Raw genomic sequence first — 201,981 nt, forward strand, 5'->3', positions numbered from 1 at the left:
GTCTACAAGAACTACGATCCGCGCGCCAAGATCATGCAGAAGACGACGCATGAGGTCCTGGCCGAGCTCGGCGTCAAGGACGATCCGCTGCTCGACGTCGCCATGGAGCTCGAGCGCATCGCCCTGCACGACGAGTACTTCGTCGAGAAGAAGCTCTATCCGAACATCGACTTCTATTCGGGCATTACCCTCAAGGCGATGGGCTTCCCGACGTCGATGTTCACCGTGCTGTTCGCGCTCGCGCGCACCGTCGGCTGGATCGCGCAGTGGAAGGAGATGATCGAGGATCCGTCCCAGCGCATCGGCCGCCCGCGTCAGCTCTACACCGGCTCGCCGAAGCGCGATTACACGCCGATCGGCCGTCGCTGAACAGCGCTGCGTTGAAACAAACAAGGCCGCGACGGAACCCCGTCGCGGCCTTTATTGTTTCCAGTGATTGATGCATCAAACGCAGATGACCATTGCGCCAAGCGCGCTACAGTCGCCGCCCCGCAAGAAAGGTTCATCGCTCATGTCGAATGCAGAAGGCCTCAGCCGCCGCGGCTTCCTCGCCGGTGCCACTGCCCTGCCCTTCGCCGGCGTCGCCGGTTCAGCCTACGCCCAGGCGCAATTCCCGACGCGGCCGATCTCGCTGATCGTGCCCTTCGCTGCCGGCGGCTCGACCGACATCGTCGCGCGCCTCGTCGGCCAGAAGATGGGCGAACTGCTCGGCCAGTCGCTGGTGATCGACAACCGCGCCGGCGCCGGCGGCAATATCGGCTCGACCGCGGTCGCCCGTGCCACGCCTGATGGCTACACCCTGCTGCTGGGCACGATCTCGACCCATGCATTGAACCCGGCGATCCTGAAGACCGTCACTTTCGACGCGATCAAGGATTTCACCCCGATCTCGCTGCTCGCGGTGGTGCCGAACGTCATGGTCGTGCATCCGAGCTTCCCGGCCAAGACCGTGCCGGAGGTGCTGAAGCTGCTGAAGGACAATCCGGGCAAGTACTCCTACGCCTCCTCGGGCGTCGGCACGCCGCTGCACCTCTCCGGCGAGCTGTTCAAGTCGCTCGGCGGCGTCAGCATGAACCATGTGCCCTATCGTGGTGCGGGCCCGGCGCTCAACGACGTCGTCTCCGGCGCCGTACCGATCATGTTCGACAACCTGCCCTCCTCGGCCCAGTTCATCCGCAGCGGCCAGTTGCGCGCCATCGGCGTCACCACCAAGGAGCGCGTCTCCTCCTTCCCGGACCTGCCGACCATCGCCGAAGGCGGGCTCGCCGGCTACGAGACCTATACCTGGAACGCGCTGTTCGGGCCGGCCAACATGCCGCGCCCGGTGGTCGACAAGATCAACGCCGCCGCCAACGACTCGCTCAAGGATGCCAATGTGAAGCAGCGCCTCGAGGACGTCAGCGCGGTGATCGTCGGTTCGACGCCGGAGGCGCTCGGCGAACACGTCAAGGCCGAGCTGGCGAAATGGGCCCCGATCGCCAAGGCGTCGGGCGCCGTCGTCGAGTAAGAGGCCGCTGGAGTCGGATCCGACTCCAACTATGAGATAGACCTGCCTGTCGGCTCCCGAAGGAGAGCGAGCGCCGCATCGACGGCGTTCGCCGCCGGGCTCGGTCCTGCACTGCGCATGCTCTGCTCGACGCTCGCGAACCCGTCGAGCTGGCGCTGGCGGGCCGGGCCATCGGCGATCGCGGCGAGAAGCGCCCCGGCCAGGGCCTGCGGCGAGGCCTCGTCCTGGATGAATTCCGGTACCACGCTCTCGCCGATGATCAGATTCGGCAGGATCACGCTCGGCAGCTTGATCAGGCGCCGCGCCAGCGCGGCCTCCCAGGCCGCGCCACGATAGGCCGCGACGGTCGGCACCTGCGCCAATGCCAGTTCAAGCGTCACGGTGCCCGAGGCGGCCAGGGCAGCTCTCGCCTCGCGAAAGGCCGCGAGCTTGGCCGTCTCGCCCGTCACGATCTCCGGCTTGCCCCGCCAATCGGCGGTGAGCTGAGTGATCGCTTCGACCAGACGCGGTACGGCGGGCAGCACGAAGCGAGCCCGCGGCAACTGCTTGGCGACCAAAGCAACCGCTTCGCCGAAGGGCGGCAGCAGATGCCGGATCTCGGAACGCCGGCTGCCTGGCAGGACCAGGATGGTCGGAGCGTCCGTCTCGGAGCGGCGCGCGGCCTCGTCCGGTCCCGGGCGATATTCTTGCAGCCGCTCGATCAGCGGATGGCCGACATAGACGGTTTCCGGCCCACCAAGCCGCTCGAGCGCTGCCGGCTCGAACGGCAAGAGCGCCAGGATGCGGTCGACATGCGGCTTCATCCGCCTGGCCCGGCCCTGCCGCCAGGCCCAGACGCTCGGGCAGACCCAGTGCGCGATCGGTACGGCCGGGGCGAGCCGCCTCACCTTCCTCGCGACACGCAGGCTGAAATCGGGCGCATCGATGGTGAGCAGGAGATCGGGCTTGAAGGCGGCTGCGGCGCGCGCCGCGTCCGCCATCCGGCGCAACAGCAGCGGCAGGCGTGCCACCACCGGGCCGAAACCCATCACGGCGATGTCTTCCTGCGGAAAGGCGCTGTGAAGCCCCTCCGCGATCAGGGCCTCGCCGCCGATACCCGACAATTCGAGCGGCCGATCGCCCAGAACGTCGCGCAGCCGCGCCACGAAGCGTGCCCCGAGCGCATCGCCGGAGGCTTCGCCGGCGACGATGAACAGCCTGAACGGCCGGGTCACGCCACGCCCTCGATGAACAGGCCCGAGGCATCAGCCAGCGTCGCCAGCCGCTCGCGATCGCCGATCAGCACGCTGCCGGCCTTGACCGCTATGCCGGCTAGGCCGGCTGCGGCGACACGCGCCACGGTTTCCGGGCCGATCGCCGGCATGTCGACCCTGAGGTCCTGCCCGAGCTTGGGCGCCTTGACCAGCACGCCGTCGCCCTTGCCGGGCTTGAGGCGCCCCGCCTGGACGAGGCCGGCGACGCGCTCGATCATCGCGTCGGTGCCTTCGGCCGCCTCGACCGCGACGACGCGATGGTCGGCGACGATCGCTGCCTGCCCGATATCGAAGGGCGAGAGCGTCGCGAGCAGGTTGAAGCCGGTCGCGATCGCCTCGCGCGCGACGGCGGATGGCTTGTGACGCCCGAGCGCTCCGACCGGCGCAACGAGATCGGGCGCGAGCTCGGCCGGCCCGACGACGCGCAGCCCCTGCCCCTCGAAGAAGGAGACGACGCCGCGCAGCAAATGGTCGTCGCCGCCCTGGAAGGCACGGGCGAAATGCGGCAGGTATTTCAGCGTCGACAATTCCGGCGCCAGCGAGCCGAAGCTCGGCCGTGGCAGGGCGCCGACCATGACGATCTCGTCGATCTCGCGACGCTTGATCTCGTCGAGGAAGCGCCCCAGCTGGCCAAGCCGGTATTCCCTGGCGTCGTAGGCGGCATAGTCGGCCGGATCGCCCGCGCCGGTGAGCACGGCGACATAGACGCTGGCGCCCTGCGCCGCGGCTGCGCCCGCGACCCGCACCGGATAGTCGCCGCGGCCGGCCAGGACGGCGATACGCCGCCCCTGCGGCCGTCCTGCCGCGTCGGCCGCCTTTGTGCTCACCGCTCGGGCGCGTTCACGTCGCGCGGTACCGAAATTCCCCGATCGCCGCCAGCGCGGATGAAGTCGAGGATCTCGTGGATCAGCGGATGCTCGGCAAACTCGGTGGCGACGTCTTCGACCCGCTCCGAGAGCGTGCCTTCGTCGGCGAAGAGCAGGCGATACGCCCGGCGAAGCTCATGGATCTGCTCGCGCGAGAACCCGCGCCGCCTGAGGCCGACAAGATTGAGCCCGGCGAGATGGGCCGGATTGTCGCGCACCATCCCGAACGGGATGACGTCGAGCAGGACACCCGAGCCGCCGCCGATGAAGGCGTGATCGCCGATCCGAACGAACTGCTGCAGCCCGGTGCCACCGCTGACGATGACGAAATCGCCGACCGTGACGTGCCCGGCGCACATGACGTTGTTCGAGAAGATGACGTTGTTGCCGATGACGCTGTCATGGCCGACATGCGAGTTGGCCAGGAACAGGCCGCGATCGCCGATGACGGTCTTCATGCCGCCGCCCTCGGTACCGGGATTCATCGTGACGCCTTCGCGGATCACGCAATCGGCTCCGATCGCCAGGGTCGACGGCTCGCCCTTGTACTTCAGATCCTGGGGCGGGTGGCCGATCGAGGCGAAGGGATAGATCTTGGTGCGCGGCCCGATCGTCGTACGCCCGGCCACGACGACATGGCTGATCAGCTCGACGCCGTCACCGAGGGCGACATCGGGACCGACCGTGCAGAACGGGCCAATCTTGACGCCCGCTCCGAGCTTGGCGGACGGGTCGACGATCGCCATCGGATGGATCGAGGTGCTCATGGCGGAATCCTGCGGCTGGTCGGAAGCGGGAGCGTGCATCGCGGTCCTTCGGCTCACACGACCATGGCCGACAGCTCGGCCTCCGCGACAAGCACGCCGTCGACCTTGGCCTCGCCGCGGTAGAACCAGATATTGCGCTTATGCGCCAGCTTGGTCAGGTGGAAGCGCAGCGTGTCGCCGGGAACGACCGGCTTGCGGAACTTCGCCTTGTCGATGGTGGTGAACAGCACGGTCGTGACCGCAAGATCGTCGCTGCCGCGCGCGCTGACGACGAGCACGCCCGCCGTCTGCGCCATCGCCTCGATCATCAGCACGCCGGGGAAGACCGGGCGGCCGGGGAAATGCCCGGTGAACTGGGGCTCGTTGAAGGTGACGTTCTTGATGCCGACGCCGGATGCGTCCCCGTCGATCTCGACGACCTTGTCAACCAGCAGGAACGGATAGCGATGCGGGATGCAGGCCATGATCTTCTGGATATCGGCCACGCCGAGCGCTTTGGTCGCATCCGTCATCGTGTCGTTTCTCCTCGAACGCCCTGCGCCCCGCGCTGAAAGCACGTCACCTGTCATACAAAGCTGCTTTTGCCGGAAGTCGGCGCGAGATCAAGCGTTTTCGCCGCCGCTCGGCCCTTTGCCACGCTTGGCCACGAGTTGCTTGAGCAAGGCAGCCTCGCGCGCCCAGCCCAGAGCCGGCTGCGCCGGATAGCCGCCATAGCGCGCCCCGCGCGGAACATCGCCGGCGACGCCGCTTTGGGCCGCGATCTGCGCGCCCATGCCGACGGTCAGATGGCCCGCCAGTCCGACCTGCCCGCCAAGCACGGCGAAATCCTCGAGCGTGCTGGACCCGGCCATGCCGACCTGGGCGCAGATCACGCAGTGGCGGCCGACCACGCAGTTGTGCCCGATCTGCACGAGGTTATCGATCTTGGTGCCCTCGCCGATCACCGTGTCCCGGCTGGCGCCGCGATCGATCGTCGTATTGGCGCCGATCTCGACATCATCCTGAATAATGACGCGGCCGACCTGCGGCACCTTCATATGCCCTTTCGGGCTCATGGCGAAGCCAAAGCCGTCCTGGCCGATCCGTGCGCCCGGATGGATGATGACACGGTTGCCGATCAAGGCCGCCTGCAGCGCCACGCCGGCACCGACCGAGCATTGCCGCCCGATCCGGACCTGCGGGCCGATGACGGCGCCCGGGCCGATCACCGTGCCGGCGCCGATCTCCGCGCCCGGGCCGATCACCGCGCCGGGATCGACCGAGACATCGGCTTCGAGCCGTGCCGTCGCGTGCACGAAGGCGCCAGGAGCGACACCGGCCGAGCCGAACATCGAGCCCGGCCGCAGCGCCTGCGGGTGGAAGGTCGACAGCAGCTTGGCGAAGACATGGTAGGGCGTCGGCGTAACCAGCGCGACGGTGCCGGCCGGCACCCGATCGGCGAAGCGCTGGGAGACGAAGCAGAGTCCGGCCGCCGTCCCGGTCAGCGCCGCGACATATTTCGGGTTGTCCATATAGGCGGCATCGCTGCCACCCGCCGTTTCGAGTGGCGCAATGCCCTCGATCCGGCGCTCGGGATCGACGCCTTCGGGCAAGGCGACACCCGACAAGGAAGCGACCTCGCTGAAGGACAGCGAGGTCGCGATCGGAAAGAAATTGGGATCTGCCATAAGTTGGTCCGTTGTGGGGCGCGGGAGCGCCCCACCGGTCAGAAGCGGGCGCCGCCCGAGAAGCGGAAAGCCTGGACCCGGTCGCCGCCGAACTTGCCGGTGATGGTCTGGCCGTTCGGGAGGACTGCCGTACCGATCTGGCCGTCATCCTTCGACAACGCATAAGCGTAGTCGAAACGGATCGGACCGAGCGGCGACTGCCAGAGCAAGCTGACGCCGACCGACGAGCGGATGACGTTCTTGTCACGCACGCAGGCCACGTTGCTCTGATAGCCGGACTGGATCGAAACGTTGAACTGCCGCGCCTCCGAGCCGGCCGGGCAGGCACCGAAGTTGGGGTTCGTCACCGACTTCGAGCCACCGTCATAGTTGAACAGCGTACCGGCATCGGCGAAGACCGCACCCTTCAGGCCAAGGTCACGCGGCAGGCCGAAGATCGGGAACTGCACTTCGAGCGAGCCGCCGAAATAGGTGGTGCCGCCGAGCGCGTTGCCGGTCGGGTCGTTGAGCGTGTCGCGCGGGCCGATGCCGGACGGCGCAAAGCCGCGCACCAGCGTCGGTCCGAGGAAGTAGTGGTCGATCATGCGCAGATCGCCACTGGTCGCCTGCACGTGACCACCCTGGACACGAACGATACCGACGAAGTCCTCGAGGAACTCCTTGTAGTAACGCGCATCCGCGCTGACGCGCAGGAACTTCGAATCGCCGCCGACGCCCGCGAACTCCGGCTTGATCTCGGCGACGAAGCCGTTGCGCGGGTTCTGGTAGTTGTCGAGCGAGTTGTAGTTGAAGTTCAGGCCGACCAGCGAGGTCAGCGTCGTGCCCTGGGCCTCCTTGACCGCGACGGTCGCTTCGCCGTTCGTCAAGCAGTTGAAGGTGTTCGACGCAGCCGACGAAGAACCGTACCCGGGGGTGATTCCGTCGAGCGGAAGCGAGCAGTCGTTATACGGCTTCGAGGTCGTATTCGGGATCTTGATCTCGGTCGTGTAGATCGAATAGCGCGGCGTGATCGAGAACTCTTCCGTGATCGGGAAGGAGAAGCGGACCTGGCCGCCGGTCACCCGGCTCTCGAAATAGCCGATATTGGTGTTGTCGTTGAACTTCGAGAAGAGGTCGAAGCCCGCCGCAATCCGATGGCCGAGGAAATACGGCTCGGTGAAGGAGAAGTCGACACCCTGGGTACGCTGGCCCATGGTGCCGGCGATACGAACGAACTGGCCGCGGCCGAGGAAGTTCGACTCCGAGAGCGAGACTTCGCCGATAATGCCGTCCGAGGTCGAGTAACCGCCCGCGATCGAGAACGAGCCGGTCGCCTTGTCCTCGACGTCGATATTGACGATGACGCGGTCAGGCGCGCTGCCTGGCTCGTTGGTGATGCGGACCTTGTTGAAGAAGCCGAGATTGTTCAGGCGACGCTCGGCGCGATCGACGAAGACCTTGTTGTAGGCATCGCCTTCACCGAGATCGAGCTCGCGGCGAACGACATAGTCGCGGGTCCGGGTATTGCCGCGCACGTTGATGCGCTCGACATAAACCCGCGGGCCTTCCTCGACGACATAGGTGATGCCGATCTGCTGACCGGCCGCGTCACGCTCGCCGCGCGGGCGGACCTGCGCAAAGGCATAACCGCGCTTCGCCACCTCGGTGGTCAAGGTGACCAGCGAACGCTCGACGGCCTCGGCATTGTAGGTGTCGCCGGCAGAGGTGTTGACCAGCGATTCCAGCACCGCCGGATCGACGTCGCGCAGACGGGAATCGACCGCGACATTGCCGATCTTGTATTGCGGACCTTCATCGATGGCGACATCGACGACCCAACCGCCAGCCGCATCGTCGAAGCGCGCATCGCTCGAAACGATGCGGAAGTCGGCATAGCCGTTCTTCAGGTAATAGCGACGAATCAACTCGAGATCGGAATTGATCCGGTCTGGATCATAGACGTCGGAGGTCTTGATCCAGCTCAGGAAGTTCGACTCGGTCGAGGTCATCAAGCCACGCAGGCGCGACGACGAGTAGACGCCATTGCCGCTGAAATTGATCGACTTGATGCCGGTCTTGCCGCTTTCGGAGATGGTGAAGACCACGTCCGAACGGCCGTTCGGCAGCGGCTGGATGCGACCGCTGATCGTGGCGAGGCCATAGCCGGCGCGGCGATAGACATCCTTGAGGCGCTCGACGTCCGCATCGATGAGCTGCTGGCTCAACGGACCACGCGCCTTGGACTGGACCTGGCCGAGCAACACCTCACCCTTCAGGCGACGATTGCCCTCGAAGGCGACGCGATTGATCGTGTCGTTCTCCTGGACGGAGACGACGGTCTGCGCCCCGCGGCGGCTGACCTGAACATTGGAGAACAGGCCCGTCGCCATGAGACTCTGGCGAATCTCCTGCGGGTTGCCCGATCCCTGACCTGTCGCATAGGAGCGGATCGTCTCCGCATCGACACGACGGTTGCCTTGGACAATCACGGACTGCGCGAACACTACGCCGCCACTGACGGCCACCATGACGGCCGCAAGTCCGACTGATCGAGAGAGCCGCATGCGCAAGGACCGGCTCTGAAGCGTCGACGTCATCGGGTCGCCTATTCCATTCTTTGGGTCACCCCCCCGCGAACGGGGAGCCCCGCTACAGGCGAGGCTCGGTGACATTGAAGACCAAACGCTTCTACAAAGTTTCCCGCGGGGTGCAAACCGCCATTGTCGTTAACAAAAGATTTTTGCGAGGGTCGTTGCTGGTAGGTCACGCGCACCAGCCGAAAAACCGGCGCGACCCACGAAAACAGGCCATAAAAAGCCACAATCCGTCACTGCTGGCGGCCCTGGCCGTGAATGATGTCAGCCCCGCGCAAGCTGGCTTGCACGAGACTGACACGGGTTCAGAGCAATGAGCGGACGTGGACGAGGTCGTTCCAGGTCACGAACAGCATCAGCATCAGCACAAGCCCGAGCCCGACCCGGAATCCGAGCTCCTGCGCGCGCTCGCTCAGGGGTTTTCCCCGTAGCGCCTCGATCGCATAGAACAGCAGGTGCCCGCCATCGAGCATCGGCACCGGGAACAGGTTCATCAGCCCGATCGAGACCGACAGCAGCGCCGCCAGATTGATCAGCGCCAGGAGCCCGCCGCTGGAGGCCACTATGCCCGAGACCTGGGCGATGCGGATCGGCCCCGACAATTGGTCGGTCGATTCCTTACCTTTGATCAGCTTGGCGATGTAGTCATAGGTCCGCTCGACCACGAACCAGGTCTCGCTCATGCCGAGCAGCACGGATTGGCCGAGGCTGAAATGCTGCGTCGTCCAGTCCTCGGGCTTTGCCGAGGCCTGGACCCCGATGATCCCGAGCCGCTGCTTGCCCAGCGGCGAGGAGGTCTCGACCAGATCGGGCGTCACCGAGAGGACGACCGGGGCGCCGCCCCGCTCGACCGTCACCGGAAAGGTTTCGCCGGGGCGAATCGAGATCGCCCGCTGCAGGTCGGCGAAGCTCTTCACCTCGCGGCCATCGACCAGCTGGATCAGATCACCCGACTGAAGGCCGGCGCGCGCCGCGGCTCCGCCCACGGTGACCGCATCGACGCGCGGCGCCAGCACCGGCTTGCCTAGGAAATAGGCCGTACCGCCGAAGATCAGGATGGCGAGCAGGAAATTGGCGATCGGCCCGGCGGCGACGATCGCCGCACGTTCCGCGATCGACTGCGCCGGGAAGGAGCGTTCGTGCTCCTCGCGGCTCATGGTGGCGAGCGAATCCGACGTGGTCGAGCTTGTGGCGTCGGCGTCGCCGGAGAACTTGACGTAGCCGCCGAGCGGAATCAGCGCGAAGCGCCAGCGTGTGCCGTGCCGGTCGTTGAAGCCGAACAGCTCGCGCCCGAACCCAATCGAGAAGGTCTTCACATCGACGCCGCACCAGCGCCCGACCAGGAAATGGCCGAGCTCGTGCACGAACACGACGAGGGTGAGGACGAACAGGAACGGCAGCAGATAGCCCAGCAGAAAGCTCGCCGCGTGCCAGACCGATCCGACGATATCCATAAAACTCTCCCGGCTTCAGTCACTAAGTGACAGTGAAGCGGCCCCCGGACAAGAGCGTGCGGGTCCGGTTTCTCGCATCTTGGTCAACGACCAGCGCCTCCCTGACGTCGGAAGGTGGCGTCGGCAAGGCAGCTGCCAATTGCTCGCAGACAGCCTCGACCAAGGCGGGAATCGCCGGAAAAGCGATACGCCGATCGAGGAAGGCCTCGACGGCGATCTCGTTGGCGGCGTTCAGCACGGCCGGCATGGCGCCCCCTTCCGCAAGGGCCGCGATGGCGAGGCGCAATGCCGGGAAGCGGTCGAGATCGGGGCGCTCGAAAGCGAGCGGGCCGGCCGCGACCAGGTCGAGGAAACGGCTTTGCGGTGCATCGAGCCTGCCGTCGACGCCGAGGCAATGAGCGGCCGCGACGCGCATGTCAGGCACGGCCATGCCGGCGCTGACCGAGCCATCGCGGAAGGTGACGAGTCCATGCACGATCTGCTGCGGATGGACCAGCACGTCGAGCTGGTCGGCGCCCAGTCCGAACAGGAAGGAGGCCTCGATCAGCTCCAGCCCCTTGTTCATCATGCTGGCCGAATCGATCGTGATCTTGGCGCCCATCGCATAGTTCGGATGGGCGAGCGCCTGTTCCGGCGTGGCGGCCGCGATCCTGTCGGCCGGCCAGGTCCGGAACGGCCCGCCCGAGGCGGTCAGCGTCATCGTGCGGACCGCGGAGATCGGCTCGGCCCCCAGCACCTGGAACAGGGCATTGTGCTCGGAATCGAGCGGCAGCATGCGGGCACCGACGGCGCTTGCCCGCGCCATCACCGCTGCGCCGGCGCAGACCAGGCTCTCCTTGTTGGCGAGAGCGACGACCCGGCCCGGCGTCAGCGCCGCAAAGGTCGCCTCCAGCCCGGCCGCCCCCGAGACGGCGCTGACCACGATGTCGCTATCGAGCGAAACCGCCTCGAGCACCGCCGCCCGCCCGGCACCATGGCGGATGCCGCTGCCGGCCAGCGCCGCGGCGAGCTCTGCGCCCTGCCCTTCGTCCGCGATCGCAGCGAAGCTTGCGCCGGTCTCGCGGGCAATCCGCGCCAGCCCCACGGCATCCCTGCCGGCAACCAGCGCGGCAACCCGGAGCCGCTCGGGATTCTCGGCGATGACGGCGCGCGTCGAGCGGCCGATGGAGCCGGTGGCCCCCAATATGGTGACTGTGCGAGGCATCTGGTGCTCAGTGTCCCAACCGCGCCAGATAAAGCAGCAGGCCGGCGAACACCAGCACGGCCCAGTAGCCGTCCAGCCGGTCGAGGAAGCCGCCATGGCCGGGAATGAGATGGCTCGAATCCTTGGTGCCGAAGCGCCGCTTGATCGATGATTCGAACAGGTCGCCGGCCTGGCTCGCGACGGAGGCGGCGAGCGAGACGGCGAGCACCGGCCAGAGGCCCGATGGCAGCCCCGGGAAGAACCAGGCCCAGACCGCCGTAGCGCACAGGGTTCCCGCCAGGGCGCCGCCGAGCGCGCCCGACCAGGTCTTCTTCGGGCTGACGCGCGGCAGCAGCTTCGGCCCGCCCAGGGCGCGGCCGGTGAAATAGGCGGCGATGTCGGTGAGCCAGACCACTGCGAAGGTCCAGATGATCAGGGCGAGCCCGAGCTCGGGCGCCTCGCGCAGCGCCGGCGTCACCAGCGCGAAGCAGAGCGCATAGGCAACGCCGCAGGCTTCGAGCAGGCGCTGATTGCCGGTCTGTGTCGTCGCGATCGCAGCGACCAATCCCGCCAGGGCCGACACGCCCGCGAGCGCTGCGCCGCTCAGCGGCAGGAAGCTCAGCGCGAGCCCGGCCAGCCCAACGCCGATGCCAACCGCGACCGCGTTCCTGCGGCTGACCATGGCAAGCCATTCATAGGCGACGACGCCTGCGACGGCGGTCCAGATCAGGCGGAAAGGCCAGCCACCGAACACGGTGACGCCAAGGATCACCACGGCGAGTACCAGCGCTGAGATGACCCGCAGGCGAAGTTCGGATGCGCCCGCGCCGGCGCCGGCCACATTCACGCGACGCCCACCTTCTTGGCTTCGGCCGGCTGACCGATGCCGCCATAGCGGCGCTCACGGCTATGGAACTCGGCGAGGGCATCCTCGAGCGCCTTGCGGTCGAAGTCCGGCCAGAGCACCGGCGTGAAGATGAACTCGGCATAGGCCGCCTGCCAGAGCAGGAAATTCGAGATGCGGGTCTCGCCCGAGGTCCGGATCACCAAATCCGGATCCGGCAGCGCACCGGTGTCGAAATGCGACGACAGCACCGTCTCGTCGATCGCTTCGGGCGCGAGCCGGCCGGCCGCCGCCTCCTGCGCCAGGCGCCGCGCCACGCGTGTGATCTCGTCACGCGAGCCGTAGTTGAAGGCGACGACCAAAGTGAGACCGGTATTGCCCGCCGTCATCGTCTCGGCCCGCTCCACGAGCGCGCGCAGGTCGGGCGGGAGATTCTCGCGGTTGCCGATGATCCGCACGCACACGCCGGCCTGCTTCAGCTCGGCGAGGTCGTTCTCGACGAAGCGGCGCAGCAGCCCCATCAGGAAGGAGACCTCGGTGATCGGCCGGCGCCAGTTCTCGGTCGAGAACGAATAGAGCGTCAGGACCCGGATGCCGAGATCGGCGGCATTGCGCACCGTGCGCCGCAGCGCCTCGAGCCCGCGCCGATGCCCTTCCTGCCGCGGCAGGCCACGCATCTGCGCCCAGCGGCCATTGCCGTCCATGATGATGGCGACATGGGCGGGAACTGCCGGGCGCGAGCCGTCTGACATCAAATGCCTCTTCCGGGCCAAACGTTCATGCGTCGATGATACAGGACGGTATCGGGTCGCGCACTTTAGACGTGCAGGATTTCCTTTTCCTTGGCGGCGAGCGCCTGGTCGATATCGCCGATATGCTTGTCGGTCGCCTTCTGGACCAGATCCGTCTGCTTGCTGACGTCGTCCTTGGGCATATGCCCGTCCTTCTCCAGCTTCTTGATCAGGTCCATGCCGTCGCGGCGCACATGCCGGACGGCGATCTTCGCCTCCTCGGCATATTTATGCGCGACCTTGACCATTTCCTTGCGGCGCTGCTCGTTGAGCTCGGGAATGCGGATGCGCAGCACCTGGCCCTCGGTCTGGGGGTTGAGGCCGAGATCGGATTCGCGGATCGCCTTCTCCACCGCCTGGACCATGCTGCGGTCCCAGACCTGGACCGAGAGCAGGCGCGGCTCGGGCACGCTGACGGTGGCGAGCTGGCTCAGCGGCGTGCGCGCGCCATAGGCCTCGACCGTGATCGGATCGAGCACATTGGCCGAGGCGCGGCCGGTGCGCAGCGAAGCCAGGTCGCTCTTGAACTTCTGCACGCCGCCGTCCATGCGGCGATTGATGTCGGCGAGATCGAAAGTGGTCTGGGCCATCGTCTTCAAAACCTTGTCGAAACCCGGCAAATGTAACGCCGGAAATGCGCGCGACCATGGCGAGCAGCCGCCGCAGGGTCAAGGATTTATGCGTCAACAGCATTTTCCGCGACTGGTCCGCAAGGGAAATCCAACAAGCTCCTGCCTGCAGCTTCAAAGTCGTCATTCCGGCTGGAGCGAAGCGGAACGCCGGAATCCCTCGTAAGCCTTTATGCTCTACGATGGATTCCGGAGCTGCGCGGCTTCGCCGCTTGTCCGGAATGACGCAACTGAGCCGGCGGCGACCTCGATCGAGAGCCGATCGACACCATCTTGGACTGAGGTCCCCCGTCTCAAGGAGCAAGCTGATGCCCCGGCTGAACCGCATCGTCGAAACCGCGCTCTATGTCGACGATCTCGACCGCGCCGCCGCGTTCTATGAGGGGACGCTCGGGCTCTCTTCCATGCTCAGGACCAGGACGCTGTTCGCCTATGACATCGGCGGCCAGAACGTCCTGTTGCTGTTCCTGCGCGGCGCCTCGGTCGAGACGCAAATGTCGGAGCGCGGCAGCATCCCGCCGCATGACGGCCATGGCCCGCTGCACATCTGCTTTGCCGTCGACGCCACCGAACTCGCCGCATGGGAGACCCAGCTCGAGCAGCACGGTGTCGAGATCGAAGGCCGCATGCGTTGGAATCGCGGCGGCGAGAGCATCTACTTCCGCGATCCCGACGGCCATCTGCTCGAGATCATGACGCCCGGCAACTGGCCGAATTATTGATCCGTCAGGGTGTGACGTAGGTCGCCCTGCCCTCGCCGCGCAGCACGGCCGCGAGCATGCCGGGCGCCGCGATCGAGAAGACGACGATGGTGAGCGCCGCGTCGCGCGCGAGCGCAAAGGCAGCAGTGTCCATTACCTTGAGGTCGCGCTTGATCGCGTCCTCATGGGTCAGCGTATCGTAGCGGGTCGCGCTCGGATCCTTCTTCGGATCGGCCGAATAGACGCCGTCGACCTGCGTCGCCTTCAGGAGATGGCTGCAATCGAGCTCGGCCGCGCGCAAGGCCGCACCTGTATCGGTGGTGAAATAGGGATTGCCGGTACCACCGCCGAGGATGACGACCTTGCCGTTGGTGAGATGATCGAGTGCCCGCTTGCGGGCATAGCTCTCGCAGAGCGAGGGCATCGGCACCGCCGACATGGCGCGCGCCGGGGCGCCGGCGCTCTCGATCGCATGCTCCAGCGCGAGCGCATTCATCACCGTGCCCAGCATGCCGATCGAGTCGGCGCTGGTGCGGTCGAGCCCCTTGGTGAGGCCCTGAACGCCGCGGAAGAAGTTGCCACCGCCGACGACGATGCCGACCTCGACACCCTCGCGCGAGGCATGGGCGATATCGGCGGCGAGCGCAGTGAGCGTAGCGCCGTCGAGGCCGTTTCCTTGAGGTCCGGCAAGGGCTTCGCCGGAGAGCTTCACGAGAACGCGTTTAGGTCTCATCGGGGCTCTCCACTGCTTGCCACATCGTCCAGCCAGCCGAATCGGCGGGCCGACCTTCTCTACTTACAAAAAAGGCCGCGCGAGGCGCGGCCTTTCTGTGTCCTATCAACGGGCTTGTCAGCCCGTGGTGCCGCCGGCCGCCGCGACCTCGGCAGCGAAGTCGGTCTCTTCCTTCTCGATGCCCTCGCCGAGCGCGAAACGGGCAAAACCGGTGAGCTTGAGCGGGCCACCGACCTTGCCTTCGGCCTCCTTCAGCACCTGGCCGACCGACTTGGAGCCGTCATGGATATAGGCCTGCTCGAGCAGGCAGTATTCCTTGGCATAGCTCTTCAGGCCGCTCTCGACGATCTTGGCGAGCACATGCTCCGGCTTGCCGGCGTTCTTCTCGGCCAGGATCGCCTTCTCGCGCTCCAGCACCGCCGGATCGACCGAAGCGAGGTCGAGCGCGATCGGGTTGGTCGCGGCGATGTGCATGGCGATCTGCCGGCCCATCGCGGCGAGCTCGTCACCCTTGCCGCTGGTCTCCAGGCCGACGATGACGCCGATCTTGCCAAGGCCGTCGGCGACTGCGCCATGGACATAGGAGCCGATCACGCCGGCCGAAACCGAGACCTGCGCGACACGGCGCAGCGTCATGTTCTCGCCGATCGTGGCGATGGCGTTGGCGATCGCGTCCGCGACGGTGCCGCCGCCCGGATAATGATGGGCGGCCAGCGCCTCGACGTCGCCGCCGCGTTCGAGCGCGACATCGGCGACGGTGCGGGCCAGCGCCTGGAATTCGAGGTTGCGGGCGACGAAGTCGGTCTCGGAGTTGACCTCGACCACGACACCGCTATGGCCGCGCACGGCGACGGCGACGAGGCCCTCGGCGGCAACGCGGCCGGCCTTCTTGGCGGCCTTGGACAGGCCCTTGGCGCGCAGCCAGTCGATGGCGGCTTCCATGTTGCCGTCGGTGGCCGAGAGCGCGGTCTTGCAGTCCATCATGCCCGCGCCGGTCTTGTCGCGGAGTTCCTTCACCATGCCGGCGGTGATCGCAGCCATTTGCGTCGTCCTTGCTGTCTTGCGGCCTTCACCCGATGGCGCGCCGCATCGTCGAAAAAGCGAAGCCTCGATCGGCAAACGCCGACGCTCCGTTTCCGGCGTCGGCGCTGCTTGAGCTTCAATCAGGTCTCGAAGTGCGACGCGCCGATGACGCGCCGCGGTCTCGAACAATCAGGCGTCGGCGAGATCGCGCGCCTGGGCGACCCAGCCCTGGCTCTCGATGCGGCCGGCGAGCTTGAGGTCGTGATCGACCTTGGTGACATCCGCCGGGCTCATGGCAGCGAGCTGCCAGAAGTGGAAGATGCCGCCGTCATTGAGCTTCTGCACGATCTCCGGGCCCATGCCCGAGAGCTTCATGAAGTCGTCCGGCGCGCCGCGCGGCCCGGTCAGCAGCTCGAACGCCTGAGCCTGGCCTTCGGCGGCCAGCGGCTCGTCGATCGCCGGCTCGACGATCGGGGCCTCGGCGGCGCCCAGGTCGATGCCATGGTCGCCCGAAGCGCGCGAGATGCCGTCGATGGCCGAGCGGGCAACGAGGTCGCAATAGAGCTGGATGGCGCGGCCGGCGTCGTCATTGGCCGGGACCGGGAAGGTGATGCCGTCCGGATCGCTGTTCGAATCGATGATGGCGGCGACCGGGATGCCGAGGCGCTGAGCCTCCTTGATCGCCAGCTGCTCCTTGTTGGTGTCGATCACGAAGATCATGTCGGGCGTGCCGCCCATGTCCTTGATGCCGCCGAGCGCCTTCTCGAGCTTGTCGCGCTCGCGGGCCAGCATCAGGCGCTCCTTCTTGGTCAGGCCGGTGCCGCCGCCGGAGAGCAGCTCGTCGACCTTGCGCAGGCGCTGGATCGAGGCCGAGATGGTCTTCCAGTTGGTCAGCATGCCGCCGAGCCAGCGGGAGTTGACATAGTACTGGGCCGAGCGCTTGGCGGCATCGGCGATCGCGTCCTGCGCCTGGCGCTTGGTGCCGACGAAGAGGACGCGGCCGCCGCGGGCGACGGTGTCGCTGACCGCCTGCAGGGCGCGCGAGAGCATCGGCACCGACTGCGACAGGTCGAGGATGTGGATGTTGTTGCGGGTCCCGTAGATGAACGGCGACATCTTCGGGTTCCAGCGGTGAGCCTGGTGGCCGAAGTGGGCGCCGGCCTCGAGCAGCTGACGCATGGAGAAATCTGGCAGAGCCATGGTATTCTTGTCCTTCCGGTTGAGCCTCTGGGGAGCGAATGAGCCGGCCATGAACTGGCCAGTCACCGGAACGCCTCGGTGTCGAGGTGATGCTTCCCATGTGGAATGAGGCGCGCCATACACGCGATGGCGCGCAATTGCAAGGCTTGCAGCCGGCTCGTCAGAACGAACCGACCTCATAAGCGACATCATACGCTCCCGGCACGGCGCGTTCCAGCAAGGGGCGCACGCGCGCCAGATGGCTGGTGAAGCGCTCGTCGCGGGCAAAGCGCAGCGCCGCTTCCTCGGATTCGAACATCGTCACCAGGATGACGTCGCGATTCTCGCGCGAGCGGAACAGCCGCCCGCCGATCAAACCCTCGACCTTGCCGCGGACGGCACGGTGCTGGGCGAGCTGCAACTCCATGAACTCGGCAAAGCACTCCGGCTTCGGGGTTATGACGCTGATGTTGACGACCGGCTGATCGGGCATGCCCGGCTCCTTCGATGCAGATGCAGATGCAGGAGCCGGATCTATGCGACCTCGAGTGCGGTTGAGGTCAAGCGGCGCCCTGCCAGGCTTTGGCAGGAGCGGCCTCGATGGCGCTTACTTCGGCAGCGAGGAGGCGGCCAGTTTCACCGCGTCACCGAGCTGCTTGCAGAAGGCTGCCGCCGTGCTGCCCTGAGCCTTGGAGACCGCCTCGATATCCTGGGTCACACCCATCATCGAGAGCGTGCCCTTCTTGCCGAGCGCCTCGGCGGCATCGCCAGCGCTCTTGTCGGCTGGCAGCGGGATCAAGGCCAGGACCTTGGTCTGGATCTCGACGACATCGGCGCCGACATGACCCTTCTCGGCACAGTAACTGATGACGCCGAGCTGGTTGCGGCCCGCCTGATAGGCAGCGGCGAGCTGGTCAGCCGGATTCTGGGCGAAAGCCTGACCGCCGGACAGAGCCGCCAACGCGGCGATAGCACTGAAACGCTTGAAGGAAAGCAGCATGATAATCTCTCTCAAGTTGAACGCATCCGCAGATGCATGCCCCGCTCCCCCAGCGCCCGCATAGCCTTCCAGCCGGATGCGACAAGGATACGGCAGAAAGACTCGGGCGCGACGAAAGCCAACCGCCCTTGCGAAGGTCTGATACCGTTTCGCCGAAAGCGCCACCCACCCGCCCGCCGCTGCGATCGGGGAACACACGCTAGCGCGGCCTGGTTTATCGAGATCGAAGGGGCGTTGCGGCCCGACATCGAGCAGGCGCCGCCGCATCGAACGGATGCTCGGCACCTCGTTGGCAAAACGTTCACGCCAAGCTGCTAGCAGATGCCCGGAAGTCGACCTGGATGGCGTGGCGCGGTGCTCGATCTGAGGACAATTTATCTAGCGGGCGCCCTCACCTGCGTGATTCTCGGCTTCGTACAGCTTGCTGCCTACGCAACTGGCCGCTTCGAGCGCTGGCCGCTCTGGTGGGGGCTCAGCAACATCCTGGTCGGACTCGGACTGATCGGCGTCGGGCTACGCGATATCATTCCGGACATCGTCTCGATCCCGCTTGCCAACACCGTCAGCTGGATCGGCTACCTGCTCATCCTGTTCGGGGTGAGGAGCTTCGCCGGACGCCCTGCCCGGCCGCTGCTTTACCTGGCGGCGATCGCCGCTGCCGCTATCCCGCTGTTCCTGTGGAATGAGCCCGAAGGCTTCGCCAAGCGCGTTGTCCTCGTCGCCGTCCTAGTCATGGCTTGCGACCTGCTGCTGGTCCGGGAAGGCCTGCTCCTGTGGCGGCGCGAGCGGCTGGCCTCCGGCGCAATCCTGGCAGCCTTGTTCGCTCCGACCGTGGTCCTGTTCGCCATCCGCGGCTATCTGGCCGCCACCGGGCAGCTCGGAACCGAGATGTTCCCGACCGACAACACCAGCCAATGGCTGACGGCCACCGGCACTGCCTTCCTGCTCCTGCGCGGCAGCGCGCTCCTGCTGCTCGCCGCCGAACGCAGCCGCAACAGGCTGGTCACGATCGCCCAGCACGACCCGCTCACCGGCGCGCTGAACCGCAGTGGCCTGGAACGCGCCATGATCCAGATCGCGGAAGATGCGGGCAAGCGTCCGGGCCGGCTGACCCTGCTGCTGATCGATATCGACCACTTCAAGAGCCTGAACGACACGCATGGCCATGCCGCCGGCGACCGCATCCTGCAGCTCTTCGCCGAGGCGGCCCGAAGCGAGCTGCGCGCCAGCGACGTCCTGGCGCGCCATGGCGGCGACGAGTTCGTCGCCCTCCTCCCGCATATGCCGACCAAGGACGCGGTACGCGTCGCCAACCGGATCCGGAGCGCGTTCGGGCGGGCCCTCGCCGACTGGGACGGTGTCGCCACCCAGCCGACGCTCAGTATCGGCGTCGCCGAAGGCGACGCGGCGAGCGACGAACTGGAAGCATTGCTGGAGCAGGCGGACGAGGCGCTCTATCGCTCCAAGCGCCTCGGCCGCGACCGGGTCCAGGTGCAGATGCGCGCTCTGGCGCGGTAAGCCTCTACCCCCCGAAGGGATGGAAAACGCGCAGCCGGTGACCATCCGGATCGGCCGCGACGAAGGTGCGGCCGAAATCGAGATCTGTCGGTGCCTGCAGGATCACAAGACCGCGCCTCTGCCAGTCGGCATGGGTTGCATCGACTGCTTCGCCACTGCGGACCACCATGGCGATCTCGCCGCCGCCTCCGGCCGCCTGCGCACCCGGCTCGACGGTATGGCGCGACCACAGGCCGAGCCTCGCCCCTGACGGCAGCGCGAACATGGCGAAGGTCGGCGAAGCCTCAAGCGCCTCCGAGCCGATCAGCTCGGCATAGAAGCGGGCGCTGGCCGCAGGGCTATCGACATAGAGGATGATGAAATTGGCATCGAGCATCGGGGTCATCTCCGGTTTGGGGATGCGCGCATGATCGTTGCAGATGCTGCCAATTTCCGGCAGTGTATCTCAAGTCGGAGACGGAATTCCCTCACGCTCGCGCCATTGCTTGAGGAGCGCCTGGCGGCGACGCGGATAGCGGATGTCGACCAGTTCGGCCTGCGCGATGCGGTCGGCGCGGAAATGCCGGAAGTCGTTGCGCAATTCGCACCAGGCGACGACGACGCGGACATGGTCGAAGAAGCCGAGCGCGAACGGCCAGATCAGGCGCTGCGACGCCGCCGCCTTGCCGTCCTGATAGCTCAGCGCCAGCTTGCGTTCCGAGCGGATCGCCTTGCGGACCAAGCCAAGATCGACGCCGGACGTGGCAGCGATCCTGGTGCCGGGACCGACGAGCAGCGCCGAGGCGTCGGCCTTGTCGCGCAGATCGGCCGGCAGCACCGCGACGATCTTGGCCATGGCGTTGCGCGCCGCCCCGGCGAGCCTGTCATCGGCCCGGCCAGCGACCCAGCGCGAGCCGAGCACCAACGCCTCGATCTCGTCCTCGTCGAACATCAGGGGCGGCAGCATGAAGCCGGGCTTCAGCACATAGCCGAGCCCGGGTTCGCCCTCGATCGGCGCGCCCTGCCCCTGCAAGGTCGCGATGTCGCGATAGAGCGTGCGGATGCTGACACCGGTCTCCTCGGCCAATTTCCGGCCGCTGACCGGCCGGCGATGCCGGCGCAGCACCTGGACGAGGTCGAGCAGGCGCTCCGAGCGCGACATCGCTCAGCCGGCGAAATCGGCGAGCCGCGCCCGCCTGACCCCGAGCGCCGTCATCTCGGCCCAGGCGCGATCGAGCGAGCCGTCGAGATCGATAGCGCGGCAGGCTTCTTCGATGACGATGGCCTCGAAGCCTTGCCGGACTGCGTCCTGCGCCGTCCAGTTGACGCAGAAATCGGTGGCGAGGCCGACCACCATGACACGAGCGACGCCGCGCTCCTTGAGATAACCGCCGAGGCCCGTCGGCGTGGTGCGGTCGGCCTCGACGAATCCGGAATAGCTGTCGACCTCGCGGCGACAGCCCTTGCGGATCACCGCCTGAGCCATGGTGAGGTCGAGGCCGGGATGGAAGGCCGCGCCCGCGCTGCCCTGCACGCAATGATCCGGCCAGAGCACCTGCGTGCCATAGGGCATGGCAACCGTCTCGAAGGGCTGGTGGCCGGGATGGCTCGATGCAAACGAGGAATGCCCAGCCGGATGCCAGTCCTGCGTCAGCACGACCGTAGCGAAGCGCTTGCCGAACTCGTTGACGAGCGGGACGATCTCGTCGCCGCCAGCGACCGCCAGGCTGCCGCCAGGACAGAAATCGTTCTGGACGTCGACGACGATCAGCGCGGTCCTGGCATCGATCACGGACTTGCCCTCACACTGACGCTGCTGCGGTACGCGTCATCCGGGTGATGCCCTTGCGTGCGGCAAACATGCGGCCATAGACGTCGCCGGCGAGATCCGGGCGGTAGCAGCGCTGTTCGAGCAGCGGATCCCAGATGTGCTCGACCGTGTCGATCAGCTCGAAATCCGCTTTAAGGCGCGCCTCCAATTGCACGCGGTTCTTGCGATTCTGGTATTCGAGCAGCACCAGCGAAGTCTTCGACAGATCGAGATGATCGAGCACGTCGCCCTCACCGCCCTCGATGTCGATCTTGACGATATCGGCCGAGGGCAAGCTCGCCGGGTCGACCACCGCGACCTCGTAGCGCTCGACCATCGCCCCGGCGACGAAGGTGTCGCCGGCATAGGAGGCGAGGCCCGACTCACCGTCGCCGGCGAAGCGGCTCAGGAAGGTCGCCGTCTTCTGGCCACCGGGGAACAGCGCGGCATTGACCGTGACGATGTCGCGGCGCCGGTCGGTGTTGCGCCTCAGGAGCTCGTAGGTGCCGGGATGCGGCTCATAGGAGGTCACAGTGCTGCCCGGCCAGCGCGCGCTGGCCCAGAGCGCGAAGGAGCCGACATTGGCGCCGATGTCGAGGATGTCGAGGCCGACACCGTCGAAGCCGCATTCGTATTCGCCTTCGAGCACGTCCTTGATCGCCCAATGCATCGCATCGGGCACGGCGAGGCTCATCGGAATGCGCGCGACGTATTGCTTCATTCTCACCCCCAGGCATCACCAGCCATCTCCGCAGCCGGCTTCGGTGCATCTGACGCCGCGGCCCCCTGCGGTGCAAGCTCGGGGAATTCTGTCCCCCTCAACCCTCATCCTGAGGAGCCGCGAAGCGGCGTCTCGAAGGATGGGGCAGAGAAGAGGGGCGAGGCCGGTCAGCGCAGCTCGACCTCCATGACCCCGGGCGCGGTGCGCAACGCGTTGGCCAGTTGCTGGCTCACCGGATAACGCCCGGGCAGTTCGATCTCGACCAGCTGAGCGCCGTCGTCGAGGAGCATCATCAGCGAAATCTTGCCGTCAGCACGCACGCCGTCGCGCGGCTTCACCCGCTCGGCGATCGAGTTGAGCGCCTTGTCGTCACGCAGATGGATCAAGAGGTCCTGCTTCTGCCGGCCGGCGAGATCGTCGAGCCGCTCGACATCCTCGATGCGCGGACGAACCTCCTCGCCGTCAAGCACGGCCGAAAGCCTGACCACTAGCGCCGCGCCCGGCTCAAGCAGGTCGCGATAACGCTGCAGCCCTTCCGAGAACAGGATCGCCTCGAACTGCCCGGTCGGATCGGAGAGCTGGACGATGCCCATCTTGTTGCCGGACTTGGTCCGCCGCTCCGACCTGTCAATGACAGAGGCGGCGACCTTGGCAATCGACGTGCCCTTCGACCTGACCGCACGGGCGAAGTCGGCATAGCTTTGAACCTTCAACCGCTTCAGCACATGCTCGTAATCGTCGAGCGGATGGCCTGACAGGAAGAAGCCGACCGCCTCATGTTCGCGCTGCAGCCGTTCGGCCGGGGCCCATGGCTCGAAAGGCGGGATGCGGAAGGCTTCCGCCACCCCGCCGCCGCCGAACAGTTCGGACTGGCCGCCTTCGGCCGCCTCGCGGGTGCGGTTCGAGAGCGCCAGCATGCCGTCCACCGCCACCATCGCCTTGGCCCGCTCGGGCTCGATCTCGTCGAGCGTGCCGGCCGAGATCAGCGCCTCGATCGTGCGCCGGTTCACCAGGCGCGTATCGATCCTGCGGGCGAAATCGGCGAGGTCGCGGAACGGACCTTCCTTGGCGCGCGCCGCAACGATCGATTCGACCGCGGCACGGCCGACGCCCTTGATCGCACCGAGCGCATAGCGGATCGCGCCGTCGGCGACGTCGAAGTCAACGCCGGAACGGTTGATCGAGGGGCGCTCGACCTTGATGCCGAGACGTTCGGCGTCGCGACGGAATTCCGAGAGCTTGTCGGTGTTGCCGATGTCGAGCGTCATCGACGCAGCCAGGAATTCTACCGGAAAGTTCGCCTTCAGATAGGCGGTCTGGAAGGCGACGACGGCATAGGCCGCCGCATGGCTTTTGTTGAAGCCGTAGTCGGCGAACTTCGCCAGCAGGTCGAAGATCTCTGAGGCCAGGTCCTTCTTCAGGCCGGCGTCGATCGCGCCCTTCACGAAACGGTCGCGCTGGGCGTCCATCTCGGCCTTGATCTTCTTGCCCATGGCGCGGCGCAGAAGGTCGGCTTCGCCGAGCGAATAGCCCGAGAGCGCCTGCGCCACCTGCATCACCTGTTCCTGGTAGACGATGATGCCATGCGTCTCGGACAGGAACGGCTCCATGCCGGGATGGAGATAGGTCGGCTCCTCCAGCCCGAGCTTGCGGCGGCAATAGGTCGGGATGTTGTCCATCGGGCCGGGGCGGTAGAGCGCCACCAGTGCGATCAGGTCCTCGATCCGGTCGGCCTTCATCTCGACCAGCGCCTTGCGCATGCCGACCGATTCCACCTGGAACACGCCGACCGTCTCGCCGCGCGCCAGCATCTCGTAGGTCTTGGGGTCGTCGAAGGGCAATTGCGCCAGATCGACCGCGATGCCGCGCTGGGCGATCAGCTGCACCGCGATGGTCAGCGTCGTCAGCGTCTTCAGGCCGAGGAAGTCGAACTTCACCAGCCCGGCCTGCTCGACCCATTTCATGTTGAACTGGGTGACGCGCATGCCGGTGCGCGGGTCGACCGAGAGTGCGACGAGCTGCTCCAGCGGCCGGTCGCCGATGACGACGCCGGCGGCGTGGGTCGAGGCGTGGCGGTGCAGGCCTTCGAGCTTCTGGGCGATTTCGAGCAGGCGCCCGACGACAGGCTCCTCGGCCGCGGCCTCCTGCAGCTTGGGCTCGCCGGCGATCGCTTCCGGCAGCGTGATCGGCTTGGCCGGGTTCTGCGGCACCAGCTTGGTCAACTTGTCGACCTGGCCGTAGGGCATCTCCAGCACGCGGCCGACGTCGCGCAGCACGCCGCGCGCCTGCAAGGTACCGAAGGTGATGATCTGGGCGACGCGCTCCTCGCCATAGCGGTGCTTGACGTACTCGATCACCTCTTCACGCCGGTACTGGCAGAAGTCGATGTCGAAGTCCGGCATCGAGACGCGATCCGGATTGAGGAAGCGCTCGAACAGCAGGCCGAAGCGCAGCGGATCGACGTCAGTGATCGTCAGCGCATAGGCGACGAGCGAGCCTGCGCCCGAGCCGCGACCCGGACCGACCGGGATGTCGTGATCCTTGGCCCATTTGATGAAGTCGGCAACGATGAGAAAGTAGCCCGGGAATTTCATCCGGGTGATGATCGAGAGCTCGAAGGCGAGCCGTTTGCCGTAGTCCTCGACGGTGAAGCCTGCGGCCGGTCCATGCTTGGCCAGCCGTGCCTCGAGCCCCGCCTTCGCCTGGCTCTCCAGCTCGTCGGCTTCGTCGCGCCCCTCCTCGCCGAAGCGCGGCAGGATCGGCTTGCGCGTGCCGACGCGCCAGGCGCAGCGCCGGGCGATCTCGACGGTCGAGGCCAGCGCCTCCGGCAAATCGGCGAAGCGCCGCTTCATCTCGTCACGGCTGGCGAAGAAGTGCGCCGGCGACACACGCCGGCGCTCACCATCGGAGAGCAGCCGGCCCGCCGCCACCGCGAGCAGCGCGTCATGCGCCTCGAAATCGGCCGGCTTGCCGAAGAAGGGCTCATTGGTCGCGACGATCGGCAGGTCGTTGTCATAGGCGAGCCGGAGCAAACCGGCCTCAACCGCCGACCCGTCCTCGCGCTCATGGCGCTGGATCTCGACATAGAGCCGGTCGCCGAAGATCGCCATGAGGCGCCGCAGCCGTGCTTGCGCTTGCGCTTGCGCCGGCTGGCCGGCACGCAAGGCGAGATCAAGCGGACCGCCGGCGCCGCCGGTCAGAGCGATGACGTCACTGTGGTAGGCGGAAAGATGGTCGATGCTCGCGACCGGGCTGCCGCCGGCAGCGGCGAGGCAGGCTTCCGTCACCAGCTTCATCAGGTTGCCGTAGCCAGATTCGCTGGTCGCGAGCAGGACGACATGCGGCGTCACGCTCTGCACCGGCTTGCGCCCGCCGGCGTCCTCGTCGGCGAAATCGACCGAGAGCTGCACGCCTGCGATCGGCTGGATGCCGGAGCTCGCCAGCTTCTCCGAGAATTCGAGCGCGCCGAACAAGTTGTTGGTATCGGTCAGCGCCATGGCGGGCTGGCCGTCGCCGGCAGCGAGCTTGGCAAGCGCGCCGACCTGGATCGCGCCTTCGAGCAGCGAATAGCTCGAATGGACATGGAGGTGGACGAAGCCGACCTCGCCCTGAACCTGTGTATCGTCTTTGCGGTCGGTCATCGCGCCCTCCGGCGCGCCACCCGCTCAGCCGATGGGCCGAGTGAGAGGAACTGCGCCGATTCTTGATCCCAAGAGCATGCTCAGAACCGGTTATTGCGCGCCACCCCTCCGCGGTCGAGCCGATCCGTTTGCGAGACTGTGGACACGTCCGCACATGGCATTCGGTTCGGCCTCCGGGGGCCGCTCAGACATGCGGTCCCGAGGCGAGCGCAGCCCAGACCCAGATCATTCCGACGAAGAGAGCGAGCGCCAGGAACTCCACGGCTCCAGCCATCAGCTTGCGGGCAATCACCATGTCCGATCTCCTGTGTTCTCTATATGTTCAATTTAATTCCCTCTTTGTTCGCGTCAATATCGCAAGGTCAGGGCGGATCGGAAGACGCAGGGCGCGGTTAACGCGGATTTACCGACGCTGCAGAAGCGTTAACGGGAGCACCGCCAGCGCCGCGGAATCGGATACGGTCGCGATATGTCTCGTTTTCCCGATCAGGCGCATTCCAAACGGCGCGACGAAGCAATCGGCCTGCTGCTCATGGCGACGGCAATGCTGATCATCCCGAGCTCCGACGCCATCGCCAAATATCTCAGCGGCACCCACTCCCCGGCCTTTCTCAGCTGGGTGCGCTATGTCGCGGCGCTCGGCTTCATCCTGCCGGTTGCCTTGCTCCAGCGCGGGCGCACGACAGAGCCGGCGCCCGCTCCTTCATCACACGGCCGATACTGGCTCGCCCAGATCGCGCGCACCGCCTTCCTGGTCGCGGCGATGACGCTCTATTTCGTGGCGATCGCGCGCATTCCGCTGGCCGATGCGCTGGGCGCCTATTTCATCGCCCCGATCGTGGCGACCTTGCTCGCCGCGATCGCGCTGCGCGAGCGGCTCGATCGCCGGAAGCTGTCGGCGGTGGTGCTGGGCTTCGTCGGCGCCATCCTCGTCGTGCGCCCGGGAGCCGAGACCAGCACGGACACGCTGATCGCGCTCGCTTCCGGCGCCTGCATGGCCTGCTATCTCGTGCTGACACGGGCGACGGCGCAGGGCAGATCGCCGGTTTCAACGCTGACGACCCAGCTCGTGCTCGGCATCCTGATGCTGATGCCTTTCGCGGTGCTGCAATGGACCATGCCGACGCGCGAGGGCCTGCTGCTCATTCTGCTGATGGGCCTCGTCTCGACGCTCAGCAATCTGATGACGATCAGCGCCTTCCGCCTGGCGCCCGTCGCGACGCTCTCGCCCCTGGTCTATCTCGAGCTGATCGGCGCCACGGCCCTCGGCTTTACCCTGTTCGGCGACCTGCCCTCGCCGATGACCTGGGCCGGGATCGCAGTGATCGTCGCAGCCGGGCTGATCGTCGCGACGGCGCCGTCGGCCGCACGGCGAACTCCGTCCTGACCCGCAGCGCCGTCAGTTCACCAGCGCATTCAACGCCGCGACGACGGCCCGCGGCTCGATCTCGCGCGGCATCTCGTCGAAGGCGACGCGATAATAGTCGAGCATGCTGAGCTGCTCGAAATTGTTCCAGGTGTCCTCGTCATTCATCGCCTGGCCGCGCTCCTCGAGATTGAGGATCATGCCGTAGTCGTCGGGGCCGGTGCCGTAGGTCAGCGGCGGCGGCAGCGACTCGGTACGCAACTCGTTCTCGGCGGCAGCGATCGCCGCGAGCGCGCCCGGCACCCAGGCGCGATGATAGGCGTTGGAGACATCGCGCTCAGGCTCGCCCGTGCCGGTCAGTACGGCGCGGCAGGCGGAGGCGAAGGCCTCGACCATGCCGTTGCGCTCGGCCAGCCGGTCGGCCGCGTTGTAGTTGGCGTGGATCGGATCGACATAGGCGAACTCGTTCTGCAGCAGCCGTGCCGGCTCGCCCTGCAGGAAGAGCCAGGGATAGGTGTTGTCGATCAGGATCTGCCCCGGCAGCAGATGCGCCGCCTGGTTCTCGCCGGACGCGCTGAAGAACTGCTGCTCGGCGCCCTTGCAGGTCACGTTCGGATTGGCCGTCAGCGGCAATCCCGGCCGATCCGGCATCCGGATCGCCGCCATGTAGACGAGCACCTTGGCGACGCGGGTGTTGCGCGAGCGCCCGTGCCAGAGTGCCTTCTCGGTGTCGGACGAGAAGCGCTGGACCCGCAGCAGGCGGAAACGCTCCTCGGCTGCCACGGCGCGGTCGGGTGAACGGCGACGCCCCATCTCAGCCGCCGATCAGCACGGTCGGCTCGCCCATGGCGATCTTGTTCGGCGGGCCGACCGCTTCGATGATCGTGTCGCCCATGCGGCAAAGCGGCAAGCCGTTCACCAGTACAGTCTGCGAGCCGTCGATCACCACGCCCGGCCCGTGCGGCGGGATCGGCAGCGGCGTCGCGCAGGTATGGATGTCGGCCCCACCGGCAGCGCCGGAGATCATCGAGCCCATGCTGGTTGCGGCTGTCGCCTTCGCAGTCTCCTCGGCCACCTTCGCCGCCGGCGCACCGGGTGTGCCTGCGGCGGCCAGCGTCGCCGCTTCGGCCACCTGGATCGCCGCATCGGACGTGGCCTTTGCCGACTGGATCGCCGCCGCGGCGCCGGCCGGCACGCCGCGCCAGGCGGGCTTGCTGCCGATGATCACGTTGAGGCTTCCGGGACCGATGCTCAGCATGCCGGGCAGCGGGTGGATGACGGGGTCGAGGACGCGGGCTGCAGGGCGGCCGGCTCCGCCTCCCCCACCTCCTCCGCCGCCGCCTCCACCTCCGCCCGGCGCGGATGCGGAGGGTGGCGCCGGCGGCGTGAAGACTTTTGCGCGCGCCTCGGCCGAGGGCCAGAGCGTGCTGAGGGCCACGTTCGGATTGGGCGGCAGCGACGCGATCTGGATCCCGTTGATCGTCGAACCGGGCAACTTGCCGGCCGCACAGGCAGCCTGAAGCGCCGGGAGCTCGACCGCCCAGAACACCTTCTGGACAGGCCGACCCAGCAGCAGGACAACGTGCCCGGACGCGCCTTCGGCGAATTCGCGCGAAGCTTCACCCCAGAACGAACTCTGCAGCGCCGCCGCATCGCTCTCGACACCGAACATGGCCGCGTTGCCGATGATCGCCGCCGCCTTGTCCGGATGCCCGTCCGGCAGACGACCACCCTGCATCAGATTCTCGACCGCGCGCTTCGGATTGGGCTCGGTGATTCCAGCAGCGCGCGCGACCGCCAGCAGGAAATCGCCATCCGACAGGAAGGTGGCGCGCTCGGTATCGTCGATCAGCGCGTAGCCTGTGCCAGCCTGGCAGGCCCGCTTCGCCGCATCCGAGACGGCGGAATAGAGAATGACATCGGGGCCTGCAGGCGCGGCCGAGACCTGACGCGCCAAGGCGCGCAGCTCGTCCAGGGTCGCTCCCGGCTTGATCTGCGCAATCGCATCCGCGGGGCTGAGCTTGGCCATGTCAGAAGATCTCGACCATCGGATCCTCGGCGACGAAATCGACGCCGCTGATCCTCTCTCCGAACAGCGGCAGCGGATGGAGCATGGCGTAGATGCGCAAGCGTTCCTGGATCCGCGCAAGCATGGTCGGGGTGAAATTCACCGGTGGCAATGGCGATCCGCCGAGCTTGGCGCCGATATGCGAAGCGACGATGCGGTTGTCGTTCGGAGCCGGCCTGCTCGTCGAGAACCGCCAGCCGAAATGGAAGGCCGGAAGCCCCGGCGCATGAACCCGCAGGGCATGCGGGCCGCCCGGATAGAGCATCCGGTTGAGATCGACGATCTGCCAGCCATCCTCGTCGATCGGGAACCGACCGCTACGATCGTAGTCTGGCGCCTGGTTCTGGTTCATCCTGCTGCCCCAATAGGCGACGGCCGGTCGGCTGCGCCTCACGCTACATCCATCTGCGCGCACTTGCGATCATTTCGCAGCGCCCCGGCGAAATGCGCCCTGAATCCGGCAATGGTCGAGGCATCGATGACATTGCAATGGTGACGCTCGGGAACGAGCCGTATAGTGTCCTGGATAGGCCTTGAGATAGCGAGAACTGGATGTCGTGGTATAGTAAGGTCGTCTGGTCCGAAGGCTTGTTCCTGCGGCCGCATCATCTGCAGCAGAACGATCGCTATCTCGAGAATCTGCTGGAGAATCGCGTCCGGCACGTCACGCCTTATCCGTGGGGGTTCTCGGTGCTCGAGATCGACCGCGACCTGGCGCAGCAGAGCCGCATCGGCCTCCGGCGCGCCGTCGGCGTGATGCCGGACGGCACGCCCTTCGCCATGCCGGACAACTCGCCTTTGCCGCCTGCCATCGAGGTGCCGGAGAACGCCGCCGGCCAGATCGCCTGGCTGTCTCTGCCGCTCGCCGCCTCCAACACCCGCGAGGTCGAGGACAGCCTCAACGGCTCGGCCAGCCGCTTCTACCCGGCGACCGAGATGCTGATCGATTCGACCGCCTCGCTGCGCGTCGACGAGGAGATCGACATCGCCCATCCGCGCTTCGGCCTGGAGCTGCGCAAGACCGGCAAGCCCGGCTATGTCGGCCTGGCGCTCGGACGCGTCCTCGAAGTGCGCGACCGCGCCATCCTGTTCGACGAGAAATTCGCCCCGCCGGTGCTGTTGTGCTCGGCCCATCCGGTGGTCGACGGCTGGATGGACCGCGTCATCGGCTGGATTGACAACAAGCTGGAAGAGCTCGCCCGCTACGCCGCCGACCCGACCGCCGGCGGCGGCCTGCAAAGCGCCGACTATTTCATCCTGCAATTACTCAACCGGCACATCCCGGTGCTGAAGCACATGCGCGGCTCGCGCTTCGTCCACCCCGAGCGCCTGTTCATCACGCTGCTCGCCATCGCCGGAGAGCTCGCTACCTTCACCACCGCCGAGCGCCGCGCCCGCGAGTATCCGGCCTATGACCATGACGACCTGGAGGGTTGCTTCACTCCGGTGGTGCGCGACATCCAGGACTTCCTCTCGGCCCAGCTCGGCCGCCGCGCAATCCGCCTGGAAATCGTCGAGCGGGCGCAGAACGCCTTCATGTCGACGATCCGCGACCGCGCGCTGATGCGCAATGCGACGCTGATCCTGGAAGTGGCCGCACGCCGGCCCCTCACCGAGATCCAGTCGCAGTTCCCGCATCTGTTCAAGATCGGCCCCAACACCAAGATGAACGAGATCGTCCACGCCCATCTGCCGGGCATCAATCTCGTCCACCTGCCGACACCGCCGCCCCAGATCCGCGCACTGACCGACCACGTCTATTTCTATCTCGACCGCACCTCGCCGCTCTGGCCGGAGTTCAGCACGGCGAGTTCGATCGGCATGCATTTCTCCGGTGACTGGCCCGATCTCGAAATGGAGCTCTGGGCCGTGCTCGAGGGTAGGCGATGAGCAACGACGGCTCCGATCCGTTCGGCCGTTCGGACCGGACCTTCATCCGGCCGAACCCGGCCGGTCGGCGCGTGCCGCCGCCCTCGCGCCCGGCGGAAGCAACCCCGGGCTACCCACCGCAAGGGCAGCCTTATCCGCCCCAGGGGCAGCCCTACCCGCCCCCGAACGCACCCTATTCACCTCCGCCCGCCGGCTATCCGCCGCAGCCCTCGCCCTATGCGCCCTCCGGCGCACCGCAATATCCGCAATCGGCACCTTCGCCGGGCGTGCCGGGCGGCGAGGAGTGGATGTCGCAGCCGCAGCCGCGACCAAGCGCGCCGCCGCCTCCGCCGCAGGGCTATGTGCCGCAGGCCCTGCCCAAGCGCGAGCAGATGCTCACGCCGAACACCAATCCGCTGCTGAAGGCCGCCGGCCCGCTCCTGCTCCTGCTCGGGCGCCTGCGCGCCAACCTTTCCAGGGCGCCGGCGACGCAGATGATCGGTCAGGTCGGCGAGACGATCGAGGCCTTCGACCATGAGGTCCGGGCGGCCGGCTTCACCGCCGAGCAGACGCGAACCGCCAAATACATCATCTGCGCCTTCGCCGACGACATCGTCCAGAACATCCCGGGCGAGGACCGCCATGTCTGGACGCAGTACAGCATGCTCTCGCGCTTCTTCGGCGAGCGCATCGGCGGCGTGCGCTTCTTCGAGGAGCTCGAGCGCGCCAGGAAGGACCCATCGGTCAACTACGACCTGCTCGAACTGATGCATGTCTGCCTGGCGCTCGGCTTCGAGGGCGTGCACCGCACCTCGGCCGGCGGCGCCGCCAACCTGCAGATGATCCAGCGCAACCTGTTCGAGACGCTGCGGCGGGTGAAGCAGCCCGATCCGGAATTGTCGCCACGCTGGCAGGGCCAGGCCCTGACCGCTCGGCTCGCCGGTTTCAAGATCCCGGTCTGGTCGGTCGCAGCCGTCGCAGCTGTCGCCGTGCTCGGCCTCTATTTCATCTTCCGCGCCTTGCTCGGCGGCAATGCCGAGGCTTCGGCCAGCGCACTGCTCACCGTGCATCCCAAGGGCGACATCGAGATCCTCCGCAGGGTCGCCGCCCGGCCGCCACCGCCGCTGCCGCAACCGCCGCCGGCGCAGCAGCCCAAGGTCTGCGCGACCGTGCAGCCGCCGATCACCTGCCAGGTGACGCCGAACCTGATCATCGTGCGCCTGATGGGCATCACTTTGTTCGACCCAGGCCAGGCCGTGGTGCGCGACGAGTTCCGCCCGCTGATCGAGCGCATCTCGGCAGTGCTCAACGAGGAAGGCGGTTTGATCAAGGTCGTCGGCCATTCGGATTCCGATCCGATCCGGTCCGCACGCTTCCCCAACAACCTCGAATTGTCGAAGGCGCGCGCCGTCGCGGTCGGCAGCCTCCTGAAGAGCAAGTTGAAGCAGCCGGACCGCATCAGCACCGACGGCAAGGGGGCCGACGTGCCGATCGACACCAACGCGACCGCGGCCGGCAAGGCGAAGAACCGACGCGTCGAGATCCTGATCCAGCGCAACGGCTAGGACCAGGTGACGATGCAGGAGACGGATAGACGATGAATCTCGCGACGTGGCTCAGGATCGCAGCCATCTTCGTCGGCGCGCTGGCGCTGACGCTGCTGATCTGGTTCGGCGGCCCCTTCGTCGCCTTCGGCGAGGTGCGCCCGTTCGAGTCGTTCTGGGTCAGGCTGCCGATTGCTCTGGTCCTGATGCTCGGCGCGCTCGGCTGGATCACCTGGATCGTGATCAAGCGCCGCCGGGCCGTCGCCGCGCTCTCCGAGGCGATGGCGAAGGAGGAGGCCCAGACCGGTGACGGCGCGGCGCTCTCTGCTGCCATGCGCGATGCGCTGGCGACGCTCCGGCGCACCCGCGGCAAGGATGGCGGCGACTATCTCTACGACCTGCCCTGGTACGTCATCATCGGCCCGCCGGGCGCCGGCAAGACCACCGCGTTGGTCAATTCCGGGCTGAAATTCCCGCTCGCCCGCGGCGGCCAGACGCCGGCGGCCGTGGCCGGCACCGGTGGCACCCGCTATTGCGACTGGTGGTTCGCCGAGGACGCGGTGCTGATCGACACCGCCGGGCGCTACACCACGCAGGACACCGATACGCGGGCCGAGCGCACGAGCTGGCTCGCCTTCCTCGACCTGCTCAAGACCAACCGCCCGCGCCAGCCGATCAACGGCGTCATCGTCGCGATCAGCGTCGAGGACCTCCTGACCTCCTCGCAGGAGGAGATCGTCGCCCATGGCGATGCGATCCGCGCCCGCCTGCTCGAGCTCAACGAGCGGCTCAAGGTCGATTTCCCGGTCTATGCGGTCTTCACCAAGGCCGATCTGATCGCCGGCTTCAACGAGTTCTTCGCCGCGCTATCCGAACCGCAGCGGCGCATGGTCTGGGGCCATACCTTCCAGACCGTCGACAAGACCCGCAATATGATCGGCGACGTGCCGCCCGAGTTCGACGCGCTGATCGAACGCCTGAACGAGCGCCTCTCCGACCGTCTGCAGGACGAGCACAACCCGACTTCGCGCGCCAAGCTCTTCGGCCTGCCGAGCCAGATGGCGACGCTGAAGCCTCTCATCATCGACTTCCTCGGCCGCGTCTTCGAGCCGACGCGCTACCAGTCGAGCGCCACCTTGCGCGGCTTCTATTTCACCTCCGGCACCCAGGAAGGCACGCCGATCGACCAGCTGATCGGCGCGCTCTCGCGCAATTTCGGCAGCGACCATGCCGATTCCGGCTCCTATTCCGGCCGTGGCAAGAGCTTCTTCCTGACCGACCTGATCCAGAAGGTGATCATCGGCGAATCCGGGTGGGTCTCGACCGATTTGCGCGCCGCGCGCCGTTCCACCCTGCTGCGCATCGCCGGCTTCAGCGCGATCGCGCTGGTCTCGCTGGCGCTCGGCGGCATGTGGTGGACGAGCTATGCCCGCAACAGCGACCTGATCAACCAGACCAATTACGGCCTCGCCGATTATCGCTCCAGTGCCGCCCCGGTGCTGCAGGAGACAACCCTCTCCGACCGCAATTTCAGCCGCATCCTGCCGTTGCTGCACAAGCTGCGCCACATGCCGGCCGGCTATGCCGACAAGGACGAGCCGACGCCGGTCGCCGCCACCTTCGGCCTGAGCCAGCGCGAGCGCCTGCAATCGGCTGCGCAGGAGAGCTACCATCAGGCGCTGGAGCGGCTGCTGCGCTCGCGCATCATCTTCCGGCTCGAGGAGCAGCTCGAGGCCAACGTCAACAATCCCGGCTTCATCTACGAGGCGCTCAAGGTCTACCTGATGGTCGGCGGCCGTGCGCCGCTCGACCGCGACCTCGTCCTCGCCTGGATGCGGCAGGACTGGGCCGAGAACCTCTTCCCCGGCGCTGCCAATGCCAAGGGCCGCGAGGCGCTGGAAGAGCATCTCGTCGCCCTGCTCGACCTCGACGACGGCGGCGAGCCGGTGGTCAAGCTCAACCAGCCGCTGATCGAGAGCAGCCAGCGCACCTTGCGCCGGCTCAGCATCGCCGAGCGTGCCTATGAACTCCTGCGCACGCAGGGGCGCAACGCTGCTCGCGACTGGGTCGCGGCGATCCGTGGCGGCTCGGATGCGCGCCTGGTCTTCGAGGGCGTTGCCGGCGAGGACCTCGACTCGATCCGGGTGCCGTATTTCTACACCTATGACGGCTTCCAGGGCGCCTTCGTCGACCGTCTCGGCGATATCGGCGAGCGCATCGAGAAGGAACGCTGGGTGCTCGGCGACAATGCCGACCAGGCCGCGATCACCTCGCAATATGCCAGCCTGTTCCAGGACCTGCTCAAGCTGTATTCGCGCGACTTCACCGCCTCCTGGCAGAAGGCGCTGCGTCGCCTGAAGCTGCGGCCGCTCAATGCCGACAAGCCGAAATACATCGCGCTCTCGGCCATCTCCGCGCCGACCTCGCCGTTCAAGCAGTTGCTCGAATCGATCCGCGACGAGACGCAGTTGACGAAAGAGCGAGCGGCGAAGCGGGCCTCGGCTCAGCAAGCCGCCGAGAAGATGGCAGGGCAAGTCGCCGACAAGGCCGCCAAGACGCTTGAAGAGCGCGCCAATTATTCGCTCAGCCGCCTCGGCACCAGCCTGCCGCTCAGCGCCCCCGGCGTCGATCGCGTCATTGCCGGCGGTGGTGGCGGCGAGGCGCTCGGCGCCAATATCGAGGCGCAGTTCAAGGCCTTCCACGTTCTGGTCGAGGGCGATGGCGGCAAGCGGCCGGTCGACCAGGCGCTGCAGATCTTCGCCGAGATCAACCAGAACCTCGCAATGGCCGCGACCACGCCGGCACAGGCTGCCGCCGCCAATGCGGCGCTGGTGCCGCTGATCGCCTCGCTGCGCGGCAACTCCTCGCGCTATCCCGCGCCGTTCGACGCGATGATCGTCGCCGCAGTGAACGATTTCGAGGGCGACGCCACCGGCGCGACCGTCTCGCTGCTGCGCCAGGCGCTGGCCAGCGAGGTCACCGGCCGGTGTTCCAGCCTGCTGGCCAATCGCTATCCCTTCGCCAAGGGCAGCACCAGCGAGATCGGCCTTGCCGACTTCGCCCAGCTCTTCGCGCCGGGCACCGGTGCGATGGACAAGTTCATGAAGGAGCGGCTCGACCCCTATATCGACAAGTCCGGCCAGAACTGGAGCTGGCGCCAGGACAGCCGCGTCGCCCGCGCCCTCTCGCCGACGACCTTGCGCGAGTTCCAGCGCGCCAACGACATCCGCGAGGCCTTCTTCCCGACCGGCGGTAACCTGCCGAACTTCCAGATGGTGGTGGTGCCGACCACCCTCTCCTCCGACGCCTCAGGCGCCAAGCTCGAGATCAACGGCTTCACTGTCGCGAGCCAGCAGGGCGTCAACACGCCGACGCCGGTGATGTGGCCGGGCGGCGGCCTCGCCAAGACCTCGATCACGCTGACGATCGGCGGCGGCGCGGCCAACAACAACGCCGGCGGCATCTTCGGCGGCGGCTTCTTCTCCAACAGCCCGACGCCGGCGGCGCCGACCGAGGCGAAGATGTTCGACCGCACCGGCGTCTGGTCGTTCTTCCGCCTGCTCGATGCCGGCTCGGTGCTGCGCCAGGGCGACAATGTCGTCTTCACGCTCGCGGCCGGCGGCCGTCAGATCGGCTACCAGTTCGGCGTCGGCTCGCTGAAGAACCCGCTGGTGCTGCCGGCGCTGCGCGAAATCCGTTGTCCGGCGGGGATTTGAGATGGCGTGCGGGTTGTTCGGGAAGCTTCCGGGCAAGCGGGATTTCATCGCGCTGAACGCGCCGACGGCCTTCCTCTCGGCCTATGAGCGCTGGCTCCAGGGCGGGCTCACCGCCAGCCGGGTCGAGCTCGGCGGCAGCTGGCAGGATGCCTTCCTCAACGCGCCGATCTGGCGCTTCTGGTTCGGCAGCGCCTTCTGCGGCACCACGGTCGCCGGCGCCTTCATGCCGTCGGTCGACGGCATCGGCCGCTATTTCCCGCTGACGGTCTTCGCCCTCGCCGGCCCCGGCGCCGCGATCCCGCCGCCCGAGCTCGACCCGCAGGATGCCTGGTTCGCCCAGGCCGAGGATTTCCTGCTGCGCGCCCTCGAGCCAGAGGCGAGTTACGAGGCCGTCGCGCATGCGCTGGGCGGGCTCGCTTTGCCCAATGACGATCTCAAGGCGGCCCCGCCCGCCGACATGGTGCGCCTGTCCGACGGAACCATCGTCAGCGCGCTCGATTCCGCGACCTTCCCGTCCAGGCTCTCGGCGCTGCGCGTCGAGGACCACACCCGTGCCTATGCCCATGCCAGCTATCTCTGGACCATCGGCGGCGACGACTTCGAGCCGCTCGCTCTGGTCGGACATGGCCTGCCCAGCCCCTATCTCTTCACCGGTCTCCTGACCGGCCGCTTCGACGCTTTCCTCGGCGCAGGATCGACGGCATGAACGAGCACCGCACCGGCTCCAGTTTCGAGACGGGCGCGGTCAGTCACGCCGGGCGCGTGCGCAGCCACAACGAGGACAACCTGGTCGTCCGGCCAGAACACGGGCTCTGGGCCGTAGCCGACGGCATGGGTGGCCATCAGAACGGCGCCATGGCGAGTGCGACCGTGGCGGCCAGCCTGTCGGCCATCGACGCCGCCGGCTCGGCTGCCGAGCTGCTCAATAGGCTCGAACGCGGCGTGGTCGAGGCCAATGCGGAACTGCGCCGCAAGATCCGCGAGCATGACGGCGCCACAATGGGCGCGACGCTTGCCGTGCTGCTCGCCCATGATCGTCATTTCGCCTGCGTCTGGTGTGGCGACAGCCGGGTCTATCTCGTCCGCAGCGGGCAGATCACCCAGGTCACCCGCGACCATACCGAAGCCCAGGACATGATCGAGCGCGGATTGCTCACCATCGAGGAGGCGCGGACCTGGCCGCGGCGCCATGTCATCACCCGCGCCATCGGCGTGCATGACCGGCCCGAACTCGATATCGACCATGGCGAGCTCGAGGGCGGAGACATCTTCGTGCTCTGCTCGGACGGGCTCACCGACCATGTCCGCGACGAGGAGATCCTGCGTGCAACTGTGGCGGCTGGCGCCCAGGCCGCCTGCGATGCCCTGCTCGCGCTGACGCTGGAGCGCGGCGCCACCGACAATGTCACCGTGATCGTGGTGCGCTATCATCACGACGGCGGAACCGAGAAGACGCGCTGGGTGCCGAACATGCGCCAGCGCAGGAGCGATGCGCCATGAGCGATTCCGACCGCACCGTCTTTCTGCCGCGCACGGGCCTGGCGCCCGGCGTGCGGCTGAACGGCATCTACGAGATCGAGCGCCTGATCGCCACCGGCGGCATGGGCGAAGTCTATCAGGGCCGCGCCATCCAGACCGGCGACGCCGTGGCGATCAAGATCGTGCGCTCCGACATGGCGCAGGACGCCAATGTCCTCGCCCTGTTCCGCAACGAGGCTTCGGCGCTGCACAACCTCTACAACGAGGCGATCGTCCGCTACTACGTCTTCACCGTCGATCCGGCGACGCAGGCGACCTATCTCGCCATGGAGTTCGTCGACGGCCAGTCGCTCTCCGACCGCTTGAAGCAGGGCCCGCTCCCCTTCGAGGAGGTCGACCTGCTGCGCCGGCGCATCGCGTCCGGCCTGCAGGCCGCCCACATGCTGGGGATCACCCATCGCGACGTCTCGCCGGACAATATCATCCTGCCCGGCGGCCAGGTCACGCGCGCCAAGATCATCGATTTCGGCATCGCCAAGTCGAAGCTGGCAGAGAAAACCGTGATCGGCTCCGGCTTCGCCGGCAAATACAACTACGTCTCGCCCGAGCAGCTCGGCCTCTACGGCGCCGAGGTCACCGGCAAGTCGGACGTCTACAGCCTCGGCCTGGTGCTGGCCGAAGCGCTCGGCGGCCGCCCGCTCGACATGGGCGGCACGCAGATGCAGATCCTGGAGAAGCGCCGCCGCGTTCCCGATCTCACGACGATCGACAAGCGCATTCGCCCGCTGCTGGCGCGCATGCTCGCGCCCGATCCGAAGGACCGCCCGGCCGACATGGCCGAGGTCGCCTCCTGGCAGGCGAAAGGCGGTGCAAGCGCCGCTGGAGGCGGTGGACGCGCCTTCCCCTGGCCGCTGGTCGCCGGGGTCGCCGCGCTGGCGCTGCTTGCCGGGGGCGGGTTCTTCGCCTGGAAGATGCTGGGCGGCAGCACTCCGGTCCAGCAGGCGCTGAACAGCCCGCCGCCAGCCTTGAGCGATGATCGCCCGCCGGGCTCACCGAGCGCAGGATCGAACAGTCCGGTGCCTGAGCTCACGCCCGCAACCCCACCGCCTGCAACTCCGCTCCCCTCGCCGCAGCCGGCCAGCCAGAGCGAGCCGCCCACCCTGCAATCGCCGGCACCTTCCGTTCCCGCTGCGCCGCCGCAACCGGCTCCGTCTTCGCAATCCCCTGCCCCCCCGACACCGGAACTGAACCCGGTCCCGACACCTCCACCGACCACGCCTGCCGCGACGACCGGCCCGAAATCGACGCCGGTCGTTCCGCCGCCTGCTTCATCGGCACCGGAGCCCGAGCCACGCACCTCTGCCGAACGGACGGCGCGCTATGTCGTGGACTACGACGGCGGCGCCTGCTTCTTCCTCTGGCCGACGACGATCGCCGACAAGCGCACCACGGTCGAAGGCTTCGGCAGCACGGCCGAGCCCTTCGTCAGCTTCGACGCCGCCTTCAAGAAGGCGCAGGGCTACGAGGCGCAGATCAGCCTGCGCACCGTCACCACGGCGCAATGCCCGATGGTGGATTTCCTGCGTCAGCTCGGCCGGGGCATCGACCGCAGCCCGGTCATGCAGATCGGCGCCTTCACCATGAAGAGCGGCGACACACTCTCCGGCTCGGTCGAAAGCGACCCTGGCAAGAACCTCGACATCCTGCTGATCGGTGATGACGGGCTGGTCTACAACCTCGCCAACTACACCCGCCGCGAAGGCGGCAAGGCGAGCTTCAACCTGAAGCTGGAATCGACGGCGGCCTCGGGAGCCCCGGTCCGGCCGCAGACCGTGCTCGCATTGGTGAGCCAGGCGCCGCTGCCAGCGCTGTCGGGCCCGAACCCGGCCCCGGCCGGCGACATCTTCCCCGGCCTGCATCAGGACATCGCCCGCGCCGGCGGCAAGGTCGGCGTCGGCATCAAGTATTTCCGGATCGAGTGATTGCCGGAGGCGTCATTCTCGGGCGAAGCGAAACGCAGACCCGGGCATGACACGAGCCATCAATCTTCGCGGTAGAGCTCGCCCCATTCGTCCTGCCAGAGCCCTTGCGTATCCTCGACGACGATCGGCGCCTTGATCTCGTTGGCCAGGCGCACCGCCGAGCGGAAGCCCTCGACCGGCTCGAGCTCGTCGCTGACGAAATCGTTGACCAGATGCCCAGCCGCCAGCTCCGCCGGGCAGGCGATGCGAGTGAAAGTCTTGCCGTCGCGCTGGCCGAGGCTCAGCGTGATGGCGTCGGGTTGCGGCTCATCGACCTGCTCGAACCGGTTCTTCGCCATCGTCGTCTCCTCGCCTCTAGGATGGGTCGATCATGGGCCATCGCCGCTATCGCGGCAAATTCGCTGCCCGCGATCGCTTTGGCCGGGCCTGGCCGGTATTCGCCTTCCGCATCTACTTCTTCTGCGGCTGCCGCGCCGGGGCGGTGGCAGGCCCGCCGCGCACCACCTTGTAGCGGTCGAGCCTGACCTTGATCATCTCGTCGAACTTCTTGTGCACCTCCGAGACCGAGAGCGTCTTGGTCTCGCCGCCGGACTGGGCATAGAAGATCGGCCGGTTGGCCTCGGCTGGCTTCGGCAGCAGCGCCGCGGCGCTGGCGCCGGGCGACTCCTCCATCGTCTCGATGAAAGTCTGCGCCGCATCTGGCCCGAGGAAATGGATCAGATAGATCTCGCCGCCGGTGAGATGGCGCCCCATCGCCTTCTCCAGCCGGAGCGTGTCGCGCTTCAGCATCTCTCCCGCCAGCAGCGCCGAGAGATAAGGTTCGCGCCGAAGGTCGAGGATGCGCTGGCGCTCATTGGCGTCGGCAATGACGAACTGCCGGCCATTGCGGGTGATCAGTGCCGCTTCCGCGACCATGCCGTGCTTGCGGCCGAACTCGAAGATCACGCCGAACCAGGTCTGCTCGATGAACTGGTAGAGCCCGGTCGCCGAGGAGGTCTTCGCCTTCACCTCCGTCGCGAACGAGGATTCCTTGTCGGCGACCGCCATCAGCAGGGTCGGGTCGGCGCCGACGACGCGCCCTGCCCTGACGATCATCTCGACCAGATGCCGGCGGATCTTGATCGGCCCGAAGGTCAGGACCTCGTTGGGGTCGCCGGTATAGTTGACCGGCGCCTGCGGCAGCTGGCTGCGCGGCGCCGCGGCCGGGGCGCCCGGCTTGCCCGGCAGGGTCGGCGGCACCAGGATGATGTTCGAGGGCGGCATCATCGGGATCGGCATCGCCGCCTGGTTCGGCATCTCCGCCGCGACCTGCTCCTTGATCGCCGCTAGCGAGGGATCGGCGTTCAGCGCGAACTGCGTCGCCTGCCTGGCCGCCTCGAGATCGCCCTCGACCGAGGACAGGATCAGCGACGGCCGGGTCGGCGCCTTCAGCGCTGGCGCCTCGACGCTCTCGATCGGCTCGAAGCCGCCGGTCACTTCGGTGGAGCCAGGCTTCAGCATCGCGACAGCGACGCCGCCAGCGATCGCCAGCACGAGCGCACCGCCCCCGACCAGGGAGACGAGCCGTAGCCGCGAGCTGCCATCGGCAACCGCGAATGGCACGCCGGCGGCGACATTGGTGGCGCTGGCGCCGCCGGCCACCGCCTTTTGCGCCAGCACCAGCCAGTCCGGCGGCTTGCCGTCCTTGCTGGCGGCCTCCCGCAAGTCGGCGATCATCCGGCGCGCCTGCTGGGCCGGGACGTCCGCATCGCGCTCCAGCGTCGTGGCCGCGCTACGCGCGCCCTGCTCGGTCAACGCCTTGAGCGCGAAGAACCACAACTGCAGCGAGATGCGCCGGCTCTCCAGCGGCGTGCCCTGGCAGGGCGAGACCAGGAAATTGCAATGCGGGCAGGCATAGGCGCGCAACTTCACCCGCGGCGCGAAGGCCGAGGTCTTGCCGCAGGCCGAGCAGGCCAGCGTCGTGCCGCCCCGCTGCGCCCGCATGATGGTTTCGAGGCAGGCATCCTCCTGGAATGCCGCCTGAAACTGCTTGAAGCGCTGCCCCATCCTTCACTACCGCTGCTGCCGCGCCTCGCCATACGCAGCCGGCGTGGCCTCGGCAAGCCTCGACATCTCAGCCTGCCAGCAGAGCCAGCCGCGCGACATCCTTCAAATGCATGTCGACCTCCGCCGCCGTCGCCTGCTTCGGCAGGGCCGGACCGCCTCGGCCCGACGCATGCGCTTCGCTCAGGAAGGCGTTGAGCTCGTCGAGCAGCATCGCCTGCGTGCGCGTCCCGTCGAGCAGGCTGACGAATTTGCGCACCACCACGCCGTCGAGCGCAACGGCCCGATGGCGCAGATCGGTGACTTCGTGGCTGGCCAGCGCCTGGCGCCGGGCCAGGCGGCTGGCGACCGGCCGCTCGCTGATCCGCGTCGCCAGCCGATGCGGCTCCAGGCCGACCTCGATCAGGCCGGCCCGGTAGATCGCGGTCAGCGCCTCGTTCAGGCGCTCGATCTCGCGTTCGCGATCGGAACCGCCCCCGGCCTCCTGCAACGCCAGGGCGACCAGCTCGTCATAGCGGATATTGCCCGGCCAGGTCCGGCCGAGTGCCCGCAAGGCCGCCTTGGCCGCCGGCAGGTCGACGGCAAGACGGATGCCATCGGCGAACAGGAAGCTCACAGCCCCCGGCCGCTTTTCATCCACCTTGTCCACTTCCTCCTGGACATTGGCGGCGAGATGATAGGGCGCGAAGCTGAAGCCGGCGAGGCCGCGATGCAGCGCGACATCGGCACGGCAGAGCAGGGTCTGGCGGAAGCAGCGGCCGATCAGCAGGTCGAGGGCCTGCTCCTGCCGCAGCGGCTCGGAGATCGGGATCGCGTTCAGCACCTGCTGGGCCGGCCCGCGCGCTCCGCCGAAATTGTTCGGGAAGGAGGTTTCGGCCAGGAATTGCAGCCCGTGGGGCTCTGCCGCCGCAAGGACTTCGTGCAGGGCGAAGGCGCGCGCGCCGGGGTTGAGATCGTCATGGTAGAGGACATTGTCCGGGATATCCTCGATCTGCTTGGCCCGCTCGCGCAGCGCCGCGCCATGGAAGGTCTCGGCATCGGTCGCCTCGGCGAAGCGCTTGATCGCCGCCCGCGCCACCCTGACCTTCTCGACGGGATCGTCGATCTCGCGCGTCTCGAACAGCATGACGTCGCGGGCGATGTCGCGCAGCCGGCAGCCCGGCAGGGCATTGTAGCTGACATAGGCGATGCCCTGCGGCGCCAGCAGCTCGCCGAAGAGCGCCATGATCCGCTCGCGCACCGGCTGCGGCACCCAGGAATAGACGCCGTGGACGAGGATGTAGTCGAACTGGCCGAGCTCCGTCGTCACGGCCATGATGTCGCGCTGCTCGAAGCTGACATTGCTCAGCCCCAGCTCCGCGGCCTCCGCCGTTGCGCGCGCGATCGCCCGGCCGCTCAGATCGATGCCAACGAGCTTGGCGCCGGGGCATTGCAGCGCCATCGGGATCAGATTGCCGCCGCTGCCGCAGCCGAGCTCCAGCACCCGCATCGTCGCGGTCGGCGCCGGGTTCATGCCATGGATATGCGCGATCGTCGCCAGATGCGCCGGGTGCGTCTGCGAGAAGGCGTGCCCGGGATAGGCGACCGCGTCATAAGGGTTCGTCGCCAAGTCTTTCATGGCCATGTCGTTCATCGAGAAATTCCGTCTATCCCGTTCGTATCGTTATGGATTTTTCGGCGCGATCAGCAGCCGATCACCTTGAACTCGACGCGGCGGTCAAGCGCGTCGCTGGCATCGTCCTTGCCAGTGCCGACCAGATTCTCGTTGAAGCCACGCCCGCTCGCGATCATGCGGCCACGGCTGTCGGGCGCTCCGGCCTGGAGCAGGTCCATCACATATTGCGCCCGCAGCACCGAGAGCCGCTCGTTGACCTGCGGCAGGCCGGTGCGCGAGGTGTGGCCGACGATCTCGATGCAAGCGCCCTTCTGCTGGGCGCGGGTCGCGATCTGGCTCAGCCACATCGGATAGGGCTCGGTGATCTGGGGATTGGCGATGAACTGCGTCGAGCCGGGCTGGAACAGCAGCTTGACCATCAGCTGGTTGCCGGAAAGGCCGCTGTCGACGAGATCGCCGAAGGCTTCGACTGCATCGTCCTTGCGCCCGAGCTTGCTGCTGGAGAGATAGGCGCCGATGCGGACGCGGTGCTGGTCGCCGCCCGGCAATGTCCGCGCCGTCCGGTAGAAGGCAAGCGCCTCGCGATAATGCCGCGCCTCGTATTCGAGGATGCCGTCATTGATCAGCGCCGCGACGTTGAGGCGCTCGGCATAGAGCGGATCGATCGCATCGCCGAGCTTCGTGCCCTGGCAGGTCTTGATATAGGCCTCGGTCGCCGGATCCTTCGACCACATCGGCGAGTCCCGGTAATAGGTCGTCGGCGTGACGTCGACGCCTTCCGGCTTGGCCCGGGCGACGCCCTTCGACACCACCCGCTTCGATTTCATGTCCAGCAGCGTCAGGCAGATCCGGTAGGCATCGCGTGCGCCCTTCGCATCCCCTGCATTGTTCACAGCGGTGAAGGTCCCGACCAGCACCGCCGGATTGCGCGCCAGTGCCTCGGCCGAGAACGGCTGCACCTGGAAGCGTGGATAGGATTTGCCGACCAGCTCGATCAGGCTCTGCTGCATCGAGCGTGTCGAGGTCGATTGTGCACCGGAGATGCCGTCGATCAGCGGGTCGATCACCAGCGGAATGCGCTCTCCCTGGACCTGCGCCTTGGAGAACAGGTCGTTGGCGGCCCGCTCCAGCGCCTGCGGAAACGGGATCGGTGTCGGAGCCGCCGCCGGGGCCGGGCTCGGAGCCGGCTGGGCTTGAGCCAGCGCTGCCGCCGGCGAAGCCAGCAGCCCCAGCAAGACCATGCAGGCGAGCGGAGAACGACGCATCGAAGCCCCCAATTGCATCCTGTCCGAGGCGATGTCTGGCCTTCGCCGGCTGCGAAGACCGCTTCGCAACCTTGTCAGCGGCAGTTCTTCGGGACGCTGCCGCCATCGCCGAGCTGGGCCCGCATCAGGGCGTCGGTGCAGTCGACCGTGCCGCCACCGCCCGGCCGGCGCTTGGTATTGCGCGGCTCAGGAGCAGCCTCGACGCCGCCGGTCAGGATGCCGGTCGACTTGCGGTCGAGCACGACGCGCGGCTGCTTGACCTCGCGCGGCTCCTGCCGCTGCGGGCGCGTGCCGGGAACCGCCGGCAGCAGCGGCTTCTGCGGAGCCGGCAATTCGGTCACGCCACCGGAATTCATCCGCGTCGCCACCGCCTTCTCGCGCTCCTCGCGCTCCTGCGACAGCTTGGCCTTCTCCGCTTCGAGCGCGGCGAGCTCCTGCTCCTTCTTAGCCAGTTCCTTGGCAAGACGGTCGCGCTCATTCGCATCGGCCTGCTTCGCCGGCGTCACCTCGCCCGGCTTCGGCACAGCGCGCTCGGTGTCGGCGGTCTTGCCGGCATCGCGACCGGCAAGGTCCGTCGCCGCCTTGGAACGGTCCTTCTCGGCCTGCTGGACACGGTCGAGCAGCGCCTTCTCCTTCGCGGCGAATTCCTGCTCGAGCTTCTCGCGCTCTCCCGTCGCAAGGCCACGGCGCTCGATCAGGTCGAGCCGGGTCTTGGCATCGACGGCGAAGAAGCTGGTCGGGAAGCGCTGGATGAAGGCCTTGATCTCGGCAACGTTGTCGCTGCTGCGCAGGCGCTTCCAGATGTCGGCGTCGGTCTCCTCGCGATTGAGGTAGAAATCGCCGAGCAGGGAAAGCGAGAGTTCCGGCGTCTGCTTGCCACCGGTGGAATCGTAGACCGCCTTCTGGACGCGGCGGAACATGGTCGCGATCTCGAGGCCGGGCTGCTGGATCTCCTGCACCAGCGCCGCCGTGAACGGGCTGTTGCGGCCGGCGCCGTCGGCAGCGACATCGTTGGCCTGCGTCGCATAGGCGGTCACCATGCCTTGCGCCTTCACGATCGGCGCGAGGCCGGAGCCGACCGACATGCTGCGCGTCGTCGACTTCTTCGACAATTGGGCGAGGAAGGGATTGTTGCGGCAGGCGTCGAGCACCATGATCTTGACGCCCTTGGCAAAGCCCAGTGCCGTCGTGACCTCGCTGAGCTTGACCGTCTCGTACTGAACCGAGACCTCGTCATCGATCTTGGCCTCGACCGGGACCAGGAAGTTCTCGCCGTTGAACTGGAAGCCGTGGCCGGCATAGTAGAACATCACCGCGTCGGCATCCTGCGCGAGGCGCGCGAAGCGTGACACGGCGGCATCCATGCCACGCTTGTCGAGATCGATGCCATCGACCACCTCGAAGCCGACCTTGCGCAGCGCGTCGGCCGTGTCGCGCGCATCGTTCGGCGTATTGGGCAAAGCGGGCGCGTTCTTGTAGGCAGAGTTGCCGATCACCAAAGCGACGCGGCGCTCCTGCGTCTGCGCCAGCGCCGGCATTGCGACGAGCTGGGCAAGAAGAGCGATCAGTGCACAAAATCTGACGGCTACGATCATGGCACCATTCCCTGCGTCACCCTAAAGAAAGTGACCCTGAAAATCCAGACTTATCCGCCTGTCGTGACAGGCGGTTTGCTTGCTCCCGACCCGGCCCGCTGCTAACTTTACGGCCGTTACGCGCCGCGAGGAAGAGCGCCGATGCGGGGGCTTCGACTTAAGCTCATTGTCGGGGTTACGGCTGTTTTCGCCGCCTCCATCTCCATGGGCTTCGCACAGGAGCGCGTCCGGGCGCGCAGCCCCGCCCCCGCAGGCGCGAAGCTCTCCTTCATCGATCTGCAGAACAATGCCCGCATTCCCGGCAAGGCGACGATCCGCTTCGCCATCTCAGGCATGGAGATCGCGCCGGCCGGCACGGCACGCCGCAACACCGGCCATCACCATCTGCTGATCGATACCGAGCTGCCGCCGCTCGGACAGCCGATCCCGAGCGATTTCAACCACCTGCATTTCGGCGGCGGCCAGAGCGAGGCCGAAATCCTGCTTTCGCCCGGCCGCCATACGCTCCAGCTCCTCTTCGCCGACCACGACCATGTTCCGCACGACCCACCGGTGATCTCGGAGAAGATCACCGTCGAGGTCATGGCCGCGCCGGAGGAGAAACCGCGAACGGCCGCGGCGCCCAATGCCAAGGTCTTCTTCCTCGGCCTGCAGGACGGCGCCGTGATCCCGCCGCGCTCGCTCGTCCGTTTCGGCCAGGAGAACATCGCGATCGTCCCTGCCGGCACCAGGCAGGACAACGCCGGCCATCACCATCTCCTGATCGATACCGACTTGCCGCCGCTCGATCGCGAGATCCCCAGCGATTTCAATCATCTGCATTTCGGCCGCGGCCAGACGGAAGCCGAGCTCACCTTGCCGCCCGGCGAGCACACGCTCCAGCTCCTCTTCGCCGACCATGAGCATGTCCCGCACGATCCGCCGGTGATGTCGCAGAAGATCCGGGTGCGGGTGCAGCAGGCGTCGGTTACGGCCCCGGCCACCGCTGCACCTCCGCCTGCCCGCTCAGCCTCAGGCCGGACGCCGGCGCCCAACGACGCCGCGGTCTATTTCATCTATCCGCGCGACGGCACGCGCATCTTCGCGACCTCGACCATCCGCTTCGGCCTGCGCAATATGGGCGTCGCCCCGGCCGGCATCGCCAGGCCCAACACCGGCCACCACCACCTGCTGATCGACGTGCCGACGCCGCCGCTCGACGCCGCCATCCCGGCCGATCTCAACCACATCCATCTCGGCAACGGCCAGACCGAGCGCAAGATCACGCTGCCACCGGGCGAGCATACGCTGCAACTCATCCTCGGCGACGACCAGCACGTCCCGCACGATCCGCCGATCATGTCCGAGCGCATCACCGTCTATATCGGCGCTCCCGCCAAGCGGAGGGCACGCCGATGACTGCCCTGACCAAGCGACTGGCCATGGTCAGGCCAGGCCTCGCACTGCTCGCCGCGCTTCTTCTCGCTCCTTCGCTGCTCAGCGCCCAGACCGCGAGTCCGCGCCAGCCGGCTCCGCGCAACGCCATGGTCTATTTCCATTACCCGCTCGACGGCCTGCGCGTGCCCGAGCGCTTCACCGTGCGGATCGGGCTGAAGGAGATGGGCGTCGCCCCTGCCGGCATCGACAGGCCCGGCACTGGCCATCACCACCTGCTGATCGATACCGATCCCGGCCCACCTGACCAGCCGATCCCGTCCGACTACAACAATATCCATCTCGGCAACGGGCAGACCGAAGTGGTGGTCACGCTGCCCAAGGGGACGCATACGCTGCAATTGCTGCTCGGCGATCACACGCACACGCCGCATCGGCCGCCGGTTATGTCTCAGAAGATCACAGTCTACGTCAGATGAGGGATCAAGCGGCGCGGCCGCACCGCCAAGCGAAAGGCCGCAGCGAAGGATGAACGCCATGTCATGGTATCGTTGCCTCGCCGCCGCCGTGCTGGCCCTGCTCGCACCGTTTGCTCCGGCCCTCGCCCAGGGCGGCGACGGCCAGCCGCCGCGCATCGCCCTGGTCGTCGGCAATGCCGCCTATCGCGCGGCGCCCTTGGCCAACGCCGCCGTCGACGCCCGCGCCGTCGCCGATGTGCTGCGCCAGGGCGAGTTCGACCTCGTCAGCATCGAGAACGCCGACCGGCCCGCACTGGACAACGCGATCGCGACCTTCCGCGGCAAGCTCGCGCGCGGCGCCCAGATCGTCGTCTTCTACTCCGGGCACGCCGTGCAGTCGCGCGGCCGCAACTTCCTCGTCCCGGTCGACGCCGCGCCGCGCGGCCCGGCCGAGGTCGCACGCGACACCATCGACCTCGACCAGTTGCTCGATGCGCTGATCGTCAGCCGGCCGGCAAGTGCTGTGGTCGTGCTCGACGCGGCGCGCGACAATCCCTGGCAGGCCGGGCTCGGCGGCGGCAAGGGGCTCGCCCCCATCGAGCGGATCGAGACGGTCGCGATCATGGCGCCGGCGGCGCCGGGAAGGACCGTGGCCGAGACGCAAGGCCGCACCGATCCCGCGATCGACGAATGGCTGAAGGCGATCCGCACGCCAGGGCTCGACATGACGACGGCCCTGACCCGCACGCGCGACGCCGTCAGCCGCGCGACACGGCGCTCGCAGCAGCTCTGGCTGTCCTCGATGCCCCCGGCCGGCCTCATCGTCACGCCGATCGGCCGGCCGGTCGCCACCGCCCTCAACACCACCCGCGCCATCACCACCGCGCCACCGCCTCCCGGCCCGCAATCCGACCAGCTCGGCCCCTACGAGCTCTCCTTCTGGGAGACCATCAAGGACAGCCGGAATCCGGACGAATACCGCGCCTATCTCGACGCCTATCCGAACGGCCGCTTCGCCGGGCTCGCCCGCACCCGCGAGCAGTCGCTCAGGGCCCAGCGGACGGCAGCGACGCAGCCACCCGCGCCATCCTCTGCCCCGGCCCCCGCAAGCGCCACGCAAGCCCGGACCATGCGCGATTGCGATGACTGCCCTGAACTCTCCCTGATCCCGGCCGGCAGCTTCGAGATGGGCTCGAACGAGATGTTCGAGTTCGAGAAGCCGGTGCACGCCGTCACCATCGCTCGCCCGTTCTATCTCGGCACCGACGAGGTCACCTTCGCGCAATGGGATGCCTGCGTCGCCGAGGGCGGCTGCAGCCATCGTCCGAGCGACCGTAATCTCGGCCGCGGCAAGCGCCCGGTCACCGACATTCACTGGAACGACGCCAACGCCTATCTCGTCTGGCTGTCCTACAAGACCGGGCGCAAATACCGGCTGCCGACCGAGGCGGAATGGGAATACGCCGCCCGGGCCGGCACGACGACCAGCTATCCCTGGGGCAGTTCGGCCGACAAGGAGATGGCCAACTGCCTCGGCTGCAACGCGCAGCCGCGCCGGCAGGCGAGCGAGGTCGGCCAGTTCCCGCCGAACCGCTTCGGCCTGCGCGACATGGCCGGGAACGCCGCCGAATGGGTCGCCGACTGCTGGAGCGAGAATTATCGCGCTGTGCCCCGCGACGGCAGCGCCTACGCGCCTGCCGGCTGCCGCGAACGCGTGCTCCGCGGCGGCTCCTTCAACAACGACCCGCGCTATCTGCGCTCAGCGGCTCGCTTCAAATACGAGAGCGATGTGCGCTTCTATACCAACGGTTTCCGCGTCCTCCGTGAACCCTGACCCGGCGCGGCGCAGCGGATCGAGCGCTGAGCCGGTGGCAATTTGCTCACAGAGTCGAAACGAAGGCCGCCAGGCGGCAATTTGTTGTTCTCATAATAACCGCATCGCCGCTAATCTCTGCCTTGCTAAGGGTAAGCGTAAGAGACGAATCAGCAGCGGCTGAGCTCCGGGCCAGGCCGCCGAGGAGGCGCCATGCGGACTGGCCTGCGGCTATCCATCTGCGTCCTGTTGGCGCTCGTCGCCATCGCAAGCGCCCTCGCTCTCGCAATATCGCCTGCCATGGCCCAGCAAAGGCGCTTCGCCTTCGTCATGGGCAATGGCGCCTACCAGAACATCGCCAAGCTGCCAAACGCCCTGAATGACGCCAACGCGACGCGCGCCATGCTGCAGGAGGCCGGCTTCGACGTCACCGCCGCGACCGACCTCTCGCTCGCTGGCCTGCGCAGCGCGCTCGACGTCTTCGTCGAGAAGGTGAAGCAGGGCGGCGCAGGCGCGACCGCCCTCGTCTACTATGCCGGCCACGCCGTGCAGCTCGACGGCGCCAACTACATCCTGCCGACGGATGTCCGCGTGGAAACCTCCGCGAACATCCCGAACCAGTCGCTCTCGCTCACCGAGATCCTGCGCAAGCTCGACGCTGCCGGCGCCAGGTCGAAGATCGCGATCCTCGACGCCTGCCGCAACAACCCCTTCGCCGCGCGCGAATTGTCGCGCGGGCTGGCGCTCCAGATGGTCGACGGCGCCAACGAGGGCATTCGCAGCGAAGCCGGCCTCGCTCGCGTCGATTCCAGCAGCGGCACCTTTGTCGCCTTCGCGACCTCGCCTGGCTCGACGGCGGCCGACGGCACCGGCGCCAACAGCCCGTTCACCACCGCCTTCCTGCGCGAGGCGCGCGAGCCGGGGCTGCCGATCGAGCAGGTCTTCCGCCGCATCCGCCTGGCCGTCTACGACGCCACCAGCGGCATCCAGATCCCCTGGGACACCTCTTCGCTGATCACCGATGTCAGCTTCTTCCAGCGCGCGGCCGGCTCCGCCCCGGCACAGCCGGCAGGCGCTCCCGTAGCCGCCGGCGCCGTCCCGCTCGCGGCTCGCCCGACCGCAGCGACGCTGCGCGCCATGGCGCCCGCGGACGCCTATCGCACCGCCATCGCCTGGGACCGCCGCGACATCTATCGGAGCGCCCTTGCCATCAACCCGGACGACCAGAGTGCGCTGAGGCTGCATCGCATCCTGGCGCAACGGATCGAGGAGACGGCCTGGGCCGAGACAGTGCTCGCCGGCGATGCCGAATCCTTCAAACTCTTCGCCCGCCTCTATCCGGGCTCGCAGCATGAGAACGAGGCGCTGCGCCTGGCCGCGAGCGCGCCGAGCCGCAACCGCGTCCAGGTCGCGCAGACCTGCCCGGTCTGCCCGGCTCTCCAGCCGCAGCCGCGCGTCCGCCGCGCCGACTACACGCCGCGCTCGCCTTCGCCCAACCGGCCGGGCGCGCCACGACAGCCACGCCCCGTCCAGTCGGCACCGGCCGTTTATGCGCCGCCCCTTCCCGTCATCCTGCCGACCCAGCCGCGCTGGACCGGCTTCTATGTCGGCGGTTCGCTCGGCGGCGGACAGCAAAGCGGGCGCACGACGGTCAACGGACCCTATGGCACCCCGTCGGTGACGCCGACGACCACGACAACCAACACGACGAACACGACCACGACCACGACGACATCAACGACGACGTCGACGACTGTCGATCTGGGTTCCACCACGACCACGACGACAACCACGACAACAACCGCCACCACGGCCAACGCGACCGACACCACGGCCACCACGGTGGCCGGGACGCCGACGCTCGCGCCCTGGGCGATCAACCCCTCGGCAGTCCCCCGCAGCCTGACACCAGATGGCGCCGGCGCGGTCGGCGGCGCTCAGTTCGGCTTCAACTACCAGATGGGCATGGTCGTGATCGGCGCCGAAGCCGACCTCTCGGCCACGAACCTCGGCGGCAGCAAGAGCACGTCCGTCAATCCCGGCACGCAGTTCACCACCCGCTCCAGCAACGAGCTCTCGATGTTGGGCACGGTGCGGGTGCGCGCCGGCGTCGTGCTCGGGGACTTCCTGATCTACGGCACCGGCGGCTACGCCTACGGCCTCGTCGACCAGAAGGGCTCGATCACGCCCGACAACCTGCAGACCACCTCGGCGGCCAGCGGCTCGCGCTCCGGCATCCTCAGCGGCTGGGCGCTCGGCGGCGGCGTCGAATATGCGATGGCGCCCGGCATGACGGTCCGGCTCGACTACACCCACTACGAACTCGGCCAGAAGCGGATGATGCTGCGCGACTTCACCGGGCTGGCGCCCAATCAGTACGCGACGATGCGGACCCGCACCGCCGGCGATATCGTCAGGGCCGGCTTCAATTTCGGCTTCTGACCGACAGCGCTCATGAAAAAGGCCGCTGCTGGGCAGCGGCCTTCATTCGGTCTCGGGGGCTTGTCCGGCCCGGCTCACCACATGTCGAGCGCGACACGGGCCTCGTCAGACATGCGCGACTGATCCCAGGGCGGATCGAAGGTCATGTTGACCGTCACGCCCGAGACGCCGGGCACGGCACCGACCGCGTTCTCGACCCAGCCCGGCATCTCGCCGGCGACCGGGCAGCCCGGCGCGGTCAGCGTCATGTCGATCGCCACCTGCCGGTCATCGGAGATGTCGACGCGGTAGATGAGGCCGAGCTCGTAGATGTCGGACGGAATCTCCGGATCGTAGACGGTCTTCAGCGCCGCGATGATATCGTCGGTCAGCCGGTCGATCTCCTCCGGCGGCAGGCCGGAACTCGCGCCCATGGTCGGTGCGTTCGGCTTGATGTCTTCGGCAACGGTCTCGGTCATCGCAAATCGTCCGTTCGGCGTAAGGGGGAGCGTCAGGAGAACAGCTCTTCCGCCTTGCGCAGGGCTTCCACCAATATATCGACTTCCTCAAGCGTATTGTAGAGGCCGAAGGACGCACGGCAGGTCGAGGTCACGCCATAGCGGGCGAGCAGCGGCATGGCGCAATGCGTGCCCGCCCTGACCGCGACGCCGGCCCGGTCGATCACCGTCGCCACGTCATGGGCATGCGCGCCGGCAAGCTCGAAGGCGATGATCGCGCCCTTCTCCTTCGCCTTGCCGAAGATGCGGATCGAGTTCATCTGCCCGAGCCGCTCCATCGCATAGGCGTTGAGCCTGGCTTCGTGCGCGGCGATGTTCTCGCGGCCCAGCGCCATCATGTAATCGAGCGCGGCGCCGAGGCCCACCGCCTCGACGATCGCCGGCGTGCCGGCCTCGAAGCGGTGCGGCGGGTCGTTATAGGTGATCGCATCCTCGCTGACGGTCGCGATCATCTCGCCACCGCCTTCATAGGGCGGCAGCTTCTCCAACCATTCGCGCTTGCCCCAGAGGATGCCGGAGCCGGTCGGCCCATAGGTCTTGTGGCCGGTGAAGGCATAGAAATCGCAGCCTAGCGCCTGCACGTCGACCGGCAGGTGCACCGCCCCCTGCGAGCCGTCGACGACCAGCGGGATGCGATAGGCCTGGCAGATCTTCGCAACCTCGGCGATCGGGACGATGGTGCCGATCGCGTTCGACATATGCGTCAGCGCCACCACCTTGGTGCGCGGCGTGATCAGCTTCTCGAATTCCTCGATGAGGAAATTGCCATCCTCGTCGACGGGGGCCCATTTGATCACGGCGCCGTGGCGTTCGCGCCAGTAGTGCCAGGGCACGATGTTGGAATGGTGCTCCAGGAGCGAGAGGATGATCTCGTCGCCTTCCTGGATCTTGAGGTACTGCCCGAGCGAGGAGGCGACGGTGTTGAGCGCCCCGGTCGAGGAGCGGGTGAACAGCACCTCCTCGATATGCGCGGCGTTGAGGAAGAGCCGGGCGCTCTCGCGCGCCGCCTCATAGGCCTCGGTCGAAGCGTTGGCGAGGTAGTGCAGGCCGCGATGGACGTTGGCGTAGTCTTCGCGCATCAGCCGCGTCATCGCCTCGATCACCGCCTCGGGCTTCTGAGCCGAGGCGGCGTTGTCGAGATAGACCAGCGGCTTGCCGTAAACCTGGCGCGAGAGGATCGCGAAGTCCTTGCGGATCGTCTCGACGTCGTATGGCTTCGCGATCGCGTTCATCTCAGGCCTTTCCGGCGGGCTCGGTGGGCCGATCGGCAACGAGGATGCCGGCATGCCCCCAATCCTCGCGCTCGATCTCCTGGATCACGATATGGGTGGCCTGCGGGTTCTTGCCGAGCACGCGGACCAGCGTCTGCGTGAATTCCTTGACGATCTCGGCCTTCTGCGCGCGGGTCGCGCCCTTGGTGATCTGCAGGTTGACGTAAGGCATCAGGCGGCTCCGGGCTTGGGTGCACCTTCGCGCTGGCCGAGCCAGCAATCGATCTCGCGGCCGACGATCTCGCGCACGCCCTCGTCGCCGACCATGTCGGAGACCTCGCCGACGAAGGCGGCGAGCACCAGCGCCTCGGCCTGCGGCCGCGGCAGGCCGCGCGCCATCAGGTAGAAGAGCTGCTCGCCGTCGATCTGCGCCACGGTCGCGCCATGGCCGCAGACCACGTCGTCGGCGAAGATCTCGAGCTCCGGCTTGTTGAACATGGTCGCGCCGTCGTTCAGCAGCAGCGCATGGCTCTTCATGCTGCCATCGACCTTCTGCGAATGCTGACGGACGATGACCTTGCCCTGGAAGACGCCGGTGCCTTCGCCCTCCGCGATGGTCTTGAACAGCTCGCGGCTCTCGCCATGGGCCGCCGCATGGTCCATCACCAGCGTGACATCGGAATGCTCCTGCTTGCGCAAGAGGTTGATGCCGCGCAGGCCCGCGCGGCTGTGCTCGCCGCCATAGCGCAGGAAACTCTGCTGGCGCAGCACGCCACAGTTCACGGCGACCGCGACGGAATCGAAGGCGGCATGGCCGCCGAGCTCGACCAGCAGCGACTGCACCTGAACGGTCTCGGCGCGCTGGCGCGAGACCATGCGCACATGCTCGACCTCGGCACCCTCGCCGATGACGAAGGAGGTGGCATGGTTGATCTGCACCGGCGCTGCGCCGACGCTCTCCTGCAGCTCGACCACGGTGACCTTGGCGCCGGCACCGATCCTGACCAGCGAGCGCGAGACGATCGAGGCTTCGCTCGCACCGGTACCGAGCGCCAGCAGGACGATCGGCTGGTCGAGCTCGGTGCCATCAGCGACCTCGATCACCACGCCGTCCTGGGCGAAGGCGGCGTTGAGCATCAGCGCGCCGTCGTCGCGGGCAACCTCCGGCACAGCGAAGGCCGCGGCGATCTCGTCCGGGCTCTCGGTCAGCGCCTCGGCCAGGCTGCGCGCCGTGATGCCGGCGGGCAGGCCCTGCAGATCGGAATCGGCAGCGCTGAACACGCCGTCGATGGTGACGAAGCGCCGGCCGGCGATGGTCTGCAGCGCCAGCCGGTCGGCGATCGCCTGCGGCCGCGCCGGACGGCGGACCAGCGGCTTTGCCTCGCGCCAGAGCGCGCGCAGATCGGTATAGCGCCAGGATTCGAGCCGGCGATGCGGCAGGCCCTTGGCCTCGAAGCCGGCGAAGGCATCCTCACGGACCTTGCGCATCGCGCCGGCGCCAGGCAATTCAGCCTTGATATTGGCAAACTGCTCGACGAGCTGCTGCTCGGCCGCGGTCTTGAGCGGGGTGATGATCGCCATCACGCAGCCTCGCCATAGGAGGCATAGCCGCTCTTCTCGAGCTCGAGCGCCAGCTCCTTGCCGCCGGTCCTGACGATCCTGCCCTTCGACATCACATGCACGGTGTCAGGCACGATATGGTCGAGCAGGCGCTGATAATGGGTGATGACCAGGAAGCCGCGGTTCTGGGCGCGCAGCGCGTTGACGCCGTCGGCGACGATGCGCAGGGCGTCGATGTCGAGGCCGGAATCGGTCTCGTCGAGGATGCACATCGACGGCGACAGCAGCGCCATCTGCAGGATCTCCATGCGCTTCTTCTCGCCACCGGAGAAGCCGACATTGAGGGGCCGGCGCAGCATCTCGCGGTCGATGCCGAGCTTGTCGGCGGCGCCGTTGACCTGCTTGATGAAGTCCGGGGTCAGCAATTCGGCCTCGCCGCGCGCCTTGCGCTGCGCATTCATCGCCGCCTTGAGGAAGGTCATGGTGGCGACGCCGGGGATCTCCAGCGGGTACTGGAAGGCGAGGAAGATGCCGGCGGCAGCGCGGGCATCGGCCTCCATCTCCAGCAGGTTCTCGCCATTGAGCAGGATCTCGCCGTCGAGGACCTCGTAGTCCTCCTTGCCGGCGATGACATAGGACAGCGTCGACTTGCCGGAGCCGTTCGGCCCCATGATCGCAGCGACTTCGCCGGCGTTCACGGTGAGATTGAGACCGTTGAGGATCTGCTTGTCCTCGTCGGCGATCTTGACGACCAGATTGCGAATTTCGAGCATCGTTCAGTTCCGATTTCCTGCCGCGTGAGGCTCAGCCCGTGCCGACCGTCCACGACATGTGAATTGCAAAGAAAAGGCGTTCTGGCCGGGACGAGCCCGACCATGACGGGCTCAGCCGACCGAGCCTTCCAGCGAAATGGTGATCAGCTTCTGCGCTTCGACGGCGAACTCCATCGGGAGCTGCTGCAGCACCTCCTTGACGAAGCCGTTGACGATCAGCGCCACCGCCTCCTCCTCGGAGAGGCCGCGCTGCTGGCAGTAGAACATCTGGTCCTCGCCGATCTTCGACGTGGTCGCCTCATGCTCGAAGATCGCGGTGGAGGTCTTGGCCTCGATATAGGGGATGGTGTGGGCGCCGCACTGGTCGCCGATCAGCAGCGAGTCGCAATTGGTGAAGTTGCGCGCGCCGGTCGCCTTGCGGTGAGCCGAGACCATGCCGCGATAGGTCGAGTCGGATTTGCCGGCCGCGATGCCCTTGGCGATGATCTTCGAGGTCGTGTTCTTGCCGAGATGCAGCATCTTGGTGCCGCTATCGACCTGCTGGGCGCCGTTCGAAACCGCGATCGAGTAGAACTCGCCGCGCGAGCCGTCGCCGCGCAGGATACAGGACGGGTACTTCCAGGTGATCGCCGAGCCGGTCTCGACCTGCGTCCACGAGATCTTCGAGTTCTTGCCGCGGCAATCACCGCGCTTGGTCACGAAGTTGTAGATGCCGCCCTTGCCCTCGGCGTCGCCGGGGAACCAGTTCTGAACGGTCGAGTACTTGATCTCGGCATCGTCGAGCGCGATCAGCTCGACCACCGCCGCATGCAGCTGGTTCTCGTCGCGCTTGGGCGCCGTGCAGCCTTCGAGATAGCTCACATAGGAGCCCTCGTCGGCGATGATCAGCGTGCGCTCGAACTGGCCGGTGTTCTGCTCGTTGATGCGGAAATAGGTCGACAGCTCCATCGGGCAGCGCACGCCCTTGGGGATGTAGACGAAGGAGCCGTCGGTGAAGACCGCGCTGTTCAGCGTGGCGAAGTAGTTGTCGGTCACCGGCACGACGGTGGCGAGGTACTTCTTCACCAGCTCGGGATGCTCGCGGATCGCCTCCGAGATCGAGCAGAAGATCACGCCGGCCTTGGCGAGCTCATCCTTGAAGGTGGTGACGACCGAGACCGAGTCGAACACGGCATCGACCGCGACCCGGTTCTCAGGCGCGACGCCGGCCAGGATCTCCTGCTCGCGCAGCGGGATACCGAGCTTCTTGTAGGTCTCCAGGATCGCCGGATCGACCTCGTCGAGCGACTTCGGGTCGGCGCCCTTCTTCGGCGCGGCGTAGTAGTAGATGTCCTGGTAGTTGATCGGCGGATAGTTGACACGTGACCAGGTCGGCTCGGTCATGGTCTTCCAGCGCCGGAAGGCGTCGAGCCGCCATTCCAGCATCCATTCCGGCTCGTTCTTGCGGGCCGAGATGTAGCGGACCGTGTCCTCGGTCAGGCCCTTGGCCGGCTTGTCGACCTCGAGCTCCGTGACGAAGCCGTATTTGTACTCGGTCACGTCGATCGACTTGACCTGATCAATGGTCTCCTGGACCGCTGCCATGTCTACTCTCCAGTCGCGGGTTCAAGGGCCCGCCGGTTCAGTCTTGGTTTTGCGCAAGGCCTCAGGCGGCTGCCTGAACCTTCCGGTTGGGGTTTGCGGCCAGGGCTTTCGCATAGGCCGCGATAAACTGGTCGATGTCCGCCTCGCAGGTGGTCCATCCGAGCGAGGCGCGCAAGGCCCCTTCGCTCATGACAGGGTCGACACCCATGGCTGTCAGCACATGCGAGCGCCTGACCTTGCCGGAGGAACAGGCCGAGCCCGAGGACAGGGCCACCCCGGCAAGATCGAGCATGATCAGCGCCGTCTCGGCCTTGATGCCGGGCGTGGCGAAGGCGGAGGTGCTGGGCAGGCGCAGCGCCCTGGCGCCGAAGATCGCCGTATCAGGCGCCAGCGCCATCAGCCGGGCTTCCAGCTGGTCGCGCAGCGCAGCCAAACGGGCCGCCTCGGTCGCGAGCGCCTTGCCCGCTTCCTGCGCCGCCACGCCGAAGCCGACGATGCCCGGCAGGTTCTCGGTGCCGGCGCGCCAGCCGCGCTCCTGGCCACCGCCGCGCAGGGGCTTGTCGATGAGCTCCAGAGCGCCGGTACGGAACACGATCGCGCCGATACCCTTCGGCCCGCCGATCTTGTGGGCGGACAATGTCAGAGCATCGACGCCCAAGGCGTTGATATCGATCGCGATCTTGCCGGCGGCCTGGACGGCGTCGGAATGCACCAGCGCGCCATAGCGCTTGGCGACGGCGACGATCTCGGCGACCGGCTGCAGTACGCCCGTCTCGTTATTGGCGAGATGGACCGAGACCAGAGCGCGCTCACCTGGCTTCTCCGCTGCGAACCGCGACAGCCGCTCATCGAGCCAGCCGAGATCGATCAGCCCGTCGGCATCGACCGGGATCGCCTCGGCTTGCCCGTCGGGGAAACGATGGCCGTCGCGCACGCAAGGATGCTCGCTGGCGCTGTAGAGCAGCAGCGTCACCGGCGCCCGCACGCAATCGCGCGCGCCGCTGCAATCGCTGAGGCCGGGCGACAGGATCGTCGCATTGGCCTCGGTGCCACCGCTGGTGAAGACGACATTGCTTGCCCTAGCGCCACAGAGCGCCGCGACCTGCTCGCGGGCCTGCTCGATTGCACCGCGGGCCGCCCGACCCTCGCTATGGACGGAAGACGGGTTGCCCGGCATCTGCAAGGCCCGCAGCATCGCCTCCGCCACCGCCGGGCGAACCGGCGTCGTGGCGTTATGGTCGAGATAGCTGCGGGTCGTCGCGAACACCTGCGCTTATGCTCCGCTTTGGAGGGCTTGCCCGAAGACGCGGCACGAAATGCTTGAAATCGCACCCCTGCGCCGTGCTATAGCCGCCCGTCCGAGCCGTGCTGGCCGGAACTGCAAGCGGCCCTCGCCTGCATGTTCCAGTTTTGTTCACGGCCGTTAGAACCATTCTAAGCGCTTGATGTAGGGCGCGAGCGGCGGGGCCGTCAAGGGTGGAACGGGTACGCGGCGGTCGCATGACCGCTTTCGGGCCCGCTTCACCGGCGGTTTCGCCCAGCAAGAGGCGGGATCAGAATGCCTGAGGTGATTTTCAACGGACCGGCCGGCCGGATCGAGGGCCGCTACCAGCCCGCCAAGAAGCGCGGCGCGCCGCTGGCGATCATCCTGCACCCGCACCCGCAATTCGGCGGGACGATGAACAACCAGATCGTCTACAACCTGTTCTACACCTATGTGAACCGCGGCTTCTCGGCCCTGCGCTTCAATTTCCGCGGCGTCGGCCGCAGCCAGGGCCAGTTCGACCATGGCGCCGGCGAGCTTTCGGATGCCGCCGCCGCGCTCGACTGGATGCAGGCGTTGAACCCCGAAGCGAAGAGCTGCTGGATCTCCGGCGTCTCCTTCGGCGCCTGGATCGGCATGCAGCTTCTGATGCGCCGCCCGGAGATCGAGGGCTTCCTCTCGATCGCGGCGATGGCCAACCGCTACGATTTCTCCTTCCTCGCCCCCTGCCCGTCCTCCGGCCTGTTCGTGCATGGCTCGGAGGATCGCGTCGCCCCGGTCAAGGAGGTCATGGCGGTGATCGAGAAGGTGAAGACCCAGAAGGGCATCCAGATCGAGCACGCCGTGGTCGAGGGCGCCAACCACTTCTTCGACGGCCGGGTCGACCAGCTGATGGAGCAGGTCGGCGTCTATCTCGACCGCAAGGTCGGGCCCGAGATCATCAAGAGCGAGCAGGAAAAGGCCTAAAGCGCCCCTTCGCTACGGTCGCATTGACGGCGCTCTCCCCGGAGAGCGCCGTACGCCAGAACCGAGAACCGTCATGACCGCCTTCAAGTCCGATTTCCTGCGCGTGCTCGACGAGCGCGGCCTGATCCACCAGATCTCCAATCCGGAGGAGCTGGACAAGCTCTGCCGGCAGGGGCCGCAGACGGCCTATGTCGGCTATGACGCGACCGCGACCAGCCTGCATATCGGCAACCTGATCTCGGTCACCATGCTCTACTGGTTCCAGGAGACCGGGCATCGGCCGATCACGCTGATGGGCGGCGGCACCTCGATGGTCGGCGACCCCTCCTTCCGCGACGACCAGCGCAAGCTCCTCTCGATCGAGGAGATCAACGCCAATATCGAGAGCATCAAGAAGGTCTATTCGCGCATCCTGCGCTATGGCGACGGCCCGACCGATGCGCTGATGGTGAACAACGCCGACTGGCTGCTCAAGCTCAACTATGTCGAGTTCCTGCGCGATGTCGGCCGGCACTTCTCGGTCAACCGCATGCTCTCCTTCGACTCGGTGAAGCTGCGGCTGGATCGCGAGCAGTCGCTCTCCTTCCTCGAATTCAACTACATGATCATGCAGGGCTACGACTTCGTCGAGCTCAGCCGCCGCTATGATTGCCGCCTGCAGATGGGCGGCTCCGACCAGTGGGGCAACATCATCAACGGCGTCGACCTCTCGCACCGCATGGAGGGCAAGCAGCTCTTCGCGCTGACGACACCGCTGCTGACGACCTCGTCGGGCGCCAAGATGGGCAAGACCGCCAGCGGCGCCGTCTGGCTCAATGGCGACCTCTTCAGCCCCTATGAGTTCTGGCAGTATTTCCGCAACACCGAGGACGCCGATGTCGGCCGCTTCCTCAAGGTGTTCACTCGCTTGTCTCTGGCAGAGATCGCGAAGCTCGCCGCGCTCGGCGGCTCGGAGATCAACGAGGCCAAGAAGGTGCTGGCAACCGAGGCCACCGCGCTGCTGCACGGCCGCGAAGCCGCGGAAGCCGCCGCAGAGACCGCCCGCAAGACCTTCGAGGAAGGCGGAGCCGCCCAGGACCTGCCGAGCATCGAAGTGCCTGCGGCCGAGCTGAAGGCTGGCCTCGGCGTTCTCAGCGCCTTCGTCAGCGCCGGCCTCGTGCCCTCGACCGGCGAGGCCCGCCGCCAGATCAAGGCCGGCGGCCTGCGCGTCAACGATGCACAGGTCTCCGACGAGCGCGCGACGCTGTCGCCGGCCGACCTCGTCGACGGCGCGGTCAAGCTCTCCTTCGGCAAGAAGAAGCACATCCTGCTGCGGCCGGTGTGACAGTCGCTACGGCCTCCCGGCGGAGCGCTTGCCGCCGGGCATTCAGCTGAAGTGATAGCGGTTGAAGCGGTCGAGCTGGCTGAAGTAGACGAACTGAAGCTCGCAGCTTCGGTCCATGACGCTGAAGATTCCGCTGGCGTCATGCCCCGTCAGCACGACCCAGTGATTCATCGTGCCCTCATTGCTGACATGGGCAACGACGCCTAGGCCCGATTTCAGCCAGCGCGAGATCTCAGCGAAGCTCGTCGCGCTGCCCTTGTACTGGCTGTAGAGCCAGACGCGCTTGCCGAAGCCACCGGTCAGGTAGCCGAAATCGAGATCGGAGCGCCCCTTGCTGCGGTTGGCATAGCCTTGCGAGCCATATGACATCCACGCTTCCAGCGTCGCCGGCGTGACGATCGCCGGGTCGAGCGCGTAGCTGGGATTCTTGCTCGCCAGCACCGATTTCACCGTGGCGAGATGCGGCTCCTGGAACCGGATGTTCCTGGCGGCGATCATCGTCGCACAGGCCGTCAGGGCGCAGCCCTTGGCCCAGATGATGTCCTTGCTGTCGTTGAGCGCCTGCTCCTTCCAGCGCTTGTCGCCCTGCGAATATTGGGCGCTCGGAGGCACCTGGAAGCGAACGGTGACGTTCGCCGTCTCGGGATAGGCCGTGCCCTTCTCCGGCTCGACGATCCGGCCGGCCCGGACATTCAGCATCCTGAGCGTCCGGGGCCGCTCGATTCCGGGACTGACGATTCCGTCGCCCCCACCCAGGCGCCAATAGCGCTGGAACGTCAGGATCGCAGCTTTGAAATTCGTCCTGTCCGCATCGGGCGCGCCGCCGGCCCAGTCGTCGATTTCGCGCAGCAAGGTGATGATCTTGGCGACGTCGTCGTCCTTGTTGGGGGATGCCCCGGCTCCAACGGCGAACCGGATGGTGAGCGGCGGTCCAGGCACAGGCAACCTCGCTCGTTCCGAGTTGAACCGCCTGACTCTAGTCGAGCATTCCCTTAGGTCAATATGACTTGAATCTTCCGCCAGTGGCGCGCTCAGCGCTCCGCCGTGCCGGGCGCCGGCACATTGGCACCGGGCCGCCCCTGCCCCATTGGCCCACCACCAAGCGGGTCGACGAAGCGGCGCAGGATGCCGGGCGCGATCGCCGAGAGCGGGTTCACTGTCATGGTCGGCTGGCTGGCAGAGCCCGAGACGCGGAAGTTCACCGCGAACAGCCCCCCATATTGCCCGCCGCCGAGGATCATGCCGACCACCGGCACCTGGGCAAAAGCGTTGTTGAAGGCATAGCCCGGCACGAAGGTGCCACCGATGTCGACGCGATCGCGGCCATAGTCGACATTGCCCTGGATGGTGAAGCCGACCTGCTGGCCCCAGAGCACCGCGTCGTTGATGTCGATCCGGCTGGCGCTGCGCACGAACTCGGCGCGCAATTTGGTAAAGGCGACATCGCTCGCATCGATGCGCGGGGCAGGCGCGCCGGTGCTGTCGAGCGCGCCCGGCGCCTGGGAGCCCGGCGGGCCGACGACGCGGCGCAGGGCCGGCTCGTCCCGCACCGTAAAACCGCGCAGGAGAAGCTCGCCCGGCTGGCGCCCCTCGCCAGCCCCGATCTGCAGCACCAGATCGCCGCCATAGGCGCGGCGATAGAGGTCGAGGAAGCGCAAGGTGGCGCCGCCGTTCTCCGACTGCACCACGATCGACCCGGCGCCCTCGCCTTGCTTGGCCTGCTTGATCGAGAGGTCCGCCTTGCCGATCCGCCCCTGATAGGTGATCGCGCGGAGGTTTCCGCCGCGACGCGACAGCTTGAGCTGCGAGTTGCCGAGCGCCTCGTTGTTGAAGCCGGTCAGGATCGGCACATCGAGATCGAGATCGAAATCCGGCCCCGACGCGGCGTTCTGGCTGCCGCGAGCGCCGCTCCTGGCCGGCGCCGCCGGGGCATCGAACAGGTCGCGGATGAACGGCCGCGCATCGAGCACCGCCCCGCGCACCGAAACCTTGGTCACGCTGCCATCTCGGCCGATCTCGACCTTGGTCAGGTTGTCGCCCGGCGACAGGCGCAATTGCGAGAAGCTGGCGCTCTCGAACGCGTTCTGCTTGGTCAGCGAGATGCGGCCCTTGGCCAGCAGTGGCGCGCTCTCGATCGTCAGATCCTCCAGATCCGGACCGTCGTCGTCGACGACATAGGTGAAGACTGCCTTGCCGGCCCGGCCGGCAGGCTTGCCGACGCCGGGCACGCCCGTGTCGATCGTCGCCTTGGTCAGGTCGACCTCGACGCGCGGCGGCGCCTCCGGGGTCTTGCCGAGCGGTTTCACGACCTTGACCTGCATCGACCCGCTGATGCCGGTCTCAGGGCCGAGACCACGCCGCTTCAGCGCAGCATTGTCGAGATTGAGCGAGACGGTCGCCTCGCCCTGCCCCTTCGCATTCTGCCTGAGCTCGATCGGCGCCTTGTCACCGCCGACCCTGCCTTCACCCTTGATCGAAAGCTGGCCGCGATCATAGGTCAGCGCCAGATTGGCGCCTTCCAGCTTCTCGCCACCGAGCAGATTGTCGGAGGCGATGTTCGAGAGCATGCCGGTGCTGCGGATCAGGACGTCATTGAACGTCAGATCGTTGACCAGCGGCAATGAGAGCTGGTTGGTCAGATCGATCGCGCCGCGCAGCGTCCCGGGCTCGATCTTGAGCGGCGAGAATTCGCGCAGGGACGGGAAATTGAGGAGCGCGACCAGCGCGTCGGCCGAGCCCGTCGATTTGAAGCCGATCCGCGCCTGCGGCCGGCTCGCCCAGGTGTCGGACATCGCGAAAGTGCCATCGCCGAGCTGGAGCTTGCGGCCTTCGCCGACCTCGGCGATGGCTTGGGAGACCGTGAGATCGACGGTACGGCCTGTCGTCGAGCCGACGACGCGCGCATCAGTGAGGAGCGGCAGGCCGGGGTTGGGCAGGAAGCTGACCTGCGACGCCTTCAAGCGTACGGCGACGGCATCGTCGTCCATGCCCTTGCCATCGAACAGGCGCGCATTCGCCTCTGGGGACATCGTCACCCTGACGTCGATCTCCTCGACGCGTCCGCTTTTTACCATCTCGACCAGGGCCGCATGCAGATCGGGGGAGGTCACCGCCGGCCAGACTGCGAGCGCCGCCCGCATGTCGGTGTCGACCGCCCTGATCTGGAACTGATGCGAATTCTTGTCGTCGCGCCGGCGCGCCATGCCGGAGCCTTCGGCGTTGATTAGCGGCCCCTTGAACGAGAGCTGGCTCATCCGCACCTCGCCCGCCCCGGAGTCGACCTCGAGCTGCGTGCGCAAGCTCGAAAGGACAACCGCCGCATCCTTGCCGATACCGGCCACCTGCCCCGCGCCGTCGAGCGCCAGCCGCCAGATGCCCCCCTCGTTGCGCGCCTCTCCGCTTCCGGCGAGCCTGGTCTCGCCGGCCTGGAGCTGGGCGGTCGTGACCTTGACCGTCTTGAGACCGTCATCGCTGGTGAAGTCGAGCTTGGCGCCCTGGACCTCTATCGGGTCGAGCCCGGCATTGTGCAGTTTGACCGTCCCCGGTGCGACGGAAAGCCCCGCGGCGATCCTGCGTTCGCCGCCGCCGGTCTGGGTCAGCGAGATCTTGCCGCTGAGCGCCAGGCCGTCGAGCGCAACCATGGTGTTGCCGAAGGCCAATGCCACCGCCTCGGCCGGTTCGAAGCGCTGGATGTCGATCGTAGCGCTGCGCGTGCCGTCCGGCGCGCTCGCCAGATCGATCGCCAGCTCCTTCCAGCGCGGCCCGATGCGCCCTTTCATCGACAGCCGCGCCTGCCCGCCGCCGAAGCGCTCCAGCCTGATGTCGACATCCTCCAGGCCGGAGCGCTGCCGCCCGGCCGGGTCGATCAGCGTCACCCGCGCCCCGCCGATGCCGGCGGCTTCGAGCGAGCCGAGCAGGCCGTCATTCGAAACCAGCGCGCCGATCGCGTTCATCGCCCCGGCAAAGGCGTCCCAGTCGACCGGATCGCCCGCCACCGGCGTTTTCGGAGCCTGTTCCGGCTGGACATCCTGCTCCAGCAGCAGCGAGCCGTCCTGCCTGACGCCGAGCCGGATGTTGACGCCGCGCAAGTCGAGCGAGACCAGGCGGATGTCGCCGCGCAGCAGCGCCATCGGATCATAACCCAACACCGCCTCCGGCGCCCGGAACGAAGCCCCGCCGGCATGCTTGAACGAGACTTCGCGGACGCGCAGGCGCGAGCGGCCATCGACGCGGTCGAGCTGGGCATGCTCGGCCGTGACCTTCCAGCTCGGCCCGAGCCGTTCCTCGATGGCGGTGGAGATGCGGCCCTCAAGCCCAGAGAGCGGAATGAAGCCGCTGACCAGCAAGGCGGCCGCGGCGAAACCCAGCATGACGACGGCGACGCAGACCGTGAGCGCGATGGTGACGATGCCGCGCCAGGCGCGCTTGGCAACGGCGACCACCTCCTGGCACTCCGTCTCTGAAGCCGTGCCGGCTGCGGGAGCCGCGGCGATCTTGCTGGTCTCGGTCAAACGGAATCGCTTCTTGTCTTGCTGCTCGAATCATGCGGATCGATGCGGTGGCTCCGGCAGCTAGGTTGCCGCAGCATCCGCATGATGCGCCTGATCCGGGGAGCGGTACAGCAGCGGCAAGCTAGCTGATTCGCTCCCGGTCGGTTCTGGTCTGTGGTCGGAGCCGGCTTATTGCCCGCGGCTTGCCCGGCCCTTGCATGTGATCGCGACCAAAGGAAGGCGAAGATGGCATTGAACGAAGGCGTACCGGCCCCCGACTTCACCTTGCCGACAGATGGCGGCGGCTCGCTCACGCTCTCGGGCCTGCGCGGCAGCAAGGTCGTGCTCTATGCCTATCCGCAGGATGACACGACGAGCTGCACCAACGAGGCGCTCTCCTTCGATGCCTTGCGCGACGACTTTGCCGCGGCGGGCACGACCGTCATCGGCATCTCGCCGGATTCGGTGAAGCGCCATGACAAGTTCAAGCAGAAATACAGCCTGCAGCTGACGCTGGTCTCGGACGAGGAGCGCAAGGCGATCGAGGCTTACGGCCTGTGGGTCGAGAAGCAGATGTATGGTCGCCACTATATGGGCGTGGAACGCAGCACCTTCCTGATCGACGAGACCGGCAAGATCGTCCGCGTCTGGGCCAAGGTCCGGGTCAAGGGCCATGCCGAAGCCGTGCTCGCGGCCGCCCGCGAGATCTGAGGCCAGAGCTCGGATATCCGCAAAACCCGCTGCGATTTGCGATTGATTAACCCTAACGAGGTCTAATCATCCTATCGCAGCGTCACTTCCGGTTTTGCGTATGACCTCCTTGGATTCCCGTGCTCAGGCCGCCGGCCACGAGCTTGCCGTGACTGGCATTCTTGCCCGCCGCAGCTTCACTGTCCGCCGCTCGACCGCGTTGCTCGGTCTCAGCCTTCTGGCGCTGACCACGGCCTGGAGCGGCGCGACGAGTTGGTACATCCTGCGCAAGGACGATCTCGCCGCGCGGTTGATCAGCCGCGAGACCTCCCGCCAATACGCCTATGAGGATCGGATCGCCGCCCTGCGCGCCGATGTCGACCGGCTCGCCAGCCGCGCCTTGCTCGACCAGGACGGCGTCGAGGCTCGCGTCGGCGAGATCGCCACGCGCCAGGCCGAGCTCGAATCGCGGCAATCGCTGGTCAGCGCGGTCGCCGAAAGCCTGCAATCGGCCGGGATCGGCGTGTCGCAGGCCGCCAAGAACCCGCTGCGCCAGCGCATGATCAAGCCCGAGGAACCGGTCCGCGCCTCCGGCGTCACCAGCTTCGCGCCCTTTGCCTCGGGCAAGCCGACCCCGGCGCCGGAAACCCTGCCGCTGCGCGGCGCCGACGACCGCCCGGCGCCCTGGCAGTCGGGCGAGGCCGAGGAGCCGGTCGCACCGGCCAAGCGCGTCGCCGAGGCCCTGACCCAGCTCGACCAGTCGATCGAGCGCAGCTCGGCCACGCAACTCGCGGCCCTGCGCGAGCTCGACAGGAATCTCGGCGATACCCAGAAGACGTTGCGCACCGCCCTTGCCGAAACCCGCCTCGACACCGACAAGCTCGCCGTCGCCGCCCAGGTTCCGAAGGGCGTCGGCGGCCCTCTGGTCCCGGTCAATCTCGACCCCTCGGCCGGGCCGTTCGAGGCGACCCTGAGTTCGCTGCAGCCGCGTATCGCGACCGTTTTTCGCCTGCGCGGACTCGTCGACCAGTTGCCGCTGCGCCGGCCGCTCGCGGGAGAACTCGAGCTGAGCTCCAATTATGGCTATCGCGCCGATCCCTTCACGCGCGGCGCGGCCCTGCACACCGGCATGGACCTGCGTGCCGAGCACGGCTCGCCGGTGCGCGCGACCGGCCCGGGCAAGGTCGTGACGGCCGAGTATTCCGGCGGCTACGGCAATATGGTCGAGATCGAGCATGCCAGCGGCATCACCACCCGCTATGCCCACATGTCGGCGATCCTGGTCAGCGAAGGTCAGGTGGTCACGGCCGGCACGCTGGTCGGCCGCGTTGGCTCCACCGGCCGCTCAACCGGCCCTCATCTGCACTACGAGACCCGTATCGACGGCGAGCCTGCCGATCCGAACCGTTTCCTGCGTGCCGGCGACAAGCTGGCGGGGCAGCTCTGACGGCGTACCAAGAACGCGCGTGCTCCTCACAACCGACTGCAGCTTTCAGCTGCAGTCGGTTGTTTTGATTCAAGGAGTCAGCCGGAACAGGCCCACCCTCAATCGATGTCCTCGACGTCCACGCTCGTGCCGTAGACGCGCTGGGCCAGCGACGCTTCCATGAACTGGTCGAGATCGCCGTCGAGCACGTCGGACGGGGCCGTCGAGGCGACGCCCGTGCGCAGGTCCTTCACCAACTGATAAGGCTGCAGCACGTAGGAGCGGATCTGGTGGCCCCAGCCGATATCGGTCTTCGAGGCCTGCTCGGCGTTGGCCTTGTCCTCGCGTTTCTTCAGCTCGACCTCGTAGAGGCGGGCGCGCAGCATGTCCCAGGCCTTGGCCCGGTTCTTGTGCTGCGAGCGCTCCTGCTGGCAGGTCACCGCGATCCCGGTCGGGATATGGGTGATGCGCACCGCCGAATCGGTGGTGTTGATGTGCTGACCGCCCGCTCCCTGCGCCCGGTAGGTGTCGATCCGGCAGTCGGATTCGTTGACCTCGATGACGATCCGGTCGTCGACGACCGGATAGACCCAGACCGACGCAAACGAAGTCTGCCGGCGGGCATTGGAGTCGAAGGGTGAGATCCGCACCAGCCGGTGCACGCCGGATTCGGTCTTCAGCCAGCCATAGGCGTTGTGGCCCTTGAACTGCAGCGTCGCCGACTTGATGCCGGCCTGGTCGCCGTCCTGATAGTCCAGCGTCTCGACCTTGAACTTTCGCCGCTCGCCCCAGCGCCGATACATGCGCAGCAGCATCTCGGCCCAGTCCTGGCTCTCCGTGCCGCCGGCGCCGGGATGGATCTCGACATAGGTGTCGAGCATGTCGGCTTCGCCTGAGAGCAGCGACTCGACCTGCAGTCGGCCGGCCTCGACCTCGACCGCCTTGATCGCGGCCTCGCCCTCGGCGACGGTCGCCTCGTCCTCTTCCATCTCGCCGAGCTCGATCAGCGTGAGCGCGTCCTCGACGTCACGTTCGAGCTTGGTGATCCCCTCGATCTGGGTCTCGAGCGTGGTGCGCTCGCGCATCAATTTCTGCGCGGTCTCGGCATCGTTCCAGAATTCAGGACCTTCGGAGAGCGCGTTCAGCTCCGCCAGGCGTCGTTGTGCGACATCCCAGTCAAAGATGCCTCCTCAGCAGTCCGATCGACTGCTTGGCGTTATCGAGTTGCGTCTGGATTTCTGGGCGCATGGTGCGGGCGAGGCTTTCCTGATGGGTTTCGGTCGGGCGTGCCGAACGGAGTTGTTCAGATAGGGGCGAAAGGACCGGGTGTAAACGGCGGCCGTAGCCTTACCCGAAGTCGCAATCAAAGTGCTCTGGCCATCTCGGCGAGCTTGGCGACGGTATTCATGTTGCGCGCCGTGCCGGCCTCACCTGCCGGTATACGCAGGCGCGAGTGAGCCATTCCATCACCGTAAAAGACATAAATCTCGCGCTGCCCCAATTGCATCAACTCGTCCTGCACGCCGCGCGCGTCGGTCAATGCGTCGGCATCAAGCGGGCCATCGACGAACAGCGCGACCGTCCGATTGCCTGGCTTGTCCGAAAACGGATTGCGAGCCAGCACGCCGGCGATCTCATCCGCCGACCGGATCAGCACGCCCACGGGCTTTCCGGCATAGGCCCGCAGCCTGGCCTCGAGCTTCGCCTTGATCTCCGCTTCGTCCGCGTCACTGGAAAACACGACGTTGCCGCTGGCGATATAGGTCCGGACCTTGTGCAGGCCCGCGTCCTTGCACATCGCCGTCAGCTCGTTCATCGGGAGCTTCCCGGTGCCCCCGACATTCACCGCGCGCAGCAGCGCCACATACGCTTTCATTGTTCACAGCCCACAGACGAGAACAGGTTCCGGCTGTAGCCGAAACCTGTCCGAAAAACCGAAGCCCAGGCGCGGGAAACGCCTTTGGCGCTCGCGCTCTGTACCGGCAGAAGCGATCTCTAGTAGAGACCGCCGGTGCCGGAGCCGACCGAGCGACCGCCGGCCGGCGCGACGCTCATCGCCCCGCCAGTGCCGTCGGAAGCACCAATCACCGAATAGCTGTCCGGCGGCGCCGTGCCCGGCTTGAACGCTTCGAGAATGCCGCCTTCGCCACCGGCGCGCATGCCGGTGCGCGGATCGACGCGGATCAGCTTGATGCCGGGCGGCACGCGGAACGGCGTCGCCGGCTTGTCCTTCAGCGCGGCGGCCATGAAGTCGCGGAAGATCGGCGCGGCGTACTGGCCGGCGGTCGCCGAATTGCCAAGCGACTTCGGCTTGTCGAAGCCCATGTAGACGCCAACGGCAAGGTCCGGGGAGAAGCCGACGAACCAGACGTCCTTGGCGTCGTTGGTCGTGCCGGTCTTGCCGGCGAGCGGCTTGCCGACCGACTTGACCACCGTCGCGGTGCCGGCATTGACGACGCCTTCGAGCATCGAGACCATCTGGTAGGCGGTCAGCGGATCGAGCACCTGCTCGCGATTGTCGATCAGGCGCGGCTCACGCTGGTTGCTCCACTTCTCGGCCTCGCAGCCTTCGCAGGTGCGCTGGTCGTGCTTGAAGATCGTCGCGCCCCAGCGGTCCTGGATGCGGTCGATCAGCGTCGGCCGGATGCGCTTGCCGCCATTGGCGAGCATCGAATAGGCCGCGGTCATCCGCATGACCGTCGTCTCGCCAGCGCCGAGCGACATAGAGAGCACCGGCAGCATGTCGTCATAGATGCCGAAGCGGCGGGCATATTCCGCGATCAGCGGCATGCCGACATCCTTGGCGAGGCGCACCGTCATCAGGTTCTTCGAGAACTGGATGCCGTAGCGCAGCGTGCGCGGGCCAGTGAACTTGCCGTCGTAGTTGCTCGGCGTCCACATGCCGAGACCACCGCCCTGATCGACCTCGATCGGCGCGTCGAGCACGATGCTGGACGGGGTGTAGCCGTTGTCGAGCGCGGTCGCGTAGACGAAGGGCTTGAAGGACGAGCCCGGCTGGCGCAGCGCCTGCGTCGCCCGGTTGAATTCCGACTGGTCATGCGAGAAGCCGCCGACCATGGCGAGCACGCGGCCCGAGAACGGGTCCATCACGGTGATCGCGCCGTTGACCTCGGGCATCTGGCGCAGGCGCACCTGGCCCGGCTTGCCGTCGATCGGCTCGACATAGACCACGTCGCCGGCCGAGACCGCCTGCGAGACGCGGGTACGCCGGGTCCAGCGGATGCCGTCCGGCCCGAGCGTCACCGTCTCGCGCTCCGGACGGAGCTGGCCGGAGGCTTCGCGGATCGGCTGCAGGCCGAGGCGAGCGCTGTCGCCGCTGGCGTCGAGCACGACGGCCAGGCGCCAGGGCTTGACGTCGCCGAGCACCGGAAGCTCGGCGATGGCCAGGCCCCATTCGCGGCTCGCCGCATCGATCTTCTGGATCGCGCCGCGCCAGCCGCGCGCCTCGTCGAAGCGCACGAGGCCGTCGACCAGCGCCTTGCGCGCCATCAGCTGCATCTTGGGATCGACCGTGGCACGCACCGAGAGGCCACCTTCGAGCAGCTTCTTCTCGCCATAGCGGTCCTGCAGCTCGCGCCGGATCTCCTCGGCGAAATAGCCGGCGGCGATCTGGTTCGGCGAGACCGTGCGCGGATTGACGCCGAGCGGCTGCTTCTTGGCAGCATCGGCATCGGGGCGTTTGAGGAAGCCGTTCTCGGCCATGCGGTCGAGCACGTAATTGCGGCGCTCGATGGCACGTTCACGGTTGCGGAACGGGTGCAGGTCGGTCGGCGCCTTCGGCAGAGCGGCGAGATAGGCCGCCTCCTGCGCGTTGAGCTCATGCACCGACTTGCCGAAATAGTTCAGCGCTGCCGCAGCGACGCCATAGCTGCCCTGCCCCGGCGCCGGCGCGCCGAGATAGATCTCGTTGAGGTAGAGCTCGAGGATCTTGTCCTTCGAATAGGTCGACTCGATTCGCAGCGCGATCAGCGCCTCGCGAATCTTGCGCTCGAGGCTCTGCTCGGAGCCGACAAGGAAGTTCTTCGCTACCTGCTGGGTGATGGTCGAGGCACCCTGCGGCCGGCGGCCGGAACCGCGATTGCGGAAGTTCGAGATCGCGGCGCGGGCCAGGCCTTCGGGATCGACGCCGAAATGCTTGTAGAAATTCTTGTCTTCGGCCGAGAGGAAGGCGTCGATGATCAGCTTCGGCACCGCCTGGATCGGCAGATAGAGCCGGCGTTCACGCGCGAATTCGGCGATCAGGCTTCCGTCGCCGGCATGGACGCGGCTCATCACCGGCGGCTCGTAATTCCGCAGCTGCGCCGAATCGGGCAGGTCCTTGGAGTAGTGCCAGATCACGCCGGCCGCGCCCGCGACGCCGATCACGAACAGGATCGTACCGACGGCGAACGCCCATCCGAAAAGGCGCAATATGAACCGCATCGAGAATTTTGACCTTGGCTAGCGGCAGTATCGGCGCCCTCCCCCTTTGGCGTCACGACCTGCACGGCTGATCTTCAACTCAATTCTATATCACGGCAGAAATGGCGGAACCGTGGCTTTGCGACCACAAATCGCCATCTTCGACCGTTCGGCCATCAAGGCCTGCTTTGCGCGGCCTTGCCCGGCACCTGCAGGCGCTCGAAATACTGGTCGACCGCCTGCTGAACGGCGGCGGAAGCCTGCGTGCGCCAACCCTCGGAATTCAAGAGCTCGGCATCCTTCGGGCTCGACATGTAGCCGAGCTCGATCAGCACCGACGGCACGTCAGGCGCGGTCAATACGCGAAAACCCGCCGAACGCAACGGCACCTTGTGCATCTTTACCGAACCGCCGAGCCTTTCGACCAGGTTTCGCGCGAAGATCGTCGAGAAGCTGCGGGTCTCGCGCTTGGCGAGATCCATCAGGATGCCGGCGACATCATGCACGTCCTCGCTCGAATCGAGGCCTGCGACGGCATCGGCCTGGTTTTCCTTGGCCGCCAGCCGCGCCGCCTCCGCATCGCTCGCACGCTCCGAGCCGGTGTAGACGGTGGCACCGCGCACGTCCTGGGCCTGCGCCAGCGAATCGGCGTGGATCGAGATGAAGAGACTGGCCTCGACGCCGCGTGCGATGCGGACACGGTCGTTCAGCGAGATGAAGGTGTCGTCCGAGCGGGTCATGATCACCCGGTAGCGCCCCTGCGCTTCGAGCTGTTCCTTCAGCTTCAGCCCGAAGGCGAGGACCACCGCCTTTTCGGCGATCGCCGCGACCTGGGTGCCAGGATCGATACCGCCATGGCCGGGGTCGATCACCACGATCCGGCGCGAATCGCCCTCGGCCTTGCGCTCGACGGGGATGCTCGGCAGCAGTGTCTTCGCCGTCGCCTCGCGGGCGAGCGCGACAAACTCCTCGCGGCTCGTCCGCTTCAGCTCGACGACCAGCTCGCCGAAGCCGCCGCGCACCGGCTTGACCGATACGCTTGCCACCGTAGCCGGCTGGGCGAGATCGAGGATGATGCGGGATCGGTCGGCCATGAACAGGCCGTAGCGGAAGCCGGAGACGAAGCCCGCGGACTTGCGCCCCTGCTTCGGGTCCACCTGGAAGTTGATCGAGGGCAACTCGACGATGACGCGATCGGGCCCTGCCATGACCGTGGCGCTCGCGTTCACCGGCCGGGACAGCGCCATGGTCAGCCGGACGATCTCGCCCTGGACCTCGAGCCGGGCATCGGTGCCGACCGGGAGATCGCTGGCGGGACGCGCCGGCGAATTCGCAGCTGCGAGCGAGAGCGAAGACAGGAGCAACGCCGCGCATGCGAATAGCCGCAAGGCCGGCATGGCGATGCGGTGCGGGATGCCCTTTGTGGAGAGGCGAAGCCGGTGAAGCAGGAGGAAGCTCCTCGATTCGCTGGTTCGACGCTTAACAGGACTTAACCATAGCGTCGCCAATCATTGACAACCCGTTACCATGACCGGCAGGCAGCGGAAACCGCGCCTGCCCGATCACCCACCGTTAACGCGCTTGCAAAAATGCATCGCCTGTCTGTAATGGAGACGGTTGCATCGCGAAGGCTACCGCAGCGCGCAAACCGGGTCCCTGGCCCGCTGACGTCCTGCGAACTGGCCGAACGACCGGATCATCCCGATCCGTGCCGGCGCGAAGGCAGCCAGCAACGGAATCGTCCGCGGACGGGCTTGCGCCAGGCAGCAATCGGCGCCGGTCTTCTTGTACGCGAGCGTGTCAACGCGGTGCGCCCCGTTCGAGGCGCGCTGCAGGTCAAAGGTAAGATGTCGGAGCAAACGACGCCGTTCTCCTTTTCGGTGTTTCGTCGAAACCTCTCAGGTGGCGACGGGCTGTCCGCCCGCTCTGCCGCTCGCTCCCGTCGTCCGCCCCAGACCGAACTTTTCTCCCTGCAACAGGCCGGCTTCAGCCGGCACATGCGCGGCGCCCCTGCCCGCGGCCGCGGACTTGCGTCCGCAGCCCGGCGGATTGCCAAGGCCGTCGCGCCAATGGAATTGTCCCATGGCCAACAAGATGCTCATCGACGCCACCCACCCGGAAGAGACCCGGGTCGTGGTGTCCCGCGGCTCGCGTATCGAAGAGTTTGATTTCGAATCAGCCAGCCGCAAGCCGCTCCGCGGCAATATCTATCTGGCGAAGGTGACGCGGGTGGAGCCTTCGCTCCAGGCCGCGTTCGTCGAATATGGCGGCAACCGCCACGGCTTCCTCGCCTTCTCCGAAATCCACCCCGACTACTACCAGATCCCGGTCGCCGACCGGCAGGCCCTGCTTGCCGAGGAAGCGCGCGCCGAGCGCGAGGAAGAACGCGACGAGGAGAAGCGCGAACGCCGCGGCCGCCGCGGCCGCCGCGATCGTGACAACCGGCCCAAGCGCGCCGCCGAGAGCGGCGAGACCGTCAGCGCCGAGGTCGAGGCCTCCGGCGAGCGCGTCGAGACCGACGGCAAGGAAGCCGCGATGGTCAACGAGGGCGGCCCCGCCTTCGGCGAGTTCTTCGCGCCCGAGATCGCCGAATCCGCCACCGAGGACGCGGCCCCGAACGCCGCCCCGCTGACCTTCGAGACCACCGAGGCGCCTGCTTCCGAGGATGGTGCCGAGGCCCCTGAGGAGGCCCGCCGCCCCGCGCAGGACGACGAGACCGGCGACGACGCCGAGGAGAACGGCGGCGACGAGGCCCAGGAGGAGCCCGAGCAGCTCGGCGGCGGCGATGCCCTCGACGACATGCCCGAGCGGCCGCGCAACATCCGCCGCCAGTACAAGATCCAGGAGGTGATCAAGCGCCGCCAGATCATCCTGGTCCAGGTCGTCAAGGAAGAGCGCGGCAACAAGGGCGCGGCGCTGACCACCTATCTCTCGCTCGCCGGCCGCTATTCGGTGCTGATGCCGAACACCGGCAAGGGCGGCGGCATCTCGCGCAAGATCACCAATGCCGAGGACCGCAAGCGCCTCAAGGAGATCGCCCAGGAGCTCGAGGTGCCGGAGGGGATGGGCATCATCCTGCGCACCGCCGGCGCCTCCCGCACCAAGCCGGAGATCAGGCGCGACTACGAGTATCTGATGCGGATGTGGGAAAGCGTGCGCGAGCTGACGCTCGGCTCGGTCGCCCCGGCGCTGGTCTATGAGGAGGGCAACCTCGTCAAGCGCTCGATCCGCGACCTCTACAACAAGGACATCGACGAGGTTCACGTCGCCGGCGAGAGCGCCTATCGCGAGGCGAAGGACTTCATGCGCATGCTCATGCCGAGCCATGCCAAGAGCGTGAAGCCCTATCGCGAGCAGACCCCGCTCTTCGCCGCCTTCGGCGTCGAGAGCCAGCTCGACGCGATGTTCTCGAACACGGTGACACTGAAGTCCGGCGGCTACATCGTCATCAACCAGACCGAGGCGCTGGTCGCGATCGACATCAACTCCGGGCGCTCGACCCGCGAGCACAACATCGAGGACACCGCCCTCAAGACCAATCTCGAAGCGGCCGAGGAAATCTCGCGCCAGCTGCGCCTGCGCGACCTTGCCGGCCTCATCGTGATCGATTTCATCGACATGGAGGAGAACCGCAACAACCGCGCGGTCGAGAAGAAGCTGAAGGAATGCCTGAAGAACGACCGGGCCCGCATCCAGGTCGGCCGCATCTCGGCCTTCGGCCTGCTGGAGATGTCGCGCCAGCGCATCCGCACCGGCGTGCTCGAGAGTTCCTCGGTGCCGTGCCCGCACTGCGCCGGCGCCGGCCTCGTCCGTTCGACCCCGTCGATCGCGCTGCAGATCCTGCGCGCCCTCGAAGAGGCGTTGATCAAGAGCGCCTCGCATAATCTCGAGGTCCGCACCCGGCCGGAGGTCGCGCTCTACGTGCTCAACCAGAAGCGCGCCCATCTGCGCGACCTGGAGGAGCGCTTCAACATCACGATCACCGTGTCGGCTGATGCCGCCCTGCTCGGCACCCGCTATTTCGAGGTCGAGCGCGGCGAGTTCGTCGGCAACGAGAACCGCGTCGTGCCGGTCTCCAGCATGCGCGCCGAGGCGATCATCGACGAGCCCGAGGACGAGGACATCGTCGAAGTCGAGATTGAGGCCGAGGTCGAAGGCGAAAGCGAAGCCGGGAGCGAGACGGCTCGGCATGGCTCTGCTGATGGCGAAGGTGAAGGCGAAAGCCAGGACGGCCGCGACAATCGCCGCCGCCGCCGCCGCCGTCGCCGCCGGCGTGGTGGCGAACGTGACGGCCAGCCGCATGTCGAAGGTGCTGCCGACGAGGCCGGCGACCATGACGAGGGTGAGGACGGCGACGACGCGACCGTCGGCAAGTCCGATGATGCGGCACCGGTTGCAGCTGCTGCTCCCGTCGAGGAGTCGGCCGCGCCCGTGAGCGAGGCTCCTGCCGCCGAAGCGGAAGCTGAGACCAAGCCGAAGCGCGCTCGCCGCAGCCGCAGCAAGAAGGCGGAGACGGAAGCAGCGACAGAAACGGCCAAGGCTGCCGATGTTGCGGATGTCGCGACCGAAGTCGTCGCCGAGCCGGCGGAAAAGCCCAAGCGCAGCCGCTCGCGCAAGAAGGTCGTGCCGATCACCGAGGACGGCGTCGCCGCCGCCCCGGCAGAAGCCGCGCCTGCTCCCGAGCCGGCGGCGCCCGAAGCCGTTGCCGCTCCGGCCCCCGAACCGGTCGTTGAAGAGGCGCCTGCTCCACGGGTCGTCGAAGAGCCGGTCGCAGTCGTGCTGACGCCGCCGGATCCGGATCGGCCGAAGCGCGGCGGCTGGTGGAACAAGCTGGCCGGACGCAAGTGAGATCAGGGCCGTCGCGAGAGATCGCGGCGGCCTTTTTTCTTGGATGGAGAGGATATGCGGCCACCGCGAAGCCCCGAACGAGTCGTGATCGCGGCCCTCGCCTGCACCGGCTTGATCGGCTTGGCCGTCCTCGCCCAGCAGATGATCGGCTGGCTCGGTGTCGGTCTCCTCGGCCTGTTCACCCTCTTCGTCGCGGTGCGCTACGAACTCGAGGGCAATCTGCCGGTCGGCCCGCAGATGACGCCAGACCTCTATGCCAGCCAGTTCGGCAAGCACGGCCGCGAGCATGACGCCGAGCGTGCCGATCGGCGCCATGAGTGGAAGGGTCAGCTCTCGGCCGCCCGCCTCGCCGCCGGCATGGGCGCCCTTCTGGCGCTGATCGGCTTCGGCTTCTTCCTCATTCTGGAATTCGGGCAGTAACCAGCGCGCCAGCGCTCTATCGCAGCGAGTCCGCCCCGCAGCGATGCCAGCTCATCTGCGCGCCGATCTGCCCGCGGCGCCCGTAGCAATAGCCGGCCTGCTGCAATCCGGCGACGACACGATCCCGTTCAGCGCAGGCCTTTTGCGTGCGCGGGTCGTCTCCAGACCCGCCACGGCAGGCGCTGTTGAGCGCGCGATAGCTGGTGATCAGCTCATCCGCTGACTGCGCTTGCGCCATTGCGGCGCCTGCGATCATGCCAGCCGCGAGGGCGAGCGCCGCATATCCCGATCGCACGACGCTGCCCCTGCTCCGCCTCACTCCGCCGCCGGCACGAGCGGCGTCGGCGGCGGCACGGCCGCGATCGCCGCGGCTCCACTCTTGCCGCTCCCTTCCTTCACGGTGACCGCGTTGGAAGCGAACGGCACCTCGGCCTCGATCAGCCCACGATAGACCCGCTTCAGCGCCTCGCGCTGCAGCATCGAGGCCTGGTTCGGCTTGGCGGTGAACTTCAGCCTGATGACGATGGCCGCGTCGGTGATGTCGGCGACGCCCTGCATCTTGAGCTGAGCGATGAAATGCGGCCCGTATTCGGGATCCTCCAACAGCGCGAGGCCGATCTTCTTGATCGTCTTGCGCGCCTTCTCGATGTCGGCGGAGTGGTCGAGCCGGACATTGAACTTGATCGTCGCCCAGTCGCGGCTGGCATTAGTCAGCGACTGCACCTGGCCGAACGGCACGGTGTGGACCTGGCCGCTCTGGTGGCGCAATTGCATCGAGCGCAGCGAAATCTTCTCGACCGTACCCTTGAGCCGGCCGGTGTCGACATATTCGCCGACGCGGAAGGCGTCTTCGAGCATGAAGAAGAAGCCGGAGACGATATCGCGCACCAGCGCCTGCGAGCCGAAGGAAACGGCGAGGCCGAGGATGCTGAAGGCCGCCAGTAGCGGGCCGATGTCAACGCCGAGGCGCGACAGCAGGACGAGCCCGGTGAGGCCAAACACGGCGGTGAGCACCACGCCGCGCAGAATCGGCATCACGGTCGCCAGCCGTGACGGCACATGGTCGTGCGGAACCGCATCCTCGTCAGCCGGACCAGCTGTGGCCGGGTGCGGCGCATAGGCGTCGAAGAAACTGCGCAGGAAAACGATCGCGACCCACCCCGCAAAGGCGAGCACGGCGACGCCGCCCGCTTGGCGCATCAGCACAGCGAACTGATCGGAGCTGACACCAAAGAGGAATCCGGCCCAGAGCCGCGCCAACAGATAGAAGCCGCCGGCCCAGATCGCGCCGCCGGCAGCAGCGCGCAGCGCATGTCCGACCGCGAGCGAAAGCGGCGCAACCTCGCCCATCGCCGCCGCATGCGCCTGGCGACAGGCCATCAGGCTAGTGATTCCGACCGCGAGGATCGGCGCCAGCACGATGATGAACTGCGTCAGCGCGGCGGCTTCTGCCCAGCGCCCGCCGCCTTCCATCATCATCGCCGCATTGCCGACCATCCAGATCAAGACCGCAAGCACGGCATAAAGCCAGCCGGCGGTGTGAGCGATCACGCGCCGAAGCGGTCCTGGCTCATGTGCGGAATGGAGAATGAGCGCGGCAAGATCGTGCCGCGCATCGATGAACCACCACGTTTTGAACAGAGTCGAGGCGATTCCGACCAGCGCGAACATTCCGGTGACCGGCCCTGGCCCGGTGGCATGCTGGGCCGAAACGGTCACTGTCAGCAGGATCGGCATGACGATGCCGTAGATGGCCAGGAACGTGAAGGCCCGCTCGGCCCGCGGCAGCGGCATGATCCGGCGCTCCGGCGCGCCGGGGGCGAGCAGGAAGCGTCCGAGGATCAGGTGGCCCGCGCCGATCGCGATGCCGTTGGCGATGGTGCGCAGGGTCGAATGCGCAAGGTCCGGCTGCGGGAGCCAGACTATGCGGACCGCATGCAGCACGCCGAGGCAGATCCCGAGCGTTACCAGGTCCTGCAACAGCCCCCAGGACGAGGCGATCAGCCGCGGCGAGAACTCTGGCCCCTCGGGCTGCAGCCGACGCGCGAACCAGGGCGCCGTCACGCGGCGGTACAGCCCGGCCAGGACGAGCGCTAGTGCCAGGCCCGCGATGAGCCGCCAGCTTGCGGACACGCCGCTGGCACCATTGCGGTTCTGCGCCCAGGCTTGGCTCCAGGCGTCAGGGAGCTGGCTCAGGCGCGGCACAGCGCCGAGCCCCATCGACGCCCCGTCGACGAAATGATCCCAGAACACCTCGACCGGCGTCTCGTCCTCGGCCTGGGGCTGGGCCTTGCCGGAAGGCGTGGCGGCACCGGTAGAAGCCGGCGCCGTTGCTGCTGACGGCGCGGCGGCGGATTTAGGCTCATCCTTGCCGGCGATCCTGATCTCGACCTGGCGCCCGCCGGCCGACAAGGCATCGACGAGCTTGCGCACCGTCTCGGGCGTCTCGTCGCCGCGCAGGGTCAGGACCGGCGACGGCTCGGCCTTGGCGTGTTGCGCCACGGCCGGCCCTGCGGCAAGGCTGGCCAGCAGCAACGCCGCCGAGCACAACGTCATGGCTTTCAGCCGATTCCGCATTGCGACCATGTCCAGTCCCCGAGCCGGATCAGATTGAGTCTACCACTTCGCCTTGGCAAGCGCTGGAGCCGGATCCGGTCAGGTTGGATCAACCTGATCGGAACGGGCTCTGGGCTCAGCGCGCCTTCAGCCAGCGTCCCAGGCGCGCCACCGCCTCCTCGCATTCGGCGAGCGAGCCGGCGAAGGAGAGCCGGACGGTCCGCGCGCCTCGGCCCTCGTCGAAATCGAGTCCCGGCGTGATCGCGACGCCCGCATTCTCGAGAGCATCCCGGCAGAAGCTCATGGAATCGTTCGAATATCGGCCGATGTCGAGATAGATGTAGAAGGCGCCGTCGACCGGCAGGAAATCGCCCAGCCCGATCTCCGGCAAGGCCTTGAGCAGATAGGCCCGGTTTTCCGCATAGCCGGCCTTGATCGCCTCGCATTCCTCGCTCGCGTCGAAGGCCGCCTCGCCCGCGACCTGGCTCAGCATCGGCACCGAGATCGAGAAATTCTGCTGCAGCCGCTCGATCACCCGGACCAGCCGCTCCGGCACCACCAGCCAGCCGACGCGCCAGCCGGTCATGCAATAGTACTTCGAGAAGGAGTTGACGATGATCGTATCGGGGTCGGCGGCGAGCGCCGTCGTCGCCGGCTGCTCATAGGTCAGGCCGTGATAGATCTCGTCGGAGATGTACCAGAGGCCGAGCCGCCGGCACTCGGCCGCCACCGCAGCGATCGCCTCGGGCGCCATCACCACCCCGGTCGGATTGGCCGGGCTCATCGTCAGCACGCCCGCGAGCGGCTTTTCGGCATGCGCCTTGGCGATCAGCTCCGGCGTCAGCGCATAGCGCGTCTCCGGGCCGACCGGGATCGCGACCGGCTCGAGCCCGAGCGCGATCAGGATGTTGCGGTAGGCCGGATAGCCCGGAGCGGTGATCGCGATGCGCGCGCCGGGCTCGAAGCAGGCGAGGAAAGAGAGGATGAAGCCGCCGGAGGAGCCGGTCGTCACGACGACGCGTTCGGCCGGCACCTCGACGCCGTAGGTATCGCGGTAATGCCGCGCGATCCGGGCGCGGAGCGAGCCGATGCCGAGCGCCTGGGTGTAGCCGATCCGGCCATCCTCCAGCGCTCGCGCCGTGGCGGCCCGGATGCTGGCTGGCGTAGCCGCCGAAGGCTGGCCGACCTCCATGTGCACGACCGAGCCACCACGCCGCTCAATCGCCTCGGCAGCGTTCATCACATCCATGACGATGAAGGGCGAGACGCCCTGTGCCCTGGCTGCAGGCTTCGGCGCTGGCGGCAGGCCGGTAGCGGCGATGGTCATGGCGTCCTCGATAGAAGTCACGTTGCCCGAGCCATGCCCTGTGGGCGCGCCGACCGCAAGCGGCTCAAATGTCGAGCGCGGCCTGCCGGAAAGGCAGGGCTCGTGCGCTCTCGCCGGAGCGCAACTCGCTATGGCGCACGATCGCGGCGCTCATGCTGACCCGGTAGCGTTCGCTCAATGCCGTTGCATCGAGCCTCCGCACGGCCGGTGTGTCCGGAATCAGGAAGGCGGCCGCATAGCGCCGCGCCTGGTATTCCATAGAGCGCAGCTTCGCCGAACCCCGCTCGGCCCGGCCACCGGCTGGCCCCCGGTTCAGATTGCCCTCATGCCCGAGCAGCGCGTGGCCGACCTCGTGCGCCACGGTCATGAGCGCCCTGCCCTCGCCGCGTTCGGCCGCCCGGAACACGCTCTCCGGGATCAGCAGACGCTTACCCAACGAATCCCATTGCGCCTCGGCTTCTCCGAGCGCGCCGTCCGGCACGCGCTTGTCCGAGAATTCCGGATAATGCGCCTTGAGCCTGCCCAGCAGCACCACGACCTCGACGGCCTCGTCGTCACGGAAGCCGAGCCCGCGCCGATGCGCCAAAGCGCGCGCGTCGATCTGCGCATCGGTGAGGAAGGCATGGCGCATCGGCAGGCCTCCTGAGCCCGCCGATCATAGCCCTCCCGCCATGCCGCCTCAATGAAGGGCGCGCATCCGGTACTCAGCTCGCCAGAATCGCCTCGACGATCTCCTGGACATTCAGCGCCTCCTCCAGCGTTGCCAGCTGATGCGCCTCTCCGCGCGCCAGCTTCGCTACGCCTTCGAGCTGCCGCTTCAGTGCGACCGGCCGCGCCTCAAGCTGCGTCAGGGCGCCCGGCGCCCGCTGCCAGGAGCCGTCCGACTGGCGTTGCTCGGCCAGCGACCAGTCGCAGAGCCGGATCGCCCCGCTTTCGCCTTCGAGCATCCAGATGTTGTGATCGTCTTTCGGGGTCGTGCCGACGCTGCCGATGAGCGTTACCGGAATGTCGCCCGCCATCAACCGTGCCTCGATCCGACGCTCCGACTTGCCCGCCTCCGGGAAGGATACGCTCGCCTGCAGGTCATGCAGCCGCCCACCGAGCCGGCGGCTCAGGAACAGGAAATGCGAGACCACTTCGCGGGTGAAGCCGCCCTGCTCGCGCCGGTCGAGCCAGCCCGCGGCATCGGCCTGCCAGGAGCGCGGCCAGGTGGCGAAGGCGACCTCGATCGCGATCCGCCGGTTGCCGCCGATGCTCTCGGCCCAGTCCTGCAATTGCGCGACCGCCGGCGAGGAGGCGAAAGGAAAGTTGACCGCGCCGCGCCCGCCAGCCTCGGCGACGAAGGCACGGGAATCGGCGACGTCGATCGCAAGCGGCTTCTCGCAGAAGACGGTTCTGCCGGCCGCGAGCGCCGCGCGGGCATGGCCGAGATGGGAAGCCGGCGGCGAGGCGATGTAGACGCAGTCGCTCGCCGCGATCACGGCGGCCGCATCGGGCTGCTGTGCGACCTGCGGCAGCTCGCCTGCGATCCGCGCCATCGCCTCGCTGGACGGGTCCCAGATCCCGGCGGCGCGCACCAGCTCGGGGGATTGCGCCAGGATGGCGCGCAGCATGCGCTCGCCCATGATGCCGGCGCCGATCAGGCCGATTGAAACAGGTGCGGACATGGGATTCTCTCGTGGCAGCAGGAAGAACGCCGCATAGCAGCCAGCCGGTGTCCGCGGCTACCCCGCCAGGCGCTCGCCACCCTCGCCCAGCTCGACCCGGTTCCGGCCAGAGGCCTTGCCGGCATAGAGCGCCGCATCGGCGCGCTGGTAGAGGTCGACCGCCGTCTCCTGCCCGTCGAAGCCGACCGCCCCCATACTGACCGTGATGTATTGCGCCGTCGGCGACGCTGCGTGCTCGATCCGGAGCTCGGCGATCGCCTGCGCGACCCGTTCCAGCCGCTCCCGCGCCTTCTGCGGCGTGGTGTCATAGAGCAGTAGGCCGAACTCCTCGCCACCGAGCCGCCCGACCATGTCCATCGGCGGGCGCAGCCGGCTGTCGATGGCGCGGGCCACCGAGGCGAGCGCGATGTCGCCGGCCTGATGGCCATAGCGGTCGTTGTAGCGCTTGAAATGATCGATATCGAGCACCGCGAAAGCGACGGGAGCGCGCTCGCGCCGCGCCTGCAGCAGCGCCATCGCAACATGCTCCTCGAAGCCGCGCCGATTGGCGACGCCGGTCAGCGCGTCCGACATCGCCCGGCTATGCAGCATGCGACGCAGGAGGAACTGGTCGCGCTCGGCCCTCTCGCGCAGCCAGGCACCGACGGCGCTGACGAAAACGGCGAAGAACAGCAGGATCGAGAGCCGGCCATGCTCGGCCAGTTGCCCCGGCTCGAGCATCAGCAGGCCAAGCCCGGTGGTGAACACCGCGATCAGCAGGGCGATGCCCAGGCTCTGCAGGAAGGTCAGCCCAACCGGCAGGAACACGGCCGCGATGATCACGAGCTGGGCGATATCCGCCTGCGGCAGCCCCCGCAGCTTGTACATGTTGGCGATGAAGGCGCAGGTCACGCCGATCAGCGCCAGCGCCAGCATGGTGAGGTGATGATAGGCATGGGCCTGGCGGTTGCGGCGCACGATCCAGACCAGGCGCAGGATCACGGCGAGCGTCCCCAACCTCAGCGCGATCGCGAACTCGACGAAGATGTCGCGGCTGTCGACCGCGACGAGGTTGTCGAGGCGCGTCAGGTCGAGCCCGATGAAGGTCAGCCAGATGCCGAGCGCAGTGATCAGGCAGACCAGGGTGCTGCGGCGCTGGTCGGCACGCATATGCTGCCGGTACTCGCGCTCCAGCACCGGCTCGAAGCCGAGACCGTCGAAGCGACGCACCACCGTCCCGCTGCTCGGCGGTTCGGCCGCCGGCTCAGCATGCCTGGAGATCGGATCGTGGCGTGGGGCGTGCACGCGCAGGACAATGCCCGCGACTAGCTAACGCCGCTTTGACGGCGGGGCCTGGGCACACAGCTTTCGCCCGACAGGGTTTCACCCGCCTTGCCGCGATCGCCTGCATTCGAACGATTTCGGCACCGCTTGACCCTCCACCAGATGGAGACGCTACGACGATCCCATGAACGCGAACGACCAACGCTACACCATCGGCGAGCTCGCCCGCCTCTGCGGCGCGCCCGTCCGGCGCATCCGCTTCTATTCCGACAAGGGGCTGCTACCGCCAGCGACCCGCACGATGGCGAACTACCGCGTTTATTCGGACGCCGATGCAGCTCGGCTCGACCTGATCCAGGCGCTGCGCGCCATGGGCATGAGCCTCGCCGCGATCCAGGGCATCCTCATCCGCAAGGGTTCGCTCGCCGAGCTCCTGCAATTGCGCCTCTCGACGCTCGAGGCCGAGATCGCCGGCAAGCGCCTGATCGCCGCGACCCTGCGCGCCGCCCTGCGCCACCCCGAACCGACCGCGGACGACATCAGGAGACTATGGACCATGACCAGCCTGTCCAATGCCGACATGCGCAGCCTGACCGAACGCTTCTATGACGAAGTGACCGGCGACAGGATGAACCCGGAATGGCGGCAGAAGGCGATTGCAGCCGGCGCCCCCGAATTGCCCGACGATCCGACGCCGGAGCAGATCGACGCCTTCGCCGAGCTCAGGGCGATGCTGAGCGGCGAGGCGGCCATAGCTCAGGCCAAGGCCGATGCCGAGCTGATGTGGACACCGGATTTCGACCCGGCTGCCTATCACGCTGCCGCCGAGCGTATCTTTGCCGACGTCCGTGAGGCGATGGTCAAAGGCGACGCTCCGGACTCGGATACGGGTCGCGCCATCGCCAGCGCTTGGCTGGACGCCTCGGCCAAGGCGATGAAACGCGAGCCGGACCAAGCCTTCCGCGCCTGGCATCTCGACCAGTATCGCCGGCATCATGAACGCTCGCTGCGCTACCAGCAGCTGCTCGCGACGTTACGTGACGAGGCAGCACCCGGCCGCGAATGGTGGTGGATCAATGAAGCGATGACGGCGCTGGTCGTCTAACGAAGGTTAGACGAAGCCGATCCAGCGCCCGGCGACCAGGATGCAGAGCCAGAGCGAGGCGGAGAACGCGGCGAGCAAGCGAACCCGCAGGCCGATCTCGCCGCCGGCCAGCGCCGGCTTCAGATTGAGATGCTGGAGCACGATATTGCCCAGCGCCAAGGCGAGTAGGCCAAGTTTGGTCAGGAAGGCGGGGTTGCCGAGATATTCGCCCGGCTTCACCGTGAACAGCCAGAACCCGGTCGCGAGCGCCAGAGCTAACCCGCATGCGGCCGTCCGGATCAGCATTGGGCCGATCAGCGGCAGCGCCGAGGCGCGCAATACGCCCGCCAGCCGCAGATCGAGCGGCAGGATCGCGCCGAGCAGGAGGCCGATGCCGAGGATATGCGCGGCGTTGACGAACAGATAGGCGGTGCCGGAGCGCTGCAGCAGCACCGCTCCCGGCCAGCCGGCGAGCCAGTCGATCAGCGCCGCCACGAGCGCTCAGTTGGTTTTGATCCGCTCCGGATACATGTCGTAGTTCCTGCCGCCGATGGTGATGCGCACCGCCTTCATCTGCTTCTTGCTGACATCCTGATGGCGGTTGCCGAGCACAGTGATGGCATCGCCCACCTTCGCAGTGTCGCCGGTGAAATTGGCCCGTGCGGTCTGGCTGGGATTGCCGAGATCGATCTGCCAGACCACGCCGTCGGCAGCCGCGACCTGCAGCGTCGGATGCGGCGGCGCCATCGAGATCGAGCGGATCGTGCCCTTGAGCTCGCTCTGCTCGTCGACCGCCCAGCCCCAGCCATGATGCGCCAGGGCCGGCAGAGCGAGGACGGAAACGGCCGCGCCGCAGAGCAGGGCCCGCCGGCCGATCGCGGAACTGGTCATCGTCGAACCCTCCTGGTTGCTCGAAGGAGCGGAGGCTAACCCGGCATCTACGCCCTGTCGCCGCCGGGGCGGATCAAACCTGCGTCATCCGCGGCGCGCCACGCAGGTCCAGTTTGCGCTATGACTGCCGCGCGAATCCAATCCGGAAGGACGCTCGGACCGTGGACATCTTCGACAGGTTGAAGGCCGCCGCGGCGGCGGACTGGGCCTCTTATGTCGAGCACGACTTCGTCCGGCAGATGGGCGACGGCTCGCTGCCGCAGGCCGCCTTCCGGACCTATCTTGTCCAGGACTATCTCTTCCTGATCCAGTTCGCCCGCGCCTATGCGCTCGCGGCCTACAAGAGCCGCAACCTCGCCGATATGCGCGCCGCCAAGGCGGGCCTGTCGGCGATCCTCGACCTCGAAATGGACCTGCATGTCCGGCTCTGCGGCCGCTGGGGCCTCTCGCCCGAGCAGCTCGAAGCCACGCGCGAGCATCAGGCGACGGTCGCCTACACCCGCTTCGTGCTCGATTGCGGCGTCTCCGGCGACCTGCTCGACCTGCATGTCGCGCTCAGCCCCTGCATCGTCGGCTATGCCGAGATCGGCGCACGCCTCGCCAAGACAATCGGCCCTGCGCTCGACAGCCATCCCTATCGCGACTGGATCGGCGAATATGCGGGCGAAGCCTATCAGCAGGTCGCCAGCGACGCCCGCCGCCATCTCGACGCCCTCGCCGCTCGCGCCATGACGGAAGCGCGTTTTGGCGAGCTCGCCGCCTTGTTCGGCCAGGCCTCGAAGCTGGAGGCCGATTTCTGGCAGATGGGCCTCGACGCGCCGCGAGCCTGACCCGTCACACCAGCCCCAGCACGAGGCCGACCAGCTCCGACTGGCTCGACGTCAACGTCTTGGCGAAGACGTTGTGCAGATGCGTCTGCGCCGTCGAATAGCCGATGCCGACAGCTCGCGCCGCCGCCTGCAATCCCTTGCCGTCCAGCACGGCGGCGAGCAACCGGGTCTCCGCCGGCGTCAATTGGTAGACCCTGGCGGCGCGTTCGGCTGCCTGTGGCCTGTCGGCAGGAGCCGGCACGCGGATGATCACCATGCAGCGCAGGGTCTCGGCGAGCGGCAGCCCCTCGCCGCTTCCCGGGCGAAGCGGCACGATGGTCGCGCAGAGCGGCCGCTCCTCGCCCCGCGCGATGCCGACATCGATGATCGGCGCGAGCGTCCCCTTCGCCAGCGCGAGCTGAACCGCCTCCTGCAATGTCGGCCGTCCGGTATCGCGCCGCGCCGCCAGGCCATGCAGCGTCAGGCACAGCACGCCCTCGGCGAAGAGTTGCTCGGCCGGGGCGCTGGCATAGGCGATCTTGCCGGCCTCGTTGAACAGGATGACTGCGGCCCCGAGCCGGTCCGCCAGCACCGACAGGAGCGCATCACGATGATCGAAGAAGCCGAGTTGCGCGGTGGTCCGGAGCGCGCGCATCAGATGCGGTGCAAGGCGCTCCAGCAGGGTGCGTCCCGCATCCGGGACATCGCCATGCCCGTCGGGCCGCACCAGCGTCAGCGGCGTGTAGGCAGCCGCGCCGCGCTGTAGCACCAGCGTCACCGGGGCCCCCAGGCCCTGCGGCCGGGCCCAGCCATCATAGAACTCGCTCTTCCTGAAATCCTCGGGCGCGATCACCTCGCTATTGCTGACGACGAAGCCCGGCCGCATCCGCTCGGCGATGCCGAAAAGCGGGTTCATCGGCAGGTAGTGGTCGAAGGTCTTCTCGACATGGTCGGGATCGAAGCCGAAATAGGCGAGCGGCCGGCCGCTGCGATCGACGAAATTCTCGACCGTCAGCCCGCCGGCGACGCAGCCGGTCGCGGCGGCGAGGCGCCGCAGCAATGTGCCCCAGGCTGCGCTGTCGAGCGCTGCTTCGCAGGTCAACTCCAGCAGCTCGGCGAAACCGGCATCGGAGACTTTCAATCGCCCCTGATCTCCAATCCCCCGGGCCCAAGGCTATAAATCTCGGGAAACCCTTGCAAGTCTCGTGCGAATTGACGGCGCAGCGAGGCTCTTCGTCCACCGACGTGGCGACCCGCTGCACCGATAGGCAGCCGAACTGCCGAGCCAAGACTATCTGCAAGATCGCGGACTACAGATGCCGACCCGCTCGGCTCATCGCCTCATCGATCTCCGCCGACGTGATCCTGCCGATCTCGGCGATGAAGACGATCCTGGTGCCCTGCCCCAGCTCGTCCCGATCGACAGGCGCCAGCGTCGCTCTGCCGCCCGCGAGCTGGAAGAGATAGCGGCAATCGGGCTTCTCGATCGTCGCCAGAAATCCCTTCGCGCGCACGAGCCGTGACGCAAGCCGGCCGACGACCTGCTGGAAACCTGCAAGCGAGATCGGCTCGCTGGACATCCAGTTGAAGCTCTCGAAGCGATCGACGCTTGGCCTCTTCGGACGCGTCGTCCGCTCGCGGGGCGTTCCGACTTCGGGAAAGACGAGATCGAGCGGGATATCGCCGCCGGGCGCCTCGACGAGAGCGGCCCGGCGGTTGATCTGCGACAGGGACCGGCAGCGCTTGTCGAGAGACGGCCTGTCGATGAGGTCCCCCTTGCTGACGGCGAGCAGGTCGGCCGTCCGCAGCTGACTCAGGAACAGCGGGTCGCCGAGACTCGCCTCCGGCGCCGCCGCATCGACGACGCAGAGCACCGTCTCCAAGGGCGCCTCGTGCCAGATCACCGGGTCCATCAGGTTGCGGATGATGTCGTTCGGGTCGGCGACGCCGCTGGTCTCGATCACGATGGCTTCGGGGCGCGGGGTTCGCCGCAGCAGATTGGAAAGCGTCCGCAGCAGATCGCCTTCCAGCGAGCAGCAGATGCAGCCATTGGCGAGGCTGACGACGCCGTCCTCCGCGCCAGCGATGAGCTCCGCATCGATGTTGATCGCGCCGAAATCATTGATGACGGCGGCGATGCGCCGCCCGTCGGCCTGTTGCAGGATGCGGTTGACCAGCGTCGTCTTGCCGGCTCCGAGAAAGCCCGTCACCAGCAGGATCGGAACCGGCATGGTCTTCAGGCCACCGCACTGAGCGGACGGCGCACCGGCTGGCCCGGCCGGGCCGCGACATCCATGATCCCATCGGCGATCACCGGCGCCCCGCTGACGACGAGGTGCCGAACACCTTCGGCCGGCCGGTTCATCGCCGAGAACTCCGCCCGGTCCGTGAGCTGATCCAGATCGAACACCACGACATCAGCGTCGGCTCCGGCCTTCAGCCGGCCCTTGTCATGCATGGCGGGCGTGCTCGCGGCCAGGATCTCGGCAGGGATCAAGGTGCACTTCGCGATGCCCTCCTGCAGGCTGACCGCCTGCCGCTCGCGCACCCAGTGGCGCAGGAAGCGCGTGAAGGTGCCGGACGAGCGCGGATGCGAGGTCGCCTCGTCGGGCAGCGGCCAGGCGTCGCCGGTATAGGTCGATCCATCCGGCATCGACCAGGGCATGGCGTCCGAGGCGATCGCGCCGCCGGGGTACAGCACCGAGAGGTCGAGCATGTCGCGATGACGGGCATTGTTCTCGGTGTCGAGCACATGCCAGAGGACGAGCTGCGACGGGTCTTCCGATTGCGCGGAAAGCAGGTCCTCGCGGTCCTGGATCCGGCGCCCGCTGGTGACGAGCTGGATCTGCTCGTAGCGCGTGTCGTTGCGGCGCTCGAATTCCGGGTCGCTGAAGAAGGCGGCGGCGATCACCGTCGAGCCGGTACCATAGGGATAGGCCTCGACCGTGATCGGCAGGCCCTGCTCCTGCGCTTTCTTGATCAGTCGCGCGCAGCGCACGACATCGGTCTTGCTGGAGCTGTTGAAGTGGCAGATGTGCATATGCGCGCCGGTCGCGCCGGCATAGCCGATCAGGCGGATATAGGCCTCCGCCGCGCTCTTCGGATCGGTGTTCGCCATATAGGCGATATGGGTGAAGGTCGGCACGCCGCGCTCGGCGGCGAGCTGGCACAGCGCCGTCAGCTCCTGCACGCCGGCACCCGGAGCATAGGCGTTGAGGATGCCGATGCCGATGCCGCCTTCGTCGAGCCCGGCCGCGATGCGCTCGAGGATGTTCTGCTGCTCGGAGGGCGAGGAGATATTGTCCATCCAGCGCGGATCGCGCATGGCGCGTCCAAACGCTTCCAGCGACGATTCCTCGTTGATCCCGATCATCGCGCCGATCCGGGCGAAGGCCCAGTTCGTGGCGGCGCCATAGTTCAGGATGCGGCCCTGCTCCGCCTGCCGGCGATACCAGGAGGCGACCGGCAGCACGCCGGCCTCGAGGTCCAGTGTCGTCGTGACGCCGTCAAAGGCCTGCATGCGGTCGGCCGGGATCGACTGGCCATGGGCATGGAGATCGATGAAGCCGGGCGCCACGACCAGCCCCCGCGCATCGATCACGCGCTCGGCGCTGCCAAGGCCGGAGCCGATCGCGACGATCTTTCCGTCGACGACAGCGACATCGGCGATGCCGTCATGGCCGCTTTCCGGATCGACGACGCGGCCACCCGAAATCAACAGTCCGCTCATATGCCCTTGCCCCTCATGCCTCGGTTGGCCCGCGACCGTTGACCGCGAAGCAACCAATGTTGGCCGATCGGGAATTGCCGAGACAAGCGCGTTGCCGGTGAACCGCTTCGGCGGATGACGCATGCCGGGTCGGCGCCGGCAACATTCGCAAATCTCTCCCGGCAAGTGTCTCGCGTGACAGTATGTTCTGAATGTGCATAACTCATGCGCATGAACCGTGCCGCCAAGAGACCGATCAATCTCTCCCTCGACGCCGATCTGATCGAGGCCGCGCGCGCTCACGGCCTCAACCTCTCGGCCATCACCGAGGACGCTTTGCGGAAGCGGATCGCGGAAGAAGATGCTCGGCGCTGGCTCGCGGAGAATAGCGAGGCGATCACTGCCCAGAATGCCTGGACGGCCGAGCGTGGTCTGTTCTCGGACGAATTCCGCGGCTGGTGAGCGCGTGGCGCAATACGATGTCTACGAGCACCCTGGCGAGCGCCTGCGAGCCGAATATCCGTTTGTCATCGACCTTCAAGCCGATCTGCTCTCTTCGCTCGACACCCGCGTGATCGCGCCGCTGCGCCGAGCCGAATTGCTACCGGCGATCAGGCGCCTGAACCCCGGTTTCACGATCAACGGCGCGAAGGTCGTTCTGGTGCCGACCGAGATCGTCGCGATCCGTCGCAGCCTACTGGGGCCGCCGGTCGCATCACTGGCGAAGGAGCATTTCGCCATCACGGCGGCGCTCGATCTGATGCTGACAGGCATCTAACCAGACAGATCAAGAAAACGGCCGGAGCGAGCTCCGGCCGTTATTTCATCTAGCGACTGGGCTTAAGTCTCACGAACACCCGGTCGTCGACCCACAGGTGTTGCACTTCAAACAAGTGCCGTTCCGCACGAGCGTGAAATTCCCGCACTCGCCGCAGCTGTCGCCGACATAGCCCTTCATGATCGCCTCGGCCCGGCGCTCGGAGGCGGTCGGCTGGGCGGCCGGCGCGGCGAAGCCGAGCTTGCTCATCTCCTCCTCGCCATAAGCCTCCGGCTCCTCCTTCAGCGCGGTCGCGCCGGCGGTGGCGAGGCCAGTGACGTTGCTCGCCGAGCGAGCGACCGCGTCGTTGGCCGCCGCTCCGCCCTGGATGGCGAGCAGGTTGATCGGCTTGCCGCGGCGGAAGCCCGAGGAGGCCAGCGGGGTCGAGGTGATCGGCCCGGCCGCATCCGGCGCCCGGCCCTGCTCGACGCCGCCGCCCATCACGTCATGGCCGATCTCGGAGGGATCGACATGGGCGAGGTCGTGCCGGCCGAGATAGGAGATCGCCAGCTCGCGGAAGACGTAGTCGAGGATCGAGGTCGCGTTCTTGATCGACTGGTTGCCCTGCACGAAGCCCGAGGGCTCGAAGCGGGTGAAGGTGAAGGCCTCGACATACTCCTCCAGCGGCACGCCGTATTGCAGGCCGAGCGAGACCGCGATGGCGAAGTTGTTCATCATCGCCCGGAAGGCCGCGCCCTCCTTGTGCATGTCGATGAAGATCTCGCCGAGGCGCCCGTCGGCATACTCGCCGGTGTGGACATAGACCTTGTGGCCGCCGACCACCGCCTTCTGGATATAGCCGGTGCGCCGCGCCGGCATCTTCTCACGCTCGCGGACGCGTTCGACACGTTCCACCACGCGCTCGACGATCTTCTCGGCGATCTGGGTGGCGCGCGCCGCCAGCGGCTGCTGGTAGAGCGCCTCGGTCGCGTCGTCAGCGTCGTCGTCCTCATCGGCGATCAGGGCCGAGTTCAGCGGCTGCGACAGCTTCGAGCCGTCGCGGTAGAGGGCGTTCGCCTTCAGCGCCAGCTTCCAGGAGAGCAGGTAAGCACTCTTGCAATCCTCGACGGTGGCGTCGTTCGGCATGTTGATGGTCTTGGAGATCGCGCCCGAGATGAAGGGCTGCGCCGCCGCCATCATGCGGATATGGCTCTCGACCGAGAGATAGCGCTTGCCGATGCGCCCGCAGGGATTGGCGCAGTCGAAGACGTTGTAGTGCTCCTTCTTCAGGTGCGGCGCGCCTTCCAGCGTCATCGCCCCGCAGACATGGACATTGGCGGCCTCGATCTCGGCCTTGCTGAAGCCGAGGAAGGGCAGCAGCTCGAACGACATGTCGTTCAGCTTCTCCGCCGGCACCTTCAGCGTACCGGTGAGGAAGTCCTCGCCCAGCGTCCACTTGTTGAAGACGAACTTGATATCGAAGGCGCTCTTCAGCCCCTTCTCGACCGCCTCGATCTTCTCGTCGCTGAAGCCCTTGGCCCGCAGCGAGCCGGGGTTGATTCCGGGCGCCTGCTTCATCGAGCCGTGGCCGACGGCATAGGCCTCGATCTCGGCGATATCCGCCTCACGGTAGCCGAGCGCGCGCAGCGCATCCGGAACCGCGCCGTTGATGATCTTGAAGTAGCCGCCGCCGGCGAGCTTCTTGAACTTCACCAGCGCGAAGTCGGGCTCGATGCCGGTGGTGTCGCAATCCATGACCAGGCCGATCGTGCCGGTCGGCGCGATCACCGTCGACTGGGCGTTGCGGTAGCCGTGCTTCTCGCCGAGCGCCAGCGCCTCGTCCCAGCTCGCCTTGGCCCGCTCCGACACCGTCGCCGAGGAGCCGCCGAGGCGCTCCAGCGTCGCATGGTCGAGCGGCACCGGCGTGACCTGCAGGCCCTCATAGCCGCTGGCCTGGCCATGCGCCGCAACGCGGTGGTTGCGAATGACGCGCAGCATGTGCGGCGCGTTCTTCTTGTAGCCCGGGAACGGGCCGAGCTCGCCCGCCATCTCGGCGGAGGTCGCATAGGCGACGCCGGTCATGATCGCGGTCAGGCCGCCGGCGAGCGCCCTGCCCTCATCCGAGTCGTAGCCGAGACCCATGGTCATCAGGAGGCCGCCGATATTGGCGTAGCCGAGGCCGAGCGTGCGGTACTCATAGGAGAGCTCGGCGATCTCGCGGCTCGGGAACTGCGCCATCGCGACGGAGATCTCGAGCACGATGGTCCAGAGGCGGCAGAGATGCTCGTAGCCGGCGACGTCGAAGGCCTTGGTCTGGCGATCATAGAACTGCAGCAGGTTGGCCGAAGCCAGATTGCAGGCGGTGTCGTCGAGGAACATGTACTCCGAGCACGGATTCGAGGCGCGGATGCGTCCCGAGGCCGGGCTGGTGTGCCAGTCGTTCATCGTGGTGTTGAAGTGCAGGCCGGGATCGGCCGAGGCCCAGGCGGCGTAGCCGATCTTCTCCCAGAGGTCGCGCGCCTTCAGGGTCTTGGTGACCTTGCCGGTGGTGCGGCCGATCAGGTTCCAGTCGCCATCGGTCTCGACAGCGCGCAGGAAGTCGTCGGTCAGCGAGACCGAGTTGTTCGAGTTCTGGCCGGAGACAGTGAGATAGGCTTCCGAATCCCAGTCGGTGTCGTAGGTGTCGAACTGGATCTCGGTGTAGCCCTGCCTGGCGAACTGGATGACGCGCTTGATGTAGTTGTCAGGCACCATCGCCTTGCGGGCGAGCTTGATCTCGCGCTTCAGCGCCGGGTTCTTCTCGGGATCGAAGCAGGCATCGTCGGCGGCCTCGCAATTGACGCAGGCCTTCATCACCGCCTTCATCGCCTTCTGGACGATCTTGGAGCCGGCGACCAAAGCCGCGACCTTCTGCTCCTCCTTCACCTTCCAGTCGATATAGGTCTCGATATCGGGGTGATCGACGTCGACCACGACCATCTTGGCGGCGCGGCGGGTGGTGCCGCCCGACTTGATCGCGCCGGCTGCGCGGTCACCGATCTTGAGGAAGGACATCAGGCCGGAGGAGCGGCCGCCGCCGGCGAGCTTCTCGCCCTCGCCGCGCAGCATCGAGAAGTTCGAGCCGGTGCCGGAGCCATATTTGAACAGGCGCGCCTCACGGACCCAGAGGTCCATGATGCCGCCCTCGTTGACGAGGTCGTCCTGCACGCCCTGGATGAAGCAGGCATGCGGCTGCGGATGCTCATAGCTCGACTTCGACTTGACCAGCTTGCCGGTCTTGAAGTCGACGTAGAAGTGGCCCTGGCTCGGCCCGTCGATGCCATAGGCCCAGTGCAGGCCGGTGTTGAACCATTGCGGCGAGTTCGGCGCGACCATCTGCGAGGCCAGCATGAAGCGCAGCTCGTCATGGAAGGCGTGGGCGTCCTCTTCCGAAGAGAAATAGCCGCCCTTCCAGCCCCAATAGGTCCAGCAGCCCGCGAGCCGGTCGAAGACCTGCTTGGACGAGATCTCGGAGCCGAAGCGCTCGGCCTCAGGCAGCTTCGCCAGCGCGGCTTCATCCGGAACCGAACGCCAGAGGAAGGACGGGACGTCGTTCTCCTCGACTCGTCTCAGGACGGCCGGCACGCCGGCCTTGCGGAAGTACTTCTGCGCGAGCACGTCGCTCGCCACCTGCGACCAGGCCTCGGGCACCTCGATGCCCTCGAGCCGGAAGACGATCGAACCATCGGGATTGCGGATCTCGCTCACCGCGGAGCGGAACGGGATCGCAGAATAGGGCGACTGGCCGGCGGTGGTATGGCGGCGCTCGATGCGCATAAGCTTCGTCCCCAATGCTTGCCGCGGACGCATCATGGCGCCCCGCGCGGCCGGTTGCTCACCGGCTCCTGATGTCAGACCAACTCGGTTTGATGCCCCTGGATCCCGCGACGGTGTGCCCCGTCATCGGTTTCCTGATGCGGCCAGCCGGAGCACGCACGTCGCCGTTCGCCGTCGCCATCTCTGGCGCGCCGCGGTGATCGCCTTGACCCGTCTGGGAACTCGTTTCGCGGGTCGAAAAAGGCGTCTCCGCCAGCCGTCACGCGACCGTCAAAATTTAGTCCCGATTGGGTCGCGCCGTCAAGGATTAGTGCGGGTCGATAGGTGTGGATACGACATCTTGTAGGAAGATGTGGATCGTGGGGATAAGTTTCAAGGCACCGGCTAAGCCCAAGGAATCACATGCGGAATCGCGGCGCCGTTGCCATCGTGCAACGATCCTTGCCGGTGCGAAATCCCTAAAATCCGCCGGACCATGGTTAATGAAGCATCAACCGGACCCAGCGAACCCTACCAGCGGAAGCGCTCCCTGCAGCGACAGCCACAAGTGCTTGAATCCGCGGGATGCTTGGCCGGCTGGTGCAACTTGAGCGTCGATCACGGCCCTTCCGAATCATGACCGAATCGTGGCGGCGATCGCGGCGACGCTGCTGACGCGATCGGTCGGGCTCCTCGCCTAGCTGCAAACCAGCTGGAGAGCCGCCATGACCGACACCGTCTTCGAACTGCGCCGCTACACCCTGAAGCCCGGCGCGCGCGAGACCCTGATCGAGGTCTTCGATACTCACCTCGTCGAGACCCAGGAAGCCGCCGGGATGAGCGTGCTCTGCCAGTTCCGCGACCCCGCCGCGCCCGACCAGTTCGTCTGGTTTCGCGGCTTTCCCGATCAGGCGGCGCGGACCCAGGCCCTCCCCGCCTTCTATGACGGGCCGGTCTGGGCGCAGCACGGTCCGGCCGCGAACGAGACCATGCTGGAATGGCACGATGTCCTGATGCTGAAGCCGGCAGCGCCAGGGTCGGGCTTCAATACCAGCGGGCGCGAACGGCTGCCGCCAGGCACAGGCGATCTCGAGGATGGCCATCCTTATCTCGCGGCCGTTCATCATCTCGAGCCGGGCACCACCGACGATGCGGCCGCATTTGTCGCGAACGCGATCGCGGATGCGGTATGCGCCGCAGGTAGTGAGGTCCTCGCCAGCCTGATCAGCGACCGTAGCGAGAACGGGTTCGCGCGCCTGCCCGTGCGCGAGGGCGAATGCGTTGTGGTCACGCTGATCAGGCCTGCGATCCCGCAGGCGATACCGGCTCTCGAAGCGGCTCTGCGCGAGATGGCGCCCGGGACCGGCCGCGTGCCCGACATCGCTCGCCTCATTCCGACCGCGCGCTCGCTGCTGCGCTAGAACTTTGGCCTCGCGCCGCAGAGAAGCCGGGATTGCCCGGCCTGATGCACCTGCAAGCCGGAGGCCTGACCGATGAATCGCCTGCTCGCCATCATCGCGCTCTGCCTCTACGTGCTGCCTGCGCGGGCTGAGCCCGGCCGGCACTGGCAGACTGTCGATCCCGCCTCGGTCGGCTGGACCGCGACCGCACTGCAGCCGCTCCGTGACTATGCGGAGCTGCGCAAGCCGACCGCCCTGATGCTGGTACAGAACGGCGCTATCCTCGCCTCCTTCGGCGATCCCAGCCGCAAGGTCGGCGTCGCCTCGGTCCGCAAGAGCCTGCTCAGCGCGCTCTACGGCATCGCCGTCGCCGACGGGCGCCTCAAGCTCGACACCACGCTCGCCGAGCTCGGCATCGACGAGAAGCCGCCCGGGCTGAACGCACAAGAGAAGAGCGCGACGATCCGTGACCTGCTGACGGCACGCTCCGGCATCTATCTGCCGGCCGCGCACGAGACGCCCGACATCAAGGAGAAGCGTCCGGCCCGCGGCAGCCATCCGCCGGGCACGTTCTGGTTCTACAACAACTGGGATTTCAACACTCTGAGCACGATCTATCGCCAGCGCACCGGCGAGGACGTCTTCGAGAGCTTCGCCCGCCGCATCGCTGCGCCGATCGGCATGGAGGATTTCTCCGCCAGGGATGGGCGCTATGCGCTCTCGCCGGTCTCGATCCATCCGGCCTATCCGTTCAGGCTGAGTGCACGCGACCTCGCCCGGTTCGGCGTGCTCTTCGCCAATGGCGGCAGCTGGGACGGCCGGCAGCTCGTACCGGCCGACTGGGTCGGCGAATCGACCGCTCGCCATTCCGCGAGCGACCGGCCGGGCCGCGGCTATGGCTATATGTGGTGGACTCTGCCGGAGGACGGCTTCGGCAAGGGGGCGGCGCTCGGCTCCGGCTATGACGGACAGCAGGTCGCCGTCATTCCGGGCAAGCACCTCGTCCTGGTCCAGACCGCGGAATCCGGGAGCAATGGGAAAGGCCAGCGCACCCGCGATTTCATCGCGATGCTGCGCAGGATCGTGGCCTCGGCGCCATGACGGCGCATGCCCGCAGCGCCCGGCCGCACTGGACATCGCGCCCCTGCATCTTCATAAGTCGCGCGACGGCCCAAGGCCTGCGCGGACGCGAAGCGATGACCAAGACCCTGCTCCAGCTCTTCACCTGGTGGAACGGCCAGACCATCGGCACCCGCTTCCACACCTGGCGCTTCGGCGAGAAGGTCGGCGAGGACGAGTTCGGCAACGTCTATTACCGCACCAAGGGCGGCGCGAAGGACAAGGCGCTCGGCATCCAGCGCCGGTGGGTGGTCTATAACGGCCCCATCGAGGCTTCGATGATCCCGCCCGGCTGGAACGGCTGGCTGCATCACACCGTCGACGTCGCTCCCTCCGAGGAGAAGTACACACCGCGCGAGTGGCAGAAGCCGCACCAGCCGAACCATACCGGCACGGCCCTGGCCTATCGCCCGCCGGGCTCGACGCTGGGCGAGAACAAGACTCCCGCCGCCACCGGCGACTACCAGGCCTGGACCCCGGGCCGCTGAGCGACCCGCACCCGTTCCGACGGGTGCGCTTCACCTCTCCCGAGTCAGCTGCAAGTCCGGCGGTGATCCGTGCGGACTGTGGAGGCATGTCGTGAGTCCCCCGACTTCCTTCGCCGCCACCTCTCGCGCCATCCCACGCAGTGTCTGGCTGCTCGGCCTGGTCAGCATGCTGATGGATATCTCCTCCGAGATGGTCCAGACGCTGCTGCCGCTCTATCTCGTGACCGGGCTCGGCGCCTCCGCCATCACAGTTGGCCTGATCGAGGGTTTCGCGGTCGCGATTGCCATGACCGTCCGGCTCTTCGCCGGCGTGCTCTCCGACTGGACCGGACAGCGCAAGCCGCTGATCCTTCTCGGCTACGGGCTCGCGGCCCTGTCGCGGCCGATCGTGCCGCTGGCCGATACCGTCGGCTGGATCGCCGGCGCCCGCTTCCTCGACCGGGTCGGCAAGGGCATCCGCAGCGCGCCGCGCGACGCACTGATCGCCGACGTCACCCCGCCTGAGCTACGCGGCGCCAGCTTCGGCCTGCGCAAATCGCTCGACACGGTCGGCGGCTTCGTCGGCCCGCTGGTCGCGATCGGCCTGATGCTGCTGAGCGGCGACAATTTCACCACCGTGTTCTGGATCGCGGCGGTGCCCGCCCTGCTCGCCGTCGTGGTGATCGTCGTCGGCATCGCGGAACCTGCGACCTCAACCCCGGGAAAGCGCGGCGAGCGCCCGCGCCTCGTGGCGCTTGCCCAGCTCGGCCCCGCCGTCTGGGCAGTGATCGGCCTCTGCGCGCTCCTGACCTTCGCCCGCTTCAGCGAGGCCTTCCTGCTGCTGAAGGCGCAGCAGTCCGGCTTCGCGCTCGCATGGGTGCCATTGATCATGGTGCTGATGCATCTGGTCTACGGGTTGACCGCCTATCCGGTCGGCATCCTCTCCGATCGCGTCGGGCGTCATGGCATGCTGGGGCTAAGCCTCGCCTTCCTGATCGCTGCCGATATCGTGCTCGCCTTCGCGCAGACGCCGGCATCGCTGGTCGCGGGCATCGTGCTCTGGGGTCTGCATATGGGTTTTTCGCAAGGCATCCTCGCGACACTGATCGCCGACCGGGCTCCGGCAGCGGCGCGCGGCACCGCCTTCGGCGCCCTCAACCTGGCGACGGGCGTCGCCGTCCTCGCCGGCAACCTCGTCGCCGGCGTGCTCTGGGAAAGCTACGGCGCCGCCGCGACCTTCCTGAACGGCGCGGCCTTCGCCGCGCTCGCCTTGTTCGGTTTCATGCTGATCGGCCGCCTTACTCGGCGTGCAAGCGCGCCATGAACGCGCCGATATGCCCGGCGATCTCATCTGCATGCGTCTCCAGCGCGAAATGGCCGGCATCGAACAGGTGCACCTCGGCGCCCGGCACCTGCTGCTTCAGATAGTCGACCCCCTTGAGCGTGAAGAACGGATCGTTCTTACCCCAGACGATCAGCATCGGCGGCTGGCGCTCAGTGAGGTAGCGCTGCCAGGCCGGATAGGCCGCGAAATTGCTCTGATAGTCGTGCAGCAACCTTAGCTGGATTTCGCGATTGCCCGGCCGGTCCAGGCCGGCCTGGTCCATCGTCCAGGCATCGGGCGAGAGCCGCTCGGCCCGCGTGGCGCCATGGACGTACTGGAAGCGCGTCGTCTCCGGCTTCAACAGATCGGCGAAGGGCTTCTCGGTTTCGGCGTTGCGCTCCCGCCAGAACGGCGCCATCGGCGCAGTGATCTCGGGACTCCAGCCCTCGGCGTTAGCGACAGCGTTCTGCACGATCAGGCCACGCACGCGCTCCGGCCGGCGCAGTGCCAGGCGGAACCCGACCGGGCCACCATAGTCCTGCAGATAGAGGACGTAGCTCGTCAGCCCGAGCCGGTCGACCAGCGCTTCCACCACATCGGCGAGGCGATCGAAACGATAGTCGAACTCGGCCGGCAACGGCGCCCCGCTATGTCCGAAGCCAGGATAGTCCGGTGCGATCACCCGGTACTGCCCCGCCAGGCGCGGGATCAGGTCGCGAAACATATGCGAGGAGGACGGGAAGCCGTGCAGTAGCAGGAGCGCCGGAGCGTCCTGCGGCCCGGCCTCGCGATAGAAGATCTCGGTGCCGGCTATCGTTGTGGTGCGGAAATGGGTCGGAACGGGCTCGGTAGCATCGACGGACGTCATGGCGAGAATTCCTGTGGCAAGGGCAATGGCGGCAAGGCCGCCAAGGGAGCGGGAACGGAAGCCGGTCATCGCGAGTTCTTGTAACCCCTGTTTATATAATTCAACGGTGTCACTTGATTTGAAACCTGTCAATCGATAAATCAGAGGTTACAAATCGACATGTCCCTCCGAGGTCCGAAATGGCGCCCGCGACAGAGGCTTCCAGCGAATTCCGCGACGGCTTTCCCTTCGTCGGCGGCGCGATCTGGCTGGATCTGCTCAACACCACGCCAGCTGGCGAAACCGGCCCCCAGGAGCTGATCGACGGTCCCGAGCGGGCATTGGCCTGGCTGAAAGCAGCCGGGCTCGGCGAGGAAACCGGAGATGCAAACGAGGCGATGGGCGATCTGCGCGCCCTGCGCGCGGAACTGCGGCCGGTCTTCGAGGGCCTCGCAGCAGGTCAGCCGCTGCCCGATACGGTCCTGGCATCCGTCAACCGCCGGCTGGCCGGTCTCAGCGGTCACCATGTCCTGAAGCGTGGGGAAGATGGACTAACGCTTGGACTCGCGTTCGATCCTGCCCGGCCTGCCGCGCTGATCGCGCTCGATCTCGCGCGTTTCGTCTGCGAAGCCGAGCCGGATCGGCTGAAGCGCTGCGCTGCCGATGATTGCACGCTCGTCTTCTACGATCGCGGCCGCAACAACACCCGGCGCTGGTGCACGATGAGCCTCTGTGGCAACCGCGACAAGGTCGCCCGCTTCCGCGCCAGGCGCACGGCGCGTTGAGGCCGGCTCCGATCGGATTGAATCAACCTGATCGGACCCCACTCTTGCTTCCATTTTGAAGACCGGCGCAGCCGGAAAGGCCGCGCCGCCTTGCCTCAACCTGCCCCACGGACGAAATCGACGAGCAGCTTCACGTTGAGCGCCGCGATCACCACTGCGATCAGATAGGCGAAGGCGATGAGCCAGCGCGGCGCGACGAGTTCACCCATCTTGGTCTTGTCGGCGGTGAACATCACCAGCGGGAAGACGGCGAAGGAAAGCTGCAACGAGAGCACGACCTGGGTCAGGATCAGGAGGCGCGCCGTGCCGGAATCGCCGTACCAGATCGTCACCGCCGCCGCCGGTATGATGGCGATGCCGCGGGTGATCAGCCGGCGCAGCCAGGGCGCCAGCCTGATCTTGAGGAAACCCTCCATCACGATCTGGCCGGCGAGCGTCGCCGTCACCGTCGAGTTGATACCGCAGCAGAGCAGCGCGATGCCAAACAGGGTCGGAGCGATCGCCACGCCCAGCAGCGGCCCGAGCAGCTTGTGCGCGTCGCCGAGCTCGGCGACCTCGGTCTGTCCGGTCTTGTAGAAGGTCGCCGCGGCCAGGATCAGGATCGAGGCGTTGATCAGCAGCGCGAACATCAGCGCGACCGTCGAATCGATCGTCGCGAATTTCAGTGCCTGGCGCTTCTCCGGCAGGGTTTCGCCATAGGCGCGCGTCTGCACGATGCCCGAGTGCAGGTAAAGGTTATGCGGCATCACCGTCGCGCCGAGGATGCCGAGCGCCAGATAGAGCATCTCCGGATTGGTGACGATCTCGGTGGTCGGCGCAAAGCCGCGGATCACCTGCCCCCAGTTCGGATCGGCGAGCGCGATCTGGATGGCGAAGCAGACCGCGATCACCCCGAGCAGCGTGATGATCAGCGCTTCGACCCAGCGGAAGCCGAGCCGCTGCAGATAGAGGATCAGGAAGACGTCGAGCGCCGTGATGATGACGCCGAGCTCGAGCGGGATGCCGAAGATCAGATTGAGGCCGATCGCGGTGCCGATCACCTCGGCGATGTCGGTCGCGATGATCGCCGTCTCGGCAAGGAACCAGAGCACATAGGCGACGGGCTTGGGGAAGGCGTCGCGGCAGGCCTGGGCGAGATCGCGCCCCGAGGCGATGGCGAGCCGTGCGCAGAGCGATTGCAGCACGATCGCCATGATGTTGGAGACCAGCGCGACGACGAGCAGCGTGTAGCCGAACTTGGAGCCGCCGGCGATCGAGGTCGCCCAGTTGCCGGGATCCATATAGCCGACGGCGACGAGATAGCCCGGCCCGGCGAAGGCAGCGGCACGGCGCCAGCCGGGCCCCGAGCTGCGCACCGCGATCGAGCGATGGACATCGGCCAGCGAGGCTTCGCCCCGCTCGCTGCGCCAACCCGCAGGCGCCTTCTCGACCCGAGCGTCCATGCATTATCCCAATTCTGCTCTTGCAATGCATTCGCAGGATAACGAATTGCAAACGGTTCGCAAGAGCGAAACCTGTGCGCGACATGCGTCTCGATGACGGCTCTGCCCAGGCAAACGCATGGCCGACACCGGGGCCTCGTCGCAGCTTTCGGTGCGAGCCCAGGCATTCACCGGCCCCTCGCCCTTTTTCCGCTGCGATTGCCGTGCTACTGCGCCCCATCGCGGCTCGGGCCCGCTTGAAGAGAATCGCATACCGGCATGCCTTCGCTCCGCAGGATCCTCGCCCTCGCCGCCGTCTCCGGCGCAGCGCTCGCACTGGCCGTCCCCGCCAAGGCCGACCGCATTCGCAATCCGACCGCGGTCTTCGCCGGGCTCGACAAGATCACCGGCCGGATCATCTCCTTCGAGGTGGCGATCGACGAGACCGTGCAGTTCGGCGCGCTGCAGATCACGCCGCGCATCTGCTGGACCCGCCCACCGACCGAGGCGCCGCAGACGACCTCCTTCACCGAGGTCGACGAAGTCACCTTCAACAACGAGTACCGGCGCATCTTCACCGGCTGGATGTATGCATCCAGCCCGGGCCTGCATGGCGTCGAGCACGCGATCTACGATGTCTGGCTGACCGACTGCAAAGGCGGCACCGAGCTGGTGGTCGATCCGAAGGAGCCGGAGACCGCGCCCCCGCCGCTCACGCCCGAGCAGCGTCGCCCGGCTCGTCCGGCGCAACAGACACCGCCGCAGAACCAGCGCATCGATGTCGCCCCGCCGCAGGGCGTGCCGGTGCAGCCCCGCCAGACGCCATCGCAACGCTTCTTCCCGACCAACCCGGTCCAGGGCCGTGACCCGGCCGGCAACAACTGACGATGGCGCGGGTCACCGGCATTGGTGGCCTGTTCTTCCGCGGCAGCGACCCGCAGGCCCTGGCAGCCTGGTACGAGCGCCATCTCGGCATCGCCGATATGAACAAGGCGGTCTGGAGTCAGGAAGCCGGGCCGACCATCTTCGGCTCCTTCGCTGCGACGACGGACTATTTCGGCCGGCAGAACCAGCAGTGGATGGTCAATTTCCGCGTCGACGATCTCGATGCGATGATGGCCTCGCTCCGCACCGCCGGCATCGCGGTCGAGACCCGGCCGGAATGGGATTAGGAAGTCGGCCGCTTCTGCCGCATCCACGATCCCGAGGGCAATCCGATCGAGCTCTGGGAGCCCTCGCCGCTGGGAAGCGGCGGATCGGCGACCTGATCGGCGCTCAGCCGGACAGTTCGGCGAGCGCCTCGCCCCCCGTGACCCTCTGCCCGGCGGGCCAGGCCCACCAGTCGCCATCAGCCGCGACCGCCGCATCGAGCAGTTCGCGATAGGCCTCGCGCGGGACCTCGCGCGTGCCGAACTGGGAAAGATGCGCGGTCTGGAACTGGGTGTCGAGCAAGCGGTAGCCGCCGCGCCGGAGCCGGGCGACCAGATGCGCCAGCGCCACCTTCGAAGCATCGGTCTCGCGGTGGAACATGCTCTCGCCGAAAAAGGCCCCGCCCAGCGACAGGCCATAGAGCCCGCCGACCAGCCTGTCCTCGCGCCAGCATTCGACGGTGTGGACATAGCCGAGATGGAAGAGCTCGCCATAGAGCGCCCGGATGCGGCCATTGATCCAGGTCTCGGCCCGGTCCGGCCGGCTCTCGGCGCAGGCTGCGATCACGCGGGCGAAGTCGTGGTCGATCCGAATCTCGAAGCGGTCGGAGCGAACGGTACGCGCCAGCCGGCCCGGCAGATGGAAGGCGTCGAGCGGGATGATGCCGCGGATGTCCGGCTCGACCCAGAACAGGCCGGGATCATCGGCGCTCTCCGCCATCGGGAAGACGCCGGCCGCATAGGCACGCAGCAGGATCTCCGGCGTGATCGCCGGCGCGCGCGCAGGTGTGGAACGGGCCTTCATGCAGCGATGGGAGCGCGGGTCGGCGGTTGAGTCAAACGTTAGCCGTCATTCTCGGGCGAAGCCCTTGGGTCCGGCCTTTGGCCGGCCCAAGGATAAACTCCGCGCAGACCCGAGAATCTCGGGACGAGAAGGCGCTGCTTGTAGCCTCATCTGGCAAGAGATGCTCGGGTCAGGCCCGAGCATGACGGTGTGCGCCAGGCTCACGCCTCGCCCGGCTGATCCATGCCGCCATTGGCCAGGAACTTCTCCAGCCAGTGGATGTTGTAGTCGCCGTTCAGCATGTCCTGGTTGCGCACCAGCGTGCGGAACAGCGGCAGCGTGGTGTCGACGCCGTCGACGACGAACTCGTCGAGCGAGCGGCGCAGGCGCATCAGGCATTCCGCCCGGTTGCGGCCGTGCACGATCAGCTTACCGACCAGCGAGTCGTAGTGCGGCGGGATGACATAGCCCTGATAGGCCGCCGAATCGACACGCACGCCGAGCCCACCCGGCGTGTGGAACGAGGCGATCTTGCCGGGCGAAGGCCGGAAGGTCGCGGGATGCTCGGCATTGACGCGGCATTCGATGGCATGGCCCTCGATGACGACGTCCTTCTGGCTGATCGAGAGCGGCGCCCCGGCGGCGATCCGGATCTGCTCGTTGACCAGGTCGATCCCGGTGATCATCTCGGTGACCGGATGCTCGACCTGGATGCGGGTGTTCATCTCGATGAAGTAGAACTCGCCGTCCTCGTAGAGGAACTCGATCGTGCCGGCGCCGAGATAGCCCATATCGGCCATCGCCTTGGCGCAGATCGCGCCGATCCGGTCACGCTCGCCGGCGTTGAGCGCAGGCGACGGCCCCTCCTCCCAGACCTTCTGGTGGCGACGCTGCAGCGAGCAGTCGCGCTCGCCGAGATGGATCGCCCGGCCCTTGCCGTCGCCGAGCACCTGGATCTCGATATGACGCGGCTTCTCGAGGTATTTCTCGATGTAGACGGCATCGTCGCCGAAATTGGCCTTGGCTTCGCTGCGGGCCGTGGCGAGCATGACGGACACCTCGTCCTCGCTGCGGACGACCTTCATGCCCTTGCCGCCGCCGCCGGACGCCGCCTTGATGATGACGGGCAGGCCGATCTCGCGAATGATGCGCAGCGCCTCCTCGTCATCGGCGACGCCGCCTTCCGAACCCGGCACGCACGGGATGCCGAGGCGCTTGGCGGTACGCTTGGCCTCGATCTTGTCGCCCATGCTGCGGATATGCTCGGCCTTGGGGCCGATGAAGGCGATGTTGTGCCGCTCCAGGATCTCGGCGAAGCGGGCGTTCTCGGAGAGGAAGCCGTAACCGGGATGGACCGCATCCGCCCCGGTGATCTCGCAGGCCGCGATCAGAGCGGGAATGTTGAGATAGCTCTCGCGCGCCGGCGGCGGACCGATGCAGACGCTCTCATCGGCGAGGCGCACATGCATGGCGTTGGCGTCGGCCGTCGAATGCACCGCGACCGTCGCGATGCCGAGTTCCTTGGCGGCTCGCAGCACCCGCAGCGCGATCTCGCCGCGATTGGCGATCAGGATCTTGTCGAACATCTTCAGCCCGCTCCCGTCCGGCGCCGGCCTCACTCGATCACCAGCAGGGGCTCGCCGTATTCGACCGGCTGGCCGTCCTCGACCAGGATCGCGACGACCTTGCCGGCGCGCGGGGCGACGATATCGTTGAAGGTCTTCATGGCTTCGACGAGCAGCACGCGCTCACCAGCCTTCACCTCCTGGCCGACCTCGATGAACGGCTTGGCCTCCGGCGAGGGCCGGCGATAGGCGGTGCCGACCATCGGCGAGTTGACCGTGCCCGGGTGGGCCGCAGCGGCCTTGGCGTCGGTCGGAGCTGCAACGGCAACTGCGGCGGCAGCCGGCGCAGCAGCGAAGGCCGGCGCAGCCGCGACCGGAGCCATCACGGTCGCGGTGATGGTGCGGGCGACGCGGATGCGCAGGTCGCCCTTCTGCACCTCGATTTCGGTCAGATCGGTCTCGTTGATCAGTTGCGCCATTTCGCGCACGAGTTCGGGATCGATGGGGCTCTTGGTCGCCATGGCGGATTTCACCGTCTTCGTGAGCTCGATGGGCGGGACGGCAGGTCCCGAAGAGGATGCGCATATGCGAATGAATGGCACCGGATCAAGCCGGCAGCCTCGCGATGTCGCGCGTCTTTACCCGGATTGGCGGGTCAGGAAAAGGGCGAAGGCGCCCTGTGGGCGCCTTGCCTATGCAAATCGCGGCTATTCCACAGGAACAGCGCAGAAAATCCTGCTCAGGCGGCCTCAGCCGCTGCAGGTCGCCTTGCCGCATTTGCGGACGGCCTCGATCTTCTGCTTCAGCGCCGCCTGGCCGACCGCGCCGAACACCACCTCGTCGCCGACGATGAAGGCCGGCGTGCCGGTAAGGCCGAGCCGGTCGCCGAGCGCGACCGTCTGCTCGATCACGGCGCGCGTCGCCGGAGCGTCGATCTCCTTCTTGACGCGCTCGATGTCGGCCCCGGCCTCCTTGGCGATCTCCATCGCCTTGGCGCCGTTGACCCGGCCCTTGGTCGCCATCAGTTTGAGATGGAAGTCCCAGTACTTCTGGCCCTGGAGCTGGTTCTTCACGGCGATGGCGACACGGCTGGCCTCGACCGAGTCAGGGCCAAGGATCGGGAAGTCCTTGATCACGACCTTGAGCTTGGGGTCATCCTTGGCGAGGGCGCGGACATCCTCCATCGCCCTTTTGCAGAAGCCGCAATTGTAATCCATGAACTCGACCAGGGTGACGTCGCCCTGCGGGTTGCCGGCGATCACCGAGGTCGCGGGGTCGGTCAGGCTGGCCTTCTCGGCCGAGAGCGCATTGCGCTGCGCCTCGACCTGCGCAACCTGGTTGCGCTTCTCGAGCTCGACCAGCGCCTCCTGGATCAGCTCCGGATTCTTCAGCAGCGTCTCCTTGATCAACTCGACCACGGCGCTGCGTTGCTCCGCCGAGAGCGACTGGGCCTGAGCCGGCGCGACGGCAACGCCAAGCGCACAAGCGGCGATGCCGGCGAGCGCCAGACGGCGCAGCGAAGAGAAGATCATGACGACGGTCCTTTCCAGGGCGCGATTCGCGCGCACTATCATTGTTTGTCGGGAGGAACATACCCGATGATGGCACTTGCGCGCAGTGCCGCAGGCGATCCCTGCGGCAATTTGGCAAACGCCCGGCTCGTCTCGGTGTGAGAGGCAAAAAGGTTGCAAATCCGGCAATTCTTGTCCTCTGCAGGCGAGGTTGCGTCAATTCACAGCTTTGCCAGCGGAGCGGCCGCACTCTCCTGCAACAAGATCGTGATCCCGCCATGGCAGCGAGCGAAAAGACTTGTCGCGTCCGCAAAGGGCGACAACATAGCGTTCGCACCGCAAGAGGTCGTCATGTCGAAGCTGCTCCTTCCCGTTCTCGCTCTCGGCATCGCCCTGCCGTTCTTCGCCACCGCGACCCCCGCGGCCGCCCAGAGCTGCGAGGACCTCTGGTACCAGCGCAACGAGATCTACAAGGCGCAGGGCTACTGCTTCCGCACCCAGCGCGGCATCAGCGCCTTCGGCAATGCCGGCTGCCAGTACGACAATGTCGAGGACGTGCCGCTCTCGCCCACTCAGCGCCGCATCATCGCCGACATCCAGCGCGCCGAGCGGACGCACGCCTGTCCGCGTTGAACCTCATCCATTGTCCACGCCGTCATTCCGGCCACAGCGAAGCGCCGGAGTGACGACGAATTTTCGAGGTTCTGCAGGCCTTTAGCCCGCCGCCTGGAAGCGCATCTCGCCCTCGTTCAGGAAGCAGCTCTTGCTGAACAGCGAGAGATCAAGCGGGTTCGGCAGGCGGATATCGCTCAGGTCCGGGCAGGGCTTCAGCGCGGGATCGTAAGAGCGGTCGATCTGCGAGATGAAGGCCAGGATCACGCCCCTCGCCTGCGCGAAGGCCTTGAGCGCCTGGATCTGGACCATCAGCTCGGGATTGCCGCGCTTCTGGTCGAGCACTTGCAGGTAATCGACGATCGCCAGCGTGCCGCGCGGCGCCTCCGCCAGCGACCGCATGATGTGGTCAGCGCTGATCGCGGCCGAATCGTCGAAGGAGAACAGCCCCTCGAATTGGGCGGGATCGACGCCGAGCGCCCGGAAGCGCCCGAGCACATCCCTGGCCGTATATTCCAGGGTGAAGAAGATCGCGCGGCGGCCGGCCTTCATCGCCTCGACCGCGAGCTGGAGGCTGAGCAGCGTCTTGCCATGTCCCGGCCTCGCGCCGATCAATAGCAGATCGCCCGGCTCCAGGTGGGCCAGCAGCCCTTCGGCGGATTGGATTTCGGCCGATTTGGCGGCGAGCAGGCTCCACCTGCCGAAGCCTTCGCCGATGGCGACGCGGTCGAGCGCGAGATGGAGCGGGATATCGTCCTTGCGCGCCAGCTCCTTGGCCTTGCGCTTCAGGCGATAAACGGGTGCGGAAAGCTTCATCGATGGACCTCCTGATGCGAGCCTCGTCCGCAACCCCTCCTTATGCGCAGCGCTCGAACAGTCGGTTCGATGATGGAGATACCCTGCACGGCAACGTGCTTCCCTGATGGAGGGTGGAGGCGCGGGCAGCGCCTGGAATCAGAGCATAGCCGATCCCGTTCGGGCCGTCGCCTGGCGCCTGCTCCAATCGAAGCCGCGCAGATGCTCGACGAGCGCGCGCAGCTTCGGCGCCATGGCACGGCGACTGGGATAATAGAGATAGAAGCCTGCGAAATACGGGCTGTACTCCTCCAGCAGCGGCACCAACTCGCCACGCGCGATCGCCGGCCGAAAGCTCTCCTCCATGCCGAAGGTGATGCCGGCGCCGGCAACCGCGAGCTTGATCATCAGCGCCATGTCGCTGGTCGTGATCTCCGGCGCGACGGCGACGCTGAACTCCTTGCCGTCCTCGGCGAACTCCCAGCGATAAGGCGGCAGCCTTGGCCCCGGCCGCCAGCCGATGCAGCGATGCGCCGCCAGCTCGCGTGGATGCGAGGGCACGCCGAAGCGCTCGCGATAACTGGGCGAGCAGACGGCGAGCTGGCGCTCCTCGCCACCGATCGAGACGGCGATCATGTCCTGCTCGATCACCTCGCCGAGCCTGACGCCGGCATCGTATCCGGCCGCGACGATGTCGAACTCCTCGTCGGTCACGGTGATGTCGAGCTCGACCTCGGGGTTGGCCGCGATGAAGCTCGCCAGGAACGTGCCCGACAGGAAGCGCTCGGCGATCGACGACACTGCAAGACGCAGGCGCCCGCGCGGCCCGGCGCGCAGGTCACGCGTCGCCTCGACGGCGGCGCGGACCTCGAACAACGCAGGCGAAAGATCGGCGAGAAGACGCTCACCTGCTTCGGTCAGGCTGACGCTACGCGTCGTCCGCTGCACCAGCGCGATCCCGAGCCGCTCTTCCAGCTTGCGGATCGTCTGGCTGACCGCCGAGCGCGTCACGCCGACACGGTCAGCCGCGCCGCGAAAGCTCTTCTCCTCTGCGACAAGCGCGAACACGGCGAGTGCGTTGAGGTCCATCTCCATTGGTTAGAAAAACTCTCCAGACTGGAAAGGAATGCGCGACTTATCGCGACAATGACCTGCTCCTAGCTTTCGGGCAACCGCAACATCGCGGTTCACGAAACAACCAGACGGAGCAGATATGGCTATCGACAAGGTCGTTCTCATCACCGGCGCCTCCAGTGGCATCGGCGCCGGCATCGCCCGCGAGCTTTCGGCCGCCGGAGCGAAGCTGATGCTCGGCGCAAGGCGCACGGAGCGCCTCGACACCCTCGCCGAAGAGCTCAATGCGCACGGCGGCGAAGTGCGCACCCGCCGACTCGACGTCACCGACCGCGCCGATGTCGCCGCCTTCGCCCAGGCGGCGCACGAGGCCTTCGGTCGCGTCGACGTCATCGTCAACAATGCCGGCGTGATGCCGCTCTCGCTGATGGCCTCGCTCAAGGTCGACGAGTGGGACCGGATGATCGACGTCAACATCAAGGGCGTGCTCTACGGCATCGCCGCGGTGCTGCCGCAGATGCTGGCGCGCGGCTCCGGTCAGATCGTCAACATCGCCTCGATCGGCGCCCTCGCGGTTTCGCCGACGGCGGCCGTCTACTGCGCGACGAAATACGCGGTGCGGGCCATCTCCGACGGTCTGCGCCAGGAACATTCCGACCTGCGCGTCACCTGCATCCATCCTGGCGTCGTCGAGAGCGAGCTCGCCGGCACGATCACCGACCCGGCCGCAGCGGAACTGATGCGCGGCTACCGCGCCATCGCGCTCCAGCCCGATGCCATCGGCCGTGCCGTGCGCTTCGCGATCGAGCAGCCGGACGATGTCGACGTCAACGAGATCGTCGTCCGCCCCACCGCCACCCGTTGAGGAGGACGCGATGATCCAATCCATCTCATCCCCGTTGCGAACCGCCGCGGCAGCCTTCGCCATCGCGGCGATGCCCGTACCCGCCAACGCCGAGTCGAGCGACGAACGGCGCAAGCGCGGCGAGGCTGTCGTCGGCAGTCTGAACAAGGGCGAGCCGCAGCAGGCGCTGGAACGCATGCGGCAGGAGTTTCCATTCCTCGCCGAGGCGACCGAGGCCTATGCGCTCGGCGATGTCTGGTCGCGGACCGGCCTTGACAGCCGCACGCGCCAGCTCGCAGCGGTCGCAGCCTTCGCCGCGACCGGTCAGACCGCCTTCATGAAGGTCCATGCCGGCTACGCCGTCAACATCGGCGTGCCCGAGGCAGAGCTGAAGGAGATCGTCTACCTGATCACCGTGCCGGCCGGGATCTCGCGGGCGATCGCAGCGTCACAGGCACTGTCGGAGCTCTTCGCCGAACGCCGCAAACAGTGAAAGGCATGATCATGAACAGCTTGCTCGTGAACGCCTCGCTGCTGCTGGCCGCCGGCATCGGTCTTGCCACCACCATCCAGAATGGACCTGAAGGATCCACCCGCATGATGACCACCCAGGCAGCCGCCACCGAGACCCCACAGAGCCATCCCTATGTCGGCATGTGGGTCACCGCCGACAATCATGTCCGCCACGAGCTGCTGCCGAATGGCCGCTATGACGAGGCACGCGGCAATCGCGAGAGCGCCTATCGCGGCCGCTACAAGGTCACCGGCAGCTATATCGAATACTGGGACGACACCGGCTTCACCGCCGACGGCACCTTCGTCGACGCGGACACGCTACATCATGGCGGCATGGTCCTGCGGCGGCGCTGACCAGAGGCCTGCCCCGCGCCACGCAAAGCTGTGGAATGCAGGCCAGGCCTTGCCTTGACTGCCGGCGGGCGTGCTAGAAGCGCCGCCTTGCGTTTTCCGCCACGGCAAGGAGCGGCCTGGATTCCCGGCATGAAGACTGGCATCGACATGGGGTCGACGCGCGGCGGCGAGCCCGCTGAGCTCGACCTCGCCGAACTGCTGGCGACGCGTCTGCTGGTCCAGGGCAATTCCGGCTCGGGCAAGTCGCATCTGCTGCGTCGGCTGCTCGAACAGAGTGCGCCGCTGGTGCAGCAGGCTATTGTCGATCCCGAGGGCGACTTCGTCTCGCTGGCCGACCAGTTCGGCCATGTCGTGGTCGACGGGACAGCGAGCCCCGTCGAACTGCAGAAGATCGCACTGCGCGTGCGCCAGCACCGCGTCTCGGTGGTGCTCAACCTCGAGGAGCTCGACGCCGACGAGCAGCTGCGCGCCACCGCCGCCTTCCTCGGCGGGCTCTTCGATATCGACCGCGCCCATTGGTATCCGATGCTGGTCGTGGTCGACGAAGCCCAGCTCTTCGCGCCGGTGATGGCGGGCGAGGCCTCCGACGAGGCGCGCCGCCTCTCGCTGGGCGCGATGACCAATCTGATGTGCCGGGGTCGCAAGCGCGGTCTTGCCGGCGTGATCGCGACGCAGCGCCTCGCCAAGCTCGCCAAGAACGTTGCGGCCGAGGCCTCCAACTTCCTGATGGGCCGCACCTTCCTCGACATCGACATGCAGCGCGCCGCCGATTTGCTCGGCATGGACCGGCGCCAAGCCGAGATGTTTCGCGATCTCGAACGCGGCCAGTTCGTCGCGCTTGGGCCGGCCCTCTCGAAGAAGCCGCTGCCAGTCCGGATCGGACCGGTCGCCTCGGTCGATCGCGGCGGCGCGCCCGGCCTGATGCCACTGCCCGAGCAGGCCCCCGAGGATGCCAGCAAGCTGATCTTCACCGCAGGCGACGACGAGGCGGCACCGGCCCCCTGGCCGAAGCAGCCGCGCCCGCGGCCGGCGGTGGCGCCCGAGATCATCCGCCGCATCGAAACGCACCAGCCGGTGCCGCCGCCCGAGCCCGAGATCGAGATGGATCCCGCCGAGCGCGCCGCGGCGCTGGTCGAGATCCTCAATGAACTGCTTGACGATCCCGAGGCGCGCGACCGGCCGGTCGCCGTGCTCTACCAGGATTTCACCGTGCGCTGCCGCATGCGCCGCGTCAGCGGCCCGGAGACCACCCTGGACGCCTTCCGCAAGCGCCTCGCCGTCGCCCGCGCCGGAGCGAGCGAGGAGGTCCTGTCCTCCGATGCCTGGGAGAAGGCGCTGACGGCCGCTGAGACCCTGCCCGAGGATCTGCACGGGCTCTTCCTGTTCATCGCCCGCAGTGCGATCGAAGGCGCGCCCTGCCCCTCCGACGCCGAGCTGGCCGAAGCCTATGGCAGCCATTCGCCGAGCCGGGCGCGCCGCCTGATCGGTTATATCGAGGAGCGCGGCCTCCTCGTCTGCCATGTCGATTTTCGCGGCCAGCGCACACTGGCCCTGCCCGCGCTCGGCGTCGAGACCGCGCCCGGTCTCGCCTCGCCATTGATCAAGGGCCTGCCGCCGAGGCGGGCACGAGGCTAGATGTGATCCGCGCCGTCCTCGTCGATGTCGACGGCGTGCTGGTCACCGGGCGGCCTAAGGATGGGCTGCACTGGAGCCATGATCTCGAGCGCGATCTCGGCATCGCGCCCGAGCTGCTTCAGCGGCAGTTCTTTACCCAGCACTGGACCGACGTCGTCACAGGCCGCGCCGGACTGTGTGAAACGCTTGCGCCGGTCCTGGCCGAGATCGCTCCTTCGGTGAGTAGCGAGGCTCTGCTGGAGTACTGGTTCGCGCGCGACGCACGGCTGGAGGAGGCCGTGCTGCAGGACATCGCGACGCTGCGTCGCAACGGCCTGACCGTCGCCCTGGCGAGCAATCAGGAGCATCTGCGCGCACGCTATCTTTCGGAACGGCTAAGCCTCGCAGGCCATGTCGACCGCTTCTACTATTCGGCAGCGATCGGCGCCCGAAAGCCCGATTCCGCCTTCTATCGTCACATCGAGCGGGATTTGGGTGCGCCATCCGGGGCGCTCCTGCTGATCGACGATACCATCGAGAATGTCAGCGCCGCCCGGCAAGCCGGTTGGCGGGCCGTCCATTGGACGACCCCTCGGCGCCTCGTCGACATCGTTGCCGAGACTGGCGAATGATCCTCAATGCCCCTTGCCGGGCGCCAGCGTCATCCGGTCGACCCAGGCGATGCCCAGCGCCGAGAAGATGAAGATGGTGTGGATCAGCGTCTGCAGCAGCACGCCCGTGGTCGTGTAGTTCGTCGCCGTCGGCCCGCCGATATTGCCGGCCTCGATGAAGGTCCGCAGCAGATGGATCGAGGAGATGCCGATGATCGCCATGGCGAGCTTGATCTTGAGGATCGAGGCGTTGACGTGGCTGAGCCATTCCGGCTGGTCGGGGTGGTTGTGCAGCCGAAGGCGCGAAACAAAGGTCTCGTAGCCGCCGACGATCACCATGATCAGCAGGTTGGAGATCATCACCACGTCGATCAGCCCCAGCACGACCAGCATGATCTGCTGCTCGCTGAAGTCGAAGGCGTGGTTGACCAGGTGCCAGAGCTCCTTGAGGAACAGGAAGACGTAGACGCACTGCGCCACGATCAGCCCGAGATAGAGCGGCACCTGCAGCCAACGCGAGGCGAAGATCACCATCGGCAATGGCTTGAGCGGCCCGTTGGCGGGAAGGTCGGCGGGTTCGGCGGAGTGTGACATGGGTCTCCCGGATCGATGATGCAGTGCAGAATGGTCCGCCAGATGGGGCCTGTTACCGGCGCACGCAAGCCGAAAAATGCAGAAAGATGCCGGAAGTCGTTGAAATTTCGCCGCGTTTTGCGTTTACTTCCGCAGCTATGGTGACTTTGCTCGGGCAGCCGATGAGTTCGCCCGAAGAATCCTCCCGGCCGGGAGGGACAAGGAGTTCGAGATGATCAGGACGACGATGATCGCCGCCGCCCTCGCTGGTGGCTTTGCTCTGGCCACGCCGGCTGCCGCCGCCCCGCTCGCGCCGGCCCAGGCGAGCGTTGCGACCGCCGGTTCGACCAATCTCGTCGAGCAGGTGCAGTACCGCCGCTATTACGGCCCGCGCTATGGCTATTACGGCCGCGGCTATCGCTATAACCGCGGCGCGGCCGTCGGAGCCGGCATTGCCGCGGGCGCGCTTGGCGCTCTTGCCGCCGGCGCCCTGCTCGCCCCCGGCCCGGTCTATGCCGAGCCGGTGCCGCCGCCCTCGCGCGTCTACGTCGAGCCGGACGCGGACGCGATCGCCTATTGCTCGCGCCGCTTCCGCAGCTACGACCCGCAGACCGGCACCTATATCGCCTCCGGCGGCGTGGTTCGCGCCTGCCCGTAAGGCGCAGCACGATACACTGAGAGATCAGAACCTCCCGGCCCTGGCCGGGAGGTTTTTTATGATTGCTGCTGACTTGCATTGACGGCCCGGCCGGCTCTTAGTCTGCGCTCGTCTGAATCGGAGCCGGCCCGTGCGCATCGCCACCTGGAACGTCAATTCGATCCGCCAGCGGCTGACCCATGTGCTCGCCTTCCTGAAGGAAGCCGAGCCCGACGCGCTCTGCCTGCAGGAGCTGAAATGCGTCGACGCCGACTTCCCGCGCGCCGAGATCGAGGAAGCCGGCTGGCAGGTCGCGATCCATGGCCAGAAGGGCTTCAACGGCGTCGCCATCATTTCGCGTAGCGCGCTCGAGGATGTCCGCCGCGGCCTGCCCGGCGACGATGGCGACGAGCAGGCGCGCTATCTCGAAGGCGTGCTGCCGCATGGTGACGGCGTTGTGCGGCTCGCCTCGATCTACCTGCCCAACGGCAATCCGCCGAACACCGAGAAATACCCCTACAAGCTCGCCTGGATGGAGCGGCTCGCGGTCCATGCCAAGGGCCTGCTGGCGCATGAGGAGCCGCTGGTGCTGGCCGGCGACTACAATGTCATCCCCGAGCCGCGCGACGCTCGCGATCCCGCCGCCTGGACCGGCGACGCGCTCTTCCTGCCGCCGACCCGCACCGCTTTCCGCAAGCTGCAGAGCCTCGGCTTCACCGAGGCGCTGCGCGCCACTACCGACGCGCCCGGCCTCTACACCTTCTGGGATTATCAGGCCGGCGCCTGGCAACGGAACAATGGCATCCGTATCGATCACCTCCTGCTCTCGCCGCAGGCGGCCGACAGGCTCGGCGCGGTCTCGATCGCCAAGCATGTCCGCGGCTGGGACAAGGCCTCGGACCATGTCCCGGTGCTGATCGAGCTGAACTGAGCGTGCTGAAGGTCATCGCCCAGGACTTCATCAAGCCTGAAGCCATCGAGCTGGTGACACCGCTCTATCGCGAACTGGTCGAGAAAACGCGGGCTGAGCCGCTCTGCCTGTCCTATGATCTCTTCATCGACCAGAAGGATCCCGGCCATTTCGTCTTTGTCGAGCAATGGCCCGATCGTGCGGCGCTGGATGCGCATTGCCGGAGCGAGCACTTCACTCGGCTGGTGCCGCAGATCAACCGGCATCAGCGGCAGGATTGCATCGTCACGCTGATGGACGCCTTCGAGGGATAACAGCTCTCCCGCTATTGAGGCGAGCCGCGCCTGACGCCATCCTTGATGAACACTCGGAACGGCGTCGTGCCATTGGCGCTTCCGTCCGCCGAGCGCCATTTCCCGTTCGCGCAGAGCACTCCACCTTGGGTCTCTGCCGCCTCGAACTCGATCAGGTTGTGATAGGTCGCGCCACCAGGCTCGACTGCCCGGAACTTCGTCGTGCACTTGCCGCCGGAGACGACGGGATCGTAGTCGTGGATCATGATTCCGCCGCCGCCCGTGCTCGGGAACGGGTTCGTCAGCAACGGCCAGTCTTCGAAACGCTCCTGCGCACCGGCATCATGAATGGCGAGCGCCGCGCAGACGGCGATGAGGCTGAACAATGCGGCGTCGCGCATGGCGAAAACTCCGAGATTCGATACCTCGGTTACGTCGCCCAGCAAGGGCTGGATGCAGAGATGGTCAGCGCCGCTCGGCGCGGATGTGCTGGCGCTCGACCAGTGCCAGCGCGGCCGTCCGGTCACCCGCGCTCGCATTGGCGAAAGCGGCGTCGTAGCGCTCGACGATCCAGCCCTCACGAGCAGTGTCGGCGCCCTCGCGGGCCAGTGCCAGCCACATCAGGCCCATGATCGGGTGACGTGGCACCCCGTCGCCGCCGCGCAGCAGCATGTCCCCGAAGACGGCACGCGCCGGGGCATGGCCCTTCTCGGCCGCGAGCTTCATCCAGCGCGCCGCCTGGCGCGGATCACGCGCTACACCGGTGCCGTTGAGATAGAGCCGGGCGAGATTGTACTGGCCGTCCGGGTCGCCGAAATAGGAGGCGGCGTAGTGGAACATGTCGAAGGCGCGATCGGGGTTGGGCTTCACATAGCTGCCCTTGATCCCGTCGAGGAAATAGCCGCCGAGCGCGACGAAGGCAGCCGCGACGATGCGCCCGTCCGAGGTGCCCGGCATCTCGTCCGCATTCTCGTCCGCGATCTTCGAGAAATACTCGAAGGCCTTGAGATCATTGGTCGGAACGCCGTCACCGCTGGCATAGACCCGACCGAGCTTGAACTGCGCGGCGAGATGACCCTGAGCCGCTGCGTATTCGAGCGCCTTGACCGCCCCGGCCTGGTCGCCGGCGGTCGAATCGCGCATCCAGGCCTTCAGCGCGTCGCGGGCGCTGCTGAACGGGGCGATCGGCAAGGCGGTGTGGGCAGCTGGCCCGCTCGGGGCAGGCGCGATCGCGCCACGGCCGGGAGCGAGCGGCGCGGGCGCGACGCGGTTGTCCATCTCCGGCTCCGGCAGCGCGGCGCCTGGAATCGGGAGCGGCGGCAGCGGCACGCGCTCCACGGGCGCATTCTGCGCCCAGGCTGCCTGCTGGCAGCCCAGAGCAAGCAATGCTCCGGCAATGATGGCCTCAGATATCCGCATAGCACTGTGTCTCGGCTGCGCCTCCCGGATGGGTGACGGCGCCGCCCTTGGCGGATCCGACCGTCTGCGCGTATTTCCAAAGCGCGCCCGACCTGTAGTCCGTCTGGCGCGGCGTCCAAGCCTTACGACGCTCTTCAAGTTCGGCATCAGAAAGGCGGACTGCGAGCTTTCCTGTGATGGCGTCGAGCTCGATGATGTCACCGTCGCGGATCAGGCCGATCGGCCCGCCGACGGCGGCCTCGGGGCCGACATGGCCGACGCAGAAACCACGGGTCGCACCCGAGAAGCGGCCGTCGGTGATCAGCGCGACCTTGTCGCCCATGCCCTGGCCGTAAAGCGCAGCGGTGGTCGCCAGCATCTCGCGCATGCCCGGGCCGCCCTTGGGCCCCTCATAACGGATCACGAGCACGTCACCGATCTTATAGTCGCGGTTAGTGACGGCCTTGAAGGCGTCTTCCTCGCAGTCGAAGCAGCGCGCCGGGCCGGCGAAGACTAGGCTCTCGGCCGGCATGCCGGCGATCTTCACGATCGCGCCCTCCGGCGCGAGATTGCCCTCGAGACCGACGACGCCGCCGGTCTGCGTGATCGGCTTGTTGGCGGGATGGACGACGTCCTGCTTGTCGTTCCACTTCACCGAGGCGAGGTTCTCGGCGATGGTGCGGCCGGTCACGGTCATGCAGTCGCCGTGCAGATAGCCATTGTCGAGCAGCGTCTTCATCAGCAGCGGGATGCCGCCGACTTCGAACATGTCCTTGGCGACGTATTTGCCGCCCGGCTTAAGGTCGGCGACGTAGGGCGTCTTCTTGAAGATCTCGGCGACGGCGAACAGGTCGAAGTCGATCCCGCATTCATGCGCGATCGCCGGCAGGTGCAGCGCCGCATTGGTCGAGCCGCCCGAGGCTGCGACGACCATCGCCGCATTCTCCAGCGCCTTGCGGGTGACGATGTCGCGCGGGCGGATGTTCCGGGCGATCAGGTCCATCACCATCTCGCCGGCGGTGTAGCAGAAGGTGTCGCGGACATCGTAGGGCGCCGGCGCGCCGCAGCTATAGGGCAGCGCCAGGCCGATCGCCTCGGCGACGGTCGCCATGGTGTTGGCGGTGAACTGGGCGCCGCACGAGCCGGAGGACGGACAGGCGACCTCCTCGAGCTCCTTCAGGTCCTCGTCCGACATCGCGCCGACAGAATGCTTGCCGACCGCCTCGAACACGTCCTGGATGGTGACCGGCTGGCCCTTGAAATTGCCGGGCAGGATCGAGCCGCCATAGATGAAGATCGAGGGCACGTTGAGGCGCACCATCGCCATCATCATGCCGGGCAGCGACTTGTCGCAGCCGGCGAGGCCGACCAGCGCGTCATAGCAATGGCCGCGCATGGTGAGCTCGACGGAGTCGGCGATGACCTCGCGCGAAGCCAGCGACGACTTCATGCCCTGGTGGCCCATGGCGATGCCATCGGTCACGGTGATCGTGCAGAACTCGCGCGGCGTGCCGTTCGCCGAGGCGACGCCCTTCTTCACGGCCTGGGCCTGGCGCATCAGGGCGATGTTGCAGGGAGCAGCCTCGTTCCAGCAGGAGGCGACGCCGACGAAGGGCTGCGCGATCTGCTTCGCGGTCATGCCCATCGCGTAATAATAGGAGCGATGCGGAGCACGGGCCGGCCCGACACTGACGTGCCGGCTGGGCAGCTTCGACTTATCGAATACGCGCGCGTCCATTCAAACTCTGTCCCGCCACCCCACCTGGCGGGCGCCAGATGTGCCACGCCGCCGCCCGTTGGTGCAATCATCCGCCCCCGAGCGGGCCGCGAAGCATTTTTCTGCTCCGCATCCTGCCTGAAGGGGCTTAATTCTTCCGTATCTCAGATAGTTACTGAAGTTTGCAGCTGGGGCCGCTTTGTGGCGGCTTCGCGGCAATCGTGGCAAGCCGCCGCCGTGACGCTGCAATAGCTGCCGATGTTGCGGAAAAGTCACGACATTGAGGCTCGCGACAGCATCGGTTGCCACTCCACCTGCAATCCCGGCGTGTACCCGGACACCGCCAGTTGCTCACGATCCCGACATCGAGCCGGATGTCGAATGGACGAACTGAAACAATCCCGGCGAGTCACGCACCTGCTCCAGCCATCATGGCGAGCGGCAAGGCCTCGCGACCAAGCCGTTGAAGTCTTACGACTTTTGAATCATCCAATGATCTGGGGGTGAATCTCAGCGGTGACATCAAGGCTCATAGATTAGAATTCATCTAATAAGAATCTAGTTTAGAACTCATATAACACATTGAAACAAAAGGGATATTACCCTTGACCGCCCTGATTTGGCGCACTACCGCTCCCTCCCAATGGCCGATTTTCATAGTCCCGCCCGAAGGAGCGAAACATGACCATCAAGACCGTGCTTGGCGCGACAGCCCTGGCGTCCTGCCTGCTGGCGGCCCCGGCCCTCGCGCAGAGCGTCAACCTCTACACGACGCGCGAGCCGGCCCTGCTCAATCCGGTCATCGAGGCCTTCACCAAGGACACCGGCATCAAGGTCAACGCGGTCTTCCTCAAGGACGGCCTGCAGCAGCGCATCCAGGCCGAGGGCGCCAACAGCCCGGCCGACGTGATGCTCGTCGTCGATGTCGGCGAGATCCAGGCGGCCGCCGATGCGGGTATCACCCAGCCGGTGCAGTCGGCACTGGTCGACAAGACCGTTCCCGCGGCTCTGCGCGGCGCCGGCAACAACTGGGTCACGCTGACCCAGCGCGCCCGCATCGTCGTCGTCTCGAAGGACCGGGTGAAGCAGGACGCGATCACCTATGACGAACTCGCCGACCCGAAATGGAAGGGCAAGTTCTGCATTCGCGCCGGCCAGCATCCCTACAACAACGCCTTCTTTGCCGCCTATCTCGCCCGCAACGGCGCAGAGAAGACCGAAGCCTTCCTGAAGGCGGTCAAGGCCAACACCGCCCGCAAGCCCGGCGGCGGCGACCGCGACGTCGCTCGCGACATTCTTTCGGGCCAGTGCGACATCGCCATCATCAACACCTACTATATCGGCCTGATGAGCAAGGCGACGAACGAGCAGAAGGGCTGGTACGAGGCGATCAAGCCGCTGAAGACCACCTTTGCCGGCGGCGGCACCCATGTGAACGTCTCGGCTGCGGCGATCGCCAAGAACGCCCCGAACAAGGAGAACGCCGTCAAGCTGGTCGAATACATGCTCGGCGAGAAGGCGCAGCACCTCTACGCCGACGGCAATTTCGAGTATCCGGTCAATGCCGACGTCAAGGAAGCCGCCGCGGTCAAGCTGCTTGGCGCGCTGACGCCCGACACGACCCCGCTTGGTGACGTCGCCAAGAACCGCAAGGCCGCGTCCGAGCTCGTCGATAAGGTCGGCTTCGACAATTGAGCCTGAACGCATCCGCGACATCTGCAGAACGGCCGCCTGCGACCAGCTGGCGGCCGTCGACGCGTCTTCTATACGTCGCGGTGGCCGCGGCGGCCCTCGTCGCGCTCCCGGTGCTGGCTCTCATCTTCACCGCTTTGTCGCGCGAGGCGCTGACGGTCTGGCCGCATTTGGCCGCCAACGTCCTGCCCGTTGCGCTCTGGAACACCGCGCTCCTGCTTGCCGGCGTGGCCCTGTTCTGCGGAGCGGTCGGCACCGGCGCCGCCTGGCTGGTGACGCAGTATGAGTTTCCCGGCCGCCGCAGCCTGGAATGGCTGCTGGTGCTGCCGCTGGCGCTGCCGACCTACATCACGGCTTACGTCTACGTCGAAATCCTCGGCTTCCAGGGGCCGTTCCAGACCGCTCTCCGCGCGCTGACCGGCTGGCGCTCGTTGCGCGACTACTGGTTTCCCGATCCGCGCAACCTGCCGGGCGCGATCCTGATCCTCGGGCTCGTGCTCTATCCTTATGTCTATCTCAGCGTGCGCGCGCTCTTCTCGATGCAGAGCGCCGCGCTGATCGAATCCGCCCGCACGCTCGGCACCAGGCGCTGGCCGCTGTTCTGGCGCATCGGCCTGCCGATGGCCCGCCCCGCCCTCGCCGCCGGCCTGACTCTCGCTTTGCTCGAGACGCTGAACGACATCGGCGCCAGCGAATATCTCGGCGTCCGCTCGCTGACGATCTCGGTCTACACCACCTGGATCAACCGCGGCTCGCTGGCCGGCGCCACCCAGATCGCCTGCGTCATGCTGCTCGTCGTGGTCGGTCTGATAGCCGTCGAGGCGCATACGCGCGGGGCCCGGCGCTTCGCACTGCCCGTGAAGCGGCCGCGGCCGGTTGGCCGCATCCGGCTCTCGGGTTCGCGTGCCTGGGTCGCGACGTTCGCCTGCTTCCTGCCGGCACTGTTCGGGGCGGTGCTGCCGCTTTACTATCTGCTCGGCGAGTTGTGGCGCCGCGACCTTGTCGCTCAGGCTGACCCAGCGCTCTGGCGAGCGCTCGCCAATACCGTCGCGATCTCGGCGCTCGCTGCGGTGCTGGTCGTCGCGATCGGCCTTTGCATCGCAGCTGCGCTGCGGCTCGGGCGTGAGCGCGCCTTGCCGCTGCTCGCCCGCATCGCCTCGCTCGGCTACGTCCTGCCCGGCACGGTGCTGGCGCTCGGACTGCTGGTGCCGCTCGCCGCCTTCGACAATCTCGTCGCCGACGCCAGCCGCGCCCTCTTCGGCGCCAGCCCTGGCCTGCTGCTGCTCGGCTCCGGCACCGCCCTGATCATCGCTTATCTGGTGCGCTTCCTGACCATCGCCGTAAACGGTGCCGAGAGCGGCTATGCCCGCATCTCGCCGCGCATCGACGACGCCGCGCGCTCGCTTGGCGCCGACAGGCGCGAATTGCTGCGCCGGCTGCATTGGCCGCTGATGCGCCCTGCCATCGCCGCTGCCGCCCTGCTCGTCTTCGTCGACTGCATGAAGGAGTTGCCGGCGACGCTGCTGCTGCGCCCGCTCAACTTCGACACCCTCGCCACGGTGGTCTACGGCCACGCCGCCCGCGGCGTCTTCGAGGATGGCGCGCTGGCGGCACTGCTGATCGTGGCGATCGGCATCTATCCGGCGCTGAGACTCGCCCGCGCCGGCGAGCAACAGCCGGATTCACGCGAAAATTGAAATGTTTCCCCGGCTTTCCGGCCTCCGGGCGGGCGGTGAACTCGACATTCCCGGGCCGGAGGAATAAACCCTTGCCGCGCGACGATACGCAGGCCGCCCGGTCGAATCGCTCGCGTTATCGGATTGCCTGACGACGGGGCCCCGCCGTCACGCAGATGAAGGCCATACACCAGGCCATGTCACGACGCGCACTCCTGATCGGCCTCGCCGCCGCTGCTGCGCTGCTGCTCACGCTCGGGCTGCGGCCGTGGAGCCTTGCCCTGTCGCAGGTCGAGCGCTCCGTCGTCGCCGGCATCGAGGCCCGTACCGGCCTCAAGGTGACGGGCATGCGCCGCGCCGAGATCGCGATCCTGCCGCTGCCCAGGATCAGCCTATCCGATGTGACCTTCGCCGATCCACAGGGCGTGCTCGCCGGCAAGGCGGCGCGCCTGCGCGCCCGCACCCGCCTGCTCCCGCTACTCGCAGGCCAGCTCGACTTCGACCGCATCGACCTGGTCGCCCCGGAGATCGACGTCGCATCCGACGAATCCGGCGGCGGCTATACCGGCTGGCTCGATCGTGTCCTCGGCTATCTTACGCGGCTCGATGGCCAGACTAGGCTCGTCCTGACTTCCGGTAGCGTGATGATGCGCGCCGACCGCACGGTCCTGACGACGCTGCGCGACGTCAACCTGGTGATCGAGGAACGGACGGCGCAGGCGCCGGTCGCACTCGCCGGCTCCTTCACCTGGCGCGGCGAGGCCACCAAGGTCGACATCCTCTGGCCGGTAGCCGGCGAGCGGGCGCGCACCGCCTTTTCGCTCGGCTCGCGCCTGCTGAATCTGCGTCTCAACGGCACGCGCTCGGTCGCTCAGAACACGACCAGCGGTCAGATCGAGTTCAACACGAAATCGCTCTCCGACGCCCTGGCCTGGATCGGCCCGCGTCCACGCATCGCGTCCCTCGCCCGGCAGGTCGAGCTGACTGCGCAGGCTCAGATCAACCAGAGGAGCGTCGCGCTCGACTCCGTCGTCGCGATGGTCGACGGCGACCAGCTCGAGGGCGCCCTCAAGCTCGACGGCGCCATGCCGAACTGGGCGCTCTCCGGTACGCTTGCCGGCGCCGAATTCGACCTCGGGCGCCTGCTGCGCCAGGCCGAACCGCCGGCACCGACCGCCAGCGGCGACAATGCGGGCACGCCGCTCGAGTTCGACGGCTGGACCACCAATGATATCGACCTGCGCCTTTCGCTCGACTCCGCCCGGATCGGAACGGTGCGTTTCGGCGACCTCGCAGCCCAGCTCCTGATCCGCAAGGGCCGCTTCGAGGCATCCCTGCTGCGCGCTTCGGCTTATGGTGGCTCGGCCCGTGCCCGCATCCTCGCCACCCCCGTCGCCGCAGGCGCGGACGTCAAGCTGCAGCTCGGCCTCGAGAAGGTGAACCTCGCACTGGTCGCCGACGACCTGCCGACACTCGCCCGCCTCAGCGGCACCGCGACCGGTCAGCTCGCCTTCGATGGCATCGGCAACAGCCTGGAACAGGTTGTGAGTTCTCTCACCGGCCGCGCCGGCCTGACGATCCGGCAAGGCGAGTTCCGCGGCATCGCCTTCCCCGATCTACTGCGCAAGGCGGAGAAGCCACCGACCTCCGCGCGCGACTGGCGCCAGGGCAAGAGCGCCTTCGAGACCCTGCAGCTCTCCGCGCTCGCCAACCTCGGCGTGCTTTACGTCACCGACACGCAGATCACAGGCTCAGGCTATAACGTCGTCCTCAACGGCACCGCCGATCTCACCCGGCGCTGGCTCGACCTCAACGGCGCGCTGAGCTCGACGACGACCTCGGCGCGCGTGCCCTTCGAATTGCGCGGCCCCTTCTTCGGCGCCGCCTTCACGCCAGAGATCGACGCGGCCCTGCGGCCGATCGGCCCGGCAATCCCACTGCTGCGCTGACGCGCCCGCCTCGCTGAACAGAAGAACTGATCCAGACCAGCGCTGCTGCCGGCTAAAGAAAGATTATCCGCGCCGCGAGCCAAAAAAGTCCCGGGTGAGCACAGCTCGATCCGGGACTTTTCAATTTCAGCAGAAGGGCGACGCCGTAGCAGAGTGGAGGCTCACGCCTCCCCGGCCGGCTCCTCGCCCGCGCCATTCTCAGCCTCGCCGGCCTCGCCCTCTTCCTCGGCCTCCTCGCCGATGCGCTCGACCGAGACGACCTTCTCGCCGTCGCCGGTGTTGAACACGGTGACGCCCTGCGTCGAGCGCCCGGCGATGCGGATGCGGTTGTTCGGGCCGGCATCGACCGGCACACGGATCACCTGCCCGCCATCGGTGACGAGCATGATCTGCTCCTTCTCCTCGGCCGGGAAGGAGGCGACGAGCTTGCCGTTGCGGTCGTTGACGACCATGGCGACGATGCCCTTGCCGCCGCGCCCGGTCACCCGGTACTCGAAGGACGACGAACGCTTGCCGTAGCCGTTCTCCGATACGGTCAGGATGAACTGCTCGGCAGCGCCCATCTCGGCGTATTTCTCCTGGCCGAGCTCGATGTCGCTCCCGGCCTCCTCGGCATCACCGACCGTCGCCGGTTCGGCCGCCTCGTCGCCTTCCCCGGTCAGCGCCCTGCGGGCGGCGGCGGCGCGCTTGAGATAGGCGGCGCGCTCGTCCGGCGTCGCGTCGAGATGGTGCAGGATCGCGAGCGAGATCACCTCGTCGCCATCGGCGAGGTTGATGCCGCGCACGCCGGTCGAGTCGCGGCCCTTGAAGACGCGCACCTCCGGCACGGCGAAGCGGATGCACTGGCCGCCGGCGGTGGTCAGCAGCACGTCGTCATGCTCGGAGCAGATCTGCACGTCGACGATGGAATCGCCCTCGTCGAGCTTCATCGCGATCTTGCCGTTGCGATTGACCTGGACGAAGTCGGAGAGCTTGTTGCGCCGAACATTGCCGCTCTTGGTGGCGAACATCACGTCGAGCCGGCCCCAGCTCTCCTCGTCCTCCGGCAGCGGCATCACGGTGGTGATGCGCTCGTCCTTGTCCAGCGGCAGCATGTTGTTGAGGAACTTGCCGCGGGCATTGGGCGCCGAGAGCGGCAACCGCCAGACCTTCTCCTTGTAGGCCTGGCCCAGCGAGGAGAAGAAGATGATCGGCGTATGCGTGTCGGCCACGAAGAGGCGGGTGACGAAATCCTCGTCGCGGGTCGCCATGCCCGAGCGACCCTTGCCGCCGCGCTTCTGCGACCGATAGGTCGAGAGCGGCACGCGCTTGATGTAGCCAGCATGGGAGACCGTAACGACCATGTCCTCCCGGGCGATCAGGTCCTCGTCGTCGAGATCCGAGCCCCAATCGTGGATCTCGGTGCGGCGCGGCGTCGCGAAGGCGGTCTTCACCTCCAGGAGCTCGGCCTTGATGATCTCCTGGATGCGGGCGCGCGAGCGCAAGATATCGAGATAGTCAGCAATCTCCTTGGCGAGCTTCTCCAGCTCGTCGCCGATCTCGTCGCGGCCGAGAGCGGTCAGGCGGGCAAGGCGCAGCTCGAGGATCGCCTTGGCCTGCGCATCCGAGAGGCGGTAGGTGCCGTCGGCGTTCATCGGATGGCGCGGATCGTCGACCAGCGCGATCAGCGGCGCGATGTCGTCGGCTGGCCAGTCGCGCGCCATCAGCGCCTCATGCGCGGCCGATGGTGTCGGCGCCGTGCGGATCAGCCGGATGACCTCGTCGATATTGGCGACGGCGGTGGCGAGGCCGCACAGCACATGGGCGCGCTCGCGCGCCTTGTTGAGCAGATAGCGCGTGCGCCGCGAGACGACTTCCTCGCGGAACTCGACGAAGGCGGAGATGAAGTCCTTGAGGTTCAAGATCTCCGGCCGCCCGCCGGTCAGCGCCACCATGTTGGCACCGAACGAGGTCTGCAGCGGCGTGAAGCGGTAGAGCTGGTTCAGCACCACGTCAGCGACGGCGTCGCGCTTGATCTCGATGACGACGCGGACGCCCTCGCGATTCGATTCGTCGCGCAGGTCCGAGATACCCTCGATCCGCTTCTCGCGGACGAGATCGGCGATCTTCTCGACCATGGTCGCCTTGTTCACCTGATAGGGAACCTCGGTGACGATGATCGCCTCGCGCTCCTTGCGCAGCTCCTCGATATGCGTCTTGGCGCGCATCACGATCGAGCCACGGCCGGTGTGATAGGCCGAATGGATGCCGCTGCGGCCCATGATCTGGGCGCCGGTCGGGAAGTCCGGGCCGGGCACGACCGCGATCAGGTCGTCGATCGAGAGCTCCGGATCGTCGATCAGCGCGATGCAGGCGTCGATGACCTCGCCGAGATTGTGCGGCGGGATATTGGTCGCCATGCCGACGGCGATGCCGCCGGCGCCGTTGACCAGCAGGTTCGGATAGCGCGCCGGCAGGACCGTCGGCTCGTGCTCCTTGCCGTCATAGTTCGGCTGGAAGTTGACGGTGTCGAGGTCGAGATCCTCGAGCAGCGGCATCGCCGCCTTGTCGAGACGCGCCTCGGTATAGCGATCGGCCGCCGGGCTGTCGCCGTCCATCGAGCCGAAATTGCCCTGGCCGTCGATCAGGGGCAGGCGCAGCGAGAAGTCCTGCGCCATGCGCACCAGCGCGTCATAGACCGCGAGATTGCCGTGCGGATGGTACTTACCCATCGTGTCGCCGACGATGCGGGCACATTTCGTATAGGGCCGGTCGGGCAGGTTCTTGTTCTCGTGCATCGAGAACAGGATGCGCCGGTGCACGGGCTTCAGACCGTCGCGGACGTCCGGGAGAGCGCGGCTCACGATCACGCTCATCGCGTAATCGAGATAGCTCTTCTTCATCTCGTCGGTAATCGCGATCGGCTTGATGTCGCCGCCGAACTGCGGGCCGTCGTCGCGCTTGTCGTCGTTGTCTTCGCTCAAGGGAAAAAGTCCCGATTCCGCTGATTTTTCAGGCTTCTGGCTATCCGATTCCGGCGCGGGAAGCCAGCAAAAGCGCGGCTTCTCCAATGAAAATAAAAGCCAATCAAATCAATACTCTACGAACCGATCCGGAATCACCCGGGCAACGCTGCCGCAATCTCGCCGCGATCGCTGCCGGTATCGGGGGTCAATCGCCTTCGCGCGCCGGGGCGAAGCGCCTCAGCGCCGTCGCGATCTCTGCTTCGGAGGCGTCGAGATCGCCGACTTCGAGGCGAAAACGCGTGCTGCCGGTGAGGGCTCCGGTCCAGTTCGCCGGATGGGTCCGGACGGGCCCGAAGCGCTCGGGGCTTACGACATCGAGCTCGAGCACGGTCGGCTCATGGCGCGTCGAGATGATCTCGTAGCCGCGGATCGCCGACCAGGGCACCTTGCTGGCGAAAAGGCTGGGAGCGCAAAGCGCCTCGCTGTCGAGCACCAATTGCGGCGAGCGGTCGGATTTCGCCTTCCTGTACTGGTCGGACACCAGCCAGATCACCAGAATGGCGACGAAGGCCAGCCCGATCTGATCGAAGCCATTCTGCGGGACATCTCCACGGAGATAGAAGATGGCCGCGACCATGACGATGCCGCCCACCAGCCACAGCAGCTGATCCTGCGCCTTGCGCGGACTCAGGCGATAGGTCACGGCATTGGGCGGATCCTGCGCCATCGCGCCTCCGAAGGCTTGCGCCGTCGCCGAGTTTGATGCCTCTGTGACGCACTGGCAATGCACTGGCGAGCGAACGCAGGGGTCCTCACATGACACTGGATTTCCTGACGTCCACCCTCGTCACGCTGCTGGTGACACTCGATCCGCCGGGTCTGGCGCCGATCTTCCTGTCGCTGACGCGCGGCATGTCGGCGAGCGAACGGCGGCAGGTCGCGGTCCGCGCCTGCATCATCGCCTTCTGCATCATGGCCTTCTTCGGCCTCGCCGGCGACGTCGTGCTGAAGGCGCTCGGCGTCTCGCTGCCCGCCTTCCGTATCGCTGGCGGCTTCCTGCTGTTCTGGATCTCGTTCGAGATGGTGTTCGAGCGCCGCAACGACCGCAAGCAGGCGACGGCCGACACCGCCATCACCAAGGATCATATCCGCAACGTCGCCGCCTTTCCGCTGGCAATCCCGCTGATGGCCGGCCCCGGCGCCCTGACCGCGGTGATGCTGCTCGCCGGCCGCGCCAATGGCGATATCCTGATGCTGTCCTCGCTCGCCGTGATCTGCGGGCTGGTGATCCTCTCCTGCCTCGTCGTCTTCCTGATGGCGGTGCCGATCGCGCGCCTGCTCGGGGTCACCGGCAATGTCGTGCTGACCCGACTTCTCGGCGTCATCCTCGCCGCGCTGGCAGTGCAGTTCGTGATCGACGGTGTGCGGGCCGTGATCCGGAGCGGCTGAGCCGCCCCGGATCGAATGCAAGGCTAGGCTGCTCGCGCAAGTCGCCAGCGGGCCAGATCGACCAACAGGAAGGCCGCGAGGCTGATGCCGACCAGCGGCAGCGCCCAGCCTATCCCCGCAGCAACGACAGCCACCACCGCCCTGCCCGCCCAGCCAAGCCGCAGCCAGGACTGGACAACCGTACGAGGCAGCGATCCCGGCGCCGGCCGCTGCCGCCACCAGATCCGGTAGCCGAGCAGCGTCGTCACGATCAGCGCGAGGCCGAGCCCGGCCATCACGAGCTGGTTCGGCCAGCCGAACAGAATGCCCATATGGGCGTCGATGCCCCAGCGGATCAGTTTGGCGATCAGCGGAAAGGTCTCGAAGTCGGCCCGGCTGACGACGGAGAGGTCACGAGGATCGAGCGCGACCGTGTCGACCTGCGTCGGCCAGCTCCGGTCGTACTCCCGGACCAGCCAGGCCTGCCCCTCAGCCCGAGGCGGGCGCATCTCGACATGCGGAGAATCGATTCCAGCAGCCTTGGCGGCGGAAAGAACCCCATCGAGCTGCTGGACGCTGCCGGGAGCCGCGGTCCCCACGGCCGGGCCATGATCGCCATGATGGGCGTGCTCGTCGGCTGCGGGCGCAACGCCGAGCTTCAGCGAAACCGACGGCGTCACCCAGCCGAGATTGGCCCGCAACGCATCGATCCGGTCGCCGGCATGGTTCGACCAGGTCAGGCCGGTGATCGACAGGAAGACGAGGCCTAGCGAAAGCGTCAGTCCGATCAACCCATGCCAGCGCCGGTCGCGCAGTGCCGGGTTGGCGCGCGCCCGTTCGCCAGCTCGCGGATGGCGCCGCCAGAACCACATGAGGACACCGCCCAGAACCACCGCCCAGAGCCAGGACGCCGCCAGCTCGCTGTAATTGCGGCCGAACTCGCCCAGCAGCAAGTTGCGGTGGAGATAATCGAGCTGCGTCCGGAACGGCAGGATGCCGCTGGTACCGTAGACGATGAGGTCGCCCTTGATCGCCAGCGAGACCGGATCGACGAAGATCGCCCGGCTTTCGGAGTCACCGAGCCCAGCTTGAGCGAACATCACGCGCGTGGTCTGGCCTGCGGCTGGCGCAGGGCGGATGGCGAAGAAGCGCGGCCCCTCGCCGATATGTTTTCGCGCAGCCTCGGTCTGGGCGGCGAGCGAGGCAGGCTCGCCTGCCGTCGTTGCCGTCAGTTGCTCGCGATAGATCAGGTTCTCGATCTGCGGCGTCAGCACATAGAGCGTGCCGGTCAGCGCCGCGACCAGGATGAACGGGCCGACGAACAGCCCGGCATAGAAATGCAGCCTTGCGATGAAGGCCTTGAATTCGGACGATAGGGCAAGGGCGCGGCCGGCATCGGCGCGCGTGCGGATATCCGCGTGAGCGGTCATTGGTGGCTTCCCCGAGATGGACCTGCCGACATGCTGCTGGCGCGCGGGCTCAGCGGAGCATTCGGTCATTGCGACAGGAAGCGGCCTCAAGGCCGCTTTGGCGTCAGGCCCGGACGGGAGGTCCTCTCGGGCGAGCGGCGAGCCGTTCCCGCCCCGGCAGCGGCCGTCCCGTCAGATCGTCGAAGCGGACGATTGTGGCGCGCGGCTCGGCGCTTTCCGGCAGCGAAGGCCGGTCTGGCGGCGCATAGGCTGCTCCGATCCAGGCGCAGCCCAACAGGCAGCAGGCCGGAAGATGCGGGGCGGGTTCCTCGCCCGGCAGCGGGGCGCTCTGTGATCCCGGCGCGCACAGCGTCAGATGGGCAGCACGGTCGAGCAGCGCTGGCGCAAGGCTTTGTCCGGAGACAACCGCGCCGAACAGCCCCTGCAGCACGAGCACATAGGCCGCGATGATCGCGACCCATGGCCTGGCCCGGCTGCCTCTGGCTGCGATCAAGTCTGAAATCCCGTTGAGCACGCTCTCCGGCAACAGCTACCATTTTCGCGCCGGGGGAACATGCTCAACTTGCTGGTCTTTCGTGAACGATCTTCCCTGCGACAAGCCCCGGAGAGCGAAATGCCTCTCGGCGCAGCCGACGGCAGCTCTACGCCTTCACGTAGACCCACGCTTCCTTGCCGGAGGCGAGCTTGACGCTGATACGCTTGTAGTCGGCGACCTCGTAACGGTCGGCGGCTGCAAGTTCCTCGGCGGAGATGGCAAAGACCATGCCGGTCACGCTGTCGGCCGGATCCTCGCTCGGCGCGACCACCGGATGGAAGCGCTTGCCGCTGGTACGGATCACCTCGGGATCGGTGATCTCGAGCATGGTCTGCGAAAAGCCCGGCATGGCGTCGTCATGGCCGTCGAGCAGGCGGCCGAACGAGGACAGCTGGACGTTCTCCTGCTGCAGCGTGCCGTAGGAGAACAGAAGGATGCTGCGCTCGTCGGCCATGCTCGCGATCTCCGCCTTACGCGGCTACAGCGCCGCCAGCAGCTTTTCGCGCGCCGCGCGCGAGCCGGCAAGGCGCTGCCTTGCCGCAGCCAGGATGGCGGCGGGCGCCTCCTGCGGCGTCCCGGCCCGGAACGGCGGCTGCGGCGCATATTCGAGCGAGAGCTGGATCGTCTGCGCCTCCTCCTCGCCGAGCAGCTCGGCAATCACGGAGAGCCCGAAATCGATGCCGGAGGTGACGCCGCCGGCGGTGATCAGGTTGCCGTCGCGCACCACGCGCCCCTCCGTGGGGATCGCGCCGAAGCGCGCCAGCAGGTCGTGCGCGTTCCAGTGGCTGGTGGCGCGCTTGCCCTTCAACAAACCGGCCATGCCGAGCACCAGCGATCCCGTACAGACCGAGGTGAGATAGCGCACCTGCCCCGCTCGCTCGCGCAGGAAAGCGAGGACGGTCTCGTCATGCAGCAGCGGATTGACCCCGCTGCCGCCCGGCACGCAGAGCACGTCGAGCGGCGGGCAGTCCGCGAAGGTCGTGGTCGGCGTCAACATCAGCCCGGTCGCGGCCTTGAGCGGCGCCGTGTCCTTCCAGATCAGATGCACCTGCGCGCCCCGCGCCGAAGCGAAGACCTCATAGGGGCCGGTCAGATCGAGCTGCTGGACCTGTGGGAAGACGAGGATGCCGAAGCTGAGGGACATGGGCGAGGCTCCTGATTGACGGGACGAGCCTAGCGCGCAAAGCTCTGGCCGAACTGCCAAGCATCCCTCGCTTCAGGCCAAAACATGCGCCGCATCGAGATCCTCACGTTCCCCGGCGGGCAATTGCTCGACGTCGCCGGGCCCTTGCAGGTCTTTGCCACCGCGAACGACCTCGCCCACCTCGCCGGCCGGCCCCTGCCCTACGAGACCGCCGTCGTCGCGGCCGAAAACCGCGTCGTCACCAGCGCAAGGCTAGAACTCGGCACAGCCACGCTGCCCGAACCCGGCACGCCGCTGCACACGCTGGTCGTCGCCGGCGGATACGGCGTCAATGCCGCCTGCCGCGATGCCGCACTGGTCGACTGGGTCCGGCAGCGTGCCGACGCCGCGCAGCGCATCGGCTCGGTCTGCAGCGGCGCCTTCCTGCTGGCGTCGGCGGGGCTGCTCGACGGCAAGCGCGCCGTGACGCATTGGGGCCGCTGCGCTGAATTCCGGGCGATGTTCCCGGCTGTGCGGCTCGAGCCCGATCCGATCTATGTCCGCGACGGCAAGATCTGGACTTCGGCCGGCGTCACCGCCGGGATCGACCTCGCGCTCGCTCTGGTCGAGGCCGATCTCGGCCGCGAGCCTGCGCTCGCCATCGCCCGCCAGCTCGTCGTCTTCCTGAAGCGCCCCGGCGGCCAGGCGCAGTTCAGCGCCGCGCTGACCTTGCAGGAGAAGGACGAGCGCTTCGACCGCCTGCATGGCTGGATCGTCGAGAACCTGCGCGGCGACCTCTCGCTGGAGCGGCTGGCCGGAGAGGCGAAGATGAGCCTGCGCAGCTTCGCCCGGCATTATCGCCAGGCGACCGGCCGCACGCCGGCCCGCGCCGTCGAGGAGATCAGGATCGAGACGGCGCGCCGCCTGCTCGAACAGGGTCTCTCCGTTGCCCAGGCCGGCCGCCGCTGCGGCTTCGGCTCCGAGGAGACTTTGCGGCGTGCTTTCCTGCGCCGGCTCGGCGCGAGCCCGCAGGCCTATCGCGAGCGCTTTGCCGGATAGGCCTGGATTTGCGTTATGATCGGCATAGATGGCCCCGAGACTGCGCTGGAATTCGGATGCTGAGCATTGCCGAAGCAGAGGAACTGGTCGCGCAGCATCTCGGCGATGCGCCGCGCGCCAATCATTCGCGCGTCGTCGCCCATGTCATGCGCAAGCTCGCCGAGGCGCTGTCGGAGCCGGTTGAGCTCTGGGAGGTGGTCGGCCTCTGCCATGATCTCGATTTCTTCGCGATTCAGGGCGACTGGAGCCGGCACGGTCCGATGGCGGTGGAATGGCTCGGCGACCGCATCCCGCTCGAAGCGCAGCAGGCGATCGCCGCCCATGACCATCGCACCGGCATCGTCGCGGATTCGCGGCTCGCCGACTCGCTCAAGGCGGCCGACGCCATCACCGTCATCGACGAGAAGCTGGGACGCCCCGCGCTCCGGGCCATCGATACCGCGAGCCCCTATGCAGAACTGCGAACCAAGCTCGGCCGGCGTTCCTATCTCGCCGACATGGCAGAGCACTACGCACAGAAGCATGAGCTTCCATTCGAGCGCCTCGTCGAAACCATCGTCGAGGCGCCGACACAGCCTCTGCCGGCCTAAGCGCCTCTACAGCACCAGTTCCATCAGCCTTTCGCCATTGGCACGGGTCTCGCCCGTGTCTCGGAAGCCCTGCGCCAGATAGAAGCCGTGCGGCCCGCGATCACCCGGCAGATAGCTTAGCCGCGCGAACCTGTATCCTTGCGCCTGGAGGCTCTCCAGCCAGAGCGCGATCGCCTCGCGCCCATAGCCTTTGCCCTGGTGGCGCCCATCGACCATGAAACGCCAGAGGAAACAGCTCGCGCTGTCATCCCAAGGCCGCCACATGATGAAGCCGACCGGCTCCTCGTCGGCATAGATGGCGCGAAACGCCGCCGCCGGATTGAAATGGGCCTGCGCGATCGACACCGCATTGGGTGCGACGAAGCCGCTTTGCGCCTCATACGGCTCCAGATCGCAGATGGTCCGCACGGTCTCGGCCGTGATGTCCCGCAGCGTGACGATAGGACCAGTCAAAGCCTCACCTCTCCAGGAAGGCCTTCACCGTCGCTTCGGCCTGCTTCATCGAGATCACCCCGTCGAGATGGCCGCGCGTGCCCTGGATAGTGACGTGGCTGACATCGCGCCCGGCCTTCTTCGCCTCGGCGACGGTGCGCTGGATCATCTCGTCGGGGAAGACGAGATCCTTGGGCTGGCTGACGATCAGCAGCGGCGCCTTGATCCTGCTCATCGCATCGGCGAGCGACTTGCCGCCGGCGGCATAGAGCTGGTTGGCCTTGACCAGATAGAGGAAATGATTGGCGTCAGAGACCTTGGCGCGCGCCTCGCCGGCATTGTCCAGAATGCTCTGGACCTGGAACTTGTTGCCGAGCGCCTTGGCGGGGTCCTCGCCCTCCTTGGCCGGGCGGCGGCCGAAGGTGCCGTTGGTCCAGTCGCCATGATTGGCCTGCAGCGTCACCACCGTCAGCGCCTTGGCGAGGCCGGCATTGGGCGGCGTCTTGCCGTAATAGTCGCCCTTGTTCCAGTTCGGGTCGACCAGGATCGGCGCCGCCCAGACATCGAGCCAGGCGATCAGCTGGGCGTCGGCCTCGGCCGCGCCAATCACCGCCATCGCCTTGCCGACCATCTCGGGATAGCTCGCCGCCCATTCGTAAGTCTGCAGCGCCCCCATCGACGGGCCGGCGACCATGACGAGCTTCTTGATGCCAAGACTCTCGACCAGAGCCTTCTGGACATTGACGAAATCGCCGATGGTCACGACCGGGAAATCGAGCGCGTAGGGCTTGTTGGTGTCCGGATCGATCGAGGCCGGGCCGGTGGTCGTGGTCTTCGGGTCGCCGGTGTTGAGGTTCACCAGCGTGTCGGAGGACAGGACGAAATACTTGTTGGTGTCGATCGCCTTGCCGGGACCGATGATCGCGTCCCAATAGCCGGGAGCGGCATCGGCGGCGGCATATTTCCCGGCGGCGTGCGAATTGGCCGAGAAGAAATGGCAGATCAGGATCGCGTTGGATTTGTCGGCGTTGAGCGTGCCGTAGCTTTCCCAGCCGACCTTGACGTTCTTCAGCGTCCGCCCGCCTTGCGTGGTGTAGCTCGGCAGCTCGAAGACCTTCTTCTCGACCAGAAGCTCCTGCGCGTCAGCCATTCCCGTCACCATCATGCCTGCAACAGCGAGCGCACCCGCGATCCAGCCCTTCATGCCGCACTCCTCCGCTCCAGCCGGGTTCTCGGCCTTGAGGAGGATCAGAGCGGATTTGCCCGGCTAACGGAAGGGGGTTGCACTCCGTCATGCTCGCCCTCGTGGCGAGCATCCACGCCTTGAACACTGCCCTCGACGGATGAAGACGTAGATGGTCGGGACAAGCCCGACCATGACGAAGGGGGTCACAGCGCCTCGAGCAGCCCCTTGATCAGCGCCCGGCGCGGCGCGATCGAGGAGATCAGCGCGTATTCCTGCAAGGTGTGGGCGCCATCGCCGTCGATGCCGAGCCCGTCCAGCGTCGGGATGCCGAGCGCCGCAGTGAAATTGCCGTCGGAGCCGCCGCCGGTCATCGGGCAATCCTGCAGGTCGAAGCCGACCTTGGCCGCAACCGCCCGCGCCTGTTCGTAGAGCGCCGCGACCTCCGCCGACTTCTCATAGGGCGGCCGGTTCATGCCGCCTGTGATCGAGAGCTTCACATCCGGGTCATGCGCCTTCAGGTCGAGGATGCGCTCTTCCATGACTTTGCCGTCGGCCACGGTGGTGACACGGCAATCGACACTGAACCAGGCATGCTGCGGGATGACGTTCGCAGCGGTGCCGCCGCCGACCAGCGCGACCGTCGTGGTGATGCCGCGCGCATAGTCGGTCATGCCCTCGATCGCGAGGATCTGGTGGGCCGCCTCGCGGATGGCGTTGCGGCCATCAGCATGGCGCGAGCCGGAATGCGCCGGCCGCCCTTCCAGCTTGACCTCGAAGCGGCCGACGCCCTTGCGCGCCGTGACGATCTTGCCGCCCTCGCGCGCCGGCTCGGTCACCAGCACCGCCATCGCCTCGCGGCCGACCGCCTCGATCAGGTCGCGCGAGGTCGGCGAACCGATCTCCTCGTCCGGGGTGAACAGGAAGACCAACGGCCGCTGCACAGTGCCGGACCTGGCCGCGTCCTTGAAGGCCTGCAGGGCCAGCCAGGCGCCGCCCTTCATGTCGTAGACGCCAGGGCCGTAGAGCCGGTCGCTCTCGACCCGGACAGGCAGGTCCTGGGCGCTGGTGCCGACTGGGTGTACCGTGTCGAGATGCGACATCAGCGCCACGGCCTTCTCGCCGTTCCGGACGCCGGCCCGCAGGATCAGGTTGTCGCCGAGGCCATTGCGGCCGGGGATGCGCTCGACGGCGATCGGCAGGCCTTCGACCTCCCTGGCGACGAGGTCCATCATGCCGTTGACGCCGGGCACGTGATGGGTGGGGCTCTCCAGCGCAACCCAGACGGAGAGCGCGGGAACGGCGGGATCGTGAATGGTCATGATGGGGAGATTTTTCGCAGGAAAGCGTGGCGATAACAGGACATTGGCCAATTCACCGGCTTTGTCCATGTCGAAACGCGCCTAGCTGCCCTGCGGACCCGGCGCTTCGAAAATTTTTCGATGCGGTGTCGGCAAGGCCGATCCTCGTCCGTCCTCGAAGCACAACCGCCGAGGACCAGACGATGCGCCCGCCCGCCACCCCAGTCACAGCCATACTGCCGGCCCTGCCCCGGCTGGGCGGCCTCGTGGCGGCGCTCACCGGCTTCGCCCTCGTCCTTGTGCTCGCGCTCCTTGCCGACCACGCCTTGCGCGCGATCGGCCTGCCGCCGCCAGCGGCCCAGCCCATGCCGGAACTCGGCCGCCAGGCGCTGGCCGCCTGGCTGCGGACGGGCTGCCTGCTGCTCGGCGGCCTGCTCGCGAGAGTTGCGCTGGCTAGACGCGCTTGACGTTCCAGAAGGTCGGGAAGCTCGGCAGCACACCCTCCAGCTTGCGGCTGAATGCCGTCGGCTGGAAATACTGGCCGAGCGGTGCATAGGGCACGTCCTCGAAGGCCTGCTTCTGCAGCTCGGCCGCGATCTTCTGCTTGGCCGGCAGGTCGGCGGCCTCCATCCAGGCCTCGCGCAGCGCTTCGATTTTCGGCGCCGTCGGCCAGCCCGGCCAGGCCGCCATGCCATTGCCGCGCAGCGAGATGTGGCCGACCGGATCGAGGATGTCGATGCCATTCCAGCCGGTGAAGAAGCAGTTCCAGCCACCATTGCCGGGCGGCTCCTTGTTGGCCCGGCGCGTCACCACGGCGCCCCAGTCCATCACCTGGTAGTCGACATTCATGCCGATGCGCTTCAGCATCTCGGCGCCGACCTCGCATTCGGCCTTGAGGTTGGCGAGATCGGTGACGCCGAGCAGCACCACCTTCTCGCCCTTGTAGCCGGCCGCCGCCAGCGCCTGCTTGGCCTTGGCGATGTCGCGCGGCCCGTTCAGCACCTCCATCCCGGCATCGTTCGCCATCGGCGTGCCCGGCGGGAACAGCCCGACGCCGGTGCGCCATAGCTCCTTGTCGGGGCCGCCGACCGCCTCCATGAACTCGGCCTGGTCGATCGCCATCAGTACGGCGCGACGGATCGCCGGATTATCGAAGGGCGGATGCAGATGGTTCATCCGCATGATCGCGATCGAGCCGGTCGTCTCCTTGATCGCGACCTCGAGCTTCGGGTCCTTCGCCAGCAGCGGCAGGATGTCCGGCAGGGGCTGCTCGACCCAATCGATCTCGCCGCTCTGCAACGCAGCCGCGGCGGTCGCAGGGTCCGGCAGGGTGTGCCATTCGATCCGCTCGACATGGACGATCTTCGGCCCAGCGGTGCGGCCCGGCTTGCCGTCGCCGCGCGGCACGTAACCGGCGAATTTCTCATAGACTGATCGATTACCGGGCTGGCGCTCGCTTGCGACGAAGCGGAACGGCCCGCTGCCGATCACCTCCGTGACCTGCGTCGTCGCCTCGGTCTTCGCTAGCCGCTCCGGCATGATCACCGGCACCGCAGCCGTCATCTTGGCGAGCGCATCCGGCAAGAGCGGAAACGCCTTCTTCAGCCGGAAGCGCAAGGTCTTGTCGTCGACCGCCGCGAGTTCGTCGGTCTGCCCCATCAGCGTCTGACCGAAGGCATCGCGCTTGGCCCAGCGGTTCAGGCTGGCGACGCAATCCTTCGCCAGCACCGGCGTACCGTCATGGAATTTGAGGCCGTCACGCAGCTTGATCGTCCAGCTCTTGCCGTCGGCCTCGGCGAGCGCGCCCTCGGCCATTTGCGGCTGCGCCTTGTAGCTCTCATCCTGCCCGAACAACGTGTCATAGGCGAGGAAGGCGTGGTTGCGGGTGACGGTCGCCGTCGTCCAGATCGGATCGACCACGGCGAGATCGCCCTGCGGCACGAATTTGATGACATTCTTGTCGGCCCCGCGGCCGATATTGGGTTTGCTGACCGCTAAGGCGGCAGCCGTGCCTGCGATGAAAGCGCGACGTGTCGGCATTTCAGGCTCCCTGGAGCCCGTTCCGATCAGCTTGCACCGCAAGCCGATCGGCAAACGGTCTCCAAACTCAAAGGAAGAGACGGATTCACCGATCAGGTTGGAACAACCTGATCGGATCCGGCTCTGCAGCAGGGCGTCGATCCTGGATGGTGAAGCCCTGGCGATACGGCGGCCGTCAGGCAACCAGCATGCCAGCGGCTGGTCAAGCCGGCTGCCTTGCTGCCCGGATCGTTCAGGCCGCGTCGCGCAGGTCGCCGAGGTCGAGCTCGATCAGGAAGTTCGGATCGGCTTCGACCAGCAATGCCAGGGCCGCATCATCGGCGAGCGAATCCGCCAGCGCCCGTGCCTCGTCGCGGGCCGCTTCCGCATCGAGCCGGCGCAGCAGGGCCATCAGCGCATTGGCCCCTGGCCCTTCCAGGCCCTCGCAGGCGATCAGCACCTCCGCCAGAAGGTCACGGTCGATACCGCCCCTGCAGTGCAAACCAGGGCCCGCTTGCTTCAGCGCCTCCACGGCGGCGGCGAAGGCCGGTAGCAGGCCTTCCGGCATCGCCGCCTTGCGATAGAGCGCCTTGAGGCCAGCGCCGCGCTTGTCCCACAGCAATGCCCGCACGCGTTTCAGCGGCAAGTCGGACAGCGCCGCGAAGGCGGCCTCGGCCAGCGCCGGCTCGCCGCTGAGCAGCGAGCGCAGGATCACGCCGGGTGTCAGGCGGCCATTCTCGCGCAGGCAGTCGACGATCGCCGGGGCATCGCTTTCCTCGCCACCGGCGGCGAGCGCGACCGCAACCCGCTCGGTCGATTCGCGGGCGAGCCGGGCGCTGCGCTCTTCGGTCAGCCAGCCGCAGCCGGAGACGAAGGCGGCGAGCGCATCGGAAACCTTGGCGGCGATCGCCTGGCGCAAGCCGGGCGGCAGGTCGTCGCGCGCCAGCATGGCTTCGCGCACCGCGCCGGCTTCGCCCTCGCGCTCGAAAATGCGCTCCAGCGAGAAATCGGGAATCTCGGCGGTCGGATTGGCGAGCAGCACGACCAGCGCCTCCTCGCAGCCGATCTCGGCCAAAGCAGCGCAGACGCCGGGCGAGAGCCAGGGCCGCTGCGCGATCGCACGCTGGGCGAGGCCGTCGCCGATCGCGGCGGCATCGACCAGATCGGCCTCGGTCAGCACCGGCGACTGCGCCAGCAGCATGGCTGCGATATCGCTCTGCTCGCCGATCAGGCCGAGCACCAGATTGCGCGGCGCCTGCGGCGCGGCAGCGAGTTCCTCGGCCAACGCACGGCGAACCAATGGCGAGGGGTCGTCGACCAGCGCGATCAGCGCCGTCTCGGCCTCGCGCCTGTCCTCGGGCGACATCGCCGAGCGCAGATAGGCGCCAGCCAACGCGGCGGCGCCTTTCGCGCGCGCCTCGGCCGGTGCTGTGCGGGCCCAGAGCAGGAAGCGACGTACGATCATCCGCGCCTCCCATGGCTCATGAACTGGCTGAGATCGAGCGGTCCGCGCCGCTGGCGCCGGGTGGCAACCGTCTCGCTGGACGCCGTCTGCGTATCCGCGGCGGCGAGGTCGCGCGGCCGCGACGGTGGCAGCGGTGCATTGACGGCGGTTGTGGCCATGGTCGCCGAGTTGCTCGCGCTTTCGGTCTTGGCGGTCTTGCCGGCGGATGAAGCCTCGCCTTCGCTCGCCGTGGCGCCCACACGCGGAAAATAGCGGGTCGCGGGATCGTCGTCGGTCGTGCGCGACGCGCCACCACTGCGCGGCGTGGTCCAGAGATTGGCAACGGCCTTCGAGACCGGCGTGCGCGGCCCTTCGGTCGAGAACAGGCCGATCAGCCCTTTCGCCCGCCCCGGCGCCAGCGCGGCAGCGATCGGCGCGACCGGCGGGTCGGACGCGTAAGCGGTAGCAGTCGTAGCAGTACCCGTAGGCCTGGCCTGCGCCAGCATGGCGCCGGTCGTCGCCGCGACCTGGGTGTTGGCGTGGCTGGCGGCGAGCAATCCGTAGACCTCCTGGGCGCTGCGAGCCCGGCCGGCCTTGTCGTAGAAGATCGAGCGGTTCGCCGCGGCCGCCTCCGGAAAATCGCGAGCGGCGGCGCGAGTCGGATCGCTCCCGGCGGTGCGGATCAGGTCGGTGGCGCCGCGCGCACCCAGCACATGCGCCATGTAGAGCTCGCCGGCCTGCGGCTGGCGCCCGAGCGCCTGACCGAGCTGCTCGGCATTCTTCTGCGTCAGCGCACCCGCCATTACGGTCGCGACTTGCGGATCGGTCCGCAACTGCAGGATCTTCTCGCGCAGCGCCGGGTCCGACACGGTCAAACGGCCGCTGCTGTCCTCGCTGATCGCGCCGGCATAATTCGCCATGCCCTGCTTCGGCCCTTCCTGGCGCATCATCGACAGCCAGGTCTGCTCGATGAACTGGAACAGGCCGGTCGCGCTCGAGGTGCGCGCCTTCGCATCCGGCTCCAGCGAGGATTCGCGTTGCGCGGTCTTCAGGAGATAGTCGAAGCCGACACCGGTCTTGTCCGCGCCCTGCTTGATCGCACTGACGACAGGATTCGCGGGCGTTGTCTCACGGGTGCTCGGCGTGCTGAAAAGGAACATTGGGTCACTCGGGCCGCTGCCGTTCCAAGCGGACCGGCGCACCCGCAGAGACTGGACCGATTATGGTAAGCGAACCGTTAAAACGGCCGTTTGCCGGACCCGGCCCCGAACGGAAAAATGCCACAGGAGCAAGACGATGGCGGAAGCGGCGCGGCATAAGCGGGGTGGGCTCTACTTCGAGGATTTCGAGATCGGCGCCTCGATTGAGCATCGGCTGACCCGCACGGTCACGCAGATGGACAACATGCTGTTCTCCAATATGACGCTGAATCCGCAGCCCTTGCACATCGACGCGCATTTCTGCGCGACCGAGACCGAATGGGGCAGGCCGCTGATGAACTCGCTGTTCACGCTCGGGCTGATGATCGGCATCTCCGTCAACGACACCACGGTCGGCACCACCATCGGCAATCTCGGCATGACCGACGTCACCTTCCCCGCCCCGCTGTTCGAGGGCGACACGGTGAACTGCGTCACCGAGATCGTCGCCAAGCGCGAATCGAAGTCGCGGCCGGACGCCGGCATCGTCGACTTCCACCACCGTGCCTACAAGCAGGACGGCACGCTGGTGGCGCAGTGCCGGCGCCAGGCCTTCATGAAGAAGCGCCCGGTTGGAGGACAGGCCTGATGCGCTCGCTTCTCTTCGTCCCCGGCGACAACCCGAAGAAGCTGCAGAAGGGCCTGGAGAGCGGCGCCGATGCGCTGATCCTCGATCTAGAGGATTCCGTCGCGCTCGATTCCAAGCCTGCAGCGCGCGAGCTCGCCCGCGACTTCCTCAAGGAGGCGAACGCCCGGGCCAAGCGCCCGCGCCTGATCGTGCGCGTCAACGCGCTGACGACCGGCATGACCGAGGCCGATCTCGACGTGATCATGCAGGGCAGCCCCGACGCGATCATGTTGCCCAAATCCGAGGGCGGCCCCGACCTCAGCCATCTCGCCGCCCATATCGCGGTGCGCGAAGCCGAATACGACCTGCCCGACGGCGCCACCAAGATCATCGCCATCGCCACCGAGACCGGCAAGGGCATCTTCGGCCTCGGCAGCTATGCCGGCGCCAGCCACCGGCTCTCCGGCCTGACCTGGGGCGCCGAGGATCTCTCGGCCGATCTCGGCGCCGAGACCAACCGGCTTGAGAACGGCAGCTATGCCGACCCCTACCGGATCGCGCGCTCGCTCCTGCTCTTTGCGGCTTCGGCGGCGCAGGTCGATGCGATCGACACCGTCTTCACCGCCTTCCGCGACGAGGTGGCCCTGCGCGCCGAATGCGTCGCCGCCCGCCGCGATGGCTTCACCGGCAAGATGGCGATCCACCCGGCGCAGGTTCCCGTCATCAACGAGGTCTTCTCGCCCTCGCCCGAATCGCTGGCCCGGGCCGAGGCGATCATCAAGCTCTTCGACGAGAACCCCGGCCTCGGCGTCGTCGGGCTCGACGGCGAGATGCTCGACCGGCCGCATCTGATGCGCGCCCGCCGGTTGAAGGCGCGCGCGCAGAAGCTGGGCTGACCACGGCCTCAGGCATCGGACTCGGCGCAGGCGATCGCTGCGCCGGTCTGCGCCGGGCGCCTGATGCCACCGAAGATCAGGACGCTGATCGCGGCCAGGACACCGGCGCCGATGCCGCCATAAAGCATCACCCAGCCGAAGCCCTGCACCAGCGCCGCATGCACTCCGGTACCCGAGGGGTCGTGCAGCGCCAGGACCGGATAGGCATCCCGCAGCGAGCCGAGATTGCCGGCGGCGATCGACGAGGCCAGCGCCTGCAGTTGCGAGCGATCGAACGCGGTCGCAACGGCATCCGGCAGCGAGCGCCTGATCCCCTCGACCAGGATCAGCCCCATCACCGCGATGTTGATCGCGAGCGCGATCAGCCGGGCGCTGATGTCGATACCGGACGCCATGCCCGAGCGGTCGCTCGGAACCGAGCCGGTGGTCGTATTGGTCACGGCCGGATTGGTGAGGCCGAGACCGATTCCGGCAAGCAGAGCTCCGGGCAGCAGCGACACCCAGCTCGCCTCGGCAAGGCCCCTGCCGAACCACATCGCGATGAAACCGGCGCCTATCGTGAGCATCCCGAGCGGAATGACGACCTGCGGGCCATGGCGCCGCAGCAGATGGTCGGACACGGGCGGCATCAGCATGAAGGGCACGGTGTAGGCCAGCAGCAGGAGCCCGGCGGCCTCGCTCCCGAGGCCGAGCCCGCTCTGGAAATAGATCGGCAGATAGATGATGAACGGCCAGTAGCTGAAATTCATGCCGATGCAGCCGATGATCGCGCCGCTGAAGCGGCGGATCCGGAACACCGAGAAGTCGAACATCGGCTGCGCCGCGCGCCGCTCCACCACCAGGAAGGCGAGGAAGCTGGCAAGAGCCAGGCCGGCGAGGCCGAGCGCCGTAGCTGTACCCAGTTCGGCGCCCTGCGTGATGACATAGGAGAAGCCGAAGACCGCCAGGGTCAGTGTGACGATGCCGGCGACATCGAGCGTCTTGGCCTGCGGATCGCGCGATTCGCGGATGCCGATCGCAGCGGGTGCCAGTGCCAGGACGGTCAGCGGAACATGGATCAGGAAGACCCACTGCCAGCCGGCCAGGCTCGCGATCACGCCGCCGATCACCGGGCCGAAGCCGAGTCCGACGCCGGTGACGACACCCCAGATGGTGAAGGCCCTGCCTCGCTCGCGCCCGTCCGGAAACTGGTGCGAGATAATGGCGACGGCGCAGGTGAGCATGGCGCCGCCGGCCATGCCCTGCAGGAACCGGCCGGCGATCAGGATCGCGGCGCTAGGCGCCAGTCCGCAGATCAGCGACGTCACGCCGAAGGCTGCGGTCGTGGCGATGAAGAGACGCTTGCGGCCATAGCGGTCGGCGAGCGTGCCCGTCGCCATCAGCACCGCCGTGCAGGCGATCGTGTAGGCATTCATGATCCATTGCAGCGCCTTGAAATCGGCGGGCAGCACCGCTTCCAGCGTCGGCAGGATGACCGGCACGCTGGAGATCTCGAGGCCGAACATCAGGGTCGCCAGGCAGGCGCCGGCCAGGGCTAAGGCATTTCGCGTGGAAGGAGAGATCGCCATGACGAGCACCTTTCGGGACCGATCCGCATCGCTCGGGATCGAGGAAGGCACTCGTCTAGGGGCAGCCTTTGCATGATAGAAATGATTTAATTTCGCAGATTTCAGTAGGCATGATAATAAATCTTCATCATGGATTTTGCTCCCGAACTGTTGCGTGCGCTCGTCGCCGTCGCCGAGGCCGGCGGGTTCACCCGTGCGGCGGAACGCCTGCACCTGACGCAATCGGCAGTCAGCCACCAGATCCGCCGGCTCGAGGACCAGGTCGGCACGCCACTCTTCATCCGGACCACCCGCAAGCTGGCGCTGACCGAGGATGGCGAAGAGTTCCTGCGCCATGCGAGGCAGATCCTGCAGGCTCATGCAGCGCTGAGCCGGCGCTTCCAGGTTTCCGCCCTCGCAGGCTCCGTCCGATTCGGCGTGCCGGAGAACTTCCTGGGCGATGAGCTGCCGCATTTGCTGAGCCGCTTCGCCCGCAACTACTCGGCTGTACGCCTGGAAGCCTCCGTGAGCGTCTGCCAGGATTTCAGCGCCAGGATCGAGAGCGGCGAACTCGACCTCGCCGTGGCGATGCGCCGGGCCGGCGAACCCGGCGGGACCGTGCTGCGGCGGTCGCCATATGTCTGGGCCGCGGCCGAGGGTTTCGCGATCCCGCCGGGCTCATCGCTGCCGCTGGCCCTGTCGAACCCGCCCTGCCTGTGCCGTACGGTCGCCATCGAAGCCCTGACTGGCTCCGGCGTCGAATGGCACATCGGCTTCACCTCAGCCAATCTGCACGGGCTGCGGGCGGCGATGCTGGCAGGACTCGGCGCCTCCATCATCGCCCATGACGAGATCGAACCGGGGATGAAGGTTCTCCCGCCGAGTTATGGCCTGCCGCCGCTGCCTGATCTCGAATTCGCGCTGATCTGGTCCGCCGGTGGCAAGACACCCTGCGCCCTCGAGCTCGGCCGGTTGATCGCCGATGCCGCGCGACGTCTCGGTGGCCCCGTGCTGCATCGGCCCAGGGCGCTCGCTGACACGCCAGCTTAACCGAAGGCGCCAACCGATTCGACTGATTCGGGTTTTCCGGATTCCTGCTGCCAATGCCGTCCTGTTTCAGGAACAGCTCGTCTTCACCTGATCTGCCGGCACTGATGCCGCGCCGCGCTCGCCAGGCACTCCTGCGCCTTCTTCGCGGCGTCGAGCTCGCGCAGCAGCCAGAACCCTGCCCCGATCATCAACAGTACCGCAATGATCGCGAGCAGGTTCACGGTCATGCGCCATTGCTCGTCCGGCTCCTGGTCCTGGGGCCGGACCATGGCGCTCAGCCTCCGGCCGGCCGGACGATCGAGAACAACTCGCTGACCTCGGCGTAGTCGTTGTAGCCGCAGCGTGCGATCGGGTTGGCCTTGGCCGTGTCGAAGCGGCCGTCATGGACGAAGGCCTCGCCGATATAGGTCGCGACGACCTGGCCGAGCACCATCCAGCGCGGCACATCGTTGCCGTCGATATCCTTGAGCTGCTGGATCGAGAGCAGCTTGCATTCGAGCGCGGCGGGGCTCGCCGCCACCCGCGGCGGCTTGACGATCCGCGACGGCGCCATCTCCAGCCCGGCATGGGCGTATTCGCTCTCCCCGCGCGGCAGGGGCGCCGAAGTCAGGTTCATCTGCTGGTCGAGCGCCTTGCTCACCAGGCTGCAGGTGAACTCGCCGGTCTCCTCGATGAAGGCGACCGCATCCTTCTTGTTCTCCGAGGAGAACATCACGATGTTCGGCCGCGACGAGATCGCGTTGAAGAAGCTGTAAGGCGAGAGATTGACCTCGCCCTTGGCATTCACCGCGCTGATCCAGCCGATCGGCCGCGGCGTCACGATCGCCTTGAACGGGTCGTGCCGGAAGTCGAGATCGCGCCCCTCATCGGTGTAGTACATCGCGCTCACGCCTCGAACCGGCTGACGATGGCGGCAAGGTCCGGCCGCTCGCGATCGGCCGGGCGGCCATCGGCCTTGCCGAGATGGACGAAGCCGGCGATGCGCTCGTCCGGCTCGAGCCCGAAGGCGTCGAGAACCTTGCGGTCGAAGGCGAACCAGTTGGTCAGCCAGGAGCCGTTGAAGCCGAGCGCCTCGGCGGCGATCAGCATGTTCATGCAGACCGCGCCGGCCGAGAGCTCCTGCTCCCATTCCGGAATCTTCTCGTGCTTGCGGGCGCGCGAGACCACGGCGATCACCACGGGAGCGTGCAGCAGGCGCTTGCGCTCGAACGCGACCTTGTCCTCGTCAGCCTGCGGATTGCGCTCCTTGAAGACATCCGCGACGATTCCCGCCGCCTTCTCCTTGGCGAGTCCGGAGAAGACGATGAAGCGCCAGGGCGCGAGCTTGCCATGGTCAGGCACACGAGCCGCGAGGGTCAGGATCTCGCGCAGCTGCGCGTCGTCCGGCCCCGGAGCAGTGAGAAATTGCGGTGGCACCGAGCGACGGAGCTTGAGCAGGGAGAGCGTGTCGGTCATGAACGATCCGGAAGATGGCGCGGCTGCAGCGGATGATGTCCCCAGTTAAGGTTTCGCCATGAAGAGGACAAGCGAACCTGCTCCTTCCCTGGTGCAAGGACGATGACGGCACAGCGCATGTTTCAACGCGACGAGTTCCAGACGGTGGCAGCGCTTTCCGCGAAAGCGGCACGTGCGGCGATGGCTGCGCTGATCACATCCGCGCTCGCCTCTTCTTCCGCTCTCGCCCAGACGCCGGGGGCAACGCCCTCGGCCACGACGCCCGGCTCGCCACCACCGGATATTGCTCCCGCCGTCCGCCCCGGCCAGGCGATGCTCAGCCTCAGCGCCCAGTTCTCCGGCAACCGCAAGCCGGTCCGCTCCGGGCTTGTCTGGCGCGTGCTGAGCGAATCCGCAGACGGCTCGCCGCCCAAGATCATCGCCCGCTCGAACAACGCCGAGCCCAGCTTCCCGCTCGATCCGGGCGTCTATCTGCTTCACGCCGCCTATGGTTTTGCGAGCGCGACCAAGCGCGTCACGCTCGGCGCCCAGGGCCTGACCGATCGGCTCAGCATCAGCGCTGGCGGGCTCTCGCTCGCCGGCTCGATCGGCGAGACGCCGATCGCGCCCAACCTGCTGAACTTCTCGGTGTTCGTGCCGCTGCAGGGCAATTCGGAAGGCCGCCTGGTGGCGTCGAACGTCAAGTCAGGCGAGCTGATCCGCCTGCCCGAGGGCACCTATCACATCGTCTCGACCTACGGCGATTCGAACGCGATCCAGCGTTCCGACGTCCGGGTCGAGTCCGGTCAGGTCACGCAGGCGACGCTGCATCACCGCGCCGCGCAGGTCACCTTGAAGCTGGTCGCCGGCCCCGGCGGCGAGGCCTTCGCCGGCACGGCCTTCAGCGTACTCACACCGGGCGGCGACGTCATCCGCGAGGCGATCGGCGCCTTCCCGCAGGTGATCCTGGCCGAGGGCGACTATGTCCTGATCGCCCGGCAGGAGGGCCAGGTCTTCTCGCGCGACTTCAAGGTCGAGGCCGGCCGCGATCGCGACATCGAGGTGATCGCGCGCTGAAGGCCCTCAATTCGTCGGCTTGCCCGGCTCGCGGCCTTCGCCGAGCTCGGCGACGATACCGTCGGCAAGGCGGATGGCGAGGCAGCGATAGCCGGCCTCGACCACCTGGAGCCCGTCCATGCCGACGATCTCCTCCTCGCTGAACTGCTTCGAGCCCGACCAGTTCTTCATCATCGCGTAGCGCGGGAAGACCGGCACGCCGTTCTCGCTCGCCGTCTTCGCCAGCACGGCCCGGTAGTCGTCATATTTCGGATAGCGGCCCTCGCGCGGCAGCCAGGGCATATCCATCAGCACGAGATCGATCCCGGCTTCCTGCAGCTTGTGGGCTCCCTTGCGCAGGATCTTGGCGAGCTTCTCCTCGCCAATGTCGCGGATGGCGTCATTCACCGCCGTCTGCCAGATCACCAAAGACGGCTTCTCCGGGATGACCTCGGCCTCGAGCCGCAGATACATCTCGTAGGCGGACTGGCCGCCGACCCCGAGATTGAGCACCTTGACCTCGCGCCCGGGCAGGCGCCGGCGCAATTCGGCTTCGAGCACGGCGGGATAGCTGCGGTCGGCGTCGCTGGCTCCGGTCCCGGCCGTGGTCGAGGAGCCGAGCGCGACGATGGTGAGCCGGTTGGTCTCGGCCAGATTGCGCTTGGAGATCGCCAGCGTCGGCTTGAACGGGTGCTGGGCCGCCCCGGCCCGGCAGCGCCCGTCCACCATGTGAGCAAGCGGCTTGGGCCCGGCAATGGCCGGCAGAGCCGACGCCAGGAGCAGAAGAAGGGCGCTCAGGCCGTAGCGGCCTGCTCGCGCGGGGCGCTGGCGGCGCGTGCCGTGAGCGTCTTGTACCACGAGAGAAAGGTTCCTAGCCCGAGCAGGATGGTAATCCCGCCCGATGTCACGAGCAACTGGACCCAAAGGGTGAAGGAGCTCTCCGCAAGGATGATCTGCCCGGCGATCGCCAGCACGATCCCGGCGCAGAAGACTTCGAGCGAATGCCGCCCGAGCGCAGCCAGCCGCCGGCCAGCCAGTCCCGTCAGGATACCGGCATCAGGGCGCACGAAGCGCAGCACCAGCCAGGCCAGCGCCGCCAGATGCGCGACACGCGGCCAGGCGAGATTGGTCTTGTCGATGCCGATCTGCAGGCTGTCGATCCAGTCGTTCAGCAACGCGATGCCGAACGGATTGCCCGAGGACAGCTTCACAGCCGCCGCGAACAAGACAACCAACACCGCCGCGGCGTCGAGCAGGCGCAGCTTCGGCACACCGGCCCCGACGAGGCCGAGCCGGCCGATGACGACGCCGAACGTGAACAGCATCTGCCAGGCGAAGGGATTGAAGAACCAGCCGCCCTCGCCCGGATGGTTCGGCAGGTTGAGGCCCGCATGGGTGGCGCCCTGCCAGATCGCGACGGAGACCGCGAGCGCCGCCAGCGGGCTGGTCCGGGCGGTGACGTAGATCAGCGGGAACGCCGCCAGCAGCACGATATAGAGCGGCAGGATGTCGAGATAATAGGGCTGGTAGACCAGCCCGAGCGCGTTGACGATCGCTGCCGGCGTGTCGCTGAAGAAGGGCTGGATGTTGATCGCCTCGACATAGAGCGCGTTCTGGGTGCGTACCACCGCCGTCGCGACGATGCCGCAGACCAGCACGAACAGCGCCAGATGTGCGATGTAGAGTGTCCAGATCCGCGCCCCGACCTTGAGCGAGCCGACGAGCAGTCCGCGCTGGTCGATCACCCGGCCATAGGCGAAGGCAGCCGAGACGCCGGCGAGCAGCACGAAGATGTCGGCGGCGTCGGAGAAGCCGTAATTATGCGGCATCGCGGCCGAGACGACGTTGCCCGGCATGTGATTGACGAAGATGATCAGCAGGATCAGGCCGCGGATCACGTCGATGCGCAGGTCGCGGCCGGGCGAGGCCGCATCGCGCGGGCCTTTTCCGAACAGCATCAGGCGCCAGAATCCGCTCACGTCACCACCGCATCCACCTGCACGGCCTGTGAGGCGGCCGCGCATTCGTTCATCTGCCGTTCATCTTAACATTGTGTTGCGAGCAAGGCTCCGCACGACATGATCACAAGACTGTGCTCGAGCGTTGGTGGGGTTCCTCGCCCGTCATTCCGGACAAGCGCCGAAGGCGCGCAGCTCCGGAATCCATCGTAAAGCGCTGAACTCTACGATGGATTCCGGCGCTCGGCTTCGCTACGGCCGGAATGATGAGGATTTGTTGAAACGGTTCAATCCAGGTGGATCGTATCGTAGAGGTCTCGCCAAGTTGGGTTCGACGCCTCGATCAAGGCGATCTTTCGCTCGCGTGACCACTTCTTCATGCGCTTTTCCTGCGCAATCGCCTCGTCAGCGCGATCGAACTGCTCCGCATAGACAAGGTGGTTGACCCCGTACTTTCGTGCGAATTCTGAGCCTCTACCCTCGCGGTGTTCCGCAACACGGCGCGCCAGGCTGTTGGTCACGCCGACATAGAGTGTCCCGTTCCAGCCACTGGCCATGATGTAAACCCACATCAAGCCCCTCCACCGTCATTCCGGACAAGCTGCGGAGCAACGCAGCTCCGGAAACCATGCTAGGGCACTGGATCCCTACGATGGATTCCGGCGCTTCGCTTCGCTACGGCCGGAATGACGATGAAAATCTACATAGGCAGAGCCAGGAGCAGTTCACTCGTCCTCAGCCGCCTTCGCCGCATCGCGCTTCTTCTCGACACGGCGCACCGAGAACACCGAAAGCTCGTAGAGCAGCAGCATCGGGACCGCGAGCATCAGCTGCGAGATCACGTCGGGCGGGGTCAGCACGGCCGCGATCACGAAGACGAAGACGATGGCGTAGCGGCGCTTGTCCTTCAGGAACTGCGCATCGATGATGCCCGCCTGGCCGAGCAGGGTCAGGATCACCGGCAGCTGGAAGGAGATGCCGAAGGCGAAGATCAGCGTCATGATCAGCGACAGATACTCGCTGACCTTGGGCAGCAGAGCGATGCCGGCCTGCCCCTCGCTCGCCGCCTGCTGCATGCCGATCGAGAACTTCATCAGAACCGGCATGGCGAAGAAGAACACCAGCGCAGCGCCGAGCACGAAGAAGATCGGCGTCGCCGCCAGATAGGGCGCGAAGGCCTGACGCTCGTTCTTGTAGAGGCCGGGCGCGACGAACTTGTAGATCTGTGTCGCGATCACCGGGAAGGCGAAGAAGCCGGCGCCGAAGGCTGCGACCTTGATGTGGGTGAAGAGCAGTTCGAGCGGGCCGGTATAGATCAGCTGCGCATTGGCGCTCGAACCCGCCGCCCAGACATAGGGCAGCACGAGCGTGTTGTAGATCTGCGTCGAGAAGGCGAAGCAGATGAAGAACATGATCAGGAAGGCGACCAGCGACTTGATCAGCCGCGAACGCAGTTCGATCAGATGGTCGATCAGTGGCGCACGCGAGGCCTCGATCTCGTCCTCACCGTCGCGTTTCGTCTCGGTATTGGTCTCGACGACGCTCATGCCGTCTCTCCGCCCTCGGCCTCGGCGGCCTTGGCCTTGCGCTTGCGGGCGGGCTTGGCCGGCGGCTCTTCAGCCACGACCTCGGCCGGCACGGCCGGCTCTTCGGTCGCGACCGTCTTGCGGCGGCGCTTCGGCTTTTCTTCCGGCGCGGGCTCGGCGACGGGAGCCGGCTCGATGCTGACAGGCGCCGGCAGTTCCGGCGCTGGCAGCGCGGCGAGGGTCGCCTCTGCCTCCTGCATCGCCTTGTCCTCGGTCGGCTTCGAGGCGTCAGCGGCGCCGAAATCCTTCATCGGCTCGATCGGATCGAAATTGGTCGAAGCCTGGATCGAGTTGCCGATGTCGTCGACCTGCTTCTTCAGGTCGTGAAGCTCGGCGTCGCGCATCGCGTCGTTGAACTGGCCCTGGAATTCGGCGGCCATGCGCCGGATCTTGCCGATCGCCTGCCCAGCCGTGCGCAGCGCGCCGGGCAGTTCCTTGGGGCCGATCACGACGAGCGCGACGCCCCCGATCAGCAGCATTTCGCTCCAGGCGATGTCGAACATCGACGGCCGGTCCTCTGGAAATCTTGTAGGGCGCCGGAAAGGCGCCGGAATCGAAACCGAACAGGAAACACCTGATCGGCAGGTCCGCTCCTACGAGATCAGGCCTTGGTCTCGGCCTTGGCCGGCTGCGGGCTCGCGGTCTGGGCCGCCTGGTCGATCACCTTGGGATCGGCCGACGGCTGCGCGGCTGGCGGCGGGGTATCATCCTCGGCCATGCCCTTCTTGAACGACTTGATGCCCTTGGCGACATCGCCCATCAGTTCGGACACCTTGCCGCGGCCGAACAGCAGCATGACGATGACGCCGACGACGATCCAGTGCCAGATGCTGACGCCACCCATGGCGGTACTCCTCCGAATTTGAACGCGCGGCCCGACTTGTCCCGACGGGCCAGATGCTTGTGCCGGAAACTAGGTGTCCCCTACAGGGAACACAAGGACTTCGTCCATCGCAATGTCGATGCCGACATCCTCGCCCTCGGCGACCGAACCGCGCAGCGGCAGCCGGGCCACCAGGGGCTTGTCGAGGCCATCGACCGCCAGCTCGACATGGTCGACCTCGCCGAGGAAGCGCCGCGTCACGACCCGCACTGGCAGGCAGAACCCCTTCGGCACCAGCCGGATCGCTTGCGGCCGTACACCGACGACCGCCTGTACCCCATCCGCGAGACCTGGCGCCGGAAACCGCCCGAGCGGGGTATCGACGGCACCATCCCGCGCAACGGCCTCGACTTCGGTAAGATCGCAGAAAAATCGGGCGGCAAAGAGGCTGGCAGGCCTGCGATAGAGCTCTTCGGCGGTGCCGCTCTGGACGATTCGTCCCTGCTGCATCAACACGATCCGGTCGGCGACGCGCATGGCATCCTCGGGATCGTGGGTGACGATGATCGAGGTCGCGCCGATCTCCTGCAGCAGCGCCATCGTCTCGTCGCGCACCACGTCGCGCAGGCGCCGGTCGAGATTGGAGAAAGGCTCGTCCATCAGCAGAACACCCGGACGCGGCGCCACGGCGCGCGCCAGCGCCACGCGCTGCTGCTCGCCGCCCGACAGCATATGCGGATAGGCTTCGGCGAGGTCGGCAAGGCCGACGCGGGCGATGGCGCGCAGGGCCGTGGCGTCGGCCTCGGCATTGCCGTAGCCGCGCAGGCCAAAGCGGACATTCTCGCGCACGCTGAGATGCGGAAAGAGCGCATAATCCTGGAAGACGAGGCCGACCCCCCTCGCCTCCGGCTCGATGAAATCAGCCGGCGACGAGACGTCGCGCCCTTCGAGCAGGACGCGGCCTGCGCTCGGCCGCTCGACGCCGGCGGCGAGCCGCAGCAGCGTCGTCTTGCCGCAGCCGGAATGGCCGAGCAGTGCGACGATTTCGCCGGGCGCGACGTTGAGCGAGACTTGGTCGAGCGCCGTCACCGCGCCGAATCGCTGGGTGACGCCGTCGAAGCCGAGCGCCATCGGGATGGCGGCGCCGGCGGTGCCACGCCGTCCCCACCCCAGCCAGCGCATCTTGCTTTCGGTCCGAGCCAAGTCGTTCTCCTGCCGGCCCGTCGGGCGCGATCGCCTGCGCTGTGCTAGCTGGCGTCGCCGTCGTCAAGCGGCGTGAACAGGTCGCCGAGCGGATCCTCGTCGTCGCGCAAGGACGGATCGTCGTCGGGAATCGGTACGGTGAGATCCTTGGCGAGGCGCCCCTCGATGAAGCCCGCGCCCTTCAACTCCTCCAGCCCCGGCAGATCGTCGATGCGGTCGAGCCCGAAATGGTCGAGAAAGGCCGGCGTCGTGCCGAAGGTGACCGGCCGCCCCGGCGAGCGCCGCCGGCCGCGCAGGCGCACCCAGCCGGCTTCAAGCAGGATGTCGAGCGTGCCCTTGGCGGTGGCGACGCCGCGGATCTCCTCGATCTCGGCCCGCGTCACCGGCTGATGGTAGGCGATGATGGCGAGCGTCTCCAGCGCGGCGCGGGAGAGCTTGCGCGGCGCCTCGGCCTCGGGCGCGAGCAGATAGGCAAGATCGGGCGCGGTGCGAAAGGCATAGCCGCCGGCGACGCGATGCAGCGTCACCCCGCGCAGGGCGTAGGTCTGCTGCAACTCGGCGATCACCCGCTCGATCGGCACATTGGCCGGCACCGATTTCGCGAGATCCTCGGCCGAGAGCGGCTGAACCGAGGCGAACAGCAAGGCCTCGACGATGCGACAGGCGCGCGCCAGCGCCTCGTCGGCATCCCAGTCCTCCTCGTCCTCGCGTTCGGCTTCAGCCACGGCCATCAGCGCCTCACAGGCCCAGCGTCGGCGGCCGCGCCGAGCGGCGGCGGACATAGAGCGGCGAGAAAGCACCCTCCTGGCGCAGGTCGAGCAGGCCCTCGCGCACCATCTCAAGCATGGCCGAGAGCGAGGAGGCCCGCACCGTTGCCGTCATCGTCTCGGTCGGCAGCCGATGGCTGCGCATGTAGCGGGTGAGATAGCCGTCGATCGCGGTCCATTCACCGGCCTCGCCGACCAGCCGCGCCAGCGCCTCGCGCGCCTCGACCAGCGACAGCACCTGGCGATGGCCGACGCTCATCGGCTGGCGGATGCGCTTCTGGCGCTGCTGCGCATAGGCCGCCAGCAGGTCGTAGAGCTCGGCCTCCCAGACAGGCCGGCCGGACGAGGCGATCACCTCGGGCGCGCCGCGGGCGAAGACGTCGCGGCCCAGCCGCTCGCGGGTGGCGAGCCGCTGCGCCGCCGCGCGGATCGTCTCAAGCCGCTTCAGGCGCAGCGCCAACGCGGTGGCAAGGTCGGCGGCGCTCGGCTCCTCGCCCTTGGGCGGCTCCGGCAGCAGCATGCGGGATTTCAGATAGGCGAGCCACGCCGCCATCACCAGATAATCGGCGGCAAGTTCGAGCCGCAGCGCCCGCGCCGACTCGATGAAGGAGAGATACTGCTCGGCCAGCGCCAGGATCGAAATGCGGGAAAGATCGACCTTCTGGCGGCGGGCAAGATCGAGCAGCAGGTCGAGCGGCCCCTCATAGCCGTCGACGTCGATCACGAACGAGGGTTCGCCGGACGCGCGTTCCGGCGTGCCGTCCTCCTGGAATGGCAGTTCAGCGGCCATCGATGGCCCGTTCCCCATGACCTGGCCCGCCCGATCGGCAGAGCCACAACCCCGGGGAGAGAATCAGCCTAACCGCCGCTCAAAGCAAGGGCGCTGGCAAGCTGGGCGCGGGTGCTATCCACATCGAGCGGCTCGGGCTCGTGGCGAATGCGCGCCAGCGCCATCGCGGCGCGGCGAGCGCGATGACCGCTCATCTCCGGCACGGCGCCGGCGACCGCGACCATCTCCTGCATGATGCCATGGCAATGCAGCACCACGTCGACGCCAGCCCGGATCGCGGCCTTGGCCTTCTCCTCGAACGAACCGGAGAGCGCCTTCATCGAGATGTCGTCGGTCATGATCAAACCGTCATAGCCGAGCTCGCCGCGCATGATCTCTCTGATGATCTTGCGCGAGACCGTCGCCGGCCGGCGCTTGTCGAGCGCGGTGAAGACGACATGCGCCGTCATCGCCAGCGGCATGTCGGCGAGATGCCGGAACGGCCGGAAATCATGGGCGCGCAACTCGTCGAGGCTGGCTTCGACCACCGGCAGGTCGTGATGGCTGTCGGCCTTGGCCCTGCCATGGCCCGGCATGTGCTTGACCACCGGCAGCACGCCGCCGGCCATGAGCCCCTCGGCCGCCGCACGCCCGAGCGTCGCCACCAGGGCGGGATCGCGGGCATAGGCGCGGTTGCCGATCACGTCATGGCTGCCGGCGACGGGAACATCGAGCACCGGCAAGCAGTCGACATCGATGCCGACGCTTTTGAGGTCATGCGCCATCAACCGCGCCGAGAGCCGGACGATCTCGCGCTGCTGCACGGGATCGTTGATGGCGAGGAAGGCCAGCGCCGGCGGATAGGGCGGCCAGTGCGGCGGCCCCATGCGCTGCACCCGCCCACCCTCCTGGTCGATCAGGATCGGCGCCTGCCAGCCGACGCAATCGCGCATCTGCGCCGTCAGCGCAGCCACTTGCGCCGGATCCTGCGTATTCCGCTTGAACAGGATGAAGCCCCAGGGCCGGGCATCGCGGAAGAAGGCCCGCTCGTCGGGGGTGAGGCTCGTGCCGAGGCAGCCGGCGATGAAGGCGCGCGAGGTCATGGCGCCGTTATCGCCGATTCGGGGGCGGGCCGCATTGCGTCATTCTCGGGCGGAGCGCAGCGCAGACCCGAGAATCTCATGACGAGAAGGCGCCAACTGACGCCTCCTCCGGCCTGAGATGCTCGGGTCAAGCCCGAGCATGACGGCACCTAGCGCAGTGACTGCGACGCCTGTGCGTTGAAGGCGTCGAACGGCAGTTCGGCGACGCGGAACCAGAGCTGCTCCTTCTTCCAGTACGGCAGGAAGGAATCCCACATCGTCTTGAAGTTCGGGTTCTTCGCCGCCTGGTCGGCGTAGAGCGCGAAAGCCTCCTTGAAGGCAGCCTGCATCACGTCCTGCGGGAATGCGCGCAGTTCAGCGCCGGCGGCGATCAGGCGCAGCAGCGCGTCCGGGTTGCCATGGTCGTATTTCGCCACGCACAGCGCATTCGCCTCGGCGCAGGCTGCCTCGACCACGGCGCGGTAATGCGCCGGCAGCCCGGCCCACTTCTCGCTGTTGGCAATGAAGCTGACATTGGCGCAGCCTTCCCAGAAGCCGGGATAGTAGTAGTACTTCGCCACCTTCACGAAGCCGAGCTTCTCGTCGTCATAAGGGCCTGAGAACTCGGCCGCATCGATGGTGCCGCGCTCCAGCGCCGGATAGATGTCGCCGCCGCCCAGCGTCTGCGGGACGACGCCGAGCTTGGCCATGATCTGGCCGCCCAGGCCGGCGATGCGGAACTTCAGCCCCTGCAGATCCGCCGCGCTCTTGATCTCCTTGCGGAACCAGCCACCCATCTGGGCGCCGGTATTGCCCGAGGGAATCGTGTGCACGCCGAACTTCTTCATCAGGTCGCGGCAGAGTTCGAGCCCGCCACCCTGGTAGAGCCAGGCGTTCTGCTGGCGGGTGTTGAGGCCGAAGGGCAAAGAGGTCTCGAAGGCGAAGGCGGTGTCCTTGCCGATATAGAAGCTCGCCAGCGTGTGGCTGCACTCGACCGTGCCGTTCTGGACGGCATCGAGCGCCTGCAGCGCCGGCACGATCTCGCCGGCGGCGAAGGTCTGGATCTGGAAGTTGCCGTCGGTCGCCTCGGCGACGCGCTTGGCGACATGGGTCGAGATGCCGAACAGCGTGTCCAGGCTCTTGGGGTAGCTCGAGGTCAGGCGCCAGCTGATCTTCGGATTGGTCTGCGCGATCGCCGGCGCTGCGATGGTCGCGGCGGCGGCCCCGGCGGCGGTCGTCTTGATCAGCTTGCGGCGGTCCATGGTGTTTCCTCTCACTTGCAGGCCTTCCGCATTGTCAGACCGGATTGGGCCGCGGATTCAGGGCGAAGCTAGAGCACGCGCTAACCGTGCTCCAGCCACGGCGCCGCAACGCGTGCATGTCCGGATCGCGGGAGCAATCCGGGATTCCCGCACAGCGGCATGGGGATGTGGTTCAGCGGCCTGCGCTGCGAGCGAGGAGACCGGCCCCTAACATGGCCAGCCGGCAGACCGTGCGCGTGCCGAGGCCGTCGATATCTGTCTCCGGCACGAATTCGACGATGTTGAAGCCGATGATCGGCGCCCGCTCCACCACGCCGTTCAGCAGCGTGACGGCATCGCCGAAGGTGAGCCCGCCGGGCGTGCGGCCGAGCACCCCGGGCACGACGGCGGGATCGAAACCGTCGACATCGAAGCAGACCACCACCGGCCGGCCAGGCGGGACGGCCTCGATCGCCGGCGCCATCCCTTTCGCCCGCAGGATGCTCATATCGATCAATTGCGCGCCGGCAGCCTTGGCCTCCGTCACATCCGAGGGCCGTGCACTGCCGGTGCCGCGGGCGCCGACCTGCACGATCGTCTTGACGCCGTCGAGCTCCGAAGCCCGCCGCATCGTGCTCGACAGGCCGAAGCGCTCGCCCTCGATCTCCTCACGCCAGTCGATATGGGCATCGACCTGCAGGATCGTGATCTCGCCGCGGGCTGCGAAGGCACCCAGCGCCGGGATCTGGACGCTGTCGTCGCCACCGAGCAAGAGCGGCGCGGCGCCGCGCGCCAGCAACGTCCGATAAGCATCTGCGATTCGCGCACGATTGCCGGGCAGATCAGCGGGATCGAAGGCGAGATCGCCGCAATCGACCAGCCGCCCTCCGGCAGGCAGCAGCGGCCCACCGAGATCGAAATCGTAATGCGTGAGCTTGGCGACCTGGGCCGCACTGGCGCGGCGAATGGCGGCCGGCGCCGATTCGCTATGAGCACGGCCGGATAGATAGGGTGTGGCGGCCGGAATCCCGATGACCGCGACGGCGGCATGCGGCACGGCCTCAGGCGCCGAACTCTCGCCATCGAGGAAACGCGGGTCGGCGGCGCGGCCGGGAATTGAATCGGGAGACATCTTCAAAGCCTGCGTCGCTGGAGATCGCAACCAGCCTGCCCCGCCCGCGAAGCCCCACGCAAGCAAAAGCCGGCCGCGACGGTCGCGGCCGGCCCTGGTTCTATCGGCGGCGGACCCCTCGGCTCCGCCCGCGCCCGCTCAGTTCTTGGCGATGAAGCACTGCCCGCCGGCGGCCTGCAGCGCCGAGCACATCGAGCTCGCATCCTCGCGGGAATACGGGCCGACGCGCAGGCGGTAGACCGTCTTGCCACCGGCAAGCTCGGTCTTGCGCACGATCGGGCTCTGGCCGGAGAGCTGATCGGAATATTTGCGCTGCAACGCCGCGAAGGTGGCGCGCGCCTCGGCTTCGCTGCCCGGTGCGCCGAGCTGAACGACGAAGCCGCCTGCCGGATCGGCGCGCGGCGCGGTCGCCGCCGGCTCAGCCTGCTGCGGTGCGAGCGCGGCGGTACGGGTGCCGGCCGAGGGGGTCTGAGCGGCCGGCGGCGTCGCCGGAGCGGCGGCGCGCTCCTGCGTCTTCGGCGCCGCGGCGGGCGTCGCGCCCGGCTGCTGCGGACGCGGGGCCGGCTGGGCGGTCTGGGCCGGGGTCGCCGAGGCCGGGCGGTTCGACGGAGCCGAGCCGGTGACGATGCCCTGCCCCGGTGCAGTCGACGCAGCGGCATTGGCCGGCGCCGGCGTGCCATCGGGACGGATCGCCACGGTGCGGACCTTGCGCGGCTCGCCGAGCCCCGGCACGGCCGGGATCGGCACCAGGCCGGGCTCGGTCGGCGCCAGGCCGGCCGAGGCGGTGTCAGTCGGCGTGATCGCGCCGTTGGAGGCCTGCGTCGGGCGCGGCGCCATCGCGCGTGCCGCCTGCTGCACGTCGACCGGCTGCTCCTCGCGGCTGACCACCTTGGTCTTATCGGCGCTGGCGTCGCCGCTGCGCTCGTAAATCTGCTTGTTCTGGTTCGGGATCTCGGCGCCGCCCGGATTGACGGGGGCGACCTTGGACGGGCCGGTATCGGCCGCGATCACCGGCGGCTGGCCGTTGACGCCGGCCGGTTTGCCATTGCGGAAGACCATGGCGGCACCGACGCCGCCGACCGCGACGATGACCAGCGCCGCCGCCGTCAGCATGCCCTTGCGCGACCGCGAGCGCCGGAAGTCACGATGCTCGTCCTCGGCATCCTGATGCTGCGCGTCATAGTCCGGCGCGGCCTGATGATAGTCGGGAGCGGGCTGGGGAGCATAAGCCTGCGCCTGCACATGGCTGTGCCCGGCAGCCTCGTCGAGGTCGCGCGGCTGCTCGGGAACATAGGCGTGCGGGCCGTCCTGCTGCATTGCATAGGGCTGTGCACGCACCGGAAGCGGCTCCGGATCGTCATAATCATGCGCCGGCGCCGCGGGCGCCTGCACAACCGGCTGCGGCGTGGTCCGCACCGGCTCGGTCCGGCGCAGCAGCGCTTCGAACTCGTCGAGCGCACCGCGCACATCGGCCGGCGGCGGGGCGGACTGCACCGGCGGCGCAGTGACCAGCGTCGGCTGGAAGCTCGGCTCGGTCCGGTGGCCGGACCAGGAAGCGGGCTGCGGTGCAGGCGGAGCCACGGGACGCGCCTGTTCGGCGGGGCGACCGGCGAAGAGCTCCTTCAGCGGATCGTCCTGACCGACGAGGCGGGTCAGCTCCATCAGCGGATCGGAGGCCGCACCCGGCTTCTGCGGCTGGGCCGCTCCACGCAGCTGACGCTCCAGATCGTCGAGATCGAGGGCGAAACGGTTTCTAGCTGGCTCGCTCATGACATGATCCATTCCAGCGCATGCCGCCATCCATCAAAGGACGCCGCCACAGCGCGGTCAATCTGACGAAAGCTCTAGCCGACCCGCCTTGCGGCATGCCGGCCAACGCCGCCTTCGTATCGGACCCGGTGGGCGCTGGCCGGATCGTCCTGATCCGCAAAGCACCCGATGCGCCGGGATGGATCCCGTCAGCGCATCTCCTCCGGCGCCGTCACCCCAACGACCGCCAGCCCGGAAGCAAGGACGCTGCGTACCGCATGCACGAACGCCAATCTTGCCGAGGTCGATTTTCGATCAGTTTGATTAACGAACCGTAATTGCGGCGAGTCTTTGCCCTTGTTCCACAGCGAGTGGAAGGCGCTGGCCAGATCGTGCACGAAGAAGGCGACACGATGGGGCTCATGTGACGAAGCCGCGGCGTCGATCATCCTCGGATAGGCGGCAATCATCTTGACGATGCCGATCTCCGACTCATCGGTCAGCAGGCTGAGGTCAGCCTGCGCCAGCGCCTGCGGCGACAGGTCGAGATCCGGGAAGGCCTCGGCGGCCTGGCGGAAGATCGAAGCGCAGCGCGCATGGGCATACTGAACGTAGAAGACCGGGTTGTCCTTCGACTGCTCGACCACCTTGGCGAGGTCGAAGTCCAGCGTCGCATCGTTCTTGCGGAAGATCATCATGAAGCGCACCGCGTCGCGGCCGACCTCGTCGATGACCTCGCGCAGCGTGACGAAATCGCCGGAGCGCTTCGACATCCGGACCTGCTCGCCATTGCGCAGCAGGCGAACCAGCTGGCAGAGCTTGACGTCGAGCGCGCCCTCGCCGTTCGTCACCGCCTTCACCGCGGCCTGCATGCGCTTGACGTAGCCGCCATGGTCGGCGCCCCAGACGTCGATCATCTCGGCAAAGCCGCGGGTGAACTTCGAGCGATGATAAGCGATGTCGTTGGCGAAATAGGTGTAGCTGCCATCCGACTTCAGCAACGGCCGGTCGACGTCGTCGCCGAACTTGGTGGCGCGGAACAGCGTCTGCTCGCGATCCTCCCAATCCTCATCCTTCTGGCCCTTGGGCGGCGGCAGCCGGCCCTCATAGACCAGGTCGCGGGCGCGCAGGTCCTCGATCGTCTGGTGCACGGCGTTGGAATTGCCGTCCCGGCCCTGCAGCGAGCGCTCGGAGAAGAAGAGATCATGGACGACGCCGAGCGCGGCGAGATCGTCGCGGATCATCGCCATCATCCCGTCGATCGCCGCCTGGCGCACCAGCGGCAGCCAGTCCCACTCGGACTTGTCGCGCAGCGCCGGGCCGTATTGCTCGGCGAGTGTCTGCCCGACCGAGACCAGATAGTCGCCGGGATAAAGCCCTTCCGGGATCGCGCCGATATCCTCGCCCAGCGCCTCGCGATAGCGCAGGAAGGCGGAACGGGCGAGCACGTCGACCTGCGCACCGGCATCGTTGATGTAGTATTCGCGGGTGACGTCGTGCCCGGCGAAAGCGAGAAGGCTCGCCAGCGCATCGCCGAACACCGCGCCGCGGCCATGGCCGACATGCATCGGCCCGGTCGGATTGGCCGAGACGTATTCGACATTGATCCTGGGCTCGCCCTTGGCCGCGCCGCGGCCATGCTCGGTTCCGGCCAGCACCGCCGACTTCAGAACCTCAGTGAAAACAGCAGGTTGCAGCGTCAGGTTGATAAATCCGGGCCCGGCGATATCGGCCTTCGCGACATCGCCATCCTTGGCGAGTTCGGCGACGATCAGCTCGGCCACCGCGCGTGGCGCCATGCCGGCTTCCTTAGCCAGCACCATGGCGGCGTTGATCGCGAGATCGCCATGCGCCGGATCCTTTGTCGGCTCGACCACGACGCGCGCCAGCGACAGCCCTGCCGGAAGGCGGCCGGCTTCGGCCAGCCCGGTGAGGACGGTGGCGAGGCGTGCGGAGAAAGTCTCGAAAATGTTCATGGCGACCAGAGATTCAGAAGGAAGCGCCCGGCCCTATCGCAGCGAGGGAGTGGCGTCAAACAAGCGCCGGTGCTCGCCCAGCGCATAGGAATCGGTCATCCCCGCGATATAGTCGGAAACCCGGCGTGCCAACCGCGCCTCGTCGAGCTCGTCGCACCCGGCCGCCCATTCCGCCGGCATGGCCTGCGGCTGCGCCTGGAAACGCACGAACAGGTCGCGGACGATGTCGGCCGCCTCCTTGCGGATCACGCCGATGCGCGGATGCCGGTACATGTTGGGGTAGAGGAAGCCCTTGATCGCCTTGTCGGCCGCAACCAGCGCCGGCGAGAAGGCGACGACCGGCGCGCCGGCCTGCCTGATCGCGTCGGCATCGCCCGGGGCCAGCGCCGCAATCCGTGCCTCGGATTCGACGATCACATCCTCGACGAAGCGGGTGATCACCCGGCGGACCATTTCGTTGATCGCGCGCGGGCGCTCCAGCCCGGGATGCAGGGCGTCGATCTCGTCGAGAAGCCCGGCGAGGAAGGGCACGGCGCGCAATTCGGAGAGATCGAACAGCCCGGCCCGCAGGCCATCGTCGATGTCATGGGCGTTGTAGGCGATGTCGTCGGCGAGTGCGGCGACCTGTGCCTCGGCCGAGGCGTGGCTACCCAGCCAGAGATCCTGCTTCTCCTGGTATTCGAGGATCGCGACCGGGATTCCGGTCTTGGCATAGCGCTCGGTCGGCCTGCCGTCGGCATCGAGCAGCGGGCCGTTGTGCTTGACCAGACCCTCCAGCGTCTCCCAGGTCAGGTTGAGCCCGTCGAATCCGGCATAGCGCCGCTCCAGCCGGGTGACGATCCGCAGCGTCTGGGCATTGTGGTCGAAGCCGCCGAAGCCGGCCATGCATTCGTCGAGCGCGTCCTCGCCGGTATGGCCAAACGGCGTGTGGCCAAGATCATGCGCCAGCGCCAGCGCCTCGGCCAGGTCCTCGTCGAGTCCGAGCGCACGGGCCAGAGCGCGGGCGATCTGCGCCACTTCGATCGTATGGGTCAGGCGGGTGCGGAAATGGTCGCCCTCATGCGAGACGAAGACCTGGGTCTTGTGCTTCAGCCGTCGGAAGGCGGTAGAGTGGATGATGCGGTCACGATCACGCTGGAACGGGTTGCGGGTCGCCGAGCCCGGCTCCTCGACCAGCCGGCCGCGGCTCGTCGCAGTCCGGCAGGCGTAAGGAGCGCGCCAGCGATCGCCGGGCTCGCGGCCCGTGGCAGAGGTGGTATCGTGTGTGTGCGGCATGGCTGCCCCATTCGGAGGCGCGGCTTGAAGGCCCGCCCTGCGGCCATTACCTTTGCAGACGAAGCAGGAGCAAGGATGTTCTGCACATGACCATGGCGATCGAGGCCAATCCGCACACGGTCTCGCTGACCGACAAGGCCGCGAGCCGTATCCTCGCGGTGATGGCGAACGAGGCTCCCGGCGCGATGCTGCGTGTCAGCGTCGCCGGTGGCGGCTGCTCGGGATTTCAGTACGTCTTCGACATCGACCGGCAAAAAGCGCCGGACGATATCGTGATCGAGCGCGACGGCGCGACCGTGTTGATCGACGAGACCTCGCTCGAATTGCTCGACGGCTCGACGATCGATTTCGTCGACGATCTCGTCGGCCAGTCGTTCAGGATCACCAATCCGAACGCGACCAGCTCCTGCGGCTGCGGCACGTCCTTCGCGCTCTGAGCCTCAGCCGGGCAGCACCACGGCCCGGAATGCCCGCAGCAGGTCGGCATCGAGCTTGGCGCCCATGCCGACCAGGATCGCATAGGCTTCTTCGGGCTCCATTGGCGCCTTATAGGAGCGCCGCTCGATCAGGGCGGCATAGATGTCGCAAATCGTGATCATCCGGACGACGTCGGAAATCTCCTCGGCTTTCAGCCCCTGCGGATAGCCCGTACCGTCGAGATATTCGTGGTGACTGCGCGTCGCCTCTACCACTTCGCGGGCGAAGGCGCCCTGCCGCAACAGCATCTCGTAGCCGATCTGTGGATGCTCGCGGATGATCGCCAGCTCCTCCGCCGTCAGCTTGTCGCGCTTGTGCAGGATCGACAGGGGCACGCGCGCCTTGCCGATATCGTGCAGAACGGCGGCGCTGGTCACCAGCTGGCGCGCCTCCTTCGGAAAGTCGAGGGCCCGCACGAAAGCCGCGGCAAGCCCTGCCACCAGCAGGCAATGCTGATAGGTGGCGTCGTCATGATTCCAGACCATGTCGAGCCAGGCGCCGAGATCGCGATCGTCCGCGGCGCGGTTGATCGCCTCGACGCTGCCTTCGATCGCCGCCACCGGCAGGGCCCGGCCATCGGTAGCCGCCGAGAGCATGTCGGCGAGCGCGGCAGACGCAGCGATGAAATGCTGCTGTATCGGTGTTTGACCGGCCGGATTCAGGATGCGGCCGATCTCGTCGAGCAAAGCCTTGGCCGGCAGGCCTGCCGGCAGGATCGTGCTGGCGCCGATCGCATTGGCCTGGATCGTCAGGCGCGGCGACTGATCGCGCAGCAGGCAGAGATAGGGCGTTCCCTTGTGCCTTCGCTCCGCCAGCCTGTCACGAACGGCCTCGACCGAAGCACGGTTCGACAGATCAACATCGCTGACGAGCAAGCGCTTCGGCGCCGCCCCGCTCTTGGTCGGTCGTTTCACGTCGACGACGTCGCAAGGCCCCCAAAGCGACAGCAGCCGCTCGAGCTTCTCGCTCTGCTCCGGGCGGTCGGTGATCAGCAGCACGGCAATAGGCATGTCCCCATAACGAAGACACCCTAGCCGCAGGTTCCTTGAGTTCCGGTGAAGCCGATTCGCTCAAATTCGCCGTTTTGATTCAGAAACAGCCGGAATCACGAACTCCGGGCCTGCCGGCGCATCGCGCTCGCCTCGGCGTATTGCAGCAGCCGGTCGAGGTCCTCGCGCGCGATGTCGAAGGATTCGCCCATTTGCGCCAGCGCCTCGTCGATATCGGGCGCACTGAACATCGCCGGCGCCGCAGCCTGCGATGCGACAACCCCAGCCACCTGCGGCCGATGCGGATAACTGCGCCAGGTCAGGCCATGGAAGGCGACGCCGAGTGCGACCAGGGACAGCGAACACAGGCCGATCGGCACGAAGGGGAACAGCAGCCCCCATTTCATCACGGCGGGGCCACCAAGCACGGCCGTCAGCGCGACCGCCCCGCCCGGCGGGTGCAGAGAGCGCGTCAGCGACATGATCGCAATGGCCAGGGCGACCGCGAGCGCTGCCGCGATGGTCAGGTCCGGCACGGCCCAGCCGACCGCGAGGCCGACCAGCGCCGAGATCACATTGCCGCCGACGACCGGCCAGGGCTGCGCCAGCGGGCTCGCCGGCACGACGAAGACCAGCACGGCCGAAGCGCCGATCGGCGCCACCACCAGCGGCGAGTTGGTCGGGAAGACATATCCAGCTGCCGCCGTGAGCGCGATCGCGGCGAAGACACCGGCACAGGCGACGGCGCGCTCGGCCAGCGTGGCGCCGGCGAGGATCGGATGGAACAGCTTCACGGCAGGCTCTCCGAAGCTCGTCCCGCCAGCCATCGGCCAAGCGAAGCGTGCTCCAAAATCAATCACGATCTGCCTCTATCATGCGCATTACGCACAATTCAACGGCAAAATAACATATTCACAACGAAAAATGTGAATTGCCTAAGTCGATCTCCGCAGCCCCTGCAACACAACAAAAAAGGCGCCCGGAGGCGCCTTTTCGGAGAGAGTTTTTCTCAGTGCGAACTGGGCGGCCCGCCCTGCTCGAACCGGATCTCGGCCGCCATCAGCCCCTTCGGTCCAGGCCCATAGCGCACCAGCACGGTCTGCCCCGGAATCAGCTCGACGATGCCGTAGCGGCGCAGCGTCTCCATATGGACGAAGATGTCAGGTGCGCCCTCGCCGGCCGAGACGAAGCCGAAGCCGCGCAGGCGGTTGAACCACTTCACCACCATGCGCTCCAGCCCGCTCGTCGGCGTTACCGTCGCGTTGGTGCGCGGCATCGGCATCTCGGCCGGATGGCGCGCCGCGGAGGTGTCGATCGAGAGCACCCGCGTGGCCTGGCGACCACGCGCCTTGGCAACCGCCTCGAGCACGATGCGCGCGCCCTCGGCGATGGCATGGAAGCCGTCGCGCTTCAGGGTGGTGACATGGACCAGGACATCGCTGCCGCCATCCTGTGGCACCACGAAGCCATAGCCTTTGCTCACATCGAACCATTTGACGTAGCCGGTGATCTCGACCACCTGCCCGTCGATCGTCTCAGGCCCGTCCAGACGCACGATCCGGTTGAGCGATTGTAGCGGGCCGACCGGTGGCCTGCCTCCGTCGCCGTATTGGTCGGACATGTCCCGCTCATCTCCGCCGCGAAACGTGATTCGTGACGTGACGATAGCACCCCGACGAAGCCGGGAAACAGCCGCTTCCCGCTCATCCACATCATCAGCATGCGCAAAGCGCGTGTAAGGCCGCCGAAAGCGGCGCCTTGTCGCTTCCGCGCATCAGGTCGATGATCGGCCCGAGAGCCGGAGAACCGTCATGCGCATCGCCAGTATCGAGCCCTTCATCCTCCACATTCCGGTCACCGGAGGCTCGATCGCCGACTCGACCCACCGGATCAGCCATTGGGGCGTGGTCGGCACGAAGATCGTCAGCGAGGACGGGCTCACCGGCTACGGCTTCACCGGCACCCATGCCGATCTCGCCTCCGACCGGCTGATCACGTCGTGCATCCGCGACTGCTACGCGCCGCTGTTGGTGGGCGAGGATGCCTCCGAGCATTCCCGGCTCTGGCTGAAGCTCGCCCGCCACCCGGCCCTGCAATGGGTCGGCCGCGCCGGCATCACCCAGCTGGCGCTGGCCGCCGTCGACGTCGCGCTCTGGGACCTCAAGGCGAAGAAGGCCGGCCTGCCGCTCTGGCATCTGCTCGGCGGCGCCAGCAAGGCGAAGCTCGAAGCCTACAATACCGATATCGGCTGGCTCTCGATCCCCAAGGACGAGCTCGTCGAGGGCGCGCGCATGGCGGTCGAGCGCGACGGCTTCCATCGCATCAAGATCAAGGTCGGCCATGCCGATCCGATGACCGATATCGGGCGGCTGGAGGCGGTCCGCCGCGCCGTCGGCGACCATGTCACCATCGCGGTCGACGGCAACGGCAAATGGGACCTGCCGACCTGCAAGCGCTTCTGCGCCCGTGCCGAGGCGCTCGACCTGTTCTGGTTCGAGGAGCCGCTCTGGTACGACGATATCGGCTCGCATGCCGCGCTCGCCCGCTCGACCTCGATCCCGGTGGCGCTCGGCGAGCAGCTCTATACGGTCGATGCCTTCCGCGCCTTCGTCCAGGCCGGCGCGATCCACTATGTCCAGCCCGACGTCACCCGCCTTGGCGGCATCACCGAATACATCCAGGTGGCCGAGCTGGCGCTGGCCCATCGCCTGCCCGTCGCGCCCCATGCCGGCGAGATGAGCCAGGTCCATGTCCATCTCGCCTACTGGCATCCGGCGACGCCGGTGCTCGAATACATCCCCTGGATCAAGGACGCCTTCGCCGAGCCGGCTACCGTCACCGATGGCTGCTTCCTGCGCCCGCAACAGCCCGGCGCCGGCACGACGCCGACCAGGGAGGCCTTCCAACGCTTCGCCAAGCCGCTGGCCTGAAGGACCCCGCCATGCTCGACGTCACCACGCTCGCCCTGTTCACCGCCGCCTGCGCCGTGCTGACCGCGACGCCGGGGCCAGACATGCTGCTGATCGCCTCGCGCAGCATGAGCCAGGGCCGCGTCGCCGGCTTCATGACCTATGCCGGCATCGCCACCGGCAGCTATCTCCAGGCGCTCGCCGCCGCCTACGGCCTGTCGCAGCTATTCCTGCTCGTACCGGCAGCCTATGACGCTCTGCGCTGGGCCGGCGCTGGCTATCTCGCCTGGCTCGCCTGGAAGACCCTGCGCTCTCCCGCGACGCTCTTCGCGCCGACGGCCGATGCGGCGCGGTTCCCGCTGCGCCAGATCTTCCTGCAGGGACTGCTGACCAATCTGCTCAATCCGAAGATGGCGCTGTTCATGCTGGCGCTGCTGCCGCAGTTCCTGAAGCCCGAGGCTGGCTCGCTGCTGCTTCAGGTCGTGGTGCTGGCCTCGATCCTCAATGTCATGGGGCTGATCGCCAACGGCATCGTCATCCTGACGGCGAGCCGCCTCGGCCGCGCCATCGCCAGCCGCCCGCATCTGGCCCTCTGGCCACAGCGCATCCTCGGCGTCGTCTTCGGCGGGCTGGCTGTGCGACTCGCCCTCGCCTCGCGCGACTGATCAATTCGCCAACCGCGCCAATGCCGGGCCGATCTCGCTGCGCACGACGAGATCGGCGATCGCATCGAGATCGGTCGGCTCGCGGTTGAGGATGACGAGCTTGGCGCCATTGCGCTTGGCGATCACCGGAAAGGTCGCGGCCGGAAAGACGACGAGCGAGGAGCCGGCGACCAGGTAGAGATCGGCCGACATGGTCAGCTCATGCGCCCGCAGCATCGGCTGCTGCGGCATCTGCTGGCCGAAGGAGATCGTCGCCGTTTTCACCACGCCAGCGCACATCATGCAGGAAGCCGGCTCGCCGCTGACCTCGAACTGCGCCCGGATCGCCGCCAGCTCGTGCCGCCAGCCGCAAGTCAGGCAGGTGGCGTAGGTGCCATTGCCATGGAGCTCGATCACCATGTCCTCGGCGATGCCCGAGGCCTGGTGCAGGCCGTCGATGTTCTGGGTGATCACGCCGGGCGAGCGCCCTTCCGCCACCAAAGTCGCCAGCGCCCGGTGGCCGCGATTGGGCCGTGCATCGCGATAATGGTCGTCCATCGCGAACTTGCGCCGCCAGGCCTCGACCCGCGCCTCGCGGCTGGCGAGGAAGACATCGAACGGGATCGGCTTGTTGCTCATCCAGGGCGAGCCGGGCGTGCGGAAATCCGGCACGCCCGATTCGGTCGAGATCCCGGCCCCGGTGAACGGCACGATCACCCGGGCGCGGTCGAGCATGGCGTGCAATTCCTCGATCGCGTCCTGGGTCTCGTCGTCCATCCGGTCAGCCTCGCCTTGTTCCGGTTCAAATATGGGGCGTACCGGCGCCGCGCTCCAGCCCTGCCGGCGAGGCCGTTGACGCGGCAACGAACGCACCGCAAAGCTCAGCCATGACTGCGCCCTCTTCCGCCCCGCTCAATCCCGATCTCATCGACACCGCGACCCCGCCGATCCCCGAAGCCAAGGCCTGGGCCCGCGGCTATGCCGGCGGCGCCGGCCCGTTGATCGACCTGTCGCAGGCGGTACCGGGCTCGCCGCCACCGGCTGCCCTGCTGGAACGCCTCGCCGAGGCAGCCGCTGCGCCCGAAAGCACGCGCTACGGGCCGATCACCGGCGACGACATCCTGCGCGAGGCCTACTCTGCCGAGAGCAGTACCTTCTATGGCGGCACGATCCGGCCGCAGGAGATCGCCATCACCGCCGGCTGCAACCAGGCCTATGTCACCGTGATGATGGCGCTGGCGCGGGCTGGCGACAATGTGCTGCTGCCGACGCCCTGGTACTTCAACCACGAGATGACGCTGAACATGCTCGGCGTCGAGCCGCGTCCGCTGCCTTGCGACCCGCAGCGCGGTTTCGTGCCGGATGCCGAAGCCGCCGAGGCGCTGATCGATGCGCACACCCGCGCCATCGTGCTGGTGACGCCGAACAACCCGACCGGCGCGGTCTATCCGCCCGCGACCATCGCCGCCTTCGCCGAACTCTGCCGCAAGCGCAAGATCTGGCTGGTGCTCGACGAGACCTATCGCGACTTCCTGCCCGAAGGGCTGGACCGCCCGCATGAGCTCTTCGCCACAAGCGATTGGCAGGATTCGCTGATCGGCCTCTACAGCTTCTCCAAGGCCTATGCCGTGCCTGGCTGGCGCCTCGGCGCGATCACCGCTGGCGAGGCGGCGCTCGCGCAGATCGGCAAGGTGCTCGACTGCGTCCAGATCAGCCCGGTCCGCGCCGGCCAGAGTGCCGTCGCCTGGGGCATCGACGGCATCCGCGCCTGGCGCGAGGGCAACCGCGCAGAGATGAACTCCCGCGCCGCGCTCTTCCGCCAGGCGATCGCGCCGCTCAACGGCTGGAACGTCCTCGCCGCCGGCGCCTACTTCGCTTATGTCGCCCACCCCTTCGAGGGCGTGCCGGCGGCGGAGGTCGTCCGCCGGCTGGTGCAGGAGCGCGGCGTGCTGGCCCTGCCCGGCCCCTATTTCGGCCCCGGCCAAGAGCAGCATTTGCGCATCGCCATCGCCAATGTCGCGGCCGAGCGCATCACGGCGCTCAGCGAGCGGCTGAAGGGTTTTGCTCTGACATGATCGAGAGGCGCGATATGGCGAAACCTTGTTTCACCGCGGCCTTCCGGACCGTGGTGCTCGCGAGCACCCTCGCCGCGATGCCAGCGCTAACTCGCGCCGAGGAGCCCAAGCAGGAGGAATCCTATTCGGCCGCGTACAAGACCTGCATGGACAAGTCCGGTGGCGTGACGGCGGACATGCTGGACTGCGGGAACGCCGAATATGCCAAGCTCGACGCCGCCCTGAACGCCGCCTATCGGGAAGCGTCCAAGGAACTCTCACCGGAGCAGCGCAACCTCCTGCGCGACACTCAGCGCAGCTGGCTCGCCTATCGCGATTCGAGCTGCTCTTTCATGAGCCGGCTCGGCGATCGTGGCACCATGGCCTCGCTCACCGACCAGAGCTGCCTGATGAGCGTCACCGCAGAACGCACGCGCTGGCTGAAGAGCCTGATGCCGCTCTGACCGGCTCAGGCGGGCCGGCGCGTTACCCCTTCGCCGCCGGACATTTGCTCTCGCTCAGCGGCCAGACCGTCTCCTCCGGCGCGATCTTGCGCACGATCTCGAAATAGTCCCACGGCCCCTTCGAATCCGCCGGCTTCTTGACGCGGGCGAGATACATCTCGCGCAGCACCCTGCCATCGGCCCGAATCTTCGCATCCTTGGTGAAGGCGTCGTTGATCGGCATCGCGCGCATCGCGGCCGCGACCTTGTCGGGATCGTCGGTGCCGGCCTCTTTGATCGCCTTGAGATAGTGCAGCACCGAGCCATAGACGCCGGCATGCAGCATGGACGGCATCATCCCGGCCTTCTCCAGGAACTGCTTCGACCAGGCACGCGAGGGCTCGTCGAGATCCCAATAGGAGGCGGTGGTGAGATAGGTGCCCTGCGTCGCCTTGAGGCCGAGGCTGTGCACGTCCTGCAGGAAGAAGATCAGCGCCGCGAGATTCTGGCCCTGCTCCGCCAGCCCGAATTCGCCGGCCTGCTTGATCGCATTGACGGTGTCGTTGCCGGCATTGGCGATGCCGATCACCTTGGCGCCGGACGACTGCGCCCGCAGCAGGAAGGAGGAGAAGTCGGCATTGTTCAGGGGATGGCGCACCGCGCCGACGACCTTGCCGCCATTGGCCTCGACCACATCGGTTGCGTCCTTCTGGAGCTGGTGGCCGAAGGCATAGTCGGAGGCCAGCATGAACCAGGAGGTGCCGCCGGCCTTGACCACGGCCGAGGCGGTGCCGCGGGCGACGCCATAGGTGTCGTAGGTCCAGTGGAAGCCATAGGGCGAGCACTGCTCGTTGGTCAGCGCCGTGGTGCCGGCGCCGGAATACATCACGATCCGCTTCTTCTCGCGGGCGAGCGACTGCAGCGCCAGTGCCACGGCCGAGTTCGGCACGTCGACGACAGCGTCGACCTTGTCGATGTCGAACCATTGCCGGGCAATCGAGGTGCCGAGATCGGCCTTGTGCTGATGGTCGGCCGCGACGATCTGGATCGGCTTGCCGAGCACGGTCGCTCCGAACTCCTTCACCGCCAGCTCGGCCGCGATCACCGAGCCCTTGCCGCCGATATCGGCGGTGACACCGGCCATATCGGTGAGCACGCCGATCTTGACGACATCGTCGCTGACCTGGGCCAGCGCCGGCAGGCTGGCGAGCGCCATCAGGGCGCCGCCTGCAAGAAGCGATCGCATCACTATCCTCCCGAGCTATCGTCCGGCAGTACCGCCGGTTCGAGCTTCAAAGACCCTTTGCCTCCAGCCAGGCGACGATCAGGGCCGCGATCTCGTCGCTGTTGTCCTCGCACATCGGCATATGGCCGTTGCCGGCGATGCCGCGCTCCGGCAGGAAGGTGAACTCGGCGCCAAGAAAACGCGCCGTCGCCTCGTCGACCGCGCGCGGATGGCGCGGATCGCTGTCGCCGGTGACGATCAGGATCGGCAGCCTGGAAAGGTTCGCCGGGTCGGCGATGCGCAGCCCCTTGCCGCCGATGTTGAAGCGCTCGTTCATCAGGCGCGCGCTCTCGGGCACGATCGAGCGGCGATAGGCCTCGAAGGCCTCTTTCGGAAAGCGCTCGGAATTGGCCCAGTAGGCCCGCATGAACTCCGGCGGAATGAAGAGCGGCTTGTCTTCCTCGACCCGCACCGGGCAGCCGAGGCTCTCATCGTCCTTGAGCTTGGCCACCGCTTCGGCATCGTCGGGCAGCGCCGGCAGGAGATTGGCCGGCCCGCCCGGCGCGATGCCGATGATGGCGGCGACAGCCTTTGGGCTCCGCTCGGCGATCCACCAGGCCATCGGCCCGCTGGCTGAGTGCACCAGCAGCACCGCCGGGCCGATCTCTTCCAGCAGACGCTGCAGGCTGGTCGCGATCTCGACGCTCGACAGGGTGGCAAAGTCCGGCCGCATCGGCGAGCGGCCATGGCCCGGCCAGTCCGGCACGAAGACCGCGCGGCCGGAAGCGGCGAAGGCGGGCGCCCAGCCGGGCCGGCCATCGGGCGTCGTCAGATAGCAGGCGCCGGTATGGCCGCCGCCATGGACAAGCACGATCGGCAGGCACCCGGCCGCGGTCGTCCCGAGCCGGTCGACATAGATCTGATGAGCGTCCGTGCCCGAATAGAAGCATTGCCGCTCCGGCACGCACGAAATCACCTGCCGCCTTGTGGCACCGGCCTGATCCATCGCCTCCTCCCGGCACGGCAAAACCGTGTCATTCCTTGGCGAGGATGCTAGGACCAGCTCATGGCGCGCGCAACAAAAAAGTCTAATGTGAGACTAATTCCGCAAGGCGAGAGCGGCGAGCTCGACGCCGGGCAGCGGCGCGCCATCCTCGACGGCACCGCGATCCCGACGGCCTACAAGATCGGCTACATCCTGAACTTCTATCGCGAGCCGTCCTTTCGGGCGATCGAGATGGAGTTCGGGCTGACCCGGCCGGAGATCGTGATCCTGATCTTCCTGACCGTGCGCGACGGCGCCAGCGCCAGCGAGTTCTGCGAGTTCTCCGGCCATCTCAAGGCGAGCGTAAGCCGCGCCGTGATCCTGCTCGAGAAGAAGAAGCTGATCCGGCGCGAGCCCGACAAGGCCGACAGCCGCCGCCAGCTCCTCTTCCTGACGGCGGACGGCCGCGCCCTTTACGAGCGCTATATCCCGGCCCTCAAGGCCAGGGAGGCAGCAATGCTCGATTGCCTCTCCGGCGATGAGCGAGACCAGCTCGGGCGGCTGCTCGACAAGCTCGCCGCCCATGTCCCGCTATGGGGTTTTGCCTCCGAGCTCTGAGGCTCGGAGAGTTCAGCGCAGCAGAGCTGCGTAGCGCTCGCGATAGGCATAGACCAGCAGCGCGCCCGTCACGATCAGGATGATCGCGACCGGAATGCCGGCCGGGTTGATGGCGAAGTGGAACAGCACGATCACCGCCATCACCGGTGCGATCAGCGCGAGCCCGAAGGCCGGCACGACGTTGAACAGCAGGCTCAGGCCGCCGGCAAGGTTCACCGCCTTGAGGAAGGGCCAGAAGAAGCCGGAGTTCTGCAGGGCCGTCTCGAAGACGAGTCCGCGTTCGGAAGTCGGCGGGTGGATCAGGTGAGTGCCGGTGGCGAGCCACCAGAAGCCGTCGATCGCGCTGACGATGAAGAGCAGGCCGAGGGCGATACGGGGCAAGGTGACCATCAGAAAGTTGCGCATAGTCCGTTTTCTTATCCGTTGAAGCACCGGACGAAAGCCGGCGCGGCTGCATTGCGACCGCCTGAGCGGGTTTTGCCCCTCGCGCGCTTGTGACATGCATGCCGCCGCGAAGAATGCTCTGCACGGCCGCAGCGGCAATGCGCCGCGATGGAACGCGTGACGATGACGATTGCCTTGACGAGAAGGGCCCTGTTGCGGCTCGCCGGCACTACCTCGCTCGCCATGGCGGCCGCAGCAGCGGCGCAGGCGGAGGGACCGGGGCCAGCCAGCCCTGGCTCGGGACCTAGCTTTGCCGGCAGCACGCCGATCCGCTGCGGCGCCATCGGCCTGCGGGTGCGCGATCTCGCCAGGATGAGCCGCTATTACCAGTCGGTGCTCGGCCTCGGCGTCATCTCGGCCAGCGCCGATGGAGTCATTCTCGGCGTCGGCAATCTGCCGCTGGTCTGGATGGAGCCGCGGCCGCAGGCTGCTTTCGAGCCACGCAATACCGCCGGCCTGTTCCACACCGCCTTCCTGATGCCGTCCCGGCACGATCTCGCCCGCTGGCTCGTCCATGTCGCGCGCAACCAGACGCCGCTCACCGGCTTCGCCGACCACAGCGTCAGCGAAGCCGTCTACCTCGACGATCCCGAGGGCAACGGCATCGAGGTCTATGCCGACCGCGATCCGCGGCTCTGGCGCTGGGAGGGCGAGCGCGTCGTCATGGGTACGCACCGGCTCGACGTCGACGGGATACTGAGCCTGACCGACACCAGCCGCAGCGACTATCGCGAGGCTCCGGCCGGGTTGCGCATCGGCCACATGCATCTGCGGGTCGGCGACATCGCACAGTCGGAAATCTTTTACCGCGACGCGATCGGCCTCGACTCCACGTCGCGCCGCGACACGGCGAGCTTCCTCTCATCCGGCCGCTATCATCACCATGTCGCGCTCAATACCTGGAACAGCGCCGGCGCCGGGCAGCGCGACCGCGCCCAGACCGGCCTCGACTGGTTCTCGCTGGAGGTCGCCGATCCCGCCCTGCTGGCGACGCAGCGCGAGCGGATGGCGAAAGCCGGCTACGCGCCGACGACGGTCGCACGTGGTTTCGAAAGCACCGACCCGTGGGGAACGCGGCTCAGGCTGGTGGGAGTGGCCTGAACCGTCATGCTCGCCCTTGTGGCGAGCATCCACGTCTTGAACTCAGGTCTTGACCAACGAAGACGTGGATGGTCGGGACAAGCCCGACCATGACGACAGAGGGCTCAGTCGCCGCCGAGGCCCGCCTCACATCGTCGCGCCAATCTGCCAGGGCACGAACTCGGCGTCGCCATAGCCCATTTCCTCGGACTTCGACTTCTCGCCCGAGGCGATCTTCAGCAGGTAGTCGAAGATCTCCTTGCCCTTCTCCTCCAGCGTCACGCCATCGAGGACATCGCCGCAATTGAGGTCCATGTCGTCGGTCTGCTTCAGATACATCGGCGTGTTGGTGGCGAGCTTGACCGAGGGCGTCGGCTTGCAGCCATAGGCCGAGCCGCGGCCGGTGGTGAAGGCGAGGATGTTGGCGCCGCCGGCGACCTGCCCTGTCGCGGAGACCGGGTCGTAGCCGGGCGTGTCCATGTAGACGAAACCCTTGCTCCGCACCGGCTCGGCATAGTGGTAGACCGCGGCCAGCGTCTTGGTACCGCCCTTGGCGGCGGCGCCGAGCGACTTCTCCAGGATGGTGGTCAGCCCACCGGCCTTGTTGCCGGGCGACGGGTTGTTGTTCATGTCCATGCGGGCGCGGGCGGTGTAATCCTCCCACCACTTGATGATGCCGACGAGCTTCTCGCCGACTTCGCGGGTGGCGGCGCGGCGGGTCAGCAGGTGCTCGGCACCGTAGATCTCCGGCGTCTCGGAAAGGATCGCGGTGCCGCCATGCTCGACCAGGAGGTCGACCGCCTTGCCGAGCGCCGGGTTGGCGGTGATGCCGGAATAGCCGTCCGAGCCGCCGCATTGCAGAGCGAGCATCAGTTCGGAGGCCGGCACGGTCTCGCGCTTCGCCTGGTTGGCGATCGGCAGCATCGTCTTCAGCGCCTCGATCCCGGCTGCGACGGCCTTCCTGGTGCCGCCGGTCTCCTGGATGGTCAGCGTGCGGAAGACGTCGCTCTCCTCGACGCCATAGGCTTCCTTCATCCGCTTGATCTGGAAGCCCTCGCAGCCGAGGCCGACGACGAGCACCGCCGCCATGTTCGGATTGCAGGCATAGCCCCAGGTGGTGCGCTTCAGCACCTCGAAGCTCTCGCCATTATAGTCGATACCGCAGCCGGTGCCGTGGGTCAGGGCGATGACGCCGTCGACATTGGGATAATCGGCGAGCAGGCCGGAGCGCTTGACCTCCTCGGCCATGAAGCGCGCAGCCGAGGCCGAGCAGTTCACCGAGGTCAGGATGCCGACATAGTTGCGCGTGCCGGCATTGCCGGCCTTGCGGCGAAAGCCCTCGAAGGTCGCCTGCTGCTCGACCGGCAGCACGAACTCCGTCTTCGCCTCGGCGGCATAGGCATAGTCGCGCTCGAAGGCGTGGAAGCCGGTATTGTGCTCGTGCACCCATTCGCCTGGCGGGATGTCGAGCGTGGCGAAGCCGATGATCTGGCCGAATTTGCGGATCGGCTCGTCCTTGGCGATCCGGGTCAGCGCGATCTTGTGGCCGCGCGGGATGCGCTTCAGCGCGGTGACCCCGGCAGCGCTGACACCGACATCGATCGGATCGACGGCAACCGCGACATTGTCGGCGGCATTGAGCTTCAGCGTGCGCGGCGGAACGGCTTTGTCGAGCATGATGATACCTTGGGACCGGCGGCTCCCCCGCCTTTCCCCTAAGCAATGCGCTGATTGCGGCCTTTTTTCAATCGGTTGAAACTGGGAGCTGAGTTGCGGCCCGCGCCGGGCAGGCAAGTGCCGCTAGCGCTCGACTGAAACGTCGAGCCGCATCGCCGGATGGATTCCGCAATAGAGCTCGTAGCGCCCCGGCCGAGCGAAGGGCAGCGTCACCGACTGGCCCGGCTCCTGCGCACCGGAATTGAACGGTCGCGGCCCGGTATCGAGGCGAACATTATGGGTGCGGACATCGTCGTTGACGATGGTCAGGCTCTGCCCGGCGTGCACCCGCACCGCCGAGGGCTGGAACAGCTTGTCCTTCTGCGAGATCACCGTCCCCTCGCGCGCCGCCGGCGGAGCAGCCGGCCCCGCCGCGACCAGGGGCGCCGGCACTGGCGGGTTCTCGCTCGACAAGGTCGCGAGAAAGGCGAGCAGCGCCGCGCGCTCAGACTCGGTCAGCACGACCTGCTTGAGATCGGGCGACAGGCTCGCGCGCCTGATGACGCCATGGTCGTAATGATCGAGCACCGCATCGAGCGTCGCCAGCGAGCCGTCATGCATATAGGGCGCCGTCCAGGCGAGCTCGCGCAGAGACGGCGTCTGGAAGGCATGGTCGGCCGCCGGCAGGCCGATGACCTTGCCGCGCCCAAGGTCATTGCTGGCCAAGCCGATATCGTGGAAGGCGCGGTCGGTGAAGGCCCAGCCGGAATGGCAGTTGCTGCAGCCGGCCCGGCCGTTGAAGAGCGCGAAACCGGCCTTCTCCTCGGCATTCAGCGCCGTCTCTTGCCCTTCAGCCCAGGCATCGAAGCGTGTTTTCGGCGAGACCAGGCTGCGGATATGGGTCGCGAGCGCGGCTGCGATCTGGTCCGGGCCGATCTGCGGATGCTCGGGAAACGCCTCGGCGAAGGCCCTGCGATAGGAGCGGTCGCGCCCGAGCTTGCCGGCGAGACGGGGCAGGCTCTCGCCCATTTCGAGCGGGTTCTCGATCGGCCCGCGCACCTGCTCCTCGAGCGTGCGCGCCCGTCCATCCCAGAAATAGGCGGCGCCCCAGGCGAGATTCCACAGATGCGGCGTGTGCCGGACGAGTGGCTTCTTCGCCACGCCGCGGCCGATCGGCACGCCATCTGTGAAGCCGAGCGCCGGATCATGGCAGCTCGTGCAGGAAATCGCGCCGTTCATTGACAGGACAGGATCGGAAAAGAGCCGTTTGCCGAGCGCAAGCTTCGCCGGCGTCGGCGAATTGGCCTCGGGGAACGGCACGCCATCCGGCCGGCGATAGAGCGCCCGCAGGGCTGAGAGCGCGGAATCGCTGACCGGCACCTGTTCCTGTGCCTGCGAGCCGCCTGTCAGCGCGAGCGCGGCCGCCAGCATACCGGCGAGGAACGCCTTGGGCAGCGACGGCGCCGGCTTCGTCTCAAGCGGGGTGACGACAACGGCCAAGGCCTGTCGCCTCAGCGCAGGAAGTTCCCGGCCTGCAGCTCGACGCGGGCGATGTCGGAGAGGACGTCGCTGGCGTCCTTGACCGGCTTCTTCGGCGCGACGGCAGTCGGCCAGGCCTTCTTGAGGTTCGCGAGCGCGCCGCGCATCTCCTTGAGCGCCGCGGCATCCTTGGTCTGCAGGTCGGTGGCGACGGCCTCGACCATCGCCTCGGCCTGCCAGACGAAACCGCGCGAGTCCTGGTACTCGACCGCCTTGGCGATCCGGCCCTTCTCGATCGCATTGCCATATTCGTCGGCCGCGACCTTCAGCGTCTCCAGCGCGGTCTCGACCGAGAAGCGCGCCCAGTTCTGCTCCGCTGCACGCAGGCCGACATCGGCCTCGGCGAGCCGCTCCTGCACCTGCTTGAGCGCGCCGTCATAGGCCTCCTTCTTCTTGGCCTTGACCGTCTGCACCAGCGCCTTCAGCGCCGCCTCGAAGGGGCGGACCTTGTAGGTGGCCAGATCGCCCTTGATGCCGCCATAGATCTCCTCGGCCGGGTGCAGGAAATGCGGCAGCGCCTCGCCGAAACGGCCCGCGCGCACCAGTTCGTCACCGACCAGCAGATGGCCGCGGATCAGGGCGATGGACCGGGCGAATTTCAGGTTCGGAGCGAGTGCATCGGCCTTGCCGCCTTCACCCCCCTCTCCGCCTTCGCCACCCTGCCCCTTGGCAGGCGTCGCCGGCGCGCCATGGCTGCCCGCCGCATGCTGCGCGAGCTGGATGCCATCGGCGTGGCGCAGGCCGGGAGCCGCCGCGACCTGGCCAAGATCGGCGCCCGCCAGGCCTGTGCCGGCGGCGATCACGGTGCCGAGACCGAGCCAGAGTTTGCTGGTGGTCTTCATCGCGGCCTCCTGTCATCGGATCGGTCCGACTTGGTCCGCCGAGAGCCTTTCCAAGTCATCGCAGCGGCATGAGCCCGAATTCCCGGATCGTCAAGGAAAGAGGCCAGGCGGAAAGCTTGATTATAGTTATTCTAAAGAGCCTTAAGCCGAACTCTGAAGGTGCTGGCGGTGGACAGCGCTGGCGCCACCACCGCATGATGAGCGAGCTGCCATGAAGGTCCCGCCATGATCCTGCCGATCGGCAATGTCCTCACCCCTGCCGAAGTCGACGAGGCCCGCTCCGAGCTCGCCGCGATCCGTTTCGAGGATGGACGCAGCACCGCCGGCTGGAGCGCGAAGCTGGTCAAGAACAACCGGCAGGCCGCGCCGGGCGCGCGCAGCGAGGCGCTTAGGCGAAAGCTCGCCGAGCGCATCCTCGCCAACGAGGTTTTCGCCGCCGCAGTCCGGCCGAAGGCGCTGACGCCGCTGCTGTTCAGCCGCTACGAGCCCGGCCACGCCTATGGCAGCCATGTCGACGATGCGCTGATGGGTGGCTTGCGCACCGATGTCTCCTTCACCCTCTTCCTCGCCGCGCCCGAGAGCTACGAGGGCGGCGAGTTGGTCATCGAAGGCACCTCCGGCGACGAGCGGATCAAGCTGCCCGCAGGCTCGCTGATCGCCTACCCCTCGACGAGCCTCCACCATGTCGCGCCGGTGACGGCGGGCGAGCGCCTCGCGGCGGTTGGCTGGGCCCGCAGCTTCATTCGCGATGGCGGCCAGCGCGAAATCCTGTTCGATCTCGACCGCGCCAGGCGCGCTCTGTTCACGCGTGAAGGCAAGAGCGCCGAGTTCGACCTGCTCTCGAAATCAGTCGCCAACCTGATCCGGATGTGGGCGGACGACTAGGGCAGGCCCACGACATCAAACGAAGGGAGCTGAGCAGGCTTGCAGCGAGCGCCGGACGGGCGCAGGCTGCGGAGCGGACGGGATATGCCCGTCACATGTGAGCGGAGAGACATCCGTGCACAGCATCGATCGCTCGCAGGCGCCACTGCTGCCGCTGATCCTGGCATATCTCCGGCACAGGATGGAGCTGCTCATGACCTCGCTCAGGCCGCGCCATCGCGCCCGGGACATCGCGGCGCTGACCTCGCGCGACAGCGCGCCGCCAGGCGGCTAGCCCAACCGTAGCTCCCGCACCACCTGCTCGACGAGCGCCTCTTTGCTCGCCTCGATCTGGACGACGAGCGGCTTCTCGTCGGCACCCGGTTCCTCAAGCGTCGCGAACTGGCTGTCGAGCAGCGAGGGGGGCATGAAATGATGCTGGCGCGCGGCCATGCGCTGGCCGATCAGTTCGCGCGAGCCCTTGAGATAAACCAGCGCAACATCGGGCCTACCCCCGACGATCACCTCGCGGTAGGCCTTCTTCAGCGCCGAGCAGGTGACGATGCCGTTGCCGCCGCTGCTACGCAATGCGTCGATCCAGGCCGCGATCGCCGCGAGCCAGGGCTTGCGGTCCCCATCGGTCAGCGGAGTGCCAGCCGACATCTTCGCGACGTTTTCCGGCGGATGGAACGAGTCGGCATCGCGGAACGGCCAACCGAGTCGCTCGGCCAGCCGCTCTCCGAGCGAGGTCTTACCCGAACTCGCCACGCCCATCACGACGATCACCGCCGGTTTCCCGGCGTCATTGGCAGGGATCATCGTGTCTCAGCCCTGCTTCTTCGGCTCGACATGGCCGCCGAAGCCGGCGCGCATGGCGGAGAGGATCTTCTCGGCGAAGGTGTGGTCCTTGCGCGAGCGGAAGCGGGTGTAGAGCGAGGAGGTCAGCACCTCGGCTGGCGTCGCGGTCTCGATCGCAGCCTGCACCGTCCAGCGCCCCTCGCCCGAATCCGAGACATGGCCGGAATAGGCGCCGAGCTCCTCGTCGGCCGCCAGCGCCTCGGCGGTGAGGTCGAGCAGCCAGGAGGTCACGACCGAGCCGCGCCGCCAGACCTCGGCGATCTCGGCGACGTCGAAGTCGAAGCCGTATTCCTCGGGCAGGCCGTCCTTGGCCGAAGCGTTGCGCAGCAGGTCGAAGCCTTCGGCGAAGGCCTGCATCATCCCGTATTCGATGCCGTTATGGATCATCTTGACGAAATGGCCCGCGCCGGCCGGGCCGCAATGCAGATAGCCCTGCTCGGCCGTCGGGTTGCGGCCCTCGCGATGCCTGGTCGGCTCGATCGCGCCCTTGCCCGGCGCCAGCGCCTGGAAGATCGGCTCCAGCCGGTCGAAGGTCGCCTTGTCGCCGCCGATCATCAGGCAGTAGCCGCGATCGAGCCCGTGCACGCCGCCGGAGGTGCCGATGTCGAGATAGTGCAGCCCCTTGGCTTCGAGCTCGCGCCCGCGCCGGACATCGTCCTTCCAGAAGGCGTTGCCGCCGTCGATCAGCGTATCGCCGGGGCTCATCATCGCGGCGAGATCGGCGAGCGTCTTCTCGGTGATCTCGCCGGCCGGCAGCATGATCCAGATCGCGCGCGGCGCCTGCAGCTTCGCCACCATCTCCTTGAGGTCGCCGACATTGACGGCGCCGTCCTTCGCCAGCGCCTCGCCCGGCTTCGGGTCGCGGTCATAGACCACGCAATTGTGCCCGGCGCGGTGCAGCCGCCGGACGATATTGGCTCCCATGCGGCCGAGGCCGACCACTCCAAGCTGCATAGCGAACGCTCCTGCTGCCGGCAGAGAGCCGGCTTTTGCGATGCTAAATGCCCGGATGAAAGCCAGCCGGCAAGCGTTGGCCGGCCGGCACGCTAGCTGCATCGTGTTGTCCAGGCGCTCTGGCGGCCGAGCGAAAGCTTGCCTAAACCGCCCCGACGCTTCTTTTTCATGAGCAGCGGATATCCACAGCGAAGGCAGGAAAAGGGAGCGACATGGCAGCGGAAGGCTTCTCTCAGGATCTGGTTCAGGCCGTCGGGCTACTGGGAGCGGGCGTCATCGCGGTGCCGATCTTCCGCAAGCTCAAGCTCGGCTCGGTGCTCGGCTATTTCGCGGGCGGCCTCGTCATCGGCCCCTCCGGCATCGGCCTGTTCTCCAATCCGGAAAGCGTGCTCCACGTCGCCGAGTTCGGCGTCGTCATGTTCCTGTTCATCATCGGGCTGGAGATGCAGCCCTCGCGACTCTGGAACCTGCGCGGCGAAATCTTCGGCCTTGGCGTCGCCCAGGTCGGGCTTTGCGGCGCGCTGCTGACCGGGGTCGGCATTCTCGCCGGACTGGCTCCTGCTGCCGCCTTCATCGCCGGCATGGGCTTCGTGCTCTCCTCGACGGCGGTCGTGATGCAGATGCTGAATGAGCGGGGCGAAGCCTCGACGCCGCACGGCCAGCAGGCGGTCTCGATCCTCTTGCTCGAAGACCTCGCCATCGTGCCGCTGCTCGCCGTTGTCGCCGTGCTGGCGCCCGCAAAGGCGGCCGAGAGCAGCGGGATCATGCCGCTGTTGATCGGAGCCGGCTCGCTCATCGGCCTCGTCATCGCCGGCAAATACCTGCTCAACCCGATGTTCCGATTGCTCGCCAATGCCCAGGCCCGCGAGGTCATGACCGGCGCGGCGCTGCTCGTCGTGCTCGGCTCGGCGCTGGCGATGCAGCTCGGCGGCCTCTCCATGGCGATGGGTGCCTTCCTCGCCGGCGTGCTGCTCTCGGAATCGACCTTCCGCCACCAGCTCGAGGCCGATATCGAGCCGTTCCGCGGCCTCCTGCTCGGCATGTTCTTCCTAGCGGTCGGCATGTCGCTCGACCTCAAGCTGATCGGCAGGGAATGGCAGGTCGTGGCGCTCGGCGTCGCCGCCTTCATGCTGGTCAAGGCGGCCGGCATCTTCATCGTCGCCAAGCTGTTTCGCACCCGCACGCGCAATGCGATCACCCGCGTCGCGCTGTTCTCGCAGGGCGGCGAGTTCGCCTTCGTGCTCTACAGCGCCGCTGCGGCTGCGGGCATCTTCGACGCGCGCATCAATGCCATCGCCAGCGCCATCGTGATCCTGTCGATGGCGCTGACACCGCTGGTCGTGCTCGCCATCGATCGCTTCATGCCGCCCGAGCAGGAATCACTCGATGGCATCGAGCATGCCGAGGGGCTCAAGGGCCGTATCCTCGTTGTCGGCTTCGGCCGTTTCGGCCAGGTCGCGAGCCAAGCCTTGCTCGCCCGCGGTTGCAGCATCTCGCTGATCGAGACCGATGTCGAAATGATCCAGGCCGCCGCGACCTTCGGATTCAAGGTCTATTATGGCGACGGCACGCGCGCCGACATCCTGCACGCCTCGGGCGCCCATCAGGCCGAGGCGATCCTGGTCTGCGTCGAGAAGCGCGAGACCGCCAACGCGATCGTGCGGGTCGCACAGGCCGAGTTCCCGCATGCAAAACTGTTCGTGCGCGCCTTCGACCGCGGCCATGCGATGGACCTGATCCGCGCCGGCGTCGATTACCAGATCCGCGAGACCTTCGAATCCGCCATGGTCTTCGGCGGCGAGGTCCTGCGCGGGCTCGGCGTGCCGGAGGAGGAAGCCGCGGAGATTGTCGAGGACGTCCGCCGCCGCGACGCCGAGCGCCTCGACCTCCAGGTCGCCAGCGACATCCATGCCGGCCAGGACCTGATCCATTACGGCAACCAGCCGACCCCGGCGCCGCTCACCAAGCCGAAGTCGGCGGGCACGGTCATCGGCGACCTGCCGGACGCGGCTGGCGCCAGGTCCTGAGACCCGGCGCCGACCCGCATCAGGGGAACATCAGCGGCAATGGCTCTGCCTGCCAGGCAGCGTCGAGCGCCAGCAGCCTGACTTCGGCCGGGGCAAGCCCCTCGCCAACGGCCTCGGCAGCGAAGCGCTCGGCCCCGGCCGCATCGGGGAAGCCGACAGCCAGCACCAGGTTGCTGGGGGCGTTCCGGTCGCGGGCGACGAAGCTCAGCTTCGCCCGCCCGTTGAGGCCGAGCCGGCCGATCCGCGCGAGCAGGACCTCGCGCAGATCCTCGCGCCCCGCCGCGATCTCACAGAGGACGAGCGCCTCCATGGCGCTCAACCATTGCGGAAGGTGTAGCTGTAGCCGTTGATCGCCGGCACGCCGCCGAGATGGGCGTAGAGCACCTTCGATCCCGCAGGGAAGAAGCCTTTCTTCACCAGGTCGATCATGCCCTGCATCGATTTCCCCTCATAGACGGGGTCGGTCATCATGCCCTCGAGCCGGGCCGACAGACGGATCGCCTCGATCGTCTCCTGCGAGGGCACGCCATAGACCGGATAGGCGTAGTCCTCGTTCAGAACGATGTCGTCCGCCGTGATCTCCTTGCCACCGACCAGCTCGGAGGTCTTCTGCGCGATGTCGAGCACCTGCGCCCTGGTCTGTGCCGGAGTGGCTGAGGCGTCGATGCCGATGACGTTGCGCTGGCGGCCGTCTTTGGCGAAGCCGACGACCATGCCGGCATGGGTCGAGCCGGTGACCGTGCAGACGACGATGTAGTCGAATTTGAAGCCGAGTTCGGCCTCCTGCGCCCTCACCTCCTCGGCGAAGCCGACATAGCCGAGCCCGCCGAACTTGTGCACGGAAGCGCCGGCCGGGATCGCATAGGGCTTGCCGCCTTTGGCCTTTACATCCTCCAGCGCATTTTCCCAGCTTGCCCGGATGCCGATGTCGAAGCCCTCGTCGACCAGTTCGACATGGGCGCCCATGACCCGCGACATCAGGATATTGCCGACCCGGTCATAGACCGCGTCCTCATGCGGCACCCAGCTCTCCTGGACCAGCCGGCACTTCATGCCGATCTTGGCGGCTGTCGCCGAGACCATGCGGGTGTGGTTCGACTGCACGCCGCCGATCGAGACCAGCGTGTCGGCGCCAGACGCGATCGCATCCGGGACGATGTATTCAAGCTTGCGCAATTTGTTGCCGCCGAAGGCGAGGCCGGAATTGCAGTCCTCGCGCTTGGCATAGAGCGCGACGCCGCCGCCGAGATGGGCGGAGAGCCGCGAAAGCTTCTCGATCGGCGACGGCCCGAAGGTCAGCGGATAGCGTTCGAACTTGGCGAGCATGGCGGGTTTCCCTTCTGAAATGACCCGCAAACGCTAGCAAAACGCCCCTGGAAGGTGCTCCCGAACTTCGCTCCTGATTTTCTTCTTGCTTTCGCTAAAACCGCAATCTGATAGCTTATTGAAACGTCATTGGCGGCTAAAACGAAAGAATCATTCATGGAGGCCGAACTCGACAAAACCGACCTCAGAATCCTGCGTTTGCTGCAGGCCGATGGGCGCATGGGCAATGCCGAGATCGCCAAGCGCGTGAACACCAGCGCCGCCACCTGCCATCGCCGCATCCAGCGCCTGTTCGCCGAGGGTTATGTCACCGGCGTGCGCGCGCAGGTCGATCCGCACAAGGTCGAGAAGGGCACGCTCGCCATCGTCGGCGTGGTGCTCGACCGCTCGACGCCGGAGAGCTTCGGCCTGTTCGAGGAGGCGGTGAAGCAGCTCCCGGTCGTGCTCGACTGCCACATCGTCGCCGGCGATTTCGACTATTTCCTCAAGATCCGCGTGCGCGACCTCGCCGACTTCAACAAGCTGCATGCGAAGACGCTGCTGGCGCTGCCGGGCGTGCGCCAGACCCGCACCTTCTTCGTGATGAAGGAGGTCATCGACAACGCGCCGCTGGAGTTCTGAGACGGGCGCGCGGCCGCTCGAAAAAACTTTCGCCGACCGCATTGACTTAGAGTGCGCTCGAACTCGTAGCTTCCCGGGCGTCGTGATGAGAAGGCGGCCATGAAGATCGGTGAACTTGCCAGGCGCTCGGGACTATCGGCCCATACGATCCGCTATTACGAGCGGATCGGGCTGTTGCCCTATGCCGACAGGGACCGGTCACGCCAGCGCGACTACGACGCCTCGATCCTGACCTGGATCGATTTCCTCGGCCGGCTCAAGACCACCGGCATGCCGATCCGCGAGATGCTGCGTTATGCGGCGTTGCGCGAGAATGGCTCCGGCACGGAAGCTGAGCGTCGTCTGTTGCTGGAACGGCACCGCGAGCATGTTCGCGCTCGCGTCGCCGAACTCGAAGCCTGCCTTCTCGTCCTCGACACCAAGATCGCCGGCTATGCCGACATCGAGAAGAGGATCGAAGACCATGACGCACATCAACGCACACGCCGAAACCAGCAGGCTGGAGCGCGGCAGGCGGGCTCTCGCTGAGATCGATGGCGAAGCCGGCCACAAGGTGATCGCGGCGCTCGCCGACATCGCGCCCGATTTCGCCAACTACGTGTTCGAGTTCCCGTTCGGAGACATCTATTCGCGGCCGGGGCTCGACCTGCGCTCCCGCGAGATCGCGACGATTGCGGCGCTGGCCGCGCTGGGCAACACCCAGCCACAGCTCAAGGTGCATATCGAGGCCGGGCTGAACGTCGGACTGTCGCGCCAGGAGATCACGGAGGTCATGATCCAGATGGCGGTCTATGCCGGCTTCCCGGCGGCGCTCAACGGGCTGTTCGCAGCGAAGGAGGTCTTCACCGCGCACGACCTCGCTGCTTGAACCGAGGCTGGCTCGGGCCCGCGGACTCCTGATCAGCGGGTCCGATCCTCACACCTGGATCAGCCGCTGCACCTGGTTGCCGTCGAGCTCCGCCATCGGCCTGGCCAACACCACCTCGCCGCGGTCCATCACGAACATCGTGTCGGCGAGGTCGCGGACTATGTCACCGGCTGTGCAGGTGAGCCGAGGCGTTGGCCCTCAGATACGCAATCCACCGCAATTCACAGGTGAACAAACGCGCAACGCGTTCTGCTTGAATTCCAATCGGCTCGAAGCCAAGACTCGATCGGCTGATTCGCCTGAAATACGAACGGCCTAGGGGGTCGGATCCCTAGACCGTTCAGAGGCGAATTGGTGCCAGCGTTATCGGATCGACGCTGGTCGTGTGGAGATCAACCACGTCGGTTGCTTACGCCGATTTGGCCTCTACGCGCAAGATGGTCCTTGGCTGCCAAAGCAGGAGATCAAACCATGGCAGACCGCAGGAAGCCGAAGAGCGGCGCTCGCCGCCCGTCCCGTTCCATCAACCCGCGTGATGTACCCATCATCAAGACGCGCATCCTCCAGGGCGAGTTCCTGAACCGGATCGCGGCGGACTTCGATGTGAATCCGGGGCGGATCAGCGAGATCAAGACGGGGAAGAGGTTCGCCGAAATCCCGCCTGCCGCCTGACGGCACCATCAACGGGGAGGTGGAGCTTCGGCTCCACCTCTTTTCTCGAGGAGGGGCCGCTGTGAAGAAAGTGCCTTCGACCGAGCAGATCGTGATGGTCACGCTCGCTGCATCTGAACAGAAGCAAATACAGGACTATCTCAACCGCGGGCGTAGGCACAGATCGGTCGCCGAGGCGGAGCTTCGAGACATGTTTGTCGAGCGAATGCGTGAATGGGTGGCAGGCGAGGGCCCGGCGCCAACCGCCTTCAATGACGTGGAGTCAGAATTTCACGCTCGCGGATTGCAGCCGCCCTTTGACCTTGTCCCTGGCGAACTCGAACTAATTTCAAAGCGCGCAAGCGAGGTGATCCAGGCTTTGACGCCTGAGGACAAAGACCGGATCAACGACGAGATTTTTGAAGAGTATGAGAATGCAATGAAGCGGAGCCAGTGACCAGCCGCCGTGGGATTGAAACGGTCGGCAACCTCTTTCCTGCCTTTCAACTAGGGTCCATCTGGCCAAAAGCGACCCAGCCCAACGCCTTGGGTTTCACACCTGGATCAGCCGCTGCACCTGGTTGCCGTCGAGCTCCGCCATCGGCCCGGCCAGCACGACCTCGCCGCGGTCCATCACGAACATCGTGTCGGCGAGGTCGCGGGCGAAGTCGAAATACTGCTCGACCAGCACGATCGCCATGCCGCCCTTCTGGCGGAGGTAGTCGATGGCGCGGCCGATATCCTTGATGATCGAGGGCTGGATGCCCTCGGTCGGCTCGTCCAGCACCAGCAGCCTGGGTCGGGTGACCAGCGCCCGCGCAATCGCGAGCTGCTGCTGCTGGCCACCCGAGAGGTCTCCGCCGCGCCGGCCCAGCATGGACTTCAGCACGGGGAATAGGTCGAACAGTTCATTCGGGATGAAGCGCTCCTTGCGGGGCAAGGGCGCAAAACCGGTTTCGAGATTCTCCTTCACCGTCAGCAACGGGAAGACCTCGCGGCCCTGCGGCACATAGGCGATGCCGGCGCGGGCCCTGTCCTCGCTGCGCAGCGCCGAGATGTCCTCGCCATCGAGCCGGATATGCCCGCCCGAGATCGGCTGATGGCCGACGATGGCGCGCATCAGCGAGGTCTTGCCGACGCCGTTGCGGCCCATGACGCAGGTGACCTTGCCGATCTCGGCGCTGACCGACACGCGCCGGAGTGCCTGCGCGGCGCCGTAATGGAGATCGATGGCTTCGACGTTCAGCATGAGCAGTCGTCCCGCTGCATGAGCTGATCGGAAAACCGATTCTTGCTTTTCCCCAACATCCTAGCGCCCCAGATAGACTTCGACCACGCGCTCATTGGCGCTAACCTGATCGAGGGGGCCTTCGGCCAATACAGAGCCCTCGTGGAGTACCGTCACCTTCACGCCGAGCTCGCGGATGAAGCCCATGTCGTGCTCGACCACGATCACGGAATGATCTTTCGCGATCTCCTTGAGCAGCACGGCGGTCTGTGCCGTCTCGCCATCGGTCATGCCGGCGGCCGGCTCGTCGACGAGCAGGAGCTTGGGATCCTGCGCCAGCAGCATGCCGATCTCGAGCCACTGCTTCTGGCCATGCGAGAGTGAGCCGGCAAGCCGGTCGCGCTTATCGGCGAGCTTGATGATGCCGAGGATGTCGTCGATCCGCTTCTGCTGCGGCCCTTCCGTCTGCCAGAACAGCGTCTTCAGCACCGTGCGCTTCGATTTCAGCGCCAGCAGGATGTTGTCCTCGATCGTGTGGAAGTCGAACACGGTCGGCTTCTGGAACTTGCGGCCGATGCCGAGATTGGCGATCGCCGCCTCGTCGAGCCGGGTCAGATCGACCGAGCCGCCGAACATCACCGTGCCTTCGTCAGGCCGGGTCTTGCCGGTGATGATGTCCATCATCGTGGTCTTGCCGGCGCCGTTCGGGCCGATGATGGCGCGCATCTCGCCGGGCTCGATGGTCAGAGACAGGCCGCGTATCGCCTTGAAGCCGTCGAAGGAGACGCTGACGCCGTCGAGATAGAGCAGCGAGGAGGTCAGCGCGCCGGGTGTGGGAGCGTTCATATCAGTTACTCCGCCGGCGCCGGCTCGGCCGCCGGCATCGTCTCGGGCTTGCGGCGCTTCTCCCACCAGCCCTGCACGGTGCCGAGAATGCCCTTCGGCATGAACAGCGTGACGAAGACGAAGAGCGCGCCGAGCGCGAACAACCAGTACGGCGCCATGAAGCCCGAGGTGAACACCGTCTTGGCCCAATTGACGACGACGGCGCCCAGCGCCGCGCCGACCAGCGAGCCGCGCCCGCCGACCGCGACCCAGATCACCGTCTCGATCGAGTTGGCCGGAGCGAATTCGCTGGGATTGATGATGCCGACCTGCGGCACGTAGAGCGCCCCGGCGACACCGGCCATGCAGGCCGAGACGGTGAAGACGAAGAGCTTGAAGCGATCGACCCGGTAGCCGAGGAAGCGCGTGCGCGATTCCGCATCGCGGATGGCGATCACCACCTTGCCGAGCTTCGAGGTGACGATGCCGCGGGCGATCAGGAAGCCGGCGATCAGCATCGTGCAGGTCATGGCGAACAGCGCCGCGCGCGTGCCCTGCGCCTGTACGTTGAAGCCGAGGATGTCCTTGAAGTCGGTCAGGCCGTTATTGCCGCCGAAGCCCATGTCGTTGCGGAAGAAGGCGAGCAGCAGCGCATAGGTCAGCGCCTGCGTGATGATCGAGAGATAGACGCCGGTGACGCGGCTGCGGAAGGCGAACCAGCCGAAGACGAAGGCGAGCAGGCCGGGAACAGCCAGCACCATCAGCATCGCGAAGGGAAAGGACGAGAAGCCCCACCAGTACCAGGGCAATTCCCCCCAGTTCAGGAAGACCATGAAGTCGGGCAGGAGCGGATTGCCGTAGACGCCGCGCGAGCCGATCTGGCGCATCAGATACATGCCCATCGCATAGCCGCCGAGCGCGAAGAAGGCGCCATGGCCGAGCGAAAGGATGCCGCAATAGCCCCAGACCAGGTCGAGCGAGATCGCCAGCAGCGCGTAGCAGAGATATTTGCCCCAGAGCGACATGGTCGCGGTCGAGACGTGAAACGGTGAGCCAGCCGGCATGAGCAGGTTCGCCAGCGGCACCAGCAGGCCGATCGCCGCGACGATGGCGAGGAAGGCGTAGCCCCGCTTGTCCATGTTCGAGAGGAGGAAGCGGGTGATCATGCTTCCACCGCCCTGCCCTTCAGCGCGAACAGACCGCGCGGGCGCTTCTGGATGAACAGGATGATGAAGACGAGCAGCGCGATCTTGCCGAGCACGGCGCCGGCATAGGGTTCGAGGAGCTTGTTGGCGACGCCGAGGCTCATGGCGCTGATCAGCGTGCCCCAGAGATTGCCGACGCCGCCGAAGACCACGACCATGAAGCTGTCGATGATGTAGCTCTGGCCGAGATTGGGGCTGACATTGTCGATCTGCGAGAGCGCGACGCCGGCGAGCCCGGCGACGCCCGAGCCCAGCCCGAAGGTCAGCGCGTCGATCCGGCCGGTGCGGATGCCCATCGCCGAGGCCATGCGCCGGTTCTGGGTGACGGCGCGCATCTGCAGGCCCATCGGCGTCAGCTTCAGGATCGCCAGCAGCGCCGCGAAGACCAGCGCCGCGAAGACGATGATCCAGAGCCGGTTCCAGGTGATGGCCAGGCCACCAAGCTCGAAGGCGCCGGACATGAATGAGGGCGCGCCGACCTCGCGGTTGGTCGGGCCGAAGGCGGTGCGCACCGCCTGCTGCAGGATCAGGCTGATGCCCCAGGTCGCGAGCAGCGTCTCCAGCGGCCGGCCATAGAGGAAGCGGATGACGCCACGCTCGATCGCGATGCCGACCGCGCCGGCGACGATGAAGGCGGCCGGCAGCGCGATCGCCAGCGACCAGTCGAACAGATAGGGCGCGTTCGCCCGGATCAGCTCCTGCACCACGAAGGTGGTGTAGGCGCCGAGCATCACCATCTCGCCATGCGCCATGTTGATCACGCCCATCACGCCGAAGGTGATGGCGAGGCCGATCGCGGCGAGTAGCAGCACCGAGCCGAGCGAGAGCCCGTACCAGAGGTTCTGCCCGGCCCGCCACAGAGCGAGCTTGCCCTCGATGTCGGAGATGGCGCGCGCCTGCGCTTCCTTGAGGCCGGGCGTGGCATCGCCCGGCAGCGCCCGCAGCGTCGCCAACGCATCCTGGTCGCCACGCTCGCGCAGCACATCGACGGCGGCGATCCGGTCGAAGGGCGGCGCGTCGGTCTTGACGATCAGGATCGCCGCCTGCGCCTCGCGCAGCGCCCGGCGCGCCCGATCATTGCCTTCCTTGGCGATGGCGGCTTCGAGCACCGGCAGCACCGAAACGTCGCGCGCCCGGAACACGGCTTCCGCTGCAGCGACGCGCTTTGCAGGATCGGGATTGATCAGTCCGAGACCGCCGAGCGCACCCTGGATCGTGCGCCGCACATTGTTGTTGAGCCGGACCGGGTTCAGCCCAGCCGGTGCGGCTGCCAACGCCTGCCCTGTCTTCGCGTCGAGGAAACCGCCTTCCTTGGTCTTCACCGCGACCGCCCCGCCCCCGGCGAGCAGGCGGCCATCGGCCAGCGCCTCGATGATCACGGCCGCGTTCGGATGCGCGCTCTGGACGAGGATGTCGATGGCGCGTGCCGTGTCCGAGAAGCTGTCGGCGTTGAGCCGCGCGAAGGCGTCTTCGGCGCTCTGCGCGAATACGACAGCCGGCGCGAAGGCGAGCGTCATCGCGAGCGCAAGCATGCGCAGGAGGTGAATGAAGGGCGGCATTATTCCGACGATCTCGGTTCGGGTCGTCCCGGGCGACCGGAGGGAGACCTGGGACCCATGCCTGAGCTTTTCCGATTGAGGCCCAGGCATGGGTCCCGGCTCTGCGCTTCGCTCCGGCCGGGACGACCGAGATGGTTGAATTCCGGATGTGACGTATGAGCTGGAATTCGAAGGGCGGCCGGGCTTTCCGACCGTGCCGCCCTTCCCCCTCTTAACTCAGGTGCCGCTGCCGGCGCACTTGCCGGTCTTGACGTTGAAGTTGCCGCACTTCTTCTCGACCCAGTCGCCGATCAGGTCCTTGGAGCCGTCGAGCTCCTTCGACCAGGCGTCGCCAGCGACGAGGCCGGTCTTCGAGACCACGTCGAACTGGCCGTCGGCCTTGATCTCGCCGATCAGCACCGGCTTGGTGATGTGGTGGTTCGGCAGCATCTTCGAGACGCCGCCGGTCAGGTTCGGGGCTTCGATGCCGGGCAGCGCATCGATGACCTTGTCCGGATCGGTCGACTTGGCCTTCTCGACCGCCTTCACCCACATGTTGAAGCCAACGACATGGGCTTCCATCGGGTCGTTGGTGACGGCCTTGTCGTTCTTCTTGTAGGCCTTCCACTGCTTGATGAAGGCCTCGTTCTCCGGCGTCTTGACCGACTGGAAGTAGTTCCAGGCGGCCAGATGCCCGACCAGCGGCTTGGTGTCGATGCCGGCGAGCTCTTCCTCGCCGACCGAGAAGGCGACGACCGGAATGTCGGTCGCCTTGATGCCCTGGTTGCCGAGCTCCTTGTAGAAGGGAACGTTGGCATCGCCATTGATGGTCGAGACCACGGCGGTCTTCTTGCCGGCCGTGCCGAATTTCTTGATGTCGGAGACGATGGTCTGCCAGTCGGAATGGCCGAACGGCGTGTAGTTGATCAGGATGTCCTCCTTCTTCACGCCCTTGGCGAGAAGATAGGCCTCCAGGATCTTGTTGGTCGTGCGCGGATAGACGTAGTCGGTGCCGGCGAGGACCCAGCGCTCGACCTTCTCCTCCTTGGCGAGATAGTCGACGGCCGGGATCGCCTGCTGGTTCGGCGCGGCGCCGGTATAGAAGACGTTGCGCTCGCTCTCCTCGCCCTCGTACTGGACGGGGTAGAACAGGATCGAGTTCAGCTCCTTGAACACCGGGAGCACCGACTTGCGCGACACGGAAGTCCAGCAGCCGAATACGGCCGCGACCTTGTCCTTGACGATCAGCTCGCGCGCCTTCTCGGCGAAGAGCGGCCAGTTCGAGGCCGGATCGACCACCACCGCCTCGAGCTTCTTGCCGAGCACGCCGCCCTTCTTGTTCTGCTCCTCGATGAGCATGAGCATGACGTCCTTCAGCGTCGTCTCCGAGATCGCCATCGTGCCGGAGAGCGAGTGCAGGATACCGACCTTGATGGTCTCTTGCGCCGCCGCCGGCAGCAGCGATGAGAGAACCGTGGCGCCTGCGAAGGCGGCGCCGATGACCGTGCGACGAGTGAGTTTCACTGCGATGTCCCCTGAGGTCCCTGTTGACCACGCCCTTGCCGGGCGCCAGCTGCCGTTCCGGCTGGTGGGGAAGTTCGCAAGCGGCATGCCAACCCCGTTCAGAGGCATATCGGCACCGCAACAAGGCATGTTCAGGGCGGCTTTTGGAGCGATTTCCTGCCAGCGAGACGCCTTTCTACGCAAACATCATGTGCACCGGCAGCAAATGACTATTCAGCAGGCAAGTTGTCCGCTCATAAAATAGGCAGAATTGCCACAATCCCTCCCAATGCCCGTTTTCATTGCAGTCACGCGACCTGTGATCCGCTGAATCTTTGCCATTTACGCCGGCGGCGGAATCACCCTAGCCTCCTCCTTGTCGGTAACAACTGAAAGGAGGTGATCCAGTGTCTCATTGTCATCAACCGCTGTTGCGGGTGGCGCGTGGCCTGGACTCGTCCCATGAGGGGTTCGGTTCCGCGTGATTTTCTGCAACGCCTAAGCCCTGTTACCGGGGCTGCGGTTCGGCAATGGAAGGGCTGCCCGCAAGGGCGGCCCTTCTCCGTTTCGGGCAGCAGTTCTGCACAGGCCGTTCTGGCGCCGCTCGTCGCGTCATGGCAGAAACCGTCCATGACCTTTGCGCCCAGCCGCTGCTGACGAGGCCCGAGCCTTTGTCCCGTCCCGACGCCGACCTCTCCCGCGATGCCATCCTCGCCTTCATCGAGGAGGAGCGCGCCGCCGGCCGCGAGCCCGGCCGGCGCGACATCGCCAAGGCCTTCCAGCTCGATGGCGGCGGCAAGATCTGGCTGAAGCGCCTGCTGCGCGAGCTCGAACTGGAGGAGAATGGCGGCACCGGCCCGGTCAAGCCGCATGCTGCCCTCCCTGCCGTCCTGCTCTGCGAGATCAAGACGCGCGACCGCGAAGGCGATCTCATCGCCGCTCCGCTCGAATGGAACGAGGCAGATCAGGGCGAGGCGCCGAAGATCCTGCTCGAGCGCCAGCGCGAATTCCGCCGCCAGCCGAAGACCCCCGCAGCGGCCGCCCCCGGCGTCGGCGACCATGTTCTGCTCAAGCTGACGAAGCTGCGCGGTGTCGAGGGCTATCAATGGTCCGGCCGCACCCTCAAGGTCATGGGCAAGGCCAAGGCGCAGGTGCTCGGCATCTTCCGCGCCCTCCCCGACGGCTCCGGCCGACTCGTCCCCGTCGACAAGAAGGCGCAGGGGCGCGAGGCGATTGTTCCGAAGGGGCAGACCGGCAACGCCGAGGACGGCGACCTCGTCTCGGTCTCCTTCGCCCGCGAGAGCCGTTTCGGACCGCCGCAGGCCAGGGTGCGCGAGCGCCTCGGCTCGCTGAAATCCGAGCGCGCGGTCTCGCTGATCGCGATCCACGCCCACGGCATCCCGAACGAGTTCCAACCGGCAACGATCGCGGAATCGGAAGCTGCAAAGCCCGCGACCCTCGCTGGCCGAGAAGACTGGCGCACCCTGCCGCTGATCACCATCGACCCCGCCGACGCCAAGGACCATGACGACGCGGTCCATGCCGCGGCCGACGATGATCCCGACAACCCCGGCGGCCACATCGTCACCGTCGCGATCGCCGACGTCGCCTCTTACGTCCGCCCGGGTTCGGCGCTCGATCGCGAGGCATTGGAGCGCGGCAACTCGGTCTATTTCCCCGACCGCGTCGTGCCGATGCTGCCGGAGCGGATTTCGAACGATCTCTGCTCATTGCGCGGCGGCGAGGACCGCCCTGCCCTTGCCGTTCGCCTGATCCTCAAGGCCGATGGCTCGAAGAAGAGCCACAGTTTCCACCGCATCATGATGCGCTCGGCGGCAAAGCTCTCATATCAACAAGCCCAGGCCGCGATCGACGGCAAGCCGGACGATCTCACCGGCCCGATCCGCGACAGTATCCTGATGCCGCTCTGGGCCGCCTATGGCTCGGCCGCCCGCGCCCGCGACGCCCGCCAACCGCTCGATCTCGATCTGCCCGAGCGCAAGCTCGTCCTCGATGCCGACGGCAAGGTCACCCGCGTGATCGTGCCCGAGCGGCTCGCCGCGCACCGGCTGATCGAGGAGTTCATGATCCTCGCCAACGTCGCCGCGGCCGAGACGCTGGAGAAGGCCAAGAGCCCGCTGATCTATCGCTGCCATGACGAGCCCTCGCTCGAGAAGATGCGGGCGCTCGGCGAGGTGCTGGCCTCGATCGGCATCAAGCTGTCCAAGGACGCGGCGCTGCGGCCGGTGCTGTTCAACCGTATCCTCGTGATGATCAAGGGCTCGGAGAACGAGCTCCTGATGAACGAGGTCGTGCTGCGCACCCAGGCGCAGGCCGAGTACGTCGCCGAGAATTACGGGCATTTCGGCCTGAACCTGCGCCGTTACGCCCATTTCACCTCGCCGATCCGGCGCTATGCCGACCTGATCGTGCACCGCGCCCTGATCTCGGCGCTGAAGCTCGGCGATGACGGCCTGCCTAAATCGGCGACGCTCGCCGAATTGCGCGAGGTCGCGACAAGGATCTCGGCGGCGGAGCGGCGCGCCATGGCGGCCGAGCGCGAGACTACCGACCGGCTGATCGCCCATTTCCTCGCCGACCAGATCGGTTCGAGCTTCGACGGGCGCATCGCCGGCCTCAACCGCGCCGGCCTCTTCGTCAAGCTCGACGGCACCGGCGCCGACGGCTTCATCCCGGCCTCGACCCTGGGCGCCGACTACTACCGTCATGACGAGCGCGCCCATGCGCTGGTCGGCGATCGCACCGGCGAAAGCTGGCGTCTCGGCGACCGTGTCCATGTCAAATTGGTCGAGGCGGCGCCGGTCGCAGGCGCGCTGCGCTTCGAGTTGCTCACAGAGGGAAGGCCCGCGACATCCGACCGCTCTGGCAAAAGGTCACGCCCTGCTTTACCTATGGGGCGAAAGAAGGGCCGGCCCCCGCCTACACGATCAGGCCGCAGACGCTGATGCCCTGAACCACGAAGAACCCCATGTCCATACATTGTCACCAACCCAAGCCGGTCCAGGCTCGCGACTGGCGTCAGGCTATGCGTCGCGGCCTCTTCGGCCGCTGCCCGCATTGCGGCGAGGGCAGGCTCTTCCGCGCCTTCCTGAAGCCGGTCGATTCCTGCGAAGCCTGCGGCGAGACCCTGCATCACCAGCGCGCAGACGACCTGCCGCCCTATATCGTCATCACCATCGTCGGCCACATCGTCGTCGGCGGCATCCTGCTGGCTGAAAAGTACAGCGACTGGTCGATGGTGATGCATATGTGGACCTGGCCGCCGCTGACCATCCTGCTCTCGCTCCTGCTGATGCAGCCGGCCAAGGGCGCGGTCATCGGCCTGCAATGGGCGCTGCGCATGCACGGTTTCGGCGGCGCGATGCCCAAGCCCGAGCGCCAACCCGCCATGAAGGCGATCGGCGGACGATGAGCGACCACACCATCACCCTGACCCAGGCCGAGCGGGCACGCACCAGCGTCAACCTGCGCCCGCGCGATGCGGCGACCATGCTGATCCTCGATCATTCCGGGAAGAAGCCCAGGGTATTGATGGGCAAGCGCCATGCCGGCCACAAGTTCATGCCCGGCAAATACGTCTTCCCGGGCGGACGCATCGAAGCCGGCGACCGCCGCATGGCCGCGACCGGCGCCCTCGCCGACCCCTGCGAGCAGCGCCTCCTCGCCCGCTGTGTGCGCCCGAGCGTCCAGCGCGGCCGCGCGCTGGCGCTGGCCGCGATCCGCGAGACCTTCGAGGAAACCGGCCTCCTCTTCGGCAGCGCCGATTACGGCGCCCCCGAGAACCCGCCCGAGGGCGTCTGGGCCGAGTTCGCCGCCAAGGGCGTCTTCCCCGATCTCGGCGCCGTCACGTTCGTCGCCCGCGCCATCACCCCGCCGCGCCGGCCCAAGCGCTTCGACACCCGCTTCTTCGCGGTCGATGCCCGCGCCGTCGCCGGCAAGGTCGAGGGCGTGATCGGCCCCGATTCGGAGCTTACCGACCTCGTCTCCGTCACCTTCGACGAGGCGCGCGAGCTCGACCTGCCGACCATCACCAAGGTGATCATCGCCGAGGTCGAGGAGCGGCTGAAGGCGGGATTCGCCCAATATCTGCCGGTTCCGTTCTACTGGGAGAAGCGCGGCAGCTTCGTGCGCGAGCTGCTCTGACACCACCGGGCAGCGGAAATTCCGGTCCTGCGCCCGATATTCCTTGACTTGCCAGCGCCGATACGGCATTCCCCGCCCATCGGATTGCCGGGCTCGCCCGGCCATTTTGTTTTTTTGCGTGGGCCCAGGCGGCCCCATCTGTTCGAGGGCTCCGCCATGGCCAAGGCCGTGACCATCAAGATCAAGCTCATCTCGACCGCGGACACCGGGTACTTCTACGTGACCAAGAAGAACTCGCGTACCATGACCGAGAAGATGTCGAAGAAGAAGTACGACCCCGTCGCGCGCAAGCACGTCGAGTTCAAGGAAACCAAGATCAAGTGAGGCGTTCAGCCTAACTGCTTGATCTGGTTTTGAAGAACCGCCCCTCGCAGGGCGGTTTTTTCGTTTTGGGGGAATCGCGGCCAGCGCCCGTTTGGGAGTTGCGTGGCGCCGCTCCCCTTGCGTCCCTGACCTCGGATACCCCCGGCCTCAGCCTTCGCCGGCCGACCGCTCTTTCAGCAGCTCGTTGAGGCGGTCCTGCTTCTCGTTGAGCAGGTCCGACAATCTCTCCTCGCTCCCGGAGCCGGACGCGGCGGTAGCCTGTTCCGTCAGGTCGGAAATTTGTCGGCGCAGCAGTGCGATCAGATCGTCCAGCGCTTCGCGATTGCCGTTCTCCGCCATGGCTGCTGTCTCCATCCCTCTCGATGCCGAACCGCGAGTGGCCAGCACGCGATGCCGCAAAGCGGGATCGTGGCTGCCGTCCGATAACTCGGCAGCTCACAGATTTGCTCCACGGCGACGCAAATTCAATCGGCGCATTCGCGCCGGCAGATCCCTCTTCAGAACCGCATCTCGACCCTGCCCTTGAGAGCGTGGTCACGGGAGCGCTCGCCGACAGCCGCCGAGTAGGTCAGGCCGAGGGCGGTGGCTTGCGATATCCGCCAGTCGAGCCCGGCTTCGGCGACGAGCGCCTCGCGATCGATCGGGGCGGCGAAGACGGCGGCCGGCGTCGTGCCGGCGACGAAGGCGGTGCGGGCCTGCGGCGTGAGATCGCCGAAGCCATGGCGCCAGCCGAGCATGGCGCGGGCGAACAGCGGCATCGCCCCAAGCTGCGCCTCGGCCCTTAAGCCGAGCGTGGTGAAGCCGAGCGTCTGGTCGCTGGAGAGAACGCGCAGGGCCGCAGCGCCGCCCCGCTCCGTGCCGGCGTCGGTGCTGACCCGGATCAGTGCCAGCTGGGCGAAGGGCTCCAGTGCAATGCCGCTGAAGGCGAAGCCATAGCCGAGCTCGGCGAAGCCCTGCGTCACCGAACCCGGGCGCTGCAGGCGCAGCAGGTCGCCGAAGCCGCGGATCTGAACCTGGCGGCGGATGTCGCTCTCGGACCAGCTATAGGCCGCACCGGCATCGAGGCGAAGATTGCCGAAGCGGGTGCCGGCATAGAGCGCCGCATGGCCGCTCTCGAGCTTGCCGGTGGACAGGCGGGCATCGAGATCGAAGCGCGACTGGCTGTAGCCGCCGGCGACGCCGAGCTTCAGCGAGGAGCCCGGCGCGTCATAGACCATGAAGTCGGCGCCGAGCAGGGCGCCGCCGCTGCGGCGGCTGAGCGAGGCAGCGTTGCCGTCGGCGTCGGTGTTGCCGGTGCTGCCGAAGGCCGTGCCCCAGAGTGCATAACGCGGCTGCGGCACTGGGGCGGGCATCACCACGCCGCCCTTGCGGCCCGGCAGGTCGGCAGTGAAGGCGCCCGCGACCTGCTGACCCGGCGCGGTCAGCAGCGGCCCGCGCAGATGGCCGAGGATGGTGTCGCGCACTAGCCGGCTCTCATCGATCATCACCGCGACCGCCTGGGCATGGGCTTCGCCCGAGAGCAGGTCGAAGCCGGCGCGGGCCTCGGCAGCCGTCGCCGAGATCAGCGCGTCATAGACCGGATTGCCAACGCCCAGCCGCTCCGCCGCGATCGCGATGAAACCCTGGTTGCGGGTGGCGGCGATGGAGTTGCTCCCGTTGCCGCCCGGGCCGAAGCCGGTGTCGTTGCGGGTCATGGTCAGCGTGACGTTCTGGCTGTCGTAAGCCAGCGACGGCGTCAGGAAGGCGAGGTTCGACGAGACGCCCGTGAAGGTCCCGGTCACGCCGCCCGAGGCGGTCAGGATCGTGTAGTTCGTGCTCGCCGCGTAATTGCCGTTCTCCGCCAGCACCTGCACGGTGCCGCCCGTGATCGTCGCCGAGCCCGAGGCGACGATCCTGTCGCCCTGCCCGGCCGCGTTGACCTCGACCTGATAGGTCGAGCCCGCGGCGAAGGCGACGTTGCCCGAGACGGTCAGCGTGCCGATCGAGTTGCCGGGCGCAACCGTCGCGCCGCTGCCGACGCTCACGCCACCGATCGTGCCGGAGCCGCCGAGCGTGCCGCCGTCGAGCGTCACGCTGCTCGCCAGCGAGCCGTTCACCACCAGCTTGCCGGACGAGACCTTGGTCGAGCCGGTGTAGGTGTTCGTGCCCGTCAGCGTCAGCGTGCCGGTGCCGGCCTTGGTCACCCCGCCAGTGCCGGTGATCGTGCCGGAGAAGGTTGTCGATGAATTGTTCGCGCCCGCCGTCAGCGTGCCCGAGCCGAGCATGACCGTGCCGGCACCGGCGAGCGAGCCGATGCTCTGGTTGAAGCTGGCAAGATCGAGCGTCGCGCCCGATGCCACCGTGAAGGTCGAATTGGTGGAGAAGGCATTGGCGGCGCCGGCCCGCAGCGTTCCCTCAGACACCGTCGTCGCGCCGGAATAGCTGTTCGTACCCTTGAGCACGAGCGTGCCGGCCCCAGCCTTGCTGAGCGAGCCCGTGCCGGAGAAGGATTGCGAGACCGAGAAGGTGTTTCCGGCCTCGACGATGTCGAAGCCGCCACCGTTGGCCCCGAGGATGATGTCGCGCGTCAGCTCGTGCAGTATGGTATCGGTCACCTGCAGCACGCCGCCATCGAGCGTCAGTGCCCCCGAGGCGTCGCCGAGTCTGTCCCCCTTCGAGATGCTGATCGCCCCGCCGGCGATCACCGTCCCGCCCGAATACGTGTTTCCTGTGGTCAGCGTCAGCGTGCCCGTGCCGACCTTACGCAGTCCGCCGTCGCCCGAGATCTGGCCGGAGAACGTGGTCGAAGCATTGGTCGCGCCGGTCTCCAGCGTCGAGTTGCGATCGATCCGGATCTGGCCGTCGCCGGCGATCGAGCCCGCGGTGACCGTGCTAAGCGCGTCG

The 201,981-nt window shown here is 67.0% G+C and carries 189 protein-coding genes and 1 pseudogene; 72 read left to right on the plus strand and 118 right to left on the minus strand.

What is annotated here, in order from left to right; translation table 11 throughout:
* Positions 1-369, plus strand: a 369-nt coding sequence (locus VGV58_RS00235; protein ID WP_326871951.1) for a citrate/2-methylcitrate synthase, incomplete at its 5' end; no start/stop codon positions are given.
* Between the two features lie 142 nt (positions 370-511).
* A complete protein-coding gene (locus VGV58_RS00240) occupies positions 512-1,507 on the plus strand; it encodes a Bug family tripartite tricarboxylate transporter substrate binding protein (RefSeq protein WP_326871952.1) in 996 nt (331 codons plus the stop codon).
* Positions 1,508-1,536: 29 nt separating this feature from the next.
* Here VGV58_RS00240 and lpxB read toward each other — a convergent pair whose 3' ends face one another.
* The 6 genes from lpxB to bamA all read right to left on the minus strand — a co-directional run bounded on the left by lpxB (position 1,537) and on the right by bamA (position 8,567).
* Positions 1,537-2,721, minus strand: a complete 1,185-nt coding sequence (gene lpxB, locus VGV58_RS00245) for a lipid-A-disaccharide synthase (RefSeq protein ID WP_326871953.1) — start codon at positions 2,719-2,721, stop codon at positions 1,537-1,539.
* Entirely contained in the window at positions 2,718-3,587 is an 870-nt protein-coding gene (locus VGV58_RS00250) for an LpxI family protein (protein WP_326871954.1), read from the minus strand. The genes lpxB and VGV58_RS00250 overlap by 4 nt, the downstream gene beginning before the upstream one ends.
* Positions 3,584-4,393 (minus strand): acyl-ACP--UDP-N-acetylglucosamine O-acyltransferase, encoded by an 810-nt coding sequence (gene lpxA, locus VGV58_RS00255; RefSeq protein ID WP_326871955.1) that lies wholly within the window; start codon positions 4,391-4,393, stop codon positions 3,584-3,586. Before lpxA ends, VGV58_RS00250 begins: the two co-directional genes overlap by 4 nt.
* A 53-nt stretch (positions 4,394-4,446) precedes the next feature.
* Positions 4,447-4,905, minus strand: a complete 459-nt coding sequence (gene fabZ / locus VGV58_RS00260; RefSeq protein WP_126111210.1) for a 3-hydroxyacyl-ACP dehydratase FabZ — start codon at positions 4,903-4,905, stop codon at positions 4,447-4,449.
* A 90-nt stretch (positions 4,906-4,995) separates the two neighbouring features.
* Positions 4,996-6,060 carry a UDP-3-O-(3-hydroxymyristoyl)glucosamine N-acyltransferase gene (gene lpxD / locus VGV58_RS00265; protein WP_326871956.1) on the minus strand — a complete coding sequence of 355 codons (1,065 nt, stop codon included), beginning with the start codon at positions 6,058-6,060 and terminating at the stop codon, positions 4,996-4,998.
* A 38-nt stretch (positions 6,061-6,098) separates the two neighbouring features.
* A complete protein-coding gene (gene bamA, locus VGV58_RS00270; RefSeq protein WP_326871957.1) occupies positions 6,099-8,567 on the minus strand; it encodes an outer membrane protein assembly factor BamA in 2,469 nt (822 codons plus the stop codon).
* 137 nt (positions 8,568-8,704) lie between these two features.
* Here bamA and VGV58_RS00275 point away from each other — a divergent pair, with 137 nt between their 5' ends.
* On the plus strand, positions 8,705-8,950 hold the full coding sequence (locus VGV58_RS00275) for a hypothetical protein (protein ID WP_326871958.1): 246 nt from the start codon (positions 8,705-8,707) through the stop codon (positions 8,948-8,950).
* On the opposite strand, the gene rseP is transcribed toward VGV58_RS00275, so the two are convergent.
* The 5 genes from rseP to frr all read right to left on the minus strand — a co-directional run bounded on the left by rseP (position 8,939) and on the right by frr (position 13,495).
* The gene (rseP, locus tag VGV58_RS00280; RefSeq protein WP_326871959.1) at positions 8,939-10,087 is read right to left on the minus strand and encodes an RIP metalloprotease RseP; all 1,149 of its coding nucleotides are present in this window, start codon (positions 10,085-10,087) and stop codon (positions 8,939-8,941) included. The genes VGV58_RS00275 and rseP overlap by 12 nt on opposite strands.
* A 22-nt stretch (positions 10,088-10,109) precedes the next feature.
* Positions 10,110-11,291: a 1-deoxy-D-xylulose-5-phosphate reductoisomerase gene (gene dxr, locus VGV58_RS00285; RefSeq protein ID WP_326871960.1), complete on the minus strand. Its 1,182-nt coding sequence runs from the start codon at positions 11,289-11,291 to the stop codon at positions 10,110-10,112.
* 7 nt (positions 11,292-11,298) lie between these two features.
* Positions 11,299-12,117 carry a phosphatidate cytidylyltransferase gene (locus VGV58_RS00290; protein WP_326871961.1) on the minus strand — a complete coding sequence of 273 codons (819 nt, stop codon included), beginning with the start codon at positions 12,115-12,117 and terminating at the stop codon, positions 11,299-11,301.
* Positions 12,114-12,866: an isoprenyl transferase gene (locus tag VGV58_RS00295; RefSeq protein ID WP_326871962.1), complete on the minus strand. Its 753-nt coding sequence runs from the start codon at positions 12,864-12,866 to the stop codon at positions 12,114-12,116. Before VGV58_RS00295 ends, VGV58_RS00290 begins: the two co-directional genes overlap by 4 nt.
* A 65-nt stretch (positions 12,867-12,931) precedes the next feature.
* Positions 12,932-13,495, minus strand: a complete 564-nt coding sequence (gene frr / locus VGV58_RS00300) for a ribosome recycling factor (protein WP_326871963.1) — start codon at positions 13,493-13,495, stop codon at positions 12,932-12,934.
* 347 nt (positions 13,496-13,842) lie between these two features.
* On the opposite strand from frr, the gene VGV58_RS00305 reads away from it, so the two are divergent.
* The gene (locus tag VGV58_RS00305; protein WP_326871964.1) at positions 13,843-14,256 is read left to right on the plus strand and encodes a VOC family protein; all 414 of its coding nucleotides are present in this window, start codon (positions 13,843-13,845) and stop codon (positions 14,254-14,256) included.
* Positions 14,257-14,260: 4 nt separating this feature from the next.
* On the opposite strand, the gene pyrH is transcribed toward VGV58_RS00305, so the two are convergent.
* From pyrH to VGV58_RS00330, 5 genes are all read right to left on the minus strand, one after another.
* Positions 14,261-14,968 (minus strand): UMP kinase, encoded by a 708-nt coding sequence (pyrH, locus tag VGV58_RS00310; protein ID WP_326871965.1) that lies wholly within the window; start codon positions 14,966-14,968, stop codon positions 14,261-14,263.
* Positions 14,969-15,085: 117 nt separating this feature from the next.
* The gene (gene tsf / locus VGV58_RS00315) at positions 15,086-16,009 is read right to left on the minus strand and encodes a translation elongation factor Ts (RefSeq protein WP_326871966.1); all 924 of its coding nucleotides are present in this window, start codon (positions 16,007-16,009) and stop codon (positions 15,086-15,088) included.
* 171 nt (positions 16,010-16,180) lie between these two features.
* Positions 16,181-17,191, minus strand: a complete 1,011-nt coding sequence (locus VGV58_RS00320; RefSeq protein ID WP_326871967.1) for a 30S ribosomal protein S2 — start codon at positions 17,189-17,191, stop codon at positions 16,181-16,183.
* Positions 17,192-17,351: 160 nt separating this feature from the next.
* A complete protein-coding gene (locus VGV58_RS00325; protein ID WP_326871968.1) occupies positions 17,352-17,663 on the minus strand; it encodes a putative quinol monooxygenase in 312 nt (103 codons plus the stop codon).
* Between the two features lie 114 nt (positions 17,664-17,777).
* A complete protein-coding gene (locus tag VGV58_RS00330) occupies positions 17,778-18,170 on the minus strand; it encodes a pore-forming ESAT-6 family protein (RefSeq protein ID WP_326871969.1) in 393 nt (130 codons plus the stop codon).
* A 399-nt stretch (positions 18,171-18,569) separates the two neighbouring features.
* Between VGV58_RS00330 and VGV58_RS00335 the strand changes: the two genes are divergently transcribed.
* On the plus strand, positions 18,570-19,688 hold the full coding sequence (locus VGV58_RS00335) for a GGDEF domain-containing protein (RefSeq protein WP_326871970.1): 1,119 nt from the start codon (positions 18,570-18,572) through the stop codon (positions 19,686-19,688).
* Positions 19,689-19,692: 4 nt separating this feature from the next.
* Here the strand turns inward: VGV58_RS00335 and VGV58_RS00340 are convergent, their stop codons facing one another.
* From VGV58_RS00340 to dnaE, 5 genes are all read right to left on the minus strand, one after another.
* Positions 19,693-20,064 (minus strand): VOC family protein, encoded by a 372-nt coding sequence (locus VGV58_RS00340; protein ID WP_326871971.1) that lies wholly within the window; start codon positions 20,062-20,064, stop codon positions 19,693-19,695.
* A 69-nt stretch (positions 20,065-20,133) separates the two neighbouring features.
* Positions 20,134-20,829 (minus strand): helix-turn-helix transcriptional regulator, encoded by a 696-nt coding sequence (locus VGV58_RS00345; RefSeq protein WP_326871972.1) that lies wholly within the window; start codon positions 20,827-20,829, stop codon positions 20,134-20,136.
* Between the two features lie 3 nt (positions 20,830-20,832).
* The gene (gene pncA, locus VGV58_RS00350) at positions 20,833-21,459 is read right to left on the minus strand and encodes a bifunctional nicotinamidase/pyrazinamidase (RefSeq protein ID WP_414643822.1); all 627 of its coding nucleotides are present in this window, start codon (positions 21,457-21,459) and stop codon (positions 20,833-20,835) included.
* A gap of 10 nt (positions 21,460-21,469) precedes the next feature.
* Positions 21,470-22,198 carry an FkbM family methyltransferase gene (locus tag VGV58_RS00355; protein ID WP_326871973.1) on the minus strand — a complete coding sequence of 243 codons (729 nt, stop codon included), beginning with the start codon at positions 22,196-22,198 and terminating at the stop codon, positions 21,470-21,472.
* 167 nt (positions 22,199-22,365) lie between these two features.
* Positions 22,366-25,839 (minus strand): DNA polymerase III subunit alpha, encoded by a 3,474-nt coding sequence (dnaE, locus tag VGV58_RS00360; RefSeq protein WP_326871974.1) that lies wholly within the window; start codon positions 25,837-25,839, stop codon positions 22,366-22,368.
* Between the two features lie 469 nt (positions 25,840-26,308).
* Between dnaE and VGV58_RS00365 the strand changes: the two genes are divergently transcribed.
* Positions 26,309-27,226 (plus strand): DMT family transporter, encoded by a 918-nt coding sequence (locus VGV58_RS00365; protein ID WP_326871975.1) that lies wholly within the window; start codon positions 26,309-26,311, stop codon positions 27,224-27,226.
* 12 nt (positions 27,227-27,238) lie between these two features.
* Here VGV58_RS00365 and VGV58_RS00370 read toward each other — a convergent pair whose 3' ends face one another.
* Genes VGV58_RS00370 through VGV58_RS00380 form a run of 3 tightly spaced genes read right to left on the minus strand, consistent with a single transcriptional unit; the run spans position 27,239 to position 29,667 of the window.
* Positions 27,239-28,018: a hypothetical protein gene (locus tag VGV58_RS00370; RefSeq protein WP_326871976.1), complete on the minus strand. Its 780-nt coding sequence runs from the start codon at positions 28,016-28,018 to the stop codon at positions 27,239-27,241.
* A 1-nt stretch (position 28,019) separates the two neighbouring features.
* A complete protein-coding gene (locus tag VGV58_RS00375; RefSeq protein ID WP_326871977.1) occupies positions 28,020-29,234 on the minus strand; it encodes a PAAR domain-containing protein in 1,215 nt (404 codons plus the stop codon).
* A gap of 1 nt (position 29,235) precedes the next feature.
* Positions 29,236-29,667 (minus strand): hypothetical protein, encoded by a 432-nt coding sequence (locus VGV58_RS00380; RefSeq protein ID WP_326871978.1) that lies wholly within the window; start codon positions 29,665-29,667, stop codon positions 29,236-29,238.
* 158 nt (positions 29,668-29,825) lie between these two features.
* On the opposite strand from VGV58_RS00380, the gene tssK reads away from it, so the two are divergent.
* From tssK to VGV58_RS00410, 6 genes are read left to right on the plus strand one after another with little or no spacing between them, the layout of a single operon-like run.
* A complete protein-coding gene (gene tssK, locus VGV58_RS00385; RefSeq protein WP_326871979.1) occupies positions 29,826-31,163 on the plus strand; it encodes a type VI secretion system baseplate subunit TssK in 1,338 nt (445 codons plus the stop codon).
* A complete protein-coding gene (gene icmH, locus VGV58_RS00390) occupies positions 31,160-32,707 on the plus strand; it encodes a type IVB secretion system protein IcmH/DotU (protein WP_326871980.1) in 1,548 nt (515 codons plus the stop codon). Before tssK ends, icmH begins: the two co-directional genes overlap by 4 nt.
* Positions 32,708-32,739: 32 nt before the next feature.
* Complete coding sequence (tssM, locus tag VGV58_RS00395; protein WP_326871981.1) at positions 32,740-36,402, plus strand: type VI secretion system membrane subunit TssM; 3,663 nt, start codon at positions 32,740-32,742, stop codon at positions 36,400-36,402.
* Between the two features lie 13 nt (positions 36,403-36,415).
* Entirely contained in the window at positions 36,416-37,108 is a 693-nt protein-coding gene (tagF, locus tag VGV58_RS00400) for a type VI secretion system-associated protein TagF (RefSeq protein WP_326871982.1), read from the plus strand.
* Positions 37,105-37,902 (plus strand): PP2C family protein-serine/threonine phosphatase, encoded by a 798-nt coding sequence (locus VGV58_RS00405; RefSeq protein WP_326871983.1) that lies wholly within the window; start codon positions 37,105-37,107, stop codon positions 37,900-37,902. Before tagF ends, VGV58_RS00405 begins: the two co-directional genes overlap by 4 nt.
* Complete coding sequence (locus VGV58_RS00410; RefSeq protein ID WP_326871984.1) at positions 37,899-39,863, plus strand: serine/threonine-protein kinase; 1,965 nt, start codon at positions 37,899-37,901, stop codon at positions 39,861-39,863. Before VGV58_RS00405 ends, VGV58_RS00410 begins: the two co-directional genes overlap by 4 nt.
* A gap of 59 nt (positions 39,864-39,922) precedes the next feature.
* Here VGV58_RS00410 and VGV58_RS00415 read toward each other — a convergent pair whose 3' ends face one another.
* The 5 genes from VGV58_RS00415 to VGV58_RS00435 all read right to left on the minus strand — a co-directional run bounded on the left by VGV58_RS00415 (position 39,923) and on the right by VGV58_RS00435 (position 46,381).
* Positions 39,923-40,201, minus strand: coding sequence for a hypothetical protein (locus VGV58_RS00415; RefSeq protein ID WP_326871985.1), 279 nt, complete (start codon positions 40,199-40,201; stop codon positions 39,923-39,925).
* Between the two features lie 112 nt (positions 40,202-40,313).
* Positions 40,314-41,909 (minus strand): transglycosylase SLT domain-containing protein, encoded by a 1,596-nt coding sequence (locus VGV58_RS00420; RefSeq protein WP_326871986.1) that lies wholly within the window; start codon positions 41,907-41,909, stop codon positions 40,314-40,316.
* Between the two features lie 67 nt (positions 41,910-41,976).
* Positions 41,977-43,530: a methyltransferase domain-containing protein gene (locus VGV58_RS00425; protein ID WP_326871987.1), complete on the minus strand. Its 1,554-nt coding sequence runs from the start codon at positions 43,528-43,530 to the stop codon at positions 41,977-41,979.
* 59 nt (positions 43,531-43,589) lie between these two features.
* Positions 43,590-44,786, minus strand: coding sequence for an OmpA family protein (locus VGV58_RS00430; RefSeq protein WP_326871988.1), 1,197 nt, complete (start codon positions 44,784-44,786; stop codon positions 43,590-43,592).
* A 74-nt stretch (positions 44,787-44,860) separates the two neighbouring features.
* Positions 44,861-46,381 (minus strand): caspase family protein, encoded by a 1,521-nt coding sequence (locus tag VGV58_RS00435; RefSeq protein WP_326871989.1) that lies wholly within the window; start codon positions 46,379-46,381, stop codon positions 44,861-44,863.
* Positions 46,382-46,585: 204 nt separating this feature from the next.
* Here VGV58_RS00435 and VGV58_RS00440 point away from each other — a divergent pair, with 204 nt between their 5' ends.
* From VGV58_RS00440 to VGV58_RS00455, 4 genes are all read left to right on the plus strand, one after another.
* Positions 46,586-47,779 carry a DUF4399 domain-containing protein gene (locus VGV58_RS00440; protein WP_326871990.1) on the plus strand — a complete coding sequence of 398 codons (1,194 nt, stop codon included), beginning with the start codon at positions 46,586-46,588 and terminating at the stop codon, positions 47,777-47,779.
* Positions 47,776-48,234, plus strand: a complete 459-nt coding sequence (locus tag VGV58_RS00445; protein ID WP_326871991.1) for a DUF4399 domain-containing protein — start codon at positions 47,776-47,778, stop codon at positions 48,232-48,234. Before VGV58_RS00440 ends, VGV58_RS00445 begins: the two co-directional genes overlap by 4 nt.
* A 58-nt stretch (positions 48,235-48,292) precedes the next feature.
* A complete protein-coding gene (locus VGV58_RS00450) occupies positions 48,293-50,047 on the plus strand; it encodes an SUMF1/EgtB/PvdO family nonheme iron enzyme (RefSeq protein ID WP_326871992.1) in 1,755 nt (584 codons plus the stop codon).
* A gap of 192 nt (positions 50,048-50,239) precedes the next feature.
* On the plus strand, positions 50,240-52,468 hold the full coding sequence (locus VGV58_RS00455; protein ID WP_326871993.1) for a caspase family protein: 2,229 nt from the start codon (positions 50,240-50,242) through the stop codon (positions 52,466-52,468).
* A gap of 74 nt (positions 52,469-52,542) precedes the next feature.
* On the opposite strand, the gene VGV58_RS00460 is transcribed toward VGV58_RS00455, so the two are convergent.
* The 7 genes from VGV58_RS00460 to VGV58_RS00490 all read right to left on the minus strand — a co-directional run bounded on the left by VGV58_RS00460 (position 52,543) and on the right by VGV58_RS00490 (position 59,360).
* Positions 52,543-52,881, minus strand: a complete 339-nt coding sequence (locus VGV58_RS00460; protein WP_326872131.1) for an SUF system Fe-S cluster assembly protein — start codon at positions 52,879-52,881, stop codon at positions 52,543-52,545.
* Positions 52,882-52,958: 77 nt separating this feature from the next.
* The gene (locus VGV58_RS00465) at positions 52,959-54,197 is read right to left on the minus strand and encodes a cysteine desulfurase (protein WP_326871994.1); all 1,239 of its coding nucleotides are present in this window, start codon (positions 54,195-54,197) and stop codon (positions 52,959-52,961) included.
* Between the two features lies 1 nt (position 54,198).
* On the minus strand, positions 54,199-54,408 hold the full coding sequence (locus tag VGV58_RS00470) for a tautomerase family protein (RefSeq protein WP_326871995.1): 210 nt from the start codon (positions 54,406-54,408) through the stop codon (positions 54,199-54,201).
* The gene (locus VGV58_RS00475) at positions 54,408-55,757 is read right to left on the minus strand and encodes a SufB/SufD family protein (RefSeq protein ID WP_326871996.1); all 1,350 of its coding nucleotides are present in this window, start codon (positions 55,755-55,757) and stop codon (positions 54,408-54,410) included. Before VGV58_RS00475 ends, VGV58_RS00470 begins: the two co-directional genes overlap by 1 nt.
* On the minus strand, positions 55,757-56,509 hold the full coding sequence (sufC, locus tag VGV58_RS00480; protein WP_326871997.1) for a Fe-S cluster assembly ATPase SufC: 753 nt from the start codon (positions 56,507-56,509) through the stop codon (positions 55,757-55,759). The genes VGV58_RS00475 and sufC overlap by 1 nt, the downstream gene beginning before the upstream one ends.
* 111 nt (positions 56,510-56,620) lie before the next feature.
* The gene (gene sufB, locus VGV58_RS00485; protein ID WP_326871998.1) at positions 56,621-58,093 is read right to left on the minus strand and encodes a Fe-S cluster assembly protein SufB; all 1,473 of its coding nucleotides are present in this window, start codon (positions 58,091-58,093) and stop codon (positions 56,621-56,623) included.
* A gap of 61 nt (positions 58,094-58,154) precedes the next feature.
* Positions 58,155-59,360 carry a cysteine desulfurase family protein gene (locus VGV58_RS00490; protein WP_326871999.1) on the minus strand — a complete coding sequence of 402 codons (1,206 nt, stop codon included), beginning with the start codon at positions 59,358-59,360 and terminating at the stop codon, positions 58,155-58,157.
* A 291-nt stretch (positions 59,361-59,651) separates the two neighbouring features.
* Between VGV58_RS00490 and VGV58_RS00495 the strand changes: the two genes are divergently transcribed.
* Positions 59,652-60,323, plus strand: a complete 672-nt coding sequence (locus VGV58_RS00495) for an alpha/beta hydrolase (RefSeq protein ID WP_326872000.1) — start codon at positions 59,652-59,654, stop codon at positions 60,321-60,323.
* Positions 60,324-60,396: 73 nt separating this feature from the next.
* Positions 60,397-61,647 carry a tyrosine--tRNA ligase gene (tyrS, locus tag VGV58_RS00500; protein ID WP_326872001.1) on the plus strand — a complete coding sequence of 417 codons (1,251 nt, stop codon included), beginning with the start codon at positions 60,397-60,399 and terminating at the stop codon, positions 61,645-61,647.
* A gap of 42 nt (positions 61,648-61,689) precedes the next feature.
* Here the strand turns inward: tyrS and VGV58_RS00505 are convergent, their stop codons facing one another.
* On the minus strand, positions 61,690-62,586 hold the full coding sequence (locus VGV58_RS00505) for a hypothetical protein (protein ID WP_326872002.1): 897 nt from the start codon (positions 62,584-62,586) through the stop codon (positions 61,690-61,692).
* A 92-nt stretch (positions 62,587-62,678) separates the two neighbouring features.
* A complete protein-coding gene (locus VGV58_RS00510; RefSeq protein ID WP_326872003.1) occupies positions 62,679-66,158 on the minus strand; it encodes a hypothetical protein in 3,480 nt (1,159 codons plus the stop codon).
* A gap of 225 nt (positions 66,159-66,383) precedes the next feature.
* On the opposite strand from VGV58_RS00510, the gene VGV58_RS00515 reads away from it, so the two are divergent.
* Both VGV58_RS00515 and VGV58_RS00520 read left to right on the plus strand, forming a co-directional pair.
* Positions 66,384-66,848 carry a peroxiredoxin gene (locus VGV58_RS00515; RefSeq protein ID WP_326872004.1) on the plus strand — a complete coding sequence of 155 codons (465 nt, stop codon included), beginning with the start codon at positions 66,384-66,386 and terminating at the stop codon, positions 66,846-66,848.
* Positions 66,849-66,996: 148 nt separating this feature from the next.
* Entirely contained in the window at positions 66,997-68,274 is a 1,278-nt protein-coding gene (locus VGV58_RS00520; protein WP_326872005.1) for a M23 family metallopeptidase, read from the plus strand.
* 98 nt (positions 68,275-68,372) lie between these two features.
* Here the strand turns inward: VGV58_RS00520 and prfB are convergent.
* The 4 genes from prfB to VGV58_RS00540 form a co-directional block, all read right to left on the minus strand.
* Positions 68,373-69,501, minus strand: a protein-coding gene (prfB, locus tag VGV58_RS00525; protein ID WP_326872006.1) for a peptide chain release factor 2 whose coding sequence is annotated in 2 segments (ribosomal slippage) — positions 68,373-69,431 and positions 69,433-69,501 — 1,128 coding nt in all. Because the reading frame shifts where the segments join, the coding sequence is not laid out codon by codon here.
* A gap of 115 nt (positions 69,502-69,616) precedes the next feature.
* A complete protein-coding gene (locus VGV58_RS00530) occupies positions 69,617-70,117 on the minus strand; it encodes a DUF1697 domain-containing protein (protein WP_326872007.1) in 501 nt (166 codons plus the stop codon).
* A gap of 131 nt (positions 70,118-70,248) precedes the next feature.
* On the minus strand, positions 70,249-72,696 hold the full coding sequence (locus VGV58_RS00535) for a penicillin-binding protein 1A (RefSeq protein ID WP_326872008.1): 2,448 nt from the start codon (positions 72,694-72,696) through the stop codon (positions 70,249-70,251).
* Between the two features lie 155 nt (positions 72,697-72,851).
* Positions 72,852-74,039 carry an N-acetylmuramoyl-L-alanine amidase gene (locus VGV58_RS00540; RefSeq protein ID WP_326872009.1) on the minus strand — a complete coding sequence of 396 codons (1,188 nt, stop codon included), beginning with the start codon at positions 74,037-74,039 and terminating at the stop codon, positions 72,852-72,854.
* A gap of 718 nt (positions 74,040-74,757) precedes the next feature.
* On the opposite strand from VGV58_RS00540, the gene VGV58_RS00545 reads away from it, so the two are divergent.
* Together VGV58_RS00545 and VGV58_RS00550 are read left to right on the plus strand one after the other, a co-directional pair.
* Positions 74,758-77,523: a ribonuclease E/G gene (locus VGV58_RS00545; protein ID WP_326872010.1), complete on the plus strand. Its 2,766-nt coding sequence runs from the start codon at positions 74,758-74,760 to the stop codon at positions 77,521-77,523.
* An 84-nt stretch (positions 77,524-77,607) separates the two neighbouring features.
* Positions 77,608-77,943, plus strand: a complete 336-nt coding sequence (locus VGV58_RS00550) for a hypothetical protein (protein ID WP_326872011.1) — start codon at positions 77,608-77,610, stop codon at positions 77,941-77,943.
* Between the two features lie 16 nt (positions 77,944-77,959).
* On the opposite strand, the gene VGV58_RS00555 is transcribed toward VGV58_RS00550, so the two are convergent.
* From VGV58_RS00555 to VGV58_RS00580, 6 genes are all read right to left on the minus strand, one after another.
* Positions 77,960-78,199, minus strand: coding sequence for a hypothetical protein (locus VGV58_RS00555; RefSeq protein WP_326872012.1), 240 nt, complete (start codon positions 78,197-78,199; stop codon positions 77,960-77,962).
* Between the two features lie 59 nt (positions 78,200-78,258).
* Entirely contained in the window at positions 78,259-80,499 is a 2,241-nt protein-coding gene (locus VGV58_RS00560; RefSeq protein ID WP_326872013.1) for a mechanosensitive ion channel family protein, read from the minus strand.
* A gap of 136 nt (positions 80,500-80,635) precedes the next feature.
* The gene (locus tag VGV58_RS00565; protein WP_326872014.1) at positions 80,636-81,826 is read right to left on the minus strand and encodes a pyridoxal phosphate-dependent aminotransferase; all 1,191 of its coding nucleotides are present in this window, start codon (positions 81,824-81,826) and stop codon (positions 80,636-80,638) included.
* A gap of 64 nt (positions 81,827-81,890) precedes the next feature.
* Positions 81,891-82,457 (minus strand): ImmA/IrrE family metallo-endopeptidase, encoded by a 567-nt coding sequence (locus tag VGV58_RS00570; RefSeq protein ID WP_326872015.1) that lies wholly within the window; start codon positions 82,455-82,457, stop codon positions 81,891-81,893.
* A gap of 73 nt (positions 82,458-82,530) precedes the next feature.
* Positions 82,531-83,493, minus strand: a complete 963-nt coding sequence (locus VGV58_RS00575) for a Gfo/Idh/MocA family protein (protein ID WP_326872016.1) — start codon at positions 83,491-83,493, stop codon at positions 82,531-82,533.
* 57 nt (positions 83,494-83,550) lie between these two features.
* Positions 83,551-84,705 (minus strand): GGDEF domain-containing protein, encoded by a 1,155-nt coding sequence (locus tag VGV58_RS00580; protein ID WP_326872017.1) that lies wholly within the window; start codon positions 84,703-84,705, stop codon positions 83,551-83,553.
* Between the two features lie 235 nt (positions 84,706-84,940).
* On the opposite strand from VGV58_RS00580, the gene VGV58_RS00585 reads away from it, so the two are divergent.
* Positions 84,941-85,861, plus strand: coding sequence for a MerR family transcriptional regulator (locus tag VGV58_RS00585; RefSeq protein ID WP_326872018.1), 921 nt, complete (start codon positions 84,941-84,943; stop codon positions 85,859-85,861).
* A gap of 6 nt (positions 85,862-85,867) precedes the next feature.
* Here the strand turns inward: VGV58_RS00585 and VGV58_RS00590 are convergent, their stop codons facing one another.
* The gene (locus tag VGV58_RS00590; RefSeq protein ID WP_326872019.1) at positions 85,868-86,335 is read right to left on the minus strand and encodes a DUF2214 domain-containing protein; all 468 of its coding nucleotides are present in this window, start codon (positions 86,333-86,335) and stop codon (positions 85,868-85,870) included.
* 6 nt (positions 86,336-86,341) lie between these two features.
* A complete protein-coding gene (locus tag VGV58_RS00595) occupies positions 86,342-86,731 on the minus strand; it encodes a DUF6152 family protein (protein ID WP_326872020.1) in 390 nt (129 codons plus the stop codon).
* A gap of 161 nt (positions 86,732-86,892) precedes the next feature.
* Here VGV58_RS00595 and tenA point away from each other — a divergent pair, with 161 nt between their 5' ends.
* Positions 86,893-87,561 carry a thiaminase II gene (tenA, locus tag VGV58_RS00600; protein ID WP_326872021.1) on the plus strand — a complete coding sequence of 223 codons (669 nt, stop codon included), beginning with the start codon at positions 86,893-86,895 and terminating at the stop codon, positions 87,559-87,561.
* 4 nt (positions 87,562-87,565) lie between these two features.
* Here the strand turns inward: tenA and VGV58_RS00605 are convergent, their stop codons facing one another.
* The 3 genes from VGV58_RS00605 to VGV58_RS00615 all read right to left on the minus strand — a co-directional run bounded on the left by VGV58_RS00605 (position 87,566) and on the right by VGV58_RS00615 (position 91,270).
* A complete protein-coding gene (locus VGV58_RS00605) occupies positions 87,566-88,681 on the minus strand; it encodes a helix-turn-helix transcriptional regulator (protein WP_326872022.1) in 1,116 nt (371 codons plus the stop codon).
* Between the two features lie 169 nt (positions 88,682-88,850).
* Entirely contained in the window at positions 88,851-89,771 is a 921-nt protein-coding gene (locus VGV58_RS00610; protein ID WP_326872023.1) for a CobW family GTP-binding protein, read from the minus strand.
* Positions 89,772-89,776: 5 nt separating this feature from the next.
* Positions 89,777-91,270, minus strand: coding sequence for an amidohydrolase family protein (locus VGV58_RS00615; RefSeq protein ID WP_326872024.1), 1,494 nt, complete (start codon positions 91,268-91,270; stop codon positions 89,777-89,779).
* Positions 91,271-91,474: 204 nt separating this feature from the next.
* Between VGV58_RS00615 and VGV58_RS00620 the strand changes: the two genes are divergently transcribed.
* Both VGV58_RS00620 and VGV58_RS00625 read left to right on the plus strand, forming a co-directional pair.
* On the plus strand, positions 91,475-91,711 hold the full coding sequence (locus VGV58_RS00620; protein WP_326872025.1) for a type II toxin-antitoxin system CcdA family antitoxin: 237 nt from the start codon (positions 91,475-91,477) through the stop codon (positions 91,709-91,711).
* A 4-nt stretch (positions 91,712-91,715) separates the two neighbouring features.
* A complete protein-coding gene (locus VGV58_RS00625; RefSeq protein ID WP_326872026.1) occupies positions 91,716-92,027 on the plus strand; it encodes a CcdB family protein in 312 nt (103 codons plus the stop codon).
* A 69-nt stretch (positions 92,028-92,096) separates the two neighbouring features.
* Here VGV58_RS00625 and VGV58_RS00630 read toward each other — a convergent pair whose 3' ends face one another.
* Positions 92,097-95,822 carry a vitamin B12-dependent ribonucleotide reductase gene (locus VGV58_RS00630; RefSeq protein WP_326872027.1) on the minus strand — a complete coding sequence of 1,242 codons (3,726 nt, stop codon included), beginning with the start codon at positions 95,820-95,822 and terminating at the stop codon, positions 92,097-92,099.
* A gap of 704 nt (positions 95,823-96,526) precedes the next feature.
* On the opposite strand from VGV58_RS00630, the gene VGV58_RS00635 reads away from it, so the two are divergent.
* The 4 genes from VGV58_RS00635 (at position 96,527) to VGV58_RS00650 (ending at position 100,111) form a co-directional block, all read left to right on the plus strand.
* On the plus strand, positions 96,527-97,222 hold the full coding sequence (locus tag VGV58_RS00635; RefSeq protein ID WP_326872028.1) for an NIPSNAP family protein: 696 nt from the start codon (positions 96,527-96,529) through the stop codon (positions 97,220-97,222).
* A gap of 72 nt (positions 97,223-97,294) precedes the next feature.
* Complete coding sequence (locus VGV58_RS00640; protein ID WP_326872029.1) at positions 97,295-98,302, plus strand: serine hydrolase domain-containing protein; 1,008 nt, start codon at positions 97,295-97,297, stop codon at positions 98,300-98,302.
* 95 nt (positions 98,303-98,397) lie between these two features.
* Positions 98,398-98,808: an NADH:ubiquinone oxidoreductase subunit NDUFA12 gene (locus VGV58_RS00645; RefSeq protein ID WP_326872030.1), complete on the plus strand. Its 411-nt coding sequence runs from the start codon at positions 98,398-98,400 to the stop codon at positions 98,806-98,808.
* A 91-nt stretch (positions 98,809-98,899) separates the two neighbouring features.
* Positions 98,900-100,111 (plus strand): MFS transporter, encoded by a 1,212-nt coding sequence (locus VGV58_RS00650; RefSeq protein ID WP_326872031.1) that lies wholly within the window; start codon positions 98,900-98,902, stop codon positions 100,109-100,111.
* Here the strand turns inward: VGV58_RS00650 and VGV58_RS00655 are convergent.
* Positions 100,086-100,979, minus strand: coding sequence for an alpha/beta fold hydrolase (locus VGV58_RS00655; RefSeq protein ID WP_326872032.1), 894 nt, complete (start codon positions 100,977-100,979; stop codon positions 100,086-100,088). The two genes, VGV58_RS00650 and VGV58_RS00655, sit on opposite strands and share 26 nt — an antisense overlap.
* A gap of 179 nt (positions 100,980-101,158) precedes the next feature.
* Between VGV58_RS00655 and VGV58_RS00660 the strand changes: the two genes are divergently transcribed.
* The gene (locus tag VGV58_RS00660) at positions 101,159-101,743 is read left to right on the plus strand and encodes a CGNR zinc finger domain-containing protein (protein WP_326872033.1); all 585 of its coding nucleotides are present in this window, start codon (positions 101,159-101,161) and stop codon (positions 101,741-101,743) included.
* Between the two features lie 95 nt (positions 101,744-101,838).
* Here VGV58_RS00660 and VGV58_RS00665 read toward each other — a convergent pair whose 3' ends face one another.
* Entirely contained in the window at positions 101,839-103,185 is a 1,347-nt protein-coding gene (locus VGV58_RS00665; RefSeq protein ID WP_326872034.1) for an Nramp family divalent metal transporter, read from the minus strand.
* A 258-nt stretch (positions 103,186-103,443) separates the two neighbouring features.
* Between VGV58_RS00665 and VGV58_RS00670 the strand changes: the two genes are divergently transcribed.
* Together VGV58_RS00670 and VGV58_RS00675 are read left to right on the plus strand one after the other, a co-directional pair.
* On the plus strand, positions 103,444-104,049 hold the full coding sequence (locus VGV58_RS00670; RefSeq protein WP_326872035.1) for a DUF2155 domain-containing protein: 606 nt from the start codon (positions 103,444-103,446) through the stop codon (positions 104,047-104,049).
* Between the two features lie 2 nt (positions 104,050-104,051).
* Positions 104,052-104,432: pseudogene (locus tag VGV58_RS00675) on the plus strand (VOC family protein).
* A 7-nt stretch (positions 104,433-104,439) separates the two neighbouring features.
* Here the strand turns inward: VGV58_RS00675 and aat are convergent.
* From aat to VGV58_RS00695, 4 genes are all read right to left on the minus strand, one after another.
* A complete protein-coding gene (aat, locus tag VGV58_RS00680; protein WP_326872036.1) occupies positions 104,440-105,117 on the minus strand; it encodes a leucyl/phenylalanyl-tRNA--protein transferase in 678 nt (225 codons plus the stop codon).
* A gap of 200 nt (positions 105,118-105,317) precedes the next feature.
* On the minus strand, positions 105,318-106,682 hold the full coding sequence (gene accC / locus VGV58_RS00685; RefSeq protein WP_326872037.1) for an acetyl-CoA carboxylase biotin carboxylase subunit: 1,365 nt from the start codon (positions 106,680-106,682) through the stop codon (positions 105,318-105,320).
* Positions 106,683-106,711: 29 nt separating this feature from the next.
* The gene (accB, locus tag VGV58_RS00690) at positions 106,712-107,182 is read right to left on the minus strand and encodes an acetyl-CoA carboxylase biotin carboxyl carrier protein (RefSeq protein ID WP_326872038.1); all 471 of its coding nucleotides are present in this window, start codon (positions 107,180-107,182) and stop codon (positions 106,712-106,714) included.
* A 228-nt stretch (positions 107,183-107,410) separates the two neighbouring features.
* The gene (locus tag VGV58_RS00695) at positions 107,411-108,193 is read right to left on the minus strand and encodes a DsbA family protein (RefSeq protein WP_326872039.1); all 783 of its coding nucleotides are present in this window, start codon (positions 108,191-108,193) and stop codon (positions 107,411-107,413) included.
* A 330-nt stretch (positions 108,194-108,523) separates the two neighbouring features.
* On the opposite strand from VGV58_RS00695, the gene VGV58_RS00700 reads away from it, so the two are divergent.
* Positions 108,524-108,805, plus strand: a complete 282-nt coding sequence (locus tag VGV58_RS00700; RefSeq protein WP_326872040.1) for a YARHG domain-containing protein — start codon at positions 108,524-108,526, stop codon at positions 108,803-108,805.
* Between the two features lie 81 nt (positions 108,806-108,886).
* Here VGV58_RS00700 and VGV58_RS00705 read toward each other — a convergent pair whose 3' ends face one another.
* A complete protein-coding gene (locus tag VGV58_RS00705) occupies positions 108,887-109,600 on the minus strand; it encodes a DNA helicase (RefSeq protein WP_326872041.1) in 714 nt (237 codons plus the stop codon).
* Positions 109,601-109,738: 138 nt separating this feature from the next.
* Entirely contained in the window at positions 109,739-110,674 is a 936-nt protein-coding gene (locus VGV58_RS00710; protein ID WP_326872042.1) for a LysR family transcriptional regulator, read from the minus strand.
* Between the two features lie 118 nt (positions 110,675-110,792).
* Here VGV58_RS00710 and VGV58_RS00715 point away from each other — a divergent pair, with 118 nt between their 5' ends.
* From VGV58_RS00715 to VGV58_RS00735, 5 genes are all read left to right on the plus strand, one after another.
* Positions 110,793-111,518: an SDR family oxidoreductase gene (locus VGV58_RS00715; protein ID WP_326872043.1), complete on the plus strand. Its 726-nt coding sequence runs from the start codon at positions 110,793-110,795 to the stop codon at positions 111,516-111,518.
* Positions 111,519-111,588: 70 nt separating this feature from the next.
* The gene (locus VGV58_RS00720) at positions 111,589-111,990 is read left to right on the plus strand and encodes a carboxymuconolactone decarboxylase family protein (protein ID WP_326872132.1); all 402 of its coding nucleotides are present in this window, start codon (positions 111,589-111,591) and stop codon (positions 111,988-111,990) included.
* Between the two features lie 11 nt (positions 111,991-112,001).
* Positions 112,002-112,367 (plus strand): Atu4866 domain-containing protein, encoded by a 366-nt coding sequence (locus tag VGV58_RS00725; RefSeq protein WP_326872044.1) that lies wholly within the window; start codon positions 112,002-112,004, stop codon positions 112,365-112,367.
* Between the two features lie 129 nt (positions 112,368-112,496).
* Positions 112,497-114,002, plus strand: a complete 1,506-nt coding sequence (locus tag VGV58_RS00730; protein WP_326872045.1) for an ATP-binding protein — start codon at positions 112,497-112,499, stop codon at positions 114,000-114,002.
* A gap of 2 nt (positions 114,003-114,004) precedes the next feature.
* Positions 114,005-114,613, plus strand: coding sequence for an HAD-IA family hydrolase (locus VGV58_RS00735; protein WP_326872046.1), 609 nt, complete (start codon positions 114,005-114,007; stop codon positions 114,611-114,613).
* A 3-nt stretch (positions 114,614-114,616) separates the two neighbouring features.
* Here the strand turns inward: VGV58_RS00735 and VGV58_RS00740 are convergent, their stop codons facing one another.
* Positions 114,617-115,186 carry a TIGR00645 family protein gene (locus VGV58_RS00740; RefSeq protein WP_152013955.1) on the minus strand — a complete coding sequence of 190 codons (570 nt, stop codon included), beginning with the start codon at positions 115,184-115,186 and terminating at the stop codon, positions 114,617-114,619.
* Positions 115,187-115,397: 211 nt separating this feature from the next.
* On the opposite strand from VGV58_RS00740, the gene VGV58_RS00745 reads away from it, so the two are divergent.
* The 3 genes from VGV58_RS00745 (at position 115,398) to VGV58_RS00755 (ending at position 117,026) form a co-directional block, all read left to right on the plus strand.
* Entirely contained in the window at positions 115,398-115,823 is a 426-nt protein-coding gene (locus tag VGV58_RS00745; protein ID WP_326872047.1) for a BA14K family protein, read from the plus strand.
* A gap of 130 nt (positions 115,824-115,953) precedes the next feature.
* On the plus strand, positions 115,954-116,733 hold the full coding sequence (gene xth, locus VGV58_RS00750; RefSeq protein WP_326872048.1) for an exodeoxyribonuclease III: 780 nt from the start codon (positions 115,954-115,956) through the stop codon (positions 116,731-116,733).
* Between the two features lie 2 nt (positions 116,734-116,735).
* Positions 116,736-117,026: a putative quinol monooxygenase gene (locus VGV58_RS00755; protein WP_326872049.1), complete on the plus strand. Its 291-nt coding sequence runs from the start codon at positions 116,736-116,738 to the stop codon at positions 117,024-117,026.
* A gap of 11 nt (positions 117,027-117,037) precedes the next feature.
* Here the strand turns inward: VGV58_RS00755 and VGV58_RS00760 are convergent, their stop codons facing one another.
* The 3 genes from VGV58_RS00760 to ilvD form a co-directional block, all read right to left on the minus strand.
* A complete protein-coding gene (locus VGV58_RS00760) occupies positions 117,038-117,406 on the minus strand; it encodes a hypothetical protein (RefSeq protein ID WP_326872050.1) in 369 nt (122 codons plus the stop codon).
* A 64-nt stretch (positions 117,407-117,470) separates the two neighbouring features.
* Positions 117,471-118,283 (minus strand): tetratricopeptide repeat protein, encoded by an 813-nt coding sequence (locus tag VGV58_RS00765; protein ID WP_326872051.1) that lies wholly within the window; start codon positions 118,281-118,283, stop codon positions 117,471-117,473.
* 127 nt (positions 118,284-118,410) lie between these two features.
* Complete coding sequence (ilvD, locus tag VGV58_RS00770; protein ID WP_326872052.1) at positions 118,411-120,141, minus strand: dihydroxy-acid dehydratase; 1,731 nt, start codon at positions 120,139-120,141, stop codon at positions 118,411-118,413.
* Positions 120,142-120,801: 660 nt separating this feature from the next.
* On the opposite strand from ilvD, the gene VGV58_RS00775 reads away from it, so the two are divergent.
* From VGV58_RS00775 to VGV58_RS00785, 3 genes are all read left to right on the plus strand, one after another.
* A complete protein-coding gene (locus VGV58_RS00775) occupies positions 120,802-121,815 on the plus strand; it encodes an extracellular solute-binding protein (RefSeq protein WP_326872053.1) in 1,014 nt (337 codons plus the stop codon).
* Between the two features lie 110 nt (positions 121,816-121,925).
* A complete protein-coding gene (locus VGV58_RS00780; protein WP_326872054.1) occupies positions 121,926-123,509 on the plus strand; it encodes an ABC transporter permease in 1,584 nt (527 codons plus the stop codon).
* Between the two features lie 176 nt (positions 123,510-123,685).
* Positions 123,686-125,437 carry an AsmA family protein gene (locus VGV58_RS00785; protein WP_326872055.1) on the plus strand — a complete coding sequence of 584 codons (1,752 nt, stop codon included), beginning with the start codon at positions 123,686-123,688 and terminating at the stop codon, positions 125,435-125,437.
* A gap of 161 nt (positions 125,438-125,598) precedes the next feature.
* On the opposite strand, the gene gyrA is transcribed toward VGV58_RS00785, so the two are convergent.
* Positions 125,599-128,400: a DNA gyrase subunit A gene (gene gyrA / locus VGV58_RS00790; RefSeq protein WP_326872056.1), complete on the minus strand. Its 2,802-nt coding sequence runs from the start codon at positions 128,398-128,400 to the stop codon at positions 125,599-125,601.
* A gap of 187 nt (positions 128,401-128,587) precedes the next feature.
* The gene (locus tag VGV58_RS00795) at positions 128,588-129,109 is read right to left on the minus strand and encodes a hypothetical protein (protein WP_326872057.1); all 522 of its coding nucleotides are present in this window, start codon (positions 129,107-129,109) and stop codon (positions 128,588-128,590) included.
* Positions 129,110-129,198: 89 nt separating this feature from the next.
* Here VGV58_RS00795 and VGV58_RS00800 point away from each other — a divergent pair, with 89 nt between their 5' ends.
* The gene (locus tag VGV58_RS00800) at positions 129,199-129,831 is read left to right on the plus strand and encodes a MarC family protein (RefSeq protein ID WP_326872058.1); all 633 of its coding nucleotides are present in this window, start codon (positions 129,199-129,201) and stop codon (positions 129,829-129,831) included.
* Between the two features lie 23 nt (positions 129,832-129,854).
* On the opposite strand, the gene VGV58_RS00805 is transcribed toward VGV58_RS00800, so the two are convergent.
* From VGV58_RS00805 to VGV58_RS00820, 4 genes are all read right to left on the minus strand, one after another.
* On the minus strand, positions 129,855-131,240 hold the full coding sequence (locus tag VGV58_RS00805; RefSeq protein ID WP_326872059.1) for a PepSY-associated TM helix domain-containing protein: 1,386 nt from the start codon (positions 131,238-131,240) through the stop codon (positions 129,855-129,857).
* 103 nt (positions 131,241-131,343) lie between these two features.
* Positions 131,344-131,733, minus strand: coding sequence for a hypothetical protein (locus tag VGV58_RS00810; RefSeq protein WP_326872060.1), 390 nt, complete (start codon positions 131,731-131,733; stop codon positions 131,344-131,346).
* A 148-nt stretch (positions 131,734-131,881) separates the two neighbouring features.
* Positions 131,882-132,229 (minus strand): gamma-glutamylcyclotransferase family protein, encoded by a 348-nt coding sequence (locus VGV58_RS00815; protein ID WP_326872061.1) that lies wholly within the window; start codon positions 132,227-132,229, stop codon positions 131,882-131,884.
* A 24-nt stretch (positions 132,230-132,253) separates the two neighbouring features.
* Entirely contained in the window at positions 132,254-132,919 is a 666-nt protein-coding gene (locus VGV58_RS00820; protein ID WP_326872062.1) for a DJ-1/PfpI family protein, read from the minus strand.
* Between the two features lie 84 nt (positions 132,920-133,003).
* On the opposite strand from VGV58_RS00820, the gene VGV58_RS00825 reads away from it, so the two are divergent.
* A complete protein-coding gene (locus VGV58_RS00825; protein WP_326872063.1) occupies positions 133,004-133,957 on the plus strand; it encodes a GlxA family transcriptional regulator in 954 nt (317 codons plus the stop codon).
* A gap of 56 nt (positions 133,958-134,013) precedes the next feature.
* Positions 134,014-134,547 carry an HD domain-containing protein gene (locus tag VGV58_RS00830; RefSeq protein ID WP_326872064.1) on the plus strand — a complete coding sequence of 178 codons (534 nt, stop codon included), beginning with the start codon at positions 134,014-134,016 and terminating at the stop codon, positions 134,545-134,547.
* A 6-nt stretch (positions 134,548-134,553) separates the two neighbouring features.
* On the opposite strand, the gene VGV58_RS00835 is transcribed toward VGV58_RS00830, so the two are convergent.
* From VGV58_RS00835 to VGV58_RS00845, 3 genes are all read right to left on the minus strand, one after another.
* Positions 134,554-135,000 carry a GNAT family N-acetyltransferase gene (locus VGV58_RS00835; RefSeq protein WP_326872065.1) on the minus strand — a complete coding sequence of 149 codons (447 nt, stop codon included), beginning with the start codon at positions 134,998-135,000 and terminating at the stop codon, positions 134,554-134,556.
* 4 nt (positions 135,001-135,004) lie between these two features.
* A complete protein-coding gene (locus VGV58_RS00840; RefSeq protein ID WP_326872066.1) occupies positions 135,005-136,183 on the minus strand; it encodes an E22 family MetX-like putative esterase in 1,179 nt (392 codons plus the stop codon).
* Positions 136,184-136,368: 185 nt separating this feature from the next.
* Entirely contained in the window at positions 136,369-137,484 is a 1,116-nt protein-coding gene (locus VGV58_RS00845) for a M20 family metallopeptidase (RefSeq protein ID WP_326872067.1), read from the minus strand.
* Positions 137,485-137,729: 245 nt separating this feature from the next.
* Here VGV58_RS00845 and VGV58_RS00850 point away from each other — a divergent pair, with 245 nt between their 5' ends.
* On the plus strand, positions 137,730-137,930 hold the full coding sequence (locus tag VGV58_RS00850) for a hypothetical protein (RefSeq protein ID WP_326872068.1): 201 nt from the start codon (positions 137,730-137,732) through the stop codon (positions 137,928-137,930).
* On the opposite strand, the gene VGV58_RS00855 is transcribed toward VGV58_RS00850, so the two are convergent.
* The 3 genes from VGV58_RS00855 to VGV58_RS00865 form a co-directional block, all read right to left on the minus strand.
* Complete coding sequence (locus VGV58_RS00855) at positions 137,917-139,503, minus strand: ABC transporter substrate-binding protein (protein WP_326872069.1); 1,587 nt, start codon at positions 139,501-139,503, stop codon at positions 137,917-137,919. The two genes, VGV58_RS00850 and VGV58_RS00855, sit on opposite strands and share 14 nt — an antisense overlap.
* 232 nt (positions 139,504-139,735) lie before the next feature.
* A complete protein-coding gene (locus VGV58_RS00860; protein ID WP_326872070.1) occupies positions 139,736-140,947 on the minus strand; it encodes a DUF2336 domain-containing protein in 1,212 nt (403 codons plus the stop codon).
* Positions 140,944-142,086 carry a transglycosylase SLT domain-containing protein gene (locus VGV58_RS00865; RefSeq protein ID WP_326872071.1) on the minus strand — a complete coding sequence of 381 codons (1,143 nt, stop codon included), beginning with the start codon at positions 142,084-142,086 and terminating at the stop codon, positions 140,944-140,946. The genes VGV58_RS00860 and VGV58_RS00865 overlap by 4 nt, the downstream gene beginning before the upstream one ends.
* A 136-nt stretch (positions 142,087-142,222) precedes the next feature.
* Here VGV58_RS00865 and VGV58_RS00870 point away from each other — a divergent pair, with 136 nt between their 5' ends.
* Both VGV58_RS00870 and VGV58_RS00875 read left to right on the plus strand, forming a co-directional pair.
* On the plus strand, positions 142,223-142,714 hold the full coding sequence (locus VGV58_RS00870) for a MaoC family dehydratase (protein WP_326872072.1): 492 nt from the start codon (positions 142,223-142,225) through the stop codon (positions 142,712-142,714).
* Positions 142,714-143,589, plus strand: a complete 876-nt coding sequence (locus VGV58_RS00875) for an HpcH/HpaI aldolase/citrate lyase family protein (protein WP_326872073.1) — start codon at positions 142,714-142,716, stop codon at positions 143,587-143,589. Before VGV58_RS00870 ends, VGV58_RS00875 begins: the two co-directional genes overlap by 1 nt.
* Before the next feature lie 8 nt (positions 143,590-143,597).
* On the opposite strand, the gene VGV58_RS00880 is transcribed toward VGV58_RS00875, so the two are convergent.
* Positions 143,598-145,157: an MFS transporter gene (locus VGV58_RS00880; protein ID WP_326872074.1), complete on the minus strand. Its 1,560-nt coding sequence runs from the start codon at positions 145,155-145,157 to the stop codon at positions 143,598-143,600.
* Positions 145,158-145,286: 129 nt separating this feature from the next.
* Here VGV58_RS00880 and VGV58_RS00885 point away from each other — a divergent pair, with 129 nt between their 5' ends.
* Positions 145,287-146,186: a LysR family transcriptional regulator gene (locus VGV58_RS00885; RefSeq protein ID WP_326872075.1), complete on the plus strand. Its 900-nt coding sequence runs from the start codon at positions 145,287-145,289 to the stop codon at positions 146,184-146,186.
* A gap of 83 nt (positions 146,187-146,269) precedes the next feature.
* Here VGV58_RS00885 and VGV58_RS00890 read toward each other — a convergent pair whose 3' ends face one another.
* Genes VGV58_RS00890 through VGV58_RS00900 form a run of 3 tightly spaced genes read right to left on the minus strand, consistent with a single transcriptional unit; the run spans position 146,270 to position 147,641 of the window.
* On the minus strand, positions 146,270-146,455 hold the full coding sequence (locus tag VGV58_RS00890; protein WP_326872076.1) for a hypothetical protein: 186 nt from the start codon (positions 146,453-146,455) through the stop codon (positions 146,270-146,272).
* A gap of 5 nt (positions 146,456-146,460) precedes the next feature.
* Complete coding sequence (locus VGV58_RS00895; protein ID WP_326872077.1) at positions 146,461-147,066, minus strand: flavin reductase family protein; 606 nt, start codon at positions 147,064-147,066, stop codon at positions 146,461-146,463.
* 5 nt (positions 147,067-147,071) lie between these two features.
* Positions 147,072-147,641 carry a nitroreductase family protein gene (locus VGV58_RS00900; RefSeq protein WP_326872078.1) on the minus strand — a complete coding sequence of 190 codons (570 nt, stop codon included), beginning with the start codon at positions 147,639-147,641 and terminating at the stop codon, positions 147,072-147,074.
* A gap of 117 nt (positions 147,642-147,758) precedes the next feature.
* On the opposite strand from VGV58_RS00900, the gene VGV58_RS00905 reads away from it, so the two are divergent.
* Positions 147,759-148,697, plus strand: coding sequence for a hypothetical protein (locus tag VGV58_RS00905; RefSeq protein ID WP_326872079.1), 939 nt, complete (start codon positions 147,759-147,761; stop codon positions 148,695-148,697).
* A 6-nt stretch (positions 148,698-148,703) separates the two neighbouring features.
* Here VGV58_RS00905 and VGV58_RS00910 read toward each other — a convergent pair whose 3' ends face one another.
* From VGV58_RS00910 to VGV58_RS00980, 15 genes are all read right to left on the minus strand, one after another.
* On the minus strand, positions 148,704-149,405 hold the full coding sequence (locus VGV58_RS00910; protein WP_326872080.1) for an SGNH/GDSL hydrolase family protein: 702 nt from the start codon (positions 149,403-149,405) through the stop codon (positions 148,704-148,706).
* 65 nt (positions 149,406-149,470) lie between these two features.
* Positions 149,471-150,655: an OpgC family protein gene (locus VGV58_RS00915; protein ID WP_326872081.1), complete on the minus strand. Its 1,185-nt coding sequence runs from the start codon at positions 150,653-150,655 to the stop codon at positions 149,471-149,473.
* A 266-nt stretch (positions 150,656-150,921) separates the two neighbouring features.
* Positions 150,922-151,206, minus strand: a complete 285-nt coding sequence (locus VGV58_RS00920) for a GIY-YIG nuclease family protein (protein ID WP_414643823.1) — start codon at positions 151,204-151,206, stop codon at positions 150,922-150,924.
* Positions 151,207-151,359: 153 nt separating this feature from the next.
* On the minus strand, positions 151,360-152,181 hold the full coding sequence (gene tatC / locus VGV58_RS00925; RefSeq protein WP_326872083.1) for a twin-arginine translocase subunit TatC: 822 nt from the start codon (positions 152,179-152,181) through the stop codon (positions 151,360-151,362).
* Positions 152,178-152,723, minus strand: a complete 546-nt coding sequence (gene tatB / locus VGV58_RS00930; RefSeq protein WP_326872084.1) for a Sec-independent protein translocase protein TatB — start codon at positions 152,721-152,723, stop codon at positions 152,178-152,180. Before tatB ends, tatC begins: the two co-directional genes overlap by 4 nt.
* Positions 152,724-152,821: 98 nt before the next feature.
* Positions 152,822-153,064 (minus strand): twin-arginine translocase TatA/TatE family subunit, encoded by a 243-nt coding sequence (locus VGV58_RS00935; RefSeq protein WP_326872085.1) that lies wholly within the window; start codon positions 153,062-153,064, stop codon positions 152,822-152,824.
* Positions 153,065-153,133: 69 nt separating this feature from the next.
* A complete protein-coding gene (locus tag VGV58_RS00940) occupies positions 153,134-154,246 on the minus strand; it encodes an ABC transporter ATP-binding protein (RefSeq protein ID WP_326872086.1) in 1,113 nt (370 codons plus the stop codon).
* A gap of 44 nt (positions 154,247-154,290) precedes the next feature.
* Positions 154,291-154,977, minus strand: coding sequence for an SMC-Scp complex subunit ScpB (scpB, locus tag VGV58_RS00945; RefSeq protein ID WP_414643824.1), 687 nt, complete (start codon positions 154,975-154,977; stop codon positions 154,291-154,293).
* Between the two features lie 7 nt (positions 154,978-154,984).
* The gene (locus tag VGV58_RS00950) at positions 154,985-155,803 is read right to left on the minus strand and encodes a segregation and condensation protein A (protein ID WP_326872087.1); all 819 of its coding nucleotides are present in this window, start codon (positions 155,801-155,803) and stop codon (positions 154,985-154,987) included.
* Between the two features lie 68 nt (positions 155,804-155,871).
* Positions 155,872-156,885, minus strand: a complete 1,014-nt coding sequence (gene nagZ, locus VGV58_RS00955; protein ID WP_326872088.1) for a beta-N-acetylhexosaminidase — start codon at positions 156,883-156,885, stop codon at positions 155,872-155,874.
* A 149-nt stretch (positions 156,886-157,034) separates the two neighbouring features.
* Positions 157,035-158,126, minus strand: coding sequence for a TRAP transporter substrate-binding protein (locus VGV58_RS00960; protein ID WP_326872089.1), 1,092 nt, complete (start codon positions 158,124-158,126; stop codon positions 157,035-157,037).
* Between the two features lie 172 nt (positions 158,127-158,298).
* Positions 158,299-159,237 carry an arginase family protein gene (locus tag VGV58_RS00965; RefSeq protein ID WP_326872090.1) on the minus strand — a complete coding sequence of 313 codons (939 nt, stop codon included), beginning with the start codon at positions 159,235-159,237 and terminating at the stop codon, positions 158,299-158,301.
* Between the two features lie 138 nt (positions 159,238-159,375).
* The gene (locus VGV58_RS00970; protein WP_326872091.1) at positions 159,376-161,007 is read right to left on the minus strand and encodes an SPOR domain-containing protein; all 1,632 of its coding nucleotides are present in this window, start codon (positions 161,005-161,007) and stop codon (positions 159,376-159,378) included.
* A 188-nt stretch (positions 161,008-161,195) separates the two neighbouring features.
* Positions 161,196-162,962 (minus strand): arginine--tRNA ligase, encoded by a 1,767-nt coding sequence (gene argS / locus VGV58_RS00975; protein ID WP_326872092.1) that lies wholly within the window; start codon positions 162,960-162,962, stop codon positions 161,196-161,198.
* A gap of 33 nt (positions 162,963-162,995) precedes the next feature.
* A complete protein-coding gene (locus VGV58_RS00980) occupies positions 162,996-164,237 on the minus strand; it encodes a deoxyguanosinetriphosphate triphosphohydrolase (RefSeq protein WP_326872093.1) in 1,242 nt (413 codons plus the stop codon).
* 86 nt (positions 164,238-164,323) lie between these two features.
* Between VGV58_RS00980 and erpA the strand changes: the two genes are divergently transcribed.
* Positions 164,324-164,674 carry an iron-sulfur cluster insertion protein ErpA gene (gene erpA / locus VGV58_RS00985; protein WP_326872094.1) on the plus strand — a complete coding sequence of 117 codons (351 nt, stop codon included), beginning with the start codon at positions 164,324-164,326 and terminating at the stop codon, positions 164,672-164,674.
* A gap of 3 nt (positions 164,675-164,677) precedes the next feature.
* Here the strand turns inward: erpA and VGV58_RS00990 are convergent, their stop codons facing one another.
* From VGV58_RS00990 to VGV58_RS01000, 3 genes are all read right to left on the minus strand, one after another.
* Positions 164,678-165,724: an HD-GYP domain-containing protein gene (locus tag VGV58_RS00990; protein WP_326872095.1), complete on the minus strand. Its 1,047-nt coding sequence runs from the start codon at positions 165,722-165,724 to the stop codon at positions 164,678-164,680.
* Positions 165,725-165,819: 95 nt separating this feature from the next.
* A complete protein-coding gene (locus tag VGV58_RS00995) occupies positions 165,820-166,497 on the minus strand; it encodes an HPP family protein (RefSeq protein WP_326872096.1) in 678 nt (225 codons plus the stop codon).
* 215 nt (positions 166,498-166,712) lie between these two features.
* Complete coding sequence (locus VGV58_RS01000; protein WP_326872097.1) at positions 166,713-167,324, minus strand: cold-shock protein; 612 nt, start codon at positions 167,322-167,324, stop codon at positions 166,713-166,715.
* Positions 167,325-167,514: 190 nt separating this feature from the next.
* Between VGV58_RS01000 and VGV58_RS01005 the strand changes: the two genes are divergently transcribed.
* Together VGV58_RS01005 and VGV58_RS01010 are read left to right on the plus strand one after the other, a co-directional pair.
* Positions 167,515-168,633: a mandelate racemase/muconate lactonizing enzyme family protein gene (locus VGV58_RS01005; RefSeq protein WP_326872098.1), complete on the plus strand. Its 1,119-nt coding sequence runs from the start codon at positions 167,515-167,517 to the stop codon at positions 168,631-168,633.
* A gap of 11 nt (positions 168,634-168,644) precedes the next feature.
* On the plus strand, positions 168,645-169,277 hold the full coding sequence (locus tag VGV58_RS01010) for a LysE family translocator (protein WP_326872099.1): 633 nt from the start codon (positions 168,645-168,647) through the stop codon (positions 169,275-169,277).
* On the opposite strand, the gene VGV58_RS01015 is transcribed toward VGV58_RS01010, so the two are convergent.
* Entirely contained in the window at positions 169,278-170,033 is a 756-nt protein-coding gene (locus tag VGV58_RS01015) for an SIR2 family NAD-dependent protein deacylase (RefSeq protein ID WP_326872100.1), read from the minus strand.
* Between the two features lie 110 nt (positions 170,034-170,143).
* Between VGV58_RS01015 and VGV58_RS01020 the strand changes: the two genes are divergently transcribed.
* Together VGV58_RS01020 and VGV58_RS01025 are read left to right on the plus strand one after the other, a co-directional pair.
* The gene (locus tag VGV58_RS01020) at positions 170,144-171,331 is read left to right on the plus strand and encodes an aminotransferase (RefSeq protein WP_326872101.1); all 1,188 of its coding nucleotides are present in this window, start codon (positions 170,144-170,146) and stop codon (positions 171,329-171,331) included.
* A gap of 14 nt (positions 171,332-171,345) precedes the next feature.
* Positions 171,346-171,774, plus strand: coding sequence for a lysozyme inhibitor LprI family protein (locus VGV58_RS01025; RefSeq protein WP_326872102.1), 429 nt, complete (start codon positions 171,346-171,348; stop codon positions 171,772-171,774).
* Between the two features lie 22 nt (positions 171,775-171,796).
* Here VGV58_RS01025 and VGV58_RS01030 read toward each other — a convergent pair whose 3' ends face one another.
* Positions 171,797-172,999 carry an ABC transporter substrate-binding protein gene (locus tag VGV58_RS01030; protein WP_326872103.1) on the minus strand — a complete coding sequence of 401 codons (1,203 nt, stop codon included), beginning with the start codon at positions 172,997-172,999 and terminating at the stop codon, positions 171,797-171,799.
* A 46-nt stretch (positions 173,000-173,045) separates the two neighbouring features.
* Positions 173,046-173,984 carry an alpha/beta fold hydrolase gene (locus VGV58_RS01035; protein ID WP_326872104.1) on the minus strand — a complete coding sequence of 313 codons (939 nt, stop codon included), beginning with the start codon at positions 173,982-173,984 and terminating at the stop codon, positions 173,046-173,048.
* An 87-nt stretch (positions 173,985-174,071) separates the two neighbouring features.
* Here VGV58_RS01035 and VGV58_RS01040 point away from each other — a divergent pair, with 87 nt between their 5' ends.
* A complete protein-coding gene (locus VGV58_RS01040) occupies positions 174,072-174,581 on the plus strand; it encodes a MarR family winged helix-turn-helix transcriptional regulator (RefSeq protein ID WP_326872105.1) in 510 nt (169 codons plus the stop codon).
* Positions 174,582-174,593: 12 nt separating this feature from the next.
* On the opposite strand, the gene VGV58_RS01045 is transcribed toward VGV58_RS01040, so the two are convergent.
* Positions 174,594-174,986: a hypothetical protein gene (locus VGV58_RS01045; RefSeq protein WP_326872106.1), complete on the minus strand. Its 393-nt coding sequence runs from the start codon at positions 174,984-174,986 to the stop codon at positions 174,594-174,596.
* Positions 174,987-175,148: 162 nt separating this feature from the next.
* Here VGV58_RS01045 and VGV58_RS01050 point away from each other — a divergent pair, with 162 nt between their 5' ends.
* The gene (locus VGV58_RS01050; protein WP_326872107.1) at positions 175,149-176,126 is read left to right on the plus strand and encodes a VOC family protein; all 978 of its coding nucleotides are present in this window, start codon (positions 175,149-175,151) and stop codon (positions 176,124-176,126) included.
* A 126-nt stretch (positions 176,127-176,252) separates the two neighbouring features.
* On the opposite strand, the gene VGV58_RS01055 is transcribed toward VGV58_RS01050, so the two are convergent.
* From VGV58_RS01055 to VGV58_RS01065, 3 genes are all read right to left on the minus strand, one after another.
* Positions 176,253-177,782: a UxaA family hydrolase gene (locus VGV58_RS01055; RefSeq protein WP_326872108.1), complete on the minus strand. Its 1,530-nt coding sequence runs from the start codon at positions 177,780-177,782 to the stop codon at positions 176,253-176,255.
* 123 nt (positions 177,783-177,905) lie between these two features.
* Positions 177,906-179,261: a cytochrome c peroxidase gene (locus VGV58_RS01060; protein WP_326872109.1), complete on the minus strand. Its 1,356-nt coding sequence runs from the start codon at positions 179,259-179,261 to the stop codon at positions 177,906-177,908.
* An 11-nt stretch (positions 179,262-179,272) separates the two neighbouring features.
* Positions 179,273-180,142, minus strand: a complete 870-nt coding sequence (locus tag VGV58_RS01065) for a hypothetical protein (RefSeq protein ID WP_326872110.1) — start codon at positions 180,140-180,142, stop codon at positions 179,273-179,275.
* Positions 180,143-180,367: 225 nt separating this feature from the next.
* On the opposite strand from VGV58_RS01065, the gene VGV58_RS01070 reads away from it, so the two are divergent.
* Together VGV58_RS01070 and VGV58_RS01075 are read left to right on the plus strand one after the other, a co-directional pair.
* A complete protein-coding gene (locus tag VGV58_RS01070; protein WP_326872111.1) occupies positions 180,368-181,027 on the plus strand; it encodes a Fe2+-dependent dioxygenase in 660 nt (219 codons plus the stop codon).
* 115 nt (positions 181,028-181,142) lie between these two features.
* Positions 181,143-181,301 (plus strand): hypothetical protein, encoded by a 159-nt coding sequence (locus VGV58_RS01075; protein WP_326872112.1) that lies wholly within the window; start codon positions 181,143-181,145, stop codon positions 181,299-181,301.
* On the opposite strand, the gene VGV58_RS01080 is transcribed toward VGV58_RS01075, so the two are convergent.
* Together VGV58_RS01080 and gnd are read right to left on the minus strand one after the other, a co-directional pair.
* On the minus strand, positions 181,298-181,792 hold the full coding sequence (locus tag VGV58_RS01080) for a gluconokinase (RefSeq protein ID WP_326872113.1): 495 nt from the start codon (positions 181,790-181,792) through the stop codon (positions 181,298-181,300). The genes VGV58_RS01075 and VGV58_RS01080 overlap by 4 nt on opposite strands.
* A gap of 39 nt (positions 181,793-181,831) precedes the next feature.
* Complete coding sequence (gnd, locus tag VGV58_RS01085) at positions 181,832-182,818, minus strand: phosphogluconate dehydrogenase (NAD(+)-dependent, decarboxylating) (protein ID WP_326872114.1); 987 nt, start codon at positions 182,816-182,818, stop codon at positions 181,832-181,834.
* Positions 182,819-183,030: 212 nt separating this feature from the next.
* Between gnd and VGV58_RS01090 the strand changes: the two genes are divergently transcribed.
* On the plus strand, positions 183,031-184,845 hold the full coding sequence (locus VGV58_RS01090; RefSeq protein WP_326872115.1) for a monovalent cation:proton antiporter-2 (CPA2) family protein: 1,815 nt from the start codon (positions 183,031-183,033) through the stop codon (positions 184,843-184,845).
* A 19-nt stretch (positions 184,846-184,864) separates the two neighbouring features.
* Here the strand turns inward: VGV58_RS01090 and VGV58_RS01095 are convergent, their stop codons facing one another.
* Both VGV58_RS01095 and VGV58_RS01100 read right to left on the minus strand, forming a co-directional pair.
* Positions 184,865-185,155 carry a hypothetical protein gene (locus VGV58_RS01095; RefSeq protein WP_326872116.1) on the minus strand — a complete coding sequence of 97 codons (291 nt, stop codon included), beginning with the start codon at positions 185,153-185,155 and terminating at the stop codon, positions 184,865-184,867.
* Between the two features lie 5 nt (positions 185,156-185,160).
* Complete coding sequence (locus VGV58_RS01100) at positions 185,161-186,171, minus strand: 1-aminocyclopropane-1-carboxylate deaminase (protein ID WP_326872117.1); 1,011 nt, start codon at positions 186,169-186,171, stop codon at positions 185,161-185,163.
* Between the two features lie 156 nt (positions 186,172-186,327).
* On the opposite strand from VGV58_RS01100, the gene VGV58_RS01105 reads away from it, so the two are divergent.
* The 5 genes from VGV58_RS01105 (at position 186,328) to VGV58_RS01125 (ending at position 188,768) form a co-directional block, all read left to right on the plus strand.
* Positions 186,328-186,792, plus strand: a complete 465-nt coding sequence (locus VGV58_RS01105) for an Lrp/AsnC family transcriptional regulator (RefSeq protein WP_326872118.1) — start codon at positions 186,328-186,330, stop codon at positions 186,790-186,792.
* Between the two features lie 99 nt (positions 186,793-186,891).
* Positions 186,892-187,320 carry a MerR family transcriptional regulator gene (locus tag VGV58_RS01110; protein ID WP_326872119.1) on the plus strand — a complete coding sequence of 143 codons (429 nt, stop codon included), beginning with the start codon at positions 186,892-186,894 and terminating at the stop codon, positions 187,318-187,320.
* Positions 187,256-187,660 carry a carboxymuconolactone decarboxylase family protein gene (locus VGV58_RS01115; protein WP_326872120.1) on the plus strand — a complete coding sequence of 135 codons (405 nt, stop codon included), beginning with the start codon at positions 187,256-187,258 and terminating at the stop codon, positions 187,658-187,660. The genes VGV58_RS01110 and VGV58_RS01115 overlap by 65 nt, the downstream gene beginning before the upstream one ends.
* Positions 187,661-188,131: 471 nt before the next feature.
* On the plus strand, positions 188,132-188,332 hold the full coding sequence (locus tag VGV58_RS01120; protein WP_326872121.1) for a hypothetical protein: 201 nt from the start codon (positions 188,132-188,134) through the stop codon (positions 188,330-188,332).
* A 61-nt stretch (positions 188,333-188,393) separates the two neighbouring features.
* Complete coding sequence (locus VGV58_RS01125; RefSeq protein WP_326872122.1) at positions 188,394-188,768, plus strand: hypothetical protein; 375 nt, start codon at positions 188,394-188,396, stop codon at positions 188,766-188,768.
* 96 nt (positions 188,769-188,864) lie between these two features.
* Here VGV58_RS01125 and urtE read toward each other — a convergent pair whose 3' ends face one another.
* The 5 genes from urtE to urtA form a co-directional block, all read right to left on the minus strand.
* The gene (gene urtE / locus VGV58_RS01130; RefSeq protein WP_326872123.1) at positions 188,865-189,560 is read right to left on the minus strand and encodes an urea ABC transporter ATP-binding subunit UrtE; all 696 of its coding nucleotides are present in this window, start codon (positions 189,558-189,560) and stop codon (positions 188,865-188,867) included.
* 60 nt (positions 189,561-189,620) lie between these two features.
* Positions 189,621-190,385, minus strand: coding sequence for an urea ABC transporter ATP-binding protein UrtD (urtD, locus tag VGV58_RS01135; protein ID WP_326872124.1), 765 nt, complete (start codon positions 190,383-190,385; stop codon positions 189,621-189,623).
* Between the two features lie 5 nt (positions 190,386-190,390).
* Positions 190,391-191,530, minus strand: a complete 1,140-nt coding sequence (urtC, locus tag VGV58_RS01140; RefSeq protein WP_326872125.1) for an urea ABC transporter permease subunit UrtC — start codon at positions 191,528-191,530, stop codon at positions 190,391-190,393.
* Positions 191,527-193,128, minus strand: coding sequence for an urea ABC transporter permease subunit UrtB (gene urtB, locus VGV58_RS01145; protein WP_414643826.1), 1,602 nt, complete (start codon positions 193,126-193,128; stop codon positions 191,527-191,529). Before urtB ends, urtC begins: the two co-directional genes overlap by 4 nt.
* A 216-nt stretch (positions 193,129-193,344) precedes the next feature.
* Positions 193,345-194,607: an urea ABC transporter substrate-binding protein gene (urtA, locus tag VGV58_RS01150; protein WP_326872135.1), complete on the minus strand. Its 1,263-nt coding sequence runs from the start codon at positions 194,605-194,607 to the stop codon at positions 193,345-193,347.
* A gap of 653 nt (positions 194,608-195,260) precedes the next feature.
* On the opposite strand from urtA, the gene rnr reads away from it, so the two are divergent.
* The 4 genes from rnr (at position 195,261) to rpmG (ending at position 199,098) form a co-directional block, all read left to right on the plus strand.
* Positions 195,261-197,576: a ribonuclease R gene (gene rnr, locus VGV58_RS01155; protein WP_414643827.1), complete on the plus strand. Its 2,316-nt coding sequence runs from the start codon at positions 195,261-195,263 to the stop codon at positions 197,574-197,576.
* A 23-nt stretch (positions 197,577-197,599) separates the two neighbouring features.
* Entirely contained in the window at positions 197,600-198,043 is a 444-nt protein-coding gene (locus tag VGV58_RS01160; protein WP_326872127.1) for a DUF983 domain-containing protein, read from the plus strand.
* Positions 198,040-198,774: an NUDIX hydrolase gene (locus VGV58_RS01165; RefSeq protein WP_326872128.1), complete on the plus strand. Its 735-nt coding sequence runs from the start codon at positions 198,040-198,042 to the stop codon at positions 198,772-198,774. Before VGV58_RS01160 ends, VGV58_RS01165 begins: the two co-directional genes overlap by 4 nt.
* A 156-nt stretch (positions 198,775-198,930) precedes the next feature.
* Entirely contained in the window at positions 198,931-199,098 is a 168-nt protein-coding gene (gene rpmG, locus VGV58_RS01170; protein ID WP_091828458.1) for a 50S ribosomal protein L33, read from the plus strand.
* 147 nt (positions 199,099-199,245) lie between these two features.
* Here rpmG and VGV58_RS01175 read toward each other — a convergent pair whose 3' ends face one another.
* Positions 199,246-199,437 (minus strand): hypothetical protein, encoded by a 192-nt coding sequence (locus tag VGV58_RS01175; RefSeq protein WP_291674527.1) that lies wholly within the window; start codon positions 199,435-199,437, stop codon positions 199,246-199,248.
* Positions 199,438-199,595: 158 nt separating this feature from the next.
* Positions 199,596-201,981: autotransporter outer membrane beta-barrel domain-containing protein (locus VGV58_RS01180; protein ID WP_326872129.1), on the minus strand; the 2,386-nt coding region annotated here is incomplete at its 5' end.

The organism is Allobosea sp., from assembly GCF_035944895.1.
In the GTDB taxonomy this organism is placed as follows: domain Bacteria; phylum Pseudomonadota; class Alphaproteobacteria; order Rhizobiales; family Beijerinckiaceae; genus Allobosea.

Bases quoted from the DNA above. Each gene is read 5' to 3' on its own strand.
- VGV58_RS00870 (WP_326872072.1), top strand. From the start codon at position 142,223: ATGGCGGAAGCGGCGCGGCATAAGCGGGGTGGGCTCTACTTCGAGGAT.
- VGV58_RS00470 (WP_326871995.1), bottom strand. From the start codon at position 54,408: ATGCCTTACGTCAACCTGCAGATCACCAAGGGCGCGACCCGCGCGCAG.
- urtB (WP_414643826.1), bottom strand. From the start codon at position 193,128: ATGCCGCCCTTCATTCACCTCCTGCGCATGCTTGCGCTCGCGATGACG.
- VGV58_RS00820 (WP_326872062.1), bottom strand. From the start codon at position 132,919: ATGTCCCTCAGCTTCGGCATCCTCGTCTTCCCACAGGTCCAGCAGCTC.
- VGV58_RS01165 (WP_326872128.1), top strand. From the start codon at position 198,040: ATGAGCGACCACACCATCACCCTGACCCAGGCCGAGCGGGCACGCACC.
- VGV58_RS00330 (WP_326871969.1), bottom strand. From the start codon at position 18,170: ATGCTGCTTTCCTTCAAGCGTTTCAGTGCTATCGCCGCGTTGGCGGCT.
- VGV58_RS01090 (WP_326872115.1), top strand. From the start codon at position 183,031: ATGGCAGCGGAAGGCTTCTCTCAGGATCTGGTTCAGGCCGTCGGGCTA.
- VGV58_RS00895 (WP_326872077.1), bottom strand. From the start codon at position 147,066: ATGTACTACACCGATGAGGGGCGCGATCTCGACTTCCGGCACGACCCG.
- fabZ (WP_126111210.1), bottom strand. From the start codon at position 4,905: ATGACGGATGCGACCAAAGCGCTCGGCGTGGCCGATATCCAGAAGATC.
- rpmG (WP_091828458.1), top strand. From the start codon at position 198,931: ATGGCCAAGGCCGTGACCATCAAGATCAAGCTCATCTCGACCGCGGAC.
- urtC (WP_326872125.1), bottom strand. From the start codon at position 191,530: ATGATCACCCGCTTCCTCCTCTCGAACATGGACAAGCGGGGCTACGCC.
- VGV58_RS01035 (WP_326872104.1), bottom strand. From the start codon at position 173,984: ATGGATCAGGCCGGTGCCACAAGGCGGCAGGTGATTTCGTGCGTGCCG.
- VGV58_RS01065 (WP_326872110.1), bottom strand. From the start codon at position 180,142: ATGAAGACCACCAGCAAACTCTGGCTCGGTCTCGGCACCGTGATCGCC.
- VGV58_RS00935 (WP_326872085.1), bottom strand. From the start codon at position 153,064: ATGGGTGGCGTCAGCATCTGGCACTGGATCGTCGTCGGCGTCATCGTC.
- argS (WP_326872092.1), bottom strand. From the start codon at position 162,962: ATGAACATTTTCGAGACTTTCTCCGCACGCCTCGCCACCGTCCTCACC.
- VGV58_RS00880 (WP_326872074.1), bottom strand. From the start codon at position 145,157: ATGGCGATCTCTCCTTCCACGCGAAATGCCTTAGCCCTGGCCGGCGCC.
- VGV58_RS01115 (WP_326872120.1), top strand. From the start codon at position 187,256: ATGACGCACATCAACGCACACGCCGAAACCAGCAGGCTGGAGCGCGGC.
- rseP (WP_326871959.1), bottom strand. From the start codon at position 10,087: ATGGATATCGTCGGATCGGTCTGGCACGCGGCGAGCTTTCTGCTGGGC.
- aat (WP_326872036.1), bottom strand. From the start codon at position 105,117: ATGAAGGCCCGTTCCACACCTGCGCGCGCGCCGGCGATCACGCCGGAG.
- VGV58_RS00890 (WP_326872076.1), bottom strand. From the start codon at position 146,455: ATGGTCCGGCCCCAGGACCAGGAGCCGGACGAGCAATGGCGCATGACC.
- VGV58_RS00980 (WP_326872093.1), bottom strand. From the start codon at position 164,237: ATGCCGCACACACACGATACCACCTCTGCCACGGGCCGCGAGCCCGGC.
- VGV58_RS01020 (WP_326872101.1), top strand. From the start codon at position 170,144: ATGACTGCGCCCTCTTCCGCCCCGCTCAATCCCGATCTCATCGACACC.
- VGV58_RS00355 (WP_326871973.1), bottom strand. From the start codon at position 22,198: ATGAAGCAATACGTCGCGCGCATTCCGATGAGCCTCGCCGTGCCCGAT.
- VGV58_RS00615 (WP_326872024.1), bottom strand. From the start codon at position 91,270: ATGAGCGGACTGTTGATTTCGGGTGGCCGCGTCGTCGATCCGGAAAGC.
- lpxD (WP_326871956.1), bottom strand. From the start codon at position 6,060: ATGGCAGATCCCAATTTCTTTCCGATCGCGACCTCGCTGTCCTTCAGC.
- VGV58_RS00830 (WP_326872064.1), top strand. From the start codon at position 134,014: ATGCTGAGCATTGCCGAAGCAGAGGAACTGGTCGCGCAGCATCTCGGC.
- VGV58_RS00640 (WP_326872029.1), top strand. From the start codon at position 97,295: ATGAATCGCCTGCTCGCCATCATCGCGCTCTGCCTCTACGTGCTGCCT.
- VGV58_RS01010 (WP_326872099.1), top strand. From the start codon at position 168,645: ATGCTCGACGTCACCACGCTCGCCCTGTTCACCGCCGCCTGCGCCGTG.
- VGV58_RS01110 (WP_326872119.1), top strand. From the start codon at position 186,892: ATGAAGATCGGTGAACTTGCCAGGCGCTCGGGACTATCGGCCCATACG.
- VGV58_RS00775 (WP_326872053.1), top strand. From the start codon at position 120,802: ATGACCATCAAGACCGTGCTTGGCGCGACAGCCCTGGCGTCCTGCCTG.
- VGV58_RS00495 (WP_326872000.1), top strand. From the start codon at position 59,652: ATGCCTGAGGTGATTTTCAACGGACCGGCCGGCCGGATCGAGGGCCGC.
- VGV58_RS00720 (WP_326872132.1), top strand. From the start codon at position 111,589: ATGCCCGTACCCGCCAACGCCGAGTCGAGCGACGAACGGCGCAAGCGC.
- VGV58_RS00545 (WP_326872010.1), top strand. From the start codon at position 74,758: ATGGCCAACAAGATGCTCATCGACGCCACCCACCCGGAAGAGACCCGG.
- VGV58_RS00665 (WP_326872034.1), bottom strand. From the start codon at position 103,185: ATGGACGCTCGGGTCGAGAAGGCGCCTGCGGGTTGGCGCAGCGAGCGG.
- VGV58_RS00800 (WP_326872058.1), top strand. From the start codon at position 129,199: ATGACACTGGATTTCCTGACGTCCACCCTCGTCACGCTGCTGGTGACA.
- gnd (WP_326872114.1), bottom strand. From the start codon at position 182,818: ATGCAGCTTGGAGTGGTCGGCCTCGGCCGCATGGGAGCCAATATCGTC.
- lpxA (WP_326871955.1), bottom strand. From the start codon at position 4,393: ATGAGCACCTCGATCCATCCGATGGCGATCGTCGACCCGTCCGCCAAG.
- VGV58_RS00865 (WP_326872071.1), bottom strand. From the start codon at position 142,086: ATGTTCCTTTTCAGCACGCCGAGCACCCGTGAGACAACGCCCGCGAAT.
- nagZ (WP_326872088.1), bottom strand. From the start codon at position 156,885: ATGACCTCGCGCGCCTTCATCGCCGGCTGCCTCGGCACGAGCCTCACC.
- scpB (WP_414643824.1), bottom strand. From the start codon at position 154,977: ATGGCCGTGGCTGAAGCCGAACGCGAGGACGAGGAGGACTGGGATGCC.
- VGV58_RS00885 (WP_326872075.1), top strand. From the start codon at position 145,287: ATGGATTTTGCTCCCGAACTGTTGCGTGCGCTCGTCGCCGTCGCCGAG.
- VGV58_RS00920 (WP_414643823.1), bottom strand. From the start codon at position 151,206: ATGTGGGTTTACATCATGGCCAGTGGCTGGAACGGGACACTCTATGTC.
- VGV58_RS01105 (WP_326872118.1), top strand. From the start codon at position 186,328: ATGGAGGCCGAACTCGACAAAACCGACCTCAGAATCCTGCGTTTGCTG.
- VGV58_RS01025 (WP_326872102.1), top strand. From the start codon at position 171,346: ATGGCGAAACCTTGTTTCACCGCGGCCTTCCGGACCGTGGTGCTCGCG.
- VGV58_RS00905 (WP_326872079.1), top strand. From the start codon at position 147,759: ATGTTTCAACGCGACGAGTTCCAGACGGTGGCAGCGCTTTCCGCGAAA.
- urtD (WP_326872124.1), bottom strand. From the start codon at position 190,385: ATGAACGCTCCCACACCCGGCGCGCTGACCTCCTCGCTGCTCTATCTC.
- erpA (WP_326872094.1), top strand. From the start codon at position 164,324: ATGACCATGGCGATCGAGGCCAATCCGCACACGGTCTCGCTGACCGAC.
- sufB (WP_326871998.1), bottom strand. From the start codon at position 58,093: ATGGCAGCGGTCCAGGAGACCATTGATCAGGTCAAGTCGATCGACGTG.
- VGV58_RS00345 (WP_326871972.1), bottom strand. From the start codon at position 20,829: ATGTCGCGCTCGGAGCGCCTGCTCGACCTCGTCCAGGTGCTGCGCCGG.
- VGV58_RS00875 (WP_326872073.1), top strand. From the start codon at position 142,714: ATGCGCTCGCTTCTCTTCGTCCCCGGCGACAACCCGAAGAAGCTGCAG.
- VGV58_RS00455 (WP_326871993.1), top strand. From the start codon at position 50,240: ATGCGGACTGGCCTGCGGCTATCCATCTGCGTCCTGTTGGCGCTCGTC.
- VGV58_RS00425 (WP_326871987.1), bottom strand. From the start codon at position 43,530: ATGGCCATGAAAGACTTGGCGACGAACCCTTATGACGCGGTCGCCTAT.
- VGV58_RS00305 (WP_326871964.1), top strand. From the start codon at position 13,843: ATGCCCCGGCTGAACCGCATCGTCGAAACCGCGCTCTATGTCGACGAT.
- accC (WP_326872037.1), bottom strand. From the start codon at position 106,682: ATGTTCGACAAGATCCTGATCGCCAATCGCGGCGAGATCGCGCTGCGG.
- VGV58_RS00670 (WP_326872035.1), top strand. From the start codon at position 103,444: ATGCCTTCGCTCCGCAGGATCCTCGCCCTCGCCGCCGTCTCCGGCGCA.
- VGV58_RS00370 (WP_326871976.1), bottom strand. From the start codon at position 28,018: ATGGGGCGTCGCCGTTCACCCGACCGCGCCGTGGCAGCCGAGGAGCGT.
- tyrS (WP_326872001.1), top strand. From the start codon at position 60,397: ATGACCGCCTTCAAGTCCGATTTCCTGCGCGTGCTCGACGAGCGCGGC.
- pyrH (WP_326871965.1), bottom strand. From the start codon at position 14,968: ATGAGACCTAAACGCGTTCTCGTGAAGCTCTCCGGCGAAGCCCTTGCC.
- VGV58_RS00465 (WP_326871994.1), bottom strand. From the start codon at position 54,197: ATGAACGCGATCGCGAAGCCATACGACGTCGAGACGATCCGCAAGGAC.
- VGV58_RS00900 (WP_326872078.1), bottom strand. From the start codon at position 147,641: ATGACCGACACGCTCTCCCTGCTCAAGCTCCGTCGCTCGGTGCCACCG.
- VGV58_RS00715 (WP_326872043.1), top strand. From the start codon at position 110,793: ATGGCTATCGACAAGGTCGTTCTCATCACCGGCGCCTCCAGTGGCATC.
- VGV58_RS00795 (WP_326872057.1), bottom strand. From the start codon at position 129,109: ATGGCGCAGGATCCGCCCAATGCCGTGACCTATCGCCTGAGTCCGCGC.
- VGV58_RS00635 (WP_326872028.1), top strand. From the start codon at position 96,527: ATGACCGACACCGTCTTCGAACTGCGCCGCTACACCCTGAAGCCCGGC.
- dnaE (WP_326871974.1), bottom strand. From the start codon at position 25,839: ATGACCGACCGCAAAGACGATACACAGGTTCAGGGCGAGGTCGGCTTC.
- VGV58_RS00450 (WP_326871992.1), top strand. From the start codon at position 48,293: ATGTCATGGTATCGTTGCCTCGCCGCCGCCGTGCTGGCCCTGCTCGCA.
- VGV58_RS01100 (WP_326872117.1), bottom strand. From the start codon at position 186,171: ATGCTCGCCAAGTTCGAACGCTATCCGCTGACCTTCGGGCCGTCGCCG.
- VGV58_RS01055 (WP_326872108.1), bottom strand. From the start codon at position 177,782: ATGCTCGACAAAGCCGTTCCGCCGCGCACGCTGAAGCTCAATGCCGCC.
- VGV58_RS00660 (WP_326872033.1), top strand. From the start codon at position 101,159: ATGGCGCCCGCGACAGAGGCTTCCAGCGAATTCCGCGACGGCTTTCCC.
- VGV58_RS00805 (WP_326872059.1), bottom strand. From the start codon at position 131,240: ATGACCGCTCACGCGGATATCCGCACGCGCGCCGATGCCGGCCGCGCC.
- VGV58_RS00240 (WP_326871952.1), top strand. From the start codon at position 512: ATGTCGAATGCAGAAGGCCTCAGCCGCCGCGGCTTCCTCGCCGGTGCC.
- VGV58_RS00960 (WP_326872089.1), bottom strand. From the start codon at position 158,126: ATGGACCGCCGCAAGCTGATCAAGACGACCGCCGCCGGGGCCGCCGCC.
- VGV58_RS00405 (WP_326871983.1), top strand. From the start codon at position 37,105: ATGAACGAGCACCGCACCGGCTCCAGTTTCGAGACGGGCGCGGTCAGT.
- VGV58_RS00430 (WP_326871988.1), bottom strand. From the start codon at position 44,786: ATGCGTCGTTCTCCGCTCGCCTGCATGGTCTTGCTGGGGCTGCTGGCT.
- tssK (WP_326871979.1), top strand. From the start codon at position 29,826: ATGTCGTGGTATAGTAAGGTCGTCTGGTCCGAAGGCTTGTTCCTGCGG.
- VGV58_RS00815 (WP_326872061.1), bottom strand. From the start codon at position 132,229: ATGGCCGACGAGCGCAGCATCCTTCTGTTCTCCTACGGCACGCTGCAG.
- VGV58_RS00910 (WP_326872080.1), bottom strand. From the start codon at position 149,405: ATGGTGGACGGGCGCTGCCGGGCCGGGGCGGCCCAGCACCCGTTCAAG.
- VGV58_RS00825 (WP_326872063.1), top strand. From the start codon at position 133,004: ATGCGCCGCATCGAGATCCTCACGTTCCCCGGCGGGCAATTGCTCGAC.
- VGV58_RS01175 (WP_291674527.1), bottom strand. From the start codon at position 199,437: ATGGCGGAGAACGGCAATCGCGAAGCGCTGGACGATCTGATCGCACTG.
- VGV58_RS01000 (WP_326872097.1), bottom strand. From the start codon at position 167,324: ATGTCCGACCAATACGGCGACGGAGGCAGGCCACCGGTCGGCCCGCTA.
- VGV58_RS01160 (WP_326872127.1), top strand. From the start codon at position 197,600: ATGTCCATACATTGTCACCAACCCAAGCCGGTCCAGGCTCGCGACTGG.
- VGV58_RS00475 (WP_326871996.1), bottom strand. From the start codon at position 55,757: ATGGCGATCATCACCCCGCTCAAGACCGCGGCCGAGCAGCAGCTCGTC.
- VGV58_RS01005 (WP_326872098.1), top strand. From the start codon at position 167,515: ATGCGCATCGCCAGTATCGAGCCCTTCATCCTCCACATTCCGGTCACC.
- VGV58_RS01070 (WP_326872111.1), top strand. From the start codon at position 180,368: ATGATCCTGCCGATCGGCAATGTCCTCACCCCTGCCGAAGTCGACGAG.
- VGV58_RS00460 (WP_326872131.1), bottom strand. From the start codon at position 52,881: ATGGGCGCGAGTTCCGGCCTGCCGCCGGAGGAGATCGACCGGCTGACC.
- VGV58_RS00515 (WP_326872004.1), top strand. From the start codon at position 66,384: ATGGCATTGAACGAAGGCGTACCGGCCCCCGACTTCACCTTGCCGACA.
- VGV58_RS00410 (WP_326871984.1), top strand. From the start codon at position 37,899: ATGAGCGATTCCGACCGCACCGTCTTTCTGCCGCGCACGGGCCTGGCG.
- VGV58_RS00535 (WP_326872008.1), bottom strand. From the start codon at position 72,696: ATGCGGTTCATATTGCGCCTTTTCGGATGGGCGTTCGCCGTCGGTACG.
- VGV58_RS00645 (WP_326872030.1), top strand. From the start codon at position 98,398: ATGACCAAGACCCTGCTCCAGCTCTTCACCTGGTGGAACGGCCAGACC.
- icmH (WP_326871980.1), top strand. From the start codon at position 31,160: ATGAGCAACGACGGCTCCGATCCGTTCGGCCGTTCGGACCGGACCTTC.
- VGV58_RS00375 (WP_326871977.1), bottom strand. From the start codon at position 29,234: ATGGCCAAGCTCAGCCCCGCGGATGCGATTGCGCAGATCAAGCCGGGA.
- VGV58_RS01045 (WP_326872106.1), bottom strand. From the start codon at position 174,986: ATGCGCAACTTTCTGATGGTCACCTTGCCCCGTATCGCCCTCGGCCTG.
- VGV58_RS00710 (WP_326872042.1), bottom strand. From the start codon at position 110,674: ATGGAGATGGACCTCAACGCACTCGCCGTGTTCGCGCTTGTCGCAGAG.
- VGV58_RS00845 (WP_326872067.1), bottom strand. From the start codon at position 137,484: ATGACCATTCACGATCCCGCCGTTCCCGCGCTCTCCGTCTGGGTTGCG.
- VGV58_RS00740 (WP_152013955.1), bottom strand. From the start codon at position 115,186: ATGTCACACTCCGCCGAACCCGCCGACCTTCCCGCCAACGGGCCGCTC.
- VGV58_RS01120 (WP_326872121.1), top strand. From the start codon at position 188,132: ATGGCAGACCGCAGGAAGCCGAAGAGCGGCGCTCGCCGCCCGTCCCGT.
- VGV58_RS00785 (WP_326872055.1), top strand. From the start codon at position 123,686: ATGTCACGACGCGCACTCCTGATCGGCCTCGCCGCCGCTGCTGCGCTG.
- VGV58_RS00585 (WP_326872018.1), top strand. From the start codon at position 84,941: ATGAACGCGAACGACCAACGCTACACCATCGGCGAGCTCGCCCGCCTC.
- accB (WP_326872038.1), bottom strand. From the start codon at position 107,182: ATGGCGACCAAGAGCCCCATCGATCCCGAACTCGTGCGCGAAATGGCG.
- VGV58_RS00705 (WP_326872041.1), bottom strand. From the start codon at position 109,600: ATGAAGCTTTCCGCACCCGTTTATCGCCTGAAGCGCAAGGCCAAGGAG.
- VGV58_RS00965 (WP_326872090.1), bottom strand. From the start codon at position 159,237: ATGTCTCCCGATTCAATTCCCGGCCGCGCCGCCGACCCGCGTTTCCTC.
- VGV58_RS00595 (WP_326872020.1), bottom strand. From the start codon at position 86,731: ATGACCAGTTCCGCGATCGGCCGGCGGGCCCTGCTCTGCGGCGCGGCC.
- VGV58_RS00620 (WP_326872025.1), top strand. From the start codon at position 91,475: ATGCGCATGAACCGTGCCGCCAAGAGACCGATCAATCTCTCCCTCGAC.
- VGV58_RS01050 (WP_326872107.1), top strand. From the start codon at position 175,149: ATGACGATTGCCTTGACGAGAAGGGCCCTGTTGCGGCTCGCCGGCACT.
- VGV58_RS00340 (WP_326871971.1), bottom strand. From the start codon at position 20,064: ATGCTCGATGCCAATTTCATCATCCTCTATGTCGATAGCCCTGCGGCC.
- VGV58_RS00990 (WP_326872095.1), bottom strand. From the start codon at position 165,724: ATGCCTATTGCCGTGCTGCTGATCACCGACCGCCCGGAGCAGAGCGAG.
- VGV58_RS01015 (WP_326872100.1), bottom strand. From the start codon at position 170,033: ATGGACGACGAGACCCAGGACGCGATCGAGGAATTGCACGCCATGCTC.
- VGV58_RS00950 (WP_326872087.1), bottom strand. From the start codon at position 155,803: ATGGCCGCTGAACTGCCATTCCAGGAGGACGGCACGCCGGAACGCGCG.
- VGV58_RS00655 (WP_326872032.1), bottom strand. From the start codon at position 100,979: ATGACGTCCGTCGATGCTACCGAGCCCGTTCCGACCCATTTCCGCACC.
- tatB (WP_326872084.1), bottom strand. From the start codon at position 152,723: ATGTTCGACATCGCCTGGAGCGAAATGCTGCTGATCGGGGGCGTCGCG.
- VGV58_RS01095 (WP_326872116.1), bottom strand. From the start codon at position 185,155: ATGGAGGCGCTCGTCCTCTGTGAGATCGCGGCGGGGCGCGAGGATCTG.
- VGV58_RS00700 (WP_326872040.1), top strand. From the start codon at position 108,524: ATGTCGAAGCTGCTCCTTCCCGTTCTCGCTCTCGGCATCGCCCTGCCG.
- urtE (WP_326872123.1), bottom strand. From the start codon at position 189,560: ATGCTGAACGTCGAAGCCATCGATCTCCATTACGGCGCCGCGCAGGCA.
- VGV58_RS00730 (WP_326872045.1), top strand. From the start codon at position 112,497: ATGAAGACTGGCATCGACATGGGGTCGACGCGCGGCGGCGAGCCCGCT.
- bamA (WP_326871957.1), bottom strand. From the start codon at position 8,567: ATGGTGGCCGTCAGTGGCGGCGTAGTGTTCGCGCAGTCCGTGATTGTC.
- tssM (WP_326871981.1), top strand. From the start codon at position 32,740: ATGAATCTCGCGACGTGGCTCAGGATCGCAGCCATCTTCGTCGGCGCG.
- VGV58_RS00295 (WP_326871962.1), bottom strand. From the start codon at position 12,866: ATGTCAGACGGCTCGCGCCCGGCAGTTCCCGCCCATGTCGCCATCATC.
- VGV58_RS00420 (WP_326871986.1), bottom strand. From the start codon at position 41,909: ATGGGGCAGCGCTTCAAGCAGTTTCAGGCGGCATTCCAGGAGGATGCC.
- sufC (WP_326871997.1), bottom strand. From the start codon at position 56,509: ATGCTCGAAATTCGCAATCTGGTCGTCAAGATCGCCGACGAGGACAAG.
- VGV58_RS01030 (WP_326872103.1), bottom strand. From the start codon at position 172,999: ATGCGATCGCTTCTTGCAGGCGGCGCCCTGATGGCGCTCGCCAGCCTG.
- VGV58_RS00840 (WP_326872066.1), bottom strand. From the start codon at position 136,183: ATGAAGGGCTGGATCGCGGGTGCGCTCGCTGTTGCAGGCATGATGGTG.
- VGV58_RS00860 (WP_326872070.1), bottom strand. From the start codon at position 140,947: ATGATCGTACGTCGCTTCCTGCTCTGGGCCCGCACAGCACCGGCCGAG.
- VGV58_RS00855 (WP_326872069.1), bottom strand. From the start codon at position 139,503: ATGCCGACACGTCGCGCTTTCATCGCAGGCACGGCTGCCGCCTTAGCG.
- VGV58_RS00570 (WP_326872015.1), bottom strand. From the start codon at position 82,457: ATGCGCCATGCCTTCCTCACCGATGCGCAGATCGACGCGCGCGCTTTG.
- VGV58_RS00415 (WP_326871985.1), bottom strand. From the start codon at position 40,201: ATGGCGAAGAACCGGTTCGAGCAGGTCGATGAGCCGCAACCCGACGCC.
- VGV58_RS00970 (WP_326872091.1), bottom strand. From the start codon at position 161,007: ATGAGCGAGCCAGCTAGAAACCGTTTCGCCCTCGATCTCGACGATCTG.
- VGV58_RS00445 (WP_326871991.1), top strand. From the start codon at position 47,776: ATGACTGCCCTGACCAAGCGACTGGCCATGGTCAGGCCAGGCCTCGCA.
- VGV58_RS00435 (WP_326871989.1), bottom strand. From the start codon at position 46,381: ATGATCGTAGCCGTCAGATTTTGTGCACTGATCGCTCTTCTTGCCCAG.
- ilvD (WP_326872052.1), bottom strand. From the start codon at position 120,141: ATGGACGCGCGCGTATTCGATAAGTCGAAGCTGCCCAGCCGGCACGTC.
- VGV58_RS00765 (WP_326872051.1), bottom strand. From the start codon at position 118,283: ATGGACAACCGCGTCGCGCCCGCGCCGCTCGCTCCCGGCCGTGGCGCG.
- VGV58_RS00610 (WP_326872023.1), bottom strand. From the start codon at position 89,771: ATGCCGGTTCCGATCCTGCTGGTGACGGGCTTTCTCGGAGCCGGCAAG.
- VGV58_RS00565 (WP_326872014.1), bottom strand. From the start codon at position 81,826: ATGACCATCGCCGCTACCGGCCTGCCGCCAGCGCCGAAGCCTGCAGCC.
- VGV58_RS00630 (WP_326872027.1), bottom strand. From the start codon at position 95,822: ATGCGCATCGAGCGCCGCCATACCACCGCCGGCCAGTCGCCCTATTCT.
- VGV58_RS00695 (WP_326872039.1), bottom strand. From the start codon at position 108,193: ATGATCTTCTCTTCGCTGCGCCGTCTGGCGCTCGCCGGCATCGCCGCT.
- dxr (WP_326871960.1), bottom strand. From the start codon at position 11,291: ATGCCTCGCACAGTCACCATATTGGGGGCCACCGGCTCCATCGGCCGC.
- frr (WP_326871963.1), bottom strand. From the start codon at position 13,495: ATGGCCCAGACCACTTTCGATCTCGCCGACATCAATCGCCGCATGGAC.
- VGV58_RS00745 (WP_326872047.1), top strand. From the start codon at position 115,398: ATGATCAGGACGACGATGATCGCCGCCGCCCTCGCTGGTGGCTTTGCT.
- VGV58_RS00725 (WP_326872044.1), top strand. From the start codon at position 112,002: ATGAACAGCTTGCTCGTGAACGCCTCGCTGCTGCTGGCCGCCGGCATC.
- VGV58_RS00575 (WP_326872016.1), bottom strand. From the start codon at position 83,493: ATGTCCGCACCTGTTTCAATCGGCCTGATCGGCGCCGGCATCATGGGC.
- VGV58_RS00320 (WP_326871967.1), bottom strand. From the start codon at position 17,191: ATGGCTCTGCCAGATTTCTCCATGCGTCAGCTGCTCGAGGCCGGCGCC.
- VGV58_RS00560 (WP_326872013.1), bottom strand. From the start codon at position 80,499: ATGACGTTGTGCTCGGCGGCGTTGCTGCTGGCCAGCCTTGCCGCAGGG.
- VGV58_RS00365 (WP_326871975.1), top strand. From the start codon at position 26,309: ATGTCTCGTTTTCCCGATCAGGCGCATTCCAAACGGCGCGACGAAGCA.
- VGV58_RS00440 (WP_326871990.1), top strand. From the start codon at position 46,586: ATGGGCTTCGCACAGGAGCGCGTCCGGGCGCGCAGCCCCGCCCCCGCA.
- tsf (WP_326871966.1), bottom strand. From the start codon at position 16,009: ATGGCTGCGATCACCGCCGGCATGGTGAAGGAACTCCGCGACAAGACC.
- tatC (WP_326872083.1), bottom strand. From the start codon at position 152,181: ATGAGCGTCGTCGAGACCAATACCGAGACGAAACGCGACGGTGAGGAC.
- VGV58_RS00325 (WP_326871968.1), bottom strand. From the start codon at position 17,663: ATGCCCGATCAGCCGGTCGTCAACATCAGCGTCATAACCCCGAAGCCG.
- VGV58_RS00555 (WP_326872012.1), bottom strand. From the start codon at position 78,199: ATGATCGCAGGCGCCGCAATGGCGCAAGCGCAGTCAGCGGATGAGCTG.
- VGV58_RS00760 (WP_326872050.1), bottom strand. From the start codon at position 117,406: ATGCGCGACGCCGCATTGTTCAGCCTCATCGCCGTCTGCGCGGCGCTC.